We start from the raw sequence: 175,216 nt of genomic DNA on the forward strand, positions 1-175,216 counted from the left end.
GCCCGCCTCGGCTTCCTTCAAAATGCCGATGATCTGCTCTTCCGAAAACTGCTTCCGCTTCATCCGTCCGTCCCTTCGTCGGGTCGGACTCTAGCTCCAACTGGAGGAAAAAGCGGGGGTCACGTCAGGCCGAGTCAGGCAAGTCCAAGGCGATAGGTGCAGGGCTGGGCTGGTGTTTCAACAGGGAGCAGGGATTTCCATTGACGGAGCCGAACCCTCCCTGAGCCAATCTTGCAAGGACTTGGCGACCAAATCGACAGACCGATCCTTCAAAGCACATTCCCAAACGACTGCGACGCGCCAGCCCATGTCCAATAGTTCGGCCGCATTCCTGGCGTCTCGCCGGACGTTTGCAGAGAATTTCGCCCTCCAGAATTCGGGACGGGTCGCTGGAACTGTCGCAAATCGGCAGTCTTCATGTCGATGCCAGAAGCATCCATGCACGAAGACAACAGCACGATACTTCGCGAAGACGAGGTCCGGTTTTCCCGGAAGCGCTGCTCCATGAAGGCGGTATCGCAGACCGGCGGAATGCAGCGCTCGCCTCAGCAGCAGCTCGGGCTTTGTGTTCTTGCCGCGAATGGCCGACATCATTCGCGAGCGTGTCTTGGCATCCACAATGTCAGCCAACGCAAGTCATCCCCTGGCTTCCTGGAGTCAGCCTGGTAATAGGCTCGTGCAATATTGGAATTTCGAGTAGATGAGCCAAGCATTCAAGACTGTCGACCTTTTTGCCGGACCCGGTGGCCTTGCCGAGGGCTTTGCGGCGATCAAGGACGATAAGGGAAAGCGTCCATACCAGATCGCTCTGTCGGTGGAGAAGGAGCCATCCGCATTCGCGACCCTGCGGCTGCGTTCATTCTTCCGGCAGTTCGAAGATACTCCGGAAACATACTACGCCTACATCAGCGGGAAAATATCGAGAGACCAACTGGTCGCCGCTCATCCGAGGGAATGGAAGGCCGCATCTGACGAAACGGCGATGCTCGAACTGGGTACGGAGAAGGCAACAGCGTGGCTGGACCCGATCCTCGACGGGATTTCGGCAAGCGCCAGCATCGGGACAATCCTGATTGGCGGCCCCCCGTGCCAAGCCTATTCGCTCGTTGGACGTGCCCGAAATCGCGGCATTCAGGATTACGTTCCAGAAGCCGACCACCGCCACTTTCTCTATCGCGAGTACATACGCATCTTGCAGCGATTAGAGCCCGTCGCTTTTGTCATGGAAAACGTGAAAGGTATGCTCTCGGCCAAGATTTCCGGCGAGAGCATGATCGACAGGATCGTCGAAGACCTGAAGTCAGCTGGCGGAAAGCCGGATAGTTATGTCCTCCTTCCACTTGTCGCAAATCAGAGGTCTGGTCATGTGCGGCATGTGATACGTGTGGAAGATTTCGGAATTCCGCAGGCCCGCCATCGCGTGATCCTCATGGGAATCAGGGCTGATGTTTTCTCCCGATCAGGAATAGACCCGGTGAAGTCGCCCTCTCTGACCTCGCGACCGACGCGCCCGTCGGTTGCCAGCGTGTTGGCTGGTATGCCGAACCTGAGAAGCGGGCTGAGCAAGATCGCCGACAGCCCGGACGCATGGCGACAAGCCGTCGTTCGCGCCTTCAAGGATGCTTCCACAGCAAGTCGCCGCGACGGCGGGTGGCTTACCCAGGTTGCGAAGCGGCTTGTCGAATATTCTCGCGAGTTTGAAGCAGCGACCAATCTGCCACCGAGGTCCAGCACTGAGGTCACTCCGCTCGCCGATAACTTCCTTGCGGCGTGGCTGGCTGACGACAGATTGCTCGCATTGCCCAATCATGAAAGTCGCGGCCACATGCAAGGTGACTTGGCGCGGTACGCCTTCGCAGCAACCTTCGCCGAAGTATTCGATCGCTCTCCTAAGGCAGACGAGTTTCCCAAGGGCTTGGCCCCGAACCATCGAAACTGGACCTCAGGCAAATTCGCGGACAGGTTCCGGGTTCAGACTTGGAACAGCCCTTCAACGACAGTGACGAGCCACATTTCGAAGGATGGACACTACTTCATCCATCCCGACCCGAAGCAATGCCGAAGCCTGACAGTACGCGAAGCTGCACGTCTTCAGACCTTCCCCGACAACTACTTCTTCGAGGGCAATCGCACCCAGCAATATGTGCAGGTCGGCAACGCTGTTCCGCCGCTGCTGGCCAAGCAGATCGGGGAGTTGCTGCTCGAAATTCTCCGAATGGCGGACGCAGACTGACCGACTGGACGGCAGTCAGTAGAATTCCTCCAGCTTTTCCGCGATAGCCAGTGCGGCAAGAGACTGCTTTTCGCTCGGAACACGATCGGGCAGGAATGTGCAGGCCGTCAGGATTCCCTGCTCTCGTCCCGTCAATTTGCTTATCGATTGTCCAAACGCCAGCAACTGCTTCCAGTAGCCAGCCCCCTGCATGACAACTTCACTCTGAGCCTCGATTCCGGATGTCAGCTCCCTGTCCTTCCGGGCTGATCGCTTGTTGGTTTGCGCGTCAGCCGGATCGATCAGATTGTCCCAGAAGTCAGCACCATATTCGACTGAACGCTTGGCAAGCTCTGCCCAACAGCCCTGCTTCTTGGCCCACTCACTCATGTTCCGGATACCAGCCGGAGGCGCAGTGATGACCGCATTTGCCGCTTCGGCCGCAACGAGACATGCACGTTCAAGGTTCGAGGGCACGCGCTGTAGCGACCAAACCCGGTCGAGATCGATTACCTTTTTCTTCAAGCCTGCGTCATGGACAACCTTGGCGAAGGCATAGGTGACGATGTTGGCCCTGTAGCCCCCAGCGTACCATTCCTGCTGGGGCACCAATTTCTCGAAGTGCCGAAAGATGATGGCCTTGGCGATCAGCCGCTTGAACCAGACCTCATCATAGGAATCCTTCTTCTTCTCCCAATCGGTGCCGATGAACTGTGCCAGCTTCCCGAAGTTCTTCTGCGCCCCAAGGCTGACTTCATGCGGCAGACAGCGGTAGGAATTCTCGAATTTGGCCAGATCAGTCTTTGTGAAGAATTGCGAGCGAGGGTATTCAGCGTCGAAGCGCTTTCGATCCGCTACGGAACGCCGCCCACGCTCGTCCGAAAACTGTCCGCGCGCACGCTCGTAGAACCACTTGGTTTCCCGATACCCCTCGTCACCCGACGGAGCGAGAATTCGGCGCGAGAACTCCTGAATTTTCACATGGAATGGATGGTTCGCGAAGAAGTCCGCCGCATTGACCTTGTTCTGGCTGTTCGCGAATTGCGAGATGAGCGGGACGACGTCTTCCGACTGTTCCGGCGGCACGACTGTGAGCTTCATCTGGACAAATACGTCTTTCAGCTGTTCCGGAGCGAGCTTCCTTGCCGCGTGGATCGAAGCTGTGGTCTGCCCGCCGTTCACTATCTGGAAGTTGTTGGCAGACATCAGGAGCAGGCCCTCCCCCGTGCCGGCAATTTCCACGGACTCTGCAGTGGCTGTCAGTCCGTTGTTGTAGGAAAAGAACATGCTGGGATCATCGCGGATCGTATCACGTATGCCGCGATTGACCTTGTTGCGCGCCTGCAGAAAGCTTCTCACATTGGCTTCAAGCAGTCGCGCGCCCCACTTTTCGTAAATCTCCGCGAGCTGCACTCCAGGAATTACTGCGATATAGCTTTCCAATGGCGCGCCGTCGTAGGAAGCCTTGAGGACAGGAACTGGTTCGCCAAAGGATTCGGCGAAGTCCACGATCAGGTCTTCCCGTGTCTGGCCTGACGACTCGAAGCGATGAATGCGCGCCAGGTCCCACACGTTTGAAGTAACGGGGATTCCGCCAATATTGCCGACAGGCTGCGCATCCGTCCGCGCCTTGTTGGTCCGATTGGTTACCAGGATGAGCTTGATCTTGTTGATCTGCTTCCATGCCCGGGCAATCAGGTCGCTCAGGACAAAGCCGTTGCTCGTTTCTTCCAGGCTTTCGCGGAAATCGCGTGCTTTCGCGGCAACGACAAATTCGACAAGGCGCTTGAGCAGGCGGCTGATTTCAGTCTTGTCGATTGATTGGGGCTCATCGGCGACGGTGAAATCGCAGATGAGAACGCTGAGCACGCCTTCTTCGTCTGTCGGGTCCCACGCGTATGCATCTACCTGCACGGCCTTGGAACCGAACTTGCCCTCGAAGTATGATTGCGAAAGCGAGGACACCTCGCCGGCCTCATCGAGAATGTCAGCAATCTTGTCGAGAAATGCTTCGCTGGTGATGAGACCCATGGCATCTGCATCGCCTTGAATCTCGGCGATAAGCTGGCGATGGTATTCGTTCAGTTCGCCCACGAACCGTTCCTCTCGACGATGAGACGATCCAGCGAATCCGGCTCAACAGAGTAATCCGAGCAAGCATCGAGGCTGATGCTGTATCGTACCGCGGAGACGCCCAATGGCGGTGGGTTGGCAATTCTTGGGAAGCCTTCGACAACTTCAAAGTGCAGGCTCTTGCCGACGTTCCAGCGCCGGTCCGAGTAATCATCGTCGAAGTCAAAGCCGGTCGACATGATTGCCTCTTCCCAGAGCGAATATGCTTCCGGATCGGCGACGGCATACAATTTCTCGACCTCGGTGACATAATCGGTCAGCGTCAGGCCATTCGGCTTAACGACTGCGTCAATGGCGCTGACGACGAGGAACAGCTGGCAACCGTCCACATCCGATAACTGATCCTCGGAGGAAATCTGCACGAAGGGTTTTGCCGCCCCGCGACGTGCCTTCACTTCCACAAGGCACCCGTCTAGTTCGAAATCCTTCGAAGATCCGAGAGGGCCTTTCCACGCCTCGACAGCCGCCCTCGGTCCGATCAGGTCGATCAGATGATGGAGAAACTGGAGTTCGCCGAGCAGCCCCCGCTGTTCTTCCAGCGAAAGCAAGCCGCTCTTGCCACCTCGCAAAAGGTGGTGCCAGCGAAGCGTGCGCCGGATCGAGCGGTTCAAGGCATCGCGATTGTCACTTCCCTGCTCTCCCGCCTGCACAATATCCCTGCACAGGCTCCCGAAGAGTTCTCGTTGCTCTTCGTCCCGGAGCAGCAGGACCAGCGATCTGTGACCTGCAACATTTTGGTAGGTCAGATCGAGCGAACGTAACTTCGGCAGCGGCTTGATCTCGCTGGTGTCTGCCGCCAGCCGTAGCAGCAGGCCAGGCTCCGATTTGCCTGAAATGATCCAGAAGAAGTCTAGATTGTTGCCTGGATTGACCCTTCGGGCATCGATTCCCCCCGCGCTCAACCCATCCCAAGGGTCGTCATTCTTTGTCATCCGGCACGTCCTCATCGATGTCGTCTTCGCCGAAGAGTTCGCGAAGCTTGGTAGTGTTCAGGATGTACTCGACCTTCTGGTCAGGCCGCGCCGACGGCGGAAAGCTGATCCCCCAACCGACAACGGGCTTACCAGGGAGTTTGTGGCGGTCGGCCTCATCGACACCGTCCTTCTTGATCGAGACGTTGAAGAGCATGAAAAGCGGGCGCTCGCGGCGTGCCCGATACACTCGATCCGGGAAGTTGACCTTGGTATCTGCGCCAAGGTTTCTCTCTTCCCGATAGTCGGCTTCGGCCTGGCGAACGCGATCAGGCGAGAGACCTGCTTTTTCCATGCCTCGCGAAGCCACACGAGCACTCGATCCACTGATAGTGAGAATGTTGTTTGCAAGATCGTCGGGTCCGATCGAACGATTGATCGGATTGATATTCCACCCGTCAATTTCGAGGGGATCGACTTCATCCGAAGATTTGAGAGAGGCTATGAGGACATCCCATTCCGACATTTCGTCGTCACGCCGCGCTGCGATGTACCTGCGGATGGGATCAGTAGCCGAGAGTACGGAATCTGGATGATTCTCGAAGTCACGAAGGAAGTCATCGACGACCTCGAACGGCACCTTGGAGAGAAGTAGACCACCGGAGACTTGCTGCGCATTGTCAGGAGCGAGGCCATTGCGCGATAGTGAGGCCGAGAATCTGTCGCGCACTTTCCTGTTGTGATTGAGAGCAGCTTCTCCCGCTCCAAGTCGCGTCGTTTCCACGAAATTGTTGGATAGGCCCACCATCAGATGCTTCTGACCCGAGCCCATCTTGTTTCTGGCGGTGACCATCAGCGCGCTTGGGTGACTGCGTACCGCGAGACCGAATTGTTCCGGCGTAGCGTTCGCGCGTTCCATCTTCTTCAGTTCCAGCTGCAACTCCTCGGTGGCCTCGGCAATGTGTGCGTACCAGGATGAAGCCTCGCGAAGCATCCAGATGCGGCAGAGGTCTTCATAGTTCTGCCGGTAACCGAACCATCGGCCCATCTGCATCAAGGTGTCGTACATCAACGAGTTGCGCAGGAAATAGGAGACGGTCAGACCTTCAAGCGTGAGGCCACGCGAAAGCGAAAATCCCCCGACAGCAATAACGGTCAGGCCATTCTCACCGCCAGAATCATAATCGAGGCTCTCCGAGGAGGATGAATTCACTGCCATGACGGTCGCTGAAGCAACCACCGAAAGCAGGTTCTCGCGAATATCATCCCATTCCGGCCACGCATTCCGATATTCGTCCTCCCAGCAGCGTTTCAGCTCGGCAATCTCTGGGTTGCTATCAGCATTGGCCTTCGCGCCATCGACACGAACAGCGTCTTCGATCGCCTTCAGGTGCTGATGCAATCTGTTGCGCAGAAGGTTCTGGATGCCGGTGAAACGTGATGCGTTGACCAGCATGGATGCATGCTGGCTCTTCTGGCCCCGCAGATTCCTTATCGCGCGTGCCAAGATAAAGCACCGAAGAGCAGCGAGCATGCTTTCCGGGACGGCAGTGATGTCATGGTCGATCTTGTGCTTGACGGGCAGCAGATCGCCATTGTCATCAATGTAACGCAGGAACCGCGGCCTCTCGTCATCGTCATCAGGAATGCCGTCGATGAAGACCTTTCGCGCACCGAAGTAGTTGGTGGGAGCATCCAGCCCGATGATGAAATGTCGCGGGAAGAGGTCCTGCTTGTAAACCTCGTCGTCCGAGTCAGGGTCGATGAAGATGTTGGCGAAGGGGGTGGCGGTGTAGCCGACGTAACAGCTTCTCCGGAAAAGCCCCAGAAGGTCCCGGATCTGTCCGTTGATGCGCGAGACTTCATCCCGACCATACTGGATGTTGATGGAGGCATTGTCGGCTTCGTCGTCGATCAGGAGCATGGGTTGATCGACCATCTCCGAATACCGACCTGTACTGTGCTCACGGAGCCAGTCGATCAGGTTCGCAAGCGTGCGGGAGTTCTTCTTGATGACCAGGACGACGGGCACCGCGTATGATGCGATCTCACTGGTATTCGTAGTCGCCGTTGCCTTGTTGAAGTCCTTTAGTGTCGTTGTAAGGCTCACCGGTGCCTTGCGGTGATCGAACATCCCTACGCCAATCAGCTTTGGCTTGTTCCGCGTGTCCTTCTTTTCAAGTCGACCAGTGTCGCGCCCCACGAAACCCTCGTCGATACGTGCCTGGGTTTGATTGCGCAGGTTGTTGTGGATGCCTGCGATAACCACGATCAGGCGGTATCCGGCGTCCGCAGCCTTGCAGACCAGTCCGGTATAGTTTGCTGTCTTGCCACTCTGAACGTGGCCCACGACCATTCCCTTGCGATCCCATGCCGAATGGTCATTCGGATTGCCCATGCGGTCCAGAATGCGATCGGTGACGTGGTCAGTCGAGGTGACCACATCCTTGGGCAGGCGCTTCTGTTCGAGCAGCTTCCTGTATCGATTCCAGTAATACGGTTCGATCAGACCATCGGCACGGGCGTCGTTCAGCCATGGCTTGAAGTCCGCTTCACCGATGACAGCGCCAATACCCATGCTGATCCCGACCCGCTCTTCCAGTTCGCGCGCAAGTTGCTCAGCGTCCTTGTCGGTCACGTCGGAAAAGAATGGCAGAATCCGCACTGTCGCTATCGTTTCGCGGATGCTTTCTTCAGTTGGTCTGTCCTGACTGGCAATGAGCTGGGAAACCATTCCATCGAGTTGTGCGACCTTGTCAGTCATTCCAGTCGACCTTTTCGAGAACTTCGACGACTACATTCCGCGCGATTGCGGAGGCAGACTTGAACGGCTCGATCTGACATAGAATTTCCGCAATTCGTTCGCGGTCAGTGCCTTGCTCGACAAGCCTCGGGATCATCGCCTCGGCGAGTTGTCGTAGTGACTGTTCATCTGCGTCCTCGGCTTTCACTTCTTCGGGCGAACCAGCGAAATCCGAATGAAGCGATGCCACCGGCACCGACGAACCGATCAGCCCGATGATGTTTGCAAAATCGGATTGCAGATCGGTTGGCAGTTTCTCCGAGAAGTCGGCGAAAACCGGGTGGGCCAGGTCCGGACGATAGACGATGGAGCCATCCCGCTGGATGCGTTGCCAGACCGGGAAATACTCGTTGTCCACGAGCCTCTTCCCTCGGCGCTGATAGGTGCGCTTCGACGTGACAGCTAGTCGTTCAACGAGCAGTCGCATCCTTTCTCGAACCGCTGGAGGCAGCTGCGCCGATGCCTTCTTCACATCGATCTTCCAGTCGGAATCCATCGTGTTGGGAATATCGACGCGGATACGGCACAGCTTGGTCAACTCGGCCTGCCTCGCCATCCCGAGCCAGCTTCCGGCAATGATCAGACGTCTGCCTCGATAGACATAGAAACCCTGTGTTCGCAGGTGCCCTTCGGGACCGCCCAAGTCATTCCAGTCGGCGTTTGGAATTTCCTTGTGGTGCGGAAGCGTGAAACTCTGAAACTCGACATATCCGTTCTTGAGTTCGAGCCGATCCGGCCTGTCGGATTGGTGCTTGGGGAATCTGGTTCCGAACGGGTCGAGGGCATCGAGCCTTCTACCGTTCAGCCATATTTGGAGAGGTGGCTTGTCCTCTGACATGAAGCGGTGGAACACCAGCCTGATGTGGCGCTCGGCTTCCGCCAGCAGGCGGTTGATATGTTCCGCGCGCCTTCTCTGATCATTTTCTATGCCGCCGGAAAGCCTGTCGAGCGATCGCCAGACCACCAGCGTTCCCCGTTCACCAAGCCTCTCACTCCAAGGAATGTCTGACAGGTTGTCGTGAAGCTCGATTTCCCACTTGTTGGTTCGCGATACCTCATCGAGGTCCCACGTCGCAGCGGAAGTCGCGCCATTCTTTCGCGTCAGGACAGTCAATCGCTTGCACTGCGAGAAACTGGCGCTCTTCATCCCGAGCCCGAAGCGCCCAAGGTCGCCCGAGGCACGATCATCGAGTGGATTGCTGCTGCCAGGTCGCATCGCCTCGACGAGCTCGTCCAGAGTCATACCGCAGCCATCGTCGAGGACAGCAATTGCTGGTTCGATCGCATTCGTTTCGGAAAGTATCTCAATTTTCCGAGCACCAGCAGTTATGGAGTTGTCCATGATGTCGGCAAGCGCCGTTTCCGAGGAATAGCCAATATCTCGCAAGCTCTGAATCAGCGATGCTGCGTGAGGAGTCGCATCCGCAGTCCTGCGCGGGATTGGAACTTGGCGCGATTCAGAGGGCATGAATTCTCGTGCAAATCATAGCGTGGCCAGGATGTTATAGGGATTGACTTCTTAAGCAATATTCATTGCCGGCTGCTTCCGCCATTGTTGGATCGACTGATCGCAGGAGAGATCGGCTCAGGGTGAGGACAAGAAACGTAGCGCTACCCTGCCGGGCAACCTGCTCTATCCGCCGGCGCGGACCGGGCCAGTAGTCCCGGCCCATTCGGGTGACGATCAGGAGCAATCGAAAGTGGAGCGGGAATTGCTGTTGGACGCGCTCTGTCCCGCGCTTCGCGCTCCTGAGGGCGCGGCAATCCTGAGCTAACCCGCAGGCACTCTCGCCTCTCTCGCTAACGGACGCCCGCTGGCCCACAGGCCCGCGCGCAGGACGTCCGTCGGCTTCGCGCCGTTGCAAGGGTGCCATTCCTGCTGGATCGCCGGGCGATCATATGGCGGGAGCACTAGGGGCTTTGCCCTCTCGTTCCCGAAACCGGAAACAGACGCCCCCGTTTGGCGGGCCTGCACCCACTGGTCCGCGCCAGGGCATCGATTCCGGCCATTTTACCTTCCACCTCCCATCCCCGAGGGAAGGCAAGCGGGATGCCTTGGCTATCGGCGCATCCCTGCGTCCTAATAAACGTTGACTATGTGCTCTGGCCAAAAATGACCTCGGACCCGAGCTCAAGTCAAAATCGTCATCCTCGTTGTCGTCACTCCACGACGGCACATTATCCAAGACTCCTCAAAAATATGGACCTGAAGCTCCTTTGACGATGACCCACATACGTTCGTTCAACGAGATGGTTTCATCTGAATCGATCTCATCTTGGGGCAACTTCAGAAAAATGCAACTTTACCACATCTCCAACACCGATGTTGGACCGGTCTTCCACTGCGGGAATTTGAATGGTGTCTGGATAGTCTTCTGCACTAGCAACTCCACTTCGAAGTTCCCGGCCATCGAATTCCGAACAGACCAGACTTGACGAGGTGCGGTATGGACGAAGTGATGATCCGAGACGCCGCGCGCACTGGGCCGTCGGCTCGATAATTTGCTGAACGAGGGCATGGCGCCGGAAATCAGGCGGTCTCGCGAGGATGCGCTTCTCGCGCAAAGCCACCTCTATCGGGCTTCGTCCACCTGATAGTACTGGGGGTTGTACATCCATTCGGTCACCTCGGATTCTCGCCATCCGGCGCAGCGCGCCGCGATGCGGACCTGTTTGGGGAAGGTGCCGTCCTGGATTTTACGATAAAGCGTCGCGCGAGACAGCGCGGTGCGATCGAGCACCTCGTTGATCCGGAGAAAGCGGTCCTTGGGCTGGTCGGACATATCGCGTGTTCCTTGTGTTGTGTGGGTCGTGTTGCCTCCTGATCCGAGGATTTGAGATCGCGCTGGAATCTGTCAATGCTTTGAGATTCTGCGGTTTCTACGCCATCGTGTCCTTCAACATGCTCGGGTGTCCGGGGACGTCCCCGGGTGCGTGCAGTATTTTTTTCGATCCGATTTGGATGTGTCGTCTCAGGCTCTCTGGCCTGACCGCGCTCTACCTGCGCTGGCGCTTAGGCCGAGCCGCCCGGGGCGTCTCGTCGGCAGAGCCGTGACGATCGCCTGACACTCTTCCGTGGCGCTTTGTGCGCCCCGGTGCGGGACGGTTTCGTCCCGCGTATTGTCGCCGCGCTTTGGCGCGGCGGCGTGGGCCTGACGGCGGCAGACTGGCGGGTGGGCGTCGCTGCCCGTTAGCCCCGCCTCGGCAAGCCGCAACCCCGGCTGTGCCGGGGTGCTCCTCTTCGTTTCGCCCCTCTGGGTGCGGCCCGCCGTTAGCTGGCGGTGCTGCTGGTCCGCTCCTGCCGCCCACCCGCCATTCCGGCGCCGGGCCATGGCGGTTGAAGGAAGGAGCGAAGCATCATGGGAACGAATGAACGCCAGAGCCTCTATGGCGAGGTTACGAACCGGATCATTGCTGAACTGGAGGAAGGGCGACTGCCATGGGTGCAGCCGTGGGATGCTTGCCTCTGCCCCTGCACCATGCCGCACAATGCGGGAAGCGGGAGGACCTATTCGGGGATCAATGTCCTGATCCTCTGGGCGTCGGTGATCGAGCATGGCCATGCTTTGCAAGGCTGGCTGACCTACCGGCAGGCCGAGAAGGCGGGCGGGCACGTCCGGCGCGGCGAGAAGGGCACAGTCATCTGCTATGCCGACCGCTTCACGCCGAGGGACGAAGCCGAGAAGGCAAGGAGCGAGGACCGCGAGGCAAGGACCATTGCCTTCCTCAAGCGCTTCACCGTGTTCAATGTCGACCAGTGCGAGGGACTGCCCGAGGCTTATTTCTCCATTATGGATATACCCGATCCGGTGCTGGCAATTGCCGCAGCCGACGAGGTCATTGCGCAGAGCGGGGCCGACCTGCGCGTTGGTGGCGGCGAAGCGTTCTATGCGCCGCGCGAGGACTTCGTGCAGGTGCCGCCACAGGCCGCGTTCGGCGAGCCGATCAACTGGTATCGCACCGCGCTCCATGAACTTGGCCACTGGACCGGGCACTCCAGCCGGTTGAACCGTGACCAGACCGGCGCCTTCGGATATTCCGCCTATGCGCGCGAGGAGCTGGTCGCCGAGATGGCGAGCGCGTTTACCTGCGCATCGCTCGGCATCGAACCAACCGTGCGGCATGCTGATTACATTGGCGCATGGCTTTCCGTCCTTCGCGGTGACGAGAAGGCGATCTTCCGCGCGGCAAGCGCCGCGAGCAAGGCGGCCGACTGGCTGCTGGCCTCGCGCGCGGCGGAGGCGGGGCAGTGATCCCGCCCCTTCCGTCACAAGACGAACTGGCGCGCATCGAGGACGCGGTGCGCCGCCTGCCGCGTCTCGAGCGTGAAGTGTTCCTCGCGGTGCGGCTCGACGGGCTGACCTATGCCGAGATCGCCGCGCGAACCAGGCTCACGCCTCGGCAGGTCGAGCGCCTGTTCGCGCAGGCGCTGACCAATATCCTTCGCAACATGGCCAGTCCGCGCCGCCGCTGGTGGCGACGGCTGTTGCCATGATGGCGCTTCAGCAAAACGCGCCTGTGTCCATACCCATTTCCTGGTATGGGCAGAGGCGCATTTTGCCTGCTAGGCTTGGGCGATGAAGAGCGACCTCGACCACTTGCCCGCGAACAAGCAGCGCGAACTCGAACGCGTGGTGCAGCTGATCTTCGAGGAGTTCGAGGACGCCTTCGCGCTCTCGAAGCACGAATGGAAGAAGAAGGGGCGCATCCTCAAGATCGTGCTCTACGGCTCCTATGCGCGCGGCGGCTGGGTCGACGAGCCGCACACCGCCAAGGGCTACAAATCGGACTACGACCTGCTGATCGTCGTCAACGACAAGCGGCTCACCGACCGGGTCAAGTACTGGGTCAAGGTCGATGACCGGCTGATGCGCGAGTACGGCATTGCCGGGACGCTTCGGACACCGGTCAATTTCATCGTGCACACGCTCGCCGAGGTGAACGATGGGCTCGCCCACGGGCGCTACTTCTTCATGGACGTCGCGAAGGACGGCATCGCGCTCTACGAGAGCGAGGACACCGAGTTCCACGAGCCCAAGCCGAAGACGCCGCAACAGGCTTTGGCCATGGCGAGGGAGTATTTCGAGGAGTGGTTCCCCGCCGCCATGCGGCGACACGACTTTGTCCGCTTCGGCATGGAAAAGGGGCACCTGAAAGAGACAGCATTCGAGTTACATCAAACGACCGAGAGCCTCTATCATTGCGTCCTGTTGGTGGTGACGTTCTATACCCCACACGTTCACAATCTTGGCTTCCTGCGCACGCAGGCCGAGCGGCTCGATGCGCGGCTGACCTATGTCTGGCCCTGGAGCACGCGCAAGGAGCGCGCGATGTTCGAGAAGCTGAAGGAAGCCTACGTCAGGGCGCGCTACTCGAAAAACTACCGGATCAGCGAAGAGGAGCTCAATTGGCTTCGAGAACGAGTCGAAGAGCTTGGCCGCGTGGTGCACGAGCTTTGCTCGGAACGGATCGCCAAGCTTGAGTCTATTGCCCGCCAAGGGGATTGATCACCTATCATTTTGCCAGCGCTTGCAACGCTTCCTCGATACCCGCCACAAAGTTCTCGTATACCTCGGCATCCAGCCAGTCGTCCTTACTGGCCTGCAGGCGCCGAAATCGCTTCATAGTGGAAAAAAGAGAACTGATATGTTCTGCTTCCCTTTCGGAAAGCGGATTTCTTCTTCGTCCATCAACTAGACGCCATGCTGCATCGCCGATCGAGCGGGCATCAAAATCGTCTCCGAGTTTGTTTTGCAGAGCCCCGCACAAATCGGACCATCTTCGATCGATCAAATCATATAGCTGTGTGGCAGTCTTGTCAGAGTTCTCTAGATGATCTTTCGGATTCACGAGATTATCGTCGCCCGTATCCCTAAATGGTTCGGAAAAGCTCTGGGTGACCAAGTCAGCCGCGAGAGATTTAATGGTGCTCAGCTGCTGCTCCATTCCCCGAAGGTGCTCGCGAAGGTTGGAGACCTCCTGAGTTGAATTGCGGATTTGGGCCTCTGCGTCCTGTAGATGCCGCACTTGCACTTTCAGTTCTTCGATGGAAGTCGTCACAGAACTGAGCTCTCTTATGATCCCCTTCAGAAGGCCACCTGGACCAAGAATCAAAACGGCAATTAGACCGACGATAGGCCACGCCAAAGCAGACACCAAATTTACCCAGACCTGTGGCATTTGACCTCCTTTGAAGGAAGTATCTATTGCGCTGTAATCGGTATGCCTTCAAGCTCAGCTCTCGTGAGTTGAAATAGATCGCCTATCGGCCCCAAACGCGCGAAGCCCGCGTCGGCTCCACAGCGCGAGCACATGCAGTCGTTCCGCTCCGCGCAACCTGCCCGCCGCTTCGACCAGCAGTCCCAGGATCACAGCGCGGTCGTCGTCGGTGAGCTCTACCAGCCCAGCCTTGGCGACCAGCCCGCCGAGCTCGATGAGCTGGCGCGTGCGCTCGCGGCGCTTCACCTGCCAGTCGCGGGTGTCATGCCGCGCCTGACGTGCCATGAGCCGATTGCGCTGCGCCTTGTTCCGGCGCAGCGCGCCCTTGCCCACCGCCAGTGCTGTTGCCAGCCCCGCGTGCCGTCCCGCGAAAGAACGCTGCGCCCCGCTTGCGCCACGCCTCCCTTGTCGCGGAATCGGTGGTCGCGACGGCGGCGAGCAGTGCGCCGGCCAGTTCTTCGGCGCTGAGTTCGTCGGCCCCGGTGGCAATCACCAGCTCGCCCAGCTGGCTCTGCTTGCGGCATTTGAGTTGCTTCGCCTTGTCGGCAAGTGCCTTGAGCTCGGCATCATAGTCACGCGGTTTGCGCATGGAGAATGCCCTTCCTTGCGGGGTGCGGACCTTCCAGTTATCGACATCGCCGATCAGTCACAACATCGTGAAATCTCTTGAGATTTCGCGTTCCCGAGATTGATGAAATCTTTCGAGGGCGCGCTTATACGTCGTGCCGACGTGCGCATGTAAGTGTAAGTGGATAGCCCTCATGGCGATCTACCACTTCTCGGCCAAGGTCATCTCGCGCGCTTCGGGCTCGTCCGCTGCCGCGGCCGCGGCCTACCGCTCGGCCTCGCGGCTGCGCGACGAGCGGCTGGACCGGAACCACGACTTCTCGAACAAGGCAGGCGTGGTGCACTCCGAAGTGCTGCTGCCCGAAAACGCGCCCGAGGAATGGCGCGACCGGGAGAAGCTGTGGAACGACGTCGAGGCGGCCGAGGTGCGCAAGGACGCGCAACTCGCGCGCGAGATCGAGTTCGCGATTCCGCGCGAGATGCGCCAGGCCGACGGGATCGAGCTGGCGCGCGATTTCGTCAAAAGGGAATTCGTCGATCGCGGCATGGTCGCCGATCTCAACGTGCATTGGGATGTAGGTGAAGACGGCCAGCCCAAGCCGCACGCGCATGTCATGCTGGGCGTGCGCGAAGTGCGCGCCGACGGCTTCGGCGCCAAGGTACGCGACTGGAACCGGACCGAGCTATTGACCCACTGGCGCGAAGCCTGGGCCCAGCACGTCAATGGCCGGCTGGCCCAGCTCGATATCGACACGCGCATCAATCACCGCAGCTTTGAAGCGCAGGGCATCGATCTCGAACCCCAGCACAAGATCGGCCCCGCCGCTTCGCGCATGGCGGGCCAGGGTTTGGCAAGCGAACGGCTCGAAGAGCATTTTGCCATCGCGCGCAGCAACGGCGAGAAGATCCTCGCCGACCCGTCCATTGCCTTGGATGCGATCACCCACCAGCAATCCACCTTCACCACCCGCGACCTTGCGATGTTCGTGCACCGGCACAGCGAGGGAAAGGACCAGTTCGATGCGGTGATGGCGGCGGTGCGCTCCTCGCCCGAGCTGGTGAAGCTGGGCCAGGATGGACGCGGGCACGAGCGGTTCACGTCGCGCGACATGCTGGCGACCGAACGGCGGCTTGAGAATGCCACGATCAAGCTCGATGCCCGCCGCAACCTCGGCGTTCTCGACCGCCATCTGGAGCGTGCGCTCATGCAGGCCGAAGCGCGCGGACTTGTCCTCTCGCCCGAACAACGCGGGGCGGTCGAGCATGTGACGAGCAGCCGGGGCATCAGCAATGTCATCGGCTATGCCGGAACCGGCAAGAGCGCGATGCTGGGTGTCGCGCGTGAAGCCTGGGAATCGGCCGGCTATGAAGTGCGCGGCATTGCCCTGTCGGGCATTGCCGCCGAGGGCCTTGAAAGCGGCTCAGGCATTGCCTCGCGCACCATCGCCAGTCTCGAACACCAATGGGGCCAGGACCGCGAGCTGTTAAACAGCAAATCCGTGCTGGTGATCGACGAAGCCGGAATGATCGGTACGCGCCAGATAGAGCGCGTGATCACCGAGGCCGAAAAGCACAGCGCCAAGGTGGTGCTGGTCGGCGATCCCCAGCAGCTCCAGGCGATCGAAGCCGGCGCCTCGTTCCGCTCGATTGCCGAACGCCACGGCGCGGTGGAAATCACCGAAGTGCGCCGCCAGCACGAAGACTGGCAGCGCGATGCCACGCGGCATCTGGCCACCGGCCGAACCGCCGAGGCACTCGATGCCTACGAACGGGCCGGCCATATCCACGCCGCCGAAACCCGAGAGGCAGCGCGCGAGCAACTGATCGAGCGCTGGGATCGCGGCCGGCAGGCCAAACCCGATGCCGGCCGCATCATCCTCACCCACACCAACGACGAAGTGCGCGAGCTCAACGAGGCGGCGCGCGGGCGGATGCGCGCCGCCGGTGACCTCGGCGAGGATGTGAGTCTGCAGGTGGAACGCGGTAGCCGCGACTTCGCTGCTGGTGACCGCGTGATGTTCCTCAAGAACGAGCGCGGCCTCGGCGTAAAGAACGGCACGCTCGGCACGATCCGCAGCGTCAATGCGCTGTCGATGGCAGTGACGCTCGACGATGGGCGACAGCTCGCCTTCGACCTCAAGGACTATGACCACATCGATCACGGCTATGCCGCCACCATCCACAAGGCGCAGGGCATGACGGTGAATCGTGTCCATGTGCTGGCAACGCCCGGGCTCGACCGGCACGGCGCCTATGTCGCGCTCTCGCGCCACCGCGACAGCGTCGAGCTGCACTACGGCAAAGACGACTTCGCCAATCGCGATCGGCTTGCCCTGACGCTCGCCCGCGAGCGCGGCAAGGACATGGCCTCGGACTATGTCCCAAAGGCACCAGAGCAATCGCCCGAGCCGGTCGCCGCGCGAGTCCAGGACGATCCGTTCGCTGGGCTCACGGTGCCGATGACCTCCTCGCTCAGGATCGCGCGAGAGGCCCAGGCGATCGAGCGGGCAACGCCCGCGCAATCAGTCGCCGACCCCTTTGCCGGACTGAAGCTCGACGTCAGCGCCTTGCGGGTACAGGCAGAGCGCGATCCGCTCGACCGGGCCGTCGAGCGCTATGGCCGCGCCGCGGCGGACATCATCCGCATGGAGGAGCAAGGCCACGAGCCGCTCCATCACCAGCGCAAGGCGTTCGGGGAAGTCACCAAGGACCTCGATGCGCTGCGCTCCAATGGCGGGGCGGATATGCGCGACGCCATGAACAAGGATCCCTCACTCATCCATGAAGCTGCCAAGGGCCGCACCGCGCGCGCCATTCAGGCGATGATCGCCGAGGGCGAACTGCGCATCGATGCCGGCAATCGGGCCGACCGATTCGTTGCGGACTGGCAGGCCAAATCACGCCAGATGAAGGCGCTCGAACGGCAGGGCGAACACTACAAAGCCTCCTGCGTCAAAGACGACATGAGAAACATGGCCAGGGCGCTGCACCGCGATCCCCAGCTCGAGTCGCTGCTCAAAAATCGCACCACCGAACTCGGAATGAAGGCCGCCAGCGGCGCATCGATATCTCATGACCTCCAGCAGTGGCTCGGCCGCTCGCGCGGGTTGGGCATTGGCATGTAGGCTCCCTTGCCATGACCCAAACCGCTCCTTCCCCCGCCGCTCAGCAGCCCATTGCCCCCTCACCCGCGAGCCAGCCATCGCCTGCCCCTCAGGCAACGGCCGTCGAAACACTTCTAGCCATGGACCGGCGGCTCGCCGGTCTCACTGCTGCGGTCGAAGGCTTTGCCGCCCGGCAGCAGGAACTGCATGCGCGCGACTACGCGCCCGAGCTTGCCGCGATCCAGGAGAAGTGGGAACGGGCGCGCGCAGCGTTCGACCACCTTACCAAGCAGCCGGCGCTCTCGCTCACACCAGAGAGCATGGCCGACAAGATCGAGGCTGCTGGAGCGAACGTCCGCAAGGCCGATCACGAGGCCTTCAACCACGCCAGGCGCGATCTGCGGGACATGATCGGCACGATCGGAAGCGTGACCGCGTCGGCCAGGACAGCCCGTGACCAGAACCGTTGGCTGGCGGGTGCCGCGGCGGCGGCGATGGTGCTCGGGTGCATCCTGGGCGCGTTCGTTCCAACCGCCATCGACCGGGCCGTTCCCGTCGACTGGCATTGGCCTGAGCAGCGGGCGGCGAAAGTCCTGGGTGTTGACGAATGGACCGCCGGGGAGCGGCTGATGCAGGTGGCTGACCCCGGGCAATGGCAGGCGCTGCAGAGCGCGGCGATCCTCGTACGCGACAATGCTGACGAACTTTCCGAGTGTCAGAAGCGGGCGGCCAAGGCCAGGAAGGCCGTGACCTGCTCGATCAAAGTGCCGAAGCCAGTGGTGCGATAGCGAGATGCTTGGTCAAGATTTCGCCGTCCTATATGCCGGCTTCTTGGGACGATCCGGAACGGCAGACTTTAGGCCGCTGCTTGCGGATAGCTGCCCTTCGTTGTGGTCTGTCCGATGGCAGCTACACGCCCCAATCTAAGCCATTTCGGCGATAGGTGCTTCCACATGATAGAAGCGGTTCGCCTAGGCTCACGGCCCCCAAATGTACGAGACACTATTGGCTGCGCAGGAGCGCGCGGATCGACCGAGAGGCCAAATCGATCCTGGCTCTTTCATTTTTCAGGTAGCTTGAACGCACGCGCGGCTGGATCATCCGAGAAATAGAGGACGATATGGTCGTCGTCTTCGTCTATGTCGCGCGGGGCCATTTCGGCACGACTGATGGTTAGCCCCCTGCTCAGCCAGTGCTCAAATATGTTGTTCGATCCCGACCTGTCGAGTTGCCGCCTGAACAGCTCCTCCGTTATCCTGCCTGCGAGAAGATCGAGCAGCATACGCGCGGGGAACTCGACACGAAGGTCGTCGAGACCCTTGGTGCTTTTGATGGTCATGCCGAGATATTGCCCTCGCCCTTTAGGTGAAAACGCGCCTTGCCTGAACAATGACCGAGCCTGATAGCCTTCATAGTGCGGGTCCGGCAGCATCTCTGCGATCCGTTGAAGCGTCTGTGGAGCTTCGGGAAGCGCCGAAGAGCCGCAATAGGTCACGGTCCAGCGTCGGGGCTTACGGTCAGTCAGACCATTGAAGCCGAAACTCAACATTTCCTTGTAAGGTGAGAACGCCACCACCGCGTCCACGTCCTTGCCGTAGGTGGTCATGAAATGCGCGATGATTTGCGAGCCGGACACGCGGCGATTGGTCCAGTCATGTTCGCCGAACTGGCCGATACGCCGCAGCAGCGTTGATCCTACGTCTGCGACGAAGATCATCCGCAATGTACCGGGCGCTGCCGCCTTCAATTGACGCTTCTTTCGGCGCAACAAATCGTAGAGCGGATTATCGTCCAACGAATGGGTTTCGGGCGGCATGCTCGAATGGATGTTGTGGTAGCGTGTTTGCCGATACGCTTTGCGCTCAATCTCGACATCAAGACCTGTACTCTGAAGACGAAGCCGTTCACGTTCAGAGCGGCCCGACGACACCCAATCCTGGACCGTCTTGCTCAACGCCTCGGGGAGCATGAAGGCCTTGGGTGCAAGGCGTCGGCGGATATATTGCCCCGCCAGATAGCCGCTTTCCTCGCGAAAGGTGAAATAGAGGAAATTGCCAACACCCTTTTCAGCACGGTCAGCCGCCGCACTTACTTGCAAAGCGATGGCATCCATTGCTTCTTCGCCGGAAATGGCATTGTCGTTGGTGGCCGCGATTTCGATGGCAACGGTGCGGCCGGGCACCAAGGTGTCGGTAATGGCATCGGGACGCTTGGAATCCCCCCACCATTCCGGCTCGACTTCCAAATCACCAAGCGAATGAATGGCCCATAGGAGTGCAAGCTCCATCTCGGCTGGAAGCGCTTGCTCGACATTTTTTGGATGGTTCAAACGGCCAAGAATGTCCTTACCTTTGCCCTCCACCAATACGGGAGCAAGCTGGTCCAGCATTGATTGCAAGCGCCGTCGCGCAAAGATCGTCATGCGCGAATCCCGCTCATCCGGCAGGCATTTCTTCCGGCTCCCGCTCGGAAGAGGCTTTCCGCTGACGGCCGCGTAATTTTGCGCGCTCGGTCGGCAAGCGCGGCTGGAGGTCGAGGCCGCGCACAATCAACCGCAAGCTGCCGCCCATTTCCTGCTCGATCCGAGCGGCTTCTTCATTCAACATGGCGATGAGCCCGGCTAAGTCTAATGCCGCGCCGGTCTCGGGGTGCAGCCACGTGCGGGCAGAATTAACGGTGATGAGCAAACAGCCTGCGCGGCTGTTTTCCGCTGCCATGTATTTGACCACGAGCTGGTCTTTGATCGTGGCTTTCAGGTCGGCGGCGGAGCGGTCCTTCTCGCCAATCTTCAACTCGATGATCGCCTCATGTATCGAGCCGGTAGAGCGCAGGCGGATGTCGGTTTCTTTCTCATCTGCCGTCACCGCCTCCTGATCGACCGTATAAGCACCGTTGGCATTGGTGCGCAGTTCGCGGGCGATCTGCTGGCGCATGATTTTCTCGTCATTGATGAGCGCCCAAGCTGCACGGGGCGAATCATCGCGCAGCAACGCATCGTCCATGTCGTCCAAGCGATCGGTCAGGAGGGCGAACAACTCATCACGCGTCAGCGGTGGCAGTTCGCCATAACGATCGAGCGCCACGATGTCAGCCTCGGTGAAGGCAGCTGCGTCCGCCTCCTCGGCTGCCCGTTCGCGAGCCATGGCCAACGCCCGGTCTTTGAAGTCGGCAAAGAGCGGATCGTCGGCCAATCTGAATTTGATTGCCCAACCTTCAGCCCCGGTGGTCGACAAAAGCGCATTGACGATATTGCTACGCCCACGTTCGGCGTGATCGCGGGCGTTGGGCGAAAAGCTGCCCTCCTCCCGCACAATATCGTCGGAGGGGCGGATATACTGGTAGGCAAGGCGTGCGAGCCGAAGCAGCAAATCCGGGGTGAAGCCGGACGCCGAAAGATAAGTTTCCCCATCACCATGTCGGTCGCCAAAAAGCGAACTAAACCAATCCGTTGCCGGACCCAATTTTGCTGGTGCATGTGGCTTTATGGTTTTCTCAAGCGCATCGATGCCATCCGCCGCGTCGAGCCGCATCAGAACCGGCAACCAAATGCTGTTCACCGCATCTTTTGCGCCCTCCGCCAGTTCGGTCTTCGCGAGCGTATGGATGTGCGCCGTGATGTCGGAGTCGCCATGCTGCACGAGGATTTGAACCACTTGGCGAAGCCGGTTCGCGCGGGCCGTTTCATCCTCGTTGTGCCCAAGCCGCCATTTGCCCGCATCTAGCCATGTACGAAGGCGTGGCACGAAAAGGCGTGCGACGGTGGGGGCCCCGTATTGAATGTCTTGCAGCATGCCGGAATGGCCCACCGCTTGCTCGTCAAGTTCCGCGGTCAGTTCCGCTCCCAGCACGGTGTCGACCGCGGCGGGATGCACGGTGGCAAATCCTTCAAGCCAGGCAGGAAAACCGTTCAGCTCGATGGACACGTAGCGCAGGGCCAATTCGGCCTCGTCTTGACTGAGCTTTTCCGCCCACTGAGGATCTTCGGCCTCGGCGTAGATCCCTGCGAGGCCAAGCTGCCATCGGGTCAGGTATGTGCCTTTTTCTTCCTTAGGGCGTTCGCTTCGCAGGGTCGGACGGTCTTTGCGCCAGAATGCCATGACCGCGAGGCGCAATCGGTCAGCAACCTCCTTGCCAAAATGCCGCTCGATGAAGCGCCGGTTCCAGCCGGAGGCCCGGCTTTCCTCGCCGTTGCGCTCCATCGCGCGCCAGAGATTCCAGGCGGTGTTCTGGCAACGGTCGGCGGCAAACACTGCCTCAGGGTCATTGACGATTTCGCGCCAGAACATCACCCAACTGGCATGGGCTTTCGCGTCGCGACGTTCCTTCTGTTTCTGCCGTTTCGCATCTTCTCGTTGCCAGCGCAGCTCTTCGGGATCGGGCTTTCGCGGCTGCGCAAGCTGATCGAGGCGTTCAACCAGGTCAGGTAGATCATCAACATGCGATTTCAACGATGCTAGGTGGTCGGTCCATTCAACATTGTCTTCGCGGATGCGGATGGCTGCTTCGAGCATCATCGCGCGATCGTCGGCGGAGCGGCCGCGATCGGCGAGCGACGCGAGAACCCAACCAGCATCGATGGCACCTAGATGCAGCGCTGCCCCATGAAACGCCAAACGGGCATAGCGTTTGAAGGGTTCCGTTTGTGGCTGATACGCTTGTAGGAACGTGTCTTCGGCCTCGAACATGAGGCGCCGGGCATCAGGCGGCAAGCTAGGAAGGGCTGCCTCTAACTGCTTCGCGGGCTCGGTGCGATCATATTCGCGTTCTGCCAGTCGTAACGCAATCGCGGTGGAGCGCATCACTTCCGGGGTGGTGGTTCCGTTTTGAATCTGGCGCAGGCAGGTGGTAGCCAACGCTGGCAATAGGAACTGACGTTTGCTGGCGAGATGGGGCCATTGCTTCTCGTTCCAGGCAATGCCTTCCACCGCCAGTTCCGTAAGCCCGTGACGCAAAGCATCCAGCGCATCCGGCGATAGATCGACATGCTCGATCAGGCGCGGGAGATTCCATGAAATGTCGCCAACGGAGCGCTTCTTCTCCGTGATCCGCGTGAGCACCTTGCAGAGGAGTTCTACGGAGAGATGAGCCGGGAATAACCGCAGCAGCGCAGCGCGTGAGAGACGGTTCGGCCAAATCGGCCCATTTTGGGCCAAACTGTTGCTGATTGTAGCAAGGCGGGCATCGTTCAAATGGATGAGCGCGTCGAGTGCATCAATCCGCTCACCCTCGGGCGCTGTGGCATCGACCGCGATCCCGTAAACAATATCCGCGCAATCGGCCATCTTTCCGAGGCCGATCAGGTTCAGTAGAATTTCGCGGATTTCGTGGTTCTCGATGCCACCTTCCCAAAGGCGCTGGACCTCCGGTCCTAGGTTGGCGGCCGCAAAGCGATGAAGCTGGACGCTGGGCACACGCAATCCCCGCCAGCCGCCAGCGCTATGACGTTCAACATAGGCACGTAGTGCTCGCTGCCGTTGCGCAGGCGAGAGCGATTCAGGGTCACCGAAATTCAGGAGAACGTCCGGCTCGCGTCGCAGCACTTCTTCAAAAATGGCATCGTCGCGGAAAGCCATCCACGCAGCAACCGGACGTAGCGATGGCTTTACCACCTCGTCGCCTTGTGTCGTCGTCGTAAACAGAATGCGCTTGATCGACCGGACGGGCACACCCTGTTCGCGCAAGGCAAGAAGATGCTCGGCGGCCAGATATTCGATCACCGAGCGGTGATGGAAACGCACCCGACCGTAAGAAGCAAAGCCAAAAAGTGAGCGCTCCAGCAACGTCGTGCGTTCATCCTGCGTCCAGTCATGCAGGATGGATGAAGGATCGAGCGGCGCGTCGGCCGGATCTCCTTCGCGGTCGGCCTCAGCGCTATGGCGCAAGGTAAGCTTGCGGCTCAAGCTAGCCGCCAGAGCAAGACGGCGTGCTCCTTCCAATGCCTTGTCGGCAGACAACGCAGCCTTTTCTCTGCCATCTTGGCGCGGTTTCAACTTCACGGCGATGTTGCTCGCCACCTGATCGCGATGCGAGCGAATGCGACGATGCTCTCGCCAATCGGCGCATAGTTCGATCAGGTCCTGTGGGCGGCGAACAAACTCCTCGGCGTTGCGCTGCCGGATGTCGGTGAGCAACGCATCGGGATCATCCACGCCTTCCTTGATCGCCATTTGCTTGATCTGAGCAGTCGAGAGAGGCAGCAGGGCAACGTTGCGCCAATCTCGCGCAATCTGTTCCTCGGAAGATTTCTGCGCTCGGCGCGCCATGGCGCTATTCGCGAACTCCTCGCTGGTCGCGGCTTCGTCCGGTTCATCCGGCACCGGCAAAATCTGACGGAAGATTTGCTCATCGACGGGAATGGGGCGGGATGTGATAATTACGCGGACCCGGCCGAGCTGCCCGGCAACCGCCTTGGCCAACCGCTTCAATGCCTGCTCGAATGAGCCGAGGCTAAGCTTCAGCTCGTCGATGGAATCGAGAAAGAACGTCGCGACATCCGATTGGGACGCATGCCAAGCATCGAAGCGGATTTCTTCATCGTGCGAGAGGAGATCGCGCAGGTTGTTGCGCGCAAGGTCTGCCAGCTCAACATAAAAAGCAGGTTCACCGGCAGCCCAAAGCACCTGCTGCTGCGTTCGGCATTCATAAGTTTTGCCCGCGCCTGCTTCGGAAATGATTAAGATACGTTTGGATTCTAACAGATCAGCCCAATTCGAGCCCTTGTGCCAGCCCAAATCCATGAGGAAGGCAGTTTGCTCGGCCTCAGTGATCTTATCGTCAGGAATGTCCTGAAAGCTGCGCTCGATGTCGTTGGTATCGGGTTCTGTTGCCATAGAGTTCTTCTCTTGCTCAGATAGAACATAATGCCAACACAGGATTCAGGCTATACCTGAATGGACCTAAAGTAGGTTTGCAGGCGACGTTTGACTGATATTTTCGGTGACGGCGGTCGTATGCCCGCTCTTTACGATTTTTCGCCGGGAACTGACTGACAGCAAACGGCCCAGTTTCGGAGGCCTGGCATCACCTGAATTGGCATCCGCCTTTTTGGGGAGCCAGCCCCCCGGGCCTGAACGCCGGCCAATAGGTCAGTCTAGCTGCCCGGGGAAGTTCTGGCGGCGGCCAGCCGCCAGATTGCGCACCATGTTGTCAACGCCAATCGTGTAGAATTCAGCGACACTGATGGCGGCGCTCTCCTTCAGCTTCCACTGGTGCTCGGCGATCACCCCGATCACGGCGTTCACCAGTGCGATAACGTCGTCCGCTTCGAGCGGATAGTCGACGTAGATACGCGCCGGCTCCTTAAAATAGCGCTTGTCGAGATGAGCAAAAAACTTGTCGCGGCGTCCCATGATTGCATTGATCGTGTTGCGCCGCGATTCCAACTTATTGAATTGTTTCTCCAGGACCTCGACCGGTGGCTGCCCGGATTTCCACGTGATGTTCGCTTGGTTCTTCATGCAAAAGTCAAGGAACGCGAACAAGCTGCCCTCTGCTCGGCGCGGTTCCTCCAGCAGTCGCGCCGTTGCAAGATACAGATCGGTTTCAACTGCGAAGATCAGGGGATGGAGGACCGGTTCGATCTTCCAGAGTCGGTCCCCATGCATGTGGTGCTGTCGGAGAAGCTCGCGATAGACTGCCAGCTTGGGCACGAGGCCCGGCGGCTCCGTGCCTTGGATAAGCGTGACATAGCGGGCAAGCCGCTCTTCATAGTTCGCCTGAATTTGGGCTTTCACGGTCTCTCCTATCCCCCGCCAGTGAGCACTTTTCACAGATGAACAGACGGCGGCTTTTGGAAAGCAGAATCTACCCCGTGAATGTCAGCTATGTCGGCGTAGGCCGACGTCCATGATCGCAGCAAGCAAGATCAGCGAGTGGTTGGAAATTGCCCGGACTGGCTCAACGAGGTATAGTGACTTTGCTCAACGGGCAGAAACAAGCGGGTCGTGTTTATGCTTCAAACCCGATTTACGAAAAGGGAGTGGGGACACGGTCTGGGGCCTGATTTTTTGCTGCAGTGCAGCATTTAGTTTAATTACAGGTTGTTAGGTGAGCCTTGCGATTCCCGCTACCGCTCCAACCGCCCTTCCGCCATCGCCGGTCACGCATCCCCGTCGCTCGGCGGCTCAACCTGATGCGCGCGCTGCAACCGTGCTGCCAGGATCGAACTGCCCGCCGCCCAGGCGCTTCCCGCGATCCATCCGGCCAGCACGTCGGTCGGATAATGCACGCCCAGATACAGCCGCGAAAATCCGATCGACAGGCTGAGGCACAAAGCGACCAGCAACACGTAAATGCGCGGCGCCATGTCGCGCGCCGTCCGCGCGATCAGCGCCGCGATCGTCATATAGATCATCGTGCTGTCCATCGCATGGCCGCTGGGGAAACTCGCCGAGCTCACTTCGACCAGATGCGCGACGACATCGGGCCGCGCGCGGGAAAAGATCGTCTTCAGCCCCAGTTCCACCACCGTCCCGGCACCCAGCACCGCGACCAGCAACAATGCCATCGCCCGCCGCCGCGCCGCGATCAGATACCCCACCGCAACCAGCGATATCAGGATCAGGATCGTCGGATTGCCCAGCACGGTGATGTCGAGCATCGCGGTGCGCAGCGCATTGCGAATCGGCCCGTCGCCTTCGGTCGCATGGCGCAGCCAGATCAGAAATTCCGAATCGAACGCCTGGGTGTCGCCCTCGATCACTTCGGACGCGATCTTGAAGAACAACAGCACCAGCATCGCAATCGCCAGCAGCGCCAGCGGCACCACCCGCTCGCGCACGATCATCGATGCCCTGGTCAGCCAATGGCGGAAATGCGTTTCGATCATCTACGGATAATCTCCGGGCGCGCATCGGGTTGCATCGTGGCCGCGCCATTGCCCTGTTCGCACAAAAGTCTAGAAGGCCCCGGCAGTGCAGGCCCGGTCCCGACCGGCCAATTTGCGAACCCCGCCATGATCGCCAGTCCCGCTCCCTTGTCGCGCCCCGATGCGCCCGCCGCGCCGGACGATCTGGCGCTCTATATCCACTGGCCGTTCTGCGTTTCCAAATGCCCCTATTGCGATTTCAACAGCCATGTCCGCGAAGGCGTGGATCAGGCGCGCTGGCGCACCGCGCTGCTCGCCGATCTGGCGCATGAGGCCGCGCTGCTGCCCGGACGGCGGCTCGGCTCGATCTTCTTCGGCGGCGGCACGCCCTCGCTGATGCCGCCCGAAACGGTGGCGGCGCTGATCGACGCCGCAGCCGATCACTGGGCGTTCGCCGACGGCATCGAAATCACGCTCGAAGCCAATCCTTCCTCGGTCGAAGCCGCCCGGTTCGCCGATATCGCGGCGGCGGGCGTCAATCGCGTCTCGCTGGGGCTTCAGGCACTCGACAATGACGCGCTCGGCTTTCTGGGCCGCGCGCATGACGTGGCCGAAGGGCTCGCCGCGCTCGAAACCGCGCAATCCGCCTTCGCGCGGGTCAGCTTCGATCTGATCTATGCCCGCCCCGGCCAGTCGCCCGAGGCATGGCAGGCCGAACTCGCCCACGCGCTCGCCTTCGGCACCGAACATCTCTCGCTCTATCAGCTGACGATCGAACCCGGCACGCGCTTCGCCACGCTCGCGGCACGCGGCGACCTTGCGATTCCCGATGCCGACGCAGCCGCCGATCTGTTCGAAGCGACGCAGGCGATGACCGCCGCCGCCGGCCTTCCCGCCTATGAAATCTCCAACCATGCCCGGCCGGGTGCGGAAAGCCGGCACAATCTGACCTATTGGCGCTATGGCGATTATGCCGGCATCGGCCCGGGCGCGCATGGCCGGCGCGGCGGCTGTGCGACATTCCGCCGGAAAAAGCCCGAAAACTGGCTCGCCGCGCTCGATCGCAACGGGCACGGCATCGAACTCGAAGAACCGCTGCTGCCCGATGACCGCGCAGTCGAGGCATTGCTGATGGGGCTGCGGCTGCGCGAAGGCATCGATCTTGCCCGGATCGCGACGCTCGCCGGGGGCAAACCGCCGATCGACGGCGCTGCGCTCGAACGGCTTGTGGCGCAGGGATTGCTCCGCCGCACCGGCACGCAAATCGCCGCCACCGCGCAAGGCATGCCGGTGCTCGAAGCGATCCTGCGGACGTTGGTATCGGCCTGACCGCCCCGCCGGTTGCGGGACCGCAAAATCCGCTGTCCTACAGAAAGCGTTCCCGATAGGTTCCGTTACACTGCCCGGCTTCGCGCAGGCGCATATGCGGGCGCGCGCACGCGCCGCATGTCGCGAACCGGTGCGAACTTTGAACGGATTTTCGTGGGTTTTGAGATTTCAGCAACCGCGCCGGAGCGGCAAGAAACCGCTCCGGCAGCGATCGAATCAGAAACCGCGCGGCGCGGACGAGACCGTCACGGTCGATCCGCCGCGAATCTCCTGCACTTCCAGCGCGCGTTCGGCGACGCCGTCGCGGCCGAAACGGAATGCGCCGTCAAGGCCCGCAAACCCGTCGCTCGCCAGCAGGCGGCTTTCGGGAAAGGGATCGCCCACGCGCCATTCGCGGGCGATTCGCACGGTCAGCAACACCGCGTCATATCCCAAGGTCGACAGGCGATAGGGCGACGCCCCGAACCGCGAACGATATTTCGTGGCATATTGCCGGTAATAAGTGTTCGAAACGCTGGCGAACAGCGCGCCTTCCAGCGCCGTCTTCGCTCCGATGTTCGAATCCGAATTCCACAATTCGGTGCCCAGCACGCGGGCACTCGCACCGCCATCGGTACGGCGCAACATCGGCACTGCCGCGCCCGCCGTATCGCCGCTGCCCGCGATCAGCACCGCCTGGAACGGATTGCTGCCCAGCCGCGACACCGCGCTCGCCAGCGATCCCGAACGACCGTCATAGGTTTCCATCGCGACCACCTGGCCCCCGGCATCTTCCACGGCGCGCAGGAACGCCGTGGAGGAACGTTCGCCATACAGGCCGCCGGGAATCAGCCCGGCAAATTCGGTAATGCCGCTCGACCGCGCATAATCGACCACGCGCTCGATCGACTGGGACGGGATATAGCCCAGAATATAGGTGCCGTTGCCCGCGACGCTGACATCGTTCGAAAAGCTGAGCAAAGGCACGCGCGCGCGCCGCGCGATCGGCGCCACTTCGCGGACATCATCGGCCAGCAGCGGGCCGAGGATCAGGCCATTGCCTTCCTCGATCGCACGCGCTGCGGCGGCCGCTGCGCCGGTGGCGGTATCATAGGTGGTGATGCGGATATTGTCGGCATTGGTGTCGAGCAGCGCCAGCTGAGTCGCATTGGCAAGCGAGCGCCCGACCCCGGCATTGGTGCCCGACATCGGGACCAGCAATGCGACGCGGTGGCGCGCTTCATCCTGCGGCAGGCCGGGATTGATCGGCTGTTCGGTCGGTTGCTGCTCGACCGGCTGCTGCACCGGCGGGCGCTCGGGCTGAGGAATGATTCGCGGACCAGAAGTACAGGCCGCGACCATGGTCATCAGGCCGATGGCCGCCCAGCGGAGAATTCCCCGCCGCGCTTGTTGCGAATTATGCACTGCCTCTGCCATGTCTCTCCCCAATGTCACACACCCTGTCGCCCGGCCTCTATATCGTCGCCACGCCAATCGGCAATCTCGGCGATCTTTCGCCGCGTGCATCCGAAATACTCAAGAACGCCGATATTGTCGCGGTTGAGGATAGTCGTGTTACCGCACGGTTGCTGCAACATATCGGTACGAAACGGCCGATGACGCCGTATCACGATCATAATGCGGAATCGGTTCGCCCCGGGCTGATTGCCCGTATGGCAAGCGAGGCAGTGGCGCTGGTTTCGGATGCGGGCACGCCGCTGATCTCCGATCCGGGGTATAAACTGGTGCGCGATGCGCGCGCGGCGGGCCATGCGGTGGTGACGATTCCCGGCCCCTGCGCTGCCGTCGCGGCGCTGACGCTGGCGGGACTTCCCACCGATCGGTTCTTCTTTTTGGGCTTCCTGCCGCCCAAGCAACAGGCGCGCGCCGAGGCCATTGCCGAAATCGCCGCGATTCGCGCGACGCTGATTCTCTACGAATCGGGACCCCGCCTCTCCGCCTGCCTGTCGGCGCTGGCCGAAGGGCTGGGCGACCGCGAAGCGGCGGTCGCGCGTGAGATCAGCAAGAAATTCGAAGAATGCGTGACCGGCAGCCTGTCGCAACTGGCCGAACGCTATGCCGATGCCCCGCCCCGGGGCGAGATCGTGGTCATCGTCGGCCCGCCCGGCGAAGCGCCACCGGCAACCGAAGCGGACGCAGACACCGCGCTTGCCGAAGCGCTCACGCGCCTGCCGGTATCGAAAGCCGCCGGCGAAGTGGCAAAGAAGCTGGGGCTCGACCGCAAGGCGCTCTACGCCCGCGCCATGGAGCTGAAAGGCCAGTGATCACGCCCCCGCCCCGTCGCCCCTGCGCAGGCAGGGGGCCATGTCTGCACGGTTTGCCGGAACAGCGGATACGGGCAACCCGGCTCCTGTGTCGGACGATCCGGACCGACACGACACAGATCGCCCCCTGCCCGCGCCGGCGCGACGCGTGAAACCCCGCCCCGCCAGACCCCGCCCCGCCGCATCGCGCCAGGCCGCCGAACTGCGCGGCCGCGACGGCGAACGGCGCGCGGCATGGTATCTCTGGCTCAAGGGCTGGCGCATTCTCGACCGCCGCGTCCGCACCCCATCGGGCGAAGTCGATCTGGTCGCACGCAAGGGCAGGCTGATCGCTTTTGTCGAGGTAAAGACCCGCCAAAGCGCCGCCGAACTCGACCATGCGATCGACGAACGCCGCCTCGCCCGCGTCGCAGCCGCCGCCGAAATCCTGATGCCGCTTTATGCCGGGCCGCAGGACGATATTCGCATCGACGTCATCCTCGTCGCCCCACGCACCCTGCCGCGCCACATCGAAAATGCGTGGATTGGGTGAATTTGGTTCACGCACTCCCCACTTCCGTTAGGGCTGAGCTTGTCGAAGCCCGGTTCTGCCTTAAATCGGCGGTCGCGAAAGAAAGTACCGCGCTTCGACAAGCTCAGCGCGAACGGAGGTTTTAAGGCTCGTGTCATTTCCCCTCACCGTCGCCGTTCAGATGGACCCGCTCGAATCGATCAACATCGCCGGCGATTCGAGCTTTGCGCTGATGCTTTCGGCGCAGCAGCGCGGGCATCGCGTGTTTCACTATGCGCCCGAAGCGCTCAACTATCGCGACGGCCGGGTGTGGACCCGCGCGCATCCGGTGACGGTGCGGCGCGAACCGGGAAATCATTTCGATTTCGGCGATCCGGTGAAGCTCGACCTCGGGGACGAAGCCGATGTCGTACTGATGCGACAGGACCCGCCGTTCGACCTGGGCTATATCACCGCCACCCACCTGCTTGAGCGGATCGCCGACAAGACGCTGGTCGTCAACGACGCCGCTTCGGTCCGCAATGCGCCCGAAAAAGTGTTCGTGCTCGATTATGCGCGCTTCATGCCGCCGACGCTGATCACCCGCAGCCTCGAGGAAGCGAAGCTGTTCCTCGCCGAACATGGCTCGATCGTGGTCAAGCCGCTCCACGGCAATGGCGGCAAGGCGATCTTCAAGATCGACAGCGACGGCGCCAATCTTTCCTCGCTGATCGAAGTGTTCAACACCGCCTATCGCGAACCGCATATGGTGCAGGCGTTCCTGCCCGGCGTCGCCAAGGGCGACAAGCGCATCGTGCTGGTCGATGGCGAGATTGCCGGCGCGATCAACCGCATTCCCGGCGAAGGCGAAATCCGGTCGAACCTTGCCGTCGGCGGCTCGGCGGTGAAGACCGACCTGACCGCCCGCGAAATCGAGATTTGCGAAGCGCTCGGGCCGGAACTGCGCAAGCGCGGGCTGATCTTCGTCGGGATCGACGTGATCGGCGGCGAATGGCTGACCGAAATCAACGTCACGTCGCCGACCGGCATCGTCGCGATCGACAGGTTCAACGGCACCGACACCGCCGGCATGATCTGGGACGCAATCGAACGCCGGGTTGCGGAGCGCCAGGGCTAAGGCCTCCTGCGCTCCGTTCGTCCCGAGCGCAGTCGAGGGACGTGCGACAAGCGAAGCGCTAGCGTGTCTCGACTTCGCGCGACACGAACGGCCGCTGGATTCGATCAAGCCCGCGGATGGGCGTTGCGATAGACATCGAGCAGATGCGCCGCATCGACCTGCGTATAAATCTGGGTCGAGCTGAGGCTGGCATGTCCCAGCAATTCCTGCAGCGCACGCAAATCCGCGCCGCGGCCCAGCAGATGCGTCGCGAAACTGTGCCGCAGCGCATGCGGCGTCGTGCGTTCGGAAAGGCCCAGATGCACTCGCGCCTTGCGCACCGCCTTGCGGATCGCGCCGGGCGGCAACGGCCCGCCCTTGGCGCCGCGAAACAGCGGCGCATCCTTCGATACGCCCCATGGGGTTTGCGCGGCATAGGCCTCGACCGCCTCACGCACCTGCGGCAGCAGCGGCACGATCCGCGTCTTGCCGCGCTTGCCGGTGACGCGCAGCGTCTCGCCAAGCGGCAGTACCGCGCCGGTCAGCCCCACTGCCTCGCCGATCCGCAACCCGGCGCCATAGAGCAGCAGCAACACCGCCCAATCGCGCGCCGCGATCCACGGTTCTGCGGCATCCTCGCTCACTTCCTCGGCCAGCGCGACGGCTTCCTGCGGCGACACCGGGCGCGGCACGCCCTTTTTGACGCGCGGCCCGCGAAGCCGGGGAAGATCGACCTCGCTGCCGCCGGCAAACTTCAGGAAACCGCGCACCGCCGACAATTCGCGCGCTGCCGACACATTGGTCAGCCCATCGCCGCGCCGCGCCGCAAGATAGGCGCGCAGATCCGACGCCGTGATCCTGGCCAGCGTTTCCCGCGTCACCGCCCCGCCCCAATGGATGCGCAAAAACGCAACCAACCGTTCGGCCGTCGCCTGATACGCCCGCACCGTATGCGCCGAACGCCGCCGGTCGCGAGCAAGATGCTGCGCATAGGCAAGCGGCAGGGGCGGTGCATCGGCCATTGCCCGCACTTCTAGGGCAAAGCGGGCTTCGACGGAATCCTCTGCCGGAACCGGCGGGCTGTCGGCGGGATTATGTGCAGCATGACCGAGTTCGCGATCGGATTGATGCGCTGGGGTGGCTATTGGGGCATCGCCCTGTTGATGTGCCTCGAAAATGTCGTTCCGCCCATCCCGTCCGAAGTGATCATGGGGCTGGGCGGGCTCGCCGTGGCGCGCGGCGATATGGCGATGACGCCGCTGGTGATCGCAGGCACATTCGGCACCGTGCTGGGCAATCTCTTCTGGTATGAGGCGGGCCGCCGAATGGGCTATTTGCGGCTGCGCCCTCTGGTGGATCGCTGGGGGCGCTGGCTGACGTTGCACTGGTCCGATATCGAGCGGCTCAACGTCCATTTCAGCAAGCGTGGCGCGCTCACCGTCTTCATTTTCCGCTTCCTGCCCACCTTTCGCACGATGATTTCGCTGCCGGCAGGCATGCTCGAAATGCCGCGCACCAAATTCCTGATCTACACCACGCTGGGCAGCGCGATCTGGAACGCGTTCCTTGCCGGAGCCGGTTATTTTCTCGGCCGGAATTTCAGCGAGATCGACCGCTATCTCAATCCGATCGGCATCGCCTTCATCATCCTGCTGGTCGGCGGCTATGTCTGGCGCGTGATCCGCTGGCAGCCGGAAGCTCGGGACGACTAAGGCCGCCCGGCCCGACCGTGTCGCCGAGGCAACAGAATTGTCCCAGATCGCCGATGTCGATGCGACAAGAGTCATTTTCCGTACTTTCCCTGCGACGGGACGGCTCTATGACGGGTCCGTGCTGGAACGGCGCGCGGACGATAATTTCCTGATCGAACGGGACGAACCGATGATCGCCGAACGCATCTGCGACGGCGCAATCGGACCGGACGGCGGGAAATGCGTTGCCCGGGCAAAATGATGCGGCATGTAGCGAAAGCTGCATGCGTAAGAGTGGGAAAATAGCTCCATGAGCCTGTTTGAGGCGATTCTGCTCGGCCTGTTGCAAGGCCTTACCGAGTTTCTGCCCATCTCCTCGAGCGCGCATCTGCGCATCGCAGGGGAATTGACGGCGGCGGGCGATCCCGGCGCGGCCTTCACTGCGGTCATCCAGATCGGGACCGAGGCCGCGGTGCTGATCTATTTCCGCAAGGATATCTGGCGCATCGCCTCGGCCTGGTTGGCGAGCTTCGCGCCCAGGGCGCGCCCGGAGAAATCCGATGTGCGGATGGGGTGGCTGATCATCCTGGGCACCTTGCCGATCGCCGTGCTGGGCCTGTTGTTCAAGGATCTGATCGAAGCGGATCTGCGCAATCTCTACATCACCGCGACCGTGCTGATCGTCTTCGGCCTGCTGCTTGGCGTGGCCGACCGGGTCGGCCGCAAACAGCGCACGCTCGACAAGCTCAGCTGGGGCCACGGCCTCGCGCTCGGCTTTGCGCAGGCAATGGCGTTGATCCCCGGCGTATCGCGCTCGGGCGGCACGATCACGGCGGGGCTGCTGCTCGGCTATACCCGCGAAGCCGCTGCCCGCTATTCGTTCCTGCTGGCAGTGCCGGCGGTTCTCGCTTCGGGCTTTTACGAACTCTATCGCTACTGGCACGAATTCAGCGCCGATATGGCGATGCCGACGATCGTCGCGGCGGTAACGGCGTTCGTATCCGGCTATGTGGTGATCATCGGCTTTCTGAAGCTGGTTTCGACGCGCAGCTATCTGGTGTTCGTGATCTACCGTGTGCTGCTGGGCGGCGCGATCTTCGCGCTGCTGGCAACCGGCACGCTCTCGCCCCTCTGAACGCAAAAGGCCCCGCCGCCGACGAATCGGTGGCGGGGCCTTTTTCGCGTCGGGCCGTCGGCGGTTCAGCCGATCGACTGGCCGGTCTTTTCCCAGTCGGCAAGAAACGCCTTGATGCCGTTGTCGGTCAGCGGATGCTTGACCAGCTGGCGAATCACGGCGGGCGGCGCAGTCATTACATCGGCACCGATCTTCGCCGCTTCCAGGATATGGATCGGGTGGCGCACGCTGGCGACCAGGATTTCGGTGTCGAAATCATAATTGTCATAGATCAGGCGAATGTCGCTGATCAGTTCCATTCCGTCGAAACCGATATCGTCGTGCCGGCCGACGAACGGCGAAATGAAGGTCGCCCCCGCCTTGGCTGCGAGCAGCGCCTGATTCGCCGAGAAGCAAAGCGTGACATTCACCATCGTGCCGTCATCGGTCAGCGCCTTGCACGCCTTGAGCCCGTCGATCGTGAGCGGCACCTTGACCGCGACATTGTCGGCGATCCTCCGCACCACTTCGGCTTCGCGCATCATCCCTTCGAAATCGAGCGCAACGACTTCGGCCGAAACCGGGCCGTCGGTGATTTCACAGATTTCCTTGACGACTTCGAGGAAATCGCGCCCCGCCTTGTGAATCAGCGAGGGGTTGGTGGTCACGCCGTCGACCAGGCCCGAAGCGGCCAGATCGCGGATTTCAGCGGTATCGGCAGTGTCGACAAAGAATTTCATGGCAGGCAATCCCGAATGCGAGTTTGCGCGGACCGTTAGCCGCTTGCGGCCTTCGCGTCACCCCGGCACGGCGTATGTGACACTAATGTTACAAGGTGCTAGGCGCGGCCGAATCCTTCGGTCGGACAGGCACAGCAAATGCGAAGCGGAAAATTGCGGGCGATCGCGGCGTCCGGCGTCCTGGCAATTGCGATGTTCGCGACACCCGCATGGGCTCAGGATAGCGACGCGCAGCTCTGGTCGACGACATCGGTCAGCGTGCCGCTGGGCAAACCGGTGTCGCTCGACGGCGAGCTCGTTCTGCGATTCGGCGATGCCGCGGACGGGCTCTACGAATCCGAAGCGGGCGGGTTCGTCACCTTCGCGGTTTCCGATTCGGTGAAGATCGGGTTCGGCTATACGCGCGTCACCAACTATGCCGGCGGCCATGTCACGCGGAGCGAAGATCGCCCGCGCCAGCAAATCGAAGCAAATCTGGGCACGCTGCTCGGCGGCACGCTCAGCGCGCGGCTGCGAATCGAGGAACGTTTGCGAAGCAATGGCAGCGATACCGGCTTTCGCCTGCGCCCTCGCCTCAAATGGAAACTGCCGGTCGGGCGGACGGGCAGCACCGCATTGGTGCTGAGCCATGAAAGCTTTGTCGAACTGAACGACACCGACTGGGGCCAGGACGCGGGATATCGCCGCATGCGCAACTTCGTCGGGTTCGATTTCGCCGTTGCCGGACCGGTGCGGGCGGAGCTCGGCTATCTCAACCAATATGGCTTCCGCCCTGCGCGGCGCGACACCATGGACCATGTCCTGTCGATTTCGGTCGCCGCCAAATTCTGATGCATCGGGGCGCGGGCGCCTCCGGCACCATCGTGCCATAGACGATGGGCATGTGCCCGGATGTCACCGGGCGGCGCGCATCGGCAACGTCAATCTGACGGGTTCGAGGCGATACGCCATTCCAACCGGCGCGCGAATGACGATATGGGAAGCCATGCCCGGAAACCGCGCCCGCGTTATCGTCATGAACAATGCGCTCGGCCCGCTCGATTATCGCGTGCCGCACGGCATGCAGGTCGAGCCGGGTTCGATCGTCATTGCCCCGCTGGGGCCGCGCCAGCTGGTCGGCGTGGTCTGGGAGCCCGAGCGCCTGCCGACCGAAGAGGTCGGCGACAATCGGCTGCGCAACCTGATCGGTCTGGTCGATGCGCCGCCGATTCCGGCGCCGCTGCGTCGGCTGGTCGAATGGACCGCCGATTATTATCTCAGCCCGCTGCCATCGGTGCTGCGCATGTGCCTGTCGTCAAGCGCGGCGCTCGAAGGATCGCCGACGATCGTCGAATATCGCGCGACCGGTCTTGTCCCCAAGCGGATGACCGAGCAGCGCGAACAGGCGCTCGAACGGATCGGCGACCGTCAGGGGCTGGTGCGCGAGCTCGCCGCGATCGCGGACGTATCCGATGCCGTGATCCGGGGCCTGGTAAAGGTCGGCGCCATCGAATCGGTGCTGGTCGAAGCCGACACCCCCTATCCCCTGCCCGATCCCAATTTCGCGCCGCCCGATCTTTCGCCCGATCAGGCATCGGTCGCCAGCATCCTGCGCCAGGCGGTGGGGGCCGAAACGTTCCAGCCATTCCTCCTCGACGGCGTGACGGGGTCGGGCAAGACCGAAGTCTATTTCGAAGCAATCGCGGCAGCACTGGCCGCGGGCAAACAGACGCTGGTGCTGCTTCCCGAAATCGCCCTGACCGAGCCGTTTCTGACGCGGTTCACGCGCCGCTTCGGCTGCGAACCGGTCGCCTGGCATTCGGACCTGCGCCAGTCGCAGCGGCGCCGGGCATGGCGCGCCATTGCCAGCGGCGAGGCAAAGGTAGCGGTGGGCGCGCGATCGGCGCTGTTCCTGCCCTATGCCGATCTTGGCCTGATCGTCGTCGATGAAGCGCATGAAACCAGCTTCAAACAGGAAGAAGGCGTCCACTATCACGCCCGCGACGTCGCAGTGATGCGCGGCCTGTTCGAACAGGCGCCGGTGGTGCTGGCAACCGCCACCCCCGCGATCGAAACGCGTCATCAGGTCCAGCTTGGCCGCTATGAGGAACTGAAGCTTCCCGGCAGATACGGCCCTGCCGACCTGCCGCATGTCGAAGCGATCGACATGATTCAGGAGCCGCCCGAACGCGGCCGCTGGCTGGCGCCGCGGCTGGTGAAGGGGATGCAGGCAACGCTGGAGCGCGACGAACAGGTACTGCTGTTCCTCAACCGGCGCGGCTATGCCCCGCTGACGCTGTGCCGCGTCTGCGGCCATCGGCTGCAATGCCCCAATTGCACGGCATGGATGGTCGAGCATCGCCTGCTCGGGCGGCTTGCCTGCCATCATTGCGGGCACAGCTATCCCACGCCGCGCGAATGCCCCGAATGCGAATCGGAGGATTCGCTCGCCGCCTGCGGGCCCGGCGTCGAACGCGTCGCCGACGAAGTGCGTGAGCTGTTTCCCGACAAGAAAGTCGCGATCGTCACGTCGGACACGCTCTGGTCACCGCAAAAGGCCGCCGAGTTCGTCCAGCGGATGGAGCATGGCGATATCGACATCGTCGTCGGCACCCAGCTCGTCACCAAAGGCTATCATTTTCCCAATCTGACGCTGGTCGGCGTGGTCGATGCCGATCTGGGTCTGGGCGGCGGCGATCTGCGCGCGGCGGAACGGACGTTTCAGCAAATCTGTCAGGTATCGGGTCGCGCCGGGCGCGGCGAAAAGCCCGGCACGGTGCTGATTCAGACGCATTGCCCCGATGCCGATGTGATGAAGGCGCTGGTCACCGGCGACAGCGAAGCCTTTTACGAAGCCGAAACCGAACAGCGCCGCGACGCCCATGCGCCGCCTTTCGGCCGCTATGCCGCGATCATCGTGTCGTCGGAGGACAAGGCCGCGGCAGAGGATGTTGCCAGACGTATCGGCAAATCGCGCCCGGAGCTTGAGGAAATGCACGTCTTCGGCCCCGCCCCCGCCCCGCTCGCCATGCTGCGCGGCCGCCATCGCTTCCGCCTGCTCGTCCATGCGCGGCGCGCCTTTGACGTGCAGGACGTGATCCGCGAATGGCTCGGCGCACTCGAATGGCCGGCAAAGGTCCGCGTCGCGGTCGATGTCGATCCCTATAGCTTTCTCTGAGTCTGCAGGGTGCCCGGGGTTGAACGCAGCGGTGAATTGACCGAATAGTCCCTGCGATATCAGGTTCGCCGGGGGGATTGATGTGACAAAGCGGCTTCTGCTCCTGCTGGTGCTGCTGCTCGGATGGACCGGCGCCGCCCGCGCCGACGATATTTCGGCAGCGGCCCGGGGTGTCGTCCGGGTGGTCACCATCGCCGTGGTCGATGACGAAGTCGTCGGCTTCGGTCATGGCAGCGGCTTTGCCGTCGCCCCCAACCGCATCGTCACCAATGCCCATGTCGTCGACCTGGCCGCGCGCTATCCCGACAATGTCATCATCGGCGTCGTCCCGTCAGAGGGCAATAAAAGCTATCAGGGCCGCTTGATCGCGATCGACACCAGTCGTGACCTGGCGCTGATCGAATTCAGCGGCGTCAATCTGGCACCGCTCACCCTCTACAACGGCCCGGTTCAGGAAGGCGACGCGATGGTCGCGCTCGGCTATCCGGGCAATGTCGACATGGCGACCGCGCGCTCGGCGATGGACTATATCACTCCGCAGGCTCCGGTTCGGTCGCAGGGCAATTTCGCCGGTCGCCGGTCTCTGCAGGGTACGAGTGTGCTGCTCCACACCGCCAGCATCGCACGCGGCAATTCGGGTGGCCCGCTGCTCGATCGCTGTGGACGCGTGATCGGCGTCAATTCCGCACAAACGCTGGCGGATCAGGGCGATTCGACCTTTGCCTTCGCGATTTCGGGCGCTGAACTTGGCGCCTTTCTCGCCGAAGCCAAGCAAAGCTATGCCGCAGTCGGCACCGCCTGCACCAGCATTGAGGAAAGCATGGCCGCCGACCGCAACGCGACCGCGCGCGAACAGGCCGAAGCGGCGGCGCGCGAGCGCGAAGCCGCGGCACGCGCCGAAGCCGAGCGACAGGATGCCATTGCCAAGGCACGCGAACGCAACGAAGCCGCGCGTGAGAATTTCATGGCCGGCGCCGCCGTGCTGCTCGTCCTCGGCGCACTGGCGATTGGCGGCGCGGGGATGCTGGTTTCGCGCGGACGCCAGCGCGAGGCGATCTGGGTCGCGGCAGGCGGCGGCGTGCTGATGCTTGGGGCGGCAGCGCTGTTTTTCAGCCGGCCGACCTTTGACGAAGACAGCATCCTGCCGGTTCCGTCGGCAAGCGATTCGGTCTCGGCGATTCCCGCGACGGGCAAGATGGTGTGTCACTTCGTTCCCGAACGCAGCCGCGTAACCATCTCCGCGACCAACGATGTGCCGCTCGAAATCGATCGCGACGGATGCGTCAACGGGCGCACGCAATATGCCGAAAGCGGCGATGACTGGGAACGCATCCTGGTTCCGTCCGAGGAGCAAACGGTTTCGGTGCTCGATTATGATCCGGACACGCGAACCTATACCAACACCCGTTATCTGCTGTCACAGGCGCAGATGGAGCGTGCCCGCCAGCTGCGGGCCGAGGTTCAGTTGAAGACATGTTCGACCGATCAGGCCGCACGTGCCAATCTGGCCACGCGCCAGCAGACGATTCGCGGTGCGCTGCCGCAGGAATATAACGAAAAGCTCGTCTATCGCTGCGAACCGGCACGCGACGCGCCATCAGGCGGCGAGGAATAGGAGAACACCATGCTGCGACATCTTCTCACGCTTGCCGCAGCATGTGCCGCAAGCACCGCCTGCTTCGCGCAGGAAGTCCCCGCCACGTCGCCGCACGTCGCGGCCCCCGCCGTCCCCGTGATGCTTTCCGCCGATCTGGGCGAGCATCGTTCGGGGCGGCTGCTGGTATTTGCGCAACGGGTCGAGCCCGGCGCCGAACCGCAGGATTCGGTCGATACGTCGCCGTTCAACCCCAGCGGCACGGCAATCGCCGCGCGCGAGGTTTCGGATCTGACGCCCGGCGCACCGGCTTTTGTCGGTGCGAGCACGGACGCGTTTCCGACAAGTTTCGCCGATCTCGAACCCGGCACCTATCGGTTCCAGGCCGTACTCGATCGCAACCACGATTATAATTACGGCGGTCGCGGCGCAGGCGATTTTGTCTCGCCGGTGGTCGAAACGACCCTGCCCGGAGCGATGCCTCTCCTCACGCTTTCGACCGAGCTTCCCGAAGCCGATCTGCAGGCCCGGCTTTCGCGCATGCCGGAAGCGATGCGGACGCAATTCGAAGCCAATCTGCAGCAGGTAAAGCCAGTCGATTTCGCAAGCCCCTCGCTCACCGCTTTCTGGGGGCGCCCGATCCATATCCGCGGCTGGGTCGCCTTGCCGCCCGGCTATGATCCGGCGAGCAGCGAAACCTATCCCACCGTCTATTCGACCGGCGGCTTCGGCAGCAATCTCGACAGCGCCCGGTTTTCGGCGGCGCGCATGACCGGGATGATGGCCGATGGCGAAACCCCGCCGATGATCTGGGTCTATCTCGACGAAAGCAGCCCCACGGGCACGCATGAATTCGCCGATTCGGTGAATAACGGCCCCTGGGGTCATGCCCTGACGAGCGAGCTGATCCCCGCGCTCGAAAGCCAATATCGGATGGATGCGCGCTCGAACGGGCGATTCCTGACCGGGCATAGCTCGGGCGGCTGGGCGACCTTGTGGCTGCAGGTGCGCTATCCCGAAATTTTCGGTGGCACCTGGCCTACCTCGCCCGATCCGTCGGACTTTCACGATTTCACCAATATCGATCTCTATGCCGATGGCGCCAATGCCTATGTCGGGCCCGATGGCGAACCCTATCCGCTGGTCCGCAACAACGGCAAAGTGATCGCCACGCTGCAGCAGTTCGGCGAGATCGAAGCGGTGCTGGGCAGCTATGGCGGCCAGTTCGCATCGTTCGAATGGGTGTTCTCTCCCAAGGGCCCGGACGGCCGTCCGATGCCGCTGTTCGATCGTGCCACGGGCGAAATCGATCCGATGGTCGCGCGCCATTGGATCGAGAATTACGACATCGCCTATCGCGTGCGCCGCGACTGGCCGGAAATCGGCGCGGCGCTGAAGGGCAAGATCCACCTGATCGTCGGCACTGCCGATACCTTCTATCTCGACGGTCCCGCGCATCGGCTTCAGGCAGTGCTCGACGAACTCGGCGCCGACGCCGATTTCCGTTTCGTGCCGGGCAAGACGCATTTCGACCTGTTCGCGCGGGACGGCGATTCGCAGGCGCTGATGAAGGATATCGCGAAGGAAATGTACGCCGTGGCGCGGCCCGACGCGGACTGACCGCGGCTAGTCGTCGACGCCTTCGCGACGGCGCAGAACGCGCTTGCGATCGACGCCATAGGCATAGCCGCCCATGCTCCCGTCGCCGCGCTGGACGCGGTGGCAGGGGATGACGATCGCAACATTATTGGCGCCGCATGCAGTGCCCGCCGCGCGGACCGCATTGGGCCGCCCCACAGCCGCCGCGATCTGCGCATAGCTGCGCGTTTCGCCCGGCGGGATCGCGCGCAACGCCTGCCATACCGCTTCCTGAAACGCAGTCCCCTGCACATCGACGGGCAGGTCGCGATGCCGCCCCGGCGTTTCGACTTCGGCCACCACGCGCGCGGCCAGTTCGGCCAGCGCCGCGCCGCCGGGCGCGATTTCGGCTTTTGGAAAGCGCTGCGTCAGTGCGAGACTATCCTCGTCGAACGACACGCGGCACAGCCCGCGATCGGTGGCGGCGATCAGCAATTTGCCCAGACTTGTGTCCGCCACGGTCCAGCGGATCGTGACGCCCGCGCCGCCGCGCTTCCACGCGCTGGGTGTCATGCCCAGCCGGTCACCCGCGCTCTCGTAAAAGCGGCTCGGCGCCGAATATCCGGCTTCGTAAATCGCTTCGGTCACGCTTGCCTCCTTGTCCAGTGCCGCCCCCATGCGCCGTGCGCGGATCGCGCGGGCATAGGCCGCCGGCGTCACACCGGTGGCGCGTTTGAACAGGCGGTGGAAATGATGCGGCGCATAGCCGACCGCATCCGCCAGCGCTTCGAGCGACGGAATGGTCTCGGCGGCTTCGATTGTGGCCACGGCCTTCTCTACGGCCACCTGATCGCGCGCCGCATCGTCGGGCTTGCACCGCAGACATGCGCGATATCCCGCCGCCTGTGCCGTTGCGATATCGGGGAAGAGTTCGACATTCTCGCGCTTCGGGCGGCGTGCGGGGCAACTTGGCTTGCAATAGATGCCGGTCGTCCGCACCGCCACGATCACGCGGCCGTCCCATCGGCGATCGCGCGCCACGAACGCGGCCCAGGCCCGATCGGTGTCGAATATGGTGTCGTTCATGCGCCGGATATAGCGCCGCCGCCGCCGCGCCACATCCCGCCGATTGCGTTCAAAGGCGTTCCGCGCACAAATAAAAGGGAGCAGCGGCGCCTTCGTTCGCCACTGCTCCGCACATGAGGTCAATCGAGCGGCCCACTTGCCCGATCACATGGGCGGGATGTTTCCCGCCCTTATGATTGTCACGCCATTGGCGTCACTGCAGGATTGCCGCACCCGACACATGGGCGGAATAGCGAGGCGTCGCGCCCTGCGTGATTTCCGCATAGAGTGTCCGATACCGGATGCTGGCCGGTGCTTCGGGCAGTTTCCCGATCATCCGCAGCTTGCCGCTGGCGCGGCGATCGAGCCATGCATTGCCCGACGACCGGACGACGCGGATATCCGTCGCCTTGCCGTCTTCGCCGATCCGAAACGACAATTTGGTCGTTCCATGGATCTGCGGTCCCAACCTGTCGGCATCGAATGATACCGCGCTTTCCAGTCGCGAGCTGACCTGATCGGCCCAGCTCATATTCTGGTCTCCCGTGTTGCCCCCGAGCACGAAGAGACCTGCTGCGGCGACCGCGATCTTGAGAGTTGCCAACATTTCAGTTCTCCTTGCTTGGCCGGTGCGGAACGACGACCCGCCGTCCCTTGCCGGTGCAGTGCTGATAGCATTGCTGTGTTACAACACCAATACACTTTGGAGAATTTATTTCAGTTGCGTTTCGAAATGCGGTTTAACGCTTACTCGTCGTCGGCAAGCCGGCTGCGTTTGAGCGCGGCACGGACGCTCGCCAGCCATTTCTCCGCGCCCTGGGGATCGGGCGGACCATCGCTGGGCAGTTGCGGCATATTCTGCATGTCGGGGCGACGGGTCATGGCATCTTCGATATTCGCCAGTACGTCCTTCTGTCCGACAAAGGCGCGCCCGATCTCGTCATCGGTCAGCGGCTCGAGGAACATGCAGCCATGTTTGCGCCCGTCGCGCCATACGACACAGGCAAGCCGCGCCCCGGAACCCGAAAGGCCAAGCGACACCAGCGTATCCACCGGCAACGACACATCGGAGACCATGCGGAAGCCGGTCCGCGAAAAATCCTCGACGATCACTTCCACGGGCCGTCCGTCATGCGCGCGCAGCGTCGTCGCCGCATCGACGTCGAAACGCACCGCACCGCGGCGATCGACATTACCCAGAATTTCCAGTCTGCCGACCAGCATCGATTTCGGATCCCCCAAAGCGTTACCGCCGGACGCGACCGGCAGGGGGGAGTCTGGGAAGGGTGGGGTTTCCGAATTACGGACAATCATGGTTGCCGGCGGCGGTAACCACCAATATCGGCATATCTTCCTGCCGGATTGACTTTTTGCACTGCAGCGACCACATGCGTCGGCATCGAGGCACCATGCAGCGTGATCGGGCGACTTTCGCCACGGCTCTGCCTCGGCTCCAGGTTCACCGGCTTCCCTCAGTCACGCGGGTCGTCTTTTTTGACCCCCGCCGCGTGCGTCCCATTGGCGTGCGCCGCTGATATATTGGGATTCCATGACCAGTTTTGCTTCACTCGGCCTTGCCGAGACCACTCTCGCTGCGCTTGCGGCCAAAGGCTATACCGAAGCCACGCCGATCCAGGCGCAGGCGATTCCCGCACTGCTCGACGGACAGGATCTGCTCGGCATCGCGCAGACCGGCACCGGCAAGACCGCGGCCTTCATGCTGCCGTCGATCGAACGGCTCGTCGCATCGGGCCGCCGTCCGCAACCGCGCGGTTGCCGCATGCTCGTGCTTGCTCCGACCCGCGAACTCGCCGCCCAGATCGCCGAAAGCGCGCGTGGTTATGCCAAGGGCACCAATCTGCGCGTCGCCACCGTGTTCGGCGGCACTTCGCTGCATCGTAACCGTCAGGATCTGGCGCGCGGCGTCGACATCCTTGTCGCCACGCCGGGCCGCCTCGTCGATCTGATGGAAAGCTGCTTCGTCATCCTCGCCAGCCTCGAGATTTTCGTGCTCGACGAGGCGGACCAGATGATGGACCTCGGCTTCATCCACGCGCTGCGCAGGATCGTTCGCGAACTTCCCGCCAAACGCCAGTCGCTGTTCTTCTCGGCAACCATGCCCAAGACGATTCGGGAACTGGCGGGCCAGTTCCTTCAGCCGAATCCGACCGAAGTGAAAGTGACGCCCGTCGCCACCACGGCCGAGCGCGTCGATCAGTTCGTGACCTTCGTCCAGCAGAAGGAAAAGCAGGCGCTGCTCACGATGCTGCTTGCCGATCGCGACATCGACCGCGCGCTCGTCTTCACCCGCACCAAACATGGCGCCGACCGTGTCGTCCGCCTGCTCGCGGGCAACGGCGTGGCGTCGAACGCGATCCATGGCAACAAGAGCCAGCCGCAGCGCGAACGCGCGCTCGGCGATTTCCGCTCGGGCCGGGTCAAGATTCTGGTCGCGACCGACATCGCGGCACGCGGCATCGACGTGTCGGGCGTCAGCCACGTGTTCAATTTCGAACTGCCCAATGTTCCCGAACAATATGTCCACCGCATCGGTCGTACCGCGCGTGCGGGCAATGACGGCGTGGCGATCAGCTTCTGCGCACCCGACGAAAAGAACTATCTTCGCGATATCGAACGCCTGACCCGTCAGAAGATCACGCCCGATCGCCTGCCCGACGATTTCGTCGCGCGCGCCGAAGGGCTGCGGTCGAGCGCGGTTCCGGTCAAGGAAAGCCGCGATCAGGAAAATGGCCGTCGTGGCCGCGACATGCAGCGCGACGGCAAGCCGGGCGGCGGCCATCGTCGCACCCGCACCGGCCCGGGTCGCCCCCGCCGCACCGACGGGATCGACGGCAAGCGTTATGACGCGCGTCCCGCCGGCGAAGCAGGCGCCCGTCCCGAGCGCACCGGCGAACAGCGCCGTCGCCCCGAACGGGTCGAAGGCAATCGTCCGCATCCGGGCAACGGCGCTCGTCCCGAACGCGCCGGCGGTGAAGCGCGTCCGCAGCGCGCCGATTCGCATCGCGATCAACCGCGCGGCGACCGTCGCCCGCGCGAAGACAATGGTGCCCGCTCGCATCAGGGCGAACGCCGCCATGACGGCCAGCGCCCCCAGGGCGGCAATGGCCGGTTCGAAGGGCAACGCCGCACCGAAGGCGGTCGTCCGCAGGGTCAGCGCAATGACGCTGGCCGGTCGCACGGTCAGCGCAACGGCGCCGGCGCCGGACGCGGCGGTCCGCGTCGTGGCGCAGGCGGCGGCGACCGCCCGCAACGCGGCGCCTGATCTGAAAAGCGTGCCGCCCGTGCGTACTACCGGTCGCACGGGCGGCGGCGTTTCCTCAGTTCACGGCGGCGCGCTGTTCTTCGATACGCCGTCCTTCGATAAGCTGCTGGACGCGCGCAATCCCCGCCTCAGCCATATTGCCGCTGCCCATTAGACGGGAAGCGCGCGCGTAATAATCAAGCGCGCGCTGATAATCGCCGCCGGCTTCGGCACAGAGCCCCAGATTGAACAACACCGAAGGATGATCGGAGCTCGCCGCTTCGATGGCTTCCCATTCGGAACAGGCCGCACCCAGGTCGCTCTGGCTAAGGCGGATTGCATTGCGGAATCGACTGGAAACATCGCGCGACATTCCGCTGCGGCTTTCGCGAAAGCGTACGCTGTAACTGCGCACCTCGGAAACCAGGTCGCTGCGGACATCCTCCCCCACCCGGTCGATCAAGACACTGATCACCGATTCGCTCGATAGCTCGCTGCCGCTGTCGCCGACACATCGGCGAATATTCTCGCGATAGGGTTTCTGCGCGGCATAAACGACGCGGCCATTGTCGCTACGCGCGATCCGCAGGTCGACCGACAGCGAAATCATGCGCTCGGTACAGGCAACTTCGCGCTCTTCCTCGCGCACGCATTTGTTGTCGCGGTCGCGCTCGACGCATTGCTTGCGCTTTTCCTTATATTCTCGCCGCGAAATATCGGTGCTCGCCGATCCGGTCACATTCCCCTCGGCCAGGTGCCCCGGCCCGATCATATCGAAATAGGGGCTGCCCGTCGCATCGGGGCGCAACAATGCCCGCTCGATCGAATATCCTACACGACCTCCCTCGCGACCGCCGAAGCGCGCCATATGCAGCGATCGCAACAAGGTCGCTTCCCGTTCCGGTGCCGGGAATCGGGCAGTAATGGTCACATCCTCGGCAGAAGCCGTTCCGGTCGAAGCAAGAATCGCCATGGCAGAGGCCGAAACGATACCCTGGTGCATCCGGATCAGCCTCAGCCAGCCCCTTGATGGCATGCGTCTATCGCCCATCGAAATCCCTCCAACGGTTTCGCGTGCTGCTTTGCTAGCGTATCTCGCTACGCGCGCAAATCACCGCACGCAGATTCGATTCACCCGCACACTTGCATCCCCCTCCCCCCGATGCTAGCAGCCCGCCAACCCATCGGGGGCGCCTTTGCCGCCCCCTTTTCGCATGGGGCCAACTCCTGCTCCAAAGGGAAACGAATCGCGTGGAGATATCCAGCGGTAATATCGACAGCAGCATCCGAGCGAGCCTTTCGGGCCGCTACGCCACTGCGCTGTTCGAGCTCGCTGCCGAGAGCAAATCGATCGAAGCGGTCGAAGCCAGCCTGAACGGGCTGCGTTCCGCCATCGACGAATCCGAGGAATTTCGCAGGCTGATCGACAGCCCGCTGGTGTCGCGTGGCGAAGCCATCGCAGCAGTGGCGGCGATCGCCAAGGCGATGAAGCTTGATCCGATCACGGGCAAGTTTCTGGGCGTGATCGCCGAGAATCGCCGGCTCGCCGCGCTTCCGGCGGTGATTCGCGACTATCGCCGGCTTGCCGCCGCGCATCGTGGCGAAACCAATGCCGAAGTGGTTTCCGCGCACCCGCTTACCGACGACCAGGTCGCGGCGCTGAAGGATCAGCTGCGCGCGCGCGTCGGTCGCGACGTCACGCTCGACCTTTCGGTCGATCCCGCTTTGCTCGGCGGCCTGATCGTCAAGATCGGCAGCCAGATGATCGACAGCTCGATCCGTACCCGTCTCAATTCCCTCGCGCACGCGATGAAAGGCTAAGGCTCAGACAATGGATATCCGCGCCGCAGAAATTTCGAAGGTCATCAAGGACCAGATCGCCAGCTTCGGCAACGAAGCGCAGGTCAGCGAAACCGGTGAAGTGCTGTCGGTCGGCGACGGCATTGCCCGCGTTTACGGCCTCGACAATGTCCAGGCGGGCGAAATGGTCGAATTCGCCAACGGCGTGCAGGGCATGGCGCTCAACCTCGAAGCCGACAATGTCGGCATCGTGATTTTCGGCTCGGACGCCGAGATCAAGGAAGGCGACACCGTCAAGCGTACCGGCACGATCGTGGACGTTCCGGTCGGCAAGGGCCTGCTCGGCCGCGTCGTCGACGGCCTCGGCAACCCGATCGATGGCAAGGGCCCGATCGAATATACCGAGCGCGCCCGCGTCGAGCAGAAGGCGCCCGGCATCATCCCGCGCAAGTCGGTGCACGAACCGGTGCAGACCGGCCTGAAGGCGATCGACGCGCTCGTTCCCGTCGGCCGTGGCCAGCGCGAACTGATCATCGGCGACCGCCAGACCGGCAAGACCGCCGTCGCGATCGACACCTTCATCAACCAGAAGGGCGTCAATGCCGGCGACGATGAGAGCAAGAAGCTCTACTGCATCTATGTCGCGGTCGGTCAGAAGCGTTCGACCGTCGCACAGATCGTGCGTCAGCTCGAAGAAAACGGCGCGATGGAATATTCGATCGTGGTAGCCGCGACTGCGTCGGAACCCGCTCCGCTTCAGTATCTCGCGCCCTATACCGGCGTGACGATGGGCGAATTTTTCCGCGACAACGGCATGCATGCCGTGATCGTGTATGACGACCTTTCCAAGCAGGCCGTCGCTTATCGCCAGATGTCGCTGCTGCTGCGCCGCCCGCCGGGCCGCGAAGCCTATCCGGGCGACGTCTTCTATCTCCACAGCCGCCTTCTGGAGCGCGCTGCGAAGATGAACGAAGCCAATGGCTCGGGCTCGCTGACCGCACTGCCGATCATCGAAACCCAGGCGGGCGACGTGTCGGCCTATATCCCGACCAACGTGATTTCGATCACCGACGGCCAGATCTTCCTCGAAACCGACCTGTTCTTCGCGGGCATCCGCCCCGCCATCAACGTCGGTCTGTCGGTCAGCCGCGTCGGCGGTTCGGCACAGACCAAGGCGATGAAGAAGGTGTCGGGCTCGATCAAGCTCGAGCTCGCCCAGTATCGCGAAATGGCTGCCTTCGCGCAGTTCGGTTCGGATCTGGACGCCTCGACGCAGAAGCTGCTCAACCGCGGTGCGCGCCTGACCGAGCTGCTCAAGCAGCCGCAGTTCAGCCCGATGCCGTTCGAAGAGCAGGTCGTTTCGATCTTCGCCGGCACCAACGGCTATATCGACAGCGTCCCGGTCGAAGCGGTTACGCGCTACGAATCCCTGATGCTCGCCGAGATGCGTTCGAAGCATGCCGACATCCTCACCGACATTCGCGACACCAAGGCGCTGAATGACGGCACTGTCGCAAAGCTGAAGGACGCGCTCGCCGAATTCGGCAAGACGTTCGCCTGAAACAAACAGAACCGTTTGCCCTGAGCTTGTCGAGGGGCAGTCCTTCTTCTTCGGAAGAAAGAAGTACAGGGCTTCGACAGGCTCAGCCCAAACGGAGGTAGTTAGAGAACATGGCCTCTCTCAAGGCACTCAAGATCCGCATCGGCTCGGTGAAGTCGACGCAGAAGATCACCAAGGCGATGAAGATGGTCGCCGCCGCTAAGCTGCGCCGTGCGCAGGAAGCGGCGGAGGCCGGTCGTCCCTATGCCGAGCGGCTTGAAAAGGTCGTCGCCAGCCTCGCCTCCAAGGTGACGGTAAGCGAATCCTCGCCGAAGCTGCTTGCCGGCACGGGCAAGGATCAGGTCCATCTGTTCGTCGTCGCCACGTCGGACAAGGGTCTGGCCGGTGCGTTCAACACGAACATCGCCCGCCTCGCCCGTCGCCGCGCGCAGGAACTGATCGCGCAGGGCAAGACCGTCAAATTCTACACCATCGGTCGCAAGGGCCGTGCGGTGCTGCGTCGTCTCTATCCCAACGATCAACTGCACGCGATCGAGCCGGGCGATCTTGGCAAGCTCGGCTTCGACGATGCCCAGGGCTATGCGCAGGATATCATCGACCGCTTCGAAGACGGTCAGTTCGATGTCGCCCATCTCTTCTATTCGAACTTCAAGTCGGTCCTGACGCAGGAGCCGACCGAACAGCAGCTGATCCCGGTTGCCATTCCCGAAGTGTCGGCGGATGCGCAAACCGGCGGCGCGGCCGTCGAATATGAGCCCGACGAAGAGGAAATCCTCGCCGATCTGCTGCCGCGCAACGTCGCGATCCAGCTGTTCCGCGCAATGCGTGAAAACGCCGCGTCGGAACAGGGCAGCAAGATGACTGCGATGGACAACGCCACGCGCAACGCCGGCGACCTCATCAAGCGTCTGGAAATCCAGTATAACCGCACCCGTCAGGCGGCGATCACGACCGAACTGGTCGAAATCATCTCGGGGGCCGAGGCACTGTGATCTCGCGCGCGATCACCCCTGCGCTGATCGCACTTGCACTTGCCGCCTGTACGGGCGGCGAGGCCGGGACCAATGCGTCCGACACCACGCTCAACGAACAACAGCGCGCGGCGATGGAGCATCGCGCGCCCGATGGCGAAAAGGTGATGGCCGATCGCTGGATGGCGATGTTCAAATCGCCCGACGCCGTTCTCGCCGCCGCTGCCGACATGGGATATCAGTCGCATCCCTATACCGAAGGTCGCGAATCCTTCGGAACCGGCTACAGCCCCGAACAGACGCTGCCCGAAGGCGACAGCCCGGTGAAGATCACGACGGCATTCCGTGTCGTCGGTGTCGGCGCCGAACAGATTACGGACATTGCCTTCACCTTCGATATCAAGGGCGATTTCAACGCTCCGAAGGCGAAGGACGCATTGGTGATCCCGCGCCGGATCGTCGGCGGCTTTCTGGGCCGGTTCGAAGTGGGCCCGGGGGACGAGATCGCCAACGCGCTGCGCAATCTTACCTCGGCAGAGACGAGCCAATATGGCGTGCTGCTGAATGTCGATGCGGTTCCGGGCGCGACCGACAGCGAAAAGCGCCTGATCGTCACCATTTCCCGAGCTACGGCTCCCACTGATTGAGAATTCAACCGTAAGGAACGCAAGATGGCTACCGCCGCTGAAATGACCAAGCCCGCAACAGGCGCCAATGTCGGCCGCATCGCCCAGGTGATCGGCGCCGTGGTCGACGTGTCCTTCGAAGGCACGCTGCCCGCGATTCTCTCGGCGCTCGAAACCGATAACAACGGCTCGCGCCTCGTCCTCGAAGTCGCCCAGCACCTCGGGGAAAGCACCGTTCGCTGCATCGCGATGGACGGCACCGACGGCCTGACCCGTGGCCAGCCGGTCACCGATACCGGATCGCAGATCCGCGTGCCCGTCGGCCCGAAGACGCTCGGCCGCATCATGAACGTGATCGGCGAAGCGATCGACGAACGCGGCCCGGTGGGCAGCGACATGTCCGCACCGATCCACGCGGCTGCTCCCGAATTCATCGAACAGTCGACCGAAAGCGCGATCCTCGTCACCGGCATCAAGGTGATCGACTTGCTCGCCCCCTATGCAAAGGGCGGCAAGATCGGCCTGTTCGGCGGCGCGGGCGTCGGCAAGACCGTGCTCATCCAGGAACTGATCAACAACATCGCAAAGGGCCATGGCGGCACCTCGGTGTTCGCCGGCGTGGGTGAGCGCACCCGCGAAGGCAACGATCTCTATCACGAATTCCTCGACGCCGGCGTTATCGCCAAGGATGCCGACGGCAACGCGATCAGCGAAGGTTCGAAGGTGGCGCTGGTCTATGGCCAGATGAACGAACCGCCGGGCGCCCGCGCTCGCGTCGCGCTGTCGGGCCTGACCATGGCCGAATATTTCCGCGATCAGGAAGGGCAGGACGTGCTCTTCTTCGTCGACAACATCTTCCGCTTCACCCAGGCGGGCGCCGAAGTGTCGGCACTGCTCGGCCGTATTCCTTCGGCCGTGGGCTATCAGCCGACCCTGTCGACCGACATGGGCGCGCTGCAGGAGCGCATTACGTCGACCAACAAGGGCTCGATCACTTCGGTGCAGGCCGTGTACGTCCCCGCGGACGACCTTACCGACCCTGCCCCGGCAACTTCGTTCGCCCACCTCGACGCAACGACCGTGCTCAACCGTGCGATTTCGGAACTCGGCATCTATCCGGCGGTCGATCCGCTCGATTCGACCAGCCGCGTTCTCGAACCGCGCGTCGTCGGTCAGGAACATTATGAAACCGCCCGCGCGGTTCAGTCGATCCTGCAGAAGTACAAGTCGCTTCAGGACATCATCGCGATCCTGGGCATGGACGAGCTTTCCGAAGAAGATAAGCTCACCGTCGCCCGCGCCCGCAAGATCCAGCGCTTCCTGTCGCAGCCGTTCCACGTCGCCGAAGTCTTCACCAACATCCCGGGCAAGTTCGTTGCGCTGGAAGACACGGTGAAGTCGTTCAAGGCCGTGGTCGACGGCGAATATGACCATCTTCCCGAAGCAGCCTTCTACATGGTCGGCGGCATCGACGAAGCCGTCGCCAAGGCGGCAAAGATGGCCGAAGAAGCGTAATCCAACTCCCTCTCCCCTTTGGGGGAGAGGGCCAGGGTGAGGGGCTGCGGCAAGCGATGGCGCCCGCGGCCTCCCCTCACCCAACCCTCTCCCCCGGGGGAGAGGGCTATGAGGTAAGAACATGCTGCATTTCGAACTCGTCACTCCCGAAAAGCTCGTCCGTTCGGAAGAGGTCTATATGGTCGTCGTTCCCGGCACCGAGGGCGATTTCGGCGTGTTGCAGGGCCATGCGCCCTTCATGTCGACGATCCGCGACGGCAGCATCGCGATCTACAAGGCCGACAAGAGCGAGCCCGAAACGCTCGCGATTCGCGGCGGCTTTGCCGAGGTCAATGAGAAGGGCCTGACGGTTCTCGCCGAACATATCGGCTGATCGCGCGGCCGCGGCGCGCGCGCATTTCCCTAACGCTGATCGAACGGGCAAGGGCGAAGTCTTTGCCCGTTTTTTTATGTGCGGACGTTTTCGCCCCGCCGCCCCTTCCATTGCGACCTCTTCCGCACGCGTCCGGCGTTCAGAGGATTAGGCAATTGTAAAAACTTGCCCGGTAACCATTCGGGCCACCGGCACGATGCTGGCCAGACAGGGCATTGAATGAGCGCTTTCGGACGACGCAACGGATTGGGAGGCAGCGGCGGAAGCCGCCCCGGCTTCGGAGTCGCGCGCCCGATGCAGGGCGGCGGCACGTCGCGCCCGTCCAGCGAGCCCGGCGGCGAGCAATTCCCGCCGATCGGCAGCGTCCCCCTGCCCGGCGCGGACAAGCCCGATTCGGGCAGTTCTCCGGCCCCCGAATTCGCACCCACGCAAGCCAGCAGCGACGCGATGCAACGGCTTGCCGATCGTCAGGCAGCGACCGGCGAGCAGGGCAATTCGCGGATGGAGGGGTTCGAAGCCTCGATCCATCGCATCAAGGAACAGGTGCTGCCGCGCCTGCTCGAACGCGTCGACCCCGAAGCTGCAGCCACGCTGAGCAAGGATGAACTCGCCGAGGAATTCCGCCCGATCATCGGCGAAGTGCTCGCCGAACTGAAGCTGACGCTCAATCGCCGTGAACAATTCGCGCTCGAAAAAGTGCTGGTCGACGAGCTGCTCGGCCTCGGCCCGCTCGAGGAATTGCTGACCGACGCGGCGATCACCGACATCATGGTCAACGGCCCCGAGCAGACCTATGTCGAACGCAAGGGCAAGCTTGAGCTCGCCAATATCCAGTTCCGCGACGAGGAACATCTGTTCCAGATCGCGCAGCGCATCTGCAATTCGGTCGGCCGCCGCGTCGACCAGACCACGCCGCTTGCCGACGCCCGCCTGAAAGACGGTTCGCGTGTCAACGTGATCGTGCCGCCGCTGTCGCTGCGCGGCACTGCCATCTCGATTCGTAAATTCTCGGCCAAGCCGATCACGCTCGACATGATGGCGCAGGGCGGATCGATGTCGCAGAAAATGGCGACGATGCTCAAGATCGCCGGCGCCTGCCGCTTCAACGTCGTGATTTCGGGCGGTACCGGCTCGGGTAAGACGACGATGCTCAATGCCCTGTCGAAACTGATCGACCCGGGCGAGCGCGTGCTGACGATCGAGGACGCGGCCGAACTTCGCCTGCAACAGCCGCACTGGCTGCCGCTCGAAACCCGCCCGGCGAACCTTGAGGGCCAGGGCGAAATCACCATCCGCGATCTGGTCAAGAACGCGCTGCGTATGCGCCCCGATCGCATCATCCTGGGCGAAATCCGCGGCAGCGAATGTTTCGATCTGCTCGCCGCGATGAACACCGGCCATGACGGATCGATGTGTACGCTCCACTCCAACAGCCCGCGCGAAGCGCTGGCGCGTATGGAGAATATGGTGATGATGTCCGACATCAAGGTGCCGAAAGAAGCGATCAGCCGCCAGATCGCCGATTCGGTCGACCTGATCATTCAGGTGAAGCGCCTGCGCGACGGCAGCCGCCGCGTCACCAACATCACCGAAGTGATCGGCATGGAAGGCCCCGTCATCGTGACGCAGGAGCTGTTCAAGTTCGAATATCTCGACGAAAGCGCCGATGGAAAAATCATCGGCGAATATCGCTCGATGGGCCTGCGCCCCTATACGCTCGACAAGGCCAAGCAGTTCGGTTTCGATCAGGCGCTGCTCGAAGCCTGTCTCTAAGGCTCGCCCGGATATGTCGTTTCTTCGGGCGACCGCGCCGTGACCGGCACCGACTTCCCCATCAATCTGCGGACGGCCGCGTGGCTGCGACGCGGCTCGATTATGGCGCGGCACCGTTGAATCACCGGCGACGCCCCGTGGCGATGCGGCTGTTGCCGGGTCTGCTGCTCTGCCTGCTGACCTGTGTCCCGCTCGCCGCCGCAGAGCAGCAAATTCGCCTTTCCGACGACAGCGAGGCGCGCTGGATCCCGTTCGAACTCACCGAGCATAACCAGATCGTTTTCACCATGACCTTTGCCGGAGAAGCGGCAACGGCTTTGCTCGACACGGGGCTCAGCGACACGCTGGTTTCCGACCGGCTGGCCGCCGCCACCGGACTGCGCAGCAGCGTTGGTGAGCAGGCCGCCGCGATCGGCGGCGACGTATCGCTGCGCTGGGCGGCAAGCCCCGCGCTCGGCTTTGGCGGCCTTTCCCGCTCGGGCGGGCGCATCGGCATCGCGTCCCTGGATGGGGCCGGGTCCGGCATCGACTTGCTGATCGGCAGCGACATCCTGTCCTGCTGCGCGCTCGATATCGATTATGACGCGCGCCGGTTCCGCATCCTGCCCAGCGGACGCCTGCCCTTTCGCGGCAAAAGCGCATCGCTGCACCTGACACCGTCGAGCCGCAGCTATGTCACGCGCGGATCGCTCGCCGGCGCAACGCTGAGCCCGATGATCGTCGATACCGGCGACGGCGCGGCGATCACGATCGCGCGGACGATCTGGGATGCGAGCGATTACGCAGCCGCTCCCACGACCAGCACCATCGCCTTCGGACTGGGTGGCGCGATCGAAACCGATGTCGCGGTCATATCCGAAATCGAAATCGCCGATGTGAAAGCGCGACAGGTTGAAGTGCGCATCGAGGATGCGCGCGGCTTTTCGACTCGGATCGGGGCGGCCGGCCGAATCGGATCGGGCTTCCTGCTCGGCTATCGCGTGCTGCTCGATCCCCGCGCCGGGCGCATCGTGCTGAGCCCCGGGGGTAAGGCCGGTGCCGCCCCGCTGCGATCGACCAGCGGACTGCTGCTGGCCTTTCAGGGCGACGAACTGCGCGTGTTGCACGTCATGCGCCATTCGCCCGCCGCCCGCGCGGGCTGGCGTGTCGGCGACCGGATCTGCGCCGCCGACGGCATATCGGTGCGCGACGGCGTTTCCGCCACCGGTCTGGTCGGATGGACGGTCGGCGCGCCCGGCCGAACCGTGCATATCGCGATGTGCGACGGCAGCGAACGATCGCTTACGCTTGCCAATTTCTATTGAGCGCGGATTACGCTAGAACAAATCCATCGCCAGCCCGCCCAGAATTACGGCGGCAAGCAGCGCGAGAAACTGAATAAGCGACCATGGCGCCAGGCCGACCCGGTCGAGATTGGAACGCCGCTGACGGCGATGTTCGGCAACGCCGCTGACGATCGCCAGAAATATTGCTGCAACGGCTCCGGTCCAAAGGCGTTCTTGCATCGTAACGACTCAATTCACAAATAGCGGCAGCCGCCACCGGGGATAGTTCATGCGCCAGATAATGATTGCCACCGCCATTGCCACTACTGCTCTTGCCGTAGCTTCGGTCGCGACCGGCGCACCCGCGACCCAGCGACATACGCTGCAGTCCGCAGTCGATGCGCCGACGCGGACCCCGGCCAATGTCACGCGCGATCAATATCGTCACCCGGTCGAAACGCTCGGCTTCTTCGGCGTCAGCCCGACCGACACTGTCGTGGAGATCTGGCCGGGCGGCGGCTGGTATACCGAAATCCTGGCCCCCTATCTCGCCCATGGCGGCACCTTGTGGGTCGCCTCGCCGGGACCGGAGGGTCTGGGCGGTGTGCAGAAACTGATGACGGCGCATCCGGATGCGCCCGGCTATGCCGCGATCCGCACCGCAGCCTTCCCCGCGCGCGCCGCGACCGAGGGCCTCGCCCCCGTGCCCGACGGCACCGCCGATGTCGTCCTCACCTTCCGCAACGTCCATAACTGGCGCATGGGTTATCAGCGCGACGGACAGGATTATTCGCCCCAGGCATTCGAACAGATGTTCGCGATGCTGAAGCCCGGCGGCACGCTGGGCGTCGTCGACCATCGCCTGCCCGAAGACGCCGATTCCGCGCGCGAACACTCGAGCGGCTATGTGAAGGTGTCGACCGTCCGCCGCCTCGCCGAGGAAGCGGGCTTCGAATATGTCGGCGCTTCGGAAGTGAACGCAAACCCCGCCGACACCGCCGATTGGGAACGTGGCGTGTGGACGCTGCCGCCGACGCTGTCGCTGCGCGATCAGGATCGCGAACGCTATCTTGCGATCGGCGAAAGCGACCGCATGACGCTCAAATTCCGCAAGCCCGCCTGATCCCCCCGCCTGATCCCGTTACCGGGACCGGCGGTGCATGCTTACTTTACTTGCCCAGCTTCTCGACCTTGTCCTGAAGCCGCGAAAGCTCGGACCGCAACGCTGCGATCTCGTCGTCCTTCGCAGCAACCGATTCGTCGGCAGCGGCTGCGCCCGGCGGCACCGCACCCGGCTTGAACGCCGCGGTCGCCGCTTCGAACATCGCCATGTTCTGCTTGGCGAGTTCGGCGAAGGGCGAATTGGCGAACGCGCCTTCGACGGCGCTTTTGAACTGTTGCTGGTTGCGGCGGAAGCTTTCCATCGACGCTTCCAGATATCCGGGGACCAGCGCCTGCATGCTGTCGCCGTACAGCGCGATCAGCTGACGCAGAAAGCTGACCGGCAATAGCGTCTGGCCACGCGCTTCTTCTTCCATGATGATCTGGGTAAGCACGTTATGCGTGATATCGTCTTCCGACTTCGCGTCGATCACCTTGAAGTCGCGTCCCTCGCGGGTCATCGCCGCGAGATGTTCAAGAGTGATGTATGAGGAAGTCTCCGTGTTATAAAGCCGCCGATTGGCGTACTTTTTGATGATAACCGGGCCGTTGGTATCGCCGCTCTTCTTCATGGAGTCGTCCTCTCCTTTGACTGACAAGCATGTAACACCGGATGATGCAGCGCAACAAGTGCCGCGGCCTTTGCCTCTGTTTTTGGCCATGCTGCGCAGCGAAACCGCAACATCCCCCGAGCGGCGAACGCGCGCGCTTGCGGGGCTGCGCGCCTATCAACAGGCGCGCCGGCCCGCCCCGCGCGCGCCCAAGCCCGTCTTCGCGCGTTCCGGGCGGGCGGTGCTGCGCGATTATGGCGGATCGGGAACGCCGCTGGTCGTCGTTCCGTCGCTGATCAATCCGCCGCATGTCCTCGATCTCGCGCGCGGCAATTCGCTGATGCGCTGGCTGGCGCGACAGGGTGTCCGGCCGATGCTGGTCGATTGGGGCACGCCCTCGCCCGCCGAGCGCGATCAGGACATCACCGCGCATATCGAACAATTGCTGCTGCCGCTGATCGGCGCGCTGCCCCGCCCGCCGCTGCTGATGGGCTATTGCCTCGGCGGCACGATGGCGATGGCCGCGGCATGCGCGACGCCGGTCGCCGGGCTCGCGACCGTCGCCGCGCCCTGGCGATTTGCAGGCTATGGCGATTCCCGGTCGGCGATGGATTCGGTCTGGCACCACGCGCATGAAAATTGCGAGCGGATGGGCCTGGTCCCGATGGAAGTGCTGCAGGCAGGTTTCTGGCAACTCGATCCCGCGCGCACCATCGCGAAATATGAGCGGTTTTCGGCCATGCCGCGCGGCAGCGCGCGCGCAAACGCCTTTGTCGCGCTCGAGGATTGGGCGAATGGAGGCGCGCCGCTAACCTATGCCGCCGGACGCCAATTGTTCGACGATTTCCTCCACGCCGATCTGCCCGGACGCGGCAAATGGATCGTCGCGGGCAGGCCGGTCGGTCCCGCAGCGCTCGATTGCCCGGCAGTCGAATTCGTATCGGCGAGCGACCGGATCGTGCCGGCCGCTACTGCGGCGGGGCTGGCCGATTCGCGCATCCTGTCCGCCGGGCATGTCGGCATGATCGTCGGCGGTCGGGGCCGCGCGCAGCTATGGGAACCGCTTGCCGACTGGCTAAGAGCGCATCGTCTTCCTAGATAGGCGCCATCGAATCACGAGCCATCCGCAGGAGCTTCCATGCCAGATATCGTCATCGCCGCCGCAAAACGCACGCCGGTCGGCAGCTTCCTCGGCGCTTTCGCCAATACCCCGGCGCACGAACTCGGCCGAACCGCCATCGAAGCGGCGCTGGCACAGGCAGGGGTGAAGGGCGACGAGGTTTCCGAAGTCATATTGGGCCAGGTGCTGACGGCTGCGCAGGGCCAGAACCCGGCACGCCAGGCGTCGATGGCGGCGGGCGTGCCCAAGGAAATCCCGGCATGGGGCGTCAATCAGGTGTGCGGATCGGGCCTGCGCGCGGTCGCACTTGCCTATCAGGCCGCGGCGACCGGCGATTCGACCATCGTCGTCGCCGGCGGTCAGGAAAATATGTCGATGAGCGCCCATGCCCAGATGCTGCGCGCAGGCACCAAGATGGGCGATGTCAGCCTGATCGACACGATGATCAAGGATGGCCTGACCGACGTGTTCAACGGCTATCACATGGGCATCACCGCCGAAAATCTGGCCGAACAATATGAAATCTCGCGCGGCGAACAGGATGCATTCGCCGTCCGTTCGCAGAATCTCGCCGAAAAGGCGCGCGCCGACGGCAGGTTCAAGGACGAAATCGCCCCGGTGACGGTAAAGGGCCGCAAGGGCGATATCATCGTCGATCAGGACGAATATATCCGCGCCGGCGCCACGGTTGAGGGCGTGTCGGGCCTTCGCCCCGCCTTCAAGAAGGACGGGACGGTCACTGCCGCCAACGCCAGCGGCATCAACGATGGCGGCGCCGCGCTCGTCATCATGACCGCCGACGAAGCCGCACGCCGGGGCATCACGCCGCTCGCGCGCATCGCCAGCTGGGCCAGCGCGGGTGTCGACCCGTCGATCATGGGCATCGGACCGGTCCCCGCCACGCGCCGCGCGCTGGAAAAGGCCGGCTGGAGCATCGGCGATCTCGACCTGATCGAAGCCAACGAAGCCTTTGCCGCGCAGGCGCTGTCGGTCGGCAAGGAGCTTGGCTGGGATCCGGACAAGGTCAATGTCAATGGCGGCGCGATCGCCATCGGCCACCCGATCGGCGCATCGGGCGCCCGCGTGCTGACGACATTGCTCTACGAAATGCAGAAGCGTGATGCGAAAAAGGGTCTCGCGACGCTCTGCATCGGCGGCGGCATGGGCATCGCCATGTGCGTCGAGCGCTGATCACATACTTCCGGTGCCTCCCCCGGCCTGCCGGGGGAGGAATTACATCCAGACCCGGTCGAACCGCTGTCCCAGTCCGGTCAGCAGCTCATATTGCGACAGGCCGGTCAGCATCGCAGTTTCCGGCAGCGCATAATCGAGTCCGATCCAGTCGCCTTCGGCCAGTTCCGCCGCGGCATCGACTCCGACCGCAAGCAGGTCCATCGACACCCGCCCCAGCACGGGCAGCTTGCGATCGCCCGAATGCGCGCCGCCCTTGCCCGAAAAGCACCGCAGATAGCCGTCGGCATAGCCGATATTGAGGATCGCGACCTGGGTGTCAGCAGGCGCGGTCCAGGTGGCGTTATAACCGACCGTCTCACCCGCCTTCACGTGACGTCGCTGCAATATCTGCGCCTGCGGAAATACCACCTGCCGGATATGCACGGCATGCGCAGCGCATTGCACGCCGCCGTACAGCGCAATGCCCGGCCGCGTCAGATCGAAATGATAATCGCCGCCCAGCGCGATGCCCGCCGAATTGGCCAGGCTCATCCGCCGCGCCGCGGTCCGCCCGCGCAACCCCGCCAGTGCATCGCGCTGCCGCGCGTTCATCGACACGTCCTCATCGGCACAGGCAAGATGGCTCATCAACGTATCGATCGTCAGCCCGTCGAGCAGGCCCGACGCCGCATCCTCGACCGAAATGCCCAGCCGGTTCATCCCGGTATCGACCATCACGTCACAGACACCGCCGCCCGCTTCGCGCCAGCGCCGCACCTGCTCGGCGCTCGCCAGCACCGGTCGCGCCGGTCCCGCAAGCGCCAGATCCATGTCTTCGGCGCGGACGCCATGCAGTACCGAAAGCGATGCAGGCGCAATATCGCCCAATGTCGCCGCCTCGGCCCAGGTCGCAACGAAAAAGTCCCGGCATCCGGCCCGGGACAGCCGTCGCACCACGTCGCGTGCGCCCAGCCCATAGCCATCGGCCTTCACGGCCGCGCCGCACGCCGCGCTGCCGCTCATCGCGTCGAGCGCGCGCCAATTGGCAACCAGGGCATCCCCATCGAGGGAAAGGCGGAGCGGAGCAGGCGGTATGGTCACCCCATGCCCCCTATGCCCGGGTCGCGGCGACGGCAAGCCGCGACACCGCGCTAGCGCCCCCTCACGGCGTCACAGCGTGATGCCATAGCGGGCATATTGTTCGTCGACCGCGGGCGTCAGCAGCCGCGCCTTGTCGATGTCCTGCTGACCGCGGCGATCGCCGTTGCGCAGCCGGATCAGGCCACGCATGAACAGGCTTGCCGGCAGGTCGGGCGAAATGGCGAGCGCGGCGTCGAAATCGGCCAGCGCCTTTTCCATGTCGCCAAGGCGGAAATAGACCATCGCCCGGCTGTCGAGAATGGCGGACGGCGTTTGCGCCAGTTCGATCGCGCGCGTGCAATCCTGCAGCGCCGATTCGATCTGAACGTTACGCGTTCCCTTGAGCCAGCAACGTCCGTTCAGCAATTCCGGGTCGTTGGGCCGCTCTTCGACTTCAGCATCGAGCAACGCGACCGCTTCGTCGACCCGCCCGGCATCGGCCAGCACATTGGCTTTGACTTCGACATAGCTTCCACGATTATTGTCGCCGAGCGCAATCTGCTCGTCGACCAGCGCCAGCGCCGCTTCGGTATCGCCGGTCAGCGACAGCAGCCGGATAACCGCAATCGTTGCCGGCATCATCGAAGGATCGAGCAGCATCGCCTCGCGCGCATCCTCAAGCGCCGAGTCATAATCGCCGATGATCTGATATACGCCCGACCGCAAAAGATAGGTGTTCGCGCTGGGAACGATGTCGAGCGCCGCGCTATAATCCCGCAGCGCCGCCTCATGATCGAACACGCCGCGGTGGAAGGAAGCGCTGGCAAGATAGCCCGCGCCATTCTCATCCCCCGGCTGATTGGCAAGATCGAAAAAGGCTTCTTCGATGGGATCGAGCAGTCCCGCCTTGCGCGCAGCGATCACTTCGTCGGTATAGGAAGGCAGATCGGCGGGTGCGATCAGGCGCAGCGCCTGCGCCTTGGCGCGCGCGACATCGCGACGCACCGTCGGAATATCGGCCGCCGCCACTTCGCCAAGCCCGGTAATGACGCGATCATCCACGGTCACAACATTGGCGTCCTGCACCACGCTGCGCCGGAATTCCCCCCCGGCCAGCGATGTCGGCAACGTCCGCGCGCCGTCGATCGTGAAGTCGCCATCGGGCAGGCGGTACCGGGTCACTATCCGCTCATCGCTATAATCGCCTGCCTGGACCGGGATTTCGCGCCATTCGCGCCGCGCACGATTGGGCGCGAAGACGAGCGCGGTCAGCGTCGGATCGATCGACAGCTTCTGACGGCCATTTTCCTCTTCCCATTCGGGCCAGTAAATGCCGTGCGACTCAACCGTTGCGATCCCGGTGTCGTCGGAAAAGCTGATGTCGCCGCCAAGATAGCGATAGCGATTGCCCAGCACGTTGACGATCATCGCCTTGACGAAATCATCGATCTGCTCGGGCGCGGCGGTATTCACTGCGGTACGCAATATATCGACCATGTCGCCGCGCACCTCGCTGCGGATCGTATAGAGCGACGGAAGCCGCAGCCCCGCGCGCGAATCGATATCCAGATGCGTCACGACATCGGGACGGGCATGCGGGTGCGGGACGATTTCCTCGAGTTCGGCACCCTGCGCGCGCATCGGCAGCGCGTGGCGCGACGGCGGCGTGTCGGCCAGATCGGCGAGCGTCGCGCCCGATCGCGTGCCGTCGAGCCAATAGGTCTGCCCGTCGATCTGCGCACGCACCAGCACATGATCGAACGCGCCCGCCATCGGCAGCCGTTCGGGCACCAGTGCATCGACGGTGATGCTCATCATCGCCGGCTCGGCTTCGATCCCCAGCTCCCGCAGCATCGCCAGCAACAGCAACGTCTTGGCCTTGCAATCGCCATAACGACGCTCCCAGGTCTGCGCGGGCGTCTGCGGCGTGTAATTGCCGCCATCCATACCTTCGAACAGGTAGCGGACGTCGTTCTGCACCAGCATCAATGCCCTGGCGGCACGTTCGCGCGGGTCGCGCGTGGCCCTGGCGATCTGCGCCACTTGCTGCGCGAGCGGACTGCCCGGCGCGATCAGCCCCTGGGTATCATATAGCGGCGCCATCGCCGCCGAAACGTCGCGCCAGCTGTCGAAGGTCGACATTTCGACCAGCGGCACTTCGCGATACCGCATCGGGGCATCGTCGGGCATTTCCGGCGATGTCGGGGCAGGCAGTGCGATCGTCACCTGATGGAAGCCGTCGCTGTCGCTTTCCGTGACATCGAGCGCCTCGACATGCGATTTCCAATGCACTGCCTGTCCGGTGGGCCAGGAAAGACGCACCCGCCCGAAATCGACCTGCATCGGCGCCTGCATGATCTGTGCAACTGCCTGAACATTCCCGTCCAGCGCGCTGTCATGCTGGGTAATCGAATAGGTGAAGCGCAGGACATCGCCCACCCGCAGCCCCTGCACTGCCAGAGTCGCAGTCAGTGTCCCCGTCAGATAGGCCTGTTCGAGCTGCTGTTCGCGTTGCAGCACCGAAAAACGCGAATCACCGGCCAGCACGTCGATCGTCTCATCGCCGCGCAAAATATCGACGCGATGGATGATCACATCGCCATTATCGGGATTCCAGTCGAGTTTGAGCGTCCCCAGCTGCGTCGCCATCTGCGTCGACGATATCCGCACCGCAATATCGGAATAGGTCCATAGCTGGTCCCCATCGATCCGCTGTTGCTGGTCATATATCAGGAACGTCGCCCGCGAAGATGCCGAGGCGTCGGAAATACGCGCCGCATCGACCCATGCCGGCGCAGGGGCATATTTGGGGGTATCGTCGGCATGCGCGACGCCCGCCATCAAAAACAGCGCCAGGCTCGCCAGCAGGAAACGGATCATCGAATTAGCCCCCCAATATGCGGGAGAGGCTAAGCGACGGCAGCGAATAGGCAAGCCTTACCGGCCGCTCGATTGCGATAATTTCGCGCGATCTGCTTCAATTCACGGTTTCTGCAGCGGCTTTTCACCAAGGTGCTGTAGAAATTGCACATATCTGCACTTTTTCTTCACTGGCCGCCCTCCCGGGCACGCCGATCGCGGCACGCGCGTTACCGATGCCGCGCGCCTGACCGACAAATCCCCCGGCCGGTCGGCCTGAAATCGCGCGGCTCAGCCGGCGTGAAAATAATCGTGGATGCTCTGTGCCATTGTCTTGCTGACGCCCGGCGTGCGCTGCAGATCCTCGAGGCTCGCCGCCCGTACCGCCTTGGCCGTGCCGAAATGCATCAGCAGTGCCTTTTTGCGCGACGGGCCGATGCCGGGAATATCGTCGAGCGGCGATTTGACCACCGCCTTGGCGCGCTTGGCGCGATGCCCGCCGATGACGAAGCGATGGACTTCGTCGCGGAGCCGCTGAAGATAATAAAGCAGCGGCGCATTGACCGGCAGCGTCAGTTCGCGCCCGTCCATCAGGTGGAACACCTCGCGGCCTTCGCGGCCATGATGCGGCCCCTTGGCGACACCGACCACCGGCACGTCCTCGATCCCCAGATCCTCAAGCACGCCCATCACCGCGTTCAATTGCCCGCGCCCGCCATCGACCAGCACCAGATCGGGCCAGTCGCCCTTTTCGCGATCGGGGTCTTCCGCCTGCGCGCGGCTGAAGCGCCGTTCGAACACTTCGCGCATCATCGCGAAATCGTCGTCGGTATTCGCCTTCCTGATGTTGAACTTGCGATACTGGCCTTTGCGGAACCCCTCCGGCCCGGCGACGATCATCGCGCCGAGCGCATTGGTCCCCTGAATATGGCTGTTGTCATAGACTTCGATCCGGTCGGGCGGCTCGGGCAGTTCGAACAGGTCGGCGACTTCGCGCAGCAGCTTTGCCTGTGTCGTGCTCTCGGCATTGCGCCGGTCGAGCGCCTCGATGGCGTTGCGTGTCGCCTGTTCCATCAGGCGGCGCCGCGCGCCGCGCTGCGGCTGGCTGATCGTCACCTTGAACCCGGCCCGCTCGCCCAATGCCTCGGCAAGCAGCGCGCCCTCGCGCAATTCGCGATCGAGCAGCACCTGCCTGGGCGGGGGCACTTCCTCGTAAAACTGCATCAGGAACTGGCTGAGCACTTCGTCATCGGGCACGTCGGCGGTATGCGCGGGAAAGAAGCTGCGATGCCCCCAATTCTGGCCGCCGCGAATGAAGAAGGCCTGGATACCGATGGTCCCTTCCTTCGCCGCCAGCGCAAAGATGTCGGCGTCGCCGACACCCTCGGCATTGATCGCCTGCGACCCCTGAATGAAGGTCAGCGCCTTCAGCCGGTCACGCAATATCGCCGCCAGTTCGAAATCGAGCGCATCGGACGCCGCCTGCATCTGCACGCCCAGCTTTTCCTGCACCTTGGTCGATTTGCCGCCCAGGAAATCCTTCGCATCGCTCACCAGTTCGGCATAGCCTGCTTCGTCGATCCGCCCGACGCACGGCGCCGAACAGCGGTGGATCTGATAGAGCAGGCATGGCCGGTCGCGCGTGTTGAAAAACCCGTCGGTACAGCTGCGCAGCAGGAACAGCTTTTGCAGCGCATTGAGCGTCTTGCGCACCTGCCCCGCGCCCGCGAACGGCCCGTAATAATCGCCCTTAACGCGCCGCGCGCCGCGATGCAGCTGGATTCGCGCGAAATCATGGCCCTGCCGGATCAGGATGAAGGGAAAGCTCTTATCGTCGCGCAGCAGCACATTATAGGGCGGGCGATAGCGTTTGATCAGCTGCGCTTCGAGCAACAGCGCCTCGGCTTCGCTGTTGGTGGTGACGATCGTCATGCTGCGCGTCTGGGCGACCATGCGCTGCAGCCGCTTCGACAGCCGCGCGACCTGGGTATAGTTGGTCACGCGGTTCTTCAGCGCGCGCGCCTTGCCGACATAGAGCACGTCGCCGCGCGCATCCTGCATCCGATAGACGCCGGGCCGTGCGGGCAGCGTATTCAGCACATTGCGGATCGCGGCGACGCCCGTTTCCAGATCGGGTTTGTCCGATCCACGAACGGTATAGGTCGCCTTTTCCTCGTGAAAGCGATCGGGAGACTGGGGTTCGGACATGGAATGCGTGATTTAGGCGCAGTGCGACGTTCGCGCCACCACCCGCAATCGCCTTTCACACAAATGCGGACAGGATTGCGTGCGCCCTCGCATGGTGTCGCTTTTGGCCATAGCGTCGCCGCAACGAAGGAGGGGACGTCATGGCGATCCGGTTCGGAATGGCGATCATCGCGGGCATGATGGCGATCGCGACTGCACAGGCACAGGCACAGGAACGGACGCCACCGGTGCCGGACGCGATTCCTGCCGGTCCGCGATGGGTGTTTCTGGGCGGTGATGAATTCATCAGCGCCTATGCGTTTCGGCTGCTGCCGCCGCGCAAGGACGACCAGCAGCTGGTGCTGATCGCCAGCTATTATTCGCGGCCGCTCGACGAAGCGGGGCATATCTATTCGAGCGACATCATTTACGCGGTCGATTGCGGACAGCGCATCGCGAAAGCGAAAACCTATCTGTTCTACGATTCGAACCGCATGCTTTGGAAAATGAATCAGCCCCTCGATGATGCGGATACGAATTGGGACGACGGCGAATTTCGAAAGGGGTTCGATTTCATCTGCGACAAGGGCGAATATCCGCTCGTTTCCGATCCGCTGACCGATTCGCGCGAACGATTCGCTGCCGCGCCCGGAAACTAGGTCGTGAACCTAGCTGCGTTTTTCCCACTTGCGCGTGTGTGCTAGCATACTAATACAGCGCCATGTTTCGTATCGCTGCCGCCGTCGCGCTCGTCTGCCTCCCTGTCGCTGCCCATGCCCAGACCGCGTGGAACCCCGATCCCTGGGTCGAGGATCTCGAAACGATCCGCACTGCGCTGCATGAGAAATATGCGAACCGCGAATGGTTGGAGCAGGAACGCGGCGTGCCGATCGATCCAATCCTCGATCTTGTCGAATCGATGGTGCGACGCGCGGGCAGCGACGCGGAGGCGCGCGCGACCTTTGACCTGTTGATCCGCAAGATCGACGACGGCCATGTATCGCTACGCTGGCCCCGCCCGGAGGCTCCGGCATCGGCATCGGCAACTGCGGAGGCACCTGCCCCGCCGACCAGCGCGACGCAATTCTGTCAGGCCCAGGGATATAGCGCGCGCGGCGGGGGCGGCACCGCGAAACTGTTGCCTGGTTATACGCCGCTTGCCGCCGAAGGGCTGTTTCCCGCCGGGATCGTGCCCATCGGCGAAGCGCGGGTCGGCGTCCTGCGCATTGGCGAATTTTCGCCCGAGGCGTTTCCCGCCCTGTGCGAAGGCATCGTCCGCGATCTGGCGATTCCCATCGATCAGCCCTGCGCGGAGGATTGCCGCGACGTCCTGATCACCGAGGCCTATCGCCGGCTCACCTTCGCCTGGATGGAGCGAATCGAGCAATTGCACGATGCCGGTGCGACGCACCTGCTGATCGACGAGACGGGCAATGGCGGCGGTTCGGAATGGGCCGAAGCTGCGGCACGCGCCCTGACGCCGCGGCAACTGGTATCGGCGCGGTTCGGCTTCGTGCGCGGGCCGCATTGGGAGAAACAATGGCGCGACCTTGCCCAGACGCTCCGTTCGGCTGCGGAGGAAAGCAACGATCCGTCCGAACAGGCGCGACTGCGCGAATGGGCAGCGCAGGCGGAAGCCGCGCGTGTCGAGGCCGCCACGCCATGCGATCCCACCGACGATTGCGAATGGCTTGGCCGCGCGGGCTATGCCACCGGACTTGTCGGCAGCGCTCCCGACGGGGCCTTTGCGGATGTCGATTGGGGCGCATCGGTCTTCAGCGCCGGGCAATATGCCTATCCGTACCGGTCGGGCGTATGGAATGGCCCGCTGATCGTGCTGGTCGATCAGGAAACCTGGTCGGCGGCAGAGCAATTCGCCGCACTGCTTCAGGACAATGATGCCGCGATCATCCTGGGTGCACGCACCGGCGGCGCGGGATGCGGCCACACATGGGGCGGCACGCCGACCACGCTGCCCAATAGCGGCGCCGTCCTCGAACTGCCCGATTGCGTCCGGTTCCGCCGTGACGGATCGAACGAAGTGCGCGGCATCCTGCCCGACGTAACGATTCCGTGGCGCGCCGATGATGGCACCGTGCTGAAGCGTCAGATACTGGCGGCGGCGCTGCCCGATGCCCTGCGCCGCGCAGCGGCGCTGTATCGTGACCAGACGGCGCCATAGCCCCGGCTGCAATCGGTACAAATGCGGTTAGGGATCGCGTCGGGCTGGCGTCCCACTGCCCGGCACGGCATGTTTCCCCGGTTTTCAGGGGAGATATCTCGCATGCGTGTTTTGCCGATCCTTGTTGCCGCCGGCCTGCTCGCCGCGCCTGCCCTCGCACAGCAAAGCCCCGATGGCTGGTATCGCATCACCGGCGACGATCAGATGGTCGTCTATGTCTATGGCGCACAGGACCGGACCGATGCCGGCAATCGACTGGCGATTGTGTCGAACCATGCGGTCGATCCCTTCGATTCCGACGGACGTGCCTATTCGGTCAACATCGCAACGGCGTTCGATTGCGAAGCGCGGACATTCCAGCGGCTGCTGTTCCGCACCTATGCGCTCGACGGCAGCGAGATCAGCGAAATGCCGTCGCAAAATACTGCCATGCGCCCGATCGCACCGGATACGATCGATGCGCGGATCGCCGATTTCGTATGCGATGGCGCCGGTGGCGAATTTGTCGAGGATATGCTGGCGGACGCGGCCTCCCGGCTCGACCGCGAATGATCGCGGCGGCGGCGCCTAGGAACGGCGCGCGCGCAGCTGCTTGACGATCAGGATGACCAGCGCCCAGGGCAAGGGCGCGAGGCCGATCAGAAAATTGGGCAGGCTGGATAACAGCGTGTCCCGGAAACCGGGGAACATCAGCAGCTGATAGGCGAGCATGATCGGCACTGCCCAGAAAGCATCGTACCAGCGCTTGCCGAAAATCCCGACCAGAACGCCGATCACGATCGCCTGCGGCGTGATCGCCCAGACGAGCAGCGCCTGAGCCACTCCGCCGAGATTCTGTTCCGGCGGAGTGAAGGTGATCATGTCAGTTCAGGCGCGCCATGCCGGCGATCGTCTGATCGACCAGCGGCTTGTCGGCTTCGACGCCATGTTTGTCGGCGATGATCGCACCGGCGGAGCGGGCGGCGGCATCGGCAGCGCGGGCGCGAACCTCGGCAATCGCACCACGCTCGGCGGCGGCGATCTTGTCCTCGGCCATCTTGGCGCGGCGCCCCATCAGTTCGGTCGCATCGGCTTCGGCCTTGGCCAGCAGCGCGGCTGCCTCTTCCTCGGCATGTTTGACGATCGCTTCGGCATCGCCTGCGCTCGCGGCGTTGCGCGCCTTGGCTTCGGCGAGCAGCGCTTCGGCTTCCTGGCGGATCGCATAGGCGCGATCGAGTTCCTTGCGCGTATCGGCAATGCGCTCGTCGAGCTTCGACGCGATCACCCGGTGCGCCTTGCCATAGACGAAGGCGAGAACAAGGAAGATGGTGATGCCGACATAGACCCAGCCTTCGGCATCGAGGCCGAGCAGCGTCGGATGATCGCCCTCATGCGGAGCACCACCGGGGGCTTCGGTCAGCGCGACCACTTCTTCATGTGCGGGCGGGGCGTGCAATGCCATGGTCAGTCCTCAGGCCAGCGCCGAACGCGCGGCTTTGGAAGCCGCTGCGGGCGTCGGGCGCTTGCCGGTCAGCTTTTCGACGATGTCGGACGCCGCATCGGCGGCAACCGCTTCGATTTCACTCATCGCCGCAGTGCGCGCGGCGTTGAGATCGGCTTCGGCAGCATCGGCGCGAGCGGCGAGCGCCGCATTCGATTCGGCCAGCCTGGCTTCGAGCGCCTTCGCCGCCCGGGTACGGGCTTCGGTCAGCCTGGCGCGGGCGGCATCCTGCGCCGCCGCGACGCCTGCATCATAATCGGCCTGCAGCTTGTCAGCAGTCGCCTTCGCCTTTTCGGCGGTATCCAGATCGCTGGACACCTGATCCTCGCGCGCCTGCATCACCTTGCCGAGACGCGGCAACGTGGCGAGCACGACGACGTAGAGGATGGCGAAGAACACCGCCAGCCAGACGAGCTGGGACAGAAATACGTTCGCGAAATCGAACTGAGGCATGGCCGTTCCGAACTATCGGTTTCCACTCATGCCGGCCGGTCGAAGCAAGCGCCTGCTGCCACGACCGGTCCGGCGCGAGCAGGACTTAGGAGAAGGCGAGAGCCAGCGCGACGACGGCCGCGATCAGGCCGAGCGCTTCGGTCACGGCGAAGCCGAAAATCAGGCGGCCGCCCATCTTGGCATCGGCTTCCGGATTGCGCAGCGCGCCCTGGAGATACATGCCGAAGATGGTGCCCACGCCGATGGCGGCGAGGCCGGCACCGATCGCCGCGAGGCCGGCGCCGATCTTGGCAGCAGTTGCGATATCCATGGGTATTCCCTTTCGTTAGCGAAATGCAGGTTTAGTGGAGATTGACGGCGTCGTTCAGATAGATCGACGCAAGCAGGGCGAACACATAGGCCTGAACCACCGCGATCAGAACTTCGAGCGCGGACAGCGCGACGTTCATCGAAAGCGGCAGGATGCCGAAGACATAGGGCAGCGCCCCGAACGAACCCAGCGACACGACGAAGGTGCCGAACACCTTCAGCAGCACATGGCCCGCAGTCATGTTGGCGAACAATCGGATCGCCAGCGTGAACGGACGGCTGAGGAAGCTGACGAATTCGATGAAGGCAACGAACAGCGCCAGCGGAAAGAAAGTGTCCTTCGGCCAGAACAGGCTGAAAAAATGCAGCCCGTGCCGCGCGAAACCGACGATGCAGACCACGACGAAAACGAGGAATGCGAGACCCAGCGTCACCGAAATATGGCTGGTCGGCGTGAACGCACCGACCCAGGGAATAAGCCCCAGCAGGTTGCAGGCGAGCACGAAGATGAAGATCGCGAAAATCAGCGGCGCATAGCGGCGCCCCTCCGGCCCGACATTTTCATCGAGCATGTTTCGCACAAAATCGTACACATACTCCACTGCCGCCTGCCACCGGTTCGGCACCAGCTTGGGCGAACGCGTACCGACGAACAGAAATGCTGAAACGATCGCAAGCGCGATCAGCATCCAGAGCGAGGAGTTGGTGAACGAAACATCATACCCACCCGCCTCGAGCGGATAGATGGGGTCGATTGCAAACTGTTCCATCGGACCGGCCATGGGGCTCTTACTCTCCGTTACCGGTGGTGGGATCGGCGTCGAACTGCGCCGAAGTCTTCATCGCGCGATACACGCCGGCGACAAAACCCAGGATCAGCAGGGCGATCATCACCCACGGACCGGTTCCGGCCCAGCGGTCGATCATCCAGCCGATGAACGCAGTGACGAGCACGGTGCCGACGAATTCGATGCCCACGGCCCAGCCGCGGCTTTCCGCCCGCCCTTCGGCGTTGGAGATGCCATGCTCATGCGCCGCCTTTGCTTCAGCGATGCGGCGGTCGAGGTCGTCGGAGTTTTTGTCGTCGGACAAGGTTCGCGCGATCCAGATATGAAAAAAGCCGCCGCGACTGGGCAGCGACAGGAACATCACAGCCACCCGGCTTGCGACGCGGCGCCCGTTTAGGAAGGCTCTAAAGCCGAGTCAACATCTCTGGTGCGCTGCGACGCGACTCGCACATGCGGCAAAGCGACGGGACGGCCATCGCCACCCCGCCGCATTGCGCGAAATCGTTACTGGCCGTTGGAGAGGCAGCGCGCGTCGCGCACCGGCGGCGACGAATCGCGCGTCATCCAGCGTCCATCGGGCGTCTGATATTTCTCGCCCGGCTCGGTCGCCAGAATCAGGCGGCACCCGGTGACGAACGCGAATTGCTCGACCGTCGACCCTTCGTCGGTCGCGCTCTGGGTATAGAGCGTCTTGCGACGGATATTGATATTGCTGACCAGCGCACGCAGCTGCGGTGTAGGCTCGCCGACAATCCCCAGATAGCCGTCCGGCTGCTCGCCCACCTGGCCGGCGGCGCGCGCGGCGGCATAGGCCGGGTCGCGATCCTGCGGCAGCATCATCGCCCCCGCCGCGGTGGCGGTTCCTGCCGCGATCAGAGCGGCGATTGCGATCTTGGTGACGAATTTCATCAGAAAACCCCTGGATTTTGCTGGATCACCGACTGGGCCTTGCTGTCCAGACGATAGACCACTTCCTGCGTGATCGAAATATTGAGGTCGATGACGATCGGCTTGTCCGGCGCCGAGATATTGATGCAACCTCCCAGCAGCAAGGCCGGGCCGGCAATCACGGCGGCGGCGAGCGTCTCTCTCCACCTGTTTCTGTTCACAATGGCGATCATGGCATTTCTTCGCTTTCGTCAGGCTGAACGGATTGTTGCTGCTGCTCCGTCTCGCGGCGCTGTTGTTCGAGTAGCTCGGGCAACTGGGTTTCGATCAATACCGAAGGATCGTACCAGCTCTGTATCGACCGGGCGAGTTGGCGGAATTGCGCGCGGATGGTGATGTTGAACACGATCGGCAGCTTGCTGATGCGCCGGGTAATGAAGTTCGTCCTGGCGCCCTCGCCCTGCCCCACGCCGGCAAAGCGGATCCGCGTGATCATTTCGCCGTCGAGCGGGCCGTCCATCGACAGGTCGAGGCTGCGATAGCGCAGCGATTTGAGCGCCTGGAACGCATAATTGCCCCAGAAGCCCAGATCCTCCTGCGTCAGTTCGCCGACATAGGCGACCGTCCCGCCATTGCGCGAATGCAGCTCGCCGCCGACGATCGTGCCGCCCTTGGCATCGAATACCATCGGCAGCACGCCGTCGAACACGCCGGTCGCGTCGACATTGTCGAAACTCATTTCCTGCAGGAAGCGGGCGGCATCGACGCCCACCACCCGGAACGTCATGTGTCGCTCCACTTGCTGACCGAAATCGAGCACCGTCGGCTCGAGGATCAGTTCCCCCCCGGCAAAGGGCCAGCGGCCATCGTCGATCGCGATCTTCTGTGCGCTGAGCAGTCGATAGCGAATCGTGCCGTTTTCGACCGGAATGCCGGGGTTGAGCAGCGTCACCGTCGCCGTCTGCACCTTGCCTTCCGGCGTCGTCATGCCGAGCAGGTCGCCAAATTCGATCTCGGTCGACAGCCCGGTGACGGGGCCGAACGCCGCCGACAAATCGGTATTCTGCGTGCGGAAACTGCCGGTGCTGGTCACACCGTCGCCATTCCAGCGGATCGTGCCCCGGCCCGACACCGTTCCCCGCACGTCGGCGATCACGCCATAGGTCAGCCCGGTCACCGCATCGGGCTGAAATCCCTTCGGACTGAACGCCAGATCCTCCACATCGAGCACCGCCTGCCCCGATCCGGCGCTCAGGTCGTGGGTCAGCGTGACTGCCGTCACCGTGCGCGCACCGCCCGGGACATGCAGCGTGCCCGCCGCATCGATTTTACTGCCATCGAGTGTCAGCACCACATCGTCGCTGATCAGCGTGTTGAACCGCGGCTCCTCGGCGGAATCGGCCACCTGCACCCCGCCATCGAGCGTCAGCTTGCCATCGGCCAGCGTCCAGTCGCCCTTGCCCTCGCTCAGCAGCAGCGGCACCTGACCGATCTGCCCCGCCGCGCCTGAAAAACTGCCGCCCACCCCGCTGGCGTCGATCGCCCCGGCAAGGTTCGCCACGTCGAGCCGCGTGACGCTCTCTCCCGCGCCGATCCGCGTTTCGACGCCGGTGAGCGCGAATTCCGTCGCCGCCAGCCCGAACCGGCCGGTCGCCGCGCGCAGTTGCAGCGGCGTACCGCCGATCTTGCCCGATAAAGCCAGATCGCGCGTGCGTACGCCGCCCGACATGCGCCCACCCGACATGCGCAGCATCGCCGCCCCTTCGGGGCAGAGCTGCAATCGCGTCGGATCGAGCGTCAGCGCCGAAACCGTCAGCTTCTGGAACGACGCCGGAACGCAGCGATCGTTCACCGATATTCCGCCCTTGCCGTCCCATTGCGCGACAATCGGCAGCGTCAGCCGATCGACCGAGCCGCCCGAAAGCGGGCCCGACAAAGTTGCGCGCGTCGCAATCTGCGTCCCTCCCCCCGGCGTCGCGCGGAAATCGACCGGGTCGAGCGCCAGTCGCGCCGATCCGGCGGCATAAGGGGCAAATCTCGCGCGGCCGGTCACTGCCGCGCCGGGCGCGGCCTGCGCCACGTCGATCCGGCCATCGGGCAGCCCGCCGCCGGTCATGGTGATCGTGCCGTTCAGCCGCACGCCGGTGCCGGTATCGAATCCGATCGCCGGGCGGCCGTCGACGCGAATACGCGCGCCGCTATCGGCATTCAGCGCGAGCGACGTGACGGCCAGCGCGCTGCGTTGGCCCTCCATCGCCAGCGAGAATTGTGCGTCTCCGCGCGACGCGCGCCCTGCCGCCACGAGTGCGGCAGAAAGTTTCTCGACCAGCGGCGCTGCCGGCGTGCCGGCGCCGCCCTGCGCAAATCCGGCGAGCATCTCGATCATGTCCTGTGTCGGCGCGATATGATCGGCCGCCACCGAGCCGGCGATCAGGGTCCGGTCGGCCAATCGGAAGCTGCCCTGCAACCGCACGTCACGCGCCGCACCCGGTCCGCCGGAAAGCGCCGCGGCATCAAGATCGAAACTGCCGCCGGTCAGCTTCGCATCGCCGTCGAACCCGATGCGCCCGCCCAGATCGCGCGCCTGCACGGCCTCGGTCGAAAGCCGGTCGAGCGCGAATCGCGTGTCGCCGCGCCAATGCGCAAACTTTGCATCCAGCCCAAGTTGCAGATCGGCGCGCAACCCCTGCGCATGCGTGGCGCCGCAATCGAGCGATCCCAGCCGCGCCGGCCCGCGAATTGCCGGCGCGCCCGACGCAATACCCAGATCGCCGACGATCGCCACGTCACGCGCCGTACAGCCATTGAGCGACAGCTGCGGCGCAACCGCCGCCAGCCGACCGCGAAATCCGTCGTCGAGCCGCCCCTTGCCCGCGACTTTCAGGCCGACCGCGCCATATTGGGTGGCGAGCCGCACGCGCAGATCGGCGATGTCGACGCGCAATTCGGGCAAGGCGAAGGGCTTGCCCGATGGCGGCGGCATCAGCCGGTCGATCTGTCCGAACGAAACCGATCCACCCTGCAACCGCGCGAACAGCCGCGCCGGCCCGACCCGCACTGCCGAAACCGATGCGCCCGAAAATCCCAGGCCGATATCGACTTCCACCCAATCGGCGACGAAATCGGGATGCGCGGGATCGCCGATCACGACATTGCTCAACCGCTGGGTGCGAAACCCGATCTGATCGACGGTATAGCTTGCGGTCACGTCGCGGCGCGCCAGTTCCCCGGCAAGAAAATCATCGGCGATGCCGCGGCGCTGCGTCCAGACGACAAGGACGGCGACAAGGATCACGATCAGCAGCGCGACGAGCGCCATGACGACGCGCCGTCCGCCCTTGCGCTGCTGCGCGTCGTTCGTCGCTTCGTCGTTCACGCGTCCTCAACTCCGGCACAACCCATTCGTTGCGCAAGCGACCATCCTACGCATGGTCCGTTGCGCGGCGCCAGCGGCTTGCCTAACCTCGCTGTTGCATGAGCGCTTCGGAACCAGACAATAGCGGCCACCGCGCCCGGCTGCGCCGGCGATTGTTCGAAGGCGGGCCGGATGCGCTGCTCGACCATGAACTGATCGAATATCTGCTCGCGCTCGCCATTCCGCGCCGCGATACCAAGCCGCTGGCCAAGGCGTTGCTGACCGAATTCGGCGGGATTGCCGGGCTGCTGACCGCCGATGCCGAAGCGATCGCGCGCGTGCCCGGCATGGGCGAAACCTCCGCCGCCGCGCTCAAGACCGCGCATGCCGCCGCGCTGCGCCTGTTGCGCGCGGAAGTTGCCGAGCGGCCCGTTCTCGCCAACTGGCAGGCATTGCTCGATTATCTGCGTGCCGACATGGCCCATCACGCGATCGAGCGCGTCCGCGTCCTGCATCTCAACACGCGCAACATGCTGATTCGCGACGAGTTGATGCACGAAGGATCGATCGACGAGGCCCCGGTCTATGTCCGCGAAGTCATCCGCCGCGCGATCGATCTGGGATCGGCGGCAGTGATTCTGGTCCACAATCATCCGTCGGGCGATCCGTCGCCCAGCCGCGCCGATATCGATATCACCCGGGCAGTGGCCGAAGCGGGAAAGCGGCTGGGCATCGCGCTGCACGATCATATCATCCTGGGGCGCGAGGGGCATAGCAGCCTGCGGGCAATGGGGGTGATCTGACGACATGGCCGGACGGGGCCCGGCGCGCCGAACATGAAACGACCGCCGGACAGGGTGCCCGGCGGTCGCTCCTATCATTGCGTCGAAACGCAGTAGTTACATCGCGCTGTCGCTCGACGACGTCGTGTTGTCCGCCGATTCAGCCGGCGTTTCGGTTGCCGCCGGTTCTTCGGCTGCCGCGCTCTGCTCGGCTGCCGGCAACAGCAGCGTTACCATCTCGCCCTGCGAGACCGATGCGTTGCTGTCCTTGTCGGCGAATTCGAACGCACGCTGGAGCCACGCGGCACCTTCTTCCGAAGCCGAATCGAAGGTCGGCTCCGAATTCTTGCGAAGATCGGTCATCCACGACGCGAATTCGGCCTGTTCGAGCGCGCCCGAGCTGTCGAGATCATATTTCGACCATTCGCCTGCAACCAGCTGCTTGATCTGGTCGGCGGTCGGACCCGACTGAGCGGGCGCTTCCTGCGGCGCTGCCTGCTGCGTTGCTGCCGGCGCGTCCTGCGCGGGGGCCGCTTCCGTCGTCTGCGCGAAAGCCGGCGCCGCAATCACAAAAGAGCTCGCGAAAAGAATATGTTTCAGCATGTTGAACCTGTTCTCCTTCATTGTTCGGGAAAATATTTTTGGACCCGATTTTTTAATGATCCCCATTCAGTCTATTCAACGATTGACTTCCCCATGGGGTTTCAAGTGGTGACCCGTTGCCGGGTCGTTTCGCCCTTGCTAGGGCGCGGCTCACCGCAGTTTCGCCCGAAGGCCTGCGGAGAAACAAAAATCCGAAAGGTCATCGATGGTCCCGCGTTACGCCCGCCCCGCCATGACAGCGCTCTGGGAACCCGAAGCGAAATTCCGCATCTGGTTCGAAATCGAAGCGCACGCCACCGATGCGCTCGCCGATCTGGGCGTGGTGCCGAAGGAAGCGGCCGCAGCGATCTGGGAAAAGGGTGCTTTCGAAGTCGATCGCATCGATGCGATCGAAGCCGAAGTGAAGCACGATGTCATCGCATTCCTTACCAACGTGGCCGAGCATGTGGGGCCCGAAGCCCGCTTCATGCACCAGGGAATGACGTCGTCGGACGTCCTCGATACCTGTCTGGCGGTCCAACTGTCCCGCGCCGCGGACATCCTTATTGATGATCTGGACAAGCTTCTCAACGCCTTAAAACACAAAGCGCATGAACATAAGCTGACCCCGACGATCGGGCGCAGTCACGGCATTCATGCCGAACCGGTTACGTTCGGCCTGAAACTGGCTGGATATTATGCGGAATTTTCGCGCAATCGCGACCGTTTGATCGCGGCGCGCAGCGATATCGCAACCTGCGCGATTTCGGGCGCGGTCGGTACTTTCGCCAACATCGATCCGCGTGTCGAAGCACATGTGGCCGAGAAGATGGGACTTTCGATCGAACCGGTTTCGACTCAGGTGATCCCGCGCGACCGCCATGCGATGTTCTTTGCCACGCTGGGCGTGATCGCATCGTCGATCGAGCGGCTGGCAACCGAGGTCCGCCATCTGCAGCGCACCGAAGTGCTCGAAGCCGAGGAATATTTCTCGCCGGGGCAGAAGGGCAGCTCGGCAATGCCGCACAAGCGCAATCCGGTGCTGACCGAAAACCTCACCGGTCTCGCCCGCATGGTTCGCAGCGCCGTTATTCCGGCGATGGAGAATGTCGCGCTGTGGCATGAGCGCGACATCAGCCATTCGTCGGTCGAACGTTTCATCGGCCCCGACGCCACCATCACGCTCGATTTCGCGCTCGCCCGCCTGACCGGCGTCGTCGAAAAGCTGGTCGTCTACCCCGAGCGGATGCTCAAGAACCTCAACAAGATGGGCGGGCTCGTCCATTCGCAGCGGGTGCTGCTGGCGCTGACTCAGGCGGGGGTCAGCCGCGAGGACGCCTATCGCCTGGTCCAGCGCAACGCGATGAAGGTCTGGGAATCGGACGGCGCGCTGTCGCTGCTCGAACTGCTCAAGGCCGATTCCGAAGTCACTGCTGCGCTGACCCCCGAACAAATCGAGGAACGTTTCGACCTCGATTATCATTTCAAACATGTGGATACGATTTTCGACCGCGTTTTTAACGCATGAACCCAGCCCATAGGGTGCTTCGCGATCGCACGGCGGAGGCGCATGCGCGCGTCGACGCCGCGTTCGCGCACTATGCTCTGCGTGATCGCGACAGCTATGCCGCGATGTTGCGGGCGCATCTCGATGCGCTCGTCCCGCTCGAAGCATCGCTGACGCGCCGGCAGGACCAGAGCCCGCTGCTTGCCGATTGGGAGGCGCGCCGCCGGCTGCCCGCGCTGCTCGCCGATCTCGACGCGCTCGACGCGCGCCCGTCGATCCTGGAGCCGGTCGCTACTTCGGATGCGTCGCCCGAAGCGCATATCGCCGGCACGCTCTATGTACTCGAAGGATCGCGGCTCGGCGGAAAATTCCTCGCCCGCCAGCTGCCATCCGACTTTCCTCGCCGCTATCTTGATGCAGATCAGCCATCCGACAACTGGCGGAAATTGCTGGAAAAGATCAATATCGTCCTATACGATTCGGAACTTCGGGATTCCGCCGTGGAAGCGGCGCTCTCGGCATTTGATGTCTTTGAGCGTTCCGGTCTCAAATGGTCGATGAAAGCGAAATGAGTGGCGGACAGCGATACCGAAACCTTTCAGGTTGATCTTACCAATTGCGACCGTGAGCCCATCCATCAGCTGGGGGCGATTCAGCCTTTCGGCTTCCTGATCGCATTGTCGACGGACTGGCTGATCCGACGGGCTTCGGCGAATGTGGAGGAGACTTTCGGAGTCAGCGCCGACGACATGCTCGGCACGCCGCTGTCCGAATATTTCTGTGCCCATGCCCTGCACCAACTGCGCAACCGGCTGACGGTGCTGCGCGGACCCGATGCCGTCGAACGGGTCTTCGGTGTCGCGATTTTCGCCAATCAGCCCGGCCGCCTCTATGATTTCGCACTGCATGCGAGCGAAGACGGCATCGTCCTCGAAGGCGAGCCGAGCGAAAGCGAATCGACCAGCGACCCCGCCTCCGCGATCCGCGCGATGATGGCCCGGCTGGACAATACCACCGAACTTTCCGCCTTTTTCCGCGAAGGCGCGCGTCAGGTGCGCGCGCTGACCGGTTTCGACCGGGTTATGGTCTATAAATTCGATGCCGACGGGTCGGGCACCGTGGTCGCGGAAGCGGCGCGGGCGGGCATCGGCAGCTTCCTCAACCTGCGCTATCCGGCGAGCGACATTCCGCAACAGGCGCGCAAACTCTATCTGCGCACGCCCTTCCGCATCATCGTCGATGTCGATCAGGTGCCGGTGCCGGTGCTGCCCCAGCGCGACGAGCGCGGCGAACCGATCGACCTGTCGCTGTCGGTGCTGCGGTCGGTGTCGCCGATCCATATCGAATATCTGAAGAATATGGGCGTCGCGGCGTCGATGTCGATTTCGATCATCGTCGAAGGCAAGCTGTGGGGCCTGTTCGCGTGCCACCATTATTCGGGCGGTCGCCGCCCGGGCTTCGAACGGCGCTCGATCGCCGAATTGTTCGGTCAGATGTTCGCGCTCAAGCTGGAAAGCCGCGAGCGCAAGGAACTGTCGGCCTATGAAACCTCGGCACGCGCGACCAGCGACCGGCTGCTTGCGGCGGTCGCCGGCGATGCCGGGCTGCTCGACAATCCCGAATGGCTCGGCGCGATGCTGCAGGAAACGGTGCCGTGCGACGGCATCGCAATCTGGATCGACGGGAAACTGGCATCGAGCGGCATGACACCGCCGCCCGAAGCCATCCCGATCATCGTCCGCCGTCTGAACGCAATGGCCGCCGGCCGTATCTTCGCCACCGACCATCTGAGCGACGTCCTGCCCTCGGCCGAACCCTATGCCGATGTGGCGGCCGGGCTTCTGGCGATCCCGATCAGCCGTTCGCCGCGCGATTATGTGCTGCTGTTCCGGCAGGAACTGATCCGCACCGTCAACTGGGCGGGCGACCCCCACAAGCCTGCGCAGCTCGGCCCGCACGGCCCCCGCCTCACCCCGCGCAAGAGCTTCGAGCTATGGGCACAGGAAGTGCGCGGCCGATCCGAGCCGTTCAATGAAGCCGAACAGCGCGTGGCGGAAATGCTGCGGGCATCGCTGATCGAAGTGGTATTGCGGCTCAACGACGATGCGCAGGAGGAGCGCCGCCTCGCCTCCGAGCGGCAGGAACTGCTCATCGCCGAACTCAATCACCGCGTGCGCAATATCCTCAGCCTGATCCGCGGACTGGTTCGCCAGTCGCGCGATCCCGCCGTGTCGGCCGCAACCTATATGGGGCTGCTCGAAGGGCGGATCGAAGCGCTGGCGCGCGCGCATGATCAGATCACCCAGGACAATTGGAGCCCGGCACCGCTCGCGCGGATCATCGATACCGAAGCCGCCGCCTATCTGGGTACGCGCGCGGGCCGTGTCGATCTCGACGGGCCGATGGTGATGCTGCGTCCGCGCGCCTTCACCACGCTCGCGCTGGTGCTGCACGAATTGATGACCAATTCGGCCAAATATGGCGCCCTGTCCGACAGCGGTTCGATACGCGTCACCTGGGATCTCGACGATGCCGGGGATTTGCGGATCCATTGGCGCGAGCGCGGCGGTCCCGCCGTCCAGCCGCCCCGGCGGCAGGGTTTTGGATCTACGATCATTCAGCGCTCGATCCCCTATGATCTCGGCGGGCTTGCCGAAGTGCGCTATCCCGTCACCGGGCTGGAGGCCGATTTCTGCATTCCCGCCGCTCAGGTCTCGCTCGATGGGGCGGCGGCGCCAGAATCGGGGAATCGCGACAAGAGCAGCGCCAGCGCGTTCGAAACGCCCGCAGTGCCGGAAAGCCGCCCGGTGCTGACCGGCGTGGCTTTGCTGGTCGAGGACAGCCTGATCATCGCGATGGACGCCGAGGACATATTGACGCGCATCGGCGCGCAACGCGTCGTCACGGCCGCCAGCATCGATCAGGCAAAGGTGGAAATCGAAAACGAGCAGTTCGAAGTGGCGGTGCTCGACGTCAATCTCGGATCGGAAACCAGCATCACCATCGCCGATACGCTGCGGGAAATGGGCGTGCCCTATATCTTCGCCACCGGCTATGGCGAACAGCTGCGCCTGCCCGACGAACATGCCGAGGCGCCGATCATTCAGAAACCCTATACGGCAGGCAATATCGCCTGGACGCTGGGCGAACTTCTCGGGCGTTAGGTCGTAGACTCATAAACCCGCAGCCAGAGCCGCATTGAGGCAAGTTGGACGATAGCGAGGGAAGTTTTCGGCCTGCTTGTCGAGCGGGTAGCAACCCTGCAGAAGTGCTTCAGCTTGGAGAAAAACCGCTCGATGAGGTTGCGCTCTCGGTAAAGCCATGTGCTGAAATACGGCTTCGACCTGCGATTGGACTTCGGTGGGATATTGGCGAACGCGCCTTTGTCGCGGAGAGACGCCCGGATGCGATCGGCGTCATGGGCATTGTCGGCCAGAAGAGTGGTCCTCGCTCCAGCGCGAACGAGTAGATCATCAGCAGCTTGCCCGTCATGACTTTGGCTGGCGGTCAGACTCAGCCGGACAGGAAGACCTTGACCATCGACAACCGCGTGGATTTTGGTCGTGAGACCGCCTCGGAAACGACCGAAACAATGATCTCGATCCCCCTTTTTGCCGTCGCGGCCTGCTGGCGGGCGCGAACCGAAGTGCTGTCGATCATCTGGATGTCGCCGTCGTGGGCAGCGGTAGTAGCATCCATCAGTCCCAGACACCCGCCTTCCGCCATCGCACGAAGCGGTTGTAACAGGTGGTTCGCCGACCATATCGTTCAGGGAGGTCAAGCCGCGGTGGCACCGGAGCGCAGCACCCAGAAGATGCCTTTCAGCACGCGGTGATCATAGACCCGGGCACACCTCGGAGCTTGTTGGGCAGAATTGGTTGGATCAGGCGCCACTCGAAGCCTGTCAGGTCGTATCGGCTCATGCAGGCGCTGAATCATAGCTTGGTCGGCAAGCGAATGCCTCATCAGACCACTGCCTAATCGTACCAGATCCCAATAACTCTGTGCCCCTCGGCTACCGGACATGCCTCATATTTCACACCTTGCACCCAGCCTTCCCACGCTGCATCCGGGGTCAAATCACGAGGAAACCAATTGCGGACCTCCTCAGCGCTGGCAGAGGTCATAATCCAAATCGTATCGGAAAAGGGCCAATCTCTTCCTGGATCATCAACACAAGTAATCTGTATCCTCACGTCGCTCACGTCAGGCCTGTTGCGAAAATCCACGAGCAATTTGTAAAAATCTTCGGGAGCAGGTTCAGAAAGAAGGTTGCATCCAATCGAACCCACAAAGTCATTGCCATCGAAAAAATCTTCAAGACTGAGGAGTGGAGTAGGCACAGATCGTAGTTCTGGATTGCCAGCCTGCATCACTCGCTCGGTCACACGCTGTAACGGACCCATTATATCACCGCTGATTGATCAACAATTCATTCTGTAGCCGGCTATTGTGGCAACGCCAGCGCCTGGATGAAGCTCGGCGTCCCTCCCCGTTTTATGAGTTTACAGCCTAGTCTGTCGCGCGCGGGAACCGGCGCATCGGAGCAGCATCGCTCCCTGCGACCCGGCGGCCTATTCTGCGGCTGCCACCTTTTCTCCATCAAAGGCGCGCCGCGATTCCTCGATCGCGGCCAGGTTCTTCTGCACCCAGTCCCCCAGCGCATTGACCGGGCAGCGCAAGGAATCACCCAGCGGCGTCAGCGCATATTCGACCTTGGGCGGGTTGGTCGGATAGACGGTGCGACTGACGAATCCGTCGCGCTCCAGCCCGCGCAGCGTCAGCGTCAGCATCCGCTGTGAAATGCCGTCGATCGTGCGTTGCAGCTCGCTGAAGCGCAACGGCCCGTCGCTCAGATTCATCACGATCAGGATGCTCCATTTGTCGCCCACCCGCGCGAGCACTTCGCGCACCGAGGAACAGCTTCTCTCTGTGTAACGAGGTTCCAAAAATGTGCCTCCTTGCGTCGCGGACACCACCGCATCATTTGAGCGTTGGTTACAAATGGTAACAGACAAAAGGATTTCAAACCATGCTCAATATCGGCCTGATCGTGGGCAGCACCCGGCCCGAACGCTTTTCGGAAACAGTCGCGCAATGGGTGCAGGATGCCGCGTCGGCTCGCGGCGACATGGCGCTCACACAACTCGACCTGCGCGAAGCGGATCTGCCGTTTTTCGAAGAAACGCTGCCGCCGCTGATGAGTGGCGGGGATTTCAAGAACCCCAGGGCCGCGGCCTGGGAAGAGCGGCTCGGCGCGTTCGACGGCTTCGTCGCCACCGTCGCCGAATATAATTACGGCCCCGCCGGCGTCATGAAGAACGCGTTCGACAATGCACTCAAGGGCTGGACCCGCAAGCCGATCGCCTTTGTCGGCTATGGCGGCGTCGGCGGCGCGCGCGCGATCCAGCAGCTGCGCATCACCACCTCGGGCCTGCGCATGGCGCCGATCGGCCCCGAAGTGAACATCGCCGCAGACAGTTTCATGGCCGCACTGACGCAAGGCAAGCCGCTCGGCGACTTCGACCATCTCAATCAGGCCCTCGCCAAGCTGCTCGACGAAACCGCCTTCTGGGGCAATGCGCTCAAGGCTGCACGGGCGGCCTGAGACGCCCTATGGACTCCCGCCATTCCCGCGAAAGCGGGAAAGGCGGCCGGAGCAAGCTCCCCTCGGCCAAACGCCGAAAGCCCGCGCACCTGCCCCAATCGGCTGACTGGGACGCCGCCGAACGATCGGGCAGATGCGCGGGCCAGTTCCGGCCAACTGCGGGCGGGCCGGAACCGTTTTGCTTTGGATCAGCGGCAGCGGCGACCGTTATTGTCGCTGGCGATATCGTTGCCGATGACGGCGCCCAGGATGCCGCCGATCAGCGCGCCGGTGCTTTCGCCGGGACGATCGAAGCTCGATCCGATCAGTGCGCCGGCGACGCCGCCGATCAGCACGCCGGTCGTGCCGTCCTGGCGGTGGCAATAATAGCGACCGCCGTCACCCCGCCATACCGGGCCGTTATAATAGCCGCGGGTGTCGTAATAATTGGCATAGCGCGGCGCCGGCGCGACATAGGTGACGCGCGTGTCGCGGCGATAGTCACGCCGGTCGCGACGATAGTCACGGCGGTCCTGACGATAATCCCGACGATAGTCGCGCCGGTCCTGCCGGTGATCGCGGCGATATTCGCGGCGGTCCTGACGGTCGTCATGCCGCTCATAGCGATTGCCGTCATGGCGCTGCGCCGATGCGGGCACCGTTGCGGCCGGGATGGCGATGGCCGAAACCAATATGCCGATTGCGAGCTTGCGCATGGGAAACCTCCTGTTTCGCCGCGCTCCTCCAGCTCGGCGTGTAACAAGGTAATACGCCGATTCTGCTGACACATGTCTGAATTCGGCTGTTAGCTGGCGTTCAGAAAGATTACGGTGTCGTAATGGGCGGTGTAACGACGATCGTGGGATACAGCCCCCTCGCGGCCAGATCGGTCGCGATCATGGTCGCGACGACACATTGCGCCGCCGCTGCCCCTATGCCGGGTTCCAGCCGGAACCCGTCCGCAATCGGCACCAGCTTTTGGGGTGGGGTCACCTCGCAATAACGGACAATCCCCGCTCCGATTTCGGCCGTCGCCATGCTGGCGTCGAAGATCGGGAGCGTTTCGAGCCGCCCTTGCGCTGCCAATGTGGCACGGGCACGATCGACGTCCGACGGCGCTACTTCTGACGCCGCGGGCCGGGTTGCATCGAGATAGCGTCGGGCGAGCGCATCGCTGCCGAAATCGACGCCCACCCCTCGCTTTTCAGCAACCTCGCCCGCACATAGCAGCGCTTTGTCGTCAATATCGACGCGCCCGGCATCGATGCGAAGCGTTCCCTGATCCAGACCGGTTTGCGGCTGCGATACAGCTTCGATTGGAATACCGCACTTTTCCAGCTCGGATGCCATTGTGCCAACCGGAACCCAATCCGTTGCCACTCCGCCGGCGCAACCACTCACCAAAAGCAAGGCTCCGCCAGCGCGGAGCATCACCCCAAAGCCGCCTTGATCTTCGAGAAAAAGCCCTGGCTCTGCGGGCATTCCTCGCCGGTTTCGATGGTACGAAATTCCTCGAGCAACTCGCGCTGGCGCTGGGACAATTTGGTCGGCGTTTCGACGTCGATCCTGACGACCAGGTCGCCGCGCCCGCGCCCCTGCAATACCGGCATGCCCGCGCCGCGCTGGCGCTGCTCGCGCCCGCTTTGCGTGCCCGGTGCGATCTTGATCCGGTGCACTTCGCCATCCAGGCCGGGAATCTCGATCTCGCCGCCCAGCGCGGCGGTGGTGAAGCTGATCGGCGCATGCGCATACAGCGTCGTGCCTTCGCGCTGGAAAATCTCGTGCCGCTTCACATGCAGGAAGATGTAGAGGTCGCCCGCCGGCGCACCGCGCGCACCCGCTTCGCCTTCGCCGGCCAGCCGGATACGCGTGCCTTCGTCGACGCCCGGCGGCACGTTGATGGTAAGCGTCTTGGCCTTTTCCACGCGACCCTCGCCCCGGCATTCGGGACACGGGTCCTCGATCGTCTGCCCCGCGCCATGACAGGTCGGACAGGCCCGTTCGACGACGAAAAAGCCCTGTTGCGCGCGCACCTTGCCATGACCGGCACAGGTGCGGCACGTCTTGGCCGATGTACCGGGCCGCGCGCCGCTGCCCTCGCACATGTCGCACATGGCGGAAACGTCGATGGTAATTTCGGTCTGCTTGCCGTCGAAGGCTTCTTCGAGGCTGATTTCCATGTCGTAGCGCAGATCCGCGCCGCGACGGTTGGGCCGGCCGCCTGCGCCGCCGCGACCGCCCATGAATTCGCCGAACACGCTTTCGAAGATATCGCTGAACGCGCCGAAATCCTGAGCGCCGCCGCCGCCCATGCCGGCCTGCTGGAACGCGGCATGGCCATAGCGATCATAGGCCGCCCGCTTCTGCGGGTCCTTCAGCACTTCATAGGCCTGGCTGACGGCCTTGAACTTGGCTTCGGAATCGGTGCACCCGCCGGTGCGATCCGGATGATATTTCATCGCGAGCTTGCGATAGGCGGTCTTGATGGTCGCATCGTCCGCCGTACGCTCGCATCCGAGCAGCTCGTAATAATCGACTTCTGTGGTCATAAGTGCCTCACGCCAAACGTCCCTCGGCTTCGCTCGGGACGAACGGAGTCATTTCACTCCGTCCGCCATTCGGTTCGAGCGAAGCCGAGAACCGTTTCATGGCGTCTTACGCCTTGTTGTCGTCGACTTCCGAGAATTCGGCATCGACGACTTCCTCGTCTCCGCCTTCGCTGCCCGCAGCGGCGCCATCGGCGGCACCGCCCGCAGCAGCGCCCTCGGCCTGCTGCTTTTCATAGATCGCCTGACCCAGCTTCATCGCCACCTGGGCGAGCTCCTGGGCCTTGCTCTGCATCGCATCGGCATCGTCGCTTTCGATCGCCGACTTGGTCTCGGCAATCTTGGCTTCGATTTCGCTCTTCAGCGACGCATCGACCTTGTCGCCATTTTCCTGCAGCTGACGCTCGGTGGTGTGGACCAGGCTTTCGGCGTTGTTCTTCGCCTCGGCATTGGCACGCCGCTTCTTGTCCTCTTCGGCGAATTGTTCGGCGTCACGGACCATCTGGTCGATGTCTGCGTCGCTGAGGCCGCCAGAGGCCTGGATGCGGATCTGCTGTTCCTTGCCGGTGCCCTTGTCCTTGGCCGACACGTTGACGATGCCGTTGGCGTCGATGTCGAACGTGACTTCGATCTGCGGCACGCCGCGCGGTGCCGGCGGAATGCCGACCAGGTCGAACTGGCCCAGCATCTTGTTGTCCGCCGCCATTTCGCGCTCGCCCTGGAAGACGCGGATCGTCACTGCCTGCTGATTGTCATCGGCAGTCGAATAGACCTGCGACTTCTTGGTCGGGATCGTCGTGTTGCGATCGATCATGCGCGTGAACACGCCACCCAGCGTTTCAATACCCAGCGACAGCGGCGTCACGTCGAGCAGCAGCACGTCCTTGACGTCGCCCTGCAGCACGCCCGCCTGAATCGCCGCGCCGATCGCGACCACTTCGTCCGGGTTGACGCCGGTATGCGGTTCCTTGCCGAAGAATTCCTTCACGACCTGACGCACCTTGGGCATGCGGGTCATGCCGCCCACGAGCACGACTTCGTCGATGCCGGCATTCTTCACGCCCGCATCGGCCATCGCCTTGCGGCACGGCTCCAGCGTGCGCTGGATCAGGCTGTCGACCAGACGTTCGAGCTCCGAACGGCTGATCGTCTTCACCAGATGCTTCGGACCATTCTGGTCGGCAGTGATGAAGGGCAGGTTCACTTCGGTGGTCTGCGCGGAAGACAGCTCGATCTTCGCCTTTTCGGCGGCTTCCTTCAGACGCTGGAGCGCCAGCTTGTCCTTGGTGAGGTCGATGCCCTCATCCTTTTTGAAGCCGTCGGCCAGATACTGGACCAGCGTGGAGTCGAAATCCTCGCCACCCAGGAAGGTATCGCCATTGGTCGCCTTCACTTCGAACACGCCATCGCCGATCTCGAGGATCGAGATGTCGAACGTGCCGCCGCCAAGGTCATAGACCGCGATCGTCTTGCCGTCGTTCTTTTCGAGACCGTACGCGAGCGCAGCCGCCGTCGGTTCGTTGATGATGCGCAGCACTTCCAGACCCGCGATCTTGCCGGCGTCCTTGGTCGCCTGGCGCTGCGCGTCGTTGAAGTAAGCCGGCACGGTGATCACCGCCTGCGACACGGTTTCGCCGAGATAGCTTTCGGCGGTTTCCTTCATCTTCTGCAGGATGAACGCCGAAATCTGCGACGGCGAATAATCTTCGCCGCCCGCCTTGACCCATGCGTCGCCGTTCGTGCCCTTGACGATGTCATAAGGCACCAGCTCGGTGTCCTTGCGCGTCACAGGGTCGTCGAAGCGGCGCCCGATCAGGCGCTTGACTGCGAAAACCGTGTTGTCCGGATTGGTGACGGCCTGGCGCTTTGCCGGCTGACCGATCAGTCGCTCCCCATCCTTGGCGAATGCGACGATCGACGGCGTGGTGCGCGCGCCTTCCGAATTTTCAATAACCTTGGGCTTGCCGCCTTCCATTACGGCAACGCAGCTGTTGGTAGTACCCAGGTCGATCCCGATAACTTTAGCCATGGTCCCTCGTTTGGCCCCCGTCTAACTAAAAATGCCTCACTCCCGTGCGCCGCTGATCGGCCGCACGAAAGCCTGTTTAACGATCGCGATATAGGTGGGCTTTGGCTTGCCGCAAGATTGCTGACTTCCTAGGAAATCCCGACTTTCCCGAATCGAGATGGAGTCTTGCCCCCAATGCGTCCGATCCTGGCCCCCCTCGCCGCCCTTATATTGATGCTCCCCGGATGCCAGCAACAGGCAACCGAACTGCAGGTAACCGATGCGTGGGTGAAACTGCCCGCCGTCTCCGAAAATCCGGGTGCGGCCTATTTCACCATCACCGGCGGCGGCGAAGATGCCACGCTGGTCGGCGTCACTGCCCCCTTCGCCGTGCGCGCGGAAATGCATGAAAGCATGAAGATGGACGGCCAGATGGCCAATATGATGACGATGAAGCCGATCACCGAGGTGCAGGTTCCCGCGGGGGAGACCGTCACGTTCGCACCGGGCGGGAAACATGTCATGGTCTATGACATCGCTCCCGAAGTGAAATCGGGCGACACCGTCCCGCTGCGCCTCAGTTTCGCCGGGCGCGATCCGATCGAGGTTCAGGCCAAGGTGCTGGCGGCGGGCGATCCGGCGCCGCAACCCTGAACGCCATGGGGCGGGCGAAACGCAGATCCGAACGCCGCGCGCTGACGCCCGGCGAGATCGCGCTCGCCCGCTCGATATTCGGCGACGCGATCGACTATGACCGCGCAAAAATCATCAATCGCAAATGGGCGTTCTTTCAGCCGAAGAACGTCACCATGGCGCCGCTCGGCACGATCCACTTCAACCCGGCAAGCGGCCTGTATCGCGACGATTTCAGCGATGCGCCGCTGTATCTGCAGGGATTGTTCATCCACGAAATGGTGCATGTCTGGCAGCATCAGCAGGGCATGTTCCTGCCGATCGCGCGCCATCCCTTTTGCCGCTACGACTACAGCATCGATCCGGGCCGGCCCTTTGAGCGCTATGGGATCGAGCAACAGGCCGAAATCGTCCGCCACGCCTTTCTGAAGCGACGCGGGGCTGCCGTACCGGACAAACATTCGTACGCCGATCAAGAAGTCACGCTGCCATTTTAACTCTGCCTATTTGAAGATACCTGGCGCGGCATATTGATTTTACTTATTTCATCTTGACTGCAACCCGCCCCTCGGAGAACACAAGGACCGACTCTGGGGGGAATCACAAAAATGCGGATATTGGTGCGTTCGGCCTTGCTGTCGGCAATCGTCATGCTTGCGGCCTGCAGCGGTGGAAGCGGCGGCGGAGGAGGCGGCGGCACAGGCAGCACGCCAAATCCACCTGCACCCGGCCCATCGCCTACAAACACGTCCCTGACCGGAGCTTTGGTCTCCGAAAACTTCACGAACGACGCCTCGCACGCCAGTGCCAGATTTAACGGCGTGACAGTGTTGGAAACCGCTGCCGAATCCGAAACCCTGACCTTCCGTTATGACGCAAGTTCGGGGAGCTACACGGTCAGCCAGGGTTCCCGTAGCCAAACCTTTCGATCGCAGGACCGCACCGCAATAACAGGCCAGCTGAGCATTTATCAGCGGACGAGCGGCAACACGACCGACACCCTCTCCATTACGCGTCCAGGCAATAGCGACACACGCTACACCTATGTCGGTGGTGGGTTTTGGGAGCGCGCTGTTCAGGGCTCGAACAGCGTCACAGGGAGCATTGACGCCTTCACCTATGGTGTCGAAACCCCGGACGCGGCCCTCCCGCGCTCCGGGAGCGCGGGCTTTGACGTTACCCTGCTGGGCATTGTCGCAACTCCAGGCGAAAATGAAGCGATCGCAGCGAGCGGGACAGGGTCGCTGATCGTCGACTTTGCCAGTGGCCATATCGATACCAACGGCAACATGATCTTTACGCGCCCTTCGACAGGCAGCATTTTCTCAAGCGGCTATTGGAATGGTTCGGGAACAGTTTCGTCAAATGCGAATCTATTCGGCGGCACGATGACAGTGCTGGGATTTGGGCGGCTGGACGGCGGTTTCAAAGGCCGATTTTATGGCCCAGGCAGCGAAGAAGTCGGAGCCGCTTTTTGGGGTCGAAACAATAGCGACGGCTCGGTGATTTCTGGCACCTTGCTGGGTCGGCTCGATCCGGATGCAGTCACGCTGAACAGGCTGGCCGAACTGGACAGCGACACGCAGTTCATCGTCCCCGGCAGCGCCGTAAGCTATGAGCTTGATGCCGCCGGTAATATCGTGGCCTCAGGCGCCGACAGGCATTTTCAGAGTTTCGAGGGGAGCACAGCCCAGATCGACTTCACAGCGGCAACCAATAGCTATGCAGTCAAGAACCAGAGCGCAGGCAGCTGGGATAATCCTAGCCCGAACTACATCGAACTGAGCTTCGACGATAGCGATCGTCTGGCGACGCAATCTGACGCTCGGTTCACCAGTTATCGTCAGACCTTGTCCGATGGTTCGGTGGCAGATATTCGGCTCTATAAGCCGGATGACACCAATCCGGAGCTGGCCCTCAGCTATACGAGTTTCATTGAGATAAATCTCACCACGCCTCCGGAAGCGAACGGCAATATTACCCATCGGGAAAGCTACGTTCCCTTTGGGCTGCGGACACCTCAGGATCAGGTCCCCCATGTAGGCACGGCGACCTATTCGGGTGTGGTATACGGCACCGGCCTCACCTATCGGCCGGACCAATCCGGACCCAACACGCTTTACACCCTCTCTGGCACATCGCTGCTGACAATCGATTTCGCTGCGGTCATCAACAGTCTGCAGTTATCGATCACGGGCGTCGACACCGGCGGCAACAACACCGATTTTGGAACATTCGCCTTCAACATTCAGAACAGCAATGGCGAACTCAATGGGTCGGGGGATCAACGAACCTTCTCGGGCTTCCTCTTCGGCCCTGCCGCGGAGGAATTCGGTGGGACGTTCAAGATCCGCGACATTGACGGAGATGTGTGGGGCGAGTTGACCGGCGTCACCGTCGGAAAGCAAAACTGACAGGGGTGACGACCGTTAAACTGGCGGCGGCAGCGCTGACGCTGGTAGTGGCCCCGGCCACTGCCAGCGCGCAGAATTCGCGTAACAATGTCCATCTGTCGCCGACCGAAATGTTCGCGCTGGCACAGCAGGCGGAACAGCGGGGCGACGATGCACTGGCGGCGACATTATATGAGGCGCTCACCAGTGATCCCGACCCCGAATTGCGCGCCGAAGCGCGCTTTCGCCACGCAAGGCTGCTGATCCGGCAGCACCGGCTTTCCGAAGCGGCGGTGCTGCTCCGTGCGCTGCTCGACGAAAAGCCCGATGCCCAGCGCGTGCGGATCGAGCTGGCTGCGGTGCTGGTGCAATTGGGTGACGAAGCGGGTGCCCGACGCGAATTGCGCCAGGCGCAGGCGGGTGAGCTGCCCCCGGAAGTAGCCCAGGCCGTCGACCAGTTCGCCAACGCGCTGCGATCGCGCAAACCCTTTGGCGCAAGTATCGAAGTCGCGCTGGTGCCCGACACCAATATCAACCGCGCCACCGATTCGGCGACGCTCGATACGATTATCGCCCCGCTCGAGCTGTCCGACGATGCACGCCAGACGTCCGGCATCGGCGCGCGCGTGGCGGGACAGGCCTATCTGCGCACTCCGATCGGCAGCAAATTGTCGCTCGTCCCCCGCCTGTCGGGTCAGGGCGAATTCTATCGCAAGGCACAGTTCAACGATATTTCCGCCTCCGGCCTGATCGGTGTCGAATGGGCACCGGGGCGCGAGCGCTTTGTGCTGTCGGGCGGCGGCACCTATCGCTGGTTCGGCGGCGATCCCTATGCAACGACGCTGTCGGCCCGGATCGACTGGCGGCACCCGATCGGGCGGCGGGCGCAGCTTTCGGTCGGGGCGACGGCTGCGCGCACCGATTATCGCGCCAACGACTTGCAGGACGGCATGTTGTGGAACGCCGATATCGGAGTGGAACGCGCGCTGACATCGAATTCGGGCGCGTCGATCACGCTGAGCGGCACCCGCCAGACGGCGCAGGATCCCGGCTATTCCAACGCCGCAGGCGGGGCGTCCCTCCTCTATTACCGGCAGGTCGGACGCACGACATTGTTCGCCTCAGCGCTGGCCAGGCGACTTGAGGCCGATGCCCGGCTGTTCCTCTATCCCGAACGCCGACGCGACTGGCTGTTGCGCGCCGGGCTCGGCGCGACGCTGCGGAGCCTTACCGTCCGCCAGTTCGCGCCGGTCGTCCGCGTCGAATATGAGCGCAATTTCTCGACCGTCGGCATTTACGACTATCGGCGCGTTGCCGTGACATTGGGCGTTACCCGCGCGTTCTGAGCGGGCGCGCAAGCGCCGAGCAGCCGCCACGCCTTGCCGGGTGGCGGCATGGTGCGCCACCCGGAACAGGACCGGCCGGCCTTAATCGGCCCGCCGCCGTTCAATCGTCGCTTTGCTGCACCTCGCGTCCCGGCCGTTCCGCGCGCAGTCGGGACGGACGCGGCTGCGGCGTCGCGCTGGGTGACGGCGCCGGCGTTGGGGTGACTGTGGGCGCGGGACGCGGCGCAGGCGCGGGACGCGGCGCCGGACGCTGGACCGGAGCGGGTCGCGGCGGCGCTGGCCGTGAAACCGGCGCCGGGGCGGGCGCAGGCTGGGGCGCCGGGCGCTGCACGGGCACCGGACGCTGCACCGGCGCTGGCCGTTCTACCGGCACGGGACGCTGGATAGGCTGGGGTTCGGGCCGAGGCGGAACCGGGCGCTGCACCGGGGCCGGACGCTCGACGGGCGCGGGCCGCTGAACCGGCGTCGGTCGCTCGACCGGTGCCGGGCGTTCCGGACGCGGCGCGGGGGCAGGGCGTGGCGCGGGCTGTTGCACAGGCTGCGGCGCGGGCCGTGGACGCTCAGTACGCGGTACAGGGGCCGGCTGCGGGTGCGGCGTTTCCATGCCGGGCCGGGGCACGGTCGGGTCCCGGCGCGGCCTGCCATCGTCGCGCGGACGCCGGCTGCCGCCCGGAGAAGGCCGGTCAACCTGCGCAGGATCGCCTGTCGGCGGCGTGGGGCGCGGCGCGGGAGCGGGCGCTGGTTGCGGTTGCGGAGCCGGGTGCGGCGTTTCCATGCCCGGCCGGGGCACGGTCGGGTCCCGGGGCGGCCTGCCATCGTCGCGCGGACGCCGGCTGCCGCCCGGCGCGGGATTGTCGATCTGGACCGGATCGACCGACGGAGGGGTCGGTCGCGGCTGCGGCACATGCTGTTGCGGCGGGGTGGGCCGATCCGGACGGCCAGCGCCATCGCCGCGACCGGGTCTGTCGGGACGACCGGGCCCATCGGGCCTGCCCGGCCCGCTATTGCTTCCGCTGCCGTCGCCACGGCCAGGACCATCATGGCCGCCGGGACGGCCATGGCCCGGGCCATCGCCCCGCCCGGGGCGACCGGGCCGGTCCGGGCGACCCGGACGATCGGGGCGATCCGGCCGCCCGGCATGACCCGGCGGCGGTCCTTGCCGCCCGCCTTCGCGCCAACGCCGCCAGCGTTCCGAATCCTCATGCCGCCGCCGCCGCTCGCGGTCGAAGCGGTCGCGATGGCCCGAGGGCCGCGTTTCGCGATACCGCACCCAGCCAGGCTGATACTGCCAGCCCGAATCCCATTCGGTGCGCAGCGTCGCCAGGAACACGCTGAACTGCGCCCAGCTGTCATAGCTCGGCTCCGCCCAGCCGCTATAGCCGCCGCCACCGTTCAGCAAATAGGCGATACGCTGCCCGCGATCGAGATCGCCATAGGCCAGCGAACGCAGCGACATCGCCTCGGCCGGCGACAACATGCGGCCATAGCCGTCATAGACCGCGACCGGCGATCCGCCGTCATAGGCAAAGGTGTAATTCAGATCGCGGATCAGGAACGGCGCCGCTGCGTCGGGATCGAAGAAATAGCTGCGCACCCCGCCATCGACCGGTTCGACGACCATCCAATATCCGTCATCGGTCTGCCACGCCCAGGGGCTGCTCGCGTCGAAATCAAAGCTGAAATCGGGGGGGGCGTCGCCAATCGCGTCGGCCAGCGCATCGGCACGGTCGATCCATGCATAGCCATCATAACCGACATCCATCAGCCATGGCTGCGGCGCAGAGGAATAGCTCGCGCTATAGCTTGTCGTCGTAACATCGGCGCACCCGGCCAGCGCCAGTGCCGCCGTCATCGTGCCGGTGAAAATCGCCAGTCGCTTCGCTGTCATCCGAACATCCTCCCCCCGATTGTGTATCACACAAAGGGCGCGTTCCTTGCTGAATGCAGGATTAGCGGCTCAGATCGTGCGGAAAAGAGCGTAACGGCATTTGTAACCCCGCTGAAACTACCAGCGCAGCAGGCGCGGCATCGCCAGCCATCCCAGCAGTCCCGCAAGTGCCACCGGCACGACATGCCAGATGCCGAGATGCTCGATCGTGAATTCACGACAGAACAGCCCCGCGGCGACGGTCCCCAGCGCGCCTGCCGCAATCCCCGCATGCAATCCCGCGCGGCGCGGCGACACCGGCGCACCGCGCCGCAGCCACAGCGTCAGGACGATGCCGACCAGCAACGACGCCACAATGCCGCTCACTGCGCAATGCAGGCCTTCGGGAAGCGCCGCCGTGCCCTCCTCCAGCCAGCTGCCGAACAGCGATATGCCCGCCGCGATCGGCAGCACGCCCGCCATCGCCACTGCCCAGCGCGTGCCTTCATGGCGCGCACCGACGCGCGGGCTGGCCATCGCGACGCTGCTGACCGCCGCGGCCAGCCCCAGCAGGAACAACAGCCCGTTGGTGAGCAGATAAAGCACCGGCATCCGCCCGACGGCGATCGGTGCGGGCGGCCCGGCGAGCAGGAGCAGGAGGAGCCCCGTAACGACGAACGCCGCCAGCACCAGCGCCATGCCGGTGCGTGCACGCATCCGCCGCACCGGCGTGCAATCGGCGACCATCGCTTCGATCAGCGGGCTGGCGGTATCGCGGTTCATTCGGCCTTCTCGATCAATGCGGCGAGCCGTTTCAGCCCGCGATGGATGTTCACCTTGACTGCCGACTCGCTCTGTCCCGATCGCTGCGCGGCCTCGGCGACGGTCAGCCCTTCGATCTTGACCAGTTCGATCGCCCGCGCCTGTTTCTTCGGCACCTGCCCGAACAGCCGCTCCAGGCTGACGCGCGCCATCACCGCTTCCTCGTCGCTATCCTGTGGGGCGTCATAGTCGTCCAGCGCCGCTGCTTCGCTGCGATAGGCGCGGCGCAGATGATCGACCCAGCGATAGCGCGCGATCGCGGCGAGCCAGGGCAGGAACGGGCGCGCGGGATCATAGGTGGCACGCTTGGCATGCACCGCCATCAGCACTTCCTGGACCAGATCGTCGCGCTGGCCCGGCGGCACGCGGCGATGGAAATAGCGTTCCAGCCAGCGCTGCGCCGCGACCAGCAGCGTGCGATACGCCGCCCGGTCGCCACGCTGCGCCGCCGCCATCAGCTGGCCGAGCATTTCGCCGTCGGCGATCATCGGCGCGCGCGCCGCACCCGACCGGCCAGGGCCGATCCGATCGCAAATCCGCATCGCGCATTGATGTCCCGCACGTCCATGCCCCCGGGTTCGCAATACCGGGCGGCAAGGTTACAGCATCGCCGGCATCGCGCGAAGCCGCATGCGGCGACGGGCCGGCTCAGGCGTTCTCGCGCGGTGCCGGGATCGCTCCGGCCAGATAGTCCATCTTGCCCAGCGGCACGCCCTGCTGACGCAAAATCGCATAGGCCATGGTGATGTGGAAAAAGAAATTGGGCATCGCAAAGCCCAGCACATAATCGCGCGCGGCAAATGCGATTTCGCGCCCGCCCGCCTTCAGCGTCACGATATCGCCATCGCGCCCGTCGAAATCCTCGCGCTTCGCCTGGGCGAGCAGCGCCAGCGTCGCGTCGATCCGCGCCGCCAGTTCGGCGAAGCTCGCCTCATTATCCTCCATCGGCGCATTGGCGAGCCCGCCGACGCGCACCGCAACGAACTTGGCCGAATCGCTGGCCAGCTGCACCTGCGCGGCCAGCGGTCGCATATCCTCGATCAGCCGCGCTTCGATCAGTTCGCTTTCCGGCCGCCCCTGCGCCACGACATGCGCGCGCCCCTTTTCCAGAAACGCCTTCATATTGGTCAGCGCCCGCTCGAATTGCGGGATCGACACGTCATAGAGATTCATGGGGATGCCCTTCACTGGTTCCCCGCGCAGATGGGAGGGGGACCCGCCCCCGGCAAGAGCGTCGCGCAGTCAGATTTCGGCGAAGAACTCCGGCAGCACATCCACTTCCTCGCGCACCACCTGACGCACCCGCACGCCTAGGCCACGTTCGCGCAGTAATTCGCACAGCGCTTCACCGTCGATCAGGTCGATCGCAGGCGCCCCGTCGCGCGTTGCTTCCTTGCGCGCATCGGCGGTGAAGGTGCCAGTGGTGATGATCAGCCCCTTGTCAGCGCGCCCCTGCATCGCCCCGCGAAAATCGCGCACGGTGGAGGACGGCACCGAACCCGCATAGCGTTTGCACTGGAACAGCACCTGAAAGCTGATCAGATTCATCCGCAGCACGCCCGATCCGTCAATCCCGCCATCGCCCGACTTGCCGGTGACTTCGACGCGCACGAAACCGCTTTCCCGCAACAATCGCTGTGCCAGCCGCTCAAACGCCGCCGGGTCCATCGTCCGAAGCGTGGCAAGGAGCGCGTCGCGCCAGTCAAGCGCGGCTTCTTCTGCCTCATCTTCGTTCGGGTCAGCCGTTTCCTCGCCGATCAGCAGACCGGTGTCCTGAGCCAGCGCCTTTCGCTCGGCCAGCTGTTGCGCGCGGCGTTCCGCCTTTGCCACGCGAATCCGCCCACGAACCACGTCGAGCGGCAGTTCGATCGCCTCCCGTCCCGCTTCGGTCAGCACCCACACGCCGCGCGATTCATTGGTCACGAAATCGGGAAACTTCAGGTAGCTGCGCGCCCACGACATCTTGTCGGTGATCACATTGTCGCCGCTAGTGTCATAGGTGACGTCAAGCTGTTCCTGCGTAAAGCCGAACCGCTCGATCAGCTTCTCCTCGATCTCCTCGATCGACGCCGAGCCGCCCAGATCGCGCAGCACTTCCAGCGTCGGCAGATAGAAATCATCCTTGCGGATATCGAGCGCGTTCATTCGATCTCTTCCTCTTTCCCGTCAACAGCCTCGATCGGCAGGTCGATCTCGCCCATGATCCGATCGGTCTCGATCAGGATTTTCACGATCTTCTGATAATGGCCGATATCGTCCCAGCTCAGCACCCGTCCGCGCCGGTCCTTCAGCCATTTCTGCGCGGGCTGATAGCCGCCGATCGGGAAGCCCCAGGCGATGGCGGGCACGCTCGCGAAATACTGGTCGGGATTGATCCACACCTTGCCGTCCTCGAACTTCGGATAGCCGGCCGCCACGATATCGTCGCCCTCGCCTTCAAATGGATAGGGCGTGTCGCCGATCGCGGCGGGCTCCATCAGGTGCAGCCGGCGCAGCGCCTCCCCCTTTTCGCTGACATGGGCGAACGCCTCGGGCGAGGCGGGATAGGGGATGCGCGGGAAATCGATCTTCAGAAACTCGGCATAGGTCTCGCGATAGTTGGGCGCGTGGAGCACGCCATAAATATAGTCGAAGACCTTGATCTCGCTCGGCCGCGCATCGCCGGTGGCGGCGCGGAAGTCGTCGTCCGGGCCGGCCTGATCGGCAGGGTCGATGCCGGCGGCGGTGCAGATGGCGGCGTAGAGTTTGGGGTGGAAGTTGATATGAACTGATTGATCCAGCGTGCCTTCATCAGGATAAAGGTAAAGAGGCGCTATGTAGTTCACCTCCTTTATACTTAGGGCGTGAAGCGTAATCGCGAGGTCGCTAACGAAGCAATCAGCGAACGCCCGCCCGCCCTCAATTGTGCGTGTGCTGCACATTCCAAGGTTCTTTCTAGCTAGGAAATTTCTCGTTACCGCGTGGATGGGCCTACATATAAAACCCTTCGATTTCCCGGTGTAGAAAGTCCATCGGCTGTCCAGCGGTCTGTACGATACCTGCACCAAGTTCGATCGTGCGAAGTGAGCGATCACATCTGCCTTCGCCCACGCTACAGACCAATTCTGTACATCCTTCCCTAGGTCGTATCGGCGTCGTAATGTTTCCACGTCAGATTGGGCAAAATCTTCAACGCGATCCCAGAGAGCTCCCTTATCCATATCGATTGCTAGCTTATCGCGTGCCGTCACCATTCCCACGGAATTGACCGGCATAAACTCTGAAATTTGAAATCCCTTTGAGTAGTCTTCCTCAAGGTGGTAGCCCCTCGGAACGAAAGCATAATTCGGCGCCTTTATAGGAATCGAGTTAACTGCGAACGCCGTCATAGACCCGCCCCAAAGAGCTTTGTTTTTTGCATCTCTGCCCCCCCACAACTCACCGTGGCAAAGCAATGTAGAAGATTTTACTTGCTTATCACGCTTGCGCCGCTTGACAGCTACCATCACGGCAACGCCTTGCATGATATCGAATACGTTCTTATCCAGCGACCCGTCAGGACTGATTTCGCCTTTGTTAGCATTCCCATGAAGGTCTACGACGTATACGCGGTCGAAAGTCTGTAGCAGATGCCAGCGCATTGCACGGAAGGTTGGATTGTCCAAGTATCCGTGGTTCGTAATAAGTCCAACAACTCCTTCGCCCGTCCTCTGGACCATGTGCTCGGCAAAGCGAATAAATTTTACATAGTCGTCCTGAAGCCAATGCTTCTTTTCTCCAAAATGAACGCCGTCGATGTATTTGTAATCTTCAATCAGCCCGGTGATCCACTCGCCATTATTCTGGGAAATTCCGGAATAAGGCGGGTTCCCGATCACGCACATGATCGGCGTCTGGCGCTTCACCTCGCTAGCCCCGCGCGCCTCGTCCGCCAGCGGCGCAAAGAACAGATCCCGCACCTCGCGCTCGGCGGGCTCCAGCGCATTGGTCAGCCATACCGACAGGCGCGGCGGGTTGGCGCTCGGCTTGTAGCCGGTCTGCTCCAGCTGCATGTCGAGCTTCATGTGGCACATGGCATAGCTGGCCATCAGTAGCTCGAAGCCGTGCAGGCGCGGCAGCAAATCCTGCTCGACATAGCCCGACCATTTGCCCGGCGCGCGCGCCTTCACGCGGTCCGAAATCAGCTGCACCGCCTTGGCCAGGAAGGTGCCGGTGCCGGTCGCCGGATCGAGGATCTGGACCTTGTGCACCTCCTTCTTGATCGTCACCGGCTTGCCGGTCTTGGGGTTGTTGGTGCCGGTGTCCCAGTCGACCGTCACCTTGCTGGTATCGGCCAGCCCGTCGGCAAGGCCGAACTCGGCCTTGAGCACATCGTCCACGGCGCGGACGATGAAATCGACCACCGGTTCGGGCGTGTACCACACGCCCCGGCTCTTGCGCTTCTTCGGGTTATAGGCGGCAAGAAAGTCTTCGTAGAAGTGGATAAAGGGGTCGTTGCGCGCCGTGAACTGGCCATATTTCTCGAACAAAGAGTGCGGATCGCTAGCGCGCATCACCGCGACCAGATCGTCGACGATATAGGTCAGGCGCTTGGGCAGCGCGGGCCCGGCGATATATTCGAACAGTCCTTTCAGAAACGGATTGGACGCGGGTAGATCGTCCATCGCCTCCTGTCGGCTGAAGGTGTTCAGATCATCATCGTGGAACCGCGCGGCGAACATGCCGTAGGTGATCGTCTCGGCATAGATATCGGCGAATTCGTCCGGCGTCAGATTGGGCAGCAGGTTCGCCTTGAAGCTCTTGAACTGCCCCTCCAGCCCCTTGCGCGCCTCCGCCTCATCGGCGAGCGCGATGGCGATCTCGTCCTTGATGATCGCCGCCTTGGCCGCCATCATCTCCGCCAGCTTTGCCGCTGATCGGATCGCGATCGGCTTTTGCTCGGCGAACAGGCGGAGCTGGCGCTCCAGTTCCTCGAATTTGTCGGGCTTCGGCTGCAGCCCCATCACGAAATCGGCGATCGAGACGAAGTGGACGGATTCGCCTTCACGGATAAATTCGAAATCGACGCCGTTGGTGTAGAGGAGGTTGGGGTACGCCTTTTCGTACCGCTTGCGCTGTTCGACCGAATAGCCTTTCAGCTTGATGACATCCTTGTCGATGTCCTTGGCCTCGGCCCAGCCGAACGGCACGCCGTTACGCTCGAACAGGAAGTCAGGCATACCCGCTTCCGATTTCTTCGGCTCGTTGATAACGGTGATATCGGGATCGATATTTTCGAACAGTGCCTGCAACGCAGGGCGATAACTATGCTCGGTCGCCTGGCCACTTTCATATTTGGCCCGAACCGCGTCCAGATATTCCGATATCGTCACCAGTGCCCCTCCACAGCCCCACCCTGCCCCGAACCCGCGCCCGCCGCAACGGCTGCGGCACTTCCGTCCGGTTCGCCCGTTGAGCCGGGCATGGACGACACGATTGCCACGCTCACCGCCCGGATGCAGACCGCCGCCGAGGCGATGGATTTTGAGGAGGCGCGGCGACTGCGCGATCGCATCGCGTTGCTGCGCGGCGGGGCCGATGCGCGGGCCGCTGCCGCCGCCGACACCTCGGGTCTGACGCGGCAGCAGCCCGGCGCGATGGGGCTTGGCACCAGCCGCGCCCGCCCTTCCCGACCGCCGGGATGGAAGCCCCCGTCAAAGCCCGATCCGATGACCGCCGGGCGAAATCGTCGCGGCGACAGGCGCAGCGGCGATTGATCGCGCATCGCCCACGCTCCCCCTCGCATCATCGCACCCGCGCCCCTATCTCCCCCCTGTACCTTCCCCAGGAACAGAAGTAGAACTCCTCGCATGAGCCTTACCCATATTTCCGTCCGCAACGCGCGTGAGCACAATCTCAAGGGCGTCGATGTCGATATTCCGCGCGACACGCTGACGGTGATCACCGGGCTGTCGGGGTCGGGCAAATCGAGCCTCGCCTTCGATACCATCTATGCCGAGGGGCAGCGGCGTTACGTCGAGTCGCTTTCCGCCTATGCGCGCCAGTTCCTTGAGATGATGCAGAAGCCCGATGTGGAGAGCATCGACGGCCTCTCCCCCGCCATTTCGATCGAACAGAAGACGACGAGCCGCAACCCGCGCTCCACCGTCGCGACGGTGACGGAGATCTACGATTATATGCGCCTGCTCTGGGCGCGGGTCGGCATCCCCTATTCGCCCGCCACCGGCCTGCCGATTTCGGCGCAGACCGTGTCGCAGATGGTCGATCGCGTGCTCGCGCTGCCAGAGGGGACGCGGCTGCTGCTGCTCGCCCCCGTCGTGCGCGGGCGCAAGGGCGAATATCGCAAGGAACTCGCCGAATGGCAGAAGGCGGGGTTCCAGCGCGTCCGCATCGACGGCGAAACCTATCTGATCGAGGAAGCCCCCGCGCTCGACAAGAAATACAAGCACGACATCGAAGTGGTGGTCGACCGGCTGGTAGTGCGTGAGGATATCGCGACGCGGCTGGCCGACAGTTTCGAAACCGCGCTGAAGCTCGCCGACGGCCTCGCCTATGTGGATCTGGTCGACGGCACCGTGGCGGAGCTCTCTCCCTCTCCCCCTGGGGGAGAGGGCCGGGGTGAGGGGATCGCCACAAGCGCGGCCGTCCGCGAAGCGCCGCAGGCCTTCCGCGCCGAGGGCAGCCCCTCTCCCAACCCTCTCCCCCACGGGGAGAGGGCCAAGGGCATGAAGGGCGCCGGCATCCCCGACAATCGCATCGTCTTCTCCGAACGCTTCGCCTGCCCGGTCAGCGGCTTCACCATCCCCGAAATCGAACCGCGGCTGTTCAGCTTCAACGCGCCGCAGGGCGCCTGTCCGGCGTGCGACGGCCTGGGCGAACGGCTGGAATTCGACGAGGATCTGGTCGTCCCCAATGACGAGCTCACGCTGAAAAAAGGCGCGATCGTCCCCTGGGCGAAATCCAATCCCCCCAGCCCCTATTATATGCAGGTGCTGGGCAGCCTCGCCCGCGAATATGGTTTCAAGCTCGATACGCCGTGGAAGGACCTGTCGGAGGATATCCGCCACGTCATCCTGCACGGCACCGGCGGCATTCCCGTCACGCTCACCTTTGTCGACGGCCGAAAGAGCTATGACGTCAAAAAGCCGTTCGAGGGCGTCATCGGCAACCTCAACCGCCGCCTGATCCAGACCGAAAGCGCCTGGATGCGCGAGGAGCTGTCCAAATATCAGGCGTCGCATCCGTGCGAAACCTGCGGCGGCGCGCGATTGAAGCCCGAAGCGCTGGCGGTGAAGATCGCCGGCAAGGACATCAGCTATGCCACCCGCCTGTCGGTGGTCGACGCGCTGGCATGGTTCGAAAAACTCCCCGCCACGCTCACCGGTCAGCAGCGGGAGATTGCCCGCGCGATCCTGAAAGAGATCGACGAGCGGCTGGGCTTTCTCAACAATGTCGGGCTCGATTACCTCAATCTCGATCGCACCAGCGGCACCCTGTCGGGCGGCGAAAGCCAGCGCATCCGCCTCGCGTCCCAGATCGGCTCGGGCCTGTCCGGCGTGCTCTATGTCCTCGACGAACCCAGTATCGGCCTGCACCAGCGCGACAACGACATGCTGCTCGCCACGCTCCGCCGCCTGCGCGATCTGGGCAATACCGTCATCGTCGTCGAACATGACGAGGATGCGATCCGCAGCGCCGACTATATCCTCGACATGGGCCCCGGCGCGGGCGTGCATGGCGGCCAAGTCGTCGCGCGCGGCACGCTTCCCGAAATCCTCGCGACCGAAGGATCGGTGACCGCCGATTACCTCAACGGCACCCGCGCGATCCCCGTGCCCGAAAAGCGGCGCAAGGGCACCGGCAAGAAGCTGACGGTGCATAACGCCACCGCCAACAACCTCACCGGCGTCACTGCGTCGATCCCGCTTGGCACCTTCACCTGCATCACCGGCGTGTCCGGCTCGGGCAAATCGAGCTTCACCATCGACACGCTCTATGCCGCCGCCGCGCGGCAACTCAACGGCGCGCGCGTGCTGGCGGGCAAGCATGACAAGATCACCGGGCTCGAACATCTCGACAAGGTGATCGACATTGATCAGTCGCCGATCGGCCGCACCCCGCGCAGCAACCCGGCGACCTATACCGGCGCCTTCACCAATATCCGCGACTGGTTCGCCGGCCTGCCCGAGGCTCAGGCGCGCGGCTACAAGCCCGGCCGCTTCAGCTTCAACGTCAAGGGCGGCCGGTGCGAAGCGTGCCAGGGCGATGGCGTGCTCAAGATCGAAATGCACTTCCTGCCCGACGTCTATGTCGAATGCGATGTGTGCCACGGCGCGCGCTACAATCGCGAAACGCTGGAGGTGAAGTTCAAGGGGCGCAGCATCGCCGATGTGCTCGACATGACGGTCGAGGACGCCGTCGAATTCTTCAAGGCCGTCCCCCCGATCCGCGACAAGATGGCGATGCTCGCCGAAGTCGGCCTGGGGTACGTCAAGGTCGGGCAACAGGCGACCACCCTGTCCGGCGGCGAGGCCCAGCGCGTCAAACTCGCCAAGGAACTAAGCCGCCGCGCCACCGGCAACACGCTCTACATACTCGACGAACCCACCACCGGCCTGCATTTCGAGGACGTCCGCAAACTGCTCGAAGTGCTCCACGCGCTGGTCGAACAGGGGAATACGGTCGTCGTCATCGAGCATAATCTGGACGTGATCAAAACGGCCGACTGGATTCTCGACCTCGGGCCAGAGGGCGGCGTCAAGGGTGGCGAGATCGTAGCGGAGGGCGCCCCGGAAAAGGTCGCCGCCGAGCCAAAGAGCTACACCGGCCACTACCTCGCCCCGCTGTTGCGAGGCGTGACCCGGGACGAGCCCGTCCTGAGCGAAGCCGACGCGTCAGCGTAGGCGAAGGGCCGGAGGCGGTGGTGAAGGAGAAGCGCTCCTATACCGGAAAGTATCTTGAGTCGTTACTTGAATGACGGAGCCTCAAAGCGCGGAAAGAGAAATTGAACCAAATTTTGCGTGGTTGAAGTTAATAAAAAAAAGGGGCAGCCTCCGTTCAGGAGAGGGGCATGCGTCTAATAAGAGCGGACATCAAAAACTTTCGCGCCATTTGTGACCTTAGCGTTGACATCCGACAGCATACCACCCTCATAGGTGCGAATGGGGTTGGGAAATCTTGCATTCTCAAGGCGATTGACAAGTTTTTTTCGAAATCTGCGAATATTTCGATCGAGGATTTTCACGAGAGAAATGTCAGCGACCCAATAGAAATCACGCTCACCTTCAGCGATTTCACCTGCGAAGAGGCCGAGGTTTTCTCTTCAAAAATTCACGAAAATCAAATGTCGGTGTCACGCATCTTTTACGCAGGCGCTGCCGCGCGTGATAATGGTAAATATTTCGGCGTATCGCTTCGGTCCCCAGCGCTGCAGGCAATCAGGCTCATCGAGGGCGCTACGCAACGGCGCGCCGCCCATAATGCTTTAGCCGGAACTGAAGGGTTCGAGGACCTGCTGGCAGCTTCAAATGCCACGCAGTTGGCGGAGAACATGGAAGCATGGGAAGCAGCACATCCAGAGAATTGCGTTCTAGCCAAAGATGATGGTCAATTTTTTGGCTTCTCAAACGTAGCACGCGGCTCGTTAGCTAAGTTTATTTCATTCGTATTTGTTCCCGCAGTCCGAGATGCAACCTCTGATTCAACGGACAGCCGCGGGTCCGTTATCAATCAACTCATTGAGTTAATTGTCAAATCTGTCGTTCAAAAAAGAGAGGATATTGTCGCGTGGCAGGCGGAGGCATCCAAGAAATACAAAGAACTTCTTGATCCGCAGAATCTAGGTGAATTGGCGGAATTAGCTAGCGAACTGTCTGAGACTTTAAATGTATTCTATGGAGAAACCAACATAGATCTTAATTGGCGAACGCCGGAAGATCTACAAGTCGCGCTCCCGTTTGCAGACGTTAAGCTCATGGAGCAAGGTTATGTTGGACCGGTGGAAAACAAAGGACATGGCCTGCAACGAGCATTCATATTCACTCTATTGCAACACCTTGCCAAGGCTTTGTCTCTCTCTGTCGCAGAGGACGTCGAAAATGACGAACAAGAAGCCGAAGCGATAGAATCCCATTCAGTCATTCTAGCAATCGAAGAACCTGAGCTTTATCAGCACCCTATTAAGCAGCGTCACATCGCAAAAGTTCTCGAACGAATTAGCGCCGGGCACATTCCAGGAGTAATGTCACAGACCCAGGTTATTCTCTGCTCGCACTCGCCACACTTTGTCTCGACAGAACGTTTCGATGACGTTTGCCTAGCGCGACGCGAGGTCGTCGAGGAAGGCCAATCCCCGCAGTGCGTGGTTCGGCGGGTTTCGTATCAGGCCGTACTAACCGCCCTAGACGCCGCCTATCTCAATGAAAATCCGGGCCACGATGTCGAAGGACTAAAGGCCCGCCTACACGTCGTCGACGAATCCGTTAACGAAGGCTTCTTCTGTAACGTAGCCGTACTCGTAGAAGGCGTCGGTGATCGCGCCGCCCTATTGGCTGTAGCAGGGGCAAAGCAAATCGATTTACCTGCGGCCGGTATCGCGATCATTCCAGTCGGAGGGAAGGGAAACTTGGATCGGCCGCTCGCGATATTTCGTCTACTCAAAATTCCGACATACGTGATCTTTGACAGCGACGGCGACAAAAATGAGGGAGAACAGAAGCCTCATCAGAATCTTGCCATTCAACGACTCTGTGGAGAAACTGATCCCGTTTCTGTCAGAATGCTCGTCGCCAGTAATTTTGCTTCATTCGACACCAATTTGAATATCGTTCTCAAGGAGGAATTGGGAGAGCACTATCAGAATCAGGTTGAAATTGCGGCGTTTAAATATGGTATGAAGGCGAAAGATGTGGTCAAAAATCCGGTTGGTTTTGCTTCCGTCGTAAGCGGATGCCTTGCTCTCGGAGGAACATGTGGTACTCTATCGAACATGTTGGACAGGATCCTAGAACTCACTTGAATTACAATGAATTTTAAGTCCGAAATTATTCTAGCAATTCGAGGGCTCAATATCATTGAGTTCACGTACAAAGGTAATTTGCGTAGAGTGGAGCCGCACGCCCTTGGGTACAATGCCCGTGGAATTGGCACCCTCTGCGGCTGGCAACTTTCCGGCGGGAGCGGCGAGGACTGGAGAGATTTTCACGTCGATATCATATCGAACCTGGTAGTCACTGAAGGCGTTTTCGACAAGCCAAGAGACGGTTTCAATTCGAACGGTACGAATCTATCCACGCTGCTCTATTCGCTTTAGTTTGATCCCGAGGAGTTCGGCGACAGTACACCCAACTCGCAGCGGACGTAATTTCGCTTCCGGGACTTACCAAATAGCAAACTCGCCCAATCCATCGGCCTAGCCGCCGAGAAGGGCTTTCGCTGGTAACAGCGCGTAGCCGCCATTTGGGCATCATTGAGCCGCCCTGCTGGCTACCGCGGGAACTGCGCGATCTGACCGGCACGACGCATCACGGAACCCCTCCCGCCCCATACTCGTTTCTCCCGCATGACCCAGAAACGTGACAGTCGTGGCCGCTTCAAGGCCAAAACCGAACATCGGAAACGCAACATCGCCATTGGCGCGACCACGGCGGTCGCTGCGGTGGCGGGGCTGGCAGGGGCGGCGATCCGCTTTGGCCTGATCGACCGTTTGCGCAATGCCCGCAAGGATGACGCCGATGGCGCGCGCGCTGCCGAAACATCGGATGGCGCGCAACAGCCCGATGGCACGGCGGAGGCGCCCTATGACTTCCGCCCGGATGCGCTGACCAACGGCAAGATCGGCGAAGTCCATCCCACGGAGCCGGCCGCCATTCATTGAGCGGAGTGCCGAGGGCGCGGAATAGCGGGGACCCGATAGCCAATTCGGGCACTCCGCTTTCCTCCCGCCGTCAGCGGCTTTCGCTGGCGGCGTCTTTCGCGCCCCCGTGCGCGCAGAAATCGCTGTCCTACAGCCCCCGTCCCGGCATATCTGACGAGTCCCCCAACGCCCCCGCACCGGAGGACAAGATGCCGTCACCGCCCGCCAACCCCGCCCCCTGCCGCCTTTCGCGATGATTCGCGCGGGCCCGTGCGCGAATGGATGGCGCGATGCGGGGCGGATCGGCCCGCCGCCGCGCACTTCGCCCGATACCGCGCGCATCCCTGCATGGAACGAAGCGGTGCTGCGCCTGCCCCGTCGCAACGGCATCAGGTAAATGCGGGGGAAGCGGAAACAGGGGGAACGTGCCCTCAACTTCCTAAACTTCCGCCCCCGCGCGGCGTCGCCGGAACGCCCCGCCCTGCGGTGCCCTCGCCTGGAATTTCGGGAACACGCTCGAAGTCCGGGCGAAATCCGGGGCACGCGATCCCCAACGCTTCGCCATCATTTGCAATTTCCTCCGCCAACCCCTACATAAGCTTTGCTACAGCCGCACATCGTCGGTTTTCGGTGCTTTGCGGCTCCGCGTTCCTTCTATCACTGCACCTGAAGCGCGAGGTCCGCTCGCAATGGGCGGCCCGTAACCAGAAGGAACTCGTATGAGCACCACCGGAACCGTAAAATTCTTCAATGCCGACAAGGGCTATGGCTTCATTGCGCCCGATGGCGGCGGCGAAGACGCATTCGTCCACATCACCGCCGTCGAACGTGCGGGCATGGTCACGCTCCAGCAGGACCAGCGCGTCACTTATGACATGGAGCAGGACAAGCGCGGCAAGATGGCCGCGTGCAACCTCCAGGCGGCCGACTGATCACGGCATCTGCGGCGGCACCCAACCGGGTGCCGCCGTTTCGCTTTTCCAATCGGGAGATGCCAGCGATGAGTACTGAAGCCGAAACGTTCCGCGCCCGCGCCGATGCCGAAGGCGCGCATGCCGAACAAAGCGACCTGTCCAATGTCCGCGACCGCCATCTGCGCTCGCAAAAGGCATGGGAAGCGATGGCCGACCGATCCGAACGCGTCGCCGTGCAACGCGCCCGCAAGGAAGCGGAAAAGGCGGCCCGCTAAAGCCGCACCGTCGCGACAATCCTTGATCCGGCTCCGCGCCGCCCCATCTTCCGGCAACGGGCGGGGGCCACCGACAGGAGACCGCGACGATGAAACGCACTGCGACTGCCCGCTATCAGGGGCTCGGCAAAGACGGCAAGGGATGGATCAGCACGCAATCGGGCGTGCTCGACGACAGCCCCTATGGCTTTGCCACACGCTTTGAAAACGAACCCGGCACCAATCCCGAAGAACTGATCGCGGCCGCGCACGCCGGATGCTTCACCATGGCGCTCAGCTTTGCGCTGGCGAAGGCGGGGCTGAACGACGGCACGCTGGAAACCGCGGCGGCAGTGACGCTGGAAAAGGATGGCGACGGCTTCACCGTCACCCGCTCCGATCTGACGCTCAAGGCGAGCGTTCCGGGGATCGATCCCGACCGCTTCGATGCGATCGCGCAGGAAGCGAAAGCCAATTGCCCGATTTCGAAGCTGCTCAAGGCCGAAATTTCACTCGATATTCAAATGGCCGAAACCTCGGCCTGACCACCCCCGCGCGCCAGCCCGCCCCTATGCATCGCAACGGGTGGCTGACGATGGGAGCAACGGCGCGAACGCCGCGTCCGCATTCCCGCCCGCGACCGACCAACGGCCCGCCAACAGCGCGGAAGACCGCAAGCACGAAAGACCCGGAACGCCGAAGCGCCAAAAACGCGAAATGCCCGAAACGCAAAAGGGGAGGCGGCATCGCTGCCGTCTCCCCCGTGTCGCCGGACTTCAGCCGCAGCCCCTGGGCAGGGGCATCGCAACCTTGTTTCGGCGGCAGCTCCACGCCTCGCTTCCCGAGGGAAACAGGGGCGTTTCGCTTCCGGTCGTCGGGTCGGTCCGCACCGGCCAAGGCCTGTGCTTTCCGAACCCGGCGGCCTCCCCGGTTCTGCCGAAGCATCTTCCGGAGTCGGCCAGTATCTTCCTCTGCCGTTCCCAAAGGATCGGCTCGCGGTTTCGCTGGCCCGCCGCGATCCACCCAGGGGCTTCTCCCGGCGTCGGTCGCTTTCCCCCGCACCGCCTTTCCCGAAGGTCCGGCAACACGGCCTCTTTCGACCTGCCCTGATCCATGCCGAAACATGTCCCAGCGCGTTTCGGATACATCCCGGTCAGTCCGTCCACCGCCTCTCCGCTTGCGCGGCCATGCGGCTTGCGGCGCTGCCCGGGGGGCAGCATCCCCGAACTCTGTCGAAACGGGTTTCCCGAAGGCACCGCATCCCGTCAAAATCCGTCCAGTGCTTTGATTTTGCTTTGGTTTCCCGCCGCTCCATCGCCGCTCTGTGATTAGGATGATGTCACTCGATCCGAGTCGCGCAAAGCCGAAAATGGGCCTTCGCACCTGTTGATAACGTGGATATCGGGGACAAATTCGGCGCGTCGTTCAACCGCCGGGTTGCCATCCGGGCGCGGCCAGCTCGAACCCCGAAAAATCGAAACCGGGTGTGACGGTGCAGCTGACCAGTCCCCATCCCGCATTGGCTTCGGTCGCCTGCCAGCGATTCGCCGGGACCAGGCACTGGGGCGCATAACCGCCGATCACATCGCCGCCAAGCCTTGTCGTGCGCCAAGTCGTCGCGGCTTCGTCGGCGATGTGCAGATCAAGCGGATGACCGGCATGCCAGAACCAGATTTCGTCCGCATCGACGCGATGCCAGTGCGATCGCTGCCCTGCCTCGAGCAGGAACAGGATTGCAGCGCCGCCCGCACGCATGCCCGGCGCCGCAGCGGCGCGCCAGGTTTCGCGATACCAGCCGCCCTCGGGATGCGGGGCCAGGCCGAGCCGTTCGATAATCTCCCGCGCCGCGTCCATAACGCCCTCCCCTATATAGAGCCTTCCGGCTAGGCTCCGTGCCGCCTGCGATGCAACCCCTGAGGCCGCACAAATTCGCGCTTTGGCAATTGCAATTGCGAGTCGTTCGCGTTATCGCGGCATCGAACCAATGGGGACAGATTTTACTTCGATGCATGGCACCGCCGCACCGGCCACCCGCAAGCGCGGCCGGAAAAGCTTCTGGCTGAAACAGCTTCATACCTGGCACTGGATGAGTTCGGCGATCAGCCTGATCGGGCTGTTGCTGTTCGCGCTCACCGGTATCACGCTCAATCACGCCGCCGATATCGAAGCGAAGCCCGCTGTCGCCGAACAGACCGCAACCCTGCCCGCCCCGCTGCTTGCGCAGCTTGCGCCGGAGGGCAAGGACGACAGCGCAGGCACAGGGGGCGACGATCGCCGCCCCCTGCCCGTGGCGGTGCGTGGCTGGCTGGAGCAGAATCTGTCGATGCGCGCGGGCGGTCAGGCCGAATGGTCGCCCGACGAAGTCTATCTTGCGCTGCCGCGACCCGGCGGCGACGGCTGGATCGCAATCGACCGCGCGACTGGCGAGGTCACGGCCGAAACCACCAATCGCGGCTGGATCGCCTATCTCAACGATCTGCACAAAGGGCGTAATGCCGGCACCGCCTGGGCCTGGTTCATCGATATTTTCGCGGTCGCATGTTTCGTGTTCGCACTCACCGGGCTGGTGCTGCTTCAGCTCCATGCCCGCCACCGGCGCAGCACCTGGCCGCTTGTCGCCGCGGGGCTCGTGCTTCCCGCGCTCGTCGCCATCCTTCTGGTTCATTAAGTGGAGAATAGCCGCATGACGCAGCTTCGCATCACGGGGCTCACCGCCGCCGCCATCGGCGCGGGCGGCCTGATCGCCGGTCCGGCCGGAGCCCAGACGCTCGACCTTTCGGTGGAGATCCCGCGCCTGCGCGTCGCCGAATATCACAAGCCCTATGTGGCGATCTGGCTGGAGAAGGAAGGCGCGACGCCGCGCACACTGACCGTCTGGTACGATTTCGACATGCGCGGCAACGAAGGCACCAAATGGCTGCGCGACCTGCGCCAGTTCTGGCGCACGGCCGGGCGCGCCATGTCGTTTCCCGCCGACGGTATTTCGAGCGCCACCAAGGCACCGGGCACGCACCGCATCAGCTTTACCGGCGGCAGCGGATCGATGCCGCGCCTGTCGCCCGGCAATTACACATTGGTGGTCGAGGCCGCCCGCGAAGTCGGCGGACGCGAACTGCTCCGCCTTCCCTTCACCTGGAACGGATCGGCGACTGCGTCGGCACGCGCCCAGGGATCGAACGAACTCGGCGCCGTCAGCCTGACGATCCGCCGCTAACAGGAGAAACCGGCATGCTGAAGAAACTGCGCGCCCCGATTTTCGCGCTGGCCGCGATCGCCACCCTTGCCGTGCCTGCCGCAGTGCAGGCGCATCGCATGTGGATGATCGCATCGTCGACGGTGCTGTCGGGCGATGAAGCCTGGGTGACGGTCGACGCCGCCGTCGGCAACGAGCTGTTCTATTTCGATCATAACGCACTGCGCGGCGACTTTGCGGTTACCGCGCCCGATGGCAGCGCCGTCGCGGTGGAGAATGAACATACCGGGCGGTTGCGTACCACATTCGACGCGCATCTGACGCAACAGGGCACGTATCGCATCGCGATGGTCCGCGAAGGCGCGATGGGCAGCTATATGCTGAACGGCGAACGCCAGCGGCTTCCCCGCGGACTGAAGGCAAGCGACGTGGCCGGCGCAATCCCCGAAGGTGCCACCGATGTTCAAGTGACCGAAAATCAGGTCCGCACCGAGCTGTTCGTCACGCTCGGCCAGCCCACAGACACGATCTTCACGCCCACCGGCAAGGGGATCGAGCTGGTTCCGGTCACCCACCCCAACGATCTCTATGCGGGTGAGGAAGCAACCTTCCAGTTCCTGCTCAACGGCGCGCCGGCAGCCAATCTGGACGTGCTCGTGGTGCCGGGCGGCAGCCGCTATCGCGACAGCCAGGGTCAGATGAACCTGACCACCGACGCCGAAGGCAAGGTGCGCATCACCTGGCCCGAAGCCGGGCTCTACTGGATCGAGCTCACCACCGGCGGTCCGCGCGGCGAAGGCCAGGCGCCGACCAGCCGCGCCGGCTATACCGCGACGTTCGAGGTGCTGCCGTCGTAAACGCGCCGCGCATTGCGATCCCGACCGAGATACCCCCCGCCGCCTTTGAGCGGCGGCGGGCGGATGCGTCGATCGAAACGCTGGGCGGCGAAACGATGGGGACGCAATGGTCGGCGCGCATCGTCGTGCCCCCGTCCGGCCTTCCCGCCGCTACCGGCCGGGCGATCACCCGGTCGCTCGACGGCGTAATCGCGGAAATGAGCCATTGGGATCCGGCATCCGATATCCGCCGGGTCAATCAGGATCGGCACGGCGGCTGGCAATCGGTGCCACCGGCCTTTGCCCATGTGCTTGCCGCCGCAATCGATGTTTCCGAACGGAGCAAAGGCGCATTTGACCCGGCGATGGGCAGGCTCGCCGATCTTTGGGGATTCGGCCCCTCGGGGCCGCGCACCAGCGTGCCTGACGATGTCGCGATCGCCGAAGCGATGGCGGCGTCGGGCGTGAGTGCCGTCGAGTTCGATCGCGCCCGGTTGCGGCTGCGTCGGACGCGCCCGGTACATTTCGATTTTTCCGGTATCGCCAAGGGCTATGCGGTGGATGCGCTTGCCGACGCACTGCGGACGCTCGGTCTCACCGATTTTCTGGTCGAGATCGGCGGCGAGCTGATCGGCGAGGGGATCAAACCCGATGGCCAGCCCTGGTGGGTGGCATTGGAACAGCCGCCCGGCATAACCGCGCCGCCGATCCGGATCGCGCTGCATGGCGTCGCAGTCGCGACATCGGGTGACTATGTGCGCGGCTTCGATATGGCGGGGCGTCGCTATGCCCATACGCTCGATCCGCGCACCGGCCGTCCCATAACCCACGGCGTCGTTTCGGTAAGCGTGATCCATCGCGAATGCATGCTTGCCGATGCCTGGGCCACCGCGCTCACGGTATTGGGCCCGGATGCCGGAATGGCGCTGGCGACGCGGCAAGAGCTTGCCGCGCATATGCTCGTTCGCACCGGCGAGACCATATCCGAACGCGTCTCCCCTGCATTTGCGCAGATGCTCGGCTGAGCCCGCTCAGCATCGGGAAATGCGCGCAGGAATGTTATTGCGAACGACTTGCAAGAGCATAATCCCCTCTCTATGAGACTGCGAATCAGTTTCAATTCATAAGCGGGGAGCAGACCAATATGGCTCGCAGGGGCGGCATTCGCAGCGCAAAGCGTTCAATAGAAGTAACGATGGGGATTTCGCTCGCGGCGATGGGCGTGCAGCACGCATCGGCGCAGGACGCAGCCGGCGGACAGCAACAGGATCGCGACACGATCGTCGTCACCGGCGACCAGATCGTCAGCCAGCTGAAATTCACTCAGCCGGTCGCGAACACGCCGCAGACGATCCAGGTCATCGACAGCGAGCTGTTCAACCAGCAGGGCGCCACCACGCTGAGCGAAGCGCTGCGCAACAGCCCGGGCGTCGGTACATTCTATGCCGGCGAGAATGGCAATACGACCAGCGGCGATTCGGTGTCGATGCGCGGCTTCGATACGTCGAGCAGCATCTTCGTCGACGGCGTCCGCGACCTGGGTTCGATCTCGCGCGATATCTTCAACATCGAACAGGTCGAAGTGGTGAAGGGCCCGGCGGGCACCGACAATGGCCGCACCGCGCCGTCAGGTGCAATCAATCTGGTCAGCAAACATGCGCGCCCGGGCAATTTCGTCAACGGCACAGTCACGGCGGGCGTCGATGGTCAGACGCGCGCGACCGGCGACATGAACATGGCGCTGCCCGGCCTGTCGGGCGCCGCGCTGCGCCTCAACGTCATGTGGCAGGACAGCGATGTTCCGGGGCGCGACCATGTCAACAACAGCCGCGTCGGCATCGCTCCGGCTTTCTCGCTCGGCATGGGTGGCAGCACGCGGCTCAACCTCAACTTCCTGTACGTGAAACAGGAAAATGTGCCCGACGGCTATGTCCCGACGATCGGCCTGCCCGGATGGGAACCGCAACCGGGTCTCGAGCCGCTGATCGGCAATCCGGTCGCATCGACCAACTTCTATGGCACGCGCGCCGATCATGACGACGTCACCGCGACGATGGCGACGCTGCAACTGGAGCATGATCTTTCCGACGGCATCACGCTCAGCAACATCGCGCGCTGGGGCCGTACCGAGCAGGATTATCTGCTGACTGCGTTCATGTCGACGAGCGGCAATATCAGTGCGACCGACCCCGACGATCTGTCCACCTATACGCTCGCCCGCAGCCTGCCGACGGTGAAGGACCAGTATAATATCATCCTCGCCGACCAGCTGAGCGTGCGCGCCGACTTCGCGACCGGCGCGATCCGCCACAATCTCGTCGCGGGCGTCGAATTCGTGCACGAAAAGCAGAAGCTGTACGACATCGCCGTCTCCGGATCGCGTCCGGCCGCCAATCTCTACCATCCCGACTGGAACGATGTCGGCGATCTCAGCCTGGCGCGCAGCGGTGCGATCCGCGAAGGCAGCACCGACACGCAATCGGCCTATATCTTCGACACGCTCAAATTGCTCAACGACACCGTCCTCGTCACCGGCGGCGTCCGCGTCGATTTCTATCAGACCGATTATTTCGCCAATGCGGTGTGCAACGACGGCACCGGGCGCGGCGCGGTGTCGTGCAATGGCGCGGCGATCGGCACGATCGTCGAAACCGCCAATCTCGATACCAGCGGCACGCTGTTCAACTGGAAACTCGGCGCAGTGTACAAGCCGATCCAGCCGCTCAGCCTTTATGTGAACTATGCCGTGTCGCAACAGCCTCCCGGCGGCAGCAATTTCAGCCTGAGCGAATCGACGCGCAGCCTGGATAATCCCAATCTCGACCCGCAAAAGGCAGAGACGATCGAGGCCGGGGTGAAATGGCAGTTCTTCCACGGGCGCCTGCTCGCCACAGCGGCAGTGTTCCGCACCACGGTGAGCAACGAAATCAACACCGATGTGCTGGACGACAACGGCAATCCCACCCAGACGGGCAAGAAGCGCGTGCAGGGCATCGAATTGTCGATGGTCGGCAACATCACGCCCGACTGGTCGATTTCGGCGGGGTACAGCCATCTCGACACCAGCGTCGAGGAAGGCCCCCCGGTCACCAGCGACGGCACCCCCAACCTGACCTATACGCCCGACGATGCGTTCACGCTGTGGACCAGCTATCGCCTGCCGATGGGCGTTACGGTCGGCGGCGGCGTTCGCCACACCGGCGGCATGCATCGCGGCACCGACGGCGCGGTCGGCACGCCGACCTATACCGAAAGCTGGACCACGGTCGACGCGCTGCTTTCCTATGCGCTCAACGATCACGTCACGCTGCGTGCCAATGCGTATAATCTGTTCGACGAGGCCTATGTCGTCTCGATCAACAAGAGCGGCTATCGCTACACGCCCGGCACGCCGCAGACCTTCCTGTTCAGCGCCGATTTCCGGTTCTGATCCGGGCTCGACTCCCATGGCGGCGGGGACGCATGTTTCCGCCGCCTCCTATTTCCTGACGATCGGTGCATCGATGCTGTTGCATATTCCCCGTATATTGGACGCTGACCAGGTGGCCGAAATCCGCCGTCGACTGGAGGCGTCGGACTGGACCGACGGTCGCGAAACCGTCGGGCCGCAAGGTGCGCAGGTGAAGCGCAATCATCAGCTGCCCGATGCTTCGCCGGTCAAGGCCGAGCTTGGGCAGATCATTCTCGGCGCGCTCGAACGCAATCCGCTCTTCTTTGCCGCGGCATTGCCGCTCCGCATCCTGCCGCCACGGTTCAATCGCTATACCGGCGGCGGGCAATATGGCTTTCATGTCGATGGTTCGGTGATGCGGCTGGCCGATGGATCGCATCTGCGATCGGACGTGTCGTGCACGGTCTTTCTCAACGATCCCGACGAATATGACGGCGGCGAACTGATCATCGCCGACACCTATGGCGAACATGAAGTGACGCTGCCCGCTGGTGACGCGCTGGTCTATCCGTCGAGCAGCCTGCACCGCGTCGCGCCGGTCACCCGCGGCGCGCGGATCGCATCCTTCTTCTGGATCCAGAGCATGGTGCGCGACGACAGCCAGCGGCGGATGTTGTTCGAAATGGACACGTCGATTCAGAAACTGACTGCCGATGGCGCCGACAGCCAGGCGACGCTGCAGCTGACCGGCGTCTATCACAATCTTCTGCGCCGCTGGGCCGAGACCTGAGGGCGCGCCCTCGCCCTCCGTTCGTGTCGAGCGAAGTCGAGACATGTAGCGGTGGCGCTTGAGGCATCGTGTCTCGACTTCGCTAGACACGAGCGGAAGCGAAACGCGATTTAGCCCTCCGCCTCGTCCGGTCCCACCGCCAGCACCATCAGCCAGCTGCGGATCGCGCTGGCAAGGTTGGGCGGGTCCTCCGCGCCGATACGGGCCAGATCGATCTGTGCGATCAGCGCGTTGAGCGGCAACCGCCGCGCCGCCGCCGCCCGTTCCAGCGCTTCCCAGAAGATCGGCTCCAGGCTGATCGATGTCGGGTGCCCGGCAATCGTCACCGATCGCTTGACCGGCCCGGCAAAGCCCCCCGGCGGCGGCGCGACATTCACTGCGTCACGCCGCGGTCATTCATCGTCGAACAGCGATGCGAGCTGTTCGATCATCGTGCCGGCAAGCTGTTCGGCATCCATGATCGTCACGGCCTTCTGATAATAGCGGGTGACGTCATGGCCGATGCCGATCGCCACCAGCTTCACCGGCGACCTTTGTTCGATCCAGCCGATCACCTGGCGCAGATGCCGTTCCAGATAGGCGCCCGAATTCACCGATAATGTCGAATCATCGACCGGCGCGCCGTCGGAAATCACCATCATCACCTTGCGATCCTCGGGCCGCGCGATCAGCCGGCCATGCGCCCATAACAGCGCCTCGCCGTCGATATTCTCCTTGAGCAGCCCTTCGCGCATCATCAGGCCGAGCGATTTCTTCGCGCGACGCCACGGCTCGTCCGCCTGTTTATAGACGATGTGCCGCAAATCATTGAGGCGGCCGGGCTGCGGCGGCCGCCCATCGGCAAGCCATGCCTCGCGGCTCTGCCCGCCCTTCCATGCGCGCGTCGTAAAGCCCAGCACTTCGGTCTTCACGCCGACACGCTCGAGCGTGCGGGCAAGGATGTCGGCGCTGATCGCCGCGATCGATATCGGCCGCCCGCGCATCGATCCCGAATTGTCGATCAACAGCGTCACCACCGTGTCCTTGAATTCGGTATCGCGCTCGACCTTGTACGACAGCGACTGCATCGGATTGACCACCACGCGCGCCAGCCGCGCGGCGTCGAGCAACCCTTCCTCCTGGTCGAAATCCCAGCTGCGATTCTGCTGTGCCATCAGCCGCCGTTGCAACCGGTTGGCGAGCTTGGTCACGGCGCCCTGCAAATGCGTCATCTGCTGGTCGAGATAGCTGCGCAGCCGCTCCAGTTCTTCGCTGTCGCACAGGTCGGTCGCCGCGATCACTTCGTCGAACTTGGTGGTAAAGGCGCGATATTCGAATTGCGGCGGCAGATCCGACCAGGGCCGGTTGGGCCGCACCGGCATCATCCCCTCTTCGCCGTCGTCGCCGCTTTCGCCATCGGCGTCGTCAAACCCCTCTTCCTGCTCGCGCTCGCCTTCGCCTTCCTCGCCTTCGGATTCGCGTTGTTCGCCGCGCGCCTCGACTTCGCCTTCGCCGCTGTCGGATTCGCTTTCGCCCTGCTCGTCGCCGTCCTGTTCCTGCTCTTCGGTGCCTTCGTCCTCGCCACCGCCTTCGTCGCTGTCGTCGGGCAGCATCTCGCCTTCGGTCAGTTGCAGGTCTTCGAGCATTTTCGACGCAAATTGCGCGAACGTCGCCTGATCGTCGATCGCCATTGCCAGCGCGTCGAGATCGGCGCCCGCGCGATCCTCGATCCAGTCGGATATCAGTGCCAGTCCCGGCGCGGCGGCAGCTGGCGCGGCGCGCCCGGTCAGCCGCTCGCGCACCATCAGCCCGATCGCCGTGGACAGCGGCACTTCCTCACGCGAACGCGCGCGGCTGATCGGGTCCGAACGCAGCCGCACGTCGAGCGCGTGCTCCAGATTGTCCGCAATCCCGGCATAGCCGCGCGATCCCAGCGCCTCGACCCGCGCGGTTTCGACGGCGTCGAACACGGCCCGCGCCACAGCCTCGCGCGGCGACCCTTTCAAATGCAGCCCGCTGTCATGCAGCCGCGAACGCAATGCGAAACTGTCGGCGAAACCGCGCACTTCGGCGACCTGTTCGGGCGGCAGCGTGCGACCGGGCATCGGCACCTTGATCTGCTTGCCGATCTGGCCGGGCGCATCGGCCGTGAAGCTCAGTTCGATTTCGGCGTCGTTGGCCAGCGCGCGCGCGGTTCCTGCCAGTACGTTGCGCAGCTTTTCGGTGGGGGTTTCGTTCGCCATGGTGACGCTGTTTGTGGGAAAGCGCCCGCACGATGCAAGGGCGGAGCGCGACTTTCGCAGTTACGCGCCCTATTTCGCGACCGGTTAGCCTGTTGGTAAGCAGGTGTCGTCATAATGCCGCACCGTCGCGCAGACGGGGAAGCGCATGAGAAACCACCACCGCACCGCACTGGCAGCCGCATTGCTGCTGATCGCCGGCACCGCCGCTACGGCGGATGCCGCACCCGCCCGTTCGGAAATCCCCCGAAGCGGCGAGCCCGCAAGCACCGACGCGCCACTATCCCGCGTGGCACCGCAGGAACCCGCCATTGCCACCTGGATCAGCCTGGCGATGCTGGCGGCGGCAGGCTTTGCATTGTGGCGGACGATGCGGCGCGACCGGCGCAATGCAGCGCGCACCGGCGGACCCGACGAGGATCCGCTCACCGACACCTCGTTCGAAGCACGGCTTGCGCGCAGGCTCGACGAACTCAATGCCGATGCCGAGCCCATACGCCCGCCGCCAGGCAGCTTTGGCCGCCGCAGGCCCTGATTTCCGGCTATCGCCACCTTGGCGCGGGCGCCCGCTTTGGGTAGGAGCCGGGGTGGAGGAAGTGATGGCAGACAAGAGCCACTGGATCAGCGGCACCCATGCATTCGCGGCCTGCACCACCGCGCTGGTCGCGCTGGGCGCGTTTCTGGGCTTTTCGAACCGCAAAGACGATGCGCCCCAGCCGACGCCGACCCCGACTGCGGCAGCCCCCTCCCCCACGCCGACTCTGGCGCCGGGCAGCTACAAGGCTTCGCAGGTAACGGTTGCGCCGGTGCGCGCGACGGTCGTGCTCGATGGCGACAGCGATGGAACGACGCAGCTTGCCGGCACGGTCAGCGTGCGGATCGCCAATATCGCGCCGGTTCCGCTCGCGCTCAACTGGCTGCGCGCGGATTCCGAAGCTGCGCTCGATCTGGACGACGGCACGCGCATCACCGGCACGCATGACAGCCGCTTCACCGGGCTTCCCGATTGCGGCAAACAGGATGCGGAGGATTGCAGCGCGGGACGCGCGACGATGCTCGCGCCGGGCGAATCGACTGTCGCGACGATCAGCCTGTCGGGCAGCATTCCGACTGCGGATGCCGAACGGTTGAAACAGGGCCGGATCGGCACGTTCAGCGCGCGGCTGGGCATCCGCCCGGGCCGCGAGGCCGATGCCTATGCGGTGCCGGTAAGTGTTGAAAAAATGCGGATAGTGAATATTCGCGATTAAGCCGGCGATTTGGCGCGGACAGCGCCCAACGCCGAAAATTCCAAACGCTACGATCTATATCAGACTGGAAATTACCCATGGCTGTCAAAGCGGAATGTATCATTACCAGCAGCGAGGAAGGCCGTGGCGCCTATGGGATCCGCGCCGACAATGATGAAAATGTCTATTTCCCGATGAGCATCGCCGAAGCGCTCGAGCTCGAAGAATTCGACGATGTCGAAGCGATCATGATCAGGAACGATCGCGCCGATCCGGCATGGCGGGCGATCCGCGCCCGGCGCAAGGGCGACTAGGCCCGCTTTAGCGACCGAACCGCCGAAGCCTCAGCAACAACGCCCGCATCCCACGTCGCTAATCGCGCCAGGGATCAGCGCGACACCGATCAGCGCGACACCGATTCGAGCAGCTGGTGCGCATGCTCCGATCCGTCGAGCACCTGATTCACGCGCTCGACGATGCGCCAGCCATCCCCGGTGCGGCGCAACGTCCAGCGATTGATCGATGCGCGGAGCAGCGCGAAGCTCTCGCCATTGTTGAGCGCAAGCAGCGAGTAGCCGACTGCGCTGGCTGCATCCCCGTCCAGCGTCACCTGCACCGGCGCGGTCATGTGCATCGATCCGCGATGGATCAGCGCCTGATGCACTTCGTTGGTATAGATGGTCTCGCGCGCCGCCCGACCCTCGGCACGATAGGCGCCGCTCGGATCATAGACGCCTTCCTCGACCCACAAATCGGCCGCATCATGCGCATTGCCGGCATCGGCGAGCGGGCCATAGGTGGCGAGCAGCCGGTGGATGGCAAGTTCATCCTCCACCCGCGCCAGCCGTGCGTCCAGCGCTGCGATCCGATCCTCGTTCATGGTGTTCCTCTCCTTCCCGGTTCTGCACCGTGTTGGGAAGGAAGGTTTTCAGAAGCCCGCCCGCGCACAATCCCCATTTGGCGGGTAGCGTAGCGCTGAGCGGCGTTCAGGAAGCGCGCCCGAACGGCCAGAGCCGCCGCAGCAACGCACCCGCCCCGCGTGGCTTGACCGGTTCAGCCGGTGGCTGCCAGTTCCGCTCGGGCTCGACATGGCCGACACCCATCTGCCGATGCATCAGGTCTTTCAGATACGCGAATTCATCGCCCGTGATCGGCCCGCCCCGGCCCCCTTGCGCCGTCCAGCGATCGGGATGGAGCGGGTCGTCAGGCGGGGTATCGCTCTGCATTTGGGCATCCATCGCTTGTCCCGGCGTAGACCGATTCCACGCGATCAATCGAGCAGCGGCGCTTCTTGCTCGGAACTGGCTGTCATTCCGCCAACCTCGATCCAAAGCCAGTCCGCATCTGCACCAATAGGAACCGAAACCTGACGCGTTTCGCCATCCCGCGCAATCGTAACAACCACTGAGTTACCGACGGTCAGCGATAGGTTTCCGCATATCGCAACGGAATCCTCGATTTCTTCCGATGGCAAAACTTCCATCGGCTTTCCGTCAACCGACACCGCCACCCCGCGCATCGCGCTGTAGCAATCGAAAATTATCACCGAAACTTTCTGATCGGGAATGTCCTGTACCGGCATCCCCGCCGATGCGCTCAGCGCGAGCAGGGATGCAAGGATCTTCAAGCCTGTCCGACCACGCTTTCGGGCAGGTCCTTGCCGAACACGCGCTGATAATATTCGGCGACCAGCGGACGTTCTGCCTCGTCGCACTTGTTGAGGAACGACAGGCGGAATGCGAAGCCGACATCGCCGAAGATCAGCGCATTCTGGGCCCAGGTGATCACCGTACGCGGGCTCATCACCGTGGAAATATCGCCGGCGACGAAGCCCCGGCGCGTCAGATCGGCGACGCGGATCATGTTCTCGACCGCTTCCTTGCCGCCCGGCTTGTCATATTCGCCCGATTTGGCGAGCACGATCTGCGCCTCGGTCGCGGCGGGCAGATAGTTGAGCGTGACGACGATGTTCCAGCGGTCCATCTGGCCCTGGTTGATCTGCTGCGTCCCGTGATACAGGCCGCTGGTATCGCCCAGACCCACCGTGTTGGCAGTCGCGAACAGGCGGAACCACGGATTGGGGCGAATCACGCGATTCTGGTCGAGCAGCGTCAGCTTGCCCTCGGTCTCCAGCACGCGCTGGATCACGAACATCACGTCGGGGCGACCGGCGTCATATTCGTCGAAGACCAGCGCCGTCGGCGTCTGCAGCGCCCAGGGGAGCAGGCCTTCGCGGAATTCGGTAACCTGCTGGCCGTCCTTCAGCACGATCGCATCGCGGCCGATCAGATCGATACGGCTGATATGCGCGTCGAGGTTGATGCGGATGCACGGCCAGTTCAACCGCGCCGCAACCTGTTCGATGTGCGACGATTTACCGGTGCCGTGATAGCCCTGGATCATCACGCGGCGATTATGCGCAAAGCCCGCCAGGATCGCCATCGTCGTATCCGGATCGAAGACATAGGCGGGGTCGAGATCGGGCACCCGCTCGTCCGCCTCGCTGAACGCCGGCACTTCCATGTCGATATCGATGCCGAACACGTCGCGCGCCTTAACCATCTTGTCGGGCGCATCGAGCACCGTCGTCTCGCGGCTGTCGGGCTGGGTGTTGGGAATGTCGGTCATGCTGCTTCGGTCCGCTGGTGTTTCGGCCCCACCTAAGGGTTGCGCGCCGATGCTGCAACGCACGAAGCGCGATCAGTCATTCTCGAAAGCCGGCAATCGAAAGCAATCAACGAACCGCTGCGCGCGATCGACATCGCCCGTAACGCGCACCAGCCCGGCGGGAATCGTCGCGGACAGCGGCTCGGGACCATAGAAGACCGGCTTCAATCCGGCGGTATCGCCTTCGAAAATCACTTCGGCGCCTTCCGGTTCGGCACGGCGGATTTCGAGCGCCGCATCGACGACCGTCGCGCGAAACGGCTCCCCCCCGACGCGAAAGCCCAGATCCCATCCTTCCAGCGGCGCGGCGGCGGTGCGATCCATCATCGTGCGCAGCGACAGCATCATTGCCGTATTGCTGAGCGGCAGCGTGACATCGTGCAGCGGCGATCCGGCTACCCATCGGCTCAGCGCAAAGATCGCGTCTTCCGATTCATATCCCCAGCGCGTGAGGCCATAGACCTGAACCCCCGGATGGCTGGGCAGTCCCCGCCGCCGCAGCATCCCGACCTTTTCCAGCCCCTCCAGCCGCTGCGTCAGCACATTGGCGCTGATGCCGGGCAGCGCGCCGCGAATCTCGCTGAACCGGCGCGGGCCGAGCAGCAATTCGCGAATGATCAGCAGCGACCAGCGCTCACCGACGATTTCCATGGCAAGCGCCGTGCCGCACGCGTCCCGATACCAGCGCCTGGGCTTTCCCAATTCGTACTCAGTTATTTTTTCTAACTCCATTGTTGCTTTTACTAATCAATCGGGTCAGGTTTCTCAAGTCAGCGATTCGCCGGATTGGAGAGCGACGATGCGCAGAACGATTTTCGTGAATCTACCCGTGGCCGATGTCGAAAAATCGACGGCCTTTTATCGCGCACTCGGTTTCGAACGCGACCCGCGCTTCAGTGCCGAGGGCAAGGCGGCGGCGATGGTCTGGTCCGACACGATCAGCTTCATGCTGCTCAGCCGCGATTTCTTTGCCACGTTCACCCCGCGCCCGATCGCCGATGCGAAAGCCGCCACCGAAGTACTGCTCTGCCTGTCGCTCGACAGCCGTGAGGCAGTGGACAGCATGACCGACACGGCAGCCGCGCAGGGCGGCACCGCCGATATTCGCGATGCACAGGACATGGGCTTCCTGTACAGCCGCGCCTTCGCCGATCCCGACGGCCACATCTTCGAACCGATGTTCATGGATGCCGAAGCCGCGCAGGCGGCGATGCAGCCGCAGAACGCAGACGCGTAACCGGTCATGAGCGACAAAATGTCCATGCGTATCGGCTGGATCCTGTCCGGCATCGTCATTCTGTTCCTGGTCATGGACCTCGCGATGAAATTCGCGGTCCTCCAGCCGGTGATCGACACGATGGCGGCACTCGGCTGGCCGACCGACGCACCGACGATCCATATCCTCGCCATCCTGCTGGCGATCGGCACCGGGCTCTACGCATGGCCGCGGACCGCCTTGCTCGGCGCGATCCTGCTCACCGGATATCTGGGCGGCGCCATCGCCACCCATGCCCGGCTCGGCAATCCGTTGCTCACGCACACGCTGTTCGGCGCCTATCTGGGCGTCGCGGCCTGGGGCGGATTGTGGCTGCGCGATCCGGCAGTCCGCGCACTGCTGCCGATACGCAAATAAACCAGGAAATTGCGGGCGACAGCCGGCCCGCGCGATCGAAGCCCACGCCTGAAAACAGGAGCGATAACATGCCGATCGATCCCGATGCCCCGATAAGCGTCACCGTGTTCGACTGGGTGCCCGAATTTGCGCGCGGCTTCGTCCGCGATCTGCGCGTCCGCTGGGCGCTGGAAGAAGCAGGCATTCCCTATTCGGTGCGGCCGCTCGACGCGACGACCGCGCGGCCGCAATCCTATCTTGAGGAACAGCCCTGGGGTCAGGTTCCGGCCTATCGCGACGCGGATGTGGCGATGTTCGAATCGGGCGCCATCGTTCTGCACATCGCAGAGGCGAGCGAGGCCTTGCTGCCGACCGACCCACAGCAACGCGCGCGCGCCAAAAGCTGGCTGTTCGCGGCGCTCAATTCGGTCGAACCGGCAGTGATGCAGCTTGCCACGATCGATATTTTCGCCGCCGACCAGCCCTGGGCCGAACCCAGCCGCCCCTATCTGATGACTCTCATCAATGGCCGGCTCGACGGGCTGGAACGCCGGCTGCACGGACGTAGCTGGCTGGAGGATAGCTTCAGCGTGGGCGATCTGATGATGGCGCATGTCCTCCGCGGGGCCGAAGGGTCCGGCAGTATCGAGGCGCGCCCCGCACTGGCGGCCTGGCACCGGCGCTGCCTGTCCCGCCCGGCCTATGCCCGCGCGCTCGAAGCGCAACTGGCCGACTTTCACGAAAAGACCCCCGCCTGAATTTCTGAGGAGACTCGCAATGTATATCGACGGAATCATCCTGCCCGTCCCCGAGGCGAATGAAAACGCCTATAAGGCGATGGCGGCGAAAGTAGACCCGATGTTCATCGAACATGGCGCGATTGGCGTGGTCGAAGGCTGGGGGTCGGATATCCCCAAGGGCGAACACACCGATTTCTTCAAGGCAGTGGCGGCGAAGGAAGGCGAGACTGTCGTCTTTTCCTGGATCATCTGGCCTTCCAAGGAAGCGCGCGACGCCGGTTGGGAAAAGCTGATGGCCGACGAGCGCATGAAAAACCCCGGCGAAATGCCGTTCGACGGCAAGCGCATGTTCTGGGGCGGCTTCGACTGCTTCCTCGACCTCAAGGCGGAATAAGGAACAGACGGATGGGCAAGGATCAGGGCGGTTTCATCTGGTACGAACTGATGACGCCGGACATTTCGGCCGCACGCACCTTCTATCAGGCGGTACTTGGCTGGTCGGTGCCGGAGGCGGGCCATCCGCCGGTCGATTATCGCGAAATCGCGGCGCCCGATGGCGGCATGGTCGGCGGGATGCTGCCGCTCTCGCCTGAAATGCTCTCCGGCGGAGCAAAACCTGGCTGGTATGGCTATGTCTGTGTCGACGATGTCGACGTTCAGCTCACCGAGCTCAAGCAAGTCGGCGGCACGGTGTTCATGGATCAGACCATGCCCGATGTCGGCCGCATCGCAATGGTCGCCGATCCCCAGGGCGTGCCGGTCTATCTGATGAAACCGCAGCCGCCGGCCGGGATGGAAGGCGCGAAAAGCACTGCCTTTGCGCCCGACACGCCCGGTCATGTCGCGTGGAACGAGCTTCACTCGCCCGATCCGGCAGCGGCAAAGGCATATTATCTCGACCGGTTCGGATGGGCGATCAGCGGATCGATGCCGATGGGTCCGATGGGCGAGTATGAATTCCTCAACCGCGACGATCAGCCGATCGGCGCGATGATGGCGGCGCCCGATGGCCGTCCGGCAATGTGGCATTTTTACTGGAACGTCGCCGATATCGATGCCGCCGGGGATCGCCTCGCCGCCGCAGGCGGCACGGTGGTCGATGGGCCGCATCAGGTGCCCGGCGGCCAATATGTGATCCAGGCGCTCGATCCGCAGGGCGTTGCCTTCGGGCTCGTCGGCACGCGGAGCTGATCGCCGTGACACTGCAACTCTTCGGCCACCCATTTTCCAGCTACAGCTGGAAGGCGCTGATCGCGCTCTATGAGAACGACACTCCGTTCGACTTTCGTGTCCTCGGCCCGGATCAGCCCGAAAATTCGGCCGAATTCGCGCGCCGCTGGCCGGTGCGCAAATTCCCGCTGCTGGTCGATGGCGACACGGTGGTGATGGAATCGAGCGCGATCGTCGAATATCTCCAGCTGCACCATCCCGGCCCGGTGCAGTTGATCCCGCACGAACCGGACACCGCGTTCGAAGTGCGCAAATTCGATCGCATCTTCGATCACAGCGTCATGGACGCCGCCCAACCGGTGGTGAACGACGCGCTCAAGCCGCCCGAACGGCGCGATCCGGAGGATGTGGCACAGGCAAAGGAGCGTACCGCGCGCATCTATCCCTGGCTCGATGCGCATCTGGCGGGGCGGGAATGGGCGGTGGGCGACGGCTTCACGCTGGCCGATATCGCCGCCGCACCGTCGCTTTTCTATGCCGACTGGATCGAGCCCATTCCGGAAAGTCTGGGCAATCTGCGCGCCTATCGCGCACGACTGCTTGCGCGACCATCGGTGTCGCGCTGTGTCGAGGATGCGCGCCCCTTCCGCGCCTGGTTCCCGCCGGGCGCCCCCGACAGAGACTGAGATCACAGGAGACTATCATGCCCGAACGCGAACTCAGCATCACGCGGCTGATCGATGCCCCCGTCGAAACCGTGTGGCGTGTCTGGACGCAGCGGACCGAGGAATGGTTCTGCCCCAAGCCCTGGACAGTCGAAATCCAGGAACAGGATCTGCGCCCCGGCGGGGCATCGCGGATGATCATGCGCGGCCCGAATGGCGAGGAAAACCACCTTCAGGGCGTGTTCCTCGAAGTGGTGCCCAACGCCAGGATCGTCTCGACTGACGCCTTCGCACCCGGCTGGGTGCCGCAGGGCCCCTTCATGATGGCAATCACCAGTTTCGAGGAGGAAGACGGCAAGACCCGCTACACCGCCCGCGCGCGCCATTGGACCGACGAAGCCTGCGAACAACATCGGGCGATGGGGTTCGAACAGGGATGGGGTATTGTCGCCGCGCAACTCGCCGAGCTCGCCGAAGCGGAGGCACGGGCCACCGTCTGATTTTGCTCGCGTCGTCCCGGACGGTCTGGTCAGGCCAGCCGCCACCCTTTAAGCGCTCCGGGAACCGAAATTTCCCGGAGTACACCCATGAAGACTCGCGCCGCCGTCGCCTTCGAAGCAAAAAAGCCGCTCGAAATCGTCGAGCTGGACCTCGAAGGACCCAAGCCCGGCGAAGTGCTGGTCGAAATCATGGCGACGGGCATCTGCCACACCGATGCCTATACGCTCGACGGACTCGACAGCGAAGGGATCTTCCCCAGCGTGCTCGGCCATGAAGGCGCCGGCATCGTCCGCGAAGTCGGCGCTGGCGTCACCAGCGTAAAACCCGGCGATCATGTCATCCCGCTCTACACGCCCGAATGCCGCCAGTGTAAGTCGTGCCTCAGCGGCAAGACCAATTTGTGCACGGCGATCCGCGCGACGCAGGGCAAGGGGCTGATGCCCGACGGCACCACGCGGTTCAGCTATAAGGGGCAGCCGATCTTCCATTATATGGGCTGCTCGACCTTCTCGAACTTCACGGTCCTGCCCGAAATCGCCGTGGCCAAGATCCGCGAAGACGCGCCGTTCCAGACCAGCTGCTATATCGGCTGCGGCGTCACCACCGGTGTCGGCGCGGTGGTCAACACGGCGAAGGTCCAGGTCGGCGACAATATCGTCGTCTTCGGTCTCGGCGGCATCGGGCTCAACGTGCTTCAGGGCGCGAAGCTGGCGGGCGCGAACAAGATCATCGGCGTCGACATCAATCCGGACCGTGAGGAATGGGGCCGCCAGTTCGGCATGACCGACTTCATCAACAGCAAGGGGCTGTCGCGCGACGAGACGATCGCCAGGATCCTCGAACTGACCGATGGCGGCGCCGATTACACCTTCGATGCGACCGGCAACACCGAAGTGATGCGCACCGCGCTCGAGGCGTGCCATCGCGGCTGGGGAACCAGCATCATCATCGGCGTTGCTGAAGCGGGCAAGGAGATCAGCACCCGCCCGTTCCAGCTGGTCACCGGGCGCAACTGGCGCGGCACTGCGTTCGGCGGGGCCAAGGGACGCACCGATGTGCCCAAGATCGTCGACTGGTATATGGACGGCAAGATCGCGATCGATCCGATGATCACGCACGTCCTCAGCCTTGAGGAAATCAACAAGGGCTTCGATCTGATGCATGCGGGCGAAAGCATCCGCAGCGTCGTGGTATATTGAGAGGAAGACCGAAATGTTCAGCCATGTGATGCTCGGCGCCAATGATATTGACGCGTCAAAGGCCTTTTACGACGCCGCCCTCGGCGCGCTGGGCGTTGCGCCGGGCCGCGTCGATCCCAAGGGGCGCGTCATGTACATGCACAATGGCGGCATTTTCATGCTGACCAGGCCGATCGACGGCGAACCGGCCTGCCACGCCAATGGCGGCACGCTCGGCTTTGCCGCGGAAAGCCCCGAAGCCGCCGATGCGTGGCATGCTGCCGGTCTGGCGGCGGGCGGCACCGCGATCGAAGACGCACCGGGCGTGCGCGAAGGCTCCGGCCTCAAGCTCTACCTTGCCTATCTGCGCGACCCGGCGGGGAACAAGGTGTGCGCGATGCACCGCCTGCCCGCCTGATCGGTTCGCACGATGGAGATTGCCGGTGAGCTTCGAAACCCTATCGACCAACAAATCCTTCGGCGGCGTGCAGGGCGTTTACAAACACGCCTCGAACGTGACCGGCACCGACATGATTTTTTCGGTCTATGTCCCGCCGCATAAGGGCGACGCGAAGCTGCCGGTGCTGTGGTATCTTTCCGGGCTCACCTGCACCCATGCCAATGTCACCGAAAAGGGCGAGTTTCGCGAAGCCTGCGCCGAACATGGCGTGATCTTCGTCGCGCCCGACACCAGCCCGCGCGGCGACGATGTGCCCGATGACGAAGGCTATGATTTCGGCAAGGGCGCAGGTTTTTATGTCGATGCGACGCAGGAGCCATGGTCGGCCAATTTCCGCATGCGCAGCTATATCGAGGAAGAACTGCCCGCGCTGATCGCCGCGCAGTTTCCGATGGCCGATATGGCGCGCCAGTCGATCACCGGCCATTCGATGGGCGGCCATGGCGCGCTGACCATCGGGCTGCGCAACCCCGACCGGTTCCGCTCCATCTCCGCCTTTGCGCCGATCGCATCGCCGCTCGCATGCCCCTGGGGCGAAAAGGCGCTGAGCGGATATCTCGGCCCCGACCGCGCGGACTGGCGCCCCTATGACGCCTGCGCGCTGATCGCCGATGGCGCACGCGTTACCGAACTGCTGGTCGATCAAGGCGATGCCGACAATTTCCTCGAAGGGCAGCTCAAACCCGAATTGCTCAAGGCCGCGTGCGCCGACGCGGGGATCGATCTCACGCTGCGGATGCAGCCGGGATACGACCACAGCTATTATTTCATCTCGACCTTCCTCGGCGAACATGTCGCCTGGCATGCCGAGCGGCTCAAGGCTTAGGCGCGCGGGTCAGGTTCGATCCGCTTCGAGCGAAGTCGAGAACGATTCGAACCCGACTCACGCAAATGCAGGCGCGCCCTTGAGCTGCTGATAGGCCGCGATCACGCGCTGCAATTCACCTTCATGGCTGCGATCCCCGCCGTTGCGATCGGGGTGATAGCGGCGCACCAGTTCCAAATAGCGTTTGCGCAACGCGGTCCGGTCCGCATCCTTGCCCAGTCCCAGCGTCTTCAATGCGCTGCGGTCCTGCGGGCTCAGCGGTCGACCGTCGTTGCGCTCGCCGCGCTGCGCCATGCCCGCCATCTTGTCCTTGAACCGCGCGCCGATCGCATCGAGCGGATCGTGGAAATCGGACCAGCGCGGCGGGCGATCCGCGCCCCCGGTCGAGGCAAAGGCACGCGTCTCGCGTTCCCAGCCGGCATAGGGCCGCTGCGCGTCGTGAATCTCTTCCGCAGTCATTCCCGAGAAATAATTATACCCCGAATTGAACGCGCGCACATGGTCGAGGCACAGCCAGCGATAGGCGCCCGGCCCGTCCGAACCGCCGCCCGCGCCCTCTGCGGGAGGCGCGCGAAATTCGCCCGGTTCCTCGCAACCGGGGATGGCGCACAAGCGCCCGTTTGATTCCATCCTTCCGTGAAAACGGCTTCTTGGCCGTTCCTTCTTCGGCTGGCTTTCGGCCACGCGACACCCTTGCAAAAACGCCCTATATAGGCGCGATGAATGACATCGCTACCGGCCCCATCGCACAGCAAATCGAAGCGCGGCTGACCCGCGCGCTTGTCCCCACGCGCCTCGCCGTGATCAACGACAGTGCACAGCATCGCGGCCATATGGGCGACGACGGATCGGGCGAAAGCCACTTCACCGTCGACATCGTCAGCCCAGTTTTCGAGGGCAAGAATCGCGTCGCGCGCCAGCGCCTGGTCAATCAGGCGCTCGCCGATTTGCTCGCGCGCGACATTCATGCGCTCGCCATCCGCACCCGCACGCCGGACGAAGATGGCGTATAATCTCTGGTACTGGCCGGGCATTCAGGGCCGCGGCGAGTTCGTCCGCCTGCCGCTCGAAGCGGCCGGCATCGCCTATCGCGATTGCGCGCGCGAACTCGGCGCCGACGCGCTGATCGCCGACATGCGCAAATATGACCGCCGCGCGCCGTTTGCGCCGCCCTATCTCGAGCTCGACGGCATGGCGATCGCACAGGTCGCCGCGATCCTGCTATTCCTTGGCGAGCGGCATCAGCTCGCGCCGTCGAATATGAAGGACCGGCTGTGGCTGCACGAATTGCAGCTGACGATCGTCGACTTCGTGGCCGAAGTGCATCAGGTCCACCACCCGGTCGCCACCGGCCTCTATTACGAAGATCAGAAGGACGAGGCACTGCGCTGTGCCGCGCAGTTTCGCGATGCGCGCATGCCCAAATTTCTCGGCTGGTTCGAACGGGCCGCGCAATCCAATCCGGGCGAATGGCTGATCGACGGCACGATGAGCTATGCCGATTGCTCGATCTTTCAGCTGATCGAAGGGCTGCGCTATATGTTCCCGCGGCGCATGGCGACGCTCGAGCCGACGATCCCCGGCCTGATCCGGATTCACGGACTGGTCGGCGAGTTGCCCGGCGTCCGCAGCTATCTGGCAAGCGACCGGCGGCTGCCGTTCAACACCGACGGTATCTTTCGCCATTATCCGGAACTCGACGCCGAATGACCAGCCGTGCGCAACGTCCCGCAGCGCGCATCCTGCTGCTCGACCCGGCGGATCGCGTGCTGCTGTTTCGCTTTACCCCCGCCGATCGCCCGCCCTTCTGGTGCACGCCGGGCGGTGCGCTCGATCCGGGCGAAGCCTATGCCGCCGCCGCGCGCCGCGAATTGTTCGAAGAATGCGGGATCGCGGTCGATTGCGGTCCGGAAGTCGCGCAGCGTGTGGTCGAATTCACCACGCTCGAACAGGTCCCGGTGCTCGCCGACGAACGCTATTTTCTGGTTCGCACATCCACAAATGTGATCGATACGTCCAATCATACCGCGCTCGAACAACGGGTAATGCGCGAATGGCGCTGGTTCACCCGATCCGAGCTCGCCGGCTGGCCCGAAGCGATTTTTCCCGAAGACCTCCCCCAAATGCTGGAGCAACTGGCATGACCGAAGATTTCTTTACTCAGACGATCACGCCCACCACGCATGATCTGGGCGGGTTCAAGGTGCACCGCACCCTGCCCTCGCGTCCGCGCACCATGGTCGGCCCGTTCATCTTCTTCGACCAGATGGGACCCGCGCATCTGGAGGTCGGCAACGGCATCGACGTGCGCCCGCATCCGCACATCAATCTCGCCACGGTCACCTATCTCTATGGCGGCGCGATCGACCATCGCGATTCGCTCGGCACCTTTGCCCGGATCGAACCGGGCGCAGTCAATCTGATGACCGCAGGGCGCGGCATCACGCACAGCGAACGCTCGCCGGGGGACGAGCGCGCAAAGGGGCCGGAACTGTCGGGCATTCAGACCTGGCTCGCGCTGCCCGAAGCCGATGAGGAACGCGATCCCGCCTTCGAACATGTCGCCGCCGCCGACCTGCCGATGATCACCGACCATGGCGTCCGCGCGCGCGTCATCATGGGCAGCCTGTGGGGCGTATCGGCACCGACCACGACCTATGCCGACACGATTTATGCCGACATCATGGTGATGGCCAACGGCAGCATCCCAATCGACGCAGCGGCTGACGAACGCGCGCTCTATGTCGCGGTCGGCGATGCAAGTTTCGACGGCATGCCGCTTCAGCAAAAGACGCTCTATGTCCTGCGCCCGGGCACCACCGGCACGCTGACGTCGCAGCGCGGCGGGCGAGTGATGCTGTGCGGCGGCGAAGCCTTTGCCACGCCACGCCATGTCTGGTGGAATTTCGTATCCTCGCGCCGCGACCGCATCGATCAGGCCAAACAGGATTGGAAAGCGGGCAACTTCCCGGTCGTCCCCGATGACGACAAGGAATTTATCCCTATCCCTGAAGTGCCTAAGACCGTAAGCTATCCCTAACAGAGCATCTGCCATTAACCAGCGGAGGGGAGAATGGCCGACTTCGACTTGCGACGCGTCGATTTGCCGACGGGCGTTTCGCTCGATGTCGCGGTGGAAGGCGATCCGGCCAATCCCCCGGTGATCCTGCTCCATGGGTTTCCCGAAAGCCATCGCACCTGGCGTTATCTGATTCCGGAACTCGCGCGCGATCATTTCGTCCTCGCGCCCGATCAGCGCGGCTATGCCCGTTCCTCCAAGCCGGAAGGCAAGGCGAAATATGCGCCGCACGAAATCCTGGCCGACCTGATCGCGCTCGCCGACCATTTCGATATCGGCAAGTTCACGCTGTTCGGCCATGACTGGGGCGGCGCGATCGCGTGGATGGCGGCGATCCTGCGGCCCGATCGCGTGGCGCGGCTGGTCATCCTCAACGCACCGCATCCGACTCTATTCCAGCGCAGCGTGATCGAGGATCCGGCTCAGCGCGCGGCGAGCCAATATATGCGCGCATTGCGCGATCCGGGCTTCGAAAAGAATTTCACGGTCAAGGGCGCCGAGAAATTTCTCGACGTCACCTTCGCCAACCATGTCGAAGGCGGCATCGATCCCCGGGAACGCGCTTTCTATCTCGACCAATGGTCTCAGCCGGGCGCGTTGACCGCGATGCTCAACTGGTATCGCGCGAGCAACATCGAAGTCCCGCCCGTCGACGCAAAGATCGACAAGCCCACTTTCCCCATTCCCGATCTGCCGCCGGTGGCGATGCCGACGCTGGTGATATGGGGGATGAAGGACCCCGCGCTGCTGCCGTGCCAGCTCGACGGTCTGGCGGATCATGTCCGCGATCTGACCATCGTCCGCGTGCCCGATGCCGGGCATTTCATCCCCTGGGAAAAACCCGACGCCGTGATCGCGGCCTTACGCCCCTGGCTGGCGGCGCAAACCCATCTGGCGAGCGGCTGAGGGAGGGACCGTGGCAAGCACCTCCCCCGATGCGGTTAACCTGAGCGGTCAGGCGGTTGCGTTGCCAACGGGCGTCACGCTGAATGTCGCAAGCTTCGGCGATCGCGATGCGCCCGCCGTGATCCTGCTGCACGGCTTTCCCGAATCGCACCGTGCCTGGCGCCATCAACTGCTTGCGCTGGGGCTATCGCATTTCGTCATCGCGCCCGATCAGCGCGGCTATGGCCGATCGTCCAAACCGCTCGGGGTCGAAGCCTATGACGCAAAGCTGCTGATGGACGACGTCGTCGCGCTTGCCGATGCCTTCGGCCTGCGCGAATTCACGCTGATCGGCCATGATTTCGGCGGATCGCTGGCATGGTCGACGGCGATGCGCTTCCCCGATCGGGTGCGTCGGCTGGCGGTGCTCAACGGCCCGCATCCGCTGATCATGCAACGCAGGTTGATCGACGATCCTGCCCAGCGCGCCGCCGGCCAGCCGATGCGCAAATTCCGGCAGATGGCAAGCGATGGCGACCCGAGCGAAGCGGAACTGGAAGCGTTTTTCCATTTCTTGTTCGTCGAACATCTGCAGGCCACGGTATCCGACGCCGAACGCGAACGCTATTTCGCCGAATGGCGCGATCCGGGCCGGATGACGGCGATGTGCAACTGGTATCGCGCCGCGCGGATCTTCGTTCCCCCTCTGGGCGAAGATACGGCCCGGCCCGAATGGATCGACGGCCCCTTTCCGATGATTTCCCAGCCGGCATTGGTGTTGTGGGGCATGCGCGATCGCGGGCTGCTGCCCAGCCTGATGGATGGGCTGGAGAATCTGGCGCCCGATCTTACGGTGCTGCGCTTCCCTGAGGCAGGGCATTTCCTGCCATGGGAAGCGCCCGAGGAAGTGAGCCGCGCATTGACCAGCTGGCTCCGCCGGACCCCGATAAAACCCTATCAAAGCTGATCCGCACCGCCCGTTTCGATCGCTGCGATCCATTGTCCGTGCGCATGCGCGCTCGCCAGCAGCGCAAAACCCTCCGCCCCGGGCCAGCTGCGCACTCGCACCTCCTGCCGTTGGCGCACGCGATCGGGCTCCATCATCACCCATGCCAGCGGCCGTTCCGGACTGGCCCCGGCACCTGCCCGCGCCATCGCCGTTTCGATCCGCTGCCGCCCCGATTGCGGCAGATATTGCCAGACCACCGAATGCATCAGCACGCGCGTCACGCCTTCGTCCTGCGGTTCGGCCAGCCGCGCGTCGAGCCAGTCGGCGGCATCGGCAGCCTCGATCCGCACCGGTCGTTCGCGAATCATCGCGATTGCCCGCTCCAGCCGCGCCTGCCGTTCCGGCTGATCGGCCCAGATATAGGCGGCCAGCCGTGTCGCGGCGGCAGGATCGCGCACGTCGATCGGGCGCACATCGCATCCACGCACGCTTTCGATGCGGACCGGCACGTCGGGCGGCGGAACCCCGCGCCATTCGGGCCGGATCGTCACCGGCGATTCGCCGGGCCCCACCGTCACGCCGCCCAGATCGAAACGATAGCGATCGATCAACAAATTGAGCCCCGCGCTCGAACCGATTTCGAGCAACTCCATCCGCGGGCCATGCCGGCGCGCGATTTCGAGCAGCCCGGTCATCAATGCACCGGATCGCGCCGGTTCATTGGTCTGCGGCGGCCCGTCGAGCCAGGGGAAAAGCGCCGCGTCATGCCGGATCAGCGCGTCGGCCAGCACGATCGCAACCGCGTCGGGATCGACCAGTTCGCCCGAAAAGACGCGCGCCAGTTCGGGCGCCGCGCCGCTCTGCGCCAGCGCATGCAGCCCGCCGACCATACGCAGCGGCAATGCGTCCGCGGTCGGATCGCCCGGCCAGTTCAGGATATGCGCGCCGGTACGGCTTTCGGGCGTGACACATGCCGCCAGCACCGCGCAGATCCGCGCGGTGATCGGCGCGTCCATCGCCGCGCAATAGCCCTGCTGGATCAGAAACGCCTCGCGATTTGCCGCTTCGTCCGCCATTGCCGTCCTCCCCAGGCTTGTTGCGCCCGCGCCGCCCCCCAAGTAAAGCCCCGCTGCTCATGACCGATCCGATCATCCTCGCCGTGCCCAAGGGGCGCATATTGGAAGAAGCGCTGCCGCTGCTCGCACAGGTCGGCATCGTTCCCGAACCCGATTTCGGCGACAAGAACAGCCGCGCCCTGCGCTTTCGCACCAACCGGCCCGATATCGACCTGATCCGCGTGCGCGCGTTCGACGTCGCGACCTTTGTCGCGCATGGCGCCGCGCAGCTCGGGATCGTCGGGTCGGATGTGCTCGCCGAATTCGATTATTCGGAGCTCTATGCGCCGGTCGATCTGGGCATCGGCCATTGCCGCATCTCAGTCGCCGAACCCGCCGATCTGGCGGCAAAGGACGATCCGCGCGGCTGGAGCCATGTCCGTATCGCGACCAAATATCCGCACATCACCCGCGCGCATTTCGAAAAGCGCGGCGTTCAGGCCGAATGCGTCAAACTGAACGGTGCGATGGAGTTGGCGCCCAAGCTGGGGCTTGCCCCGCGCATCGTCGACCTCGTCTCGTCGGGCCGCACGCTCAAGGAAAACGGACTGGTCGAAGTCGAAGTGATCGAGAATGTCACCTCGCGGCTGATCGTCAATCGCGCGGCGTTCAAGACGCGCGCGGCCGAAGTCGTCCCGCTGGTCGACGGTTTCCGCAAGGCCGTGGAAAGGGACGCGGGGTGATCCGCCTCGACGCCACCGCACCCGATTTCGCCGCCGCCTTCACTGCGCTGGTCAATGCGCGGCGCGAAGCCGACGAAGATGTCGCGCGCGACGTCACCGCGATCATCGCGCGCGTCCGCAACCAGGGCGATGTCGCGCTGGCCGAACTGACCGCCAAATTCGACGGCCATGATCTCGATGCCGGGGGCTGGCGCGTCGAACCCGGCGTCTGCAAGGCGGCGTTCGACACGCTTGATCCCGAGCTTCGCAGCGCGCTCGAACTCGCCGCGACTCGTATCCGCGCCTATCATGCCGCCCAGCGCCCGGCCGACAGCGACACCACCGATGATGCCGGCATCCGGCTCGGCGCGCGGTGGCGCGCTGTCGATGCCGCGGGCGTCTATGTGCCCGGCGGGCGGGCGGCCTATCCCTCGTCGGTGCTGATGAACGCGATTCCCGCAAAAGTGGCGGGCGTCGAACGGCTCGTCATGGTCACCCCGACGCCAAAGGGAGAGACCAACGCGCTCGTCCTCGCCGCCGCGCATCTTGCCGGCGTCGATGAGGTGTGGCGCGTCGGCGGGGCGCAGGCCATCGCCGCGCTTGCCTATGGCACCGACAAAATCGCGCCGGTCGATGTCGTCACCGGTCCCGGCAACGCCTGGGTCGCCGAAGCCAAGCGCCAGCTTTACGGCGTGGTCGGCATCGACATGGTCGCCGGACCGAGCGAGATCGTCGTCGTCGCCGACGGCACGAACGATCCCCGATGGATCGCCGCCGACTTGTTGAGCCAGGCCGAACATGATCCGACCAGCCAGTCGATCCTGTTCACCGACGATGCCGCTTTCGCCGATGCCGTCGCGCGCGAAGTCGATGCCCAGATCGCAACGCTCGCCACCGGCGCGACGGCGCGGACGAGCTGGGATGCGAACGGCGCGATCATCCTGGTTCCGACGCTGGCCGACGCGATGCCGCTGGTGGATCGCCTCGCGCCCGAACATCTCGAACTTGCCTGCGACGATCCCGAAACGCTGTTCGCACAGGTGCGCCACGCCGGATCGGTGTTCCTTGGCCGCCACACGCCCGAAGCGGTCGGCGATTATGTCGCCGGTCCCAACCATGTGCTTCCCACCGGGCGTCGCGCGCGTTTCGCGTCGGGCCTCTCGGTGCTCGATTATATGAAGCGCACCAGCTTCCTTGCGCTCGATGCGGCGGGCCTCGGCGCGATCGGCCCGGCGGCGGTGGCGCTGGCAGAGGCAGAGGGCCTGCCCGCCCATGCCCGCTCGGTGGCGATCCGGCTGGGCCAATAGCCGCCGATTTGCACGCACGCCGCACGCCCCCTATCTTTCTGAAGTAACAAGAGAAAGACAGGAGAGCCGTCATGGCCGGCGGATGGGCGCGCGATGGCGCGGTACAGGATCAGATCGACGATACGGTAAGCGATGCCGTGTCCGAAGCCCGCGCGCGGATGCCGACGGGCGAAAGCCTCGAATATTGCGCGCTGTGCGGCGAGGATATTCCCGAAAAGCGGCGCAAGGCGCTGCCCGGCGTGCGGCTGTGCGTCGATTGCCAGGCCGAACGCGACCGCGCGCATCGCGCCGGCGGCTTCAATCGACGCGGCAGCAAGGACAGCCAGCTGCGTTAAGCGCCTTTTGCTTTGCCTTGTGCGCGGCGCGCCCCTATCTGGCCCCGATCATGCCAAGTCCCAATGCCAAGAACCGATCCAGGGCGCGCGCGGCCGCGCGTCTCGCCGCCGTACAGGCGCTGTACCAGCAGGAGATGGAAGGCACGCCGCTGCCCCGCCTGCTGACCGAATTTCACCAGCATCGGCTGGGCGCGGTGATCGAGGATGTCGAATATGCCGAAGCGGACGTCACCTTCTTCGACGACCTCGTCACCGGCGTCGATGCACGCCGCGAAGAGATTGACGCGCTGATCGCGGCAAAGCTCGCCGACAGCTGGTCGATCGACCGGCTCGACAAGCCGATGCGCCAGATCCTGCGCGCCGGCGCCTTTGAACTGATCGCCCGCGCCGATGTACCGACCGGCGCCGTCATCAACGAATATCTCGACGTGACCGACGCCTTTTACGACCGCCGCGAAAAGGGCTTCGTCAACGGCCTGCTCGACGCCATCGCCAAACAGGCGCGCGGCTGAAGCACCGACATATCCGTTGCTTTCCGGCAACGCTCTCAAAAGGATGACGATCGTCGATGCCCTGGCGGCAGGCACGGATTTCCGTGGCTTGCCGGCCGCGCATGGCCATGCCCCTGGCCCTGCTCATGACCTTGTCGCCGATCTGCCTGACCGCGAACGGGACGGGAAAAGCCGACTCGTCACACAGTAAAGGTTTTCCCGGCGTCGCTTTGGCGCTAGCTGCCGCGCATGACTTCCGAAGCAGAATTTATCGAAGCGTTGCGTACGCTTCCCATGCACCCTGCCGCGCGCGGCCTGACCGACGACAGCGCGGTGCTGGTCGATGGCCGGGTTCTGACCACCGACATGATCATCGAAGGCGTGCATTTCCTGTCCGACGATTCGCCCGCCGATGTCGCGTGGAAGCTGCTGGGCGTCAATCTGTCCGACCTGGCGGCAAAGGGCGCCAAGCCCGAAGGCGTGCTGATCGGCTATACGCTGTCGGAAGACAGCGACTGGAACCGCGCCTTTGTCGAAGGACTGGGCGAAGCGTTGCGCCATTATTCGGTGCCGCTGCTCGGCGGCGATACCGTGTCTGCGCCGCCGGGCGCGCCGCGCAGCCTGTCGCTGACCGCATTGGGCAAGAGCGTACGCGCACCCACGCGCGACGGCGCACAGGCGGGCAACGCGCTGTGGGTCACCGGAACGCTGGGCGATGCCGGGGCGGGGCTGGCGATTGCGCGGGGCGGCACGGGTCCGGCCGCGCTGGTCGAACGCTATCGCCGTCCGATGCCGCGCGTCGCCGAAGGACAGGCGCTCGCACGGCAGGTCCATGCGATGATGGACGTTTCCGACGGGCTGCTGATCGATGCCGCGCGCATGGCAAAGGCAAGCGGCGTTGCCGTGACGATCGACCTGGCGACGATCCCGCTCTCGCCCGAGCTGATCGCATTCGCAGGCGAGGATCGCGAAGTCCGCATCGCCGCCGTCACGGCCGGAGATGATTACGAACTGCTGTTCGCGCTGCCCGACGGATCGATGCCTGCGGTGCCGGCAACGCGCGTCGGCATGTTCTCCGCCGGCGAAGGCATCACGCTGATCGACGGCGAGGAAGAAGTCGACATGCCCGAAACGCTGGGATTCGAGCATAGCTGAGCCGGTTCAGGAGTTTCTTGCGCTAACCCGCGCCCCCCGATAGCCTCTCCCTGCTCGGTATCCGGCACATAGACCGGAGCCAGAGAGAGGATGACAGGGGAAGGAACGCTCCAACATGACAATCGTGTATCTTGCCATCGCCTGCGGCATCATTGCCGTGGTCTATGGCTTCGTGACCAGCGGACAAGTGCTCAGGGCACCCGCCGGCGACCAGAAAATGCAGGATATCGCAGCCGCGATTCAGGAAGGCGCCAAGGCCTATCTGGGGCGGCAATATCGCACCATCGCCATTGTCGGCGTGATCGTGGCGGTGATCCTGTTCTTCACGCTTGGCATCCGCTCGACCATCGGCTTCGCATTGGGAGCGATTCTTTCCGGCGCTGCGGGCTTTGTCGGCATGAATATTTCGGTGCGTGCCAATGTCCGCACCGCCGAAGCCGCGCGCACCTCGCTGCAGGGCGGTCTTACCCTCGCCTTCCGTTCGGGCGCGATCACCGGCATGCTGGTGGCGGGCCTGGGCCTGCTCGCGATCTCGCTGATCTTCTGGTACATTGTCGGTGTCGAAGGGCACGCCGCCAACGGCCGTGAAGTGATCGAGGCGCTGACCGCGCTGGCATTCGGCGCATCGCTGATTTCCATCTTCGCGCGTCTGGGCGGCGGCATCTTTACCAAGGCCGCCGATGTCGGCGCCGATCTGGTCGGCAAGGTCGAGGCCGGGATTCCCGAGGACGACCCCCGCAACCCGGCGGTGATCGCGGACAATGTCGGCGACAATGTCGGCGATTGCGCGGGCATGGCCGCCGATCTTTTCGAAACCTATGTCGTGACGATCGGCCTGACCATGGTGTCGATCGCGCTGCTGGTGCACGGTCTTGCACCCGACACGTTGCTCGCGTTGATGAGCCTGCCGCTGATCGTCGGCGGCGTTTGCATCGTGACGTCGATCATCGGCACCTATTTCGTGCGTCTGGGCAAAAGCCAGTCGATCATGGGCGCGCTCTACAAGGGCTTCTTCGCCACCGCCCTGTTGTCGATCCCGGCCATCTATGCCGTCACCAGCGCGGCGCTCGGCGACATGTCGGCGCCGATCGGCGGCGGCTCGGGCCTCGAAACCGCGCTCGATTCGATGGATCTGGGGGCGATCGCCGCCACCGTCACCGGCCCCAGCTTTACCGGCTGGGATCTGTTCATCTGCATGATGATCGGGCTTGCCGTCACCGGCCTGCTGGTGTGGATCACCGAATATTATACCGGCACCGAATATCGTCCGGTCCGGTCGATCGCCAAGGCATCGGTTACCGGCCATGGCACCAATGTCATTCAGGGGCTGGCGATCAGCCTTGAATCGACTGCGCTGCCGACGCTGGTGATCGTCGTCGCGGTGATCGCGACGTATCAGATCGCGGGCATCATCGGCATCGCCTTTGCCGCGACCTCGCTGCTGGCGCTGGCCGGGATGGTCGTCGCGCTCGACGCCTATGGCCCGGTGACGGACAATGCCGGCGGCATCGCCGAAATGGCGGGCCTGCCCGACGATGTCCGTACCCGCACCGACGCGCTCGATGCGGTGGGCAACACGACCAAGGCCGTGACAAAAGGCTATGCCATCGGTTCGGCAGCACTGGCGGCGCTGGTGCTGTTCGGCGCCTATACGACCGACCTCAAACATTATGCGACCGAGCTGGGCCTGACCGGCGAAGTCGATTTCAGCCTGTCGAGCCCCTATGTCGTCGTCGGTCTGCTGCTCGGCGCGCTGCTGCCCTATCTGTTCGGGGCGTTCGGCATGACTGCCGTGGGCCGCGCCGCCGGTTCGGTGGTCGAGGATGTCCGCACCCAGTTCCGCGACGATCCGGGCATCATGGCGGGCACCAGCCGGCCCAATTACGGGCGGACGGTCGATATCGTCACCAAGGCGGCGATCAAGGAAATGATCATCCCGTCGCTGCTGCCGGTACTCGCGCCGGTGGTGGTCTATTTCGTGGTGATGTGGGTGGCGACTGCGGGCGCGCCCGATCCGCTGCCGATCGAATTCGCCAGCGCCGAAGCCTATGGCCGCAGCCAGGGTTTCGCCGCGGTCGGCGCCTTGCTGCTCGGCGTGATCGTGTCGGGCCTGTTCGTCGCCATCTCGATGACTTCGGGCGGCGGCGCATGGGACAATGCCAAGAAATATATCGAGGACGGCCATCACGGCGGCAAGGGCAGCGAAGCCCATAAGGCCGCAGTGACCGGCGACACCGTCGGCGATCCGTACAAGGACACCGCCGGCCCGGCGGTCAATCCGATGATCAAGATCACCAACATCGTCGCGCTGCTGATGCTCGCGGCACTGGCCGCTGCCGGATCGGGCAGCATCTAGGCGATCGCGATGGTCGGCGGCTGATCCCGCCGCCTGCCGACAAACAGGCCCCGTTCGGAGCGATCCGGGCGGGGCCTTTTGCTTTTCGGCGACGTCGGCACGGGCGAGCTGCACCGCATTCGGGCTGCGTGACGATCCGCAGAAGATGGAATCGCTGAGCGCAGACCGAGGCGCGGAACCGCCACACGCCACACGCCACACGCCACACAGAAACGACAAAATCGCGCGCCCAACGCTGTGTTCGGCGTATTTCTTCCGTTAACCCGCTTGTCTTTACGACATCTCGCCAATAGCCTTAAGTGGCTATCGGGGGAATAGTTGCGATGAGTTTGAGAGTATTTTGGGCGGCGACGCTATTGGCCGCAAGCGCTGCTTTGCATGGAACGCAGCTCGCTTTGGTACCTGCGGCCCAGGCTCAGGCAGGCGCACAATATTCGGCGGCTGATTTCGCGGCGTTGCCGACACTGGAATCCCCGGAACTTTCGCCCGACGGAACAAAAATCGCCGCGCAATTGGCAGTGCGGGGGGAACAATATCTGGCGATCATACCGATCGGAGGCGGAAGCCCGTCCATCATCCCGCTGGAAGAAAACGACCTGTTGTGGATCGACTGGGTCAACGAAGACTGGCTTGTCGCCGGCATCGGCGGTGAGGCGGCATTCGGCAGATACGGGGTCAGCTATATCACACGCGCAGTCGGGCTGAAGGCGGACGGCACGAAATCGGTACCGCTGCTTACCCGGTCGCGTCAGGTCGGCCGCTATGCCGACAATGTCATCTGGATCGCGCATGACGGCACGCCGCGCGTGCGCCTCGCGATGCAGCGCGCGCAATATCTGCATGAGCCCGGCTTCTGGCCCGAAGTTCTCGAATTCAACGTCTCGACAGGGCGCAGCCGGCTGATCGTCAGCGGACGCGAAGGCATTTTCGACTGGATCACCGATGGCGACGGCAATGTCCGGGTCGGCGTGGGCAATTTCGACGGCCAGTATCGCATCCTCTATCGCGGTAGCGATTCGGACGGCTGGCGCGAACTGGCCGACCAGGAAGTCGCCTATCGCGAAAGCGTGGCAAAACCCGACCTGTTCCTCGACGACGGCACGGTTCTGTCGCTGACGGCGGGGCCGGACGGCATCCGCCGACTGTATCGCTACGATCTCGAAACCATGTCGCTCGGCGAGCCGCTGTATCAGAGTGAGGGACATGATATCGGCAGCTATCGCACCAATGCTGCGCAGAACAAGCTGATTGGCGTCAGCTATCTGGACCAGGGCTCGACGATCCAGTGGCTCGATTCTTCCCTGGCCGAAATACAGCGTGAAGTCCGCGAACGGATCAATGGTGGCGATGCTTCGATCATCAGCTACAGCGACGATTATGGTCGCGCTATCATCAAGGTAGGGTCGAATGATTCGCCCGGCGCCTATTTCCTCTACGATCGCGCATCCGGGGGAATGAATCTCATCGCCTATGGCAATCCGAAAATTCAGCTGGCGCGCCTGAACCCGGTCAGCACGGTCCACTATGCTGCGCGCGATGGCCTGCCGATCGAAGCAGTATTGACGCTGCCGAAAGGCAAGAGCGAGAATCTGCCGCTCGTCGTGATGCCGCACGGCGGCCCCGATGCCCGCGACTATGAACATTATGACTGGTGGGCGCAGTTCGTCGCCAGCCGCGGCTATGCCGTCATTCAGCCCAATTATCGCGGATCGAGCGGCTATGGCCGCGCATTTTCCGTGGCAGGCGACGGCGAATGGGGTCGAAAGATGCAGGATGATCTCGACGACGCAGTCGCCTATCTCGCTGAACAGGGGATCGCCGATCCCGGTCGCGTGTGCATCGTCGGCGGCTCCTATGGCGGCTATGCCGCGCTGCGCGGCGCCCAGCGTAATCCAGAGATTTATCGCTGCGCCGTATCCTTTGCCGGCGTGTCGGACATGAACGCCATGCTGGCGCATGACAAACGCTTCCTCTCGAATCAGTTTACCGACTGGCTGTCGAATCAGGCGCCCGATCTCAGCGACATTTCGCCGATCAATTTCGCGTCGGATTTCCGCGTTCCGGTGTTGCTGGTGCACGGCAAGAAGGATCTGCGACTTCCCGAAAGCCAGTCGAGCCGCATGGCCGAAAAGCTGCGCGCCGCAAACAAGGACGTGATCTATATCGAGCAACCCGAGGGCGACCACCACTTCACAAGGGAAGCGGATCGCGTCGAATTCCTCGAAGCGCTCGAAAAGTTCCTGCTCGAGCATAACCCGCCCAACTGATCGGCTGAAGCCGCCCGTCGCTGCGACGGGCGGCAAACTTCTTCTTCCAGGGCTTGCGGGCGCGGCATGTTTCGCTACCCAAGCGGCGATGGCCGACGCTTCCGCTCCCACCCCGATGATGGCGCAATATCTGGCGCTCAAGGAAGAGGCGGGGGATTGTCTGCTCTTCTACCGGATGGGCGACTTCTTCGAGCTGTTCTTTGACGATGCAAAGGTCGCCAGCGCCTGCCTCGACATCGCGCTTACCGCGCGGGGCAGCCATGGCGATGACAAGGTGCCGATGTGCGGCGTGCCCGCCCATAGCGCGACCGGCTATCTCGCGCGGCTGATCAAGGCTGGGCACCGGGTCGCCATCGCCGATCAGATCGAAACGCCCGAAGAAGCGAAGAAGCGCGGCGGATCGAAGGCGCTGGTCGCGCGCGCGATCATCCGCGTCGTCACTGCCGGCACGCTGACCGAAGAGGCGCTGCTCGACAGCCGCAGCGCAAATTGGTGCGCGGCGATCGGCGAAGCGGGCGGCGAAGTCGCAATCGCCTGTGCCGACATCTCTACCGGCGTGTTCGAAGTGATCGAATGCGGCGCCGACCGCGCGAGCGCCGAACTCGCCCGCTATGCCCCGGCCGAAACCATCGCGTCCGAAGCGTCGGATTTTGCCGATCTCGCCACGGCGCTGCGCCCGAAGGGCGACTTCGATTCGGCGCGCGGCGAATCGCGGCTCAAATCCTTGTTCGGCGTCGCCACGCTCGACGGCTTTGGCAGCCTGTCGCGCGCCGGGCTGGCCGCCGCGGGCGGACTGGTCGCCTATCTCGACCATACGGCAAAGGGCGCGCTGCCTTTCCTGCGTCCGCCGCATGTCACGCGCACCGAATCGGCAATGGCGATCGACGCGGCAACGCGCGAGAGCCTCGAACTCACCGTCTCGCAATCGGGCGCGCGCAAGGGCAGCCTGCTCGATGCGGTCGACCGCACCGTTACCGGCTCGGGCGCGCGCATGCTGGGCGCGGATATCGCCGCGCCGCTGATGGACCGCACAGCGATCGAAGCGCGGCTCGATCTCGTCCAGCGTTTCCATGACGATGCCGGGCTGCGCGACATGGTGCGCGGCGCGCTGCGCGCCATGCCCGATATCGGCCGCGCGCTCGGACGGCTGGCGGCGGGACGCGGCAGCCCGCGCGATCTGGGGCAGCTGCGCGACGGGCTCGACGGCGCATGGCGGCTCGGCGAAAAGCTCTCGGGCCTCGCCGATCGCCCGCCCCTGCTCGACGCGCTCGCGCCGCAGCTGCGCGGCCATGGCGAACTGATCGACTTGCTCCAGCGCGCGCTGGTCCCCGATCCGCCGGTCGATGCCGATAAGGGTGGCTATATCGCCGAAGGCTATGACGCCGCGCTCGATGATCTGCGCGATACCGGCGCGGGCGGGCGCCGCGCCATCGCCAGGCTCGAAGCCGAATATCGCGACCAGACCGGCATCGCGACGCTCAAGATCAAGCATAATGGCGTGCTCGGCTATCATATCGAAGTGCCCGCCAAATCCGCCGACAAGCTGATGGCACCCGACAGCGGCTTCACCCATCGCCAGACGCTCGCCGGCGTCGTCCGCTTCAACGCGCCCGAACTGCACGATCTGGCGATCAAGGTGACACAGGCCGGCGCCCACGCGCTGACCGCCGAAGCCGCGCATCTCGAAGACCTTACCGCCACCGCGCTCGACCGGCGCGAAGCGATTGCGGCCACCGCCGACGCGCTCGCCCGTCTCGATGTCTCGGCGGGCCTTGCCGAACGCGCGGCAGAGGGCGGCTGGGCACGCCCCGCGCTGGTCGATCACGCCTGTTTCGATATCGTCGGCGGCCGCCATCCGGTGGTCGAAGCAGCCCTGGCGCGCGCGGGCGAGCGGTTCGTCGCCAATGACTGTTCGCTCAGCGAGGATTCGCGCCTCTGGCTCGTCACTGGTCCGAACATGGGCGGCAAATCGACCTTTCTGCGCCAGAATGCGCTGATCGCGGTGCTGGCACAGGCGGGCAGCTATGTCCCCGCCACCCGCGCCACGCTCGGCCTGGTCGACCGGCTGTTCAGCCGGGTCGGCGCGTCGGACAATCTGGCGCGCGGGCGATCGACCTTCATGGTCGAAATGGTCGAAACCGCCGCGATCCTGGCACAGGCAACCCCGCAAAGCTTCGTCATCCTCGACGAAGTCGGGCGCGGCACCTCGACCTATGACGGCCTCGCCATCGCCTGGGCAGTGGTCGAGGCGATTCACGAGGAAAATCGCTGCCGCTGCCTGTTCGCCACCCATTATCACGAGCTGACGCGGCTCGCCGAACGCTGCGACGCGCTCACGCTCCACCATGTCCGCGCGCGCGAATGGAAGGGCGATCTCGTCCTGCTCCACGAAGTCTCCGAAGGACCAGCCGACCGCAGCTATGGCCTTGCCGTTGCGCGGCTCGCCGGGCTGCCGCCGATCACGATCAAGCGCGCCCGCGCCGTGCTCGACAAGCTTGAGGCAGGGCGCGAAAAGACCGGCGGCCTTGCGGCCGGCCTTGACGACCTTCCCCTCTTCGCCGCGATGGCCGAGGAGGAACCCGAAGCCACCGACCCGCTGCGCAGCGAGCTCGAAACGCTCGACATCGACGCCTTAAGCCCGCGCGAGGCGCTCGAAATACTCTATCGCCTGAAAGGGCTGGCGAGTGAGTGATATGGCCGAGCGACCTCAAGTGTTTGCCAGTCGGTTTTGGGGCTTCAATCCTTGTACGCACCCAGCCGTAACATTCGGCAAAGCAGGAAATCGAGATCGCTTGATTACCCAATCACAACCGGGTGATTTGATACTCTTTGTAGGAACTCAGGGGTGGCCTACGTCCCCCGACGAACAAGGTCGTTTGCTTGGTCTCGTAGAATTCGGGCGTATTCCTACGGACACCCGTAATCTGATAGCCCGCGACGCCATGTTCCAGCACGAATTGGAAGGTGGATCTTATAGATGGCCAAAGGCCCTTCCAATGTTGCGGGCATGGAAATTCCGGTCACCTCCCATGTTGCGTGATGTTTTGAGCGAACAACTACCAATGTACGCAACCGTTGGCGCGGTACTTCTGTCGGCCGAAGATCGAAGGGCTGTACTTGCCATACCGCGCATCGAAGCACCGGTGCGCGAAACCAAATTTCTGTCTCGCCTCAAGGCTGGACAGGATGCGCTTCAGCAAGGCCCGACCCGAGGTCCAAGTCCGACAGAATGGACGGCCACGACCACGCGAAACCTGGGGGAGTCATCGTACACGTACGCCCTGCGCTTCGGAAATCGCGACATCTGGAAGGTTGGATTTGCGGCTGACCCAAAGGCGAGGCGCAACCAGATTAATTGCCATGTCCCGACAGAGGTGCTTCACGAGGAATGGACGCTCTGGCGAACCCACCGATGGAGTAGTGAAAAGGGTGCATATGCAATGGAGCAGCGCCTGTTGTCACTTCTCGAAAAATCCCGCACTTCTGGTGAACGTATTTCCTGCAATGAGACTGAAATCAGCCGAGCGTGGCAATCGGCAGTCCTCTATTCGGATTGCGATGACAGCTAACATGACCGCCGCCGACCTCACCGACATCTTCCTCGCCGCGCTGATCCGCGCGCATGGCAGCACCAAGGCGCGCTGGCGCAAGGTGCTGGGCCGTCCGCGCGTTTATGACCGGGAAACCCACCCGCATTGCAACTGGTCGTTCGCCCCCAGCGGCAGCGTGGTCGAAGTGGCGGCGGTGGAAAACCTTGCCGATCGCCTGCGCGGCGAATATCCGATCGTCAGCGACGGCTGATTCGCCTGTTCCTGCGTAGAGTGAAACCGGATGTTCGACATTGCCTATGACGGTCCGGCCAACATCCTGCGCCTCCATGTACGCGGCTTCTGGGCCCCCGACGATGTGACGCGCTTCGCCGGCGCCGTCGCGCTGGCACTGCGCGACGCACGCCGCCTGCGAAGTGATTTCGACATACTGGTCGAATCGTTCGATTTCCCGGTTCAGGCCAATCACGTCGCCGATCTGCTGGCAGGCATAAAGGATGCGGGCATGGCCGCCACCAGCGGCCGCGCCGCCGTAGTGGTGGGAAGCCGCCTCAACCAGCTTCAGGCCGAACGCACGCTGGTGCATCCGCGGGTAAAGGTGTTTTCGACGATGAACGCGGCAGAGGCGTGGCTGGCCGAAGCCGCCTAGCCCCCCGGCCCTCACCCGCCGTGAGTCATCATCCACTTCTCAAGCACCGGCGCGATGCGGGTGCGCCATTTCGATCCGTTGAAGATGCCGTAATGGCCGACGCCCTTGGCCATATGATATTGCTTCATGCTGTCGGGCAAATTGGTCGCCAGCTTCAGCGCCGCCTTGGTCTGGCCCAGCCCTGAAATATCGTCCTTTTCGCCTTCGACCGCGAGCAGACCGATATCGGTGATCGCGCCGGGATCGACGCGCTTGCCGCGATGCATCATCTCGCCCGTCGGCAGCGCGTGGCTCTGAAACACGACATCGATCGTCTGGAGATAGAATTCGGCGGTCATGTCGCAGACCGAACGATATTCGTCATAAAAGCCCATCGTCGCGTCGGCGCTTTCGCCATCGCCCTGGACCAGATGCTTGAACATCTCCCAATGGCTGATCATGTGATTGCCAAGGTTCATCGACATGAACCCGGCAAGCTGCAGAAAGCCCGGATAAACGCGCCGCCCGGCGCCCGGATAGGTCATCGGCACCGTCGCGATGACATTCTGTTCGAACCAGCTGAACGGCCGCTCAGTCGCCAGCGTGTTGACGGCGGTGGGCGCTTCGCGCGTGTCGATCGGCCCGCCCATCATCGTCAGCGTCGCCGGGCGACACGGATTCTTGTCCGCGCTCATCACTGCGGCGGCGGCATAGACCGGCACCGAAGGCTGGCAGACCGCCAGCACATGCGTGCCCTCGCCGATCGTTTCGAGAAATTCGATGATGTAATCGACATAATCGTCGAGATCGAAGCGGCCTTCATGCATCGGCACCAGCTTCGCGTCATGCCAGTCGGTGATATACACATCGGCGAAGGAAAGCATCCGCTCGACCGTTCCGCGCAACAGCGTCGCGAAATGGCCCGACATCGGCGCGACGATCAGCAGCTTGGGCGCGCCCGGCTTGACGCCCTTGCGGACGAAGCGCTTCAGATTGCCGAACGGCTTTTCAAGCGCGATTTCCTCGACCACGTCGATGCGCTTGCCGTTGATTTCGGTATGGTCGAGTCCGAATTCAGGCTTGCCGCGCGGTGCAGAGGCATGCGCGAACACTTCGAGCGCCGAAGCAAGCACCGGCCCGCCGCCGAAATAGGCGAAGGGATTGGCCGGGTTCTGCAGCAACCCCGCGCTGAAATTCGCCAGAGCGCTGGCTCCTGCCAGCATCGACCGCTGAATTTCATACGCGTTGTAAAGCATGGCCATCCTTCTTGCAGCACCGACGGAGCGGCGGGGGCCCGGAGCGGTATAGCAGCCCGATTGTGCAGTGCAATGACGGGCGGATACGGAGCATGGCCCGAAGCGGCACGTGACGGAAACAACAGCGCCGCTTGCTCCCGATACCGGCAGGGCGGTTTCCTCCCCCGAACATCCGCGCTAGGGCAGCGAACAGATGACCGAAGCCGCCAGCCCCCCGACCGACCTGACTGTCCCACCGGCGCCCGCAAAGGAACGCCGCCGCCTCGGCAATTTGCGCGTGGTGTGGGGCTTTACCCGGCGCTATCCGCTTCAATTGCTCGTCGCGATGACCGCCCTGCTGGTTTCGGCCGGCGCGACTTTGTGGATTCCGCGCACTTTTCAGCTGGTGGTCGATCACGGCTTTGCCGCGGGCGCCGATCCGGACAGCATCGGGCGCTATTTCGAAGAATTGCTGCTCGTCGTGCTGGTGCTCGCCATCGCCACGGCAGTGCGTTTCTACAGCGTCACCTGGGTCGCCGAACGCAGCGTCGCGGATATTCGCGCCGCGGTGCATCGCAATCTCCTGCACCTGCCGCCGCAATGGTTTGAGGAAAACCGCCCCTCCGAAATCGCTTCGCGCCTCACATCGGATACTGCGATCGTCGAACAGATTGTCGGGTCGACGGTATCGGCGGCGCTGCGCAACCTGCTGATCGGGGTCGGCGGGATCATCTATCTGTTCGCGCTGGCACCGGCGATCGCATCCTATCTGCTGATCGGCATTCCGCTCGTCATCCTGCCGATGGTGGTGCTGGGCAGCCGGGTGCGCAAACTCTCCCGGTCGAGTCAGGACCGGATCGCCGATATCGGTGCGATGGCCGCCGAAACGCTGGGCGCGATGCGAATCGTTCAGGCATTCGGTCAGGAAAGACGCGAAGCCACACGGTTCGAAGGCGCCGTCGATCGCGGGTTCGCGACGGCCCGGCGCCGCGCGCTGATTCGCTCGATCATGACCGCGCTCGTCATCTTCCTGCTGTTCGGCGGGATTTCGCTGATCATGTGGGACGCGGTTTCGGGCGTTGCGAGCGGACGCATTTCCAGCGGCGCGATCACGGCGTTCGTCATCACCGCCGGGCTTGTCACCGGGTCGTTCGGCGCGCTTACCGAAGTCTATGGCGATGTGCTGCGCGCCGCGGGCGCCGCCGCGCGGCTCGGCGAACTGATCGCGGTCGAGCCCGATATCGCGCCGCCGGCCAACCCGGTCGCGCTGCCGCAACCGCCGCAGGGCGCGATCGATTTCGCGCATGTCACGTTCCGCTATCCGACGCGTCAGGATGTCGCGGCGCTTACCGATTTCAACCTGTCGGTCGCACCGGGCGAAACCGTCGCGGTGGTCGGCCCCTCGGGCGCGGGCAAATCGACGTTATTCGCGCTGCTGCAGCGTTTCTACGATCCCGAATCGGGCGAAGTGCGCGTCGACGGCGTCCCGATCGCGCACGCCGATCTTGCCGATCTGCGCGGCCGCATCGCGATGGTGCCACAGGAAACCGTGATCTTCGCCGCGTCGGCGCGCGACAATCTGCGCTACGGCAAATGGGACGCCGGCGATGATGCGCTGTGGCAGGCGGCACAGGCCGCCAATGCCGCCGATTTCCTCCGCGCACTTCCCGACGGGCTCGACACGTTTCTGGGCGAAGGCGGCGCGCGGCTGTCGGGCGGCCAGCGTCAGCGGATCGCGATCGCCCGCGCGCTGCTGCGCGACTCGCCGATCCTGCTGCTCGACGAAGCGACCAGCGCGCTCGATGCCGAAGGCGAACGGCTGGTGCAGGACGCGCTCGAACGGCTGATGGAAAATCGCACGACGCTGGTCATCGCCCATCGCCTCGCCACGGTGCGCGCGGCCGGACGGATCATCGTGATGGATCAGGGCCGGATCGTCGACAGCGGCACGCACGCCGAACTGGTCGAACGCGGCGGCCTCTACGCCCGTCTCGCCGCGCTGCAATTCAACGACGCCGCCTAAGGCGCCCCGGGCAGCAGCCTCCTTCCTTTTGTGATTGGCGTCGATGCGCGCCGCTCCCGCTTCCGCCCCCACGGGTTCGGACGCGCATTCCAGGTCCGTGGAAAGCGCCTGCCCTCTGCGCGCCCGGCATTTACCCCACCAGTTTCGCGACCTGTTGGACCGCGAGCACGATGAACAGGATTGCCGAACCTGCCAGCGTCACATTCGCGATCACGCCGTTGCGCGCATGCGCCGGCAGGCGCTCCGAATTGTTCAGCAGCAGCAAGGTGATGGCGAGGAACGGCATGAAGAGTGCGCCGAACGCCCCGTAAATGATGACCAGCAGGAAGGGGCGATCCGCAAACAGCAACACCATCGGGGGAAAGGTCAGCCAGGCAAGATAGAAGCGATAGGCGTTGCTGCCTTCGTGCCCGCCCTCTTCACGCCCTTTGAGCTGGTACCACCAATCAGAGAAGAACAGGCTCATTCCCTGCCACACGCCCAGCAGCGAGGAAACGGAGGTGGCGGCAAAGCCGATCAGGAACAAGGTGGCGATCGCCGCACCGAACCGCGCCTCGAGCACGCCCGAAAGGCCGAGCAGCCCCTGGTCGCTGTCCTGCAGTGCGATACCGGCGGAGTGCAGCAGCTCGGCACCCACGATCAGCATGGCGATGACGAAAATACCCGTCACGATGTAGGCGACCGAATTGTCGACGCGCATCATCGGCAGCCACGGCGTGCCGCGCCAGCCCTTCGCCTGTGTCCAATAGCCATAAGCCGCAGTGGTGATCGTGCCGCCGACCCCGCCGATCAGTCCCAGCGTGTAGAAGAGCGAATGTTCGGGCAGGGTAAAGGTCATGCCGTAGGCGAGATCGGGCAGGCTCGGCGCGACGAGGATCGCCAGCCCGACCATGATGACGAACATCGTCCCGACGAGCAGCTTCATCACCGTCTCGAAGGTTTCGTACTTGTTGAACCAGACGAATATGAAGCCGAACAGGCCCGCGATGATCGCCCAGACGCGCAGCGACAGGCCGGGGAACAATGCGGTCAGCGGCAGCGCAGTCGCGCTCATCGCAGTAGCCCCATAGATGAAGCCCCAGATGATCACATAGATGCCGAAATACCAGCTGGTCCATCGGCCCAGCGAGCGCCAGCCGGCAAGAATCGTCGAACCTGTGGCAAGGTGATAGCGGGCCGAACCTTCCGACAGCGCGATCTTTACGATGCATCCGACAACCGCCGCCCACAGCAGCGCATAGCCAAAGCGCGACCCCGCGATCAGCGTGGCGACAAGGTCGCCCGCACCAACCCCCGTTGCCGCGACAACGATACCGGGGCCAAGGTGGCGCCACATCTTGCCGCGCGTCGGCGGCGCCTGCCCGGCATCGGGGCCGTTCGGATCGGCCGCATCGTCGTGCTGGATGATTTTGCCGGTGTTGCTCATGATCTCGCGCACCCCATTTTCGCTCGCTGCATGCGTCGGCTTAGAAGCGGAAGCTCAGCCAGACGGTTGTAAAGAAACTGTCGACATATCCGGCCCGGTCGAACACCTCGCGCGCGATCAGATATTCGGTGCGGGTACCCAGCAACACGCGCGGTGTAATCGTCCAGCGGGTTTGCAGGCGCGGCATGTCCGCAACCCTGTGACCGGCGACTGCCTCGGTCCCGGCATAGGGCCGGTTTATCGGCGCATAGACCGCATCATTTTCGACCGGTCGGAAACTGAACTGATATTCCAGATCCACTTTGAACCTGTCGAACGGCTGAAAGCTGAATCCCGGCGTCACGGCGAGCAGGTTCGTCGGCGTAAGGGCGATCTGGTAACTGAAGGAGCTATTGTTGCCATAGGGTGTTTCGGCCGTGCGGAGCGTTCCTGTGCCGCCCATTCCGCCGCCGCCGCTGCCATAGTCGAACCGCACGCCGACCGAAGGCGCCGTGCGCGCTTCGCCCAGTCGATAGCGTTGCGCAAGGAACAGCGACCAGGCCGAAATGTCGCGCTCGCCATAGGAACCCGACTGATGATTTACGTTCCAATCCACCGTCAGGCGGCCGATCGAGCCCCATAGCCGCCCGCCATAATAGATTCGTTCTTCGCGCGCGACGCTCGGCCCCCAGCGGAAATCATCCTGCCGCAGCCGCCAGAGGAAAGGGTCGAAGAACAGCCGCGACCCGCCGAACGCACGCTCCGGCACGACGAAGCCCAGATTGACGCCGCTGAAGCGCGTGCCATCGTCGCTCGGATCATCGCCCAGCCCCTTGCTCCCGAGATCGGTGAATTCGAAGTCGAAGATGCCGGCGCGGACTTTCGATCCGTTCGCCCAGGCGCGGATGCCGTTCACCGTGAAGCGGATCGAATTAAGGTCGCGCGTGCCGATCATCAGCGACGAACCGTCGGTGAATTCCTGCCGTCCATAGCGCGCACCCAGTTCGATGCCGCCGACCGGACCGGACACTTCGACAAAGGCCTGCTGGACGACCAGTGCATTGTCGAAATTGGTCTTCCGCGTCGTCAGGTTGATGCCGGACAGCCCGCCATGGGCAAGCTCGCCATAGAAGCGGACATGGGGCCCGATATGCAGGTCCGCACCCCCGAACAGCCGCAACCGGTCGCGGCGTTCGGTCGGCAACGCGACCTGACGGGTATTGGTGAGCAGATCGGAGCGAAACCGCGCCTCTCCGGACAGAGTCAGATAGATATCGCCATCGGCATTGATCGGCAGATATTTCAGCCGGTCGAGAAAGTCGTCGCGATGATCGGCCTGGGCCATCGACCGCCAATCCTCGCCAAAGCGCGATGCGGCATATTTGCCGGTGACTCGCGGTTCGCCGAGTGCTTCGACCGGATAGCGATCGCCTGTCGCCGCCGCCGGGGTGCCCCCCGTCGCTTCGGGCGAAACCGGCGCCTTTGTTGCCTCGTTCTGGACGGTGCCCGGCTGCTGCGCTGCGGCCGGCGGATCGGACGGTTTCGCGCTATCGGAGGCGGCAAATGTCTGACCCTGGATCCCGAATGCCTGGGGGGTCGCGGCGAGGGCGGAGGACGCGCAGCAGCATCCGGCGATCGCCAATATGGCGGCTCGTTTCATGGCATTACCCCTGTATTCGTGAAGGTCCCTGGCGGGACGTTCGGCGCGGCTGACCGGGCGACGCGCCGCCTATTCGGCCGGCTCGGCAAGCTCCGGCATCTGGTCGATCCGCGGCAGTTCGCCGGCGGTGGCGGCCTCGAATTGTTCGCGATCGAAACTGCCTTCCCAGCGGCTCACCACGACGGTCGCCACGGCATTGCCGATGAAGTTGGTCAGGCTGCGGCATTCGGACATGAAGCGGTCGATCCCGAGGATCAGCGCCATGCCGGCAACCGGTACGCTCGGCACGATGGCGAGCGTTGCGGCCAGGGTGATGAACCCCGCGCCGGTGACGCCCGCCGCGCCCTTTGACGAGATCATCGCGACCGAAAGCAACGCGATCTGGTCGCCCAGCGACAGATGGATACCGGTCGCCTGCGCGATGAACAGGGCAGCCAGCGTCATGTAGATATTGGTGCCGTCGAGGTTGAACGAATAGCCGGTCGGCACGACCAGGCCGACGACCGATTTGGGACAGCCCGCCCGTTCCATCTTCTCGATCAATGAAGGAAGCGCGCTTTCGGAGCTCGACGTGCCGAGAACCAGCAGCAATTCCGCCTTCAGATAGGAAATCAGCTTGAAGATGGAGAAACCGGCCATCCTCGCGACCAGCCCGAGGACCCCGATGACGAAGATCAGGGCCGTCAAATAGAATGTCGCGACAAGGCCCGCGAGATTGGCGAGCGTACCCACCCCATAGGCCCCGATCGTGAAGGCCATGGCACCAAAGGCACCGATGGGGGCCGCGCGCATGATGACCGCGACGAATTTGAAAACGATCGTCGAAATGTCTTCCAGAGCGGAGAGTATCCGGTCTCCCGCCGATCCGACCAGCGCAAGGCTTATGCCGAACAGGATCGATACGAACAGCACCTGCAGGATCGAACCGGCGGTGAGCGCCGAGAACATGGTGGCGGGGATGATCCCGAGCAGGAACGCAGTGATCGAGCTTTCTTCGGCCTTGGCGGCATAATCGCTGATCGCGGCACTATCGAGCGTGGCCGGGTCGATGTTGAGCCCGGCACCGGGCTGAACCACATTGGCAACGATCATGCCGATGACGAGCGCGATGGTGGAGAAGAAGAAGAAATAGGCGAACGCCTTGCCCGCCACACGGCCGATCTTGGACAGATCGCGCATCCCGGCGATCCCGGTCACGATCGTGAGGAAGATGACCGGGGCGATGATCATCTTGACCAGCTTGATGAAGCCATCGCCGAGCGGCTTCATCGCCTCGCCCGTCTCCGGCAGGAAATGCCCGAGCAGCACCCCCGCGATGATGGCGGCCAGCACCTGCACATACAGCATCTGCCACCATTTTTTCGCGTTGGGCGGCGTGGCAGGCTCGGCAACATGTTGGACGTGTCGCATTTTGTTCCCCTCTCAACCTCGCCCGGTACGCCGGGTCTCAGAAAGCCGCCCAATGATGTCGCGGCCGGTTATCCTTCAAGAAATTGCACGCGACCGCAGAACGTCACAGAAAAAATGCGCGGCTAGTTTTTATAATTTTTACAATAGTATAAGCGCCAAGCACAGAAGCCTGTGTGTCATTTATTGGACACGTTCAGGCTTTCGGGTGCAAGAATATGCCCATGCCGGTCCGTCCCGAATCGAAAACCCTGTTCCGGCGAAGCGCCCTGGCGGCGGTGCTGCTGCTGTTCGTCATTCTGGCCGGGTGGCTGGCCGGCGCATTGGCCAGCGGGATCGCCGAAGACACCGCGCGCGCGCGCATCGGGACCGAAGCACGGTTGCGTGCCGCCCTGCTGGACAGCGAAGTCGCGCGTTTCCGTCTGCTCCCCTTCCTGCTCGCCAACGATACCGATGTGCACCAGGCACTGCGCATGGGAGCGTCCGCCCGGCGCGCGCTCGACGCGAAATTCGCCCGCCTTGCCCACGACACCGGCGCGGGCGCCATCTATCTGCTGGATCCCGATGGCCTGACGATCAGCGCCAGCAATGCCGGAACGCCGATGAGTTTCGTCGGCAAAAATTATGCGTTCCGCGCTTATTATCGCGAAGCGAAGGGCACGGGATCGGGTCTGGATTACGCGGTAGGGAATGTCAGCGGACGGCCGGGAATGTTCCTGTCGCAACGGACCCCGTCGGGCGGCGTTGTCGTCGTGAAGCTCGAGTTCGCGAATATCGAAACGGAATGGGCACGCGGTGGCGGAGTCACTCTGGTCGAAGATCCGGAAGGTACGGTGCTCGTCACCAGCGATCCGCGCCTGCGTTTTCGCGATGATGAAGGCACGAACGATGCCGTCCTGCTCGCCTCTCTGCTGCCCGAACAACAGATCGCAGCGACGGTCCCCACGGATATCGAAAATTGGCGATTGGTCCATTCCGAGCCTCGGGCAAACGCGCTCGGCGCGGTGGTGCCGATTGCGCGTTCGGCCGGCGCGCTGGCGGCACTTTCCTTTCTGGCGCTAGGCTGGATCGTCGTCGCGCGCCGCCGGCGGCGTCTGGAGAAGGAACGCTTCCGGATTGCGCGTACTGCGGAACTGGAAGCCGTCGTGGAAGAACGCACGAGCGAACTTCTGCGCGAGATGGAAGAGCGCAGCGCGTCCGAGGAACGCGCCGCCGAACTGCGCGAAGGGCTGCGTCAGGCCAACCGTCTGGCAACGCTCGGCCAGGTGACCGCTGGGCTGGCGCATGAAACCGCACAGCCTGTCGCCGCCATCCGGACCTATGCGTCCAGCGGCATGACATTGTCCGAACGCGGCGATGTGGACGGGGCGAAGGAGAATTTCGCCGCGATCGCGCGTCTTGCCGATCGGATCGGCCGGATCACCGTCGAGTTGCGCAATTTCTCCCGGAAACGGACCGGCCAATTGACCGATGTCCCGCTGGACGACGCCATTTCGGGCGCGCAGCTGATCCTGAAGCAAAAACTGCGGCCGATCGCGCTGGACATATCGCCCGATATCAGGGGGGTGCTGGTGCGCGCGGGGCGGGTTCGGCTCGAACAAATCCTCGTCAATCTGTTGCAAAACGCCGTTGAGGCGCTCGCGGATACCGATAGACCGAGAATAGCCATCTCCTTCGCCCGCACTGATGACAGCGTCTTGCTGACGATTGCCGACAATGGCCCCGGCCTTTCGCGCAGCATGGCCGAAAAACTGTTCACGCCGTTCGCCTCCGAACGCGAAGGCGGCCTTGGACTGGGCCTGGTTATCGCCCGCGACATCGCCCGCGACATGGGGGGTGATCTGACCCACCATGTTGCGAACAGCGGTGGTGCCGCATTCGAACTCATGCTCAAGGCCGGCGGGAGCAGCACATGACGGACGCGACGCCGGTTCTGCTTGTCGACGATGACGATGATCTGCGCGCCTCGCTCGCGCAGATGCTCACGCTTTCCGGCTATGACGTGCGGCAGGCACGCAATGGCCGCGAGGCGCTGCAAAAGCTGGAACGCGATTTCGCGGGCCCGGTTATCACCGATGTCCGCATGCCGACGATGGACGGCATCGAATTGCTTGGCGAGGTTGCGAAAGTGGATCCCGACCTGCCGGTGATCCTGCTGACCGGCCATGGCGACGTCGCGATGGCCGTTGCCGCTTTGAAGTCGGGCGCATGGGATTTTCTCACCAAGCCGTTCGATCCCGACGAACTGACGCGGGCGGTCGACAGGGCTGCCGACAAACGCCGCCTGACGATTGAGAACCGGACGTTGCGGGCCAAGGCGGCCGAAGCGGCACTGGCCTCGCCGATCATCGGACGAACACCCGCGATCGAGCAGCTTCGCAATATGCTCGCCGCGCTTGCCAGGACGCCGCTCGACCTGCTGATCGAAGGCGAGAGCGGGACCGGCAAGGACCTTGCCGCTCGAACCCTGCACCATAGCGCGAAGTCTGCGCGAAAATTCGTGGTGATCCCCTGCGCGGCGATCACCGACACGATGGTGCTCGACGCATTGTTCGCGCCCACCGGTCCGGTCGCGGGTGCGGAGGGCGGCACCTTGCTGATCGACAATCTGCACCGCGCAAGCCCGTTGCTGCAATCGCGGCTCGCGGAGTTCGCCGAACGGCGGCTGATCGGCAATCTCGACCGTGGCCAGGCCAGGCCGATCACGTGCCGGATCGTGGCGACTGTGACCGGCGATGATGATCTATCCCAGCTCGACCCCGCGCTGATCCATCGCATCTCGGGCATGAAAGTGACGCTTCCGCCCCTTCGCGAGCGGCGCGAGGACATACCGCTGCTGCTGACCCATTTCCTCGAAAACAGCGCCCGGTCGCACGGACGCGATGTCTTCCGGCCCGATCATGCGATTCTGGATCGGGCAATGACACACCGATGGCCCGGTAATATTCGCGAGCTGGAGGCCTATGCGGAAAGGCTTACGCTCGGCCTTGAAACGGAGACAGCATCGCCGTCCGAACAAGGCAGCCTCGCTTCGCGGGTCGATGCCTTTGAACGCGCGCAGATCGTTGCGGCGCTCGCCGCGACGGACGGGAATATCGTCGAGACGATCGAACGCCTCGGGCTTCCGCGCAAGACATTCTACTACAAGGCAAGGCGATTGGGCATCGAACCTGGACAGTTTCGCAAGGCAAATTGAAGAACGCGGTTTGTGCGCCGGCGCGGCGACAATGCGTGGCTTTGAGCCGCGCCGGAGCGCAAGTCTTCCGCGTAATATCCTGCAGCCCGGCGAAGCGACCGGCGCGGCCGGACGGATCATCGCGATGGATCAGGGCCGGATCGTCGCCAGCGGCACGCACGCCGAACGGGTCGAGCGCGGCGGCCCCTGCACCCGGCTCGCCGCGCTGTATCGACCCACCGCCTAGGAAAGTGCCCAGCCTCCATCGACGGGCAACAGCGCGCCGTTGATATAGGAAGACGCCGGGGACAGCAGGAACAGGATCGCGGCTGCGATTTCCTCGGGATATCCGGCGCGCCCGGCTGGAATGCGCTCGAGACCTTTGGCGATCGCTGGAATGGAGAAATAGGGGATTGTCCGCGGCGTAAGCGTCATGCCGGGCGCAACCGCATTCGCGCGGGGTTTGCCGCCGAACCGAGTCGCAAGATAGCGGGTATAGCCCACCACACCGGCCTTGGCCGCCGGATAGAAGGACGAAATCGCGCCGCCGCCGCCCATATAATTGCCGGCGATCGAGGCCAGATTGACAATGCTCGTTGCCTGCTCGGCCTGCGTTTCAAGCCAGCGCATGGTAACGAGCTCCATGCTGCCAAGCGCGATTTCCAGATTCTTCACGAATGGGCCACCGGCAGTGCTGGGCGGGCCTGCGTTATTGACGAGGTAGCGACAGGTTCCGAACGCAATCGTTGATTTCCACGCCGCCTCGATCGCGTCCGGGTCGGTAACGTCAACGGAAAGTGCAATTGCCTTCCCGCCGAGTTGCTCGACTTCCTTCGCCGTTTCCTCGGCACCCGCCATATTGATATCCCAGATCGACACGGCGAGTCCCGACTGCGCTGCCGCCAGAACAGTGGCCTTGCCAATGCCGCTGCCACCGCCGGTTACCGTCACGACCTCATCGGCTTTGAAACCGAGTGCGCGCATGTCGAATAGCGGGCCGTGGGTTTGCATTTCCTCATCCTGTGCCGGCATTTTGCACCTGTCCGTGTTGAAGCGTTATAATTTTCGGTGCCTATCAGGTAGGTCGCAATCATTGGGGCACGATACCCCCAAATGGGGTTGGATGCGGCGGCTTGCGCAAAGCACGTCCGCACGGAGCGCGACATCGCAATTCCCGTTTCGCCGCGCGCAAGCCTGCGTCTCTTGAAACCGGGCGTCTCTTGAAGACGGGCGACACCGGCCAAACCACGCTGTCTAGGCGATCGCCTTTCCCTGCGCCGCCATGATCCGATGCGCCTGCGCGCCGATCGCGGCGGCGATCATGCGATAGCTCTCGCTCCATGCCGCGCCGCGCCGCCACACGGCTGCGATCGATCGCGACGCGGACCATCCGGCAATGTCGAGCCGCCGGACCATGTCGGTGCCGCCCACTTCCGAGCGGAGATAGAGTTCGGGCAGGATCGCAAGGCCGATCCCCGATCCCGCCATCTGGCGCAAACTGTCGAGGCTGGTCCCTTCATAATCGCGCAACAGCTCGGCATTGAGCTCGCTGCAGATTTCCGCGGCCTGGCGGTGGAAATGGTGGCGCGGGTCAAGGCTGAGCACGCCTGCGCCGGCCAGATCGGCCTTGCGCAGCGCGGCCTTGCGACACAGCGGATTATCGGGTGCCGCCACCAGCCCCAGCGGCTCGCGGAACAGCGGCTCGATATGCAGGTCGGACCCGCTGACCGGCAATGGCGCGAGCAGCATGTCGAGCGCACCGCGACGCAGGTCGGCCAGCTGCTCGTCGGGAATGCCTTCGCGCATGAAGAATCGCATATCGGGATGTTCGGCGTGCAACGATGCGACCACCGCCGGCATCAGATAGGGGCCAAGCGTTGGCGTAACCCCGAAACGGATCGCACCGGCCAGCGCGGAAACGCTGCGCTGGGCCATGCCGCGCAAATCATCGACTCCGATCAATATCTGGCGCGCGCGCTGGGCGATCTCCCGCCCCAGCGGCGTCATCTGCACCTGGCCGTCGCCGCGTTCGATCAGCACGACGCCAAGCCGCGCCTCCATCGTGCGGATCTGCTGGCTCAGCGTCGGTTGCGACACATTCACCGCGCGCGCGGCACGGCCGAAATGCTTCATATCGGCCACTGCCACCAGATATTCCAGCTGTCGCAACGTCGGCATGGCGGCGCCCCTTTCGATAGATAAAATCTATCGGAATACGGCATTGCTTTCAATTGGCCCTTTGCCGCCATCTGCCCCAGATTATGTCCAGCGCGCCCAACCAATGTGACAGTAAAAAAAGGAGCCGCGGATGCAGGAACGCCTCGAACAGCTGAACCAGCGCCATCGCCGCCTCAATCGTCTGATCGACAATTGCCGCGCGGCGAGCCGCCAGGAAGAGATGAAGACGCTCAAGCGCATTCGGCTGCGGCTAAAGGATGAAATCGCCCAATTGCGACGCCGGGTAGCCATAACCGGCTGACCCCCGAGGTGCGGTACGGACACCCTCCCCCTTTGCCGTGCCGCACCTCTCCTCGCCATGCCTGATATGCCCCTTTGGCATGTCGGGCGAAAACGGCCCTTTACGCGCCGGACCGGCGACCTTATGATACATTATATCATTGGAGGTCGCCCTGTTTTCCCCATCGCTCCGTCGTCAGGACTGGATCGAGCGTATTGCGCTCGGCGGTTCGCTGCTCTGCCTCATCCATTGCCTTGTGCTGCCGCTCGCCATCGCGCTGCTCCCCGCGCTCGGCGATGCGGCGCATCTGCCGCATACCACCCATCGCTGGCTGCTCGCCTTTGTCGTTCCGGCGACCGGGCTGGCATTGTTTTCCGGCCTGCGGCGCCATCGCCGGTTTGCGCCTGTCGTCACCGGTCTGATCGGGATCGCATTGCTGGCGATCGCGGCGTTCCCCTTGCTCGAAACCCGCTGGGAAACATTGCTGACCGTCGCCGGCAGCCTGATCATCGCGACGGCGCATCTCGCCAACTGGCGGATGCGGCACCAGTCCGGACCGCCTGCCCGCTGCGACTATGCCGCGCCGGACGAACCGCAAGGCTGATCGCGACTTCCTTCCTCTGGTATGGCCTCGGCGCCCCCTTGACCAGCTCGTGACCTAGTGACTCTGCTGCGCCTTCCAGCTAGCGGTATGGCAAACAAGGAGAGGACATCATGGCCGACGCGCGCGAATTCGACCTGATCGTTTACGGCGCCACGGGCTTCACTGGCCAGCTCGTCGCCGAATATCTGATCGAAAACTATTCGGACGGAAGCCTGAACTGGGCGATGGCCGGCCGGTCGCTGACCAAGCTGGAACAGGTGCGTGGCGAGCTAGGCGCACCGTCCGACATCGCGCTGGTCACTGCCGATTCGAGCGATCCGGCGGCGCTGCGCGACATGGCCCGCCGCACCAAAGCGGTGCTGACCACGGTCGGCCCCTATCAGCTCTATGGCAGCGATCTCGTCGCCGCCTGCGCCGCATCGGGAACCCATTATGTCGATCTGAGCGGCGAGCCCGCCTGGATGCGCCACATGATCGACGCGCACGAAGCGACAGCGCGCGAAAACGGCGCATGCATCGTCTTTTCCTGCGGATTCGACTCGATCCCCTTCGACCTTGGCGTCTGGGCCGTCGAACAGGCGTGCATCGAACGCTTCGGCAAGCCCGCCCCGCGGGTAAAGGGGCGCGTCAAATCGATGAAGGGCACTTTCTCCGGCGGCACCGCCGCCAGCGCGCGCGCCACCATGGCGGCGGCGGCCCGGGATCCGTCGATCCTCAAGCTGATGATCGACCCCTTCGCGCTTACCCCCGGCTTTACCGGCCCCGAACAACCCAAGGGCATGATGCCGCATTATGACGATGCGGTCGGCGGCTGGGTCGCGCCGTTCATGATGGCGACGATCAACACCAAGAACGTCCATCGTTCGAACTTTCTCGCCGGCAACCCCTATGGCGCCGATTTCGTCTATGACGAAATGATGATCGCCCCCGGCATCGGCGACATGGCCAAGGCAGCGGCCGAGGCGATCGCCAAAGCCTCGCCGATCGGCGGCGAGGACGGCCCCAAGCCCGGCGAAGGACCCAGCCGCGAAGAACGCGAAACCGGCTTTTACGAATGCTGGTTCATCGCCGAAATGCCCGATGGCACATCGCTCAAGTCGGTCGTCAAGGGCGATCGCGATCCCGGCTATGGTTCGACCTGCAAGATGATCACCGAATCCGCGCTCTGCCTGATTCAGGACGGCGCGGCAAAGCCCGGAATCTGGACCGCCGGCGGCCTGATGCCCGAAAAGCTCGCCAAACGGCTCGCCGAAAAGGCCGGCGTGACGATCATGATCGAAGGATAAGTGCGTGCCGGGTTACGGCCGGAGCATCGGTGGATGCGGCAGGGGCTTTTTCCCGCCAAAAGGCCGATGATTTTTACTAGCTATAAGTGTTCACTGCAGCACACGGCAAACTTCTTGTCGTTTAGGCAGTCATTGTGCAGCGCGATATTTCTCACGCGGTAAAATTTCGCTTCCATCAAAGAAAAAATGGCGGTCTAAACAAGTTGCGGGACGGGGGTCCCGCTATCTTGATGGGGGGAAATGTGAAAAAACTGCTCTGCGTCGCCATGCTTGGCGGCGCGTCTATGAATCTTGGCGGCTGCGCCACGGTTCTCAACGGCACCAGCCAGCCTGTATCTTTCCGTTCGGAACCGCCCGGCGCCGATGCCGCGCTCATTAACGGCATGCACTGCACGACGCCGTGCCAGTTCAGCATGAAGCGCGGCCACGATTCGAGCGTCACACTGACATTGGCGGGATATGAGCCGGTAACGGTTTACATGCAGAGCCGAACCGGCGGCAGCACTTTCGGGAACGTCCTGGCCGGCGGCATTATCGGCGGCGTGATCGACGGCAGCAACGGTGCTTCGAACCACCTCTATCCCAACCCCGTCTATATCAAGCTGGCACCGGTGGGATCGCGGGAGCCGGCGATGTTGCTCGACAAGGACGGCAAGGTCATCAGCACGGTCGACGAATATAACCTCACGGTCGAAGCCGATGTCCGCAAAGGCTTGGAAGAGCAGGGCTATTTCCCCATGGGATCGGGCAACAGCCAGTAATCCGAACATCGTTGGGAAGAAGGGAAAGGGCCTTTGCCATGCAGAGGCCCTTTTCGAATCGCAGGCAGTAACCGGGCTGCGTCGCTATCGATAGAACAACAGCATCAGCGCCAGCGCGGCGACCACCAGCACCGGCACCATAATCGCCGTCATCCGGTTGCGCCGCCGCCGCTCATCGGCATTGAGCGCGCCGAGATCGACCCAATAGCGTCCCGGCGGCCCCTCACGCACGACCAGCACCGCGCGCAGCCGTATGAACGCGCGCGTCTCCATCGGGCGTTGCGGGGAAAAGGCGACGGCGTCTTCCGGCCCGATCGCATGCTGCGCCAGGAAATAGGCAATGATCCGCCGTCGCGCCCGCGCCCGTGCCGCCGCTGCAATCGGGGCCACCGATCCGCCGATCATCGCCATTGTCCGTGCTTCCTCACCCCACGATCAGCCGCGGCAGCATCATGTCCGCGCCGACCACCGCCGCCAGCGCAATCGATCCGCTGATATAGAGCGCCAGCCAATGCCGGCCACGCAATCGCTTGCCGCGCGCCGCCGCCCACACCAGCATAGCGAGCAGCAATGTCACCACGATCGGCAGCGTCCACGCGCCGATACCCAGCGCCTGCGAAATCCGCATCTCGTCATTGGGATTCCACAGCGAAACGACCATCGCCATCGCACGGCACACAAATGCGGCGAGCACGATCAGGAACCCCGTGACGCTGCGCCCGATCGTCGCCCACGCCACCAGCGCGATGGCAATTGTTGCAACCGGCCCCGCCGCCGACATCAGCATCGCCTGCGCCGCGTCGGGCGCCACATCGCCGACCGGACGGACATGGTTGAGTCCGATTTCGACCGGAAAGCCCAGCGCCAGACCGGAAAGCGCATGCGCGCCTTCGTGCAGCAGAAAGGTGAGGACCAGAATGAGGAAGAAGCGAAGGCCGAACTGAATCATCAACACCCCCCTTGGTGTATTATTACGATAACTCAGCTCGCCACCGCTGTCACCCCATCAGCGTTTACGCCCCTGATGGCGGATATTCGCCGGACGGCCACGCCGCTTGATCACGCGTTTGGGGGCCCCCTTGCCGCCTCGCGCGCCACCGCGCCCCGGTCCACCCGCCGAACCCTTGCCGTCGGGCAATTCGAACCGCAGCGCGCCCGACACCGGATTTGCTTCGACCAGCTTGAGCATCAGCCGCTGGCCCAGCTTGAATTCCTCGCCGCTATCCTCACCGACCAGCCTTTTGCCCGCTTCGTCATAGCGGAAATATTCGCGGCCCAGATCGCGCGCGGGGACCAGGCCGTCGCCGCCAATCCCGTCGACCGTTGCGAAAAAGCCGAAATTCTGCACCCCGGTGATCCGCGTTTCCATGATCGTGCCGACATGTTGCGACAGATACGCCGCGACATAGCGGTCGACGGTGTCGCGCTCGGCCTCCATCGCGCGGCGTTCATGCTGGCTGATCGTCTCGCCGATCCGCTCCATCCCCGCTGCTTCTTCCCTGGTCAGCCCGCCGGGACCCAAATTATAGGCGTCGGTCAGCGATCGATGGACGATCAGATCGGCATAACGGCGAATGGGCGAGGTGAAATGCGCATAGCTCCCCAGCGCCAGCCCGAAATGCCCGCTATTTTGCGGGCCATAATAGGCCTGGGTCTGGGTGCGCAGCACCTGCTGCATGATCTCTTCGCGCCCGTCATGCTCCTTCACCTTGTCGAGGATATGGTTGAAGGTCGAAGGACGGATCACCTGACCCAGCGCAAAGTCGATGTCGAAGGTCTTGAGATAGTCCTTCAGCGCGACCAGCTTCTCGCGCCCCGGCGGCTCATGGATGCGATACATGACTGGCGCCTTGCGCTCTTCCAGCGCCTTGGCCGCCGCGACATTGGCGGCGATCATATAATCCTCGACCAGCTTGTGCGCATCGAGCCGCTCGCGCGGCGCAACCGACAGGATGCGCCCCTGTTCGTCGAGCACGATCCGCCGCTCGGGCAAATCGAGGTCGAGCGGCCCCCGCCGGTCGCGCGCCTTGTTGAGCGCCCGCCAGCATTCCCACAGCGGCACCAAAGCGGTTTCGACGAGTTCGCCGGACACGGGCGAACCCTCCCCGTTCGTGTCGAGCGAAGTCGAGACACGCTCGCGTCCCGATTGCGGCGCGTCCCTCGACTGCGCTCGGGACGAACGGCTTTCCCATTCATCCATCGCCGCCTGCGCGTCCTCATAGGCGATATTGCCCGCCACCCGGATCACTGCGCGGGTAAAGCGCCAGCGCTTCAGATTGCCGTCCTTGTCGACCTGAAGGTGACACACCATCGCCGCGCGATCGACGCCTTGCTTCAGCGAACACACATCCGCCGACAGCACCTCCGGCAGCATCGGCACCACCCGGTCGGGGAAATAGACGCTGTTGCCGCGCTTCTTCGCTTCCTTGTCGAGCAGCGAACCGGGTCGGACATAGAAACTGACATCGGCAATCGCGACGATCGCCTTCCACCCGCCGTCATTCTTCGGATCATCGTCGCGCGCGGCCCAGATCGCATCGTCATGATCGCGCGCATCGGCGGGATCGATCGCGACGATCGGCAGATGGCGCAAATCCTCGCGTGCGCCCTTTTCGGCGCTCGCCTTTCTGCCCTCCCCACCACCGTTCGTGTCGAGCGCAGTCGAGACACCACGCGCATCCTTTGCGGCACGTTCCTCGACTGCGCTCGGGACGATTTTGCCCAGCGGCTGCTTCGCCACCCGCTCGGCTTCGGCGATCAGTTCGTCGGAAAAGACATGCGGGATTTCATGCTTGTGAATCGCGATCAGCGAAAAGCTGCGTGGCTGAAACGGATCGCCCAGCCGTTCGGTAACCCGCGCCGTAATCCGCGGCGGACGTCCCGCCTTTTCGGCCAGCACCAGATCGCCGACTTCCGCCCCGCCCGCATCGGACACCGGAAAGTCGCGCCGCTCCTTCTTCTCCACGCCCTGCAGCCACAGCTTGCCGCCCTCTTCATGCAGCACGCCCAGCATCAGCGCCGCACCGGGCGCGAGCTTCTTCATCGGATGCGCGATCCAGCCCTTTCCGGCCTCTTCGGTCCGCGCCAGGATGCGATCGCCGACGCCCAGCGCCGAACGCTTGCCGCGTTCGCGCACCCGCACGCGCGGCTCGGGAATGCCTTCGGCCTCCCAACGCTCGGGCTGCGCCCACACCGCGTCGCCATCGATATCGACGATGCGCAGCACCGTGACCTTGGGCAGCCCGCCCATCTTGTGGAACGCGCGGCCCGGCGCACTGTCGATCAGCCCCTCATCGGCCATGTCCTTGAGCAGCGCCTTGAGCGCGATCTTCTCCTGCCCCTTCAGGCCGAACTCGCGCGCAATCTCGCGCTTGCCCGCAGGTGTGTCGCTGTTGGTGACGAACTCGATGATCTGCTGCCGCGTCGGCAGGCCGGAATTTTTGGGCATCCGCCAGATGTAGGGATGCGCGCGCAATGCGTCACGGGGAAAGCGTGTGGACAACGCGCGACCGACACCTAAGCTGGCTTGATGCTCACCTTATTGGCCTTGTCGCTCATCGCTTTGCAGGATCGACCTCTGACGCAACTCCCGTCGGCCGCGGGAGAGTGTCGTTGGGTCCATGGTCGCCTTGGCGTGTATATGGGGGCTTCAGCCTATCGCATCTGGGTTGTCGGCACGACGCGGATGATCTCAATACCCAGCCACCAAGGCGAGGATTCCGGCGATCTACCCGAACCGCTTGCGCGCGCCTGGTCGCAATGGCGGGATCAAACCGGCAATACGCAGGTCGATAGCCTGATTTTCGCGGACTTCAGAGTTTGCGCCGTGCAGCGCGACATGCCGGGGCACATGCTCCCAGCGCGGATCACTGCAGCAAGAAATTACGTCTTCAGACAGCGATAGCAGCCCGAGCACGGGGCCAGGAAAAACCCCTGTCCTACACGCCCCGTTCCACGCATGTTCCGCTATACTGTGCGCCTCACGCGGGCGCGCGTGCGGGCGCATCCGCGCGCATATTGGCGCGAACCGGTGCGAACTTTGCACGGAAATACGTGGTTTTTGGGAAAGGGCACATCGGTGAAAGGACATGCCTTGCGTCACGCACATACCAACACCGGCCCCGTCATCGACGGGACCGGTCCAGCGGGTTCAGCGGCAATAGCGGACGCGCACCGTGCGGCGTTCATAGCGATCCCACACATTGCGGATCGTGCAGTTGCGATAGCGATTCTGCCGATAATGGCGGCGCGCATATTGGCCGTTGGCCGGATAATAGCCGTGGCGGCGATAATAGCGGCGATCGCGATCATAGCGGCGATCGTAGCGACGGTCATAACGGCGATCATTATTGTTGTCGGCAAGCGCGGCACCGATCACGATGCCCGCAATCCCGGCGACGATCGCAGTTCCGGCATCATTATTGTGATGCCGGTCATAGTGGCGATAGTGTTGCGCCTGGGCAGGCGCGGCAGTGGCGAGTGCGGCGGCACCGACAGCGGTGGCGATGCCTGCCTTGGTAATGAAATTGGTCATATTCGGTCCTCCTGGGTTCGGTGCGCAGTCAAACATGCCGGTGCAATGGCAACACGGCACGGAGCGCCAAGAGTTTGAATAGTATAATAAATGCCCTGAACTGGCAGGTAATGACGCGTTCATCGCAGGTTTAAGCGGAAATCCGGGGAGATAATTGTGCAATATTGGCTGATGAAATCCGAACCGGAAAGCTATAGCTGGGACGATCTTGTCCGCGACGGCGGCACCGAATGGGATGGCGTCCGCAACGCCGCTGCTGCGCTGCATCTCAAGGCGATGCAGGTCGGCGACCGCGCCTTTTTCTATCATTCCGGCAAACAGAAGGCCGTTGTCGGCACGATGGAAATCACCCGCACGGCGCAGCAGGACGGCCCCGAGCCGCGTTGGGTATCGGTCGCGGTAAAGCCGCTCGACGCTCTCGCGCGACCCGTAACGCTGTCGGAAATTCGCGGCGCACCCGCGCTCGCCGCGCTCGAAATGCTGCGCCAGAGCCGCTTGTCGGTCAGCCCCGTCCGCCCGGCGGAATGGGAAGCGATCCTGGCATTGTCGGGGATCTGATCGTCGGGGAATCAGCGTTAATTCTTGCCCAATATCGGCCGCTGCCTGGGGCGCGCTTTCTATAATTTCTCCAATGCCCTGAATTTTATTTGGAGAAACCGCCATGAAACTCGCTCTTGTCGTTGGTGCTTCCGCCTCTCTCCTTCTCGCAACGGGCGCGATCGGAATGGCGGGCGTGCATTGGGAATATTCCGGCGAAGCCGGGCCGGACCATTGGGCCGAACTGGCGCCCGAATTCGCCCTATGCGGCGCCGGACGGATGCAGTCGCCGATCGATCTGGGCACGCCCAGCGCCGAAGCGCATGTCGAAGTGGTCGCGGGCTATCGCGCGGGTCCGCTCAATCTGGTCAATAACGGCCATACGGTGCAGGTGAATTTCCAGCGCGGTTCGCGGCTGGTGAGCAGCGGCGACAGCTATGACCTGCTGCAGATGCATTTCCACACGCCGGCCGAACATGCCGTGTCGGGCAAACGCTATCCGCTCGTCGCGCATTTCGTCCATCGCGACACCAGCGGCCAGCTCGCCGTGCTCGGCATCTTCTTCGAAGAAGGTGCCGCCAACCCCGAACTCGCCAAGATCATCGCCAATGTGCCGCATGATTCGCACGACGCGCACCATTTCGGCGACATCGCGTTCGATCCCGACAATATCGTGCCGCACGATCTGAAAGTGTGGCGCTATATGGGATCGCTGACGACTCCGCCGTGCAGCGAAGGCGTGAACTGGCACGTCGCCGAACAGGTGATGACCGCGAGCCGCGAACAGATCGAAGCGCTCCACGCGCTGATGGGCGACAATGCGCGCCCGGTGCAGCCGCTCAACAATCGCCTGCTGATCCGCGGCTGACGCGGCACGATCCGCGCCGGACGGGCACGCTCCCGAACGGCGCGGATTTCGGCCGGAATGGAAAACGGGCAAGCGAAGATAGTCAGACGGATTATCGATAATCAATAAATGTCTTGCCGATGTGAGGCAGGTTGTATATATCGTTTTTCGATAAATATCTTATCGGAGATCAATATGCTCGCCCCGGAAGCAACCGATTTGCCGCTGCGCATGCTGCGCGGGCTACTGCTTCTCTTTCTGCTGCTCATCGGCATCGCGATACTGGCAATGGCGCTGATCACCGCCGCCGCCGGCATCGATCATGACGTCATGGTCGAAATCGCCGGGCCCGCCCGCAACATCGCGTCGACCAGCGCCTTTGCCCTGTTCGCCGCGATCATGGCGTGCGGCATGGTGCTGCTGCTGCTCGCGGTAACGTTCGTCCGGCACTTGCTCGCGATTCTGGATTCGGTGGGTGCGGGCGATCCGTTCATCCCGGCAAATGCAAAGCGGCTCGATGCAATGGCGCGCACCATGTTGGCGATCGTGATCGGCGGCTTCGCGCTGGAGATGTTCGCCCGCTGGCTTGAAGCCCGTTATGCGTTTGGCGTCAGCGTCGACATCGGCAATCCGGCGGGCGGATTGATGCTGGTTCTGGTGCTGTTCGTGCTGGCACGCGTCTTCGCCCATGGCACCGCCCTGCGCGAAGATCTCGAAGGCACCGTATAATGCCGATCCGGGTGAAGCTGGACGACATGCTGCACGAACGAAGGCTGACGCTGTCGGAGCTGTCGGCGCGAGTCGATATCACGCTCGCCAATCTCTCGGTCCTCAAGACCGGAAAGGCGAAGGCGATCCGCTTTTCGACGCTGGAGGCGATTTGCCGCGAACTCGACTGCAAGCCCGGCGATATCCTCGACTATAGCGCCGAGGACTGAACCGCCCGCGTCGCAGCAATCCCGAACCTGCGGCAGCGATGCCGCAGGTCCGAACGAGATTACGCCGCGTTCTTGGCGCGGCTGGCGCGCTTGCGCTCGTGCGGATCGAGGTGGCGCTTGCGCAGACGGATCGTCTTGGGCGTCACTTCGACCAGTTCGTCATCGTCGATATAGGCGATCGCCTGTTCGAGCGTCATTTTCTTCGGCGGTGTCAGGCGGATCGCATCGTCCTTGCCCGACGAGCGGATATTGGTCAGCTGCTTCGCCTTCATCGGATTGACTTCAAGGTCATCCGTCTTGGCGTTCTCGCCGATGATCATGCCTTCATACAGCGCTTCGCCATGCCCGACGAACAGGATGCCGCGCTCTTCAAGGCTGTTGAGCGAATAGGCATTCGCCTCGCCGGTGCCGTTCGAAATCAGCACGCCGTTCTTGCGGCCTTCGATCTGGCCCTTGTACGGGCCATATTTCTCGAACAGGCGGTTCATGATGCCGGTGCCGCGCGTGTCCGACAGGAATTCGCCGTGATAGCCGATCAGGCCACGCGAAGGCGCCGAGAAAGTAATGCGCGTCTTGCCACCACCCGACGGGCGCATGTCGGTCATTTCCGCCTTGCGCAGGTTCATCTTCTCGACAACCGTGCCCGAATGTTCGTCGTCGACATCGATGACGACGGTTTCATACGGTTCCTCACGACCATTTTCGCCGTCGCGGAACAGCACCCGCGGACGGCTGATGCCAAGTTCAAAGCCTTCACGCCGCATCGTTTCGATCAGCACGCCCAGCTGAAGCTCGCCGCGACCGGCGACTTCGAAACTGTCCTTGTCTTCCGATTCGGTGATCTTCACCGCGACATTCGATTCGGCTTCGCGGAACAGTCGGTCGCGGATCAGGCGCGAGGTCACCTTGCTGCCTTCGCGGCCAGCCATCGGGCTGTCATTCACCGCAAAGCGCATCGACAGCGTCGGCGGATCGATCGGCTGCGCCTGGATTGGTTCGCTGACCGTGGTGTCGGCAATCGTGTTCGCCACAGTCGCGACTTCCAGGCCCGCCATCGAGATGATGTCGCCGGCCCGCGCTTCGTCAACCGGAACGCGTTCGAGCCCGCGGAAGCTCATCAGCTTCGACGCACGGCCGGTTTCGATGACATTGCCGTCCATGTCGAGCGCGTGGATCGGCTGGTTCACCTTGACCACGCCCGACTGGACGCGCCCGGTGAGAATGCGACCGACGAAATTGTCGCGATCGAGCAGCGTCACCAGGAACGTGAACGGTGCCTCCTGATCAAGGCTGGGCGGCGGAACATGGCCGACAATCTGTTCGAACAGCGGCTGCAGCGTGCCCTCGCGGATATCGGGATTGTCGCCGGCATAGCCGTTGCGTCCCGAAGCGAAGAGCACAGGGAAATCGAGCTGGTCTTCATTCGCGTCGAGCGACACGAACAGGTCGAACACTTCGTCGAGCACTTCCTGAGCGCGCGCGTCCGAACGGTCGATCTTGTTGACGACGACGATCGGGCGCAGGCCCAGCGCCAGTGCCTTGCCGGTCACGAACTTGGTCTGCGGCATCGCGCCTTCGGCAGCGTCGACCAGCAGGATGACGCCGTCGACCATGCTGAGGATACGTTCCACTTCGCCGCCGAAATCGGCGTGGCCGGGCGTATCGACGATGTTGATCCGGGTTTCTTCGCCTGCCGGGGATTTCCACACGATCGACGTCGGCTTGGCGAGAATCGTGATCCCGCGTTCCTTTTCCAGATCGTTCGAATCCATCGCGCGTTCTTCGATGCGCTGATTGTCGCGAAAGGTGCCGGACTGGCGGAAGAGCTGGTCGACGAGCGTGGTCTTGCCGTGATCGACGTGGGCGATGATCGCCACGTTGCGAAGGTTCATGCGAATTTCCTGATTGCCGCTTCAATGCGGGATTGCGCGCGCCCATAGCGGAAATGTTGCGGCGCGGGAAGCAGGGAATGTTGCCGCCTGTCTGGTACAGCTCTTCTGAGCTGCTACTTGAACGGCCCATTGTGAAGGTCGGCGAAGATGCGATCGAGTGCGCGGCGCATCGTTTCGTTCCAGCCAAACGAACGACGAACCCAGTCCTCATTCTTCAAAGCAATATGGCCGAGCCTGTGGCATACCAGCGTGGTGGCCACTGCCGTAGCAGCACCCGCAGTGGTTGCTGCAACGATCCCTAGAGTTCCCGCCGCCGTGCCAGCATTGATCGTTGCAGTACCGATGGTGGCGACCATGCCAGACGAAGCGGGAGAACGCCGAATGACGTTGAGCGCCGCGACAAAAGCGCGTCCGAGGTTTCGAACGGTCTCGGTAAGCTGGCGGGATCGACGATTATTGGGATCGGGCTGGTTCGGCGCAAGGTCGGCCGCCGTTCGTACCGCGTCCTCGGCGCTTTCGGTAAGTTCATCCGCCTGCTTGAACCACTCGACAATTTCGATCGCCTGATCGGGCGAAACCTGCGCCTCGACAGTTTCAGGCCCGAAGCGAGCCTCGTCACGTTTCGATAGCGCCGGGTCCAGCCCCACCAGAAGATTGTGGGTTGCAACAATGTCCCCCAATGCCAGCAGCGCGGTATCCTGTATCGGGGGCAGGTTACTGTCCGGGTCGGACGCTTCGCGAATTGCAAGTTCGCGGCGCAGCGCATCGCCTCGCGCGATCAGTTGCCCCGGACGCAGTTCGTCGATGCTCGATCCAAGCGCGTCGCCATATCGCTCCAGAGCACCGCGCGTCTGGGCGGCGGAATTTCCGGAACACGCGCTGATCGCCCGGGTCAGCGCCTCTCGCACCTCCGCATGCCTGTCGGCCGCCTCCGGATCGCGGGAAATTTCGTCGTTGCCAGCGGAAAGATCGAGATCGAAACGGCCATCGGAATTGATGGAAAACACGGGCGATAACGGGTTTTGCGGTTCAGGTCCGAAGGAGTCCTCTTGGGCGTCCACAACCCACCTGGCAATTTCGGCATTCACATCGCCCGGATCGCGATCCCAGAACGCCTTGTCGGCGGTGGCGATGCGCAGCAGGATTGCGTCGTCTGCGTCCAGCGGCAAGCCGAAGCTGTTGGGCGACGCTTCCAGACGGCGGTCATACCAGCCGGTCCAGAACCGTGCATTGGGGTCACTGTCGAACAGGCGCGTGGCGAACTGGCGCCGCGCTTCGACGAATCTTAGGGGAACTTCGACGCCCATCCAGAGCGGGGTTTTGAGAAGCGACCGCGCGTCCGGTTCCGCCGCACGCTCCAGCAAGTCCGCTTCGTCGGAAATCACTCGCCAAAGAAGTTCAGCGGTGGCGTCGGCGGCTAAGTCGGCGGCGAAGTCGGCGGCGAAGGCGGCGGCGAAGGCGGCGGCGTCGGCGGCGTCGGCGGCGAAGGCGGCGGCGTCG

The 175,216-nt window shown here is 63.2% G+C and carries 165 protein-coding genes and 1 pseudogene; 96 read left to right on the forward strand and 70 right to left on the reverse strand.

Annotated features, from left to right (window positions below; all coding sequences use genetic code 11):
• Positions 1-177: 177 nt before the first annotated feature.
• Positions 178-618: a very short patch repair endonuclease gene (locus DKB74_RS16100; RefSeq protein WP_338062891.1), complete on the reverse strand. Its 441-nt coding sequence runs from the start codon at positions 616-618 to the stop codon at positions 178-180.
• Positions 619-700: 82 nt separating this feature from the next.
• Here DKB74_RS16100 and DKB74_RS16105 point away from each other — a divergent pair, with 82 nt between their 5' ends.
• The gene (locus DKB74_RS16105) at positions 701-2,233 is read left to right on the forward strand and encodes a DNA cytosine methyltransferase (protein ID WP_109809223.1); all 1,533 of its coding nucleotides are present in this window, start codon (positions 701-703) and stop codon (positions 2,231-2,233) included.
• 15 nt (positions 2,234-2,248) lie between these two features.
• Here DKB74_RS16105 and DKB74_RS16110 read toward each other — a convergent pair whose 3' ends face one another.
• The 5 genes from DKB74_RS16110 to DKB74_RS16130 form a co-directional block, all read right to left on the reverse strand.
• Complete coding sequence (locus DKB74_RS16110) at positions 2,249-4,306, reverse strand: AIPR family protein (protein ID WP_109809224.1); 2,058 nt, start codon at positions 4,304-4,306, stop codon at positions 2,249-2,251.
• The gene (locus DKB74_RS16115; RefSeq protein ID WP_109809225.1) at positions 4,294-5,277 is read right to left on the reverse strand and encodes a PD-(D/E)XK motif protein; all 984 of its coding nucleotides are present in this window, start codon (positions 5,275-5,277) and stop codon (positions 4,294-4,296) included. The genes DKB74_RS16110 and DKB74_RS16115 overlap by 13 nt, the downstream gene beginning before the upstream one ends.
• Positions 5,264-8,020, reverse strand: a complete 2,757-nt coding sequence (locus tag DKB74_RS16120) for a Z1 domain-containing protein (RefSeq protein WP_109809226.1) — start codon at positions 8,018-8,020, stop codon at positions 5,264-5,266. Before DKB74_RS16120 ends, DKB74_RS16115 begins: the two co-directional genes overlap by 14 nt.
• Positions 8,013-9,527, reverse strand: coding sequence for an ATP-binding protein (locus DKB74_RS16125; protein WP_109809227.1), 1,515 nt, complete (start codon positions 9,525-9,527; stop codon positions 8,013-8,015). The genes DKB74_RS16120 and DKB74_RS16125 overlap by 8 nt, the downstream gene beginning before the upstream one ends.
• A gap of 1,105 nt (positions 9,528-10,632) precedes the next feature.
• A complete protein-coding gene (locus DKB74_RS16130) occupies positions 10,633-10,842 on the reverse strand; it encodes a helix-turn-helix transcriptional regulator (protein ID WP_109809228.1) in 210 nt (69 codons plus the stop codon).
• 576 nt (positions 10,843-11,418) lie between these two features.
• Here DKB74_RS16130 and DKB74_RS16135 point away from each other — a divergent pair.
• The 3 genes from DKB74_RS16135 to DKB74_RS16145 all read left to right on the forward strand — a co-directional run bounded on the left by DKB74_RS16135 (position 11,419) and on the right by DKB74_RS16145 (position 13,566).
• Positions 11,419-12,312: an ArdC family protein gene (locus tag DKB74_RS16135; RefSeq protein WP_109809229.1), complete on the forward strand. Its 894-nt coding sequence runs from the start codon at positions 11,419-11,421 to the stop codon at positions 12,310-12,312.
• Entirely contained in the window at positions 12,309-12,554 is a 246-nt protein-coding gene (locus DKB74_RS16140) for a sigma factor-like helix-turn-helix DNA-binding protein (protein ID WP_239987565.1), read from the forward strand. The genes DKB74_RS16135 and DKB74_RS16140 overlap by 4 nt, the downstream gene beginning before the upstream one ends.
• Positions 12,555-12,636: 82 nt before the next feature.
• A complete protein-coding gene (locus DKB74_RS16145; protein WP_109809230.1) occupies positions 12,637-13,566 on the forward strand; it encodes a HEPN domain-containing protein in 930 nt (309 codons plus the stop codon).
• A 7-nt stretch (positions 13,567-13,573) separates the two neighbouring features.
• On the opposite strand, the gene DKB74_RS16150 is transcribed toward DKB74_RS16145, so the two are convergent.
• From DKB74_RS16150 to DKB74_RS16160, 3 genes are read right to left on the reverse strand one after another with little or no spacing between them, the layout of a single operon-like run.
• Positions 13,574-14,239 carry a hypothetical protein gene (locus tag DKB74_RS16150; protein ID WP_109809231.1) on the reverse strand — a complete coding sequence of 222 codons (666 nt, stop codon included), beginning with the start codon at positions 14,237-14,239 and terminating at the stop codon, positions 13,574-13,576.
• Between the two features lie 54 nt (positions 14,240-14,293).
• Positions 14,294-14,563: a conjugal transfer protein TraD gene (locus tag DKB74_RS16155; RefSeq protein ID WP_109809232.1), complete on the reverse strand. Its 270-nt coding sequence runs from the start codon at positions 14,561-14,563 to the stop codon at positions 14,294-14,296.
• Positions 14,541-14,867, reverse strand: coding sequence for a conjugal transfer protein TraD (locus DKB74_RS16160; protein ID WP_109809233.1), 327 nt, complete (start codon positions 14,865-14,867; stop codon positions 14,541-14,543). The genes DKB74_RS16155 and DKB74_RS16160 overlap by 23 nt, the downstream gene beginning before the upstream one ends.
• 172 nt (positions 14,868-15,039) lie before the next feature.
• Between DKB74_RS16160 and traA the strand changes: the two genes are divergently transcribed.
• The gene (gene traA / locus DKB74_RS16165) at positions 15,040-17,970 is read left to right on the forward strand and encodes a Ti-type conjugative transfer relaxase TraA (protein ID WP_109809234.1); all 2,931 of its coding nucleotides are present in this window, start codon (positions 15,040-15,042) and stop codon (positions 17,968-17,970) included.
• 119 nt (positions 17,971-18,089) lie between these two features.
• On the forward strand, positions 18,090-18,737 hold the full coding sequence (locus DKB74_RS16170) for a DUF6118 family protein (protein ID WP_109809235.1): 648 nt from the start codon (positions 18,090-18,092) through the stop codon (positions 18,735-18,737).
• Positions 18,738-19,009: 272 nt separating this feature from the next.
• Here DKB74_RS16170 and DKB74_RS16175 read toward each other — a convergent pair whose 3' ends face one another.
• From DKB74_RS16175 to DKB74_RS16190, 4 genes are all read right to left on the reverse strand, one after another.
• The gene (locus DKB74_RS16175) at positions 19,010-20,371 is read right to left on the reverse strand and encodes a hypothetical protein (RefSeq protein WP_145961028.1); all 1,362 of its coding nucleotides are present in this window, start codon (positions 20,369-20,371) and stop codon (positions 19,010-19,012) included.
• Between the two features lie 13 nt (positions 20,372-20,384).
• Positions 20,385-24,779, reverse strand: a complete 4,395-nt coding sequence (locus DKB74_RS16180; protein WP_193504488.1) for an NACHT domain-containing protein — start codon at positions 24,777-24,779, stop codon at positions 20,385-20,387.
• Between the two features lie 255 nt (positions 24,780-25,034).
• A complete protein-coding gene (locus DKB74_RS16185) occupies positions 25,035-25,682 on the reverse strand; it encodes an AbiU2 domain-containing protein (protein ID WP_109809237.1) in 648 nt (215 codons plus the stop codon).
• A 365-nt stretch (positions 25,683-26,047) separates the two neighbouring features.
• Positions 26,048-26,776, reverse strand: a complete 729-nt coding sequence (locus tag DKB74_RS16190) for a phosphatase PAP2 family protein (protein WP_109809238.1) — start codon at positions 26,774-26,776, stop codon at positions 26,048-26,050.
• 126 nt (positions 26,777-26,902) lie between these two features.
• On the opposite strand from DKB74_RS16190, the gene hemW reads away from it, so the two are divergent.
• Positions 26,903-28,084, forward strand: a complete 1,182-nt coding sequence (gene hemW, locus DKB74_RS16195; RefSeq protein WP_109809239.1) for a radical SAM family heme chaperone HemW — start codon at positions 26,903-26,905, stop codon at positions 28,082-28,084.
• A gap of 216 nt (positions 28,085-28,300) precedes the next feature.
• On the opposite strand, the gene DKB74_RS16200 is transcribed toward hemW, so the two are convergent.
• Entirely contained in the window at positions 28,301-29,500 is a 1,200-nt protein-coding gene (locus tag DKB74_RS16200) for a penicillin-binding protein activator (protein ID WP_109809240.1), read from the reverse strand.
• Between the two features lie 11 nt (positions 29,501-29,511).
• On the opposite strand from DKB74_RS16200, the gene rsmI reads away from it, so the two are divergent.
• The 3 genes from rsmI to gshB all read left to right on the forward strand — a co-directional run bounded on the left by rsmI (position 29,512) and on the right by gshB (position 31,976).
• On the forward strand, positions 29,512-30,348 hold the full coding sequence (gene rsmI, locus DKB74_RS16205) for a 16S rRNA (cytidine(1402)-2'-O)-methyltransferase (RefSeq protein WP_109809241.1): 837 nt from the start codon (positions 29,512-29,514) through the stop codon (positions 30,346-30,348).
• Positions 30,349-30,496: 148 nt separating this feature from the next.
• Entirely contained in the window at positions 30,497-30,880 is a 384-nt protein-coding gene (locus DKB74_RS16210; RefSeq protein ID WP_239987566.1) for a YraN family protein, read from the forward strand.
• Between the two features lie 130 nt (positions 30,881-31,010).
• Entirely contained in the window at positions 31,011-31,976 is a 966-nt protein-coding gene (gene gshB, locus DKB74_RS16215) for a glutathione synthase (protein WP_109809243.1), read from the forward strand.
• 104 nt (positions 31,977-32,080) lie between these two features.
• On the opposite strand, the gene DKB74_RS16220 is transcribed toward gshB, so the two are convergent.
• Positions 32,081-32,977 (reverse strand): tyrosine recombinase XerC, encoded by an 897-nt coding sequence (locus tag DKB74_RS16220; RefSeq protein ID WP_109809244.1) that lies wholly within the window; start codon positions 32,975-32,977, stop codon positions 32,081-32,083.
• A gap of 81 nt (positions 32,978-33,058) precedes the next feature.
• Between DKB74_RS16220 and DKB74_RS16225 the strand changes: the two genes are divergently transcribed.
• Genes DKB74_RS16225 through DKB74_RS16230 form a run of 3 tightly spaced genes read left to right on the forward strand, consistent with a single transcriptional unit; the run spans position 33,059 to position 34,781 of the window.
• Entirely contained in the window at positions 33,059-33,667 is a 609-nt protein-coding gene (locus DKB74_RS16225) for a DedA family protein (RefSeq protein WP_109809366.1), read from the forward strand.
• Between the two features lie 37 nt (positions 33,668-33,704).
• Positions 33,705-33,908 (forward strand): hypothetical protein, encoded by a 204-nt coding sequence (locus tag DKB74_RS18640; RefSeq protein ID WP_145961029.1) that lies wholly within the window; start codon positions 33,705-33,707, stop codon positions 33,906-33,908.
• A gap of 48 nt (positions 33,909-33,956) precedes the next feature.
• Positions 33,957-34,781 (forward strand): undecaprenyl-diphosphate phosphatase, encoded by an 825-nt coding sequence (locus DKB74_RS16230; RefSeq protein WP_109809245.1) that lies wholly within the window; start codon positions 33,957-33,959, stop codon positions 34,779-34,781.
• Positions 34,782-34,846: 65 nt separating this feature from the next.
• On the opposite strand, the gene fsa is transcribed toward DKB74_RS16230, so the two are convergent.
• Positions 34,847-35,500 (reverse strand): fructose-6-phosphate aldolase, encoded by a 654-nt coding sequence (fsa, locus tag DKB74_RS16235; RefSeq protein WP_109809246.1) that lies wholly within the window; start codon positions 35,498-35,500, stop codon positions 34,847-34,849.
• A 138-nt stretch (positions 35,501-35,638) separates the two neighbouring features.
• On the opposite strand from fsa, the gene DKB74_RS16240 reads away from it, so the two are divergent.
• The 4 genes from DKB74_RS16240 (at position 35,639) to DKB74_RS16255 (ending at position 41,871) form a co-directional block, all read left to right on the forward strand.
• Positions 35,639-36,331, forward strand: a complete 693-nt coding sequence (locus tag DKB74_RS16240) for a DUF2490 domain-containing protein (protein WP_109809247.1) — start codon at positions 35,639-35,641, stop codon at positions 36,329-36,331.
• A gap of 136 nt (positions 36,332-36,467) precedes the next feature.
• Positions 36,468-38,657, forward strand: a complete 2,190-nt coding sequence (locus DKB74_RS16245) for a primosomal protein N' (RefSeq protein WP_239987567.1) — start codon at positions 36,468-36,470, stop codon at positions 38,655-38,657.
• 82 nt (positions 38,658-38,739) lie between these two features.
• Positions 38,740-40,272, forward strand: coding sequence for a S1C family serine protease (locus DKB74_RS16250; protein WP_109809248.1), 1,533 nt, complete (start codon positions 38,740-38,742; stop codon positions 40,270-40,272).
• 9 nt (positions 40,273-40,281) lie between these two features.
• A complete protein-coding gene (locus tag DKB74_RS16255) occupies positions 40,282-41,871 on the forward strand; it encodes an alpha/beta hydrolase (protein WP_109809249.1) in 1,590 nt (529 codons plus the stop codon).
• A gap of 6 nt (positions 41,872-41,877) precedes the next feature.
• On the opposite strand, the gene ada is transcribed toward DKB74_RS16255, so the two are convergent.
• The 3 genes from ada to DKB74_RS16270 all read right to left on the reverse strand — a co-directional run bounded on the left by ada (position 41,878) and on the right by DKB74_RS16270 (position 44,118).
• Complete coding sequence (gene ada / locus DKB74_RS16260) at positions 41,878-42,915, reverse strand: bifunctional DNA-binding transcriptional regulator/O6-methylguanine-DNA methyltransferase Ada (RefSeq protein ID WP_109809368.1); 1,038 nt, start codon at positions 42,913-42,915, stop codon at positions 41,878-41,880.
• A gap of 193 nt (positions 42,916-43,108) precedes the next feature.
• Positions 43,109-43,501 (reverse strand): energy transducer TonB, encoded by a 393-nt coding sequence (locus tag DKB74_RS16265; RefSeq protein ID WP_109809250.1) that lies wholly within the window; start codon positions 43,499-43,501, stop codon positions 43,109-43,111.
• Positions 43,502-43,641: 140 nt separating this feature from the next.
• On the reverse strand, positions 43,642-44,118 hold the full coding sequence (locus tag DKB74_RS16270; protein WP_161956891.1) for a PilZ domain-containing protein: 477 nt from the start codon (positions 44,116-44,118) through the stop codon (positions 43,642-43,644).
• Positions 44,119-44,443: 325 nt separating this feature from the next.
• Here DKB74_RS16270 and DKB74_RS16275 point away from each other — a divergent pair, with 325 nt between their 5' ends.
• On the forward strand, positions 44,444-46,177 hold the full coding sequence (locus DKB74_RS16275; RefSeq protein ID WP_109809252.1) for a DEAD/DEAH box helicase: 1,734 nt from the start codon (positions 44,444-44,446) through the stop codon (positions 46,175-46,177).
• A gap of 55 nt (positions 46,178-46,232) precedes the next feature.
• On the opposite strand, the gene DKB74_RS16280 is transcribed toward DKB74_RS16275, so the two are convergent.
• Positions 46,233-47,159 carry a tetratricopeptide repeat protein gene (locus tag DKB74_RS16280; protein WP_145961030.1) on the reverse strand — a complete coding sequence of 309 codons (927 nt, stop codon included), beginning with the start codon at positions 47,157-47,159 and terminating at the stop codon, positions 46,233-46,235.
• A gap of 248 nt (positions 47,160-47,407) precedes the next feature.
• Between DKB74_RS16280 and DKB74_RS16285 the strand changes: the two genes are divergently transcribed.
• The 8 genes from DKB74_RS16285 (at position 47,408) to DKB74_RS16320 (ending at position 56,079) form a co-directional block, all read left to right on the forward strand.
• The gene (locus DKB74_RS16285) at positions 47,408-47,977 is read left to right on the forward strand and encodes a F0F1 ATP synthase subunit delta (protein WP_420822421.1); all 570 of its coding nucleotides are present in this window, start codon (positions 47,408-47,410) and stop codon (positions 47,975-47,977) included.
• 10 nt (positions 47,978-47,987) lie between these two features.
• Positions 47,988-49,517, forward strand: a complete 1,530-nt coding sequence (gene atpA, locus DKB74_RS16290) for a F0F1 ATP synthase subunit alpha (protein ID WP_109809254.1) — start codon at positions 47,988-47,990, stop codon at positions 49,515-49,517.
• Between the two features lie 110 nt (positions 49,518-49,627).
• Positions 49,628-50,509: a F0F1 ATP synthase subunit gamma gene (locus DKB74_RS16295; protein WP_109809255.1), complete on the forward strand. Its 882-nt coding sequence runs from the start codon at positions 49,628-49,630 to the stop codon at positions 50,507-50,509.
• A complete protein-coding gene (locus DKB74_RS16300) occupies positions 50,506-51,135 on the forward strand; it encodes a hypothetical protein (RefSeq protein ID WP_109809256.1) in 630 nt (209 codons plus the stop codon). Before DKB74_RS16295 ends, DKB74_RS16300 begins: the two co-directional genes overlap by 4 nt.
• A gap of 24 nt (positions 51,136-51,159) precedes the next feature.
• On the forward strand, positions 51,160-52,629 hold the full coding sequence (gene atpD / locus DKB74_RS16305) for a F0F1 ATP synthase subunit beta (protein ID WP_109809257.1): 1,470 nt from the start codon (positions 51,160-51,162) through the stop codon (positions 52,627-52,629).
• A gap of 121 nt (positions 52,630-52,750) precedes the next feature.
• The gene (locus tag DKB74_RS16310) at positions 52,751-53,002 is read left to right on the forward strand and encodes an ATP synthase F1 subunit epsilon (RefSeq protein WP_109809258.1); all 252 of its coding nucleotides are present in this window, start codon (positions 52,751-52,753) and stop codon (positions 53,000-53,002) included.
• Between the two features lie 219 nt (positions 53,003-53,221).
• Entirely contained in the window at positions 53,222-54,775 is a 1,554-nt protein-coding gene (locus DKB74_RS16315; protein WP_193504490.1) for a TadA family conjugal transfer-associated ATPase, read from the forward strand.
• A gap of 80 nt (positions 54,776-54,855) precedes the next feature.
• Positions 54,856-56,079 (forward strand): aspartyl protease family protein, encoded by a 1,224-nt coding sequence (locus tag DKB74_RS16320; RefSeq protein WP_109809259.1) that lies wholly within the window; start codon positions 54,856-54,858, stop codon positions 56,077-56,079.
• A 12-nt stretch (positions 56,080-56,091) separates the two neighbouring features.
• Here the strand turns inward: DKB74_RS16320 and DKB74_RS16325 are convergent, their stop codons facing one another.
• Positions 56,092-56,280, reverse strand: coding sequence for a hypothetical protein (locus DKB74_RS16325; protein ID WP_109809260.1), 189 nt, complete (start codon positions 56,278-56,280; stop codon positions 56,092-56,094).
• A 49-nt stretch (positions 56,281-56,329) separates the two neighbouring features.
• On the opposite strand from DKB74_RS16325, the gene DKB74_RS16330 reads away from it, so the two are divergent.
• Entirely contained in the window at positions 56,330-57,163 is an 834-nt protein-coding gene (locus DKB74_RS16330; protein ID WP_109809261.1) for a class I SAM-dependent methyltransferase, read from the forward strand.
• 46 nt (positions 57,164-57,209) lie between these two features.
• On the opposite strand, the gene phaR is transcribed toward DKB74_RS16330, so the two are convergent.
• A complete protein-coding gene (gene phaR / locus DKB74_RS16335; protein ID WP_109809262.1) occupies positions 57,210-57,773 on the reverse strand; it encodes a polyhydroxyalkanoate synthesis repressor PhaR in 564 nt (187 codons plus the stop codon).
• 70 nt (positions 57,774-57,843) lie between these two features.
• Between phaR and DKB74_RS16340 the strand changes: the two genes are divergently transcribed.
• Together DKB74_RS16340 and DKB74_RS16345 are read left to right on the forward strand one after the other, a co-directional pair.
• A complete protein-coding gene (locus DKB74_RS16340; protein WP_109809371.1) occupies positions 57,844-58,854 on the forward strand; it encodes an alpha/beta hydrolase in 1,011 nt (336 codons plus the stop codon).
• 36 nt (positions 58,855-58,890) lie between these two features.
• Positions 58,891-60,063: an acetyl-CoA C-acetyltransferase gene (locus DKB74_RS16345; RefSeq protein ID WP_109809263.1), complete on the forward strand. Its 1,173-nt coding sequence runs from the start codon at positions 58,891-58,893 to the stop codon at positions 60,061-60,063.
• Between the two features lie 42 nt (positions 60,064-60,105).
• On the opposite strand, the gene alr is transcribed toward DKB74_RS16345, so the two are convergent.
• From alr to uvrC, 3 genes are all read right to left on the reverse strand, one after another.
• Complete coding sequence (alr, locus tag DKB74_RS16350; RefSeq protein WP_109809264.1) at positions 60,106-61,146, reverse strand: alanine racemase; 1,041 nt, start codon at positions 61,144-61,146, stop codon at positions 60,106-60,108.
• 69 nt (positions 61,147-61,215) lie between these two features.
• Positions 61,216-64,005, reverse strand: coding sequence for a DUF3857 domain-containing protein (locus tag DKB74_RS16355; RefSeq protein ID WP_109809265.1), 2,790 nt, complete (start codon positions 64,003-64,005; stop codon positions 61,216-61,218).
• 270 nt (positions 64,006-64,275) lie between these two features.
• The gene (gene uvrC, locus DKB74_RS16360; protein WP_109809266.1) at positions 64,276-66,192 is read right to left on the reverse strand and encodes an excinuclease ABC subunit UvrC; all 1,917 of its coding nucleotides are present in this window, start codon (positions 66,190-66,192) and stop codon (positions 64,276-64,278) included.
• A gap of 140 nt (positions 66,193-66,332) precedes the next feature.
• On the opposite strand from uvrC, the gene DKB74_RS16365 reads away from it, so the two are divergent.
• The 3 genes from DKB74_RS16365 to DKB74_RS16375 all read left to right on the forward strand — a co-directional run bounded on the left by DKB74_RS16365 (position 66,333) and on the right by DKB74_RS16375 (position 68,905).
• Positions 66,333-66,830, forward strand: coding sequence for a hypothetical protein (locus DKB74_RS16365; protein ID WP_109809267.1), 498 nt, complete (start codon positions 66,333-66,335; stop codon positions 66,828-66,830).
• A gap of 62 nt (positions 66,831-66,892) precedes the next feature.
• A complete protein-coding gene (locus DKB74_RS16370) occupies positions 66,893-68,353 on the forward strand; it encodes a S41 family peptidase (RefSeq protein WP_109809268.1) in 1,461 nt (486 codons plus the stop codon).
• A 102-nt stretch (positions 68,354-68,455) separates the two neighbouring features.
• Positions 68,456-68,905 carry a surface-adhesin E family protein gene (locus DKB74_RS16375; RefSeq protein ID WP_109809269.1) on the forward strand — a complete coding sequence of 150 codons (450 nt, stop codon included), beginning with the start codon at positions 68,456-68,458 and terminating at the stop codon, positions 68,903-68,905.
• A gap of 15 nt (positions 68,906-68,920) precedes the next feature.
• On the opposite strand, the gene DKB74_RS16380 is transcribed toward DKB74_RS16375, so the two are convergent.
• The 9 genes from DKB74_RS16380 to DKB74_RS16420 all read right to left on the reverse strand — a co-directional run bounded on the left by DKB74_RS16380 (position 68,921) and on the right by DKB74_RS16420 (position 75,647).
• A complete protein-coding gene (locus DKB74_RS16380; protein ID WP_109809270.1) occupies positions 68,921-69,214 on the reverse strand; it encodes a hypothetical protein in 294 nt (97 codons plus the stop codon).
• Position 69,215: 1 nt separating this feature from the next.
• Positions 69,216-69,794 (reverse strand): F0F1 ATP synthase subunit B family protein, encoded by a 579-nt coding sequence (locus DKB74_RS16385; RefSeq protein WP_109809271.1) that lies wholly within the window; start codon positions 69,792-69,794, stop codon positions 69,216-69,218.
• 9 nt (positions 69,795-69,803) lie between these two features.
• The gene (locus DKB74_RS16390; protein ID WP_109809272.1) at positions 69,804-70,286 is read right to left on the reverse strand and encodes a F0F1 ATP synthase subunit B family protein; all 483 of its coding nucleotides are present in this window, start codon (positions 70,284-70,286) and stop codon (positions 69,804-69,806) included.
• 85 nt (positions 70,287-70,371) lie between these two features.
• A complete protein-coding gene (locus tag DKB74_RS16395) occupies positions 70,372-70,596 on the reverse strand; it encodes an ATP synthase subunit c family protein (protein ID WP_109809273.1) in 225 nt (74 codons plus the stop codon).
• Positions 70,597-70,627: 31 nt separating this feature from the next.
• On the reverse strand, positions 70,628-71,377 hold the full coding sequence (locus DKB74_RS16400; RefSeq protein WP_109809274.1) for a F0F1 ATP synthase subunit A: 750 nt from the start codon (positions 71,375-71,377) through the stop codon (positions 70,628-70,630).
• Positions 71,378-71,384: 7 nt separating this feature from the next.
• Complete coding sequence (locus DKB74_RS16405) at positions 71,385-71,744, reverse strand: AtpZ/AtpI family protein (protein ID WP_109809372.1); 360 nt, start codon at positions 71,742-71,744, stop codon at positions 71,385-71,387.
• A 143-nt stretch (positions 71,745-71,887) separates the two neighbouring features.
• On the reverse strand, positions 71,888-72,292 hold the full coding sequence (locus DKB74_RS16410; protein ID WP_109809275.1) for a YdbL family probable chaperone protein: 405 nt from the start codon (positions 72,290-72,292) through the stop codon (positions 71,888-71,890).
• On the reverse strand, positions 72,292-72,504 hold the full coding sequence (locus DKB74_RS16415; RefSeq protein ID WP_109809276.1) for a YnbE family lipoprotein: 213 nt from the start codon (positions 72,502-72,504) through the stop codon (positions 72,292-72,294). The genes DKB74_RS16410 and DKB74_RS16415 overlap by 1 nt, the downstream gene beginning before the upstream one ends.
• Positions 72,501-75,647 (reverse strand): intermembrane phospholipid transport YdbH family protein, encoded by a 3,147-nt coding sequence (locus DKB74_RS16420; RefSeq protein WP_109809277.1) that lies wholly within the window; start codon positions 75,645-75,647, stop codon positions 72,501-72,503. The genes DKB74_RS16415 and DKB74_RS16420 overlap by 4 nt, the downstream gene beginning before the upstream one ends.
• Positions 75,648-75,745: 98 nt before the next feature.
• Between DKB74_RS16420 and radC the strand changes: the two genes are divergently transcribed.
• On the forward strand, positions 75,746-76,429 hold the full coding sequence (gene radC / locus DKB74_RS16425; protein ID WP_109809278.1) for a RadC family protein: 684 nt from the start codon (positions 75,746-75,748) through the stop codon (positions 76,427-76,429).
• A 96-nt stretch (positions 76,430-76,525) separates the two neighbouring features.
• Here radC and DKB74_RS16430 read toward each other — a convergent pair whose 3' ends face one another.
• A complete protein-coding gene (locus DKB74_RS16430) occupies positions 76,526-76,978 on the reverse strand; it encodes a calcium-binding protein (protein WP_145961031.1) in 453 nt (150 codons plus the stop codon).
• 238 nt (positions 76,979-77,216) lie between these two features.
• On the opposite strand from DKB74_RS16430, the gene purB reads away from it, so the two are divergent.
• The 3 genes from purB to DKB74_RS16445 are packed head-to-tail and all read left to right on the forward strand — an operon-like array spanning position 77,217 to position 81,661.
• Positions 77,217-78,518, forward strand: coding sequence for an adenylosuccinate lyase (gene purB / locus DKB74_RS16435; RefSeq protein ID WP_109809280.1), 1,302 nt, complete (start codon positions 77,217-77,219; stop codon positions 78,516-78,518).
• A gap of 14 nt (positions 78,519-78,532) precedes the next feature.
• A complete protein-coding gene (locus DKB74_RS16440; RefSeq protein WP_239987568.1) occupies positions 78,533-79,069 on the forward strand; it encodes a biliverdin-producing heme oxygenase in 537 nt (178 codons plus the stop codon).
• The gene (locus DKB74_RS16445; RefSeq protein WP_109809282.1) at positions 79,070-81,661 is read left to right on the forward strand and encodes an HWE histidine kinase domain-containing protein; all 2,592 of its coding nucleotides are present in this window, start codon (positions 79,070-79,072) and stop codon (positions 81,659-81,661) included.
• Here the strand turns inward: DKB74_RS16445 and DKB74_RS16450 are convergent.
• From DKB74_RS16450 to DKB74_RS16460, 3 genes and pseudogenes are all read right to left on the reverse strand, one after another.
• Positions 81,658-82,420 (reverse strand): annotated as a pseudogene (locus DKB74_RS16450) (IS5 family transposase). The gene DKB74_RS16445 and the pseudogene DKB74_RS16450 overlap by 4 nt on opposite strands.
• A 54-nt stretch (positions 82,421-82,474) precedes the next feature.
• On the reverse strand, positions 82,475-82,870 hold the full coding sequence (locus DKB74_RS16455) for a hypothetical protein (RefSeq protein ID WP_205007893.1): 396 nt from the start codon (positions 82,868-82,870) through the stop codon (positions 82,475-82,477).
• 201 nt (positions 82,871-83,071) lie between these two features.
• Positions 83,072-83,410: a winged helix-turn-helix transcriptional regulator gene (locus DKB74_RS16460; protein ID WP_239987569.1), complete on the reverse strand. Its 339-nt coding sequence runs from the start codon at positions 83,408-83,410 to the stop codon at positions 83,072-83,074.
• Between the two features lie 119 nt (positions 83,411-83,529).
• Between DKB74_RS16460 and DKB74_RS16465 the strand changes: the two genes are divergently transcribed.
• On the forward strand, positions 83,530-84,105 hold the full coding sequence (locus tag DKB74_RS16465) for an NADPH-dependent FMN reductase (RefSeq protein ID WP_109809285.1): 576 nt from the start codon (positions 83,530-83,532) through the stop codon (positions 84,103-84,105).
• 188 nt (positions 84,106-84,293) lie between these two features.
• On the opposite strand, the gene DKB74_RS16470 is transcribed toward DKB74_RS16465, so the two are convergent.
• The 4 genes from DKB74_RS16470 to dnaK form a co-directional block, all read right to left on the reverse strand.
• Positions 84,294-84,800, reverse strand: a complete 507-nt coding sequence (locus DKB74_RS16470) for a glycine zipper 2TM domain-containing protein (protein WP_109809286.1) — start codon at positions 84,798-84,800, stop codon at positions 84,294-84,296.
• Positions 84,801-84,909: 109 nt separating this feature from the next.
• Complete coding sequence (locus DKB74_RS16475) at positions 84,910-85,518, reverse strand: hypothetical protein (protein WP_161956892.1); 609 nt, start codon at positions 85,516-85,518, stop codon at positions 84,910-84,912.
• Complete coding sequence (gene dnaJ, locus DKB74_RS16480; protein WP_109809288.1) at positions 85,515-86,633, reverse strand: molecular chaperone DnaJ; 1,119 nt, start codon at positions 86,631-86,633, stop codon at positions 85,515-85,517. Before dnaJ ends, DKB74_RS16475 begins: the two co-directional genes overlap by 4 nt.
• Positions 86,634-86,739: 106 nt before the next feature.
• The gene (dnaK, locus tag DKB74_RS16485; RefSeq protein WP_109809289.1) at positions 86,740-88,659 is read right to left on the reverse strand and encodes a molecular chaperone DnaK; all 1,920 of its coding nucleotides are present in this window, start codon (positions 88,657-88,659) and stop codon (positions 86,740-86,742) included.
• Between the two features lie 174 nt (positions 88,660-88,833).
• On the opposite strand from dnaK, the gene DKB74_RS16490 reads away from it, so the two are divergent.
• The 4 genes from DKB74_RS16490 (at position 88,834) to DKB74_RS16505 (ending at position 93,010) form a co-directional block, all read left to right on the forward strand.
• Positions 88,834-89,292 (forward strand): copper chaperone PCu(A)C, encoded by a 459-nt coding sequence (locus tag DKB74_RS16490; RefSeq protein ID WP_109809290.1) that lies wholly within the window; start codon positions 88,834-88,836, stop codon positions 89,290-89,292.
• Between the two features lie 5 nt (positions 89,293-89,297).
• On the forward strand, positions 89,298-89,768 hold the full coding sequence (locus DKB74_RS16495; RefSeq protein ID WP_109809291.1) for a vgr related protein: 471 nt from the start codon (positions 89,298-89,300) through the stop codon (positions 89,766-89,768).
• Between the two features lie 111 nt (positions 89,769-89,879).
• A complete protein-coding gene (locus DKB74_RS16500) occupies positions 89,880-91,685 on the forward strand; it encodes a transferrin-binding protein-like solute binding protein (protein ID WP_145961033.1) in 1,806 nt (601 codons plus the stop codon).
• A 5-nt stretch (positions 91,686-91,690) separates the two neighbouring features.
• Entirely contained in the window at positions 91,691-93,010 is a 1,320-nt protein-coding gene (locus DKB74_RS16505; RefSeq protein ID WP_109809293.1) for a surface lipoprotein assembly modifier, read from the forward strand.
• A gap of 100 nt (positions 93,011-93,110) precedes the next feature.
• On the opposite strand, the gene DKB74_RS16510 is transcribed toward DKB74_RS16505, so the two are convergent.
• The 6 genes from DKB74_RS16510 to DKB74_RS16535 form a co-directional block, all read right to left on the reverse strand.
• The gene (locus DKB74_RS16510; RefSeq protein WP_109809294.1) at positions 93,111-94,898 is read right to left on the reverse strand and encodes a hypothetical protein; all 1,788 of its coding nucleotides are present in this window, start codon (positions 94,896-94,898) and stop codon (positions 93,111-93,113) included.
• A gap of 117 nt (positions 94,899-95,015) precedes the next feature.
• Complete coding sequence (locus DKB74_RS16515) at positions 95,016-95,660, reverse strand: NrsF family protein (RefSeq protein ID WP_109809295.1); 645 nt, start codon at positions 95,658-95,660, stop codon at positions 95,016-95,018.
• On the reverse strand, positions 95,657-96,187 hold the full coding sequence (locus DKB74_RS16520; protein WP_109809373.1) for a sigma-70 family RNA polymerase sigma factor: 531 nt from the start codon (positions 96,185-96,187) through the stop codon (positions 95,657-95,659). Before DKB74_RS16520 ends, DKB74_RS16515 begins: the two co-directional genes overlap by 4 nt.
• Positions 96,188-96,347: 160 nt before the next feature.
• Positions 96,348-96,872 carry a DUF1993 domain-containing protein gene (locus tag DKB74_RS16525; protein WP_239987570.1) on the reverse strand — a complete coding sequence of 175 codons (525 nt, stop codon included), beginning with the start codon at positions 96,870-96,872 and terminating at the stop codon, positions 96,348-96,350.
• Between the two features lie 69 nt (positions 96,873-96,941).
• The gene (locus DKB74_RS16530; RefSeq protein ID WP_109809296.1) at positions 96,942-97,844 is read right to left on the reverse strand and encodes a restriction endonuclease; all 903 of its coding nucleotides are present in this window, start codon (positions 97,842-97,844) and stop codon (positions 96,942-96,944) included.
• Positions 97,841-101,050 carry a type ISP restriction/modification enzyme gene (locus tag DKB74_RS16535; RefSeq protein WP_205007894.1) on the reverse strand — a complete coding sequence of 1,070 codons (3,210 nt, stop codon included), beginning with the start codon at positions 101,048-101,050 and terminating at the stop codon, positions 97,841-97,843. Before DKB74_RS16535 ends, DKB74_RS16530 begins: the two co-directional genes overlap by 4 nt.
• 90 nt (positions 101,051-101,140) lie before the next feature.
• Here DKB74_RS16535 and DKB74_RS16540 point away from each other — a divergent pair, with 90 nt between their 5' ends.
• The 7 genes from DKB74_RS16540 (at position 101,141) to DKB74_RS16575 (ending at position 109,245) form a co-directional block, all read left to right on the forward strand.
• A complete protein-coding gene (locus DKB74_RS16540; RefSeq protein ID WP_109809298.1) occupies positions 101,141-101,434 on the forward strand; it encodes a UvrB/UvrC motif-containing protein in 294 nt (97 codons plus the stop codon).
• 93 nt (positions 101,435-101,527) lie between these two features.
• Positions 101,528-104,581 (forward strand): excinuclease ABC subunit UvrA, encoded by a 3,054-nt coding sequence (gene uvrA / locus DKB74_RS16545; RefSeq protein ID WP_109809299.1) that lies wholly within the window; start codon positions 101,528-101,530, stop codon positions 104,579-104,581.
• 167 nt (positions 104,582-104,748) lie between these two features.
• Positions 104,749-106,695, forward strand: coding sequence for an ATP-dependent nuclease (locus DKB74_RS16550; protein ID WP_109809300.1), 1,947 nt, complete (start codon positions 104,749-104,751; stop codon positions 106,693-106,695).
• Between the two features lie 543 nt (positions 106,696-107,238).
• On the forward strand, positions 107,239-107,553 hold the full coding sequence (locus DKB74_RS16560; RefSeq protein WP_109809302.1) for a hypothetical protein: 315 nt from the start codon (positions 107,239-107,241) through the stop codon (positions 107,551-107,553).
• A 698-nt stretch (positions 107,554-108,251) separates the two neighbouring features.
• Positions 108,252-108,464: a cold-shock protein gene (locus tag DKB74_RS16565; protein WP_109809303.1), complete on the forward strand. Its 213-nt coding sequence runs from the start codon at positions 108,252-108,254 to the stop codon at positions 108,462-108,464.
• A gap of 68 nt (positions 108,465-108,532) precedes the next feature.
• On the forward strand, positions 108,533-108,721 hold the full coding sequence (locus tag DKB74_RS16570) for a hypothetical protein (protein ID WP_109809304.1): 189 nt from the start codon (positions 108,533-108,535) through the stop codon (positions 108,719-108,721).
• 89 nt (positions 108,722-108,810) lie between these two features.
• Complete coding sequence (locus DKB74_RS16575) at positions 108,811-109,245, forward strand: OsmC family protein (protein ID WP_109809305.1); 435 nt, start codon at positions 108,811-108,813, stop codon at positions 109,243-109,245.
• A gap of 880 nt (positions 109,246-110,125) precedes the next feature.
• Here DKB74_RS16575 and DKB74_RS16580 read toward each other — a convergent pair.
• A complete protein-coding gene (locus tag DKB74_RS16580) occupies positions 110,126-110,554 on the reverse strand; it encodes a cupin domain-containing protein (protein ID WP_109809306.1) in 429 nt (142 codons plus the stop codon).
• A 151-nt stretch (positions 110,555-110,705) separates the two neighbouring features.
• Between DKB74_RS16580 and DKB74_RS16585 the strand changes: the two genes are divergently transcribed.
• The 6 genes from DKB74_RS16585 (at position 110,706) to DKB74_RS16610 (ending at position 116,910) form a co-directional block, all read left to right on the forward strand.
• Positions 110,706-111,368, forward strand: coding sequence for a PepSY-associated TM helix domain-containing protein (locus DKB74_RS16585; RefSeq protein WP_109809375.1), 663 nt, complete (start codon positions 110,706-110,708; stop codon positions 111,366-111,368).
• 15 nt (positions 111,369-111,383) lie between these two features.
• Positions 111,384-111,914 (forward strand): DUF2271 domain-containing protein, encoded by a 531-nt coding sequence (locus DKB74_RS16590; protein ID WP_109809307.1) that lies wholly within the window; start codon positions 111,384-111,386, stop codon positions 111,912-111,914.
• Positions 111,915-111,928: 14 nt separating this feature from the next.
• Positions 111,929-112,750, forward strand: a complete 822-nt coding sequence (locus tag DKB74_RS16595) for a DUF4198 domain-containing protein (RefSeq protein ID WP_109809308.1) — start codon at positions 111,929-111,931, stop codon at positions 112,748-112,750.
• A gap of 95 nt (positions 112,751-112,845) precedes the next feature.
• Positions 112,846-113,754, forward strand: coding sequence for an FAD:protein FMN transferase (locus DKB74_RS16600; RefSeq protein ID WP_109809309.1), 909 nt, complete (start codon positions 112,846-112,848; stop codon positions 113,752-113,754).
• Between the two features lie 170 nt (positions 113,755-113,924).
• Positions 113,925-116,159, forward strand: a complete 2,235-nt coding sequence (locus tag DKB74_RS16605) for a catecholate siderophore receptor Fiu (protein WP_205007895.1) — start codon at positions 113,925-113,927, stop codon at positions 116,157-116,159.
• A gap of 73 nt (positions 116,160-116,232) precedes the next feature.
• On the forward strand, positions 116,233-116,910 hold the full coding sequence (locus DKB74_RS16610; RefSeq protein WP_109809376.1) for a Fe2+-dependent dioxygenase: 678 nt from the start codon (positions 116,233-116,235) through the stop codon (positions 116,908-116,910).
• Positions 116,911-117,020: 110 nt separating this feature from the next.
• Here DKB74_RS16610 and DKB74_RS16615 read toward each other — a convergent pair whose 3' ends face one another.
• Together DKB74_RS16615 and cobT are read right to left on the reverse strand one after the other, a co-directional pair.
• Positions 117,021-117,287 (reverse strand): ribbon-helix-helix domain-containing protein, encoded by a 267-nt coding sequence (locus tag DKB74_RS16615; RefSeq protein ID WP_109809311.1) that lies wholly within the window; start codon positions 117,285-117,287, stop codon positions 117,021-117,023.
• 15 nt (positions 117,288-117,302) lie between these two features.
• The gene (cobT, locus tag DKB74_RS16620; protein WP_109809312.1) at positions 117,303-119,132 is read right to left on the reverse strand and encodes a cobaltochelatase subunit CobT; all 1,830 of its coding nucleotides are present in this window, start codon (positions 119,130-119,132) and stop codon (positions 117,303-117,305) included.
• Between the two features lie 145 nt (positions 119,133-119,277).
• Here cobT and DKB74_RS16625 point away from each other — a divergent pair, with 145 nt between their 5' ends.
• The 3 genes from DKB74_RS16625 (at position 119,278) to DKB74_RS16635 (ending at position 120,672) form a co-directional block, all read left to right on the forward strand.
• The gene (locus DKB74_RS16625) at positions 119,278-119,664 is read left to right on the forward strand and encodes a hypothetical protein (protein WP_109809313.1); all 387 of its coding nucleotides are present in this window, start codon (positions 119,278-119,280) and stop codon (positions 119,662-119,664) included.
• Positions 119,665-119,728: 64 nt separating this feature from the next.
• On the forward strand, positions 119,729-120,379 hold the full coding sequence (locus tag DKB74_RS16630) for a hypothetical protein (protein WP_145961034.1): 651 nt from the start codon (positions 119,729-119,731) through the stop codon (positions 120,377-120,379).
• Positions 120,380-120,456: 77 nt separating this feature from the next.
• Positions 120,457-120,672, forward strand: coding sequence for a hypothetical protein (locus DKB74_RS16635; RefSeq protein ID WP_109809315.1), 216 nt, complete (start codon positions 120,457-120,459; stop codon positions 120,670-120,672).
• An 89-nt stretch (positions 120,673-120,761) separates the two neighbouring features.
• Here DKB74_RS16635 and DKB74_RS16640 read toward each other — a convergent pair whose 3' ends face one another.
• The 5 genes from DKB74_RS16640 to DKB74_RS16660 form a co-directional block, all read right to left on the reverse strand.
• Positions 120,762-121,238: a nuclear transport factor 2 family protein gene (locus DKB74_RS16640; RefSeq protein WP_109809316.1), complete on the reverse strand. Its 477-nt coding sequence runs from the start codon at positions 121,236-121,238 to the stop codon at positions 120,762-120,764.
• A 106-nt stretch (positions 121,239-121,344) separates the two neighbouring features.
• Positions 121,345-121,584 (reverse strand): hypothetical protein, encoded by a 240-nt coding sequence (locus tag DKB74_RS16645; RefSeq protein WP_145961035.1) that lies wholly within the window; start codon positions 121,582-121,584, stop codon positions 121,345-121,347.
• Positions 121,585-121,628: 44 nt separating this feature from the next.
• Positions 121,629-121,985, reverse strand: coding sequence for a hypothetical protein (locus tag DKB74_RS16650; RefSeq protein WP_109809318.1), 357 nt, complete (start codon positions 121,983-121,985; stop codon positions 121,629-121,631).
• Positions 121,982-122,986: a cobaltochelatase subunit CobS gene (gene cobS, locus DKB74_RS16655; RefSeq protein ID WP_109809319.1), complete on the reverse strand. Its 1,005-nt coding sequence runs from the start codon at positions 122,984-122,986 to the stop codon at positions 121,982-121,984. The genes DKB74_RS16650 and cobS overlap by 4 nt, the downstream gene beginning before the upstream one ends.
• Positions 122,987-123,058: 72 nt before the next feature.
• A complete protein-coding gene (locus tag DKB74_RS16660) occupies positions 123,059-123,676 on the reverse strand; it encodes a winged helix-turn-helix transcriptional regulator (protein ID WP_239987571.1) in 618 nt (205 codons plus the stop codon).
• A gap of 148 nt (positions 123,677-123,824) precedes the next feature.
• On the opposite strand from DKB74_RS16660, the gene DKB74_RS16665 reads away from it, so the two are divergent.
• The 10 genes from DKB74_RS16665 to fghA all read left to right on the forward strand — a co-directional run bounded on the left by DKB74_RS16665 (position 123,825) and on the right by fghA (position 130,177).
• On the forward strand, positions 123,825-124,262 hold the full coding sequence (locus DKB74_RS16665; protein WP_109809321.1) for a VOC family protein: 438 nt from the start codon (positions 123,825-123,827) through the stop codon (positions 124,260-124,262).
• Positions 124,263-124,280: 18 nt separating this feature from the next.
• Positions 124,281-124,658, forward strand: a complete 378-nt coding sequence (locus tag DKB74_RS16670) for a DoxX family protein (protein WP_205007896.1) — start codon at positions 124,281-124,283, stop codon at positions 124,656-124,658.
• A gap of 68 nt (positions 124,659-124,726) precedes the next feature.
• A complete protein-coding gene (locus tag DKB74_RS16675; protein WP_109809322.1) occupies positions 124,727-125,395 on the forward strand; it encodes a glutathione S-transferase family protein in 669 nt (222 codons plus the stop codon).
• A gap of 19 nt (positions 125,396-125,414) precedes the next feature.
• Entirely contained in the window at positions 125,415-125,771 is a 357-nt protein-coding gene (locus DKB74_RS16680) for a DUF1428 domain-containing protein (RefSeq protein WP_109809323.1), read from the forward strand.
• Positions 125,772-125,782: 11 nt separating this feature from the next.
• Positions 125,783-126,568, forward strand: a complete 786-nt coding sequence (locus DKB74_RS16685; RefSeq protein WP_239987572.1) for a VOC family protein — start codon at positions 125,783-125,785, stop codon at positions 126,566-126,568.
• A gap of 5 nt (positions 126,569-126,573) precedes the next feature.
• The gene (locus DKB74_RS16690; RefSeq protein WP_205007897.1) at positions 126,574-127,233 is read left to right on the forward strand and encodes a glutathione S-transferase family protein; all 660 of its coding nucleotides are present in this window, start codon (positions 126,574-126,576) and stop codon (positions 127,231-127,233) included.
• A gap of 17 nt (positions 127,234-127,250) precedes the next feature.
• Positions 127,251-127,712, forward strand: a complete 462-nt coding sequence (locus DKB74_RS16695; RefSeq protein WP_109809324.1) for an SRPBCC family protein — start codon at positions 127,251-127,253, stop codon at positions 127,710-127,712.
• Between the two features lie 87 nt (positions 127,713-127,799).
• Positions 127,800-128,912 (forward strand): S-(hydroxymethyl)glutathione dehydrogenase/class III alcohol dehydrogenase, encoded by a 1,113-nt coding sequence (locus tag DKB74_RS16700; protein ID WP_109809325.1) that lies wholly within the window; start codon positions 127,800-127,802, stop codon positions 128,910-128,912.
• Between the two features lie 13 nt (positions 128,913-128,925).
• Positions 128,926-129,309: a VOC family protein gene (locus tag DKB74_RS16705; RefSeq protein WP_109809326.1), complete on the forward strand. Its 384-nt coding sequence runs from the start codon at positions 128,926-128,928 to the stop codon at positions 129,307-129,309.
• A 25-nt stretch (positions 129,310-129,334) separates the two neighbouring features.
• Positions 129,335-130,177 (forward strand): S-formylglutathione hydrolase, encoded by an 843-nt coding sequence (gene fghA, locus DKB74_RS16710; RefSeq protein ID WP_109809327.1) that lies wholly within the window; start codon positions 129,335-129,337, stop codon positions 130,175-130,177.
• A gap of 57 nt (positions 130,178-130,234) precedes the next feature.
• On the opposite strand, the gene DKB74_RS16715 is transcribed toward fghA, so the two are convergent.
• Positions 130,235-130,807 (reverse strand): J domain-containing protein, encoded by a 573-nt coding sequence (locus DKB74_RS16715; protein ID WP_109809328.1) that lies wholly within the window; start codon positions 130,805-130,807, stop codon positions 130,235-130,237.
• Between the two features lie 89 nt (positions 130,808-130,896).
• On the opposite strand from DKB74_RS16715, the gene DKB74_RS16720 reads away from it, so the two are divergent.
• The 6 genes from DKB74_RS16720 to DKB74_RS16745 are packed head-to-tail and all read left to right on the forward strand — an operon-like array spanning position 130,897 to position 135,108.
• On the forward strand, positions 130,897-131,190 hold the full coding sequence (locus tag DKB74_RS16720) for a BolA family protein (RefSeq protein ID WP_109809329.1): 294 nt from the start codon (positions 130,897-130,899) through the stop codon (positions 131,188-131,190).
• Complete coding sequence (locus DKB74_RS16725; RefSeq protein ID WP_109809330.1) at positions 131,180-131,887, forward strand: glutathione S-transferase; 708 nt, start codon at positions 131,180-131,182, stop codon at positions 131,885-131,887. The genes DKB74_RS16720 and DKB74_RS16725 overlap by 11 nt, the downstream gene beginning before the upstream one ends.
• The gene (locus DKB74_RS16730) at positions 131,884-132,321 is read left to right on the forward strand and encodes an NUDIX hydrolase (RefSeq protein ID WP_109809331.1); all 438 of its coding nucleotides are present in this window, start codon (positions 131,884-131,886) and stop codon (positions 132,319-132,321) included. The genes DKB74_RS16725 and DKB74_RS16730 overlap by 4 nt, the downstream gene beginning before the upstream one ends.
• Positions 132,318-133,217, forward strand: a complete 900-nt coding sequence (locus DKB74_RS16735; protein WP_109809332.1) for a pirin family protein — start codon at positions 132,318-132,320, stop codon at positions 133,215-133,217. Before DKB74_RS16730 ends, DKB74_RS16735 begins: the two co-directional genes overlap by 4 nt.
• 33 nt (positions 133,218-133,250) lie before the next feature.
• Entirely contained in the window at positions 133,251-134,162 is a 912-nt protein-coding gene (locus DKB74_RS16740; RefSeq protein ID WP_109809333.1) for an alpha/beta fold hydrolase, read from the forward strand.
• Positions 134,163-134,172: 10 nt separating this feature from the next.
• The gene (locus tag DKB74_RS16745; protein WP_239987573.1) at positions 134,173-135,108 is read left to right on the forward strand and encodes an alpha/beta fold hydrolase; all 936 of its coding nucleotides are present in this window, start codon (positions 134,173-134,175) and stop codon (positions 135,106-135,108) included.
• On the opposite strand, the gene DKB74_RS16750 is transcribed toward DKB74_RS16745, so the two are convergent.
• Positions 135,099-136,166: a DUF2332 domain-containing protein gene (locus DKB74_RS16750; RefSeq protein ID WP_109809334.1), complete on the reverse strand. Its 1,068-nt coding sequence runs from the start codon at positions 136,164-136,166 to the stop codon at positions 135,099-135,101. The genes DKB74_RS16745 and DKB74_RS16750 overlap by 10 nt on opposite strands.
• 59 nt (positions 136,167-136,225) lie before the next feature.
• Here DKB74_RS16750 and hisG point away from each other — a divergent pair, with 59 nt between their 5' ends.
• From hisG to DKB74_RS16800, 11 genes are all read left to right on the forward strand, one after another.
• Positions 136,226-136,888, forward strand: coding sequence for an ATP phosphoribosyltransferase (hisG, locus tag DKB74_RS16755; RefSeq protein ID WP_109809335.1), 663 nt, complete (start codon positions 136,226-136,228; stop codon positions 136,886-136,888).
• A complete protein-coding gene (gene hisD, locus DKB74_RS16760; protein WP_109809336.1) occupies positions 136,885-138,174 on the forward strand; it encodes a histidinol dehydrogenase in 1,290 nt (429 codons plus the stop codon). Before hisG ends, hisD begins: the two co-directional genes overlap by 4 nt.
• 71 nt (positions 138,175-138,245) lie before the next feature.
• Positions 138,246-138,509, forward strand: a complete 264-nt coding sequence (locus DKB74_RS16765; protein ID WP_109809337.1) for a DksA/TraR family C4-type zinc finger protein — start codon at positions 138,246-138,248, stop codon at positions 138,507-138,509.
• A 50-nt stretch (positions 138,510-138,559) separates the two neighbouring features.
• A complete protein-coding gene (gene nusB, locus DKB74_RS16770; protein ID WP_109809381.1) occupies positions 138,560-139,021 on the forward strand; it encodes a transcription antitermination factor NusB in 462 nt (153 codons plus the stop codon).
• Positions 139,022-139,249: 228 nt separating this feature from the next.
• On the forward strand, positions 139,250-140,155 hold the full coding sequence (thiL, locus tag DKB74_RS16775) for a thiamine-phosphate kinase (RefSeq protein ID WP_109809338.1): 906 nt from the start codon (positions 139,250-139,252) through the stop codon (positions 140,153-140,155).
• Positions 140,156-140,270: 115 nt separating this feature from the next.
• Positions 140,271-142,511, forward strand: a complete 2,241-nt coding sequence (locus tag DKB74_RS16780) for a sodium-translocating pyrophosphatase (RefSeq protein ID WP_109809339.1) — start codon at positions 140,271-140,273, stop codon at positions 142,509-142,511.
• 518 nt (positions 142,512-143,029) lie between these two features.
• The gene (locus tag DKB74_RS16785) at positions 143,030-144,778 is read left to right on the forward strand and encodes an alpha/beta hydrolase family protein (RefSeq protein ID WP_239987576.1); all 1,749 of its coding nucleotides are present in this window, start codon (positions 143,030-143,032) and stop codon (positions 144,776-144,778) included.
• Positions 144,779-144,893: 115 nt separating this feature from the next.
• On the forward strand, positions 144,894-147,470 hold the full coding sequence (gene mutS / locus DKB74_RS16790; RefSeq protein ID WP_109809341.1) for a DNA mismatch repair protein MutS: 2,577 nt from the start codon (positions 144,894-144,896) through the stop codon (positions 147,468-147,470).
• Positions 147,463-148,347, forward strand: coding sequence for a hypothetical protein (locus tag DKB74_RS18645; RefSeq protein WP_145961036.1), 885 nt, complete (start codon positions 147,463-147,465; stop codon positions 148,345-148,347). The genes mutS and DKB74_RS18645 overlap by 8 nt, the downstream gene beginning before the upstream one ends.
• A 1-nt stretch (position 148,348) precedes the next feature.
• Complete coding sequence (locus tag DKB74_RS16795; RefSeq protein ID WP_109809342.1) at positions 148,349-148,579, forward strand: hypothetical protein; 231 nt, start codon at positions 148,349-148,351, stop codon at positions 148,577-148,579.
• Positions 148,580-148,609: 30 nt separating this feature from the next.
• On the forward strand, positions 148,610-148,975 hold the full coding sequence (locus DKB74_RS16800) for a hypothetical protein (RefSeq protein WP_109809343.1): 366 nt from the start codon (positions 148,610-148,612) through the stop codon (positions 148,973-148,975).
• Positions 148,976-148,986: 11 nt separating this feature from the next.
• Here DKB74_RS16800 and DKB74_RS16805 read toward each other — a convergent pair whose 3' ends face one another.
• A complete protein-coding gene (locus DKB74_RS16805) occupies positions 148,987-150,210 on the reverse strand; it encodes a polyhydroxyalkanoate depolymerase (RefSeq protein ID WP_109809382.1) in 1,224 nt (407 codons plus the stop codon).
• 193 nt (positions 150,211-150,403) lie between these two features.
• On the opposite strand from DKB74_RS16805, the gene DKB74_RS16810 reads away from it, so the two are divergent.
• Positions 150,404-152,212, forward strand: a complete 1,809-nt coding sequence (locus DKB74_RS16810; RefSeq protein WP_109809344.1) for an ABC transporter transmembrane domain-containing protein — start codon at positions 150,404-150,406, stop codon at positions 152,210-152,212.
• A 130-nt stretch (positions 152,213-152,342) separates the two neighbouring features.
• Here DKB74_RS16810 and DKB74_RS16815 read toward each other — a convergent pair whose 3' ends face one another.
• The 3 genes from DKB74_RS16815 to DKB74_RS16825 all read right to left on the reverse strand — a co-directional run bounded on the left by DKB74_RS16815 (position 152,343) and on the right by DKB74_RS16825 (position 156,687).
• On the reverse strand, positions 152,343-153,638 hold the full coding sequence (locus DKB74_RS16815) for an Nramp family divalent metal transporter (protein ID WP_109809345.1): 1,296 nt from the start codon (positions 153,636-153,638) through the stop codon (positions 152,343-152,345).
• A gap of 40 nt (positions 153,639-153,678) precedes the next feature.
• Positions 153,679-155,277: an alginate export family protein gene (locus DKB74_RS16820; RefSeq protein ID WP_109809346.1), complete on the reverse strand. Its 1,599-nt coding sequence runs from the start codon at positions 155,275-155,277 to the stop codon at positions 153,679-153,681.
• Between the two features lie 69 nt (positions 155,278-155,346).
• Positions 155,347-156,687 (reverse strand): dicarboxylate/amino acid:cation symporter, encoded by a 1,341-nt coding sequence (locus DKB74_RS16825; RefSeq protein WP_109809347.1) that lies wholly within the window; start codon positions 156,685-156,687, stop codon positions 155,347-155,349.
• Positions 156,688-156,908: 221 nt separating this feature from the next.
• On the opposite strand from DKB74_RS16825, the gene DKB74_RS16830 reads away from it, so the two are divergent.
• From DKB74_RS16830 to DKB74_RS16840, 3 genes are read left to right on the forward strand one after another with little or no spacing between them, the layout of a single operon-like run.
• A complete protein-coding gene (locus tag DKB74_RS16830; protein ID WP_109809348.1) occupies positions 156,909-158,600 on the forward strand; it encodes a sensor histidine kinase in 1,692 nt (563 codons plus the stop codon).
• Entirely contained in the window at positions 158,597-159,880 is a 1,284-nt protein-coding gene (locus DKB74_RS16835) for a sigma-54-dependent transcriptional regulator (protein ID WP_109809349.1), read from the forward strand. Before DKB74_RS16830 ends, DKB74_RS16835 begins: the two co-directional genes overlap by 4 nt.
• 31 nt (positions 159,881-159,911) lie before the next feature.
• Positions 159,912-160,106 carry a hypothetical protein gene (locus tag DKB74_RS16840; protein ID WP_109809350.1) on the forward strand — a complete coding sequence of 65 codons (195 nt, stop codon included), beginning with the start codon at positions 159,912-159,914 and terminating at the stop codon, positions 160,104-160,106.
• On the opposite strand, the gene DKB74_RS16845 is transcribed toward DKB74_RS16840, so the two are convergent.
• Together DKB74_RS16845 and DKB74_RS16850 are read right to left on the reverse strand one after the other, a co-directional pair.
• Positions 160,103-160,870, reverse strand: a complete 768-nt coding sequence (locus tag DKB74_RS16845; protein ID WP_161956894.1) for an SDR family NAD(P)-dependent oxidoreductase — start codon at positions 160,868-160,870, stop codon at positions 160,103-160,105. The genes DKB74_RS16840 and DKB74_RS16845 overlap by 4 nt on opposite strands.
• A 243-nt stretch (positions 160,871-161,113) precedes the next feature.
• The gene (locus DKB74_RS16850; RefSeq protein WP_109809352.1) at positions 161,114-162,037 is read right to left on the reverse strand and encodes a hydrogen peroxide-inducible genes activator; all 924 of its coding nucleotides are present in this window, start codon (positions 162,035-162,037) and stop codon (positions 161,114-161,116) included.
• Between the two features lie 130 nt (positions 162,038-162,167).
• Between DKB74_RS16850 and DKB74_RS16855 the strand changes: the two genes are divergently transcribed.
• From DKB74_RS16855 to DKB74_RS16870, 4 genes are all read left to right on the forward strand, one after another.
• A complete protein-coding gene (locus tag DKB74_RS16855; protein WP_109809353.1) occupies positions 162,168-162,338 on the forward strand; it encodes an HP1242/YdcH family protein in 171 nt (56 codons plus the stop codon).
• A 139-nt stretch (positions 162,339-162,477) separates the two neighbouring features.
• Positions 162,478-162,921, forward strand: a complete 444-nt coding sequence (locus DKB74_RS16860; RefSeq protein WP_161956895.1) for a MerC domain-containing protein — start codon at positions 162,478-162,480, stop codon at positions 162,919-162,921.
• A 110-nt stretch (positions 162,922-163,031) separates the two neighbouring features.
• Positions 163,032-164,207 (forward strand): saccharopine dehydrogenase family protein, encoded by a 1,176-nt coding sequence (locus tag DKB74_RS16865; protein WP_109809355.1) that lies wholly within the window; start codon positions 163,032-163,034, stop codon positions 164,205-164,207.
• 134 nt (positions 164,208-164,341) lie between these two features.
• Positions 164,342-164,968 carry a hypothetical protein gene (locus DKB74_RS16870; protein ID WP_145961037.1) on the forward strand — a complete coding sequence of 209 codons (627 nt, stop codon included), beginning with the start codon at positions 164,342-164,344 and terminating at the stop codon, positions 164,966-164,968.
• A gap of 84 nt (positions 164,969-165,052) precedes the next feature.
• Here the strand turns inward: DKB74_RS16870 and DKB74_RS16875 are convergent, their stop codons facing one another.
• The 4 genes from DKB74_RS16875 to DKB74_RS16895 all read right to left on the reverse strand — a co-directional run bounded on the left by DKB74_RS16875 (position 165,053) and on the right by DKB74_RS16895 (position 169,502).
• Positions 165,053-165,379, reverse strand: coding sequence for a hypothetical protein (locus tag DKB74_RS16875; protein ID WP_109809357.1), 327 nt, complete (start codon positions 165,377-165,379; stop codon positions 165,053-165,055).
• A gap of 13 nt (positions 165,380-165,392) precedes the next feature.
• Positions 165,393-165,917, reverse strand: coding sequence for a zinc metalloprotease (locus DKB74_RS16880; RefSeq protein WP_109809358.1), 525 nt, complete (start codon positions 165,915-165,917; stop codon positions 165,393-165,395).
• 57 nt (positions 165,918-165,974) lie between these two features.
• Entirely contained in the window at positions 165,975-168,416 is a 2,442-nt protein-coding gene (locus DKB74_RS16885) for a ribonuclease R family protein (protein ID WP_109809383.1), read from the reverse strand.
• Positions 168,417-169,118: 702 nt separating this feature from the next.
• The gene (locus tag DKB74_RS16895; protein ID WP_109809360.1) at positions 169,119-169,502 is read right to left on the reverse strand and encodes a hypothetical protein; all 384 of its coding nucleotides are present in this window, start codon (positions 169,500-169,502) and stop codon (positions 169,119-169,121) included.
• Between the two features lie 156 nt (positions 169,503-169,658).
• Here DKB74_RS16895 and DKB74_RS16900 point away from each other — a divergent pair, with 156 nt between their 5' ends.
• From DKB74_RS16900 to DKB74_RS16915, 4 genes are all read left to right on the forward strand, one after another.
• Entirely contained in the window at positions 169,659-170,060 is a 402-nt protein-coding gene (locus DKB74_RS16900; RefSeq protein WP_193504492.1) for an EVE domain-containing protein, read from the forward strand.
• 103 nt (positions 170,061-170,163) lie between these two features.
• Entirely contained in the window at positions 170,164-170,907 is a 744-nt protein-coding gene (locus DKB74_RS16905; RefSeq protein WP_239987574.1) for a carbonic anhydrase, read from the forward strand.
• Between the two features lie 174 nt (positions 170,908-171,081).
• Positions 171,082-171,615 carry a DUF2975 domain-containing protein gene (locus DKB74_RS16910; protein WP_161956896.1) on the forward strand — a complete coding sequence of 178 codons (534 nt, stop codon included), beginning with the start codon at positions 171,082-171,084 and terminating at the stop codon, positions 171,613-171,615.
• A complete protein-coding gene (locus DKB74_RS16915; RefSeq protein ID WP_109809363.1) occupies positions 171,615-171,824 on the forward strand; it encodes a helix-turn-helix domain-containing protein in 210 nt (69 codons plus the stop codon). Before DKB74_RS16910 ends, DKB74_RS16915 begins: the two co-directional genes overlap by 1 nt.
• Positions 171,825-171,883: 59 nt before the next feature.
• Here the strand turns inward: DKB74_RS16915 and typA are convergent, their stop codons facing one another.
• Both typA and DKB74_RS18790 read right to left on the reverse strand, forming a co-directional pair.
• Complete coding sequence (gene typA / locus DKB74_RS16920) at positions 171,884-173,716, reverse strand: translational GTPase TypA (protein WP_109809364.1); 1,833 nt, start codon at positions 173,714-173,716, stop codon at positions 171,884-171,886.
• A 113-nt stretch (positions 173,717-173,829) separates the two neighbouring features.
• Positions 173,830-175,216, reverse strand: a 1,387-nt coding sequence (locus DKB74_RS18790) for a hypothetical protein (protein WP_161956897.1), incomplete at its 5' end; no start/stop codon positions are given.

Source organism: Stakelama portus (assembly GCF_003171655.1).
Taxonomy (GTDB): domain Bacteria; phylum Pseudomonadota; class Alphaproteobacteria; order Sphingomonadales; family Sphingomonadaceae; genus Sphingomonas; species Sphingomonas portus.

Bases quoted from the DNA above. Each gene is read 5' to 3' on its own strand.
- DKB74_RS16270 (WP_161956891.1), bottom strand. From the start codon at position 44,118: ATGCTGGTCGGCAGACTGGAAATTCTGGGTAATGTCGATCGCCGCGGT.
- DKB74_RS16660 (WP_239987571.1), bottom strand. From the start codon at position 123,676: ATGGAAATCGTCGGTGAGCGCTGGTCGCTGCTGATCATTCGCGAATTG.
- phaR (WP_109809262.1), bottom strand. From the start codon at position 57,773: ATGAAGAAGAGCGGCGATACCAACGGCCCGGTTATCATCAAAAAGTAC.
- atpD (WP_109809257.1), top strand. From the start codon at position 51,160: ATGGCTACCGCCGCTGAAATGACCAAGCCCGCAACAGGCGCCAATGTC.
- DKB74_RS16795 (WP_109809342.1), top strand. From the start codon at position 148,349: ATGACCGCCGCCGACCTCACCGACATCTTCCTCGCCGCGCTGATCCGC.
- thiL (WP_109809338.1), top strand. From the start codon at position 139,250: ATGACTTCCGAAGCAGAATTTATCGAAGCGTTGCGTACGCTTCCCATG.
- DKB74_RS16325 (WP_109809260.1), bottom strand. From the start codon at position 56,280: ATGCAAGAACGCCTTTGGACCGGAGCCGTTGCAGCAATATTTCTGGCG.
- DKB74_RS16815 (WP_109809345.1), bottom strand. From the start codon at position 153,638: ATGAGCAACACCGGCAAAATCATCCAGCACGACGATGCGGCCGATCCG.
- uvrC (WP_109809266.1), bottom strand. From the start codon at position 66,192: ATGTCCGAACCCCAGTCTCCCGATCGCTTTCACGAGGAAAAGGCGACC.
- DKB74_RS16680 (WP_109809323.1), top strand. From the start codon at position 125,415: ATGTATATCGACGGAATCATCCTGCCCGTCCCCGAGGCGAATGAAAAC.
- DKB74_RS16575 (WP_109809305.1), top strand. From the start codon at position 108,811: ATGAAACGCACTGCGACTGCCCGCTATCAGGGGCTCGGCAAAGACGGC.
- DKB74_RS16115 (WP_109809225.1), bottom strand. From the start codon at position 5,277: ATGACAAAGAATGACGACCCTTGGGATGGGTTGAGCGCGGGGGGAATC.
- DKB74_RS16865 (WP_109809355.1), top strand. From the start codon at position 163,032: ATGGCCGACGCGCGCGAATTCGACCTGATCGTTTACGGCGCCACGGGC.
- DKB74_RS16880 (WP_109809358.1), bottom strand. From the start codon at position 165,917: ATGATTCAGTTCGGCCTTCGCTTCTTCCTCATTCTGGTCCTCACCTTT.
- radC (WP_109809278.1), top strand. From the start codon at position 75,746: ATGAGCGCTTCGGAACCAGACAATAGCGGCCACCGCGCCCGGCTGCGC.
- DKB74_RS16295 (WP_109809255.1), top strand. From the start codon at position 49,628: ATGGCCTCTCTCAAGGCACTCAAGATCCGCATCGGCTCGGTGAAGTCG.
- DKB74_RS16375 (WP_109809269.1), top strand. From the start codon at position 68,456: ATGCGTGTTTTGCCGATCCTTGTTGCCGCCGGCCTGCTCGCCGCGCCT.
- DKB74_RS16740 (WP_109809333.1), top strand. From the start codon at position 133,251: ATGGCCGACTTCGACTTGCGACGCGTCGATTTGCCGACGGGCGTTTCG.
- DKB74_RS16180 (WP_193504488.1), bottom strand. From the start codon at position 24,779: ATGGCAACAGAACCCGATACCAACGACATCGAGCGCAGCTTTCAGGAC.
- ada (WP_109809368.1), bottom strand. From the start codon at position 42,915: ATGAACGACACCATATTCGACACCGATCGGGCCTGGGCCGCGTTCGTG.
- DKB74_RS16365 (WP_109809267.1), top strand. From the start codon at position 66,333: ATGGCGATCCGGTTCGGAATGGCGATCATCGCGGGCATGATGGCGATC.
- DKB74_RS16530 (WP_109809296.1), bottom strand. From the start codon at position 97,844: ATGAACGCGCTCGATATCCGCAAGGATGATTTCTATCTGCCGACGCTG.
- DKB74_RS16150 (WP_109809231.1), bottom strand. From the start codon at position 14,239: ATGCCACAGGTCTGGGTAAATTTGGTGTCTGCTTTGGCGTGGCCTATC.
- DKB74_RS16130 (WP_109809228.1), bottom strand. From the start codon at position 10,842: ATGTCCGACCAGCCCAAGGACCGCTTTCTCCGGATCAACGAGGTGCTC.
- DKB74_RS16630 (WP_145961034.1), top strand. From the start codon at position 119,729: ATGGCAGACAAGAGCCACTGGATCAGCGGCACCCATGCATTCGCGGCC.
- DKB74_RS16675 (WP_109809322.1), top strand. From the start codon at position 124,727: ATGCCGATCGATCCCGATGCCCCGATAAGCGTCACCGTGTTCGACTGG.
- hisG (WP_109809335.1), top strand. From the start codon at position 136,226: ATGACCGATCCGATCATCCTCGCCGTGCCCAAGGGGCGCATATTGGAA.
- DKB74_RS16470 (WP_109809286.1), bottom strand. From the start codon at position 84,800: ATGCGCAAGCTCGCAATCGGCATATTGGTTTCGGCCATCGCCATCCCG.
- DKB74_RS16355 (WP_109809265.1), bottom strand. From the start codon at position 64,005: ATGATCCGTTTCCTGCTGGCGAGCCTGGCGCTGTTTTTGATGGCGGGC.
- DKB74_RS16605 (WP_205007895.1), top strand. From the start codon at position 113,925: ATGGGGATTTCGCTCGCGGCGATGGGCGTGCAGCACGCATCGGCGCAG.
- DKB74_RS16275 (WP_109809252.1), top strand. From the start codon at position 44,444: ATGACCAGTTTTGCTTCACTCGGCCTTGCCGAGACCACTCTCGCTGCG.
- DKB74_RS16875 (WP_109809357.1), bottom strand. From the start codon at position 165,379: ATGGCGATGATCGGCGGATCGGTGGCCCCGATTGCAGCGGCGGCACGG.
- DKB74_RS16885 (WP_109809383.1), bottom strand. From the start codon at position 168,416: ATGCCCAAAAATTCCGGCCTGCCGACGCGGCAGCAGATCATCGAGTTC.
- DKB74_RS16230 (WP_109809245.1), top strand. From the start codon at position 33,957: ATGAGCCTGTTTGAGGCGATTCTGCTCGGCCTGTTGCAAGGCCTTACC.
- DKB74_RS16910 (WP_161956896.1), top strand. From the start codon at position 171,082: ATGCTCGCCCCGGAAGCAACCGATTTGCCGCTGCGCATGCTGCGCGGG.
- DKB74_RS16580 (WP_109809306.1), bottom strand. From the start codon at position 110,554: ATGGACGCGGCGCGGGAGATTATCGAACGGCTCGGCCTGGCCCCGCAT.
- DKB74_RS16670 (WP_205007896.1), top strand. From the start codon at position 124,281: ATGTCCATGCGTATCGGCTGGATCCTGTCCGGCATCGTCATTCTGTTC.
- DKB74_RS16490 (WP_109809290.1), top strand. From the start codon at position 88,834: ATGCGTCCGATCCTGGCCCCCCTCGCCGCCCTTATATTGATGCTCCCC.
- DKB74_RS16135 (WP_109809229.1), top strand. From the start codon at position 11,419: ATGGGAACGAATGAACGCCAGAGCCTCTATGGCGAGGTTACGAACCGG.
- DKB74_RS16825 (WP_109809347.1), bottom strand. From the start codon at position 156,687: ATGCGACACGTCCAACATGTTGCCGAGCCTGCCACGCCGCCCAACGCG.
- DKB74_RS16820 (WP_109809346.1), bottom strand. From the start codon at position 155,277: ATGAAACGAGCCGCCATATTGGCGATCGCCGGATGCTGCTGCGCGTCC.
- DKB74_RS16310 (WP_109809258.1), top strand. From the start codon at position 52,751: ATGCTGCATTTCGAACTCGTCACTCCCGAAAAGCTCGTCCGTTCGGAA.
- DKB74_RS16170 (WP_109809235.1), top strand. From the start codon at position 18,090: ATGGACCGGCGGCTCGCCGGTCTCACTGCTGCGGTCGAAGGCTTTGCC.
- DKB74_RS16330 (WP_109809261.1), top strand. From the start codon at position 56,330: ATGCGCCAGATAATGATTGCCACCGCCATTGCCACTACTGCTCTTGCC.
- DKB74_RS16225 (WP_109809366.1), top strand. From the start codon at position 33,059: ATGACCGAGTTCGCGATCGGATTGATGCGCTGGGGTGGCTATTGGGGC.
- typA (WP_109809364.1), bottom strand. From the start codon at position 173,716: ATGAACCTTCGCAACGTGGCGATCATCGCCCACGTCGATCACGGCAAG.
- DKB74_RS16725 (WP_109809330.1), top strand. From the start codon at position 131,180: ATGGCGTATAATCTCTGGTACTGGCCGGGCATTCAGGGCCGCGGCGAG.
- DKB74_RS16835 (WP_109809349.1), top strand. From the start codon at position 158,597: ATGACGGACGCGACGCCGGTTCTGCTTGTCGACGATGACGATGATCTG.
- fsa (WP_109809246.1), bottom strand. From the start codon at position 35,500: ATGAAATTCTTTGTCGACACTGCCGATACCGCTGAAATCCGCGATCTG.
- DKB74_RS16845 (WP_161956894.1), bottom strand. From the start codon at position 160,870: ATGCAAACCCACGGCCCGCTATTCGACATGCGCGCACTCGGTTTCAAA.
- dnaK (WP_109809289.1), bottom strand. From the start codon at position 88,659: ATGGCTAAAGTTATCGGGATCGACCTGGGTACTACCAACAGCTGCGTT.
- DKB74_RS16905 (WP_239987574.1), top strand. From the start codon at position 170,164: ATGAAACTCGCTCTTGTCGTTGGTGCTTCCGCCTCTCTCCTTCTCGCA.
- cobT (WP_109809312.1), bottom strand. From the start codon at position 119,132: ATGGCGAACGAAACCCCCACCGAAAAGCTGCGCAACGTACTGGCAGGA.
- nusB (WP_109809381.1), top strand. From the start codon at position 138,560: ATGCCAAGTCCCAATGCCAAGAACCGATCCAGGGCGCGCGCGGCCGCG.
- DKB74_RS16550 (WP_109809300.1), top strand. From the start codon at position 104,749: ATGCGTCTAATAAGAGCGGACATCAAAAACTTTCGCGCCATTTGTGAC.
- DKB74_RS16240 (WP_109809247.1), top strand. From the start codon at position 35,639: ATGCGAAGCGGAAAATTGCGGGCGATCGCGGCGTCCGGCGTCCTGGCA.
- DKB74_RS16125 (WP_109809227.1), bottom strand. From the start codon at position 9,527: ATGCCCTCTGAATCGCGCCAAGTTCCAATCCCGCGCAGGACTGCGGAT.
- DKB74_RS16405 (WP_109809372.1), bottom strand. From the start codon at position 71,744: ATGTTCCTGTCGCTGCCCAGTCGCGGCGGCTTTTTTCATATCTGGATC.
- DKB74_RS16665 (WP_109809321.1), top strand. From the start codon at position 123,825: ATGCGCAGAACGATTTTCGTGAATCTACCCGTGGCCGATGTCGAAAAA.
- dnaJ (WP_109809288.1), bottom strand. From the start codon at position 86,633: ATGACCACAGAAGTCGATTATTACGAGCTGCTCGGATGCGAGCGTACG.
- DKB74_RS16715 (WP_109809328.1), bottom strand. From the start codon at position 130,807: ATGGAATCAAACGGGCGCTTGTGCGCCATCCCCGGTTGCGAGGAACCG.
- DKB74_RS16645 (WP_145961035.1), bottom strand. From the start codon at position 121,584: ATGCAGAGCGATACCCCGCCTGACGACCCGCTCCATCCCGATCGCTGG.
- DKB74_RS16730 (WP_109809331.1), top strand. From the start codon at position 131,884: ATGACCAGCCGTGCGCAACGTCCCGCAGCGCGCATCCTGCTGCTCGAC.
- DKB74_RS16570 (WP_109809304.1), top strand. From the start codon at position 108,533: ATGAGTACTGAAGCCGAAACGTTCCGCGCCCGCGCCGATGCCGAAGGC.
- DKB74_RS16585 (WP_109809375.1), top strand. From the start codon at position 110,706: ATGCATGGCACCGCCGCACCGGCCACCCGCAAGCGCGGCCGGAAAAGC.
- DKB74_RS16495 (WP_109809291.1), top strand. From the start codon at position 89,298: ATGGGGCGGGCGAAACGCAGATCCGAACGCCGCGCGCTGACGCCCGGC.
- DKB74_RS16315 (WP_193504490.1), top strand. From the start codon at position 53,222: ATGAGCGCTTTCGGACGACGCAACGGATTGGGAGGCAGCGGCGGAAGC.
- DKB74_RS16805 (WP_109809382.1), bottom strand. From the start codon at position 150,210: ATGCTTTACAACGCGTATGAAATTCAGCGGTCGATGCTGGCAGGAGCC.
- DKB74_RS16830 (WP_109809348.1), top strand. From the start codon at position 156,909: ATGCCGGTCCGTCCCGAATCGAAAACCCTGTTCCGGCGAAGCGCCCTG.
- DKB74_RS16465 (WP_109809285.1), top strand. From the start codon at position 83,530: ATGCTCAATATCGGCCTGATCGTGGGCAGCACCCGGCCCGAACGCTTT.
- DKB74_RS16175 (WP_145961028.1), bottom strand. From the start codon at position 20,371: ATGACGATCTTTGCGCGACGGCGCTTGCAATCAATGCTGGACCAGCTT.
- DKB74_RS16380 (WP_109809270.1), bottom strand. From the start codon at position 69,214: ATGATCACCTTCACTCCGCCGGAACAGAATCTCGGCGGAGTGGCTCAG.
- DKB74_RS16390 (WP_109809272.1), bottom strand. From the start codon at position 70,286: ATGCCTCAGTTCGATTTCGCGAACGTATTTCTGTCCCAGCTCGTCTGG.
- atpA (WP_109809254.1), top strand. From the start codon at position 47,988: ATGGATATCCGCGCCGCAGAAATTTCGAAGGTCATCAAGGACCAGATC.
- DKB74_RS16370 (WP_109809268.1), top strand. From the start codon at position 66,893: ATGTTTCGTATCGCTGCCGCCGTCGCGCTCGTCTGCCTCCCTGTCGCT.
- DKB74_RS16800 (WP_109809343.1), top strand. From the start codon at position 148,610: ATGTTCGACATTGCCTATGACGGTCCGGCCAACATCCTGCGCCTCCAT.
- DKB74_RS16625 (WP_109809313.1), top strand. From the start codon at position 119,278: ATGAGAAACCACCACCGCACCGCACTGGCAGCCGCATTGCTGCTGATC.
- DKB74_RS16780 (WP_109809339.1), top strand. From the start codon at position 140,271: ATGACAATCGTGTATCTTGCCATCGCCTGCGGCATCATTGCCGTGGTC.
- DKB74_RS16145 (WP_109809230.1), top strand. From the start codon at position 12,637: ATGAAGAGCGACCTCGACCACTTGCCCGCGAACAAGCAGCGCGAACTC.
- mutS (WP_109809341.1), top strand. From the start codon at position 144,894: ATGATGGCGCAATATCTGGCGCTCAAGGAAGAGGCGGGGGATTGTCTG.
- hemW (WP_109809239.1), top strand. From the start codon at position 26,903: ATGATCGCCAGTCCCGCTCCCTTGTCGCGCCCCGATGCGCCCGCCGCG.
- DKB74_RS16520 (WP_109809373.1), bottom strand. From the start codon at position 96,187: ATGATCGCCGACGGCGAAATGCTCGGCCAGCTGATGGCGGCGGCGCAG.
- DKB74_RS16635 (WP_109809315.1), top strand. From the start codon at position 120,457: ATGGCTGTCAAAGCGGAATGTATCATTACCAGCAGCGAGGAAGGCCGT.
- DKB74_RS16345 (WP_109809263.1), top strand. From the start codon at position 58,891: ATGCCAGATATCGTCATCGCCGCCGCAAAACGCACGCCGGTCGGCAGC.
- DKB74_RS16245 (WP_239987567.1), top strand. From the start codon at position 36,468: ATGACGATATGGGAAGCCATGCCCGGAAACCGCGCCCGCGTTATCGTC.
- DKB74_RS16280 (WP_145961030.1), bottom strand. From the start codon at position 47,159: ATGCACCAGGGTATCGTTTCGGCCTCTGCCATGGCGATTCTTGCTTCG.
- DKB74_RS16685 (WP_239987572.1), top strand. From the start codon at position 125,783: ATGGGCAAGGATCAGGGCGGTTTCATCTGGTACGAACTGATGACGCCG.
- DKB74_RS16560 (WP_109809302.1), top strand. From the start codon at position 107,239: ATGACCCAGAAACGTGACAGTCGTGGCCGCTTCAAGGCCAAAACCGAA.
- DKB74_RS16640 (WP_109809316.1), bottom strand. From the start codon at position 121,238: ATGAACGAGGATCGGATCGCAGCGCTGGACGCACGGCTGGCGCGGGTG.
- DKB74_RS16255 (WP_109809249.1), top strand. From the start codon at position 40,282: ATGCTGCGACATCTTCTCACGCTTGCCGCAGCATGTGCCGCAAGCACC.
- DKB74_RS16395 (WP_109809273.1), bottom strand. From the start codon at position 70,596: ATGGATATCGCAACTGCTGCCAAGATCGGCGCCGGCCTCGCGGCGATC.
- rsmI (WP_109809241.1), top strand. From the start codon at position 29,512: ATGTCACACACCCTGTCGCCCGGCCTCTATATCGTCGCCACGCCAATC.
- DKB74_RS16595 (WP_109809308.1), top strand. From the start codon at position 111,929: ATGCTGAAGAAACTGCGCGCCCCGATTTTCGCGCTGGCCGCGATCGCC.
- DKB74_RS16850 (WP_109809352.1), bottom strand. From the start codon at position 162,037: ATGCCGACGTTGCGACAGCTGGAATATCTGGTGGCAGTGGCCGATATG.
- DKB74_RS16720 (WP_109809329.1), top strand. From the start codon at position 130,897: ATGAATGACATCGCTACCGGCCCCATCGCACAGCAAATCGAAGCGCGG.
- DKB74_RS16220 (WP_109809244.1), bottom strand. From the start codon at position 32,977: ATGGCCGATGCACCGCCCCTGCCGCTTGCCTATGCGCAGCATCTTGCT.
- DKB74_RS16705 (WP_109809326.1), top strand. From the start codon at position 128,926: ATGTTCAGCCATGTGATGCTCGGCGCCAATGATATTGACGCGTCAAAG.
- DKB74_RS16700 (WP_109809325.1), top strand. From the start codon at position 127,800: ATGAAGACTCGCGCCGCCGTCGCCTTCGAAGCAAAAAAGCCGCTCGAA.
- DKB74_RS16155 (WP_109809232.1), bottom strand. From the start codon at position 14,563: ATGGCACGTCAGGCGCGGCATGACACCCGCGACTGGCAGGTGAAGCGC.
- DKB74_RS16190 (WP_109809238.1), bottom strand. From the start codon at position 26,776: ATGATCGAAACGCATTTCCGCCATTGGCTGACCAGGGCATCGATGATC.
- DKB74_RS16525 (WP_239987570.1), bottom strand. From the start codon at position 96,872: ATGAATCTCTATGACGTGTCGATCCCGCAATTCGAGCGGGCGCTGACC.
- DKB74_RS16105 (WP_109809223.1), top strand. From the start codon at position 701: ATGAGCCAAGCATTCAAGACTGTCGACCTTTTTGCCGGACCCGGTGGC.
- DKB74_RS16120 (WP_109809226.1), bottom strand. From the start codon at position 8,020: ATGACTGACAAGGTCGCACAACTCGATGGAATGGTTTCCCAGCTCATT.
- DKB74_RS16895 (WP_109809360.1), bottom strand. From the start codon at position 169,502: ATGACCAATTTCATTACCAAGGCAGGCATCGCCACCGCTGTCGGTGCC.
- DKB74_RS16565 (WP_109809303.1), top strand. From the start codon at position 108,252: ATGAGCACCACCGGAACCGTAAAATTCTTCAATGCCGACAAGGGCTAT.
- DKB74_RS16610 (WP_109809376.1), top strand. From the start codon at position 116,233: ATGCTGTTGCATATTCCCCGTATATTGGACGCTGACCAGGTGGCCGAA.
- DKB74_RS16540 (WP_109809298.1), top strand. From the start codon at position 101,141: ATGGACGACACGATTGCCACGCTCACCGCCCGGATGCAGACCGCCGCC.
- DKB74_RS16385 (WP_109809271.1), bottom strand. From the start codon at position 69,794: ATGGCATTGCACGCCCCGCCCGCACATGAAGAAGTGGTCGCGCTGACC.
- DKB74_RS16765 (WP_109809337.1), top strand. From the start codon at position 138,246: ATGGCCGGCGGATGGGCGCGCGATGGCGCGGTACAGGATCAGATCGAC.
- DKB74_RS16265 (WP_109809250.1), bottom strand. From the start codon at position 43,501: ATGTTGGCAACTCTCAAGATCGCGGTCGCCGCAGCAGGTCTCTTCGTG.
- purB (WP_109809280.1), top strand. From the start codon at position 77,217: ATGGTCCCGCGTTACGCCCGCCCCGCCATGACAGCGCTCTGGGAACCC.
- DKB74_RS16500 (WP_145961033.1), top strand. From the start codon at position 89,880: ATGCGGATATTGGTGCGTTCGGCCTTGCTGTCGGCAATCGTCATGCTT.
- DKB74_RS16590 (WP_109809307.1), top strand. From the start codon at position 111,384: ATGACGCAGCTTCGCATCACGGGGCTCACCGCCGCCGCCATCGGCGCG.
- DKB74_RS16160 (WP_109809233.1), bottom strand. From the start codon at position 14,867: ATGCGCAAACCGCGTGACTATGATGCCGAGCTCAAGGCACTTGCCGAC.
- DKB74_RS16400 (WP_109809274.1), bottom strand. From the start codon at position 71,377: ATGGCCGGTCCGATGGAACAGTTTGCAATCGACCCCATCTATCCGCTC.
- DKB74_RS16410 (WP_109809275.1), bottom strand. From the start codon at position 72,292: ATGAAATTCGTCACCAAGATCGCAATCGCCGCTCTGATCGCGGCAGGA.
- uvrA (WP_109809299.1), top strand. From the start codon at position 101,528: ATGAGCCTTACCCATATTTCCGTCCGCAACGCGCGTGAGCACAATCTC.
- DKB74_RS16200 (WP_109809240.1), bottom strand. From the start codon at position 29,500: ATGGCAGAGGCAGTGCATAATTCGCAACAAGCGCGGCGGGGAATTCTC.
- DKB74_RS16840 (WP_109809350.1), top strand. From the start codon at position 159,912: ATGCGTGGCTTTGAGCCGCGCCGGAGCGCAAGTCTTCCGCGTAATATC.
- DKB74_RS16510 (WP_109809294.1), bottom strand. From the start codon at position 94,898: ATGACAGCGAAGCGACTGGCGATTTTCACCGGCACGATGACGGCGGCA.
- DKB74_RS16915 (WP_109809363.1), top strand. From the start codon at position 171,615: ATGCCGATCCGGGTGAAGCTGGACGACATGCTGCACGAACGAAGGCTG.
- DKB74_RS16515 (WP_109809295.1), bottom strand. From the start codon at position 95,660: ATGAACCGCGATACCGCCAGCCCGCTGATCGAAGCGATGGTCGCCGAT.
- DKB74_RS16415 (WP_109809276.1), bottom strand. From the start codon at position 72,504: ATGATCGCCATTGTGAACAGAAACAGGTGGAGAGAGACGCTCGCCGCC.
- DKB74_RS16810 (WP_109809344.1), top strand. From the start codon at position 150,404: ATGACCGAAGCCGCCAGCCCCCCGACCGACCTGACTGTCCCACCGGCG.
- DKB74_RS16855 (WP_109809353.1), top strand. From the start codon at position 162,168: ATGCAGGAACGCCTCGAACAGCTGAACCAGCGCCATCGCCGCCTCAAT.
- DKB74_RS16455 (WP_205007893.1), bottom strand. From the start codon at position 82,870: ATGCAGGCTGGCAATCCAGAACTACGATCTGTGCCTACTCCACTCCTC.
- DKB74_RS16695 (WP_109809324.1), top strand. From the start codon at position 127,251: ATGCCCGAACGCGAACTCAGCATCACGCGGCTGATCGATGCCCCCGTC.
- cobS (WP_109809319.1), bottom strand. From the start codon at position 122,986: ATGACCGACATTCCCAACACCCAGCCCGACAGCCGCGAGACGACGGTG.
- DKB74_RS16750 (WP_109809334.1), bottom strand. From the start codon at position 136,166: ATGGCGGACGAAGCGGCAAATCGCGAGGCGTTTCTGATCCAGCAGGGC.
- DKB74_RS16600 (WP_109809309.1), top strand. From the start codon at position 112,846: ATGGGGACGCAATGGTCGGCGCGCATCGTCGTGCCCCCGTCCGGCCTT.
- DKB74_RS16735 (WP_109809332.1), top strand. From the start codon at position 132,318: ATGACCGAAGATTTCTTTACTCAGACGATCACGCCCACCACGCATGAT.
- traA (WP_109809234.1), top strand. From the start codon at position 15,040: ATGGCGATCTACCACTTCTCGGCCAAGGTCATCTCGCGCGCTTCGGGC.